The sequence below is a fragment of the Pseudoalteromonas maricaloris genome (genome assembly GCF_024746855.1).
Classification (GTDB): Bacteria; Pseudomonadota; Gammaproteobacteria; order Enterobacterales; family Alteromonadaceae; genus Pseudoalteromonas; species Pseudoalteromonas maricaloris.
Genome location: NZ_CP024625.1, coordinates 705,857 through 936,542, shown reverse-complemented (window position 1 = coordinate 936,542; position 230,686 = coordinate 705,857). Strand labels below are relative to the sequence as shown.

The following is a 230,686-nucleotide window of genomic DNA, read 5'->3' as shown; positions in this document are numbered from 1 at the left end:
CTGACCAGTTCTTAAAATGATACGGATATGGTTGTTTTTCGCGGTTTCACGAATGTATTTTGCGACCTGCAAACCAGCATCGTCGGTTTCCATGACAACATCCAGCAATACCACCGCAGCATCGGGGTTGGCATCGACGATTTTCTTTGCTTCTTCACCCGAATAAGCGCTAATAAATTCCAGACGCTTTTTTTGAAACTCAAAGTCACTCAGTGCTAACTTTGTCACTGCATGCACTTCGGGCTCATCATCGACAATAATAACCTTCCAAGTGCCTACTTTTTCAGGTTCAATTACGTCAGCGGGTTCGTCTGAAAACAAAAAATCATCCATATTGCGGATCCTATTGAAGCGCCTAACTTTCGTGTGAGTTCATGACTTTACGGCAACATTGCCAACGTCACTCTATCACACCCTGCCATATCTTTTATTGTAAGTATATTAATATACGCCATTTCTGCAAAAAACTGTTGGATCTTATCTGCTTGCTCAAAGCCATGTTCAAGTAGCAAATATCCCCCCGAGTTCAGATGTAGCTTAGCCGTCCTGATGATATGAAAAATATCCGCATAGCCATGGTCATCCGCGACCAGCGCGCTGAGCGGTTCAAATCTCACATCTCCTTGTGATAAGTGATGATCGGCTTCATCAATATAAGGTGGATTACTCACAATCAAATCAAACTGTTGCTCCGCAACCGCGCTAAACCAATCACTTTGCAAAATCGACACGTTTCTAAAGCCCAACTGAGATTGATTAGACTTTGCAAGCGCCACGGCGTCTGCTGAAGCATCTACTGCGGTGATTTGCCAAGCTGGATATTCACTCGCCAACGCCAGTGCAATCGCGCCAGTACCTGTGCCTAAGTCTAGCACCTGAGCGTCATTTGGCATGCTGAGAGTTAAAACATGCTCAACCAGAGTTTCAGTATCAGGCCTTGGAATAAGCGTGCTGTTGTTAACTTTTAAAGGCAGGCTCCAAAATTCTCTTTGACCTGTGATGTGTGCGACAGGCTCTCCCGTAACACGGCGTGCGATACATTCTTCGAATTGCTGCTGCTCTAGTGTAGAAAGCTCAGCTTCGGGCCAAGTAAAGAGATAAGTGCGGTTTTTATCGATAACATGGAGTAATAGCACTTCGCTATCGAGCTTTGCTGACTCGGAGTGTGGTAACAGTTCAGAGGTTGCCCAAGCAACGGCTTGGGCAATGTTAAGTGTTGGCATTAATCGCTTTCGCTCATAGCTGCCAGTAGATCAGCCTGATATTCAATAACCAGCGGATCGATAACAGCACCCAGCTCACCGGAGATCACTTCATTTAGGCGATATAGCGTCAAGTTGATACGGTGATCGGTAATACGGCCCTGCGGGAAGTTGTAAGTACGAATACGCTCAGAGCGGTCACCGCTACCTACTAGATTGCGACGTTCAGAAGCTTCTGCCGCTGCACGTTTTTCATCTTCTGCTTGCTGTAAGCGCGCACTTAGTACAGACAGCGCTTTCGCTCTGTTTTTATGTTGTGAACGTTCGTCCTGACATTCAACCACAACGCCTGTCGGCAAGTGAGTGATACGAATAGCAGAATCGGTTTTGTTTACGTGCTGACCACCGGCACCTGAAGCTCGGAAAGTATCCACTTTTAGATCAGACGGATTAATTTCGATTGCTTCTGCCTCTGGGATCTCTGCCATCACAGCAACCGTACATGCAGAAGTGTGAACACGGCCTTGAGATTCAGTTTCAGGCACACGTTGTACACGGTGAGCACCAGATTCAAACTTAAGTTTGCCATAAACACCGTCGCCACTAATGTTAGCGATAACTTCTTTATAGCCACCGTGCTCGCCTTCGTTAGCGCTCACGATTTCAACGCGCCACTTTTGCGTTTCTGCATAGCGGCTATACATACGGAATAAATCGCCAGCGAAAATCGCGGCTTCATCACCACCGGTTCCCGCACGCACTTCCAAGAATACGTTGTTATTGTCTTTTGGATCTTTTGGTAACATCAATACTTGAAGGTCATCTTCAAGCGCAGCAATGGCAGCTTTTGCTTCTTTATACTCTTCCTGTGCCATTTCACGCATGTCTGGATCTGAGTCTTTTAGCATTTCTTCAGCAGTTGCGACGTCTTCCTGAGCCTGTTGGTAGGCTGTAAACGCTTTAACTACGTCTTCCAATTCTGAAAACTCTTTTGACAAGGCGCGAAAGCGGTTCTGATCGCTAATCACCTCAGGCGAGCTTAGCATCGCTTGAACTTCTTCATAGCGCTCTACTAAGGTTTCTAACTTACGATATACAGACTCTTTCATTTACACGTTATTCCTGCTCAATACCTAATGTTTGCTTGAGTTGCGCTAACTTATCTATATCGCCTTCTTTCGCAGCCTCTTGAATGGCGCGTGTTGGTGCGTGTGTTAGTCGATTACTCAGCTTATTTGCTAATTCAATAATAATTTTATCTGCTTCTTTGCCCGATTGTAGCTGATTTATTGCTTTGTCCACGAGCTCATTTTTAATTTCTTGCGCGCTTTGGCGATACTGCCTAATCACATCCACTGAATGCAGCGAACGTTGCCACTCGGAAAACTCTTGCGTGCGTACATCGATGATCTGCTGCGCTTCAATGGCCGCTTGTTCACGACTGGCCAAGTTTTCATTGACTATCGCCTGCAGGTCATCAACTGAATAAAGATAAGCAGCATCCAACTCTGACACTTGGCTTTCGATATCGCGAGGCACCGCGATATCGATAAATAACATTGGTTTATGGCGACGTTTTTTAAGCGCTTGCTCGACCACTCCCTTACCGATAATTGGTAAGGTGCTCGCAGTTGAACTAATAACAATGTCTGCACTTGGTAGCGCATCTGGCAACTGTGCCAGTGAAATAACACTACCGCCAACTTCTTTTGCTAGGTTTTGTGCGCGCTCAATTGTGCGGTTCGCGACAGTGATTGACTTTGGATTATGCTGCGATAAGTGTTTAGCAACTAACTCTATTGTTTCACCAGCACCAATTAACAAGACCTGAGTTTTATCCAATTGACCATAAATATGCTTTGCTAAATTAACAGCGGCATACGCCACTGAGACAGCACTTGCACCAATATCGGTTTCGGTGCGCACTTGCTTCGCCACCGAAAAAGTTTTTTGGAATAAACGCTCAAATGTTGGCTGAATGGCATGGTGTTGTTTGGCCGTACTAAAAGCTTGTTTAATTTGCCCAAGAATTTGTGGCTCACCTAAAACCAATGAATCAAGACCGCAGGCAACTCGCATTAAATGGTTCACCGCATCCTGATTCATATGCACATAGACATTTTCTGTTAAGTCTCGTTGCTCTATGTTATGAAAATCTGACAACCAACCGAGTAGTGCTTGGGGATCAGCAGACTCAAGGCTACAATAGATCTCGGTTCGATTGCAGGTCGACACAATCACAGATTCTTTAAACTGCGAAGAATGTTGGAGTTGGTGCAATGCTTCTGTAAGCTGTTCTGGAGAAAACGCCACTTTTTCACGTAATTCTACAGACGCGGTTTTGTGATTGATACCAAGTGCGATGATGGTCATAGATGCCAGTATTGCTCGAGCCCTGCTTTAAAGCCGGCAATTTTACCAAAAATCAATCGAATATGGAAAGTAAGGAAAGGCCTTTGAGACAACTTCATTTGATTTTACTCATATTTTTATTAATTTTAACGGGTTGTGCGCAACAATTACCTCAGCAAAACGTAGCACAAGACTGGCAATCTAGACTAAAACAACAAAAAAATTGGCAAGCGAGAGGTAAACTTGCATTTATTGCCCCAGACAATCGTCAATCAGCTAACTTTAATTGGTATTTAAAAGAAGATAAACAAAATCTGATTTTAACCAGCTTTGTTGGCACCCGCATATTCGAACTAGAAGAATTAGACACACATTCGGAGCTGACCTTTGAAGACAATGTCCATAAAGGCATGGACAGTAGCGATCTGATTAAGCGTTTAAGTGGTCTCTCTCTTCCGGTCAATCAAGCCCCTCAATGGCTAACGGGCTTAGTTGAAGCACCAGCCAGCGAACTTGATGACCTTGGCAGAATAAGCAATGCACAGTGGCAAAGCCCATCTGGCCGAGTGTGGCAAATCACCTATCAACAATATAAAATGCAAGACGGAATGTGGCTGCCTAGTCGCATGAAACTCTCATCGACCAATATTGAGGTCAAAGTATTAATCACTTCATGGCAGTTTAAATGAAGACATTGACGCTAAGCGCACCGGCAAAATTAAATCTTTTTTTGCATATCAATGGCCGTCGAGAAGACGGCTACCATGAACTAGAGACTTTATTTACTTTCTTAGATTTTGGTGATGAATTAGCATTTACGCTAACCAGTAACCAGCAAGAAATCGTCATTTGTGGTGACACCGCAGGTATTCCACTCGAAGATAACCTCATTTATAAAGCCGCCAAAATTCTTGAGCCCTATAAAAAAATTGCGGCTGGTGTCGACATTCACTTAAATAAACAGCTTCCCATGGGTGGAGGTGTTGGTGGTGGTTCATCCGATGCTGCCACGACTTTATTGGCACTCAATACGCTGTGGCAATGTCAGCTTACTATCCCAGAACTTGCAAAACTCGGTCTCCAGCTAGGCGCCGATGTGCCTGTTTTTGTTGAAGGTAAAACAGCTGTAGCCCACGGCGTTGGCGAGCAACTTGAGCCAATTGACATCGCGCAAAAATGGTATTTGGTGGTTGCCCCACCCGTTCATGTCAGCACCGCGTTAGTCTTTACTCACCCAGATTTACCACGCAATACGCCTAAGCTAAAAAGCGGTTGGAAACTCTCGGATACGGGCAACGACTGTCAAACTCTTGTCAAAAAGCTTTACCCCGAGGTTGAAAAGACCCTCGCGTGGTTGCTAAAATATGCACCAACCAAAATGACTGGTACTGGAGCTTGTTGTTTCGCGGAGTTTGAAAATCGTGAGGCAGCGCTGCGTGTGCTCGAAACTCTACCTTCATCTTGGCAGGGCTTTATTGCCCAAAATACAAGTGAGTCAATTTGTCATCGACAATTGCGCGCTTGGCAAAACTAGAAGTAAATTGTTTAAGTTAGCTTGTTTTGACTTTTTTATTTCATGGTCATTGCATGTTAGTCCAAAAAATTCAGTGCCTGAGGAACCCTACCGTGCCCGACATGAAGCTCTTCGCTGGTAACGCAACACCTGAGCTAGCTCAAAAAGTTGCAAAACGTTTGTTTATTGAGTTAGGTGATGCCGTTGTTGGCCGTTTTAGCGACGGTGAAATTAGCGTTCAAATCAACGAAAACGTTCGTGGTTCAGATGTATTCATCATCCAATCAACATGTGCTCCTACAAATGATAATTTAATGGAGTTAATCGTCATGGTTGATGCGCTACGTCGTGCATCTGCTGGTCGTATCACAGCCGTTATTCCTTATTTCGGTTACGCACGTCAAGACCGCCGTGTGCGTTCTGCTCGTGTTCCAATTACTGCTAAAGTTGTTGCAGACTTCCTTTCAAGCGTAGGTGTTGACCGTGTTCTTACTGTTGACCTACACGCAGAACAAATCCAAGGCTTCTTCGACGTACCTGTTGACAATGTATTCGGTAGCCCAGTGCTAATCGAAGACATGAAAGAGCGTAAGTTCGAAGATGTAGTAGTAGTTTCACCTGATATCGGTGGTGTGGTTCGTGCTCGTGCGATTGCAAAACTGTTAGATGATAAAGACCTAGCGATCATTGATAAGCGTCGTCCACAGGCTAACGTTTCTCAAGTTATGCACATCATTGGTGATGTTGCTGGTCGTGACTGTATCATTGTCGATGACATGATAGATACAGGCGGTACTTTATGTAAAGCAGCAGCAGCACTTAAAGAGCACGGTGCAAAACGCGTATTCGCTTACGCAACCCACCCAGTACTTTCGGGCAATGCTGCGGAAAACCTACGCAACTCAGTTATCGATGAAGTTATCGTGACTGACTCAATTCCACTTTCTGATGAATTGAAAGCGCTTGATAACATCAAAGTACTAACACTTGCAGATATGATGGCCGAAACTATCCGCCGTATCAGCAACGAAGAGTCAATCTCTGCGATGTTTCAACACTAATCGGCACCAAAACTGATTAGCCAAAAAGCACCTCTGGTGCTTTTTTTGTTTTATAGGTTTCATTGCAAGTGCGTTAGTGGTATATTGGCGCGCCTTTTTTAGGCAGGGAGCTTGGTCGCGAGCTCTCTGACACATTAACTTAAATTATTTTGGAGACATCCATGTCTGTATACAAATTAGACGCTGAAGTACGTTCTGACCTAGGTACTGGTGCGAGCCGCCGCCTACGTCGCGCTGACAAAGTTCCTGCAATCCTATACGGTGCTGGTAAAGATGCAGTTTCACTAACTCTTGATCACAACAAAGTATTGAAAGCGCAAGAAGACGAAGGTTTCTACACTCACATCCTAACGCTAAACATTGGCGGTGAGTCTGTTGAAGCAATTCTTAAAGATATGCAACGTCACCCGTACAAGCCTAAGATCACTCACTTAGACTTCCAACGCGTTGATGCTTCTCAAAAGCTTCACACTAAAGTTCCTGTTCACTTCATCAACGAAGAGAAAGCAACTAAAGGTGGCAACACTATCGTTCACCAACTAACTGAAATTGAAATCACTTGTCTTCCGGCAAGACTTCCTGAGTTCATCGAAGTTGACGTAGCGACTCTAGCTGTTGGCGCAACTCTACACCTATCTGATATCAAGCTTCCAGCTGGCGTTGTTTCAGTTGAACTTGCTAAAGGTGCAGATCACGACCAAGCGGTTGTTTCAGTAAACGCTCCTAAAGCAGCTCCTGCTGAAGAGTCTGCTGAAGACGCAGCTGAGTAATTGTTCAGGTGTTAACACCTTGAATAATATTCAAATGCTTGTGGGCCTGGCTAATCCAGGCCCCGAATACGCAAACACCCGTCATAACGCTGGCGCTTGGTTTATCGAAGAACTAGCCAGAAGATACAACTGCCTCCTAAAACCAGACGCTAAACATCACGGCCTCACTGGCAAAGTGCTCATCAATAATCAAGAGTTTAAATTGCTGATCCCTACGACTTATATGAACTTAAGTGGTAAAGCGGTCGCGAGTCTTGCCAATTTTTATAAAATCCCCGTCGAGAGTATTCTTGTTGCTCACGATGAAATGGATTTAGAACCCGGTATCGCCAAACTCAAAAAAGGTGGTGGTCACGGCGGTCACAATGGCTTAAAAGACATAATCGCTAAAATGGCAAATAACAAAGAATTTATGCGATTGCGCGTTGGTATTGGTCACCCAGGACACAGAGACAAAGTCACGGGGTGGGTTTTAGGCAAAGCACCACAAGCTGATCAAGAGAAAATTGATGCCGCTGTGGATGAAGCAGTCCGATGTATGGAAATACTCGCAAAAGACGGTGTGTTAAAAGCGCAAAATCGACTACATTCATTTAAACCGTAACAGTTCACTGCTGCGATTGATTGAGTAATACCTAAGCTTCTCGTTCGCCATGATGCGTGCTTGAGATAATACGGTAGAAATTTAGGAATAAACACTATGGGTTTTAAATGTGGCATTGTTGGTTTACCTAACGTAGGTAAATCTACTTTATTTAATGCGTTGACTAAAGCGGGCATTGAGGCCGCAAACTTTCCTTTCTGTACTATCGAACCGAATACCGGTGTAGTACCAGTACCAGATGCTCGTCTTGACCAGCTAGCTGAAATTGTAAACCCTCAGCGTACTATCCCAACTTCAATGGAGTTTGTGGATATTGCCGGTTTGGTAAAAGGTGCATCGAAAGGTGAAGGTTTAGGTAACCAATTTTTGGCAAACATCCGTGAAACGGATGCTATCGGTCACGTAGTTCGCTGTTTTGAAAATGAAAATATCGTTCACGTTGCTGGTCAAATCGATCCTGCTGAAGACATTGATGTTATCAACACTGAGCTGGTACTTGCAGACATGGATACTGCTGATCGCGCGGTTTTACGTAACGCGAAGAAAGCGAAAGGCGGCGATAAAGACGCGAAATTTGAACTCGTTGTACTTGAAAAAGTAAAAGCGCACTTGGACGAAGGCTTAACGCTTCGCTCACTTGAGCTAAATAAAGAAGAAGCGGCAGCAATAAGCTACCTAAACTTTTTAACGATCAAGCCAACTATGTACATCGCCAATGTTAACGAAGATGGCTTTGAAAACAACCCATTCCTAGACAAAGTACGTGAAATTGCAGCAGCAGAAGACGCGGTTGTGATCCCTGTATGTGCAGCAATTGAGGCTGAACTTTCTGAACTTGAAGAAGAAGATAAGAAAGAGTTTATGGATGACTTAGGCTTAGAAGAGCCAGGCCTAAACCGCGTGATCCGTGGTGGTTATGAGTTGTTGAAACTGCAAACTTACTTTACAGCTGGCGTAAAAGAAGTGCGTGCATGGACTATCCCTGTTGGCGCGACAGCACCTCAAGCTGCTGGTAAAATCCACACAGACTTTGAACGTGGTTTTATTCGTGCACAAACTATCGGCTTTGATGATTATATCGAGTTCCGTGGTGAATCTGGTGCGAAAGACGCAGGTAAAATGCGCCAAGAAGGTAAAGAATACATCGTAAAAGATGGCGATGTGATGAACTTCTTATTTAACGTGTAACCATAGTTACTACACGCTATTTCAATAAAAGGAGCTTCGGCTCCTTTTTAGTTTTATCAACTCTGCTTTTCAATCAAATAAGTACCTTGTTCTTCAGAGTAAGTTATAGACTCCAAAGGAATAAAAGTTCACAGGTTTTGTTAAAAATTTGCAATTGCCCCGCATGATTTGATATAAAAACAGGCCGTTTCGCTTAATTTATCTGCAAACAAACTGTGTTAGCAGATTTTTTGCAAAAAAGGTGTTGACGGCTTGGGGGCATATACGCATAATACGCCCCGCATCAGCAATGATGAGAAGTTAAAGAGATGGCTATGTAGCTCAGCTGGTTAGAGCACATCACTCATAATGATGGGGTCCCCTGTTCAAATCAGGGCATAGCCACCATGCTTTAACTACTACCAAAACTCATCGATTTGTTGTTGCAAAAGATGTGCGGAAGTGGCGGAATTGGCAGTTGTCTTAATATAGACGCTGGATTTAGGTTCCAATAACTAATGCCAAAAGATGTGCGGAAGTAGTGGAATTGGCAGTTGTCTTAATATAGACGCTGGATTTAGGTTCCAATAACTAATGCAAAAAGATGTGCGGAAGTGGCGGAATTGGTAGACGCGCTGGATTTAGGTTCCAGTATCTTCGGATGTGAGAGTTCAAGTCTCTCTTTCCGCACCATGTTCTCGATTGGAACTAAAACAATCAAATTTTCGTTGGAGTATCGCCAAGCGGTAAGGCAGCGGGTTTTGATCCCGCCATTCCCAGGTTCAAATCCTGGTACTCCAGCCATCTCTTTTTGAGATGTTAGCTACACTGTGCGGAAGTGGCGGAATTGGTAGACGCGCTGGATTTAGGTTCCAGTATCTTCGGATGTGAGAGTTCAAGTCTCTCTTTCCGCACCATGTTCTCGATTGGAACTAAAACAATCAAATTTTCGTTGGAGTATCGCCTCGACACGAAGTGGAAGCGGTAAGGCCGAGAAGAGAGAGGTTTTTATCCCTCACTCATCCACCCCTAGATTCAAATCCTGGGTTCAACAATTTAAGTTAGATTTGAGTTTTCGTTGGAGTATCGCCAAGCGGTAAGGCAGCGGGTTTTGATCCCGCCATTCCCAGGTTCAAATCCTGGTACTCCAGCCAATGGCTATGTAGCTCAGCTGGTTAGAGCACATCACTCATAATGATGGGGTCCCCTGTTCAAATCAGGGCATAGCCACCATTTACAAATGCGGAAGTGGCGGAATTGGTAGACGCGCTGGATTTAGGTTCCAGTATCTTCGGATGTGAGAGTTCAAGTCTCTCTTTCCGCACCATGTTCTTTTAAATCAGAACTCAAAAAGATTTTATTTCGTTGGAGTATCGCCAAGCGGTAAGGCAGCGGGTTTTGATCCCGCCATTCCCAGGTTCAAATCCTGGTACTCCAGCCAACTTTCTGAAGTTGAGGAATTAGCAGATGTCTTGAAAATAGACGCTGGATTTAGGTTCCAAATACTCCAGACAATATAATGCGGAAGTGGCGGAATTGGTAGACGCGCTGGATTTAGGTTCCAGTATCTTCGGATGTGAGAGTTCAAGTCTCTCTTTCCGCACCATGTTCTTTCAAGTAGAACTCAAACTCTTGAACTTACCTCTATTGCTGGGTATCGTCTCGACACGAAGTGGAAGCGGTAAGGTAGCCTAACTCAAATCTGGGCTTAAATAAGGTTTGAACTTACCTCTATTGCTGGAGTATCGCCAAGCGGTAAGGCAGCGGGTTTTGATCCCGCCATTCCCAGGTTCAAATCCTGGTACTCCAGCCATCTCTTTTTGAGATGTTAGCTACAAATAAAATATCTACTGTGCGGAAGTGGCGGAATTGGTAGACGCGCTGGATTTAGGTTCCAGTATCTTCGGATGTGAGAGTTCAAGTCTCTCTTTCCGCACCATTTAGTAACAATTTCTTTCCTCTTCATTCATTCCTAGCTCATTTTTCTAATGTTACTTTTAAACTTTCTTCATGTTAGGAAAGAAAGTGCTAAAGTCTTTATTTCTTTTATTCTCATTAATCATTTTCAGTATACCTAGCTTTGTAGAAGCAAGGGCTAGCTCAATTTGCTCTCCATTACACATAGAAATAGCACTTAAGCATTTTAGCTACTGTCAGCCCTCAGAACAGGCAAATAAAGTTTCATTTCAAACTTTTACTAACGATACCTACTCAGTTGTGCTTAGCGGCAACTCTTCTGAACTAACGTTAAGCTGGATAACTGGTGCTACTGCACTTGCTGATCTACCTAACAAGTACGATTTAACACCTCTTGAGTTTATGACACGAGCTTTCAATGGTACGTTTGATATACAGAGTGAAGACATGCAGAAAGTCAGTGCTGAGCTTGGCGTTATAGACGAAGCAAATGTATTTACCGCTACTCACGGAGCAAAACATATTTTTTCTTCTATCAGACCTTCAGGAGTTCAAACTGCTTACATTTTGCAGCCCAACAGTGATTGGTTATTAAGGCTAGATGGCAAATTTGATATTAATACCTTGATGTATGTCGTCGATAAGCTAACACTGATGAGATGATCTCGGCACTAAATAATGAAGCGTGCAGTAATACCAATTTATCTTAATACTTGCTCCTTCAAAAAGATCACTTAATTAAGTAAATTGGTGTAACACGCTCAGTTTAGAGAACAAAGATTAAAAACCAACTCCGCCCATGGCGTGCTTAAGCACTTCTTTTTTTAACGGTCCAGCTTTATTCGCCACATTCAGCGCCAGATTTCTCAAATGCTTTAACGGTGTTACTTGATTCGAAAAGCCAAAATAACACGCATCCATCATACTCATCATCAAAAGGTTGTCTTGTCTACGCTTTGACTCGTAATGATGTAGTGCGCTGCTATCACCAATATCTTCTTTTGACTCAATCGCTTCGGCAAGTGCCGCTACGTCTTTAAAGCCAAGATTTACTCCCTGCCCTGCTAATGGATTAATGGTATGAGCTGCATCTCCTACTAATACCACTCGTTCGCTCACGTATTGGTTAGCATGTTGCCTTGCTAAAGGAAAAACCGCTACTTCTTCAATCTCAAAATCACCGGGTAGCTCAAAAAATGCAGCTTTTACTTCTTGTTTTAGCGCCTGCTTATCTAGTTGCTTAAGTAAATTGAGTTTATTGCCGTTGTCATACCAAATCAGATTGGCATACGGATACTGCATAGGTAAAAAGGCAATTGGACCTGATGGCTTAAATTGCTGCCATGTTTTTTCTTGTTGCGGCGCGTCGAGTTTAATCAGCAGCCCCATACAATGTTGCTCATATTGCCACCCCGTCACGCCTATGCCACTCATTTGTCTGACGATAGAACGGCCACCATCAGCAGCAATTAACAAATCGGCGGTAAAGGATGCTGCTTGATACTCAATCGTCACGGAATCCTCATTATGAACAATGCGCTTTGGAGTCCCCTCTGGTGAAACCACTTTGATATCAAATTTCTCAAACTGTTGCCACAATGCAGCTTGAATGAGGTTATTCTCAATTAAGTGGCCTAAGTGCGAGGCGTTTAGCGCTTCACAATCAAATATCAATTGTCCTGGCTTATCCTCATAGGCTTCTAGCTGCTTGTAAACCGCGGCTCTGGTGTTTCTTAACACAGGCATAGCACCGAGCTCATCTAGTAACTGCTCGGAAAAGCGATTGATAGCAGAAACGCGAATATCTACCTTATCACTTGAGAGTATTGCACCTGGTGAGATGGGAGAATGTTCAATAACGGTTACATCAACACCTTGCTTCGCTAGCTTAACGGCACACGCCGCACCAACCATGCCACCACCGACTATCAGAGCCTTGTTTTTCATGCCATATTCCACTTAATTGAGTCTTTGCGCATTGTAACGCATATAAAAACAGATGTTTGCTTAAAACACCCTGTATTGATCCACATTTTGAAAGTTAAAATCTATACTTGGCTAGACAAGATAGGTCATATAAAATACGCGTCCTTTAGGCATAATGATATCAATTCAGCATCGCCTGCACGAGAAACGCGTAGTGCTAAACACCGAGTTGTAAACGAGGCAATATTTAAATGAGTAAAAAACTGCATATTAAAACCTGGGGTTGTCAGATGAACGAGTATGACTCCCAGAAAATGGCGGATCTTTTGGATTCAACAAATGGCTATCAGCTTACAGAAGAAGCTGAGCAAGCTGATGTGATCCTACTCAATACTTGCTCGATTCGTGAGAAGGCACAGGAAAAAGTATTCCACCAACTTGGTCGTTGGAAACTACTAAAGGACACAAACCCTGATCTTGTTATCGGTGTTGGTGGCTGCGTAGCGTCACAAGAAGGTGACACCATTCGTCAGCGCGCTCCATTTGTTGATATCGTGTTTGGCCCACAAACATTGCACCGCCTGCCAGAGATGATCAAACAGGTGCAAAGCAAAGAAGGTGCTGTCGTTGATATTTCATTCCCTGAAATTGAAAAATTTGACCGTTTGCCAGAGCCAAAGGCTGAAGGCCCGAGTGCATTTGTTTCAATTATGGAAGGTTGCTCTAAGTACTGTACGTTCTGTGTAGTACCGTACACACGTGGCGAAGAAGTAAGCCGTCCTTTAGATGATGTGATCCTTGAAGTTGCTCAGCTTGCGGAGCAAGGTGTACGTGAAGTGAACTTACTCGGTCAGAACGTAAATGCTTACCGTGGTGAAATGCACGATGGTGAAATTTGTTACTTCTCTGACTTAATTCGCTACGTTGCAGCAATTGACGGTATTGACCGTATTCGTTATACAACATCTCACCCAGTTGAATTTACACCAGATATCATTGAAGCCTATGCGGATGTGCCAGAGCTTGTTGACCATTTACACCTACCGGTACAAAGTGGTTCAGACCGTATTCTAAACCTGATGAAACGCGGTCATACTGCGCTTGAGTACAAGTCAACAATCCGCAAGCTACGGAAGATCCGTCCGAACCTAAGCATGTCTTCAGATTTCATCATTGGTTTTCCAGGCGAATCGAACGCAGACTTTGAAGCAACGATGAACCTGATTAATGATATCGGCTTTGATATGAGCTTTAGTTTCATCTACTCGGCGCGACCTGGCACACCAGCAGCCGACTTACCTGATGATGTTGCAGAATCAGAAAAGAAAGAACGCCTGTATCTGCTACAGAACCGTATCAACCAAATGGCGCAGGATATCAGCCGCAAGATGCACGATACCGAGCAGCGTATTTTGGTTGAGGGCCCATCGAAGAAAAACCCAATGGAACTGCGTGGTAGAACCGAAAATAACCGCGTTGTAAACTTTGAAGGTCCACACTCAGTGATCGGCCAATTCGTCGATGTACGTATTACTGAGGCATTACCAAACTCGTTACGTGGTGAACTTATCCGTACTGAAGCAGAAATGGATTTACGTCGTGACGTAAAACCGTCGGATATCTTAAATAAAGCACCACAAGAACCTGAAATTAATGAATTAGGTGTTGGTACTTTTACCCCCTAGCATTTTTAAATTGTGCGCTAGCTTCGGCTAGCGTCATTTTTATAGGAAGACATTTTGAGTAATCAGATAAAGAATATAGAAATTTACTTAGAACCCGCAGATAACCACCGCCTTTCTTCACTTTGTGGTCCGTTCGACGAAAATCTAAAACAAATAGAACGTCGCCTTGGAGTTGAAATCGCGCACCGTGACAATTGGTTTAAAGTGACCGGACAAGCGGTAACGGCAAAAGCAGCTGTGGATATTCTAAAGTCTCTATATGTTGATACTCAGCCTGTGAAAGGAAAAATGACAGAAATCGAACCGGATCAGGTTCATCTAGCCATCACAGAAGCGAACGTACTTGAACAAGACGCCCCAACCGTGTGGGACAAAGAAGTCTATATTAAGACTCGTCGCGGTGTGGTTAAGCCTCGTAATCCAAATCAGAGCCAATATGTCGCTAATATCTTAACTCACGATATTACCTTCGGTGTTGGTCCTGCGGGTACAGGTAAAACCTATCTTGCTGTTGCAGCAGCGGTTGATGCGCTAGAACGTCAAGAAATACGTCGCATCCTCCTCACTCGTCCAGCGGTTGAAGCTGGTGAAAAGCTGGGCTTCTTGCCGGGTGATTTAACACAGAAAATCGACCCTTACCTTCGCCCTCTTTATGACGCCCTATTCGAGATGCTTGGTTTTGAAAAAGTTGAGCGCTTAATCGAAAAAAATGTCATTGAAGTTGCACCTTTGGCGTATATGCGCGGTCGAACACTCAATGACGCGTTTATTATCTTGGACGAGAGCCAAAATACCACGACTGAACAAATGAAGATGTTTCTAACACGGATTGGCTTTAATTCAAAAGCGGTGATCACCGGTGATATCACGCAAATCGATTTACCTCGTGGTGCGCGCTCTGGACTTCGTCATGCGATAGAAGTGCTCAATGATGTAGAAGAGATTTCATTTAACTTCTTTAAATCTCACGATGTAGTTAGACACCCTGTGGTTGCTCGTATCGTCGAAGCATACGAGAAGAAAGAAGAACAAGAGCGTCTCGCTAAAGCTGAAAAGCATCAAGCGAAACAGCAACCTTCTGAGGAATAAACCATGGACTTAATGCTAGATTTGCAATTGGCTTGTGAGTTTGAAAACTTGCCATCCGAAGTACAATTTCAATTATGGGCAGAACATGCATTAACGCAATTTCGCGAAGAAGCAGAATTAACGATTCGCATCGCTGACGAGCACGAAAGCCAAGAGCTCAATAGCCAGTACAGGGGCAAAGACAAGCCAACCAACGTGTTGTCTTTCCCATTTGATGCGCCACCGGGGATTGAGTTGCCACTTATTGGTGATTTAATTATTTGTCCCCAAGTGGTATACCAAGAATCCATAGAGCAAGAAAAGACCTTTCATGACCACTTCGCCCATATGGTTATCCATGGTTGCTTGCATTTACTTGGATTTGACCATATAAATGAACAAGACGCGGTAGAAATGGAAACAATAGAGAAGCAAATTCTCGCTTCTTTGAATATCGCAGATCCTTACAGAGACGATTGTTAAATTAACGGAGCAGACACAACTAATGAGCGACGATAACTCGCAAAGTAGTCAGGGTTCTTCTAGCAAGACCTGGCTGGGACGCATCACACAGATGCTGCAAGGGGAACCCCAAAATAAAGAAGAACTGGCTGAAGTCATCGCTGATGCGCAAGAGCGCCAGCTGATTGACCCAGAAACCAAAGATATGATGGAAGGTGTGCTCAGCGTTTCAGAGCTGAAAGTACGTGACATCATGATCCCACGTTCGCAAATGATTACACTTGATGTAGATGAGCCGCTCAGTGCTCAACTCCCTATGATGGTAGAATCTTCACACTCGCGTTTTCCTGTGATTTGTGAAGACAAAGACCACGTAGAAGGCATCTTACTTGCCAAAGATCTCTTACCTTTGATTTTGCGCGAAGAGAGCGATTTGCCAAGTATCCGCGAATATCTTCGTCCCGCTGTGGTCGTGCCTGAAAGTAAGCGTGTCGATACCCTGCTCAACGAATTCCGTCAAAAACGTTACCATATGGCTATCGTGATTGATGAATACGGCGGTGTATCTGGACTGGTTACTATCGAAGATATTCTCGAAACCATTGTTGGTGAAATCGAAGATGAACATGATGACGACGAAGAACAACAAGATATTCGTCAGCTGTCTAAACATGTTTATACCGTGCAAGCACTCACGCCATTGGATGAATTCAACGAATTTTTCAAAACCAACTACGACACCCAAGAAGCAGATACCATTGGCGGTATTATTCTTCATGCATTTGGCCATATGCCTAGCCGTGGTGAAACTATAGACATAGATCCCCTTCAGTTTAAGGTAACTAACTCCGATAACCGGAGGATCTTACAAATTCAAGTAAGTGTACCTAAATCTGAACATGTTGAAGACTCTAGTATCTAACCTGAGTAACCTCGCAAAAGATAAGTTTGCATGGCTGGCACTCATTTCTGGCTGTGCGCTTACTTTTGCTTATTCCCCTTTTGGTTTTTGGCCTATCGCGTTTGTCAGCTTGATTATAGCGACTTGGCTTACCGATAAACCCAGTCCAAAGCTCGCGGCTAAATATGGCTTTTTATTTGGCTTTGGCTGGTTTGCCCTTGGCATAAGCTGGGTGCATGTCTCTATCGCTGAATTTGGTGGTTTACCCTTACCTGTCTCGGTGCTGTTGATGGCATTACTATGTGCTTATCTTGCCATCTACCCAACATTGGCATTTGCTTTTGCTAGCTACTTTACTCGCACACCGTGGCAACGGGTTTTGGCACTTGTTGCGGGGTTTGCCATTACCGAGTGGCTACGAGGCCATATGCTCACGGGCTTCCCTTGGCTTAGCTTTGGTTATACGTTAACTGACTCGCCTCTGAGTAGTTTAGCCCCTTGGATCGGTGAATTTGGCTTAACATTGCTAGTTATTCTAGCGACAACAAGCCTTTACTATCTACTTAAACAACGTGCGATTTATCTCACCATAGTCTGCTTTGCTGGCATTGCCGGTTTATACAGTGTGCCAATCATTCAAGGCCCACTAAAGTACTCGGGAGATGAAATCACCACCTTACTTGTACAAGGTAATATCAAGCAGAGTCTGCGCTGGGAGCCTGAGCAATTTTGGCCTACCATGTCTAAATATCGAGATATGACTAGACCTAACTGGCAAGGCGTTGATTTAGTAGTGTGGCCGGAAGCGGCTATTCCTGAATTTGAAGATATCGCCTACCCATTTTTAGAAGGGCTGGACAAAGCAGCCGCGTTTAATGGAACTGCACTAATAACGGGTATTCCCGATTATCAGTTTGATACCAGAACCGCGTACAACACGCTGATCACCCTTGGTAAAAAGGAAAAAGAAGACAGCGAAGGGCAATATCACTATTTGCACAAAAACCGCTACCAGAAGCACCAATTGTTGCCTATTGGTGAGTTTGTACCGTTCGAAGACCTATTGCGTCCTATAGCCCCTCTTTTTAACTTAGCAATGTCGTCATTTACTCGAGGTGATGCGGTACAACCAAACCTACTTGCGAACGGTTTGCATGTGTTACCCGCTATTTGCTACGAAATCGCGTTTAGCGAGCTTGTCAGAGGTAACTTTACCTCTGAGTCAGATATTCTTTTTACTGTGAGCAACGACGCTTGGTTTGGAGATTCCCACGGCCCGCATCAGCATATGCAGATCGCTCGCATGCGTGCCTTAGAATTACAGCGCCCATTAATTCGAGTAACGAATAATGGTATCACTGGTGTTTACGATCCACTTAGCAAAATTCAGCATGCCATTCCACAATTCGAAGCCAATATACTGAAAAGTGATGTAAAACTCATTAGTGGAGTAAGCTGGTATGCAGAGCATGGTAATCGCCCCATCTGGTTTATTGTCGCTTTTACTATGCTGATACTCACCGCTGCAAAGGTAAAGCCCACAGTGCTTAAGCGATTTGAACGCAACTTTTTGTAGTTGCGGTGTTGTACCTTTCGCGATGTAAAATCGCTCCTACATGCAATAAATAACCTCTGGTAGGAGCCGCTTTATGCGGCGAGCTTTTGTGCCATATCGCGATGTGAAATCGCTCCTACACGCGATATATAACCTTTGGTGGGAGCCGCTTTACGCGGCGAGCTTTTTTGTGTCATATCGCGATGTAAAATCGCTCCTACATGCAATATATAACTCTGGCCAGAGCCACTTTACGCGGCGATTTTTTACCATATCGCGATGTAAAATCGCTCCTACATGCAATATATAACTCTGGCCAGAGCCGCTTTACGCGGCGAGCTTTTGCTATATCACAATGTGAAATCGCACTGAATATATTACCTCAGCTAAAAGCAGGTTTGTGTTATTACTCACAAGGTATAATAACACTCACTTTCAACCCACCTAATTCGCTATGCGCAACGGCAATGCTGCCACCGTGCAATTCAACCAGTTTTTGACAAATAGATAAACCTAAGCCGGAGCCACCAAGATCTCGGCTACGTGATTTATCACAGCGGAACAAACGTTCAAACAATCTCCCTAAAGCTTCATCGCCCACGCCTGGGCTTGAATCTTCAATAACACATTGGATCTGCTGGCTTTGATAGCTAATATCCACACAGACTTCTCCCGGCTTGTCGGTATAATTCACACTATTACGAGCCAAGTTATTGAATACCTGAGCAAATCTAGTTACATCAATATCGATTTCCAGTTCATCTGGTAATTCTATATTGGCATTAAACTCAAGCCCTTCATCCGTCACAAAGTCATCAATATCTTCAACAAGACCAATAAACGCTTGTTTGGCATTGACACGCTCTAACGCCAAGTTAAGGCTGCCAGTATCTGCCTGCGCGAGTTCATAGATATCTTTAATTAATGTGTTAAGAGTATCGAGACGGCGGTTAAGCACTTTGTAGCTCTGCTTTGGATTTTCCACCAAATTATGTTCCAGAGATTCAATATGCAGCTTAAGTACGGTAAGCGGTGTTCTTAATTCATGAGAAATATCTGCAAGTAGTTGCTGCTTTAAATCCAAAGTTTTGTTGAGAAGCTGCTTCTCGAGTTCCAGCGCGCGACGTTTGTTTCTCGCAAGTAATAAGAACGCGCTCAGTAGAACGACCAAAACTCCCACCACTGCTGCCGTTACTATTTGTTCTACGCGCTGTTCGGCCAGTTCTACATCACGCTGTGTTTTTAGACTTTGTAGCTCATATTGATTTTTCTGGTACTCGGTATCCATCTGATAAGCCAAGGCTTTTTGACTGGCTTCTTTTTCAAGCTGAGAAACCTTAGATTCCGCATATTGCAAGTGATAATTAAGCGCAGACTCAAAGTCACCTTTCGCGCTATAGGCGTCCTTTAACACTCGTAATGCGGTTTCCTTGAGGCCAAGATAAACCTCATCTTGAGCAATAATTTGCTCCATACTTTGAATAAAAAAATCAGCTCGTTCAGGTAAAACAATTTGCGCATAGGTAGTCATCGTCTCTTGATAAAGCACTTTACTTTGTACCGGATCAATTAACTCTAACGCCTGTTCAACATACTCTTTAGCCTGAGCTTTTTCATTTGCTTTTAATTTAACTTCAGCCAAATTGCTCAGCGCCCAGCCCTGATTTCTGGTGTGCTCATTCTCCTCAAAAATCTTAAATGCTTTTTCAAATGACGCTTGTGCATTGTCATATTGGCTGAGTTTCATTTGTTCACGACCAATGCGGATCAACGTGTAAGCTGAATAAACGACATTGCCCGCTTTAATGTCATAGTCATATGCGGTTTGATAGGCTTCAAGCGACTTTTCATGGTCGCCAATCACTTGATGTGCACCACCTAGGTTATAGTAAACTTGTCCAAGTAAAACCGTATTTTCCTGATTTTGGCTTTTTAGTACAGCTATCGATTGCTGCAGTAATTCAAGTGCCTTGTCCGGTAATGAAAGATCCGAGTAAACATCTGCTAACTGAGTGATCGCAGACACTTGCAAATCTGGGAGTTCATACTTCTTTGCCACTTCAATTGAGAGTTCATAACTCTCTATCGAGTCTTTATAACTGCCATTGCTTTTGTAAGCAGCAGCCCGAAAGCGATAAGCGTGGCTTAACAATCGATGCATATCAAGCGCAGATAGCTGAGATACGGCTAGGTTTAAATAACTAATCGCGTCGCTAAACTTCCCCTCTTTTAGCATCAGATCACCATATGTTAAAGAGTATTTAGCTTCATATTCGGGTAAATGATGCGAGAGTAGTACCTGTTTGAAACGCTCCACCCATTTATGTGCTTCTTCGAGCTGGAAACCGTTTTTTAATGCAACCGTGGTCTTATGGTGAACGTCAGCAATTTCCTCCGGCGTTAAGCCTGACTCTAATACTTGGTCGACTTTTTGAAGCGCGCTATCACGTGTTTCTTGTTGCTGAATTTCTTTTATAAAAGCATCATATAAACGCTCATTAGCATGAACTAGCGGGCTTAATAGTAGGCAACAAGTAAGCAGTATTATCTTAAAGTGCAACACGTTATCGTCTCTTCGTTATTATCGTTATTATCGTTATAAATTGAGCAAAACAGCAGGGGAATAGGCTATCATATTGCGTGAGCATTAAATAATAAATTGTGGTTCTATGTATGTTGAATAATAGTCTAACTCAGTTTTTGCTAGCGTTAAAAAGCGCGGATATAGAAAAAATAAAAGCCGTGTACGCACACGCTCCTAAAGACGAGCAGATTGAAGTTCTCAAGTTTCTTTTTCAAAGTGCGCAGAGTAACACTGCACTCTATGGCCACTATCAAGATATAGCGAGTATTTGCTTACAAGCAGCATGCTTTCCAGAAGCGATGATAGCTGCGATTAACTCCTTGGAGAAGTTTGCCTTTTTCTCAACACCTTTGATCCAAGCTGAGCAAATCAATAACCTTAACCCGCAAGGAAATAACATACTACATATTCTTTTATCGCAAATGCCCGCGAAAGATAACGGTCTAAATTATCTTAGAACCTTATTGCACTTTGAAAGCAAAGAGCTACTTCAAAATGCACTGAGTCAAAGAAACGCAAAAAAGTTAACACCTCTAGAATGCTACTTAGCTTTTAATAGCCATACTGCGCCACTGAGTATTCAAGAATTAAGCGCTTTACTTGGCTTGATGGAAATCGAAAGGCGACATACAAGCGCAGTGGAAAACCACAACGCCAAAGTGATTGAATCACACCTCCTACAACAACACCGGCTCAGTGAATATAAACAATTTCTGCTAGCCACTTACTATCAAAGCAATGCAGGCTAACTTTCCTCAGGTTTTAAATTAAGAGGTTGGCAAACTGGCGATGTATTCACTTGCCGTCATGCGGTGATAGGTGACTTGCTCGTAAAGTAAGTGCGCAGGATTTGGGTCAACCACTTCTATCGGAATTGCTTTGTGCCTTGCTATTTCCAAGGCCATTTGAGTGATATTGACACTAAAGGAAGTGCCCATAAAAATCATTCGATCCGCGGCATACATTCGTGACTGTGCTTCGCTAATACGATACAGATCGGTGTAGTATTCGTCGAATAACAATACATATGGCTTAAGTGACACGCTTTTTTCAGGCCCTCGTCGAGCAATCTTGAAAAGTGCTAACAACGACTCAGCTAATCGACTTTCATCTACCTCATCCCAAGGGGCAGTAAAGCACTCCGTGGGCTCACCTTGGGTATGAAAGGGTGTTACCTGATCAACACGTCCATGGATCGCAATAAAGTGGTTATTACCCGCTTTACCATCTAAACCGTCAATATTTTGCGTGATCACATTTTTATCACTAAGCCATTGATGAACTTGATTGGGGCCGTGATTACGATAAGTCACAAAACGATGGTAATACCATTTTAAGAATTCTGCCGGTTGCGATTTATACATTGCGCGCGTTGCCATTTCTTGAGGAGTGTAATTAGCCGAACCTATCGTCCAAAAGCCATCCTCTCCCCGAAAAGTTGGAATACCACTTTCGGCACTCACCCCTGCACCTGTGATATACAACGTTTGCAACATGACACAACCTCAACTCAAGTAAATTTGACTCACGATAACGTAAAGTAGATACCCAAGGCTAGCAACACAAGTGCACCCGCAAGCCCAAACATAGGCAGTTTGCGACCAATAGATTCTGGTCTTTCGAGCACTTCAGAAGGCGATTCAGTCACTACAGCCTCGTCCTCCTCCGGTTGTACATCCACTTTGGTCGACTCATTGGTCGCTGTTTGAGGTGAAGCCTGCGATGAAGCCTGAGCTTCCGCGGTCCCTTCAAAAGCCGTACAAGGGATCTGCCATTGATATCCTTTTCGTGAAAAGGTTTTGATGGCATCATCGCCGAACAAGGCACGTAAATGGCCAATATTTTGAAATACGACCTGATCTGTGACTTTTCGATCTGGCCATACTTTCTCTAAGATGTCTTCTTTACTGTGGATAGTTTGAGGAGCGGATAAAAATAGCTCCAATATCTGAGCAGGTTTTTGTTTTAAATTTAGCTTTCTGTCGTCTTTATAAAGCTTTAGCTCTTTGCTATCAAACAAAAAATCCTTAAAAGCGAATTTCATTTCCCTAGTTCCCAACTTGGTCTTAATTACTATAATAATTATTGTTTTATTCGAATTTACTACGACATAACATTGCATTTATAGCGAAACATGCCGCGAAAATATAGGGCAATGTTACATCGGTTTACAAACTATTGATAAAATCGGCTTTTAGTATAGAGCGATCACTCAGAAAATCACTACCTAATCCTTAGAATAATTCGAATAGACTCAAAACCTAAGCGTATATAAACTGCGTTTTCCGTAATTGTTAGGCAGGCTCATGTTACTTGCTTTTATCTACTCCATGGTGTTGATAAAAACCTCATTACTCGGGTTAGGAGTAGTCAGTATTGTGCTCTCGGTAGCCTTTATCGTCGCGTTACGCCTCAACCTCCCAGCCCTGCCAGTCAATGCAAAAAGCAAATTTATTAAATCCTTTAAGTTTGTTCTCTTCGCGCACCTGCTCGGTTACTCGCTGCTAGTGAGTAAACTTTTGTTAATTGATGGTTGGCAAGACGTGCCTATGTTCATTGCAAGTCATTTGATCATGCATCACATATGGAGTGGGCTTATTGCTGCGATTTTGACATTGACGACCATACTAAAATACCAAACGTTCATTGCAAAACCTAAGACAGCTAAAAGCACTTAGCAAGTGCAACTATTTAACCTGAGGTTTGGATAAGAAATGTTCCAACTCATTGTTGCTAAAGCACAACTTAGTTTTCTCCTTGTCTAGCCAGAGAGTTTTAGGGAAAACACCGCTTCCGCGTCCTGCTCTCGCTAAGGTACCTACATCCTGTAGGCAAGGCGAATTTACGCACCAATAGCTGGCTATTGGAAGTGAATTCAACGCAGTTAGCGCTAAAACTGGCTGCTAGAAAGGCATTAATTATCCGCAGCTCAGGTTATTTATATTTGTAAAATAATAAGAACCAAATTCGACGCCTTCTTACACTTTATGACAGCCCCCCAACAGACCTTGACACCCCCTCTATTTATACTGTCCTCAAGTTAACCACAACGGACATTGATTATGAAAATTAAAGCGCTTTTATCTCTTGCATTACTCACAACAAGTTTATCGTCTTTTGCAGAACAAAATAACGAGACGCATCGCGTTGGTTTAGACATCTCTGGCGGTGGCGCTTCTTATAAAAGCTCAAGTAAAGATGGTGATGGTGTAGGCCAAGCTTACCTCTATTATAACTATCACTTTACGCCAATTTTGGCACTTGAATTAGGTTATAACAGCGGTGAAGACTTAGATGATTGGAAGTGTGAAGACGAAAATGATCGCAAGTTTACCTGCACACAAAATAACAAAACTTTGTTTGGTCTTGGTGCTAATAACTTAGAATTTGATAACTTTGTCGTTGCTGCAAAAGGCTACTATCAAATTTCCGACAACAGCTACTTTTATGGCAAATTAGGTGCAAACTATTACGATTACGAAATCACTCGTGGCCGCACTAAATTAATTACCGACGATGGTATCGGCTTTGTCGCTGAAGCCGGTTGGCAATATGACTGGGATAACGGTATGGCAGTTAACCTTGGCTACAAGTATCTTGATATGGGTGATTTGGATACATCGAGCCTATCTCTAGGTGTCAGCTACCGCTTCTAAAGCGACCTCCCCAACCAATAAAAAAGCATGTGCTCTACCACACATGCTTTTTACTCTTTAAAGCCGACGTTTTAGCCCTAGGCTTTAATCAAACGCTTTTGTAAGATCTGAACTTGATCGCGCGCTTGAGCTGCTTTTTCAAACTCAAGCTCTTTAGCAAACTTCATCATTTGTGCTTCAAGTCGGTCTATTTCTTTGGCGATCTCTTTCGCATCCATTGCAGGCATACCTGGTTTAAATTTGGCATCGATATCAACCACTTTGTCATCAGCCACTTCCTCACCGAGATCCATTACATCCGTGATCTTCTTATTGAGCGCCGTTGGTGTAATGCCATTAGCCTCATTATACGCCTCTTGCTTTTCTCTACGTCTTTGCGTTTCATCTATAGCTTGGCGCATCGAGTTGGTCACCCTATCACCATATAAAATAGCTTTACCATGTAAGTGACGTGCCGCGCGGCCAATTGTCTGAATAAGAGAGCGCGTCGAGCGTAAGAAGCCTTCTTTATCTGCATCAAGTATGGCAACCAATGAAACCTCAGGCATATCCAAGCCCTCTCGTAACAAGTTGATGCCGACTAGTACATCAAAAACGCCTTTGCGTAGGTCTCGAATGATCTCCATACGCTCAACGGTATCGATGTCAGAGTGTAAGTAACGCACCTTAACGTTATGATCGTTAAGATAATCGGTCAGATCTTCTGACATGCGTTTTGTTAGCGTAGTAACCAGCACACGCTCATTCACTTCCACCCGTTTGTAGATCTCAGAGAGCAAATCGTCAACTTGAGTTGCAACTGGACGCACTTCTACTTCTGGATCTAACAGCCCTGTTGGGCGGATCACTTGCTCAGCAACATCACCCGCTGATTTATTCAATTCATAATCACCGGGTGTCGCCGAAACATAAATGGTCTGTGGCGAAATCGCTTCGAACTCTTCAAACTTTAGTGGTCTATTATCTAGCGCAGACGGTAATCTGAAACCATATTCAACTAAGTTTTCTTTACGACTGCGATCGCCTTTGTACATTGCACCAACCTGCGAAACGGTAACGTGAGACTCGTCGATGATCATAAGCGCATCATCCGGCAAGTAATCTAACAAAGTTGGTGGTGGCTCGCCTGGTGCGCGTCCCGATAAATATCGACTGTAATTTTCAATACCAGAGCAATAGCCAAGCTCGGTCATCATTTCAATGTCGTACTGTGTACGTTGAGCGATGCGCTGCTCTTCGACTAAGCGATTTTTATCCAATAATTGATTACGACGCTCTTTGAGTTCCACCTTAATGCGCTCAATGGCATCAAGGATCTTTTCTCTTGGCGTTACATAGTGAGTTTTTGGATAAATAGTCGCGCGTACTAGGTGTTTTTCAACGGCACCAGTCAAGGGGTCAAATAAACTGATCCGCTCTATTTCATCGTCAAACATCTCAACCCGTACCGCGATGGTTTCCGATTCCGCAGGAAAAATATCAATAACTTCACCGCGAACTCGGTAGGTACCACGACTAAAATCCATATCATTACGCGTATATTGTAGTTCAGCCAAGCGCCTTAACATGTCGCGCTGATCAATGGTTTCACCGACTTTCAGTAATAGCATCATTTTCATGTAAGAGTCGGGATCGCCAAGACCGTAAATCGCTGAAACAGAGGCGACGATGATAGTGTCTCTGCGCTCAAGCAACGCTTTGGTCGCGGATAAACGCATTTGCTCTATATGGTCGTTGATAGACGCGTCTTTCTCAATAAAAGTGTCGCTGGCAACGACATAGGCTTCGGGTTGATAATAGTCGTAATAAGAGACGAAATACTCAACTGCATTATGAGGAAAGAACTCTTTCATTTCGCCATACAGTTGCGCTGCCAGCGTTTTGTTATGCGCCATAATAATTGTCGGGCGGTTAAGGTTATTAATGATATTAGCCATGGTAAAGGTTTTACCCGTTCCCGTAGCCCCCAGCAAGGTTTGATGTGCAAGGCCTGATTCTAAACCATCGCACAGCTGAGCAATCGCTGTTGGTTGATCTCCGTTTGGCTGAAACTCAGAAACTAGCTGAAACTTATCTTCCATTACGCCTCCTTTTGAACCTCGCTTGCTGCAATTTCATTAATCACTTTCTTAAACCAATTGTAAGCAATGGCTGCGGTAAATAAATTCCCCAAAGCAGCGCCTGCAAATAGCCCTGGCAACCCAGCCAACTGTGAGCCTATATAAGCAATAGGTACATAAAATATGAACAGTCGGATCACACTTAGAATGAGCGCATTCATCGGTTTATGCAACGCATTAAATGATGAATTAGTTAATATGATCACGCCTTGAAGACCGTATCCAAGCGGCATGATATAAATAAATAGCTGTATGGTTTCAACAACAGCAGGCTCATTACCAAAAGTATGACTGATATAGTAAGCGCTCAATACCAGTAATAAGTAGACCGCAAATTGAAAACCGAGCACAAATTTAAGTGTTTGAGTATAGGCATCAGACACACGCTGATAGTGCTTTGCACCAAAGTTTTGACTTACAAAGGGAGGCAAGGTCATAGAAAGCGCTAAAACCACCAGACTTGCGATTGACTCAATACGACTTCCAACACCAAATGCGGCCACAGCTTCAGGTCCATAACTGGCTATAAGTGCGGTCATTACCGCCATTGCTAACGGCGTTAGCATATTTGCGCCAGCTGCAGGCAGGCCAATGGTGAGAATTTTTTTCGCCGCGTTTGTGAAGCTGGTGTATTTTGCAGACAGTGAGATAAGACGCTTTTTAACTATCAGTAAATATAAAATGATAGTTACCCCTAGACTCCAAGACAACACACTGGCCACTGCTGCCCCTTTTACACCCATTGCATCAATAGGCCCAAATCCGAAGATTAATATCGGGTCCAGCACCGCATTTACTAATCCCCCGAGTCCCATAACTAAGCTTGGCGTTTTGGTATCACCACTGGCGCGCAGCACTGAATTACCAATCATCGGCGTTATCAATAAAATCGAACCAATGAACCACACCGACATATAGTCGTGGATAAATGGCATAACCGCTTCACCAGCACCGAGGAGAATAAAGATCTCATCGACAAAAATGAAACCGAGAATAGAAAGTAATGAAACGAATATCGCAGAGATAATAATAGCTACTGCGGCATCAAATTTAGCTTCATCGAGCAAATTGCTACCTAAAGCTTTCGCGATAACGGCGGATGTTCCAATACCTAACCCGATGGCTAAGCTAATTACAGTAAAGGTAACAGGAAAGGTGAAGCTGATTGCCGCGAGCGGCTCGGTGCCAAGCATACTAATAAAGAAAGTATCAACGAGATTAAACATCATCAGCGTGATCATCCCGAATATCATGGGGATCGTCATTCGCTTTAAAGTCGCCCCAATATCACCAAAAAGGATATCGTTGCCATTGGAATTTGACTTAGCTTGAGTCATAACAACCTATTTCTGATACTTTAAGCGGCTCATTGTATGCTATTCAAGATGTTGACGCTATGCGGTAAACGTTAAGAGTCGTTATAAAGTCTAAATTAGCAACAGTTACCTATAAAAAGCTTGTATTACGCTACAGGATTGAGGTTTAGTGTTAAAAATAACGATTCAGTATGTTTTGACAAAAAAGTTACAATCCAGCTTGCAAAGTAGCATGTTTTTTGCACAGCCAAAATGGTAAAAAGTTCATAAAAGCTTCACACTGAACAACAAATAAACAAAAATAACCAACCAAATATAAACCATTGATATTATTAAAATTAAATATTTATCGAATTTTACTTGAAACGGCTGCAGCGCCCTAATTTCATAGTCTTGCAATACTTCTCAAATAATAATAAACAATGTTATCCACAGATTCCGTGGATAAGTCGCTCCAAGCCAATAGAATAAAGGTTTTCAGCTTGGAGTAATTTTGATCAATGGCGTGTTTAGTGTGATCATTCTTAAAACAACAACTGGATCAATTTAGATCTCTAGGCTAACCTTGCTTCTGGAAGTAAAAAGCATCTAACGACTAAAAATAACAAGGAACACATATCCAACTGTTTTAATTAAACTTTTTATTAAATCATTGATTCTCATTTTAATGATAGTAACTACTTACTGTTTGTCACGCCGCGTTTAAATAGAGATTATCAATACCACACTATTTATGCTCATTGATCTCATTCACGTGATAATTGCAATGATTTAAAGATCTCAAGAAAACATCATAAAATGAGCAGTTAGGGATATAATTCAAACAAAACGTTCAAAAAATACATTAAACAAAATATATCACTGTATAGATAAACAGTAAATGCTGTATATGTTAATTTTATTCGACATCCCCTATACGATGATTTAGGAATTTTATACAACAGCCCTATCTTTCATGTTTTGCAGATTTTCATCATGTAGGCATATTGAAATCAAAACTCACTAAGAGTCATTATATGAACAATGGATAAATTACGTATTGCTCAACTTTCGCTTAAATTACTAGGCGGCAAGTCGAGCGCTGCGATCAAAACCCACTCAGGGTAGCCAAAATAGAACAGCAAAGGTCAACAGGCCCTATATCAAGAATCCAAAACTAGCTAAAAAGCCAACAAATAGCGCATTAATTCATCGCTTAGTAGAGTTTTTTACGTTTCTGTGATTTTAGTGGTTGACACCTTGCAATGTCGTCATTAATATTTCGCCCCGTTGAGAGATACGCTTCCCCCTTAGCTCAGTTGGTTAGAGCGACGGACTGTTAATCCGCAGGTCCCCCGTTCGAGTCGGGGAGGGGGAGCCAAATTCTCACACTTGACTATTCCCCCTTAGCTCAGTTGGTTAGAGCGACGGACTGTTAATCCGCAGGTCCCCCGTTCGAGTCGGGGAGGGGGAGCCACTCCTTTACCGGAAAGTCAAAATCTTATTGTAGTTCCCCCTTAGCTCAGTTGGTTAGAGCGACGGACTGTTAATCCGCAGGTCCCCCGTTCGAGTCGGGGAGGGGGAGCCAATCAATAAGATATTGCTCAAAAAGAGCATTCCCAAAGTTCCAAATTGTTCCCCCTTAGCTCAGTTGGTTAGAGCGACGGACTGTTAATCCGCAGGTCCCCCGTTCGAGTCGGGGAGGGGGAGCCAATTCCACGAAAGCATTAGACTTTTTCCTGCATTTACACTACTCTACAAGCAATATTCTCACTGCATTTGCTCAAATAACAACCTTCTCTGTAATTTATCGACCAGACAAAAATCAAACCGATGAATTTGATAAAGAAATTGGCAATGCACCCGATACTATGGAATAACCCTCTTTAAGAAGCGTACTATGGCTGGTTTTAAAAAACTTATCGTACTCCAAGTCACCTCTTGGCTATTATTCTCCTTGATTGGTAGCTTTTTTTTCGCAACAAGTTTTGACTCTGCAATCAACAAAGCACAACAAAGTGCCCATACCATGGTGACAGAGTATATAAAGGATAAGAAACTCACTGAAGTTACTCCTGAACATATCCGCCAAGCCTTAAATAGCGGAGATGTTTTCTCAACTTTTATTGTACGAGACTTTGACGGTCAAACCGTTTTGCAAGTCAATACACCGAGCAACCTCCCCTTTATCGCCGAACTCATAGAATCAAATATCAATGCGATTCGCCCCCAATTTGCTGTTAACGATAGCAAAGACATCAAAATCGAATTCTTGATCAATGCACAAAGTCAGGCACAATTACTACAACAAGCCCTACTGCTACTTATCATTATTTCAGCGTTAGTTGCCTTTATTCCTGTTTTCTTTATGCAAGGCGTGTATAAAAAGCTGAATCGCAACGTTAGTATGACAGTGGCCAATGCGGTAGATTCATATATCACGCAAAATCAAGTTACCGACAATATTGATTTTGACTTTAACGATGGCAAAGTTGCAGAACTCGGCCAAGATTTAATCCCCTCTTTTAAACGCTTAGCCAGCTTTTTAAAGTCAAAGCAAGAAGACATCAAAAATGCCGCCCACTCTATCAAGCAAGAAGCGTATAAAGATGTGGTTACTGATCTTGGCAATCGTAATATGTTTGTTGAGTACTACGAGCAATATATCGAGTCGTCTGCCAAAAAGGCATTTGGCTCACTGGCGATGATCCGTTGCTCTGAATTGCAGGTCATTAACCAAACCCGCGGCTATCAAAAAGGCGATGAATACATTAAGTCAGTATCGGATATCATCAAGCACGTCACCGGCACTTATGCTGGCAGCCAGGTGTTCCGTTTAAATAGCTCGGATTTTGCAGTGATATTACCCAATGTGCCAAGTAAGGAAGCGGAAGAGTTTGGTGAAACACTGCAAGCCCGCTTTACTCAGTTCCAGCAAAACCAAGAACTATCATCGGTTGCAAACACTGGGATCGTGCCTTATGAGAACGGTAAACCACTTGGAGAACTACTCTCGGTCGTCGATAATGCGATGAGCATGGCGCAAAGCAAACAAGCCAATGCTTGGCATATTCAACGTGAGTCTGACTTAGTGAATAATGTCAGTGCTGGATTTGGCAATCAAAACTGGCGTCGCGTGATCCGCGATGTGATCAACAGCAAGCGTGTTAGCTTGATGATGCAAAATATCATGCCAATTGGTAAAAACTCTAAGGCCTATGCAGAGATCCAATCCCGCTTCAAAACCGAAGAAGGACAAATGCTACCAACTGCGTCCTTCCTTGCCATGGCGGAAAAGCTAGAAATGGCCATTGAGATTGATCAGCTGATCATCGACACCTCGCTAGAACTTATCAAAACGCGTAACTTTAATGAAAAGTATTTTGGGATCAACGTTACCGCATCGAGTGCTCATAATGATCAATTTGTGATCTGGTTAGAACGCCGTTTGTTAAAAGAAACCAATTTAGCCTCTAAACTGGTATTTGAAGTGAGCGAGTTTGGCTTACAGCAGAATATTAAAGCCAGTAAGCGCTTTATTGATATGGTTCATCGTGCCGGCGCTCGTATCACCGTTGAGCGTTTTGGCGTGGGTTTGACGTCGTTTAAGTTCTTTAGAGACTTAAAGCCTGACTATATCAAAATGGATGCAAGCTATACTCGTGGTCTTGAAGAAGACAAGAATAATCAATATTTTATGCGTTTAATGGTTGACCTTGCGCACCGCATCGGTGTCAATGTATTTGCCGAAGGTATCGAGAGCCAAGAAGAGAAACATATAGTCGAGACGCTCTGTTTGGACGGTGTACAAGGCTATTACATCGAAAAACCAAAAGAAATTTAGGAAACCTGAGCTTGGATAATCCTTCCCTATATCCAAGTTCAACGAAAGTGCCAAGGGCAACTGGTTTGCCCTTCCCTTTCCCGCAGCCATTGCGCTGACTTTCGTACACTATCATTTGCCACACCAGTTACAATCTGTGTTACTATTGGCAGGAATTATCATTCAAATTTATCCGTGCGATCTAAGAAGTTCACAAAGATAAGCTTGAAGATTATTTCGGCGCTAGCGGTAATCCAAGATCTAGCAATAAACATCACTCTATCACCATGATTTTATTGCTAAAAGCTCATATATTTAGCCTGATAAGCAAACTCTGAATTAGGATTACTTGCTAATAACTGAATGAAAACTGTCAGCATTACATGACAAGCTACAGCCTCACACTATTTGAGAGGCTAGCTTAAATGATAGCAAGGCACATGTTTTCACTTAAAAAATTCAAAGCGGAACGGTGCTATCGGTTTAATTCTACTAAAAAGTATTTTTAGCAGAATTAAATCCAGTCAAAACTTGCACCTAGTAAGTTCTTTAATACAGTTAACTATCACCTCGATTTGACGGGAAAACCCGCATAAAGTGAATAAGTTATAGAGGCAGGAATGACCGAATACATTTTGTTGCTCATTGGCACAGTGCTGGTGAATAACTTCGTTTTAGTCCAATTTTTGGGCTTATGTCCATTTATGGGGGTATCTGGAAAATTGGATACCGCAGTGGGAATGTCGTTAGCGACCACCTTTGTTCTTACGCTAGCCTCAGTCACCAGCTACTTGGTCAATCAGTATATTTTATTGCCTCTCGACCTCACTTTTTTAAGAACGATGAGCTTTATTTTGGTAATCGCGGTAGTTGTACAATTTACGGAAATGGTGGTGCGTAAAACCAGTCCAACCTTATATCGGTTACTGGGAATTTTCTTACCTTTGATCACCACCAACTGCGCTGTACTAGGCGTCGCACTACTTAATATCAAAAAAGACCACACCTTTTTAGAGTCTGCAGTCTATGGTTTTGGCGCTGCGGTTGGCTTTTCTATGGTTTTGGTGCTATTTGCCGCTTTGCGTGAGCGTTTAGCCGTCGCTGACGTGCCGACACCGTTTAAAGGTGCATCGATAGCAATGATCACCGCAGGACTTATGTCGCTTGCGTTTATGGGCTTTTCTGGATTGGTTAAGTTTTAGATATGACATTACTTTACGCATTACTTGCGCTGGGTGCGCTGGCGCTTATTTTTGGTATTGTGCTTGGCTATGCCGCAGTGAAATACCGAGTTGAAAGCAACCCAATTGTTGAACAGATAGACGCCATTCTGCCACAAACTCAATGCGGCCAGTGTGGCTATCCCGGCTGTCGACCCTACGCTGAAGCGATTGCGAATGGCGATGACGTAAATAAATGCCCTCCCGGCGGTGAAGCAACAGTGAAAAAACTGGCGGACTTAATGGGCGTAGAAGCAAAGCCACTGGCTGGCGGAGAAGACGCAGAGCCGGTCAAGAAGGTGGCTTACATTCGTGAAGACGAATGTATTGGCTGTACCAAATGCATTCAAGCTTGCCCCGTGGATGCTATCGTTGGTGCAACCAGACAAATGCACACCGTGCTCATCGACGAGTGCACAGGCTGCGATCTGTGTGTCGAGCCCTGCCCGGTCGATTGTATTGATATGATCCCGGTTGCACAGACCAAGCAAACGTGGAAGTGGCAGCTAGACGCCATTCCTGTGACACAGATTGATTAAGAGGTTTAAGTGGAAACATTACTTGAACAAATAGAAAGCGGAAAACTGTGGCAGTTCCCAGGTGGCATCCATCCACCAGAGCAAAAGACATTATCTAACCAACAACCGATTGCTCGTTTACCTTTGCCTGATAAACTAATTCTGCCCCTAAAGCAGCACATTGGTGCCAATGGTAGCCTGTTAGTTAACTCTGGCGAGCACGTGCTTAAAGGGCAAGCATTGACGGCTCCCGGCACGAACTGGTCGCTGCCCATCCACGCTCCCACATCTGGCACTATTGAAGCGATAAAGCCGATGCCGTCGGCGCATCCATCCGCGCTACCTGAGCTCAGTATTATTTTGCGCCCAGACGGTGAAGATAAGTGGACACCACTGAACCCAATTAGCGACATTAGCACGCTTGATAACAAACAGCTTATCGATATTATCCACCAAGCTGGTATTGCCGGTATGGGCGGTGCGGGATTCCCAACTTATGTCAAAGCAGACAGCCCAAAGCCCATTGAGTTTTTAGTCGTCAATGGCATTGAGTGCGAACCATATATTACAGCCGATGATCGTTTGATGCGTGAGCACGCCAAAGAAATCATCGCAGGCGTCGAAGTGCTACAAGGTATATTGAAGCCACAAAAAGTGTTATTTGGCATTGAAGATAATAAACCTGAAGCCATTGCGGCGATCACCGCAGCGGCTCAGCATAATCAGGATATCTTAGTCCGTAGTGTGCCAACCAAATACCCCTCTGGTGGTGAAAAGCAACTGGTCAAGCTATTAACCTCTAAAGAAGTACCAAGTGCTGGAATACCAGCAGATATCGGCGTTCTGGTGCAGAACGTTGGAACACTGTTCGCAATTTGGCAAGCTATTTTTGAGGGTAAACCCCTTATTGAGCGCGTAGTTACCGTAACCGGTAATACCATTACTCAGCCAAGCAACGTGTGGGCTTTACTCGGCACTGAAATAAAGCACCTGCTAGACTCACAAGGCTTTACGCCAGTAGAGGCGCAGCGCGTCGTCATGGGTGGTCCAATGATGGGCTTTACTTTGCCATCGGTTAGGATCCCTGTGGTCAAAACCACCAACTGTATACTCGCGCCAGACAACCAAGAACTTGCGATCCCGGGTGATGAAAAGGCATGTATTCGCTGTAGTGCCTGTGCAGATGCCTGCCCTCAAAGCTTATTACCACAGCAGTTACAATGGTTTGCTAAAGGCAAAGAGTACCAAAAGTTAGAGGAATACAACCTCTTTGACTGTATCGAATGCGGTGCGTGCTCTTATGTTTGTCCAAGCGAAATCCCCTTAGTGCAATACTATCGTGTAGCCAAAGCCGACATTCGCGAACAAAAGCTTGAACAAGTCAAAGCTGAGCGTGCTAAAGAACGTTTTGAGGCAAGAAAAGAGCGCTTAGAGCGCGAACAAGAAGAACGCCAAAATAAACATAAACGCCGTTCGGCGGGCGCTGCACCAAAAACCGCAGATAAAGAAAAAGTACAAGAAGCACTCTCACGCGTTAAAGATAAGCAGTCAGATAAATCCGCGGTCCAAGCTGCGATTGCACGCGCCAAAGCCAAACGAGGTGAGAACGGCGAATTAGAGCCAGATAACAGCGCCATTGCTGAAGAGCGTGCAAAACGCAAAGCGCAGGCGCGTAAATATAAAGAAGAAAAAACTGATCAGCCTGAAAGCACAGATAAAAAAGATGCAGTAGCCGCCGCCATTGCCCGTGCAAAGGCGAAAAAGGCCGCAGCCCAAGCGTCACCTGAGTCTGAGCCAGCAGCAACAGACGATAAAAAGGCAGCCGTAGCGGCTGCAATCGCCCGGGCCAAAGCCAAAAAAGCAGCCGCAGAAGACACAGCTGAACCTGAAGCCAATGCAGCGCCAAGCGATAAAAAGGCCGCCGTTGCCGCCGCAATTGCCAGAGCTAAGGCCAAGAAAGCCGCTAAAGAAGCGGAAGAAGCAGGTGAAAGCATAAGCGAGCAAGCTGAAGCTTCACACAGTGCTCAAACCGATAACGCTGACGAAGATCCACGTAAAGCCGCCGTTGCTGCCGCAATTGCCAGAGCTAAGGCTAAGAAAGCTGCCAAAGAGGCGGAAGAAGCTGGTGCAAGCGTGAGCGAACAAGCAGAAGCCGCTCCAACGGAAAGCGCCGAGAAAGATCCACGCAAAGCTGCCGTTGCTGCCGCAATCGCTAGAGCTAAGGCCAAGAAAGCCGCTAAAGAGGCGGAAGAAGCTGGCGAGAGCACAAGCGAGCAAGCAGAAGCCGCTCCAACGGAAAGCGCCGAGGAAGATCCACGTAAAGCCGCCGTTGCTGCCGCAATTGCCAGAGCTAAGGCCAAGAAAGCAGCTAAAGAGGCTGAAGAAGCAGGCGCAAGCGTGAGCGAACAAGCAGAAGCCGCTCCAACGGCAAGCGCTGACGAAGATCCACGTAAAGCCGCCGTTGCTGCCGCAATTGCCAGAGCTAAGGCCAAGAAAGCAGCTAAAGAGGCTGAAGAAGCAGGCGCAAGCGTGAGCGAACAAGCAGAAGCCGCTCCAACGGCAAGCGCCGAGGAAGATCCACGTAAAGCTGCCGTTGCCGCCGCAATTGCCAGAGCTAAGGCCAAAAAAGCCGCTAAAGAGGCACAAGAAGCTGGCGAAAGCGTGAGTGAGCAAGGCGAAGAAACAAATGAGCCAACGGCGGGATCAGAAACAGACTCCAGCGGTACAGAGCAAGGTGCTGAGGGCACATCTGAGCAGCAACAAGCACTTAGCCCTGAAGCACGTAAAAAAGCCGCCGTTAAAGCCGCAATTGCGAGAGCAAAAGCGAAGAAGCAAGCGAAAGAACAAGAAGGAAATGAACCGTCATGAAACTAACCATGGCCTCATCCCCGCACAATCATAGCCATAAGTCGGTCAACAAAATCATGATGACCGTCATGGCAGCCTGTATTCCCGGGATCTTAGTCCAAACCTACTATTTTGGTTTTGGTGTATTGATCCAGTTGGCTTTGGCGCTTATTACCGCAAGCCTTGCTGAAGCGCTAGTGCTAAAGCTAAGAGGTCGAGCGATATGGCCTAGCCTCAGCGACGGCAGTGCTTGGCTCACCGCTGTGCTGCTGGCCATCAGTATTCCGCCGCTAGCCCCTTGGTGGATAACCGTCATTGGTGCATTTTTTGCCATCGCTATTGTAAAACAGCTATACGGTGGCCTAGGCTTTAATCTTTTCAACCCAGCCATGGCGGCCTATGTATTATTGCTGATCTCCTTCCCTGTACAAATGACTTCATGGTCACCTATTCAAGCACTCACGCTAGAGTCGCTAAGCTTTGTCGACCAACTCGCGATGATCTTTACCGAGTCCAGCAGCCAAGGTGTTACACTTGACGTATGGCGTGCAGGGGTGATTGACGGTGCGACTGGTGCAACGCCATTAGACTCGGTAAAAACCGCAGTTTCACAAGGCTTAACGGTTAATGAGGCGATGAGTAAGCAGGGTTTTGGAGCGCTTGCGGGACTTGGTTGGCAATATGTTAACCTCGCCTTTTTGCTAGGTGGTCTTTATCTGCTAAAAGCCAAAGTGATCAACTGGCATATTCCAGTGGCCTTTATTGCCAGTCTTGGCCTTGCTAGCGCAATTGGCTATATCATTGCCCCTGAGTCAGAGCCCGGCTCCCTATTCCACTTGTTAAGTGGCGGCGCTATGCTTGGTGCCTTTTTTATTGCCACCGATCCGGTGTCGGCCTCTACCACTAACTTAGGTCGCCTGATTTACGGCGCGGCAATCGGCTTTACTGTCTATGTGATTCGCCAATTTGGTGGCTATCCAGACGCCGTTGCATTTGCAGTTGTGATCATGAATATGGCAGTGCCACTTATCGATCATTACACTCAGCCTCGTACTTATGGTCATGGAGCAAAATCATGATAATTCAATCGATGCAGAAAAATGGCCTCATCCTCGCGGCATTTGCACTGGCAACAACAGGAGCGGTCGCACTGATTAATGACCTCACCAAAGATAAAATTGCCAGCCAAGAGCAGCAACACCTGATGCAACTACTTTCTCAGGTGATTGCAGCAGATAAGTACGACAATACTCTGTATTTGGATTGCACCACCAGCAACGCCTTAGAACTCGGCCCAGGCGGCCCGCACACAATTTACAGAGCCAGACTCAATGGCGAACCCTCAGCTCTTTTAGTGAGACACATCACTCCGAAAGGCTACAGTGGCAATATCGATGTCTTAACCGCTGTCGATAGGCAAGGTTTGATCTCAGGTGTACGTGTGACGCGCCATGAAGAAACCCCAGGCCTTGGTGATAAGGTAGAGCTGGCAAAATCGGCCTGGGTAACGACTTTCAACGGTGTTCAAGTTGAAGGTGAAGCAGACCCTAAAATGAATGTGAAAAAAGACGGCGGTCAATTTGATTCATTTACCGGTGCAACCATTACCCCACGCGCTGTGGTAACCTCGGTAAATCAGGCCGCATGGTTTGCCAAAACTCATTTTGATGCGCTATTTAACGCGCCTAATGCTTGCGAGGTGTCGCAATGAGTCAGTTAAAATCGCTCTTTCAAGAAGGTACATGGCAAAATAACCCTGCACTGGTACAGCTTTTGGGCCTATGTCCGCTCCTTGCGGTGACTTCAACGGTAACCAATGCGTTAGGGCTTGGTATTGCCACATTACTGGTACTGGTTGGTTCTAACTTTACCGTATCGGTGGTGAGAAACTGGGTGCCAAAAGACATTCGTATTCCTGTTTTTGTGATGATAATCGCCGCCTTTGTTACGGTTATTCAACTACTCATGAACGCTTATACCTTTGGTCTGTATCAATCCCTTGGTATATTTATTCCGTTGATCGTGACCAACTGCGCCATTATTGGTCGTGCCGAGGCATTCGCTTCGAAGAATAGCCCGTTGTTATCGGTTTGGGATGGTTTAATGATGGGGCTGGGTTTTGCACTGGTGCTATTTGTACTGGGTGCAATGCGCGAACTCATTGGTCAAGGAACACTATTTGATGGTGCCGAGCTACTCCTTGGCAATTGGGCAAGTGTATTGCGTATTGAGATCTTCTCATTCGATCATCAATTTTTAGTTGCAATCCTGCCACCGGGCGCCTTTTTAGGCCTTGGTTTTTTGATTGCCGCTAAAAACATTATCGACGCTCAGCTCAAAGCCAAAGCAGCGCCAACAGCCGAAGAAGTAAAAGGCCCAAGAGCACGGGTCACTAACTTAAACTAATGTGGTAATAATAAAGCCAGTTTGCAGCGATACCGTCACTATCGCTGTTTAATGAAAATAACCGCATGCTACCGTCATTGAATTTAGCAAGTAAATCTTATGAATAAACAAAAACGTATAGAAATACTCACGCGACTCAGGGACGAAAATCCGCACCCTGAAACCGAACTAGAATACTCGTCACCATTCGAGCTTTTAGTTGCCGTTACCCTCTCAGCACAAGCCACTGATGTTGGAGTGAACAAAGCAACGCGCAAACTCTTCCCTGTTGCCAACACGCCTGAGAAAATTCTGGAGCTTGGCCTTGAGGGCTTAAGAGACTATATCAAAACCATTGGTTTATTTAATTCAAAAGCCAATAACGTCTATAAAATGTGTCAGATCCTCGTCGACAAACACGGCTCCGAAGTCCCTGAAAACCGTGAAGCACTAGAGGCACTACCAGGCGTTGGTCGCAAAACCGCAAACGTGGTACTAAACTGCGCTTTTGGCTGGCCGACTATTGCTGTAGACACCCATATCTTCCGCGTCTCCAACCGCACCAAGTTTGCCATGGGTAAAGATGTAGTGGCAGTCGAGCAAAAGCTGGAAAAGGTGGTACCAAAAGAATTTAAGGTAGATGTCCACCACTGGCTCATTCTCCATGGCCGCTATGTGTGCACCGCGCGTAAACCTAAATGTGGCAGCTGTATTATTGAAGACTTATGTGAGTTTAAAGAGAAGACTGATAGTTAATTTTTGTTTTAGCATAAGCACAACTTTTATTTGTGAATTTGTTGTTTCGTAAAATTGTTCAAGCGATATGAAAACACAGTTCGCTGCGTAAAGCAGCTCCTACTTCACGCCACATTCGTATCGACGTGATGGTTAGCCTAAGGCAATACCACTGCTGAATACCCTATTCCATCTGGTCCGTTACCAGTAGGGAGTTCAAATAAGGTTTTGCCAGATACAATATCTATAACAAGGACCTTATTTTTTTGGTAAGCGGATAAAAATAAAGTGCGATCGTCTGGATGGAGGATCACGCCTTTTGGTCCTGTTCCCGGCTCAAACTTTATTTGACGCAGCTTTTCTTTGTGCATTGCATCGATCACATCAAGGGTGTGATTCCTATAGTCTGGGATCACAGCAAACTGCTCATCGCGGGTAAGTAACACACGGTATGGAAAGCTATAACCTTTCCATTGCTTAATTATACGCTCATTTGCTACATCAAACACGGTAACTAAGCCATCATCGTTGCTACCAACCCAGAGCTCTGAGCCACTTTTATTTATGGTGATAGCCTCTGGTACTTTTGGCATTGAAATTTTGCGAAGTAAGGCACCTGACTTTACATCTAATTCAGACACTGAATCTGCGCGCATATTTGTGGTGTAAACACGCTCGCTAGACGCCGGCAGCGCCACCATATGAGAGCCTCTTTGCTCTGTTGCTATTACTTTATCAATTTTCCCCGACTCTATATTAACGATTACCACACTGTCGGAGCCTTCAGACGATACTGCAACGCGTTTTTGGTCTTTTAAAAACAACACGCCATGTGGCCTTGGATAACGAGAAAAATCAATAGTTTTAATTTTTTTTGCTTGCCGAACGTCAAAAACACTTAGACTATTGCCACGTGCATAATTAGTGACAACAGCTGTATGCCCGTCGGCACTCATTGCTAATTCATGTGGTCCTCTGCCGGTTGCGAGCGTCAGCTTAATTTTTCGGCTGCTAAGATCGATGAAATCAACCGAGTCCCCCTTTTTATTTACAACAACCAATGTTCCTGACAAGTTATTTGTATCAGCCCATGAAGGGAAGCTGATTAAACACCCAAATAAGAACACATACACAACATAATTAACCAATCTCATTTTGACTCCTATTGATCTGTTAGCCTAAATGATTACTAGGGCCTGTTGTTTTTATAGCTACTGTATTTATCATTGAAAAGCAATCGTAATACAGCCTTCAAAAACACCCTATCCCAAATTTAACTCAGACACGCCTGATACTCGAAACCTTCCTGTTTCCTATGTTGAATAGCACACTTTCTATCACTCGCAACAACTTCCTCGCCTACATCCGTTTTACAATTTCTGGAACATTTTCAAAGTATTGATTTCACAAATCACTGCGCTTTCTTTATGCTAATGAAAGCCTTTAAATTTTAATGCGAATATCATTATGCTACCTGTCCTTCGTATCTTGTTAATAGAACAAGAGCCAGCTGTATTGCAAGCGCTCTCAAGCAATCTGTCAAAAACGATCCCTAATTTTGAGCGAGAGGATGTTCAAATCGATATTATTGAATGCCTCGAACTTTCAAAAGCCTTGGAGCATGTCACTGAAGATGGTGATATTCAAGCTGTCGTGCTGAGTTGGGATGTGCACAACAAAAGTGGCGAACAAACCTATAGTCGCTTTATCGAGCAATTAAAAAGTATTCGTCTAGAATTACCAGTTTACGTTATTGGCGATGACACTAAAGGGCTTGAGATAGTCAACGAATCCGAGGAAATCGAGTCTTTCTTCTTTAAAGATGAAGTTATCTCAGATCCTGAAGCCATTTTGGGATATATGATCAATGACTTTGATGACAGAGCCGAGACGCCATTTTGGACGGCGTATCGCAGTTATGTCGGCGAAGCGAACGACTCTTGGCATACTCCGGGTCACAGCGGCGGTTCGAGCTTTAGAAATTCTCCTTATATCAAAGATTTTTATCAATTCTATGGCCGTAATGTCTTTGTCGGAGACTTGTCTGTATCGGTTGACTCTTTAGGTTCACTGTCAGACAGCACCAATACCATTGGCCGCGCTCAGGAATCCGCAGCGGCAACGTTTGAGGTTAAACGCACCTACTTCGTGACCAACGGTTCGTCCACCTCGAATAAAATCATTTTGCAAACCCTCCTTCGCAAGGGCGATAAGGTGATCATCGACCGCAACTGTCATAAGTCTGTGCACTATGGCATTTTACAATCGGCCAGTTTCCCTATCTATTTATCGAGTATCTTAAATCCAAAATATGGCATATTCGCACCGCCTTCACTGGCTGACATCAAGCAAGCGATTGAACAAAATACCGATGCAAAACTACTGGTGCTCACCGGCTGTACCTATGATGGTTTGCTGAGCGACCTGAAACAAGTCGTAGAATTTGCCCATCAGCATGGCATCAAAGTCTTTATCGATGAAGCTTGGTTTGCTTACTCGCTATTTCACCCTAGCTTGCGCCATTACTCCGCCATTCATGCAGGTGCCGATTATGTCACCCATTCGGCGCATAAAGTCGTATCGGCATTTTCGCAGGCGTCTTATATCCATATTAATGACCCCGATTTTGATGCTGATTTCTTCCGTGAGATTTACAGTATCTACGCCAGCACCTCGCCCAAATACCAACTTATTGCGTCTTTGGATGTGTGCCAAAAGCAGTTAGAGATGGAAGGCTATAAGTTACTCAATGCGCTGCTGAACCATGTTACAGAGTTCAAACAGCAGATGGCCTCGCTCAAACATATCAAAGTGCTTGATAAGCAAGACTTCATGAACATATTCCCACATTTTAGTGGCGATAATATGGGGCATGATCCGCTTAAAATCCTCATAGATATTAGTGAACTACCGTACTCATTAAAGGATATTCATAAATTTCTGCTGGACGAAATTGGGCTGGAGATTGAGAAATACACCCACAGTACTATCTTAGTCTTACTAACCTTGGGTGGTACACGCTCAAAGATCATTCGTTTATACAATGCCTTAAAGAAACTTGATGGCGGCAAGGTAAAACTATCGAAGTCAACGCGACGCTCACGCTTACCTGAGAATTTACCCGCTATTGATCTTGCTTGTATTCCTAGTGATGCCTTCTACGGCGAGCGTGAATCTGTACCTATTAGCAAGAGCAACAACCGAATTTGTGCAGGTTTAGTCACCCCGTATCCTCCGGGTATTCCGCTTTTGGTGCCGGGCCAGCATATCACCCAAGAGCATATTGAATATCTCAAGGAGCTGGCAGGGCAAGGATTGACTATTCAAGGTAGTTTTGATGGTGAGATCTACGTGCTTAAAGAGCAAGAAGAAAAGTAAAGCGAGCGGCTATCGTTAGTCGGTTCGCATGGCGGCGATGTCACCAGACATTGCCGCCGCCTCAGCTACACATGACCAATTTATTTTTTCTTTCTAATCTTTTCAATCACTTGAGCATCAACCCAATGCTTACCGCCAACCCAATACGAGGAACCATCTGCTCTAAACTTCTCTTCTGAGCGACCAAAAAATAAGAACTTGCCATCGGGCGTCACGAAAGCGCCGTTTTCGGTAAGCGGAGTATTTATTTCAGCGCCAAGGTTTATCGCTGTGCCATACCTTCCATCTTCTTGTAAAAAGCTAATATAGATATCAGACGCACCATACCCACCTTCTCTTTCACTATCCCAAATAATATAGGATTCATCATGCGCTATAAATGGATGAGCTGTCCAAGTTCCTGAGTTAATCTCAGTGCCTAGCAGCTTTGGGGCTTCCCGCTTCCCTTTAACGACTTTAGATATTCTAATAACATCGTTATTTTTCCAATCATCGAACACAAATGTGCCGTTAGCAGAAGCTGAAAGACGCATTATCCCCCAATCTTCTCTATCAAATTGAGGACCAAGGCTTTTCATCAATGACCAACCGGAACTTGTTTTTTCTATGTAATTTTTTTTCGAATAAAGTACATCGAGATCACCACTCAATGCTCGGTGAAAGTCATGTCTTTGCCAATCTCGCCCGTCTTTACGATACACAATGACTGAGGGCTCATGGGGGACATAATCCTTTCTAACTAAGTAAAACTCGTTTAAATTTGCAGAAAACTGCCCACCTAATTCCCAATCACTTGAACTTCCATGCTCAGGCATAAATGGAATTGCCAAAGTACCTGGTGCTGTTTGCCCAAAATAACGCACGGAAGAGTCTAAGCCATTTGCATAACAACTCAATGAGAGCCCCAGTAAACATAATGAGCAAAACGACAAAGCTGCCTTTTTCATATCGATAATCCTGTATTTTTATTGAGTGTAAACGCTGTAATCAATAACGTCTGATTTAGTGCAACCAGTTTAAATCCTAATCAAAATGCTATGGGCTCTCCACTCATGATTTGCAGTAAAAACGGGGTAAATCCAACTATCCCTAATGACATCAGCACAGTAAGCACAACCAGTACGAATGACGTTATGACTTTGACATGGGGACGTTTACTTTGAGAACCGTAAAAATATAGCTGTGCAGCAGCTAGTGGTAGCAAGAAGCAACCAAAAGTCCACATTGGGAAAAATGGGTCTCCAAACGCTGGGGTAACTCCGGCTGCTGTGCTCGTAATAAAGTAGCTAAATACACCGACTCTAAGAAACCACTGCGCGTTAGAGACAAGGAATAGTCGAATCGCCCACTTTCTATGATTGGCAATATCCTTGCTTATCGCCGTTTTCACCGTCATATAGGCAAAGCCTAAGATAAGAAATCCATTAATACTCGTGCCTATCTCAGAGATTAGGTTTGGACTCGCACCTCTTACCCAAGATAAGTAAAATCCAGATATCGCTAAGAAAAATACTGTCACTAAAAAAGTATAGCCATTGATTTTATGGAAAGTTGGTAACACAGCCCTCACTTTTGGGAGCAACTGTAACGCACCGCCAAACGCAACGATCCCAGCCCCCATGACATGAACGAAAAAGAGCATATTTCCCGCTATATCTCCGGCCTTATGCGGCGTGTTTCCCATCGGTTCCCAGCGATTCCAAATCTCCATATTGTCGTTAATGACCGACATACCATAAAACTTAATAATGTAATAAAAGAAAAACCACTGGCCAGCCAATATCACCGAGAACCAAAATATAGCTGAGTATTTCAATAACTTATTGGCATTTTCTAGCTTTGTCTGTGTAGTTGCTGAAGCACTACTTTGTTGTTCATTTGATAACCCAAAACGCGCTGTTGTGACCTTCATAATGCGTCCTTCTTTGTTCAACGAAATATTTCATCAAATTTTCTAGGAACTTGTCATTGTTGTCGTCCGAATGGGCATATTCGTACTAATTAGCACATCAACAGCATCACTTTTTCTTCAATTGTTCTTTTTATAATCAGTTGGCGTTGCACCAACTCGTTTTTTAAACGCGCTATTAAATGTCGATTTTGATTTAAATCCAACCTCAAAAGCGATAGAGGAAACCAACATATCGCTATTTGTTAGCAGGTTTTTTGCTTCTTCAATTCTATAACCATTCACAAACTGAAAGAAGTTGGTGTTCATAAATTGTGAGAGCGTTTCTGATATGTGGTTTTCACTCACAGAAATCGCTGTCGATAAGCCATTTAAAGACAGATCTTCATCTTTAAATAGTGCTTTCTCAGACATCGCTATGGTTAATTTGTCTGCAATCAGCTGCATTTTATCATGGGAAATAACGGCTTCTCTTGGTTGTGGCTCAGGCCTTTTTGTCTCTTCAGGTTCGCTCAATTCGAGTTGCTTGAGGGCTAAGTTAAGAAATGAAACTAATACCGTGAACTCAAATACGGGTAACAATGACCGCATCGCAAACCAATTAAACCCAAAAAATGAGGCCGCGTAATTTGCTGCGTAAAAAAGCCATACTAGTCCCCATAGGAGCAAGATGATTTTCAGCCAGTCCATTGCACGCTGCTCAATCGCCGAGTATTTATCCATAAGCTGCTTACGATGTTGAGAATGAAGCCTTAATGCCGCGATTAAATAGGCAAAAGTAACCACAATAAAAGTTACTGCGGTAAACAAGCAGACAAAGATGGCTATTTTCCAAAGGGCAGGATCACGAGTGCTCGGATTAGCTAAGGCAAGTTTCTGCTCTGGAGTGATGCTAAAAATAAAAGGGATCATAGACAAAAACACTACTGCAGGCCCAAATAAAGCGAGCAAGTGTGCCTTTAAAGAAATTTTGCTATTGGGAAACATCGCCTTATACGCATAAAAATAAAGCGCAGGTCCCATCAACATTCTGACAGGTAATTGAAACCCAGCAATAGCGGGAGCATATTGAAATACACCAGTAAAAATATAGAGCTCACCCATAATATGAATGAACAATAATACCAACAATCCAGATAAATACATGGTCTGTTTAGGCTTAGTTATGGTGAAGATACGGAGCAGCGCAGACAAAACCACGCCCACCATAGCCGAGTATAGTACCGTGGGGATCAAGTTAACCGACATATTATTGTTATTATGCGTTTACAATTATGAGTGAGAGAATATCACCAGCATATGTTCAGATAAACCTGCAATAAGAATTTGCAGCCATGTTTTTGTAAACATCTATTACTTATCAAAGCTGCATTATCGTCGCTGATTGAACGATTTCGTCGTAAAGAAGCTACTAGCTTTCTGGCACACCTATTGCTTATAAAACCACAGATGTCATTTTTTTGATTTGGAGTTTTGTATGGAATTTGCGTTACTTGCTATTTTGGCTCTAGTGGTCGTTGCTTCCATTGTCGCTTCTAAGTACACCGATGTGGGTGGCAATCCTTATCCGTTTAATCGTAAAGAATCTGTTTTTACCACCGTTGAAGCATCGTTTCTACATTTATTAGAACGTGCCGTTGGCGATAGATATAAAATCGTTAGCCGTATTAAGCTCATTGATGTGATTGAGTGCAAGCCGGGGATCTCTCCAAAAGCGCGTCGTGCCGCGGTAACCAAAGCTAAGAATAAGCAGTTGGATTATGTTTTGGTAGACAAAGAGACACTGAAAATTGTTGCCGCTGTTGATTTGGTCAATAACGCCAATAAAAACGGCCACAAAGCACAAAAAGATTGGTTTGTCAGTGGCGCTCTGGAATCTGCGGGTATTCCACACATTCGCATGAAAATCAAAAGTGGCTACCAAAGTGCTGAGGTTCGTGCGGCAATCTTATTCAAGCTTGGCCAAAAAGTGGAGATGCCAAAGAAAACCAGAAACCGCACCTACAAACCTGCGGTGCTGTCTCCCTCACAGGCAAAAGCACAGTCAACTCAGTTGGCAGAAATCTAGCAAAACGGGCGTCAGCCCGTTTTTTGTTTTACCTATCAAAACCCCTTTCGTATAATAAAAGCAATTTTGACACTGGGGCTTTCCCCACCACAAATTAGGAATCTTTTGATGAAAGTAGGCATTATCGGCGCAATGGAGCAAGAAGTTACCATTTTGCGTAACACCATGGAAAACCCGCAAACATTGACCAAAGGTGGCTTTACTTTTTACACCGGCAAACTGGCTGGTCTTGACGTAACGCTTGTACAGTCTGGCATTGGTAAAGTGGCAGCGACGGTTGCGACAACTTTGCTTATCGACAATTTTGCGCCAGATTGCGTGATCAACACGGGTTCTGCAGGTGGTTTTGAACCATCACTAAACGTCGGCGATGTGGTGATTTCAAATGAAGTACGTCATCACGACGTAGATGTTACTGCGTTTGGCTATGAAATTGGTCAAGTTCCGCAAATGCCTGCTGCGTTCACTTCGCATGCAAAATTAGTTGAAGCTGCAGAGCAAAGCGTACATGAGCTTGAAGGCATTCAAACTATGGTTGGTTTGATCTGTACGGGTGACTCATTTATGTGCGACCCAGTACGCATCGATAAGGCACGTGCAGACTTCCCTACGATGTTAGCAGTAGAAATGGAAGGTGCGGCAATTGCGCAGGCTTGCCATTCTTTAAACACGCCATTTGTTGTGATCCGTTCGCTATCTGATATCGCCGGCAAAGAATCACCGCAATCATTCGAAGAGTATCTAGAAGTCGCTTCTGTTAACTCTTCTAAGATGGTGATGGCACTACTTAATAAGCTGGATAAGGTTACGCTTTAGTGCTCGACAGCTTGCTTCAGGCCCATGAGGGCCTGATCATTTTCTTACTGGCGATTTTTGCCAGCCTAGGGGTAAGGTTATCAACACTTTATCACCCTAATCTTATTCTTAGCCTTATTTTTAAAGCGATTGCCGAAAAAGTTTATCGCCCTAAAGCCGCTTCTAGCTATCAACTTTTATCCGGTACACTCGGCTTCCTCCTGCCAATATTAACTATCACTGTATTAACTTATGCGATTATAAGCTTTGCTTTTTATCCTAAGTGGCTCGGTGGGCTGGTGTTGTTTTTATGCTTAGATATTAGCCATGAAAGCCGTGCTAAGCGCATTTCCGCGCTGATAAAGTCAAAGCAAAAAGTGACTGCAAGAGCCGTGTTGCAAGGAATGGTAGCAAGAGATGTAGAGAAGCTAACAGAGCTTGGTATTTGTAAAGCCACCATAGATAGCACCGCATTAAATACCCTGCGCCATTTTTTTGTCATTGCTTTACTGTATCTAACAGCAGGCCCCTATCTCGCGCTATTTTATAAACTGTTACTACTGTGTGACCATGCTTGGCGGCAAGTAATGCTCCCCTCAAGCCGTTTTATGGCAAGCCTTTCCCGCATGATTTGGCTCGTTGAGTTTGTGCCTATTCGATTATTAATTACCTGCTTTTCGTTGCTACTTAGACCAAAGCAAACTTGGCACTACATTAAATACTACGGTCGTCACTTTAGCCAAACGAATACTGGATGGGCACTGAGCTTTTTTGCAGCAAATTTACATACACAACTCGCAGGGCCGCGCTTTTATTTTGGTGAACGTTATGACGTGATGCGGGTAGGTGCAAAAGCGCAACCCTCAGCTGAGCATATTCAGCATTTACTCGGACTACTTAATCAAATGCGCTGGCTATTTATTGCCACTTCCGCCTTACTACTTGTAATTATTAATTTTCTCAGGCTGATGGCTTAGCTTGGAATCCTTAACCTGAGCTTCGGATAATTAATGCCTTTCTAGCAGCCAGTTTTAGCGCTAACTGCGTTGAATTCACTTCCAATAGCAAGCTATTGGTGCGTAAATTCGCCTAATTCCCCCTAAAACTCTCTGGCTAGACAAGGAAATAATTTAATATTATTTTAAAAACAATGAGTTAGTTCATTTCTTATCCAAACCTCAGGTTACTTAGAAATAAGCTCCCCACTTAGCCAAAAACAAAAAACCCAGCACAAGGCTGGGTTTTTAAATGCTCAGAAAAACTTACTTTTTCTTCACTGCTTTTTTATTTGGAAGGTCAGTGATTGAACCTTCGAAGATTTCAGCAGCTAGACCGATTGACTCATTCAGCGTTGGGTGAGCGTGGATAGTAAGCGCTAGGTCTTCACCGTCAGCACCCATCTCTACTGCTAGACCGATTTCACCAAGCATTTCACCTGCATTGATACCAACCATAGCACCACCGATCACACGGCCTGACTCTTTATCAAAGATAAGCTTAGTAGAACCTTCAGTACGTGCAGAAGCGATTGCACGACCAGAAGCTGCCCACGGGAATACCGCAGTTTCAATGCTTAGACCTTGCTCTTTTGCTTCTTTCTCAGTCACACCAACCCAAGCGATTTCTGGATCTGTGTATGCAATTGAAGGAATACACTTAGGATCGAAGTAATGCTTCTTACCAGAGATAACTTCAGCTGCAACGTGACCTTCATGAACCGCTTTGTGCGCAAGCATAGGCTGACCTACGATGTCACCGATAGCGAAGATGTGATCAACATTGGTTTTCATTTGCTTGTCAGTGCTGATAAAGCCACGCTCATCAACATTTACGCCCGCTTTGTCAGCGTCAATTAGCTTACCATTTGGTGTACGACCAACAGCAACTAGTACTTTGTCATAACGAACTTGGCCTTCTGGTGCTTGCTTGCCTTCGAAAGATACGTAGATACCGTCTTCTTTCGCTTCAACAGCAACCACTTTAGTAGAAAGCATTACGTTAAACTTGTCTTTAACGTGCTTTTGGTAAATCTTGATAACGTCTTTGTCAGCCGCAGGTACTAGTTGATCAGCAAACTCAACTACGTCAATCGCTGAACCTAGTGAACGGTAAACAGTACCCATCTCAAGACCGATGATACCACCACCTAGCACAAGTAGCTTTTCAGGCACGTCTTTAAGCTCAAGTGCACCAGTAGAGTCGATGATACGCTCGTCTTCAGGAATGAAAGGTAGGCTTACAGGCTGAGAACCCGCTGCAATGATTGCATTATCAAAGGTCACTGTTTTTGCACCGTCAGCACCTTCAACAGCGATAGTGTTAGAACCTGTGAACTTACCGTAGCCGTTAACTACGGTTACTTTACGCATCTTAGCCATTCCGCCAAGACCACCTGTAAGTTGACCGATCACAGACTCTTTCCATGAACGGATTTTGTCTAGGTCAATTTGTGGAGCACCGAAAGAAACACCGTGAGAAGCCATTTCTGCTGCATCATCAATTACCTTTGCAACGTGAAGAAGGGCTTTTGAAGGGATACAACCAACGTTCAAGCACACACCACCTAGCGTGTCGCGAGATTCGATTAGTGTAACGTCTAAACCTAAGTCTGCTGCACGGAATGCTGCAGAGTAACCACCAGGACCACCGCCTAGTACAACAACTTGAGTTTTGATTTCGTTGCTCATGTTATTACCTTAACTGTTATTTGAACGGGTTTACTCGTCGAGAGTAGCCGACCCAAAGTGCCTGCCAAACACCCGATTCGGGGCACAGGGCAGAGAGAGTTATTATTGCTCGAAAGTGTATCATTCACACTCTCTATTGTCCCGCCTAATTATCAAGCGGAACAACAAAATACAAGAAAACCGCATCACCTAAGTCATGCGGTTTCTATTCTTACATTACTAGCTGGCGAATATCGCTTAGGTAGTTTGCAAGTGTCACAGTAAAGCGAGCTGCAAGCGCGCCGTCAATGACACGATGGTCGTATGAACAGCTTAGCGGCACCATTAGGCGCGGCTCGAACTCTTTACCATTCCATTTCGGTTTGAAGTCTGACTTAGAAACACCAAGAATCGCAACTTCAGGAGCATTAACGATTGGCGTAAACGCCGTACCGCCGATACCGCCTAGGCTTGAGATAGTGAAACAGCCGCCCTGCATATCAGCAGACGTCAGTTTACCATCACGTGCTTTCTTAGAAATTTCCATCAACTCGCGTGATATCTCAATGATGCCTTTCTTATTCACGTCGCGAACAACAGGAACCACTAGACCATTTGGTGTATCAACCGCGATACCGATGTGAACATATTTCTTCAAGATTAAGCTCTCACCATCTTCAGATAGTGAAGAGTTAAACGTTGGGAACTCTTCAAGTGCTTTTGCAGCCGCTTTCATCACGAATACTAATGGTGTGATCTTCACACCCATTTTCTTCTTCTCAGCTAGCACGTTCTGTTCTTTACGGAACGCTTCAAGCTCTGTGATATCTGCTTCGTCAAACTGCGTAACATGTGGGATTTGTACCCAGTTACGATGAAGGTTTGCACCCGATAGCTTATTGATGCGAGAAAGTTTCTTCTCTTCTATTTCACCAAACTTGCTGAAATCTACTTTTGGCCAAGGAATAAGACCAAGCTCACCGCCGCCAGTGTTGCCACCTTTTGCGATTTGACCAGACTCAACTTGCTTAACCAGCTCTTTCACGTAGTTTTGTACGTCTTCTTTTAGTACACGGTTCTTACGACCTGTACCTTTAACGCGAGCTAGGTTAACCCCAAACTCACGCGCTAAACGACGTACCACAGGTGAGGCGTGGGCATATTGATCATTGGCCACAAAGTCATCTTTTTGTGCAGAGGCTTTTGGTGCTTCAGATTTTGCTGCTGGAGCCGCAGATTGAGCTGGTTTTGCTTCAGTTTTAGCTGCTGCCTGAGGTGCAGGTGCCGCGCCTTTCACTTCGAATACGAAGATTAAAGAACCCGTTGATACTTTGTCGCCAGCATTGACTTTGATCTCTTTAATCGTACCCGCAAACGGAGCTGGTACTTCCATTGAGGCTTTGTCGCCTTCAACCGTGATAAGAGATTGCTCTTCTTCAACGCTGTCGCCAACAGCAACCATGATTTCAGTGACTTCAACTTCGTCGCCACCGATATCTGGTACATGCACTTCTTTTTCAGCCGATGCAGCAGGTGCTTGCTCTTCTGCTGGCGCTTCTGCAGCTTCAGTCGTCGCAGGCGCATCATCGCTACCTGCCACTTCGAAGATGAAGATCAATGAACCGGTTGACACTTTGTCACCCGCGTTGATTTTCACTTCTTTAATAGTACCTGCAAATGGTGCTGGTACTTCCATTGAGGCTTTGTCGCCTTCAACCGTGATAAGCGATTGCTCTTCTTCAACAACATCACCCGCAGCTACTAAGATTTCAGTTACTTCAACTTCATCGCCACCAATATCTGGTACGTGAACTTCTTTCACTTCTGTCTTGCCAGAGGCGCTTGCTTCTGGCTTAGCTTCTTCTGCTGGTTGCTCTGCCGGTGCTTCTTCACCTGCCGCTTCAAAGATCATAATCAAAGAGCCAGTCGATACTTTATCGCCTTCCGCTATTTTGATTTCTTTAACTGTACCCGCCACAGAGGCAGGTACTTCCATTGATGCTTTGTCGCCTTCAACAGTGATAAGCGATTGCTCTTCTGCAACCGTGTCACCTACGCTTACTAGGATCTCGGTTACTTCAACCTCATCGGCACCAATATCTGGAACATGAATTTCGATTGCCATCACTCGTCCTCTTATGCGTAAAGTGGGTTAGTTTTGGTGGTGTCGATATCAAATTTCTTGATAGCGTCAGTCACTACTGATTTTTCAACTTTGCCTTGCTTAACTAGCTCGCCGAGTGCAGCAACTACCACGTAACCGGCATTTACTTCAAAGTGACGACGTAGGTTTTCACGGCTGTCTGAACGACCGTAACCGTCTGTGCCAAGTACTTTGTAAGATGCGCTCGGCATAAATGCACGTACTTGATCAGCATAGTTTTTCATATAATCCGTAGCAGCGATTGCTGGCGCATCACCAAGTACGCTGGTGATATAAGCCACTTTTTGCTCTGCTTCTGGGTTAAGCATGTTGAAACGCTCTGCATCTTGACCGTCACGAGCAAGCTCGTTAAATGACGTTACAGAGAATACGTCTGAACCGATACCGTAGTCGTCGCTTAGGATCTGCGCCGCTTTACGTACTTCGTTCAGGATAGTACCCGAGCCCATTAGCTGAACCTGTGCTTTGTCGCCAGTGTAGCTTTCAAGCTTGTAAATACCCTTACGAATACCTTCCTCAGCGCCCTCAGGCATTGCTGGCATATGGTAGTTTTCGTTCATTAGCGTTAGGTAGTAGAACACGTTCTCTTGCTCTGGACCGTACATACGACGAATACCATCTTGCAGAATAACCGCTACTTCAAATGCAAACGTTGGGTCGTAAGAAATACAGTTAGGCACTGTACCTGCTTGAATGTGTGAGTGACCGTCTTCGTGCTGTAGACCTTCACCATTTAGCGTTGTACGACCAGCGGTTGCCCCTAATAGGAAGCCACGCGCTTGTTGGTCGCCCGCCATCCACGCCATATCACCTACACGTTGGAAACCAAACATTGAGTAGTAGATATAGAACGGGATCATTGGTAGGTCGTTCGTGCTGTATGACGTTGCCGCTGCAACCCATGAAGACATCGCGCCTAGCTCATTGATACCTTCTTGTAGTACCTGACCTGACGTTGCTTCTTTGTAGTAAGAAACGATATCGCGGTCTTCTGGGCTGTAGTTTTGGCCGTGCGGGTTGTAAATACCGATTTGACGGAATAAACCTTCCATACCAAAGGTACGCGCTTCATCAGCAATAATTGGAACAATGCTCTTGCCAACATTCTTGTCTTTTAACAAGATATTAAGCGCACGAACGTATGCCATTGTGGTTGAGATATCACGCTTTTGTTCTTCTAGAAGCGGTTTAAATGCATCTAGCTCAGGTAGCGTAAGCGTTTCTGTGAAGTTAGGTAGGCGCTTAGGTGTATAACCGTGAAGCGCGTTACGGCGAGCATGTAGATATTCGTGCTCTTTTGATCCTTCTTCTAGCGTCAAGTAAGGTAGATCTTGTAATTGCTCATCAGATACCAAGTCATCTAAACCTAGACGTGAACGTAGGTGCGCTACGTGTGTCATGTCCATTTTCTTAACTTGGTGAGCAATGTTTTTACCTTCAGCCGCAGCGCCCATGCCGTAACCTTTAACGGTTTTAGCTAAGATCACAGTCGGACGACCTTTGGTGTCTTGTGCCGCTTTAAATGCAGCAAATAGCTTCGATGGCTCATGACCACCGCGCTTCAACGCGAAGATTTCGTCGTCAGTCATATCAGCAACAAGTGCTGCTGTTTCTGGGTAACGACCGAAGAAGTGCTCACGTACGAAGGCACCATCTTTTGCTTTGTAAGTTTGATAATCACCGTCAACTGTTTCATTCATCAGTTGCAGCAATTTACCCGTAGTATCTTTGGCAAGTAGCTTATCCCAACCAGAACCCCAAACGACTTTGATCACGTTCCAACCAGCACCTTTAAATAGGCCTTCTAGTTCTTGGATGATCTTACCGTTACCCATTACTGGGCCGTCAAGACGCTGTAGGTTACAGTTGATTAGGTAGCATAGGTTGTCTAGTTTTTCACGGGCAGCGAAAGAAATCGCACCACGTGATTCTGGCTCGTCCATTTCACCATCACCAAGGAAGGCGTAAACGCGTTGCTCAGACGTATCTTTTAGACCACGGCCATCTAGGTATTTAAGGAAACGCGCTTGGTAGATAGACGCGATTGGACCTAGACCCATAGAAACCGTTGGGAACTGCCAGAATTCAGGCATTAACTTAGGGTGTGGGTATGAAGAAATACCGTTACCGTCTACTTCCTGACGGAAGTTATCTAGCTGCTCAGCGCTTAGGCGGCCTTCAACAAATGCACGAGCATAAATGCCCGGAGAGATGTGACCTTGGTAATACACTAAGTCACCACCGTCTTTCTCATTTGGTGCACGGAAGAAGTGGTTGAAACACATTTCATAGAATGCAGCTGACGACTGGTAAGAGGCCATATGCCCGCCCAGCTCGAGATCTTTCTTCGAAGCACGAAGTACGATCATAATAGCATTCCAACGGATGATAGAGCGAATACGACGCTCAAGGTTCACATCCCCTGGATACGCAGGTTCTTGATCTGCTGGGATAGTGTTGACATAGTTAGTCGTAGTGCCTGTTGGCATATCTACGCCATCAAGACGCGCTTGCTCTAATACTTGCTCTAACAAGAACTGAGCGCGCTCTACGCCTTCTTCTTTTACTACCGACTCAAGCGCCTGTAACCATTCTTGGGTTTCTAGCGCGTCTACGTCAATTTTATTGACTTCAGACATATGGAGTGTTCCTTATGTTTAAAATACGAATTTATTCTATTTGTGCCAATTCTTACTGAATCAAGTCCGATTACTGCTGTTTTGTTCTACGCAGTGAACGTTCTATTCGCGAACGCTCTTTACCGGCTTCTAATAACGCTTCTTCGATAAAGGCTAAGTGGGCGTTACTAGCAAGTCTTGCTTGTTCAGGGTTACCATTGATCACCGCATCTAATAACAACTTTCTGTGCTCACCGAGCTGCTCACTCACGTCTGATTTTTGCACCAAGACCGTTAAGTTTTGCAACACGTTTTGCTCAAGCAATGACTGCATCCCTTTTACAAGATGAAGCAGGACGACGTTATGTGACGCTTCTGCAACGGCAAAGTGAAAAGCATTAATTGCCCTTGCCTTTTGCATCAGGTCATCACCTATCTCTGCAATATTGTCAAAGCTTTGTTGTACCTTTGCAAAGTCATTCTCTGTGCCCCTGAGTGCCGCGTAGTAGGCGGCGATGCCTTCTAATGCATGACGAAACTCAAGTAAATCAAACTGAGATTCTGGATGCTTACTGATCAAGTCGAATAACGGATCAGTCAGCCCTTCTTCTAGCTGATTTTTAACATACGTGCCACCACCTTGACGACGGGTAACAAGCCCCTTGACTTCCAATTTCTGGATAGCCTCACGAAGTGATGGACGCGACACTTCAAATTGCTTAGCTAGTTCACGTTCAGGCGGCAACTTTGCGCCGGGTAATAACGAGCCCTCGAGGATCATATTCTCAAGCTGTTCTAGTATTACGTCGGATAATTTTGCTGCTTTAATCTTTAAAGACATTGAAATAACGCCAATTTTTATGATGTGACCTAGCCAGACTGCTGACTTATTTTAATCAATTTGGTAAGAATTAACTTCATAGGTAAATTGGTCATACCAAATTTGCACAATACGTTATCAAAATCCATGACAACTGTCAAAATTCAGCCCAATTCAATAATTAGCTGAGTGTAAAAACAACAGTTGGCGTGCATAAACTTTAACCAAGAATCGGGCAAATTTAAAAGGCGATTTAAATGGTCAGACCAGATGGGCATATACCATTTAACGCTAAATCAAGCTGCTGGAAAGGCGGTTTGGATAAGGCAAGTCTTAATCTAAAGCAGCCAATGACGATTCAAGATAGTCTTTACGATTGTTGGCTGCAAAGCATGCTCTAAAATCCCACTGAATACACTATTAGGCTTTACGTGTAATAACATTCTTTATGCTTTATAACCGTCAAAATAGCCAACAGGCTATGAAAAACATTAAAAACAAATTTGGATTCTAACTTATGAATGATTTCGCAACGGATCAGGACATTATTTGGTTTTAGCAAAACCAAAAAGCAATCAATCGGTAAACACACGAGAGCAGCGAGCACGATACTGAGCAACATAGTCTTCATCCGCCCATAGTTTTTTTAGCCCTTCGTTATACAACTCAGCATATTCACTATGATGCTTATTGATAAGCAAATAGCCTTTTTGGATAAAAGCAGGGATCGCTTGCGCAGCTAATAACTCCGCGTCCTCAGCTGGCAGTTCCTGCTGATAGGACTTCGCCGATTTTTCGTCCATAATCATAATATCTGCACGGTTTCGTAGGATCAGTGCCACATTTTTACTGGTATACGTGGCATATGAAGTTTTGATTTCAAGCGTCTCTATCGCCTCTAGCAGAGAAGGCGGATAAGTTAACCCTTGATTGAGCAACAATCTAAATGGCTTGAGATCTGTGTAACTCGTATAGGTAAACGCTAAATCTCGATGATGATAAAAGCGTGCTGTTTCTTCAGTGAGTGGGTATTGAGTGTAAATATAGTCTTTGCTCCTTTGCTCACTGTAATACCAATAAGCACTACCAATGTAAGCCGCCTTCATTCCCTCTTGATAGGCGCGTTCCCAAGGCATAAATAAAAATCGGACTTTGATATCAGAGAGCGCAAAGACATCTCGGATCACAGCAGCCACACAGCCTTGATCTTGTTTCGCTTGATCTAAGTACGGCGGCCATTGCCCCGTCGTAATATTCACCTGAGTATCAAGTGCGCTCGCACTCCCGCCCACACAACACAGTAAAATCAACGGCCAAACTACTTTCATCTGTATGCTCTGTTATTTTTTCAAAAAGTATAGGCAACGAATTAGATTATGGGTACATTGTTGTAGAAAAAAGAATGGCAAATAATGCAAACGATACGCTATGACACACTAAAGTAGATGTTATTTAATGCGATGGAAATAAGTCGATAATCAAATTACCCATTGTCAAGTTTACCGATAATCGAGTATAACCAGAGTCTCTGGGCATGTATTAAACAAGGATATCACTTTGGCTTGGCGAGTCTTTGTCCTACTACTTATCATCACACTGATATTGTTTGCGCTTTATTTTATCTATCCAAGTGCAGCAGCAAACTCGATGCGGTCTATCAAACCTTTATTGACGGAATTAGGCATACAGCTAGACACCCATACCGAAAAACGTTTAAGTCAGCCAGGCACTACTCCTCACCTAACGGTTGCACCACCAGAAGTAACGAAACAACAGCTACCTGAAGTACCAGAAAAAGCCTTTCATAATCTAAACGGGCACAGTGATATTGTTAATATGTTCAGCGGTATCTCAACACCTACCTGCGGGGCACTAAAGCGCGAAGTATTTTCCTTGCAAACGCAATTCAACAACATGGAAAATTTTAAGCTTAATCTAACGGGTGAACCCGTGAGCCCTTATGTTGAGTATCAGGCGCAGCAAGCCCTCAACGTGGTGTATATGATGTTTAAGCACTTTTTTAACCAGTTAGCACACAAAAAAGCCTTATCTCCCATCCAGTTGAACATGCATATTGCCGCCAATGACGCTGAGTACAATGAGCTAATCCTCTCTCGCGATGCAGAGCCTGCTGGCACCTTGGGCATGTACTTCTTGTTTCAAAACCAAGGCTTTATCAATGGCGGTCGCACTGAAGAAGAAACGCTAAGAACGCTCATTCATGAGTCCGTGCACGCCCTAGTTTTTTACTATTTCGGCGTAACCCCTCGATGGGTAACGGAAGGCTTAGCCGAGTATTTTGAGCACCTAAGAATTACCGAAACAGGTCAATTTTCAGTTTACCTCTCTGACGAAGATTGGTTAACGAAAGAAGGGATTTTGAAATCGCGCTTTGCCAAGCTTGATATTAACACCCTATTCAATAGCGAAAATCAGTGGCAAACCATGCAAAGTACCACCTTATATGCCAATAGTTACCTGTTTACCGGATTTATGGTCGAGCACAACAGCAACGCTTTTTTCGAATATTTACGACAAGAAAGCAGCAACCCGTGCAATATTGTACCTGCACAAAACATCGAGCTACTCTTTCGTAATTTTAATGAAAACGTCGAATCACAATTTGAGGGATGGCGTAACACACCTCGCCAAATTCAACGTGGCGCATGGCAATAACTCTTCCTATGAGGGTATAGCAATTAAGCTGTTTGTAACAATGACAAAAAAACTATCAGCATAGCCTCCTAATTAGCATTGCAGATAGTTTTGTAGGGAGGCGGTTCACCCGCCGAGAAGTGTGCTTTTCGGGTAGTCGTAGCCCACGGATAGGCGTCGAAACCTGTCAGGAGGACGGGCTGAATTCACGATAAATTTCGAGAAATCAGCCGTTAGCAAAATAAACCTCCATGTTTAATATCAAAGCGCATCCATGCGCTCCTCGTTCATTCTTTTTAAACGACGAAAAAGAACGAACCAAGAAAACGTCGCCCCAGCATCACACTCAATCCTCAAATCCTAAGCCGATATAGTGCAACCGTCTTGTAAGGCACGTCCCTGTACCAGACAAGACTTGGCCGACATCCTGTCGGCACATTGCATATCGACTTATGCTTTTCGGGTGTGATGAAGGGGGAATAAAGTTGCTTGTGGAATTTCCACTTTCTCAGTAGCAATAGAGTAGTTTATAAGATCAAAAGCGGCTCCAGCCTCACAGTGTAAATAGCGTTGTGGGAGGCGGTTTACCCGCCGAGAAGTTATGCTTTTCGGGTAGTCGTAGCCCATGAATGGGCTTCGAAACCTGTCAGAAGGACAGGCTGACTTCACGATAAATTTCGAGCAATCAGCCGTTAGCAAAATAAACCTCCATGTTTATTATCAAAACGCACCCATGCGCTCCTCGTTTATTTTTTTAAACGACGCGATCGAGCGAACCGAGAAAACGTCGCCCCGGCATCACACTCAATCCTCAAATCCTAAGCAGATATAGTGCAACCGTCTTGTAAGGGTGAGGTTGCCAGAGCCACTGCCTTTTACTGTGATATTACCTTGGCTTTGAATGAGTTGACTTCCCGCCGGCGCGGTGATGGTAAAGTTGTTGTCTGCTTTGAGCTTTATATCACTTTGGATAACACTGCGATGGCTGCGACCCGCCTTAAGGGTGATATTTTGTGTGGCACTTAAGCCAAGGCTCTTTAATTTTGTGGTAAATATATCGAACAAAATATTGCACGATGTATATGCTAACTGTCATGTGCTGTCCTTTGCGTAGAACTGGTTTATAACTTGATTTCAGACTTTAAAAAGTCGTAATAAAAAAGCCCATCCTCTCCATGGTCTTCAAAAATTTCTTTTCCAGCTAACATATAGGCCTTAAGTAAAGCATTTTTACTGCGCTCTTTATCACCTAACTGATAATGACACTGGCCAGCTCTAAAGTGAATAAATGGGTTGTCAAGTGCTTCAGGGTAGTTTAATGCATCCAGCATTGAATCTAGGGATTGTTGATATTCATCAAGCATATAATAACTATCCCCAATAGATACTTTAAGCCAAACGGCTTGCTCCCACTCTTCATCTGGATCAGCGAGCAAATCGAAGGCTTTTTTCCAAAGTGTCATTGCGCCTTGAAAATCTTCTTCATCAAAAAGGTCATTGCCTTGCTCGCAATACTCTTCTATCTGGTCATGTACATTCATTGGTTATACTCATTAAAGAAGGTTTTGTATTTCTTAGGTTGTTCTACAAAGCATCTACCCCGTGAAATAGAATTGGCTTTAGCAAACCATTCATATGCTTGTTTAAAGTTACCCATTTCAAATAATATCATTCCTTTTATGAAGCTTGGGCTATCATCATATGAAATGCAAAAGTCTGAATTTAAGTACTCATCAATTAGTGCTTCGGCCTCAGTAAGCTTCTCGATCGTAATAAAGTGTTCACAAGCAGAAGTAATAATAATTAATGATTCTGACCACTGACTCTTCGGTGAAGGGATTAATTCGATAGCTTCTTGCATTGCAACAAATGACTCATCTATTTTTCCTCTGTCTCTAAACTCCAGAGAACGATTAAATTTTTCATTAATCTCATCACTTAATCTTTCATCTAATTCTTTCATTTTTTCAACTTATTAATTGGGGATAAATAGGTTTCTTTTAACTTAGCTCCCGCTGAACGGTTTAGGCTGTAATGGTCCAATGTATAGTTATTTGGGTCAAGCATCCACTTCCTAACTTCTTTCGACTTTGCGCCATATTGCCTACCTTTCGTATTCCACCACCTTACTGCATCTGTCGGGTCATGTGCCATGTCTGCTTGCGACAGCGGGTGCCAATTTCCTTTGCTGTCTTTAAACTGGGTTTTACCGAATTTATCTCTTATCTTACCTTCTTTACGCATCCTAGCAATGACCTCTTTACCAGTGCGAGATGTTTTACTTGGTGTTTTTCCAAGGTATTTCAAGCGGTTCGATATCTTACGAGCTTTCTTAGTTTTTGTATTATTTGAACTATTGTTTTTAGCCCCCGGCAGCTCATTTCCTTTTGGCGGCTCCAACTCATCAGCTTTGGCTTTGGTGGGCTTATCGGTAACGCCTCGAATTGGTGATTGGCCTTGATATTCATCCAGTGCTTTATTAACTCGCTGTCCGATTTCTTGGGCGGCTTGTTGCATATGCTGGTCGATTTTGGGGGTGACGTCGTCTAGGCGCTTTACCGTGGCTTGCATGCCTTCGATGGCGGCGTCTGGAAGCAGTAGGTCGTAGTGCCAACTGCTAGACATTTCATCGAGTGAATCGCGCAGGCCTTTGACGATGTTTTTAACTTCCGTGGCGGATTGTTTTCCTAGGTCTTGCCAGTTGATGTCTCTTAGGTATTTAACTGGGTCGCCTTTACCGAGCTTGCGTAAAACGGCAAGCGCAGCAGAGAGAGACTCTCCGGTATTTTTTAAGATGACTTTGTCTATTGACCTCTATTTAGCCGATTCTGAATATTGACATTTTGGTGCTCAGACTGGTTGAGCAACTCAGTTTACCCACAGTTTGGCTAGAATTTTCAGGCAGTTTTGCCATGCGATGCACACATCGTATCGTTCGGCACTATGCCACCTAGCCTATGTCCACAAAACAGCTAAGGGTGTAAAACAAGTCAACACCCTTGGGTAAGCCTAGAAGCACGTATGGAGGATATATCCAGATTCAGATTAGGTTACTAAGCTCTCAAATTATTGAGAAGTTCATTTATATCTCTTGAAACATATATAAAAGCTTCTGGTGAATCAGGATCTTCTTCCACATTCACGAAGATTATAGGTGGATTTGAATGATCAATATTAAAATTATAGGCAAAAAAGTTGCCAGTACCTCCGGCATCAGCAATAGGAAAGATATTCGGATATAAATCTTTCCATTTATTAAATTTTTCCAGAGCACTATATAGCATGTGTTCAGAGGAACAATTTTCTAAAACGTGAAATAACGGTCCAAACGGTACGGGTGCTAAGTCACCTGATTCAATTACCTCTTTAGATGGTACTAACCCCTGCTTGTCAACTATAAAAGATTTGTAATCAGCAGGTAGTATAAAACCTATAATGGCCTCTATGGTTGAAATCTCATTGCTCGAGATATCTTGCAAAGGAGGATCTACATACTCTTCCCAAATTATATTCACTTTTTGCTCCTTGTTACTTTTTATAGCCTCCACCCCAAATAGACATTCCTCCAGTATGGGGCACGAAAGCGTCGTGTTCTATTTGATTGACTAACTGCATTCTACCTGTATCTTGATGGTGATGCCAAGTTAATCCTGCTGGTGGCTTTTTGGGGGCAGGGTCTTTTAAGAAATGTTTTAATTGAATATTTGTTAGCCCCATCTCTTCAGCTAAACTTGGGTTTTTCTGTAGTGAACTCCTCAGCCTTTCATTTGCATATTGAAAGTGTGAAGCAGCATCTTTATTACCTAAAAGGTTATTGGGTACATGTGTATCGAATTTGCTGTTAAAGATAGGAAATCCATATTTATCTCTCGCTAAAGTAATGCCATTCCTGGTTTCTATCTGGCCAGCTTTTTTAGAAAGAATAATTGTTTTTTCTTTCCCAGCGTTTATGCCAAACTGTATTATTGCTTTTCCACTATCTGATACTTTAACTTTACGTTCTAAGTCGTTCAGCTTTTCCATGGATTGCGGATCTATAGTGGTTGTGCCTTCAAAACTATTTTTTACCCCCGGTAACTCATTCCCTTTTGGCGGCTCCAATTCATCGGCTTTGGCTTTGGTGGGCTTGTCGGTAACGCCTCGAATTGGTGATTGGCCTTGATATTCATCCAGTGCTTTATTGACTCGCTGTCCGATTTCTTGGGCGGCTTGTTGCATATGCTGGTCGATTTTGGGGGTGACGTCGTCTAGGCGTTTTACCGTGGCTTGCATGCCTTCGATGGCAGCGTCTGGGAGTAGTAGGTCGTAGTGCCAACTGGTAGACATGTCATCGAGTGAATCGCGCAGGCCTTTGACGATGTTTTTAACTTCCGTAGCGGATTGTTTTCCTAGGTCTTGCCAGTTGATGTTTCTTAGGTATTTAACTGGGTCGCCTTTACCGAGCTTGCGTAAAACGGCAAGCGCAGCAGAGAGCGATTCTCCAGTATTTTTTAAGATAACCTTGCCCACGCCTTTGACTGCTGAGCCCACTACTGGCACTAAACCAATGCCGGTCAAGGTAAAGGCAAGCCAAGCGTCGGTGTCGTTGGCTTCATCATCGTCGGTCAGTAACATGACATTGGCAATGATATCTCGTAAATCCATGACTTGGTCGATAATCGGTATCATGGAAATCAAGGTACCTACCACGATTTGTGACGTGGAGGGGTTTTGATTAAAGTCGCCTTGCAGTGTGCCCCATAACCAATCACCTGCTTGGGTTGCAATGCCGTTGGCTTCTATCAGTGGTGCAGTATTGCCGCTGCGTACCATTTCAGCGGCTCGCGCTGGAGTGATTTGTCCATACAGTGGGTTTTTAGGGCGATTATCTTCTGGCAGGTAATCGCGTTTATCCTCACCATATTGCACGGTATATTGACCTGGCGGTGCATTCTCAATTTTTGCTTTACCGCTGTCATCTAAGTTACCAGTCAGCGCTGTGCCGTTTGCAAATCGAATGGTATAAGGTGCGCCCATAATTGGGCTGCCATCTTGATAGGTATAAGACAACTCAATGGTACTGCTCGCCATGGTAGCGATGCCATCGGCGGCAAGTGAGAGTCGAGCATTCTCAGACAGCGCTTGAATTTGCGGTACACTCGGCATCGTGGCGCTTTGTTTGCTGCCAATATCTTGCTCCATGCTGCCGTCAAACACAGTCATGGCTTTGCCTTTTAAGGTCAGTAACTTATCTGCAAAGAGGTTGACGTTACCACTTGAGTCAATACTGATTTCACTGCCGCCATTGGCAAGAGTGAGGTTGCCAGAGCCACTGCCTTTAATCGTGATATTGCCTTGGCTTTGAATGATTTGACTTCCCGCCGGGGCGGTGATGGTAAGGTTGTTGTCTGCCTTGAGGTTGATATCACTTTGGATAACACTGCGATGGCTGCGACCCGCCTTAAGGGTCAAATCTTGTTTGGCGCTGACGTCAATTTGGTTGGCGGTGACGTCTAGGTTGGTTGCTGCATCGGCAATGACTGACTTTTTACTCTCCAGTGCCAGTTGTTGTTTGGCGCTGGCAATAAAGGTTTTATTGGTGAGTAGTCGAATTGCGCTTTTAACACTGCCAAGTTGTATGTCTTTGGCTGCAAAAATATTCATCGCGCCAAGTTGCGCAAGCCAGTGGATATAAGGCTGCTTTTTATCACCATGTAACACCAAGTGCTGGTTGCCCGCTAGGGTTTGCAACACAATATGCGGGGTATTTGGGGTGTCATCAAACATCAATAGGTTTTGGCCGCGAGAGCACAACACGTTTTGGGCGTTATTGGCGCTAGTAACAACAGATGGTTGGGTGTCATTAAGGGCAAACCCTAACAAGTAACTTTGGTCTGGGTCGTTGTTCATACAACCGATGAGCACATTACTGTCTGGCAGCAGTGGAAAGTGTAACCCTGTCGGTTGCTTTTGACCACGACAGGCATATTGTGTGAGGCGCTTTACTGATTCAGTCACCTGACTATCAAAATGTACTTGCGTGGCATATTGCCCTTGGGTATCTAAGTGAGGATTGGTTTTTGACCCCGACAGCGAGCGCACTGTGGCGGTAAACACCATCGGTTTTGGGCTATGCTCTGGGGGCGCGATACGTATTGGCTCACCCCGTGGTACACACACCGACTCGCTATGGTGAGCAACTTGGTTTGGGTCATTAGCGCTGCCTTGTTTATACACCTGTTTACTGCGGATACAAGTATAATCGCCACCTTTCGCTGTGCCCAATTTACCATTTAACGAAAACGAATAACCGGCATTGGCTTCGGCTACGTTCCCTACCAGCGTGACTTCATTTTTACCTTGTTGATAGGCAAGCTCGAGATTGCCAGTGCGCTCAAATTGCTCAGCGGGATTTTGTGCAGCAGGCTCAAAATAGCTACGCTGGGCCGAGCTGACCGAAGTTGGCGGATGGGCATTCATATGCACTTGTGAGCCACCCATTTTAAAACGATGGCGGCTTTGGCACTGCGTAAACCCAACAAAGTCGGTTTCATGTTCGTGCACCAGGCCATCTTTATCCGTTACCGACAACAAGCCTCGTTCAATATAGGGGCTTGCAAGATTCCCCTCTGCAATCACTATCGACTCAATAAAATCATGGCATTCAAACCAATAGATTAAGCCGTACTTTGCCAAGAGTCGGGTGAAAAAGGTGTAGTCGTTTTCTAGCGCTTGTACGCACTGCGGTAGCGTGGGTAAATCTTTAGTGACTCGCCATTTTATCCGGTCTTGTGAATAGCCGGCTTTTTGTATCAGCTTATTGAGAACAGACTGGACATTGGCTTGTACAAAGATTTGGCTTTTTTCTGTTTGCTTAAGTAACTCAAGGCGAGGCTTTAAAATCACCTCTGCACCACAGGTGTGCTCAGACACAAAACCAGATTGGATATCAAACAAAGTCCCAGTGAAATACGTTGATATTGCATCTGGTGACTCAATTTCAAACGTGAGCATGTTGCCGACAAGTAACTCATCAGCAAGGTCAAATTGGGATTCTAGGTTCGCTTTGAGTAAAAAGCCGCTATTGATACAGGTCGTGAGTTCAAAATCGACGACATGTACAGGATGGTTAGTACCATACACCACAATCCTTGTTTGCATTTTTTATGTCCACTGTTGTTGGTTAAAGCCGTTCCACCAATACGCAGTACGACTTCCTAGTGTGCTGCGATTGGTTTTTATTTGCGCGCTATTGTTACATAAAAGGCAAGCATTTTTAACTCATTTTTTTTACTCAGCATTCGAATGCTTATCTTTTGATGTAACGGACTGTTTTTAAATCTCAAGCCAAATAAAACGGTGTCAGTTTGCCCTCCTTGGCGGATATCAAAGCGCATCCATGCGCTCCTCGTTCATTCTTTTTAAACGACGAAAAAGAACGAACCAAGAAAACGTCGCCCCAACATCACACTTAATCCTCAAATCCTAAGCCGATATAGTACAACCGTCTTGTAAGGCACATCCATGATGCCAGACAAGACTTGGCCGACATCCTGTCGGCACATTGCATATCGACTGATGCTTTTCGGGTGTGATGGAGGGGGAATAAGTTGTCTGTTAGCTGTCCACAAAGCCATCAGAAACATAGTTGCTTGCAAGCACCACAAGAATTTATCAGCGCCTTGTATCTCCCTCATCACACCCGAAAGTAAATTGCCAATGCGTCATTTCAACGCATGGATGCGTGAAAAGCGGTGACAGGGCCAAGGATGGCCCTTACACCGCGGTGACGTTCATATTGGCAATTTACTTGAGGAGTCAGTGTGATGTTGGGAGTGCCTTTTCTTTTGCTTACTTGTTCTTTGGGCATCAAAGAAAAGTATGTCGTAGCCCATGGATGGGCGTCGAAACCAGTCAGGAGGACGGGCTGACTTTACGGTAAATTTAGAGCTACCAGCCGTTAGCAACATAAACCTCCATGTTTAATATCAAAGCGCATCCATGCGCTCCTCGTTCATTCTTTTTAAACGACGAAAAAGAACGAACCAAGAAAACGTCGCCCCAGCATCACACTCAATCCTCAAACCCTAAGCCGATATAGTGCAACCGCCTTGTAAGGCACATCCCTGTGCCAGACAAGGCTTGGCCGACATCCTGTCGGCACATTGCATATCGACTTATGCTTTTCGGGTGTGATGGAGGGGGAAATAAGTTGTCTGTTAGCTGTCCACAAAGCCATCAGAAACATAGTTGCTTGCAAGCACCACAAAAACGATCGGTGTGAACTCCTAATTAACAGTCTAAATAGTTTTGTGGGAGGTGATTCACTCGCCGAACAGTTATATTTTCTGGTGTGGTATTGGCCGTGTGCACTAGTTTTTCTCTCAAAAGCAGCTAATTTTCCTGCAAGCACCAAACAAAACTATCAGCGCCTTGTGTCTCCCTCATCACACCCGAAAGTAAATTGCCAATGCGTCATTTCAACGCATGGATGCGTGAAAAGCGGTGACAGGGCCAAGGATGGCCCTTTCACAGCGGTGACGTTCATATTGGTAATTTACTTGAGGAGTCAGTGTGATGTTGGGAGTGCCCTTTCTTTTGCTACCTTTTCTTTGGGCAAGCAAAGAAAAGATAGTCGTAGCCCATAGATGGGCGTCGAAACCAGTCAGGAGGACGGGCTGACTTTACGGTAAATTTAGAGCTACCAGCCGTTAGCAACATAAACCTCCATGTTTAATATCAAAGCGCATCCATGCGCTCCTCGTTCATTCTTTTTAAACGACGCGATCGAGCGAACCAAGAAAACGTCGCCCCAGCATCACACTCAATCCTCAAACCCTAAGCCGATATAGTGCAACCGTCTTGTAAGGCACGTCCCTATGCCAGACAAGACTTGGCCGACATCCTGTCGGCACATTGCATATCGACTTATGCTTTTCGGGTGTGATGGAGGGGGAATAAGTTGCTTGTGAGATCGTCTACGACTTCATCAATAAAGCTGTTTGCAAGGGTTACAAAAATTATCAGCATAGTCTCCTAACTCACAGTCTAAATAGTTTTGTGGGAGGTGGTTCACCCGCCGAGAAGTTATGTTTTTCGGGTGAAGAAGAAGTGCCTTTTCTTTTGCGCAACGATTCTTTGGGCATCAAAGAAAAGTAAGTCGTAGCCCATGGATGGGCGTCGAAATACGTCAGGAAGACGAGCTGACTTAATTCATAGTCTCGAGTGATTGGAGAAATCACCCTCCATGGTACGTCTCATAGCACATATTATTTCGGCACACCTAGCAAATATAACAGTTGTAACAAAGATCCTTCACAAATAGCCGCGTCGGCACTTTCTACCACTTTTGGCTTACCATGGATTGCCACACCTAGCTGGGCGTTTGCCATCATCACTAAGTCATTTGCGCCATCACCAATGGCAACGGTTTGAGTCATTGGGATCGCATACTGGGTTGCAAGTTGACCTAGCACTTCCGCCTTTTTGTCGGCATCTACGATATCACCTAGCACTTTGCCGGTAAGCTGCGCGTTTTCCACCTCTAGGGTATTGGCAAATACAGCGTCTAGTTGGAGTGGCTCAATCAATGATTCTGCAAACCATGTAAAGCCACCCGAGGCGATGGCAAGATGCCAGTGATGCTGTTTGAGCGCCTGACACAACAATTCTATGCCGGGCATTAGCGGTAAGTTTTCCTTTAATGATTGAATTTGTGATAACGGTACGCCAGAGAGTGACGCGACGCGGCGGTGTAGACTTTCAGAAAAAGAGAGTGCCCCCGCCATCGCCTGTGCGGTGATAGAAGCCACTTCATCATATCGGCCGGCCAATCGAGCAATTTCGTCAATACATTCAATTTGAATTGCGGTGGAGTCCATATCCATCACAAGTAGCCCCGGTTCTTCTAAAGTAGGTGCTTGTGTTATCACCGCGCCTTGTGCATTAATGCTTTTTGCAAAACCTCTTACTTCAGCCTTGCTCGGCAAATGCGACGCATTAAAACGGATACCCAATGCAACTGGGAGCTGTTCATGAGGTTGATATGCCGTAAAATAAGTTTGCTCGATAGCAAATGTTCGAAGAAATTTCTCAACTTCCAGAAGGTGTTGCAATTGTATATTTTGGCCAAAAAAGCATATTGATTGAGTTGTCGTCTCAGGTAATTGATTTACTTGTGTGAGGCTTGTGTTACCTTGGCAACTATACCAATGAGCCAGCGCCATATGTTCCTGAATTGGTGTGTTTAGTTCACGATTAGCGAATTGAATGATTGACGACATAAGTTGCTCCTTGATAGCGTTAAGCCGATTTTTAACATGATTGCGCTAAGCTGTCAGCACTGGACCTTAGCAAAAGCGGGCAATATGCGATAAATATGAAAAATTTACATGTATTAGAAGTGTTAAACTCGACCAGAGGGCGTAGATTATTTCGCCTGTGCATCGCTGCGACGTGCTTAGTTATGGTGACTTGGCTTGCGTTTAATACCAGTTTTGAATCTCATCGCTTGCTCCATAATGGCGCAGACCTTACCGCAAGGAGCCTCACCAAACAGCTCGCAAAAAATGTAGCATTGCCCCTCTCTCGCAGTGATACGCCAAGGCTCAGTGCACTGGCAAATCACCTCGCTAGCGATGACTTTGTGCTTCAAGTCGCGATTTATGATTATCAAGGACGCTTTATTGTTGGTAACGACGGTAATTCCTCACCCACGGATTATCAGCAGCTACCTCAAACCTTACCGGGACTGAGTAAAACCAAAAGCATTATTTCTGAACCAGTATATACGCCGATGGGACAGCCTCTTGGGTTCGTCAATATGGTCTATTTGACAGAAGCTGCTATGTCACAAAGCCACTCTCATTTCCACGAACTTGGACGAGTCGTTTTACTGATGCTGGTGATTACGATGGTATTCACATGGCAAATAGGTCGAGCATTAAAACGCTGGGAAGTAAAACGCAAAATTCGCAAGAAAGTAAAGATGCTACCAGCCCCTGAAAATATCACTCATTAGATGAAACCAAGTTCCCACTGTCTCTATTGTAAATATTTTGATAATATAATTGTTAGTTTATATAAGAACGATAAATGATAAAGGATATGACTAATAAACTTTTTATAATCCCAAAACCGAACCCAAACGCTAAGGTGCGGCTATTTTGCTTCCCTTATGCTGGCGGTTCACCAGCTATTTTTACACCGTGGAGCGATAAAGCAAGTGAATATGTTGAACTTGTTTTTGTTCAGCTACCAGGAAGAGGTGCAAGACTTATTGAGCCTGCAATTGATAATATGCCAGATGTTATTGCAGAGCTTATGTGCCATAGTGACTACATTACGAGTAAACCTTTTGCTTTTTTTGGGCACAGTTTAGGTAGTCGCATTTCATATGAGCTTGCTTTTCAATTACTGGACGTAGGCTTACCAACTCCGCAAAAAATATTTGCTTCAGCAAGTCGAGCGCCACACTGCATATCAACTAAGTCTCATTTACATGGCTTACCACACGATGAATTTATTGCTGAGCTTCGTGACTTAAATGGTACGCCAAAAGAAGTTCTTGAAAATAAAGAGCTTATGGAGCTATTACTCCCGTTGCTCCGAGCTGACTTTAAAATAGCAGATACCTATGTAGCAGAACAGTGTGCATTACCCATCCCCATCCATGTTTTCCATGGCGTTGATGATGAGATCTTGAATGAACATGTTATTGCGTGGCAAGAGCTAACGACACAGCCATACCAGCTTACCGAATTTTCTGGTGGGCACTTTTTTATTCACCAATACGCTGATGAGATGATCTCCATTATTAATCAACAATTGGCTTAAGTAGTGTTGGTGTTATGCCGGAAAAGCATAAAGATCGCCGGGTGAACCGGCTCCTACACCTGCTTTTCTATTGTTGGTAAGTATGGTTTTATATCGTTGCAAAAGCGTAAAGCTCGCCGGGTGAACCAGCTCCTACACCTGCTTTTCTATTGTTGGTAAGTATGGTTTTATATCGTTGCAAAAGCGTAAAGCTCGCCGGGTGAACCAGCTCCTACACCTGCTTTTCTATTGTTGGTAAGTATGGTTTTATATCGTTGCAAAAGCGTAAAGCTCGCCGGGTGAACCGGCTCCTACACCTGCTTTTCTACTGCTGGTAAGTATGATTTTATATCGCAGTAACTGCGTAAAGATCGCCGGGTGAACTGGCTCCTACTTTATAAGATGAACAGCTATGCTACAAATCCAAAATAAGCGAGGAGAGAATACGATTTAACTGAGATTGGTTAAACTCACCACTTATCTGATAGATAACATCGCTTCCCTTTCTATTAATGTAAACCCTATCGTAGTCTTGATTTTCTCCCATAACGACAAAAGCAAAAATATCGCCGTTTTGGTACACACTCATCGGATTGTTTTCGTCTATGTCAAAAGCCGAGCGAAGCTTTGCTATGTTTTTTACTTTAGGATCTGAATGATACAGGGCATGAAAAAATTCGTTTACGCTCATATTCAACTTTTTATGCATATCACCAAGTGAGATTTCCGGTGGGTTTAACGCAATTGCCAACTCATTTTGATCTTGGCTAGTTACGACCACAGTTTGGTTACTTAGTCCTAAAAAGTTAATTTTTGATAGTGTCGTGCTATCTACACAATAAACGAGATCAACAACTCTGATATGTAACTTATTACTACAAGATAAGCTTGGAAAAGGGTTCACTGTTTGTGACGCAATTACCAAGTTCGAGGTGAACATTAACGCGGCAAGTAAAATTATTCTAAACATAACGAAATCCCTAATGCAGCTAATTCCATTTTCGTTCTGTAATTTCTGACAACGTCTTTTGCACAGGTAAGAGATTGTTCTGAACTAAGTTGCTTTACAATGCTTTATGCAAAGTTCTTTACTATCCATTTGATAGTTACCTTGCCTCCCGTCGGCTCAGGAACCCAATTTAGAGCTGTCGTACAACTTTTAGTTGCTTGGATCATCTCTCCAAAAACCTGTGCCACATTTTCGTTTACGCTGCCTTTGAAAGATAAATTTAAACCTGCACCTTTATAAAATGCATTAATGGCATTTTTTACTTTCGTTTCATCATTCATTTTTCTATTCCTTGAGAAATGTTGAAGGTTTTAAATTAAGCTCTTAAACATTAATAAAAGGTGAATAACCAACTAACGCATAAATCATTCCTCCAAGCTATGAGATGTATAGAAGCTTTAATAAATACCAAAAGATCGCCGGGTGAACCGGTTCCTACACGGGTTATTTATTGTTGGTAAGTATGGTTTTATATCCCATTTGTGATATTGACTCGTAGGTCGAGATTTATCTCGACATCATCAATTTACCCCAAGCCAAACAACTGCGTGGTATTTCGATAGAGCGCTGCGGCAAGCTCGCTTGGTGTTTCGCTTCGATATTCACAAAGCCTGTCAAATACTTGGACGACTCGCTTAGGAGAGTTCGGCTTCCCCTGATAACCATGTAACGGCATCGACGGCGCATCGGTTTCCAATACTAGGCTTTCAAGCGGCAACTGTGATATTACCTGCGCTGTTTTTTCGCCTCTTGGATAGGTAATTGTGCCACCAACTCCGAGCTTAAAACCCTGACCGATATAATATTCAGCCTGCTGTTTTGAACCTGAAAAGGCGTGGATCACCCCACCATATTGTGGTTTAACACGTTTAAACACGGCGGCAATTAGGTGATGACTTTTACGGTGATGGACGATTAGCGGAAGCTTTACCTCATTACTCAGCGAAATATGCGCTTCAAACAGTGCAATTTGCCGCTCAAGCGCATCGCAAGTTGTATCAATGCCGCACTCTCCTATCGCACACAGTTGGGTACGATTGTGCATTACATGCTCGACCAAAGCAGCCATATCGTCGTAGCAATGTTCGCCAATAAAATAAGGGTGTAACCCCGCGGCGATTTCACATTGTGGATGATGTGCTTGAAAATCAACAAGCTCATGAGACTGCTTAAGGGTAACGCCAGGCACCACGAAGCGTTCAACACCCAAACAATGGGCTGCTTTGATATGCGTAGCTAGGTCATCTGCCAACTCGTCAAAATCGAGGTGACAGTGACTATCTATAAAGGCGAATTTATGGGTTAAGCCGCTCAATTTCCCAACTACCATCGGCTTGCTTCACATACATAAAGCGATCGTGAAGACGGTGCTCTCCACCTTGCCAAAACTCAACTTTAGTGGGCTCTACGCAATAACCGCCCCAAAAATCAGGTAGTGGGATTTCGCCTTTAGCGAATTTGTCTTTCATGCTACTAAAGGTTTGCATCAAGGCTTGGCGAGATGACACGGGGCGCGATTGCTGAGACGCCCACGCTGCAAGCTGACTTTCTTTTGGTCTTGATAAGAAATACTTGGCAACGCGACTGGTTGGTAACGGGACTGCTTCCCCGTACACGATAACCTGACGCTCAATTTCATGCCACGGGAAGTGTAAGCATACCTTGTTGTTTTGCTTTAATTCTTGCGCTTTGCGTGAACCGGTATTGGTAAAGAAGACAAAACCGTGCTCGTCTACATGCTTGAGTAAAACAATGCGTTGAGACGGCTGACCGTGCTCGTCAACCGTAGCGACGACCATCGCTGTTGGGTCGGTAAACTTGGCATCAATCGCCTGCTGGAGCCAGGTTTCAAACTGCTCAACGGGTGTGTCTTTTAGCATTTCACGACGTAAACCGTCTTTGGTATATTCTCTGCGAATGTCTTCAAGTTTCATCACAATATCCTTAACAAAAAAAGCCGCTATAAAGCGGCTTCTAGTATACCTTAATGCAAGTTAAAACTAACTCACATTTGCTCCATCACTTCGATACCAAGCAAATCTAGGCCTGTTTTCAGTGAGTTAGCAACCAGATTACATAGCACTAGACGACTTGCACGGACGTCTGCAGCTACATCATCTTTCAAAATTGGGCACGCTTCATAGAATGTCATATACAAGCTCGCAAGCTCATATAAATAACTACATAATACGTGTGGCGTTGCTTCGCTGATCATCAGATCAAGCACTTCTTCCAGTTGCAGCAGTTTAAGCGCAAGTGCCTTTTCCTGTGGTGCTTGAATTTGAATGCGACCAGTTAGGCTGGCGCTATCCATGTTTGCCTTGCGGAAAATACTACGAACACGGGTATAGGCGTACTGCAAATATGGCGCCGTCGCCCCTTCAAAGCTCAGCATCGTATCCCAGTTAAAGATATAATCGCTGGTTCTGTGCTTTGACAGATCGGCGTACTTCACTGCACCAATACCCACTTTACGTGCGATTTCTTGGCGTGCTTCATCAGATAGATCAGAGGCTCTGTCAGCAAGCTTTTCTGTCGCACGACTCACCGCTTCGTCAAGTAAATCTGATAGCTTCACCGTGCCGCCAGTACGAGTTTTAAACGGTTTGCCGTCGTTACCCATCATAGTACCGAATAGGCTCGGCTCGTAGCTGGTTTTGTCTTTTAAAAGACCCGCTTTACGTGCTGTGATCTCAACTTGGTTGAAGTGTAAGCCCTGACGCGCATCTACAAAAATTAGGATACGATCAACATCTAGCTCGTTTGAGCGGTAATCACAGGCTGCTAAATCAGTCGTTGAATATAAGAAACCACCACCTGATTTTTGCACGATAAATACGGAAGGTTCACCGTCTTTATTTGCCAATTCGTCGAGGAATACGACTTGAGCCCCCTGATCTTCAACCGCAATGCCTTTCTCTTTTAGCAGCTCAATTACACCGGCAAGACGGTCGTTGTAAGCACTTTCTGCCATGATATCATCACGCGTAAGCGTCACGTTTAGCTTGCCGTATACTTCTTCAGAGTGTTTAACTGAGGTGTCGATAAACATTTGCCATAGCTTCTGACAATGCGCATCACCACCTTGTAGTTTTACGACGTAATCACGGGCTTTATCGGCAAAACCGGCTTCGTCATCAAAACGCTTTTTCGCATCACGATAAAAGCTTTCAAGATCCGCAAGCGCAACGTTTTCAAGGTCAACGCCTTGGTTCAGCAAATCTTCTAGGTGTGCTATCAACATACCAAACTGGGTACCCCAATCGCCCATGTGGTTTTGGCGAATAACAGTGTCACCACGGAACTCAAGGGCACGCACAACGGCATCACCAATAATAGTTGAGCGCAGGTGACCTACGTGCATCTCTTTAGCAAGGTTTGGCGAAGAAAAATCGACCACAACTTTGTCAGGCGTAGCGTGTTCAGCAACACCTAGCTTGGCATCCGTATTTGCCGCCTCTAGGCTTGTTGCCAAAAACTCAGGCTTGAGGTGAATATTAATAAAACCAGGGCCTGCAATTTCCGTTTTTTCTGCAAGATCAGCAACGTCTAGGTTGTCGATGATCTTCTGCGCCAGCTCTCTTGGGTTAGTTTTTAGTGCTTTAGCAGCCCCCATCGCACCGTTAATTTGGTAATCACCAAACTGAGGACGCGTGCTTTGTGTTACCGCTGGGTTTGTACCTTCAGGGATACCAGCCGCTTGCATCGCTGCATTGGCTTTTTCAATTAAAATACTTTTGATGTTCATCTGTTTTCCTTTAATGCGCAGCGATTAGTGTTCACGAGTTTCATGGAACTTCACGTCAGGATAACGCTCCATTGATAGATTTAGGTTTACGCGACTTGGTGCGATGTAAGTTAGGTTATCCCCCCCATCTAGTGCCAAGTTTTGCTCGCACTTGCGGCGGAATTCAGCCATTTTCTTCTCGTCATCACAGCTTACCCAGCGCGCGGTTTGAACCGTTACGCTCTCGTAAATCGCATCTACGTTGTATTCAGACTTTAAGCGCGCCACAACCACATCAAACTGCAGCACCCCAACCGCACCTACAATCAGGTCGTTATTGATAAGTGGTCTAAATACCTGTACCGCACCTTCTTCAGAAAGCTGTACCAATCCTTTAAGGAGCTGCTTTTGCTTAAGTGGATCTCTTAGACGAATGCGACGGAATAGCTCAGGCGCAAAGTTAGGAATACCACTAAATTTAAGCATTTCACCTTGTGTGAAGGTATCACCTATTTGAATAGTACCGTGGTTATGTAGACCGATAATATCACCCGCGAAGGCCTCTTGAGCACGCTCACGGTCACCCGCCATAAAGGTTACCGCATCCGCAATACTGACTTGTTTACCAAGACGCACGTGGTTCATCTTCATGCCTTGGCTATATTTACCAGATACAATACGCATAAAGGCGATACGGTCGCGGTGTTTTGGATCCATGTTTGCTTGGATTTTAAACACGAAACCAGAGAACTTTTCTTCGTCGGCTGCTACTTCACGTTCATCGGTTTGACGCGGCAGTGGCGTTGGTGCCCACTCAGTTAACCCGTCAAGCATGTGGTCAACACCGAAGTTACCAAGTGCCGTACCAAAGAATACAGGGGTTAATTCGCCAGTTAAAAACAACTCACGGTCAAACTCGTGCGAGGCACCCATTACTAACTCAAGCTCTTCACGAAGTTGTTCAGCCAAGCTTTCACCCACAGCAGCGTCAAGCTCGCTGTTATCTAGCCCTTTGATCACGCGTTTGTCTTGGATCGTATGACCTTGACCTGTTTGGTACAAAATCGTTTCATCACGATGAATGTGATAAACACCTTTAAATTCTTTACCACAGCCAATTGGCCAAGTAACCGGCGCACACATGATGTTCAGTTCGGTTTCGACTTCATCAAGTAGCTCCATTGGGTCACGAATATCACGGTCCAATTTGTTCATAAAGGTAACGATTGGCGTGTCACGTAAGCGCGTTACTTCCATCAGTTTGCGGGTACGGTCTTCTACACCTTTTGCCGCATCGATTACCATCAAGCACGAGTCAACAGCGGTGAGCGTACGATAAGTATCTTCAGAGAAGTCTTCGTGTCCCGGAGTATCTAGTAGGTTTACCAAGGCATCATTGTATGGAAACTGCATCACAGAAGTGGTTACCGAGATACCACGTTCTTTTTCCATTTCCATCCAGTCAGATTTGGCGTGTTGGTTTGAGCCACGGCCTTTAACCGTACCGGCTTTTTGTAACGCCTTTCCGAATAAAAGTACTTTTTCGGTGATGGTGGTTTTACCCGCATCCGGGTGTGAAATGATCGCGAAAGTACGTCTGCGCGACACTTCCTGCGGAATACTCATATTTGACATTGAAATTCTACTTATGGCATTGGCAACCGAACCAAAACTCGGCCACGCTAAATTCGAACAAAGATTGCTATATTCTCTCCGATCTTGGCCATTTTAACAACTTGATGACGGTAATTTTCGCAGCTAAATAGCAGATGTTATTTAGCCATTGTGGTAGTTGATGAAAGGTGGGCTGTGATGGCTAGTTTATTAGTCCAGCTTTTTACGTAAAACCACCATTGTTCACAAAAGGCATGCCTTGTCAGGAACTGTGTCGCCTATATGCTTTAGATCACATCGAGCATTCAGCTCAGTTTTTGCTGATACATGTGTTTATCTGCCCGAGAAAATAAACTAGCCATGCTTTCAAACTTATTTTCACACTTGGCAAATCCCGCTGAAAATCCACACTTGGGGAGCTTTTTCTCTTTTAACGCTTGATAGAAATTAGCCTCACTTTGAAAAATAAAGTCGTTGACGGCTTTCTCATCATGTCGCTGCACAATAGCCAGAAACTCATCACCACCATAGCGCCCGATAATATCATCTTCGCTGCTTGCGGCCTTCAACGCTTCGGCCAAACTTTGTAACACCTGATCACCAACTTCATGACCATAGCTGTCATTTATTGGTTTAAAACCATCTAAATCAAGAAAGACACAGTAAAGCGCACCACCCAGTTTTAAGGCAATATCACGCTTATGTTCACCGAGTATTTCGGTCGCACGACGATTTAGTACTTCAGTCAACGGATCTTGCATCGCTATCGCTTTGATTTTGCTATAGCGCTCAATCATCACCAAATCGTCTTCTAGCATATCGCGTAAATGCTCTATAAATTCAACCAACGGAGCGCCGTAATTCGTGGGTTTAAAGTCCATCACACACAAAGTGCCAAACGACTTTCCATTGGGCCAATGGATAGGTACCCCCAAATAAGACTCAAAGCCATCATTGGCAACCTCAGGGTTATCGTCCCACTGATAATTTACACTGGCGTGCTGCTCATATAGATTGCGATTATTAGCGACAACATGCTTACAAAAGATATTGGTTTCTTGCGGTATAAAACCACCAGCAGGATACGGGTTTTCTTCTTGGTCGCTTGCAATCATCACTGCAAAGCCATCTTCTTTCTTTTGCACCACAAACGCAGCAGGCGCCGAAAAAATCTTCGCCATCAAATCGACTGTTTTTTGCCACTTTAATAATGTTTGTTGTGAGGCTTCTGGTTTGAGCAAGTCTGCATACGGCACAGTAATACCATTTAATTCAATTACATTTTATCTAAACAGTATAGCGGACAGCTGAAGAGTGGATGAATTATTGTTTAAAAGGAACAGTGTGGGCAACACGCTGACTGGTGTGTCAGCGTGTATTGGGAGGTTACGGCTTTAATGCTACTTTTCTATCGTTGTAATAGGCAATCAAATCATCAACGGTTTGCTGACAATACTCGCGGATCCCAGAAACTAACATGTGCTTTTCACCATAACCGACTTTAGTGCCATTCGACAGCAAGTTAAAACGCAGGTTGATCTTGCCACGTTTGCCTTCATAGCTAAACTCTGGCTTAGCCGCTTCCAATGTTACTTCCGTTACCGATATATCATCCATATGGATAGACATAGATTCGTATATCACCATTGGCCTTGCTGGGTTTATCATTACCTCTTGCTCACCCATCAATGGGATGATCACATGAGGAAAGGTAGTGCCTGAAAATTCTACGTAATTTCTTGTCAAACTATTGATGAGCGTTGGGCACGTGCTGGTTTCGCCAGCGCGCGACACGGACAGCATCACTTTATCATTAGCGGTAATATCAAATTGTGCAGCACCTTCTGGCAAGGTGAGCGTTGTTGTTTCATCAACCATGCCCACAAAGCTAAACTCCATATTCTCGCTTAAGCCGTAGTGCTTTAACACTAAGGAGAAAAGTAGATCACCCGGTACACAAAACTTCTTTGCATCGATGTCGTGCAATGGGTTGTAGTCGTCCGCGACTCCTTTTGCAAATAAACTCCCCTGCTCTCTGGTAATGGTGATCTCATTTGCTTGTTGTTGATAATACGGCTCTAACATCGCTACTTTTCTCTAACCTCTAAGATAAAACTGCGCCATGTTACCAGAATTTTCTGAAATAGAGGTCATATCTGTTACGATAATCTGTTAACAAATATTACATTGGCCGGACTTGATGCTAAAGGTTAGCGAGGTTATTGAAAACAATAACCTCGCTAACCTCCGTTCAGAGTTGAGTTACATTAACCCTTGTAATGGCTCAGCGCCCCAAGTAAAGAGTAACACAACAGCAATTGCAATAAAGATAAGGTATGCAACAACACTCGATTTCATGACAGGCGTGCTGACTGCATTTTCTTGCTTGCCAGTTACTAACGTCTTTACTAGGTTTTGACCTTTAAGGCGATACACCACAATAGCAAATATATGCAGTGCAATGGCGGCAATTAACAGCTCAATATTGGTGTGATGTATATCACCTGCTAATTCAACTAAGTCGTAAGATACATATTGTGCGAGTGGGCCTTCCACCAAAATATCATCTGTTGTCATCAAGCCAGAAACGAGCTGAACAAGGATCAGTACAAAAAATAGCAGCACCATCAAACTTCCCGCAGGATTATGTCCTACATGGCTTTGTTTTGATTTAATGGCCGATAAAATTGCTTTAGGTGAATGAAATAACGCACTTAATTTAGCGGTTTGGCTACCAATGACACCCCAAATTAATCGTGCAGCCATCAGTGCTAATAATAAATAGCCAGTAACAAAGTGAAGATCCATCATGCCCTCTTCACCGGTAATATATAAGGTTACTAGTCCTGCTACGAGCAGCCAGTGAAACCCGCGGATAAATCCATCCCACACTTTGGTCATCGTTTATTTGCCCCATAGGTAAAAATCATTGCAATGATGACAGGTTATAAAACTCAGCACAAAGAGTTAAGGTTAAATAACCGCTTATCTTGATTTGGCAGCGCATTTTGAATGCTAATTAAGCACAATGTTCTATAGTAAACTGGTATTTGCTTTGCGGGGTTGGAGCGATAATGAAATACTTACTGTTAATGCTGCTGTTGTTTGGTGCGTGCTGCAACGCAAAAATATTGCTGATCTCGAATGAACCTGCCGATGAGCAAAGACTTTTTAGCAAACAAGCCCATAGTTTAGAGTCAGATACCAACAACTTGCTGTTAAACCAGTTTGGCCGAGATTACTTTGATTTTAACATTGTCACCCCAACCAAACTTAATCAATTACTAGCAAGTGAAGAGCCCGTGTGCGCGGTGTCTCGCCTAAAAACCCCGAGTCGCCAGCAGGCATTCTTGTTCACCATCCCTATTCACCTTTATCCAAGCCATAGATTGTATTACTTCAAACAACACACTCCGATGGATGCCAGCCTTGTGAATGCCACCGGTAAACTGAAGTCTCTTACTAGTTTAATGGCTTACTATCCACAAGCCACCATCATCAAAGAGGTTGGCAAATCTTATGGCAATACCATTGACTCCGCATTAGCGCTACTTGAACCCAAAAATGTTGCCATTAGACCGTATAAAACCTCAGCACAAACCATTATGGAGCAGTTTAGTGCAGGTAAAGTCGACTTTATATTAGCCTACCCCGCTATTTTTCAGCAGAGCTTTCCAAAGGACAAGGCACACCTAGTGGGTTCCTTACCAATAGCGAATAACCTCCCTCATCTCGAAGGCCATATTGCTTGTAGCCATACCCAAGAAACGCAAGCATTTATCGAAAAGGCCAACCAGATGATCCGTGCACTGTATTCCACTAGTACCTATTTAACCACACACTTAAAATATCTCCCCAAGCAAGATCACGCATTGATCACCAGGCGGCTTGCGATGCTAAGCGTCAAATATCAACATACACCTGCAAAATAATTTCAACTGCGGTTGCACAAGGGTCATACTTAGTCTAAATTAAATCGCACACGATTAAATCATGAAAGACTAAAAATGACGACACTCTATCAGTTTGAAGCAAACACATTACAAGGTCAGGCATATCACTTTACCGACTTACAAGGCAAAGCTGTGCTTATTGTTAACACGGCCAGTGAGTGTGGATTAACACCACAATATGAAGGACTCCAAGAGCTACACCAAAAATACGCGGATCAGGGACTTGTGATCATCGGCTTTCCCTGTAACCAGTTTGGTAAGCAAGAACCCGGCGATGCAAAACAAATTCAAGAAGGCTGCTTAATCAATTATGGTGTTGATTTTCAGATGATGGAAAAGATTGAGGTTAATGGTGACAAAGCACACCCACTGTATCAATATCTAAAGTCCGCGCTTCCGGGGCTATTTGGTAATAAAATCAAATGGAACTTTACTAAGTTTTTATTTAACCAACAGGGTGAACCCGTTAAGCGCTATGCCCCAATCACCAAGCCTGAACAAATAGCCAAAGATATTGAAAAGTTACTAAATGAGTCAATCTAACCCGCAGCTCAATCTCGATAACCAGCTCTGTTTTCGACTATATAGTGCATCAAGACAGGTTACACGAATTTATCAGCCATTACTCAAAGAGGTTGGGCTCACGTATCCGCAATACATAGTGTTATTGATTTTATGGGAGCAAGACGGACAGCTGGTGAAAGAAATAGGCGAACGAGCTGAACTCAATAGCAACACCCTAACACCGCTCCTTAAGCGCTTAGCGGAGCGTGGCCTCGTTACTCGTAGTAAAAATCCTGATGATGAACGACAAACCTTCATTCACTTAACTCAAGCAGGTAAAATCCTCGAGCAATCATGCGCTTGTATCCCAGCACAAATGATGGCAAAAGCGGGCTTAAGTATGGAGCAAATTCAATTATTAAAGCAGTCTCTTGAAGTGTTGATGGCACAAGGAAAGCGGTAAACACGATACATTTCAGACAATAAAAAAGCCGCTACATCAGCGGCTTTTGCAATACGGTCTCGCTATTATGCAATAGACGGGTACTCACGGTATGCTTTTTCAAGCTTTTTAGCTTGCTTTTTAGATACACCAATATGCTCTAATGCCACTCTTAAACGCGCACGAGAAAGGTCTGAACCTAACACTTCCATCGCATCTACTACTGAAGTCGATGAGGTTTTGCCTGTAATAGCAACGAAGATAGGCTCTAAGAACTCTTTGATCTTTAACTCATGGTGTGTCGCCACAGCCTTTGCAATAGAGAAGATCTCAGATTTGTTCCACGTACGCAGCTTTTCTAATTCCCAAATAAAGAATTGCAGTGCCTGACGAACCACTTCGTCGTCCGCTTTACCAGCCGTTAATAACGCTGGATCGTATTCAGGTAAGCCCGCCACAAAGTGACCGGCTAGCCCCACCAAATCAGATAGCGTGTTGATACGCGCCTTGGCTTCAGGAAGTACGCGAGCCAACATATCACCGTTAAACTTCCAGTCGACAAAGCGCTGGATAAGTTCTGCATCGGTTAGGTTTTCGCGGATCCACAGACCATTTAACCAGTTAAGCTTGTCAATATCAAAGATAGGTCCACCAAGCGATACGCGCTTCATATCAAAGTGTTCAATCATCTCAGCCAAAGTGAACTTTTCACGCTCATCCGGCATTGACCAACCCATACGACCTAAATAGTTAAGTAGTGCTTCTGGTAAGAAACCCATTTCTTTGTAGTAGTTAATTGAAGTTGGGTTTTTACGTTTTGACAGCTTAGACTTATCAGGGTTACGAAGTAGCGGTAAGTGACCAAGCACAGGTGCTTCCCAGCCGAAGTCTTCGTACAGTTTTAGTAGTTTAGGCGCAGAGTTGATCCACTCTTCACCACGGAAGATATGGCTAATTTCCATGTGATGATCATCTACTACGTTTGCAAGAAAGTAAGTTGGGAAGCCGTCAGCTTTCAACAACACTTGCATGTCTACGTTTTCCCATGGGATCTCAATTTCACCGCGTAGGTAATCGTTAAACTTAAACGTGCCTTCTTCTGGGATTTTCATACGAATAACGTAAGGCTTGCCAGCTTCAAGGTTTGCCTTCACTTGTTCTTCAGATAGACGTAAACCACGGCCGTCGTATTTAGGACGTAAGCCTTCTGCCATCTGCTCTTCACGCATTTGGTCTAGCTCTTCAGCCGTCGCAAAGCAGTAAAACGCTTTACCATCATCTACAAGCTGCTGTGCAAATTTTTTATATAAGTCAGAACGCTCTGATTGACGGTATGGACCAAACTCGCCACCCACATCCGGACCATGATCCCAGTCAAGCCCTAACCAGCGCAGGCTGTCCATGATAGCTTGCTCAGATTCAACAGTACTACGTACCTGATCGGTATCTTCAATTCGTAATACAAACTCACCACCTTGCTGCTTGGCAAAGCAATAGTTGAATAAGGCAATATAAGCCGTTCCTAAATGCGGATCACCGGTTGGAGAGGGTGCGACACGAGTACGGATAGTCATCAAAATTCTCTTAAAAATGGATTAGTCGATTAATGGCGCTATGCTAGCATAGCGCCTGATTAGCGCATAGTAAGGCGCGTGAATTAAGCTGCTTTTTCCAGCTTTTCTAGATAAGCAACAATGTCATTGGATTCGTATAACCAAGTGACTTCGCCTTGCTCTTCGATTCGCAAGCATGGCACCTTCACCTTACCGCCCTGCTCTAGCAGCTCTTGGCGATATTGCTCATCATTTTTGGCATCACGGGTTTCAAGCTTAAGCCCTTCACGCTTGGCAGCGCGGCGCACTTTAACGCAAAATGGACATGCCTTAAATTGGTATAACTTTAAGTTTGCCGTCATAGCATCTAGCTTTTGCTGTTGTTCTGCGGCACGTTTTTTACTGCGCGGGGTAAAAATAAAATCAAAAAGTAAAATCAGACGTCCTAAAAACCATCTTACAAATTGCATAACGTTTCCCAAACCTTTTGCTAAATTCGCTAAAAAATAGGTTGGGGAGTTTAGCATAATCTTTAAGCGCTATATATAAGCGGAGCTTAAAACAACTCTATTTCTGCACATGCGTATTGTGATTCAGCTAACCCTAACGTGAGGTAGTTTGTGACTTGGTTTCTGCCATTTTCTTTTGAGTGATACAGCGCAAGATCGGCTTTATGAACTTGCTCAGAAACTTGTAGTGTATCGACCACTTCGGTAAAACCTAGGCTGACAGAAACATGCTCTACTTGCGGAAATCGGCTAGAGGCTATTGTACTTCTCAAGCGCTCAAGTGCCACTTCAGCAGAATCGTCATTGTGACTTTGAAATAGCACCGCAAACTCTTCACCGCCGTAACGAAATACATAGTCTTCCGCTCTAAAGTTGGCTTTAATCTTTTGTGCCACCAGCAGGATCACTTCATCGCCAATCACATGGCCAAAATTGTCATTTACCTGTTTAAAGTGATCAATATCTACCATCGCTAAATACCACTTGCGGTCTTCACTGTCATCACGACATACCGTAAACCCGTCCCCATTGGTTATTTCCATGACTTTTTCATCAAACGTTTGGCGATTGAGTAGCTCGGAAAGCGGATCGATACGAGCAAAGTGCAATGTTGCCATTTGATGCGCAAAAACAGTGAGTAAGTGCTTCATTAAAGTCGCAGTGGTGAGATTTACTTGGCCTTCTATATATAAAAAACCAACGAGCTGAGCTTGATGATAAAACGGGATAACACTATCGCCGTGGTATTGAATGAGGTGTTTGTCATCTTGGCGCTGCTGTAATTTATCTACCACGGTATTTACCGGTCCCACCACAACACAAAAGTCGCGATGGCTCACAAATATGGACTTTGGGACTTCTTTTTCCGATAAGCTTTTACTGAAATAAAATGCATAGCTTTCCCCACAAACATCAGAGATAACCCGCTCAAGGGCCTGCATTAGCACCAGTTCACTCTTTTGCGCCAAGAGCTCTAAAGTAAGTTCGTGACCACAGGGTGAATAGCTAATCGACATTCAAGGCCTCTCAATAAAATTGACTCTTGATAAGTGTAGAACAGCCTTCTGAATTTACAGTAATTTATAGGCTAATTTAATACTTCTTGTTGGCTATGTTGATTTAAGAGCACCAAATTATCGCGATGGATGATCTCCTCTGCACTTTCAAAGCCAAGACACTGCGCAAATTCACTACTATGACGGCCAATTACCAAACCAAGTTCTTGATTACTTAAGCTAGTTAAACCTTGTGCCTGTAGCGTGCCTTGTTGGCAAAACACTTGAACCAGCTCACCACGTTTAAATTGCCCTTCAATCGACACGATACCTTTTGCTAGTAAACTTGCTCCTTGATTACATACCGCATTGATTGCGCCATTATCACAAATTATTTTACCAGTTGATTTAGGGCCAGACAGCAACCAGCGCTTGCGCCCTCCAACCGGAGCGTCAAACTTCAAAAACGTCGTGCTTGGTGCGGTTTGCGTAAGTACTTGCGGTAAAATGTCGTATTCACTACCTTTTGCAATCACGACATCAACGCCTGCTCGTTGTGCGATGTCGGCGGCTTGCAACTTAGTCGCCATACCACCCGTGCCAAGTTGTGTGCCACTACCACCAGCAAGAGCTCTAAGTTCGTCGTTTATATGTGTTACTTGCTCTATCAACTGCGCATCTGGATTGGCTCTGGGATCTGCGGTAAAAAGACCATGCTGATCGGTGAGTAATACCAATTTATCGGCATTTGCTAAAATTGCGACGTAAGCCGAGAGGTTATCGTTATCGCCAACTTTTATTTCAGACGTTGCCACTGCATCGTTTTCGTTGATGATAGGCACGACATGATGCTCTAGAAGCTTAGTGAGCATATCCCGTGCCGTTAGATAACGTTCGCGGTGCTCAAGATCGGCTCGTGTCAGTAGCATTTGCGCCACAGTGACGTCGTAAATACTAAACAATGACTGCCATAAATGGATTAATTGACCTTGCCCAATCGCAGCTAACATCTGTTTTTCAGCGAGCGAATGACCAATTTGTTGCTGTAACACGCCGCGCCCTGCAGCCACTGCACCGCTGGAGACCACAATGACCTGATGGCCAGCTTGACGCAACGTTACACACTGCCTTACCAGCTCAACAAGCCTGGGCTTGTTTAAGGTCTGGCTGCCTGCAGTTAAGACACTTGTGCCGAGCTTGATAACAATGGTTTGTTTATTGTTTTTGGTCATAGTATTTGTTGGTTTTTACAGCGATAGAGCTTCGTTATACCACGGACCTTCCCCCCTCCCAAGTAATAATACCAATTGCATTAACTCTCCAACCAATTTGAAGGGTGAAATACCATATTAGCGTCGTTAAAAATTTCTCATTTAGAACAACTAAATAGAAAAATTTTTGCCTTGCCTATACGGATATAGGTACCTTGGCGGTAGCAGGACGCGAGAGCGGAGCTACTAAAGCTATTTCTCCGCTTCAAATAGCTCATTTAATCAATACAATTGGTATAAACTCATGAATTTTATTTCTAACTCAGAGTGAACTGGTATAATCCGCCGCACTGATTTCGATCAAGGCTTTTTTGCACCGCGTGTGAGAGAGTGTTCACCATTCAATGAAAGAATAATTAGCTGAGTTCAGAATGAAAAAACACAAAAAGAACAAAGAGATTATGATGCTACCTTTACTGTTTGTAGTGATCTTAATGTGTGTGGGTGGCCATTTTATTTTGCAACCTAGCTACAAAGACAGCCACATTGTCGAATACTCTCTAGCTGCACTGCCGTTTTTAATGTTTGCCGTCGTGATTGTCGCTATTAAAATAGCCATAAAAGCAGATAACGATGAAAACAATGAGGGTGAGGGCTAAAGTATCCCTCACATTGGTTATAGAGGATGATAACCAAACCACAAAGGGGTAAGCGGTGTTGATTGGCCACTGTGGGTGAGCTTGATATTTAAGTTTTGATCAAATAAATCGATGGCAAAACAGTCATCTACATCATGTAAATCGTCTTTATGAATATGGCTAAAACCGTTAAGCAAAAACGCTTTTGCCTTCTCTTTTGCTTCATCGGCATTCGTTGCAACGAACAGCCCAAAGTCATGCGCCTCAGCTAAACTATCTGGCTTATATCCTCCCAAGTTCACAAAATACAAATGCTCAGCTTGCTCAACACGCTCTTCGGTAAGTTCAATGGCATAACCATCGGCATGTTCAATGATTGTGTAGCTATCCATATGCACCGAGTTTTTATCACCAACCCATTGCTGCTTTAATTTGGGATAAGCTTCTTCAATTGTATTTGCCGCGACAAAGCGCACATCATGCATTTCAATATGGCAACCTTGAATACGGCCACCTAGGTATACAACAAACAACTTCACTTTGACACTCCACTCCTTTAAAACCCAAGTATACTCTCAACTCAAAGACTTGGCTTTATTGAGTTAGATGATTATTCTGAATAAACACTCTCAGTGAAGGACAATATAATGAAAAAAACATTCCTCGCGCTTTTGGCTAGCTTTAGCCTGTCATCAACAGCTCAAGTAACCTTAATTCACAATGTAAATGGCTATACGCCCACTAAATCACAGCAAATTGAGCGCTTTTCTTCTTTGGTCATTAAAGACGGTAAAGTCGTAAAAACAAGTGCAAAGGATCTCAGTACTCAATACCCGAGTGCAACCAAGTTTGACGGTGAGGGAAAAACCCTATTGCCCGGTTTAATTGATGCACACGGTCACATCATTGGCCTTGGCAATAATTTACTCACACTCGACGTGCGCGGTAGCAAAACCATTGCAGAAGTAGGAAAACGGCTTAGCCACTACGCCAAAGCCCATGAAAGTGAATGGATAATAGGTCGAGGCTGGGATCAAACCTTATGGCCCGGCGGACAATTCCCAACCGCAGCCGATCTCGACAAGTACGTAAAAGATAAGCCTGTCATGCTCACTCGAGTAGATGGTCACGCTATTTGGGTAAACTCAAAAGCGATGGCGCTTGCCAACATTTCGAAATCAACAAAGACACCTGAAGGCGGTGAAATCATTACATTGAATAGCGGTATGCCGAGCGGGATTTTTATCGACAAGGCAGAAGACCTTATTCGCACTCATGTCCCAGCTCAGTCAAATGCACAGGTAAACAAGGCACTGAATAAAGCCGGAGAACACTTGCTGAGTTTAGGCATTACCTCAGCCCATGATGCCGGGATTGACTACACCACATGGCAGGTTTACCAAGCACGCGCCAAGGAACACACGATGCCGCTACGCGTCTACGCTATGTTAAGTGCAAGCTCCCCCAAACTCGCAGAGATGTTAGACGCTGGAGTGGTCAAAGATACACGAGATCAACTCTCTATTCGTAGTGTAAAAATCTATGCTGATGGCGCACTTGGCAGTCGAGGTGCGGCACTTATTCGCGACTATCATGACCGCAAAGGTCACAAAGGGTTAATGCTCGAAAACCAAGCGACGCTTGAAGCATTAATCACCCAAGCCATACGCAGCGGCTACAGTGCGCACACGCACGCCATTGGCGATAGAGCGAATCGCATCGTGCTAGACTCATATCAACACGTTTTTAAAAAAGCAGGTGGAAGACTGCTCAGAAATCGCATTGAGCACGCACAAATTGTCCATCCGGATGATATCCCCCGCTTTAAGACGTTAGATATTATTCCATCAATGCAGCCTGTTCATGCCACATCTGATATGCATATGGCCGAAAAGCGCCTAGACGACAAACAGCTTAGCGGCGCTTACGCATGGCAAACATTCTTAAAGCAAGGAAGTAGAGTCGCAGCGGGTTCTGACTTTCCAGTGGAGCTTGCAAACCCTTTCCATGGTCTGCATGCCGCTATCACCAGACAAGACCATCAAGATTTACCCAAAGATGGCTGGCGCCCAACAGAAAAGCTAACCAGAGAACAAGCACTACAAGCATTCACAGTTGATGCTGCTTATGCTGCATTTCAAGAATATAAACTGGGAAGTTTAGAACAAGGAAAATGGGCCGACTTTATCTTAATCGACCAAGATTACTTTACCGTAAGCGAAGATAAAATTGATGATATTAAAGTCGAGCAGACGTGGATTGCAGGTGAGCTTAAATATCAGCGTTGATCTTTTTGCAATTTAACTAAGTGGTAGGTGTTAACTAGTGCCAGTAGACCATTAGTTAATGCCACCGGCCAAGCTTGGATAAGTGCGCCATAGGCAGTAAAACAAATACAACCCATTAAATTGAACCAACGCAACTTAGCAACATCGCTCATCATCAAAGAAACGACCAAAAAAGCAGAGGCTAAATAGCCTAAATATTCCCAACTCATTTGTCCTCTCCCCTAAGTTGCGTTAGCATATAGTTTATGCTCGAATTTACGTATCGAGCAGAATAAAAAGGCTAACCCACAAGCCCCTAGAAATTAGCACCAATAAATTAGCTCTAACACGGGAAGTGGGGGTTTAATGGTAATATCGTTTATTAAATTCTTCGCCACAGCGCTGAGATAAAACCGATACTACTTAAACGGTGTGAGTTAGCGTAAAACTGAAAAATTCATGCTAACGTCATTATAGTTTAATAAATAGGACATATGTCCGAAGAGCCATCTAGATGTTTCAATATCATTTTTCAACCAATTTGGTCGAACAGTTACTCGCATTTGCTGGTAATAGTTTTCAGCACAGCAAAAAAGAAGTCTTGATCCACCAAGATGAACCATTGAGTAAACTCATATTGGTGACCAGTGGTACTGTGTCTTTTAGTTATGATGTCGGTAACGGTCGTCGCTTATTACTCGGACAACTTGACTGTAACAACACGCTAATTGGCGAAATCGAAGCGCTGAATCATCAGCCCTGTATTTATACCGTGACTTGCTTGAGCGATGTAACCTATCACCTCATTGAACTAAAATATTGGCGAAAATTACTGCTAGAGCAACCTGAGTTGAGCCTGTATACCGCGCAAACCATCGCCGCTAAGTTTACAGAAAACCAAAAGATAAACTTAGACAAGTTGCTGTTGCCGCTTAGCTACAACATCGCTAAAGATTGCTTATTGCGTGCAGAGAATTCGAACCCAACTTTACTTCGTGCTTACTCAACGGTAAGTGCTGAAGCCGAAAGATTTGCGACCACTGAGCGTGCATATCGTCGGGTGGTCAGTGAATTGGTAGAAAAGGGCTTGATAGTACGCAGTAGTGAAGGCTTAAAGCCAGTTGATGTTGACGCGCTTGAGGATTTTGTTGATAGCTTCGCGCAAGCTTAATTTTTCGCGGTTAGAATAACTAGGGCGAGTACTTTCTCGCCCTTGAGTACTGATCAGCTTATTTTGCAAATAGGTGTTTAATATTTGCTAAGTCAGACTTTCCTTCCACTAATTCTTCCGGTGTTAAACCGGACAGCTCGTGAGGGAATACCAACCACTCGTCAGACTCATGAATAAAATAATCTGGTGTCATTGGTACTTTTTTGTTTGCTGGCTTGTAGTATGGGCAAGCAACACGAATATCGCGAGGCAGGTTCAAGCGCATTAGCTCTGCAAGCTTTTCTTTCAACGCAAAAATACTGCGGCCAGAATCAAACACGTCATCAACGATTAGTAATGAATCGTCAGCGTTTGCATTTTCAACAATGTAATGCAAACCGTGAACTTTGATTTCTTTAGATTGCTTACCAATGCCATAGTAAGAAGAAGTACGTACTGCGATATGATCAGTCTCTATACCTTTGTAATCGTAGTATTCTTGAACTGCGATACCAATAGGCGCACCACCACGCCAAATACCGATAATAAAGTCAGGTCTAAACCCGTCTTCATAAACTTTAGCGGCTAAGCGAAATGAATCTTCTAGCAATTGTTGCGCTGTGATATAGCACTTATCTGACATAAATACCCCGTTAGGAAGCCCGTGTGATGGTGACAAGCAGCAAGTGCTGCCAATTGATACCAATTACAATTGTTTGCAAGCCATAGGCACTTGTGTGATTGGTATAACCGAATATTTTAACGTAAAGCGTAATAAAATGCTGCAATAATAGTGTCTTTTTATTTTCATTTTTTGATCTGGGACGCGATGTTCTAAACGGCTCAAAGATCGCCGAGTGAACGGCTCCTAAACAAAGTTCAATGGGTGAACAGACACCTACACTGGTTAATTTGGTGGCAGCGAGTTCACTTCGCGATGTTATAAACTGCTAAACGACCGCCGGGTGAACCGGCTCCTACTCAAAGTTCAATGGGTGAACAGACACCTGCATAGCGTTATTTAATTTGGTGGGAGCGAGTTCACCTCGCGATGTTCTAAACAGCTCAAAGGTCGCCGGATAAACCGGTTCCTATGCAAAGTTCAATGGGCGAACAGACACCGCATAGCGTTATTTAACTGGTGGGAGCGAGTTCACCTCGCGATGTTCTAAAGGGCTCAAAGATCGCCGGGTGAACCGGCTCAGACACAAAGTTCAATGGGTGAACAGACACCCACACAGAGTGGTTAATTTGGTGGCAACGAGTTCATCTCGCGATGTTCTAAACAGCTCAAAGGTCGCCGGATAAACCGGCTCAGACACAAAGTTCAATGGGTGAACAGATACCGCATAGCGTTATTTATTTGGTGGCAGCGAGTTTACCTCGCGATGGTTTTCAACAGATAAAAATAAGGCCGCGGTGGGCGGCCTGTATCGGTTATTCTTCGGTATCTACGCTAGCGTCATTGTCTTCTGGTGTCTCGACACCATTGTACTCTAGATCATAGCTATCAACGCGCTGTAATCCGCGCGGTAACTTATTACCTCTGCGCCCTCGCTCGCCGTAATAGTGCTCTAAATCACTTGGCTTTAAGGTTAGCTTGCGCTTACCTGCATGTAAGGTAACAGAAACGCCTTCAGGTACTACCGCTAACACTTTGACAAACTCTTCGCGGCTTTGCACCTTCGCGCTAGGGATAGAGATAATCTTATTCCCCTTACCTTTACCAAGTTTAGGTAAATCACGTAATGGGAATAGCAGCATTCTGCCTTCGCTCGAAATCGCCATACACATATCGGTGGCAACATCGAATACCTGGATAGGAGCCATCAAATGCGCACCTTTTGGCACGCTAACGAACGCTTTACCATTTTTGTTTTTGCTCACCATATCCGCAAAGTCACTGATAAAACCGTAACCGCCATCGGTCGCCATCAGATAAGTCGACTTTTCTTCGCCCATGACCACATGTTCAAAGTTACATCCTGACGCCAAGTTAAAGCGTCCCGTCATCGGTTCGCCCTGACTCCGAGCTGAAGGTAAACTATGCGCATCGGTTGCAAAGGCTCGCCCTGAGGTATCTAAGAACACCGCAGGCTGATTACTCTTGCCTTTCGCAGAGGCTTTATAACTGTCTCCTGAGCGGTAGCTTAGCCCTTCTGCATCGATATCATGACCCTTTGCAAAACGCGCCCAGCCTTTTTCAGATAGCACTACAGTTACAGACTCTGATGGGATCAAATCTTTTTCGCTAAGCGCTTTGGCTTCGCCACGCTCAACTACTGGTGAGCGTCTATCATCGCCATACAATTCAGCAGCTTCTTGGATTTCTTTTTTCATCAACGTCGACATACGACGCTCAGAGCCTAAGGTTTTTTCCAATCCATCACGCTCTTTTTCAAGCTCATCCTGCTCACCACGGATCTTCATTTCTTCAAGCTTTGCAAGGTGGCGTAATTTCAGGTCTAGAATTGCTTCAGCCTGCTTATCTGAAAGACCAAAACGCGCTATTAACTCTTCTTTTGGTTTGTCTTCGTTGCGAATGATTTCGATGACTTCATCGATATTCAAAAATGCAATCATCAAACCTTCAAGAATATGCAAACGGGCAAGCACTTTGTCTAAACGATACTGCAAACGTCTACGCACCGTCTCACGACGGAATACTAACCACTCAGATAAAATCTGGCGCAAGTCTTTAACCTGTGGACGGCCGTCTAAACCAATCATATTGATGTTAACACGGTAATTCTTTTCAAGATCCGTCGTGGCAAATAGGTGCGCCATTAATGGCTCGACCTTAACTCGATTTGAGCGCGGTACGATGACGATACGCGTCGGATTTTCATGGTCCGATTCGTCACGTAAATCCGCTACCATAGGGAGTTTCTTCGCGGTCATTTGCGCTGCTATCTGCTCTAACACCTTGGCACCCGAACATTGGTGCGGCAACGCGGTGATCACCACTTCGCCTTGCTCTTCGGTGTATACAGCACGCATCTTGATTGAGCCACGACCTGTGGTGTAAAGCTTTTTGATCTCTTCTTGCGGCGTAATGATTTCCGCATCGGTTGGATAGTCTGGCGCTTTGACCAATTCTAGAATTTCTTCTAGTTCGGTTTTAGGCTTATCCAATAACAAACAACAAGCTTCAGCAACTTCGCGTACGTTATGCGGCGGAATATCGGTTGCCATCCCCACCGCAATACCTGTCACCCCATTCAACAAGATATGTGGTAAACGCGCGGGTAACACTTGTGGCTCATCTAAGGTGCCATCAAAGTTAGCGGTCCAATCAACCGTACCTTGACCAAGCTCTTTCAGCAGTACTTCTGAAAACTTAGATAAACGCGCCTCGGTATAACGCATCGCAGCAAATGATTTAGGATCATCCGCAGCACCCCAGTTACCTTGGCCATCCACCAGCGGGTAGCGATAAGAGAACGGCTGCGCCATGAGTACCATAGCCTCATAACAAGCACTATCGCCATGAGGGTGATATTTACCCAATACGTCACCAACGGTACGGGCAGATTTTTTGTATTTTGCTTGAGCAGATAAGCCCAGCTCACTCATCGCATATACAATACGACGTTGTACAGGCTTCAGGCCGTCACCAATATGTGGCAACGCCCTATCCATGATCACATACATGGAATAGTTCAGGTAGGCGTCTTCAGTAAAACGCCCCATCGGAAGTTGTTCAATGCCTTGCAAGGACAAGGCTTGAGGATCTGTCATGTTACACCTTACTTGTTGTTGTAGCTGATGCGATATATCGCATTGGCGTAATCATCGGAAACGAGCAGGCTACCGTCATCGAGCTCTGCAATTGCGGCTGGTCGACCATAGGTTGTTTCGTTTTCCATAAAGCCGGTAAGGAAAGGCTCATAGCCTCGAATTTGGCCATCTTGCACGTTTGCTCGCATTACTCGATAGCCCACTTTTTTGCTGCGGTTCCAAGAACCATGTTCAGCAACAAAAAGCTGATGCTTCATTGCCTTTGGAAATTGCTCGCCACGATAAAAGTGAATGCCCAGCGGTGCAACGTGCGCTTGTAGTGCAAGTGCTGGCATGGCGTAGTCAGTCACCGATTTACCCTCACCAAATTCAGGGTCTAGCACACTGCCGCCATGAACATACGGGAAGCCAAAATGCTGACCTATTTCGTCAACGCGGTTGATTTCACATGGTGGAATATCATCTCCCATCATGTCGCGACCGTTATCGCTAAACCATAACTTTCCGGTTACTGGGTGATAATCGAAACCCACTGAGTTACGCACACCTTTGGCAATCGTCGAAAGCTTTTTTGTCTCAAGATTTAGTGAAAATATACGGCCAAACTTAGGGTCTTCGGCACAAATATTACAAGGCACGCCAACAGGAATGATCAGTTCGCCTTCAGGCGATACTGTTAGGTACTTCCAGCCGTGGTGACGTTTGTCAGGCAAATCATCGAACACCACTTCTTTTACCGGTGCCTTAAGGTTTTTTGCAATTTGCTTAAAACGCACAATACGCTCTACTTCAGCAACGTATAAGTCACCATCTTTTAGGGCAATACCAGAGGGCATATTCAGCCCTTCTGCAACCAAGATTTTCTTGTCGGCTACGCCATCACGGTTATTGTCAATAAGTGCGTGAACTTTACCCGCTTTGCGAGAGCCAACATACACAGTGCCATCTTTGCCCACCGCCATTTGTCTTGCATTTTCAACATCTTTCGCAAAATAGCTCAGCTCATACCCTTTAGGTACTGAAAGGCGCGAAAGCATATCATTTGCCAGCGCTGGTGAACTTAATAACACTGCTGCCAGTGTTGTCGCTACCGTGGTCAATTTGCAATGTATTTTCATGTTAAACCTCTGCCTTATCTCCGTGCTGCTCAAGCCAAATTTTACGGTCGCCAGAGCGTTTTTTAGCTAACAGCATATCCATCATTTCGAGGGTTTGTTCAGGTTCATCTAATGTCAGCTGAACTAAACGTCTAGTATTTGGATCCATGGTGGTTTCACGCAATTGCAACGGGTTCATTTCACCCAATCCTTTAAAGCGTTGTACGTTGACTTTACCGCGTTTCTTTTCGGCCTCAATACGATCTAATATGCCCTTTTTCTCATCTTCATCAAGGGCGTAGTAAACTTCTTTACCAACATCAATACGAAATAGCGGCGGCATGGCAACAAAAACATGGCCCTTACGAACAAGCTCAGGGAAATGCTTCACAAAGAGTGCGCATAATAAAGTTGCAATGTGAAGCCCGTCAGAATCCGCATCCGCGAGGATACATACTTTGCCATAGCGCAAACCTGATAAATCTTCAGAGTCTGGGTCAATACCTAAGGCAACAGAAATATCATGTACTTCTTGCGAGGCTAAGATCTGTCCAGATTCCACTTCCCAAGTATTTAGGATTTTACCGCGCAGTGGCATGATTGCTTGAAACTCACGGTCTCGTGCTTGTTTTGCCGAGCCACCTGCTGAGTCCCCTTCCACCAAAAATATTTCTGAGCGTTCGGTTTCACTTCCAGAACAATCGGTTAATTTACCCGGTAAAGCAGGACCCGAAGTGACTTTTTTACGAACCACTTTTTTCGCAGCACGCAAACGTTTTTGCGCATTGCTGATACACAGCTCAGCAAGTAACTCTGCCGTTTCAGTGTGTTCGTTTAACCATAAACTAAAGGCGTCTTTGACAATGCCTGATACAAAGGTAGCGCACGAACGTGATGACAGCTTTTCTTTGGTTTGACCGGCAAATTGTGGATCTTGCATTTTAACCGACAAGACATAACTACAACGGTCCCAAACATCATCAGGCGTCAGTTTAACGCCACGCGGGATCAGGTTTCTGAATTCACAAAACTCTCGCATCGCTTCAAGTAAGCCTTGGCGTAACCCATTTACATGAGTCCCACCTTGCGCCGTTGGAATAAGGTTTACGTAGCTTTCAGCGATAGATTCGCCGCCCTCAGGCAACCAATGAAGCGCCCAATCAACCCCTTCGGTTGAGCCACTGAAACTGCCTGTAAATGGAGATTTCGGCAGCACTTCATAGCCTTCAGCGCTGTCTTTTAGGTAATCCTCAAGACCTGCCTCATAGTGCCATTCTTGCGTTTCTTTCGTCTGTTTATTTACAAAGCGAATTCTAAGCCCAGGACACAATACAGCCTTGGCTTTGAGCAAGTGGTTTAACTTAGTAATTGAGAAGTTAGCTGAGTCAAAATAACTCGCGTCGGGCCAAAAGTGTACTGAGGTGCCGGTATTACGCTTACCAACGCTGCCGGTCACTCTTAAGTCTTCGACTTTATCGCCGTTTTCAAATGCCATTTCATAGATTTGCGCATCGCGTTTAACGGTAATTTCGACCCGAGTAGACAACGCATTAACAACCGATATACCCACCCCATGAAGACCACCGGAGAACTGGTAGTTTTTATTGGAAAACTTGCCCCCGGCATGAAGCTTGGTCAAGATCAATTCAACCCCAGGCACGCCCTCTTCTGGGTGAATATCCACGGGCATTCCTCGACCGTCGTCGATGACTTCAAAGGAGTTGTCTTCGTGCAAGATCACGTCAATCTTGGTGGCATGTCCGGCTAAGGCTTCATCGACACTGTTATCGATAACCTCTTGACCTAAATGATTAGGTCTGGTGGTATCGGTATACATGCCAGGACGGCGCTTAACTGGCTCTAAGCCATTGAGTACCTCAATAGCTTCGGCATTATAGTTTTGCTGACTCATAGGCTAGTTCTAGTTATCTTTTTATCCGCTAGTATATGCACAACGTACAGTTTTGAGCAGAGCTTTGTGCATAAATTCTAATTTTTGATAGTTAAAAATTTGGTGATGATGTCAAAATAGCGTGGAAATTCAACAAAGCTATGATCCCCACCAAACTCAATAATTTGACGACAATGGCTATAATAACGCACCGCCTCTTCAAAAGGCAGCACCTCGTCGCCCGTTTGTTGCAATAATAGCAAGTTTTCTGGATTACTAAGCTGCTCGACATACATGGATTTTAACGCATCAATATGCTCATGCTGCAGCTCATAATGACAATCCTGATAAGGATTGTATTGTGGTCCAAGGTAGTCATTTAATAATGAAAAAGGCCTAACTGCAGGGTTTATCACCACTGCTTTACAGCCAAGGTGTTGCGAAAAGTAGGTGGCGTAATAGCCGCCTAACGAGCTACCTAATAACACAGTATCAGAATCAATGACGCTATCCAACTGTGCCAATGCGACTCTCGGGTCATAATGTAGTCTTGGGACAAGGTATGGCGTTTGTTTATCCATCATATATTCACCAAATGCCGTTGCTTTATAGGATAGCTCAGAGCTATTAAAGCCGTGAATATAAACTACTTTCCGAGCCATTTTACCTCTGTTGTTATAACGCTTTTACTAAATACGATGACACGATAAGCGGGACCCAAATCAGACTGACACCAGTCCTTTGTGTGCTTTTCAAATTGGATTGATGTTGCAGGCGTCGCATAGATAGGTAAAGTGCGAAATTGTTGTTGATATTCATTGTGCACATGACCATGAAATAGCCCTAAGACTTGCTCTGAGTCCACCAGCAAGTTTAACAGTGCAGGACCATTTTCGAGCATGTGTTTATCTAAATAGCCATCTATCGGCCGAGGATGGTGGTGAGCAAAAACAATCGTATTGTCGTTGATATTATCGTTAAGCTTGTTTTTGAGCGCCTCTAAATGTGACTTAGCGCACCATCCGGCGGGTGTTTCACCTTTTGAGTTTAACAGTAGCACCTGACCAAATGGACCTGAGATGCGCTTATGACAGACGATTTGCCCAGCACTTATTTCTTCAAGTAAAGCTAGCTCATCGTGGTTACCCGGCACCCAAAGCACAGTACATTGCAACTCACTCTCTCTCACTAAACGGGCAAACTCATGATAAGAAGCCGCACTGTGATCTTGTGTTAAATCACCGCCAAACACCACACAATCAAAATGCTCTTTTGCCATCGCTGCTAGAGTGCGTTTAAGGTTAGCGGCGGTATTTACCGCAAAGTATTCCCCACAAGGCGTGGCAAACAAATGACAATCCGTAAAATGGCCAATACGAATTTGCGCTTTATCGAATTGCAGCTCAAGATCAAACCAAGCCATTGTTTACATCCCAGTTTAAATGTACGCGGCCTTTTTCTAAACACACCATAAGCCAATCAGATAAAAACGCATTTATTTGATACTTTTCATCTTTTTGGTGCATATCAGGATTTGGGTAACCATAAGATGGCTTTATTCGACGATGATAATCACGGTGAATTACTTCAGCCACTTTAGCATCATGGTAGAGGCGCACAGACAACGAAAAGTGTGGCAGATGGGCGCTTACTGTCGCCATCTGCTCGATGTGAATGTCCGTTGTGTATTTACTGACTCCAGCTACGCTCAAACAGTAGCGCGCAGAGGCTAAGTCAATCACTCGACTCTCACCGACCACTTCTTCAGGTAGCAATTTTAGCGCCCGTAAATAATTACGTTCGCACAGCGTGATGTAACGGGGCAAAGATTGAATATACTGCTTTGAGCTCAGCACTTGTGACAAAAATACGACTCCTAAACTGCTTCTATATCCGCGCTTTATTTAATGCCAACCATTGTAGACTAATAACAGTGGCAGCGTTATCGATTTCCTCATTATCAAGGCGTGCAAGGGCTTCATCAAGTGGCATCACATGCACTTTGATATCTTCACCTTCTTCAGCCAGTCCATAAACCCCACCCGCTTCAGATAAATCAGCAAGCGCTAAATACAAATATAGTCGCTCTGTTGTACCACCTGGGCTTGATAAATAAGAGCGCATATAAATGAGCTTATCCAGCTCAAGCCCAGCTTCTTCTTTTGCTTCTTTTCTTGCAACAAACTCGTAATCTTCGCTCCCTTCTGCCATTCCTGCAATGCACTCCAAAAGCCAAGGGGAATTTTTTGAAGCCAGCGCCCCTATGCGAACTTGCTCAATCAGCAGCACGCTGTCTGTAATAGGATCATACGGCAATATTGCAACCGCATGACCACGCTCTAATATCTCGCGAGTTATCAGCTCTGATACGCCGCCATTAAATAAGGCGTGAGTAAATTGGTACTTGTGAATGGTGAAAAAACCATTGAAGATTGTTTCTATTGAAGAAACATTGACGTCGACTTTGTTGAACTGACTCAAAGGTTTCATAAAATAATCCTGTATTTTTTAATAGCAACGGTTTAAAAGCTAACCAATCGCCCTTATAGTAGGGTCATACCTGAATAAGTAAACGAAGTCGTTTACCTTTAACTTTTTCCACTTTACAATACCCAAGTGGTATTAATATATTCTGTTACACTTGTTGGCGATGTTTTACGCATTTGGTCTTTAATTGGGCCGCAAAAACAGGGTAACATGCTGACAGTATAAAAATTGTCTAAGGACTGAGCGAAAAATGAAAAAAACTCTACTATCATTAGTTGTTGGGTTGTCGTGCGCACTTTCAAGCAGCCTGTCCCACGCGGAAGACCTACTGCAAGTATACGACATTGCAACGGCTAACGATCCTACCGTATTAAAGGCTAAAGCGCAGGCTGATGCGCAAAAATATGCACAAGACCAAGCGTTAGGCGTATTGCTACCTCAGCTTGGCTTTCAAATGAGTTACACAGACGTAAACTCTGAAGGTCCATCGAGCCAGCAAAATGACTCAACAGGCTATACCATGTTTGAGTCTGACACTGACACCTTTCAGCGTTCAATCTCCCTAAACCAAACCATTTTTAATATGGCATCTTGGCAGGGGCTATCGATCGCTGAAAAACGTGCAATGCAAGCATCGACTCAATATGAGCAGCAAAAGCAAACTTTGATTGTCCGTATTGCTGAAGGTTACTTTAATGTGCTAAGCGCGTTAGATAGCCTAGAGTTTGTACAAGCCGAGAAGCGTGCTATTGAACGCCAACTAGAGCAGACAAAACAGCGCTACGAAGTAGGTTTAACTGCAATTACAGACGTGCATGAAGCAAGAGCGCAATTTGACCGTGCAGTTGCAGACGAAATCATAGCAGGTAATGCGGTTGAAACAGCACGTGAAACATTACGTACAATTACGGGTAAGTATCACGCTAAACTAGACAAGCTAAATACTGAAACCTTCTCAACGGTTAAGCCTACGCAAAATACCAATGATTTTATCGAGATTGCAAAAGCGAAGAACTTAGACCTTCAAGTCGCTAAATCCGCGGTAGACATCGCAAAAGATCAAATTGATTTAGCTAAAGCTGGACACTACCCAACACTAAACTTAAACGCTACTTATTCTGATTCTTTAGCTGACAGTGCAGGTAGACAACATGCTCCACGTAGCGACAGAACTTCGGTAGGCTTAACGTTAGACGTACCAATTTATACTGGTGGTCAAACCGTTGCGGCGACCGATCAAGCTCGCGCAAACTTTGTTGCTAGCAGCGAAGATATGGAAGCGGCAATGCGCAACATGACGCGCTCGGTGATCACGTCTTATAACCAAGTGGTTTCAGACGTTGCAACTTACCGTGCGCTAGAGCAAGCGGTTGTTTCAGCAGAAAGTGCATTACAAGCAACTGAAGCGGGCTTTGATGTAGGTACTCGTACCATCGTGGACGTACTCGTGAGCACGCAAAACCTGTATAATGCGAAACGTAACTTAGCTGATATTCGTTATCGCTATGTACTTTCGTCGCTGCGCTTAAAACAAGCAGCAGGTACACTGTCTCGTACCGATCTTGAAGCAATCAACCAAGGTTTAATTGAAGGCTAAGTACTTCGATTATCACCTCTGAAAAGGCCAGCTATGCTGGCTTTTTGTATTTTTACAGCAATATAGATAAACTAGCCGCTTCAATTAAGTCTTAGGTATATTACTTTGGTTACTCACTCACCTTTCAAATGGTCATTCTTAGCACCTAAATTTTGGCTGACTTGGCTTGGTGTTTTCGCCCTGTATTTAATCTCATGGCTCCCGCAAGGTGTTCAATTTGCACTGGGTAGAGGCCTTGGACGTCTAGTCCATAAATATATGAAACGTCGCCGTCATATTGCTGATGTCAATTTGAAACTTTGCTTTCCACACCTAAGTGAAGCAGAACATAAGGCTATGCTACTAAAAAATATGGAAAATACCGGCATAGCAACACTTGAAACGGGGATGGCATGGTGGTGGCCAGAGTGGCGCATCAATCAGGTGGTGGGCTCGATTAAAGGGCTAGAGCATATTGAAGCCGTGCAAAAGCAAGAAAAAGGGGTACTTATGCTGGTTCCCCATATGTTGCATCTTGAGATGGCAAGCCGAGTACTAGGCACTAAAGTGCAAGGTGTTGGCTTTTATCGCCCACACAATAATCCACTTATGGAGTTTTTTATGACCCGTGGGAGACTGCGCTCAAATGAGTATTTAGTCACCAAGCGAGACGTTAAAGGGTTATTGAAAACGCTCTCGAGCAAACGCGTTTGTTATTACCTGCCTGATCAAGATTATGGCCGCAAGCGCTGTGAGTTCGCACCTTTCTTTGCGGTTCCTGATGCTGCAACAACAACTGGTACTTTATTATTTTCTGCTAGCAAAAAGGCTGAGACTTTAAGCTTACACTGTACGAGAGATGCAAAAGGGATGTATCATTTAGACATACAACCTATTTTAGAATCATTCCCAAGTGGCAATGATCTTGCAGATGTTACTCGCGTCAACGAGAGAATGGAGCAAGCAATCAATTGTGCGCCGGATCAATATATGTGGGTGCATCGTCGCTTTAAAACGCGACCTGATGAAAAGGCACCTTCGTTTTATTAGGGCCTAGAGTCTTGGAGTAGTTTGAAATGGCTAAGAAGAAAAAAAATAAATTATCGTCAATCTGGTTTTGGACTAAACACCTATCACTAGGTGTGTTACTCATTTGGGCTGCCTACTATTTTCTTTTTGGTGCCTCTAAAGACATGAACTTTAGGGAAACCACCAATGTTGCAGCGCAAGGCCTGTCGCAATTTTACGAAAGCTTTAGAAATAGCATGAGCAATCGTGATACTGATCGTGAAAAGTACGTTATCACGCTTGGCAAGCCCACCTATCCGCTTGATGACGCACTCGCGCAAAGAGCGCTTGCTGTTAAGCCATCTAACCCTAAATGGACAGGTGAAAAACAACCAAGACGCTTTGATACTGGCGATACCTTAAAAGATGTGCTTACCAAGCAAGCCAAAGAAGAAGGTGTGGAACTGTTTTGGTATCTAGAGCGTGATTATGTGGTTAAATACAACTTCCGTCTTGATACCGACTTTGTTTCTGCACTCTATCAGGTTGGAACGGCGATAAATGACGACTTTGAGTTTCAAGTCTATACATTTTTCTGTCCGCGAGAGCGTGCTGCGGTTATCACCGAAAACCCTCCCGTTTACGTACGTGAAAACTGCCGTAAGCTAGCGGGTTAAGCAAGTACCCGCTGCCAAACTTGAGTGACTTGTTGTGCGTGTTGATCAAATGCTTCACGCCCAACAACCCTACCTAATTGGTTTAAGCTATTAAAATGGTATTGATCTCTAAACAAACAATATGCAGAGATTAAGTGCTTCATTTCATCCCCATCAATCACTCCAACTTCACCCGCTTGCTCTAAAATACGTATATTATCTGGATAAGTACAAAGTGCTGGATACTGACTGCTATATCGCAACACAATGTACTGACTGATAAATTCAATATCCGTCATGCCGCCAATTCCCTGCTTTAAGTCAAAGTGACTGTCACTATCTTGGTTAAGGTGGGCTCGCATTTTTTCACGCATATTGCGAACATCTTCCGCTAATTTAGGCACGTCTCGCTGCTGCATTAGTATTGCATGGCGTATTTCATCAAATCGTGCGGCCATTTTCGGCTCACCCAACACCATACGAGCTCTCACTAGCGCCTGATGCTCCCACGTCCAAGCTTGCTCTAACTGGTATTGGTAAAAACTTTCTAGATTGATAGCGAGTAAGCCCGAGTTTCCTTCAGGGCGAAGTCGAGTATCTAATTCGTAAAGCATGCCAGAGAGCGTTTTGGTATTGAACAAATGCATTAAACGCTGTGCCAGCTTCATATAAAACTGTCTTGAAGAGATAGGCTTATCACCTTGAGTTTGACTTTCGCCGTCACGATTATGCACAAACACTAAGTCAAGATCTGAGTTGTAACCGAGCTCATATCCCCCCGCCTTGCCATACGCTATTACAGCAAAGCCTTTTTCTTCTATTGTTGCACCTTCAGGCGCGCCAAAACGCGCGACCATGTGCCCCCAAGCAATATCGACGGCTTTTGCGATAATCGCCTCAGCAAGCGCAGTTAGATGATCGCTCACCTTCATAATATCCAACACGCCAGTGGCGTCTGCAGCCGCGACTTTTAGCTGATGCGTTTGTTTAAATTGTCGCAGTGCTTCCATCTGTAGCTCAACATCTTGCTCATCTATACGCAAAAATGCTTGTTGGATCTCATTTTTATAGGCCGTTAATGGCAAAGGTTTATAGAGAGTTTGTGGGTCGATAAGCTCATCAAGGAGGATCGGATACTTCGCAATATGCTCAGCAATCCACGCGCTATGACAACAAAGCTTGATAAGTTGAGTCAACGCACCGTGATTTTCATACAGTAATTCCAAATATGCTGTACGAGAAGCCACTTTATTGATCACACTGAGCACGCGAGCAAGTGCCGGCTCCATGTTTTGTTTACTGAGCTCTCGCAGCAAAGCAGGCATTAACTTATCAAGAATATCGCGACCACGAGTGCCCGCCTGCTTTTTACTTAGTCCTTGTTTAAACTCCATCAAGTCAGTTTGCCAAGTCTCAAAGCATGGCGCAGCTCGGCACTGACCTAGCTGAGCGATTTCTCCCGTTTGCCATGCATAAACCGCGCTGTCGTCTTCATCTAACTCTTCTTCAGGCGGTTCACCAATGACTTGACTAAACTCAGCCCGGATATGCTGCGTCACAACCTTTAGCATTTGCTCGACTTCAGCGTAATCGTTACATTGCAATAAGTGGCTCAGGCGAAGACAGTCTAAGTTGTTGTCGGGTAAAGTTTGCGTTTGTTTGTCGTCAAATGCTTGTAGATATTGCTCAACTTTACGCAGCACTAAATAGTTCTCATGCAGACGGTTTTTGACCTCAATAGGGACAATCTCAAGCGTTTCAAGCTCTTCTAACGCCTGTAACAATGAAGGGGTTTGTAATGGCGTTTCGCGACCGCCGCGTATCAGTTGCAAAGCCTGCACAATAAACTCTACTTCTCGAATGCCACCAGCGCCCAGCTTTATGTTATTCGTTAAGCCTTTGCGTCTCACCTCTTGGGCAATCATGTTTTTCATCTTTCGCAGTGAATCTATCACAGAAAAGTCGATATAACGGCGATAGACGAACGGCCGGATTAAGTCGTAAAACTCTTGCCAATACAGCGACGGTTCACCAATTGGCCGCGCCTTTAACATCGCATAGCGCTCCCATTCTCGACCTTGATCTTGATAATAATCTTCCATCGCGGCATAGCTCATTACCAAAGGACCACTATCCCCAAATGGTCTTAAACGCATATCAACTCTGAATACTTGGCCATCAATGGTAACTTGATTAAGCGTTGAAATAAGTTTTTGTGCCACTCGAGTGTAAAATACTTGCGCCTCAATGCTACGCCGGCCACCGGATGTGTCGACACTTCTTGGATAGGCAAAGATCAAATCGATATCAGAGGAAAAATTCAGCTCCTTACCGCCAAGCTTCCCCATGCCTAATACCGTCATGGGTATCGAGTTACCAGCCACATCTTTTGGTGAGCCTGATTGCGCTTCTACGCTTAAGTACGCCCATTGATAAGCATTTGAAATCAAAGTATCGGACAACTGCGAAACATAGCTGATGCTGTCATCAATCTCATTGCCTGCAACCAAATCCAGCCACATCACTTTAAGCCAATACTTTAAGCGATAGTGACGCAGCTGCTGCCAAGCTTGTTTCTCTTCAACCAATGGCGCGGAGAAGTCAAACACATCAGGACAGTCGCGCATTTGCATCTGCGCATCATCGAGCAACCAAGCTCCCCACTCAGGAAATCGTGCAAGCGTACGCTCGGCAAAATCACTCAACGCCAGTAACCGTGCCAGTTTGGGCTCCATCGGCGCATCACCATAAATCATTTGGTAACGCTCTTGAGCAAGCGTATTCAGCGCTGCTTGAACAAACAATTCCGACATAAAAAACTCCACGGTAGGCTGGCTCTCTTTGTGAGCAGTGTTATAGTAACTCTATCTAAAACACAACCTTACACCGAGTATGAGTTATTTGTCTTTAAACAATATCAACTTTTTAGCGATTTTGATTTGCTTTGTCATTGTCTGCGGTTTAACTATTTTGCTGCGCTTAATGATCCAGCGTAGCGCCAACAATCTCCTAGATGACGAGCTCGCACAACGTGACAACTTTGCACTTGGGATCAGCTATGCCAGTCAAGTGACGATGCTGTGTGTTTGTGTTGCATACTTATTCAATGATTTAGGTGTGGTGAGAGCGCAGGCACACCCTCTGCAAGTGGCCTTACATATTGGGTTGATCATTGCCTTTGTATACTTTGGCCAATGGATCCATCGCAAATGGATTTTGTATCAGTTTGACGAAGAAGAAGCGATTTTAAAGCAAAATATCTGCGCCGCGATGGTGGACTCCGGCATGTTACTTGGTAACACCATTTTGGTGCTTGGTTTATATCATTGGGTGCACCCGAAAGGCTGGAGCGATCTATTAGTCGTAGCCCTTGGCTTTATGCTATTACAGCTGCTTTATACACTAGATAGTAAAATCAGAGAAAGTCGCTTTGCCAGGTTTAACCAAGGTGCTTCTTTACAACAAAATTTTAATCTCAGAAACACTTCGATTGGTATTCGTTATGCGGGCAAATCCATCGGCCTCTCTTTAGCCATGTATGCGGGACTACACAGCGCTCCCTACCATGGAGCAAAAGTGGTAGAAAACTTGTTTTCGGTTGTCATGCATTGCGGTGTAATGTGGCTTTTTCTTTACATTGGTAGCTACGTATTACTGCATTTATCCTTACCTAAGGTCAATATTGGGTTAGAAGTAGACCACCAAGATAACGTTGGCATCGCATGTCTGGAGTTTGCGGTTTTCTGTTCCATAGGCTATTTACTTATTAACTTGTTTTCGGTGTAACGCAATACTGCATGAATGCTTTAAGTGATGGATTTTTACTGGTAGATAGCAATTGGGATTTTAGCCAAGAACTCGTCGAGCATTTGCAAAACGTGCGCTCTAGCCAAGCCAGTAATATTATTATCGCAGGTGACAACACCAAACAAATGCTCAAGATGATGTTTAAAGAGCAAATAAAAGACTACTGTTATTGTGACTTTGACAATGAAATTAGCGTTTCTGAACTTGCCAGCTATTTGCATCGTCACCATAACATTCATGCCGTGTTGCTCTATTCTCTGGACTATCATTTAGCCACCGAAGAGCAGCGCTTTATTTTTGATTCTCTTCACCCTCACCGGTTTTTAATCGAACAATCCCCACAAGGTTTTCAGATCACTAAACTGCACTCACAAGCATTAATCAATCACTTATCTTGTCATCCGGATACCGCTGGCCTCCCCGACCCTGACTCGATGCTTGCCAAGCTCACAGGGTTACTTTGCGGTAAAGCTAAAGTGGCAGGATGATGTAGACTAACCGTGCGCGAGCGCTTACCATTGCCACAAAACAGCAACTGAATAATCGAATTATGCGTATTCCACATATTTATCAAGACTCGCCTTTGGCCATTGGTGTGCCAGTTACTTTGGATGATGACGCCGCAGGACATATAGGCCGAGTGCTTAGAATGACAACCAAAGATAAAGTCAGCCTGTTCAACGGACAAGGCGGCGAGTACCTATGTCAATTAAGTGAAGTTGGGAAAAAGAAAGTTGTTGCTGTACCTGAATCATTTGAAGACAAAAATGTAGAATCTCCACTAGCCATACATCTTGGGCAAGGGATTTCTCGCGGTGATAAAATGGACTTCACAATTCAAAAGTCGGTAGAGCTGGGCGTGAGCGAAATCACCCCTTTGTTTACCACACGCTGCGGCGTTAAATTAAGTGGTGAGCGTCTAGCAAAAAAACACCAGCAATGGCAAAAGATAGCAATTGCCGCGGCCGAGCAATCTGGACGTAATACCATCACTGTTATTCACCCGCCGATGGAGTTGTCTGAGTGGCTTGCACAGCAAAGCGACGAGTTAAAAATCACACTACATCCTCGCGCCGAACATTCAATAAAAACACTGCCATATACCCAGTCTGGGATCCGCTTTTTAGTGGGGCCTGAAGGCGGCTTTACCGATGAAGAGCTAGACGCCACCGCTCAACAGCGGTTTGTGGATGTCCGTTTAGGCCCACGTGTACTACGTACAGAAACCGCAGCGCTAACGGTACTGAGCGCACTACAGCTGCAATTTGGCGATTTAGCACTTTAAATACACAGAGCAACCCCCATATCATGGGTAAACTCAGCAAGCGCAATGGGAGCGTCTATGACAATTAAATTAGGGATCATTTCCGATCCTATCAGTGGCTTTAACATTAAAAAAGACACCGGGTTTGCCATGATGCTGGCGGCACAGCAGCGCGGCTATGAATTGTATTACATGGAAATGAATGATCTTTTCTTGTACCAAGGCGTTGCCAAAGCGACCGCAGCAAAAGCGCAGGTATTTGACGATACTTCCCATTGGTATGAACTAGCTGAGAAACAAGAAATCGACTTAGGCGACCTTGACGTTATTTTAATGCGTAAAGATCCGCCTTTTGACACTGAATATATTTACGCCACTTATATTCTTGAGCGCGCTGAACTTGCGGGATCGCTTGTAGTAAATAAACCACAAAGCCTCCGCGACGCCAATGAAAAGCTCTTTACTGCGTGGTTTAGTGAACATACTCCAGATACTTTAGTTACGCGTAATCAATCACAAATTCGCGAGTTTTTAGCTAAACATGGCGATATCATTCTCAAGCCTTTAGATGGGATGGGCGGCGCGTCTATTTTTAGAGTGAAACAAGATGATGCAAATATTGGCGTGATCTGCGAAACGCTTACCGAACATGGTTCTCGCTATGCGATGGCGCAAAACTATATCCCAGCCATTAAAGACGGTGATAAGCGCGTGTTAGTGGTAGATGGTGAAGTGATGCCATACTGCTTGGCTCGCATTCCACAGGGCGGTGAAACTCGTGGTAATCTCGCGGCAGGTGGCCGTGGTGAAGCAAGACCTATTAGCGAATCGGACCGGAAAATTGCCGAAGCCATTGCCCCAACGTTAAAGGCAAAGGGCCTGATATTCGTTGGCTTAGACATCATTGGCGATAAGCTTACCGAAATCAATGTCACCGCACCAACTTGCGTGAAAGAAATTGAAGCGGCATATGACATTTCAATTATGGATAAGTTTTATGATGCGATCGAGCGAAAACTCGACCATACTAAAAACTAACCATTAAGGGGGTCTGGTTATGAAATCACTCGCTAATCACTTTTTAGTGGCAATGCCCAGCATGGACGACCCTTTTTTCAATCATACGGTAACCTATCTTTGTGAACACAGCGAAGATGGTGCGATGGGGTTGGTGGTAAACCACCCTATCGATATCACCGTGGGCGAATTGCTTGATCAAATTGATATCGATAACGACAAATCTAGCCAAGCGGCTAAGGTAAATATCTACGCCGGTGGGCCTGTTCACACCGACAGAGGTTTTGTACTACATACGCCAAAGTTTGGTTACGCCTCAAGCCAAGAGCTTAGCTCCGAAATTATGATCACCACATCAAAAGATGTTTTAGCCTCTTTAACGTCATCACACTCTCCCGAAGGTTTTATCATCACCTTGGGCTATGCTGGATGGGTAAGTGGTCAACTAGAGAAAGAACTGAAAGAAAACACTTGGTTAGTCGTCGAGGCAGACCCCGAAATCATATTTAATACGCCACCCGAAAAGCGTTGGGAAAAAGCAGTACAAATGCTTGGTATCGACGTTGCACAATTAAGCTCGCAAGCGGGTCATGCGTAACTAGCCTGTCATTTTGAGCTTAGGTTAATAAACGAAGTATTCATGGAAAACAAAAAAGAGAAAGTGCCTAAAGGTAAACGTAGCGTCATCGGGTTTGACTTTGGCACTAAAAGTATCGGCTTGGCTATCGGCCAAGAAATCACTGCAACCGCATCAAGTTTAGGTGCTGTAAAGGCAAATGATGGTATTCCAAATTGGGATGACATCGCCGTATTTATTAACGAATGGCAACCTGATTTATTAGTGGTCGGTCTACCGCTGAATATGGATGGTACCAATCAAGATTTAACATTCAGGGCAAAAAAGTTTGCCAACCGCCTGCATAACCACTTCCGGTTGCCGGTAGAAACACAAGATGAGCGCTTGACGACAGCTGACGCCAGAGCACGCTTATTTGAACAAGGTGGCTATAAGAACCTCGCAAAAGGTAAGGTAGACGGCATGTCCGCTTGTATTATTCTCGAAAGCTACTTTGAAGCAATGTGGGAATAGCCTGACTAACTCTTGGGCCTGTTGAGCTTTATTTTCCACCAAGTGAATTGATATTTATACACGGCGTAGTCGGTGTAGCGATAACACACTAAAAATATCAATCTAGCGCCGACCTTTAATATCAAAAATTCAGTACTGATATTAAAGGTACGGCTAACTGTAAAAGTCCATCATATTTAACGGACTCTCAACGCTTTCAATCACCAGCAGTAAGGCAACTCTTATTCCTCTAAACACTATGGTGAAATCGCCGTTTTTGTACAGCTAGCAAAGCAACTCTAGCCGCGAGTAGGCGTATAAATGACTAGCGAAGCTCCTGTGCAGGGTTTACGACTTGGTACTTATTCAAATCAGGTATTAACCCTGCTTGCTGATACGCGCTAGTGATCCGGCCTTGCTCACGTAGTATTGCAAGGCCTTTTTGTAATGCAGCAAACGCTCGTTCACCTTCAGGGTGAAGCCGAGACACCGCAAAATGTCTGCTGTCGTTTAACAGCACGACTAGATGCTCATTAGCAATGAGCTCAACATCTTCCAAAACAAAGCGATTATCTAGCTTCGGCATAAGCGGCATCAACATGAAGTCGACCCAACCTTTGCTCACCATACGCGCTTGTGACATCCAATCTGGTTCAGCATGAAGCTGTTTAAGCGGAAGTGACTCCAAGGTCTGCCAATCGGTCTGCCACTTAGGGTTCGATACCGAAGTTAGCTGGGTGAGCCCTTGCTCCGCTTGTAGCTGCTTTACTTTTTGATTATCTATCCCGTGATAAATACCAGCAAAATACTGACCTTTTTGAATAACCGGCTCACTGATAAAAAGCAGCCGACCTTTATTTTCAAGGTCTGCTTTCCAATAACTATCAAAGTGAAGTAGTTGTTCCCCTTTTTCAAGCAAATTGGATTCACGAAAACTGACAAAGCCTGGCGTAAAAATAAATGCTTTGTCGAAGCCACCTTTTTGCAAGGCTTGCTGTGCTATCACCATATCGACAACATCACGGCGTAAATACTGGCCACTAAAATCGGTAATTTTTGTGACGTCACGTTCACCAACAAAACGTTGATAATCAGCGAGGACATCATCTCTAATAAAAACATTAAGTGCTTCGCTGGCATTAAGTACTCCAGCAAAGCTCAGCACAAAAGCGAATAGGTAGCTGCGTTTAGTTCTTCGAATCCAACCCATCTACCGTAACCCCTTGTAGGAAGCCCGCACCTTTTTGTTCATTATTTTGCAGCTTGATCATCAAGCGCAGATCGTTTGGCGAGTCAGCATGATGTAGTGCGTCGGCATAGTTGATCCGCTGCTGCTTATAAAGCTCAAACAACGCTTGATCAAAGGTTTGCATGCCCATGTCTTTCGATTTTGCCATTGCCTCTTTAATCGAGCCAATATCGCCTTTTTTAATAAGCTCGGCAACGAGTGGGGAGTTCAGTAACACTTCAATGGCCGCCTCTCGACCTTCGCCTTTTGAAGAAGGCACTAGTTGTTGCGCCACAATAGCGCGCAAGTTCAGCGCCAAATCGTACTTCAGTTTATCGTGCTTTTCTTTGGGGACTAAGTGCATGATACGGTCGATGGCTTGGTTAGCATTATTGGCGTGTAAGGTTGCAACGCATAAATGCCCCGTTTCAGCAAAGCTCAGTGCATACTCCATGGTTTCTTGCGAGCGAATTTCACCAATTAAAATAACATCTGGCGCTTGGCGTAATGAACTTTTTAAGGCAGATTCAAAACTGTCAGTATCAATGCCCACTTCACGCTGAGTAATGATGCTTTTTTGGTGTTGATGCACAAACTCAATAGGATCTTCAATGGTCAAAATGTGGCCACGTTGGTTACGATTACGATAACCGAGCAGTGCCGCAAGCGAGGTTGACTTCCCCGTGCCCGTACCACCTACAAATAACACCAAGCCACGTTTGGACATGATCACATCGGTCAGTACCGACGGCAAACCTAGCTCGTTGACATCGGGAATCGCGGTAACGATACGGCGAATAACCATGCCCGCACAATCCCGTTGCCAAAATGCTGAAACACGAAAACGCCCGATATCATTGGCAATCGCAAAGTTACACTCTTTAGTGTTAAAGAATTCTTGCTTTTGCTTGTCGCTCATAATCGAGGTAACAAGATTCAGTGACTGCTCGGCATTTAAGCTTTCTTCACTTAACGCTCTAAGTTCGCCATCAATTTTGGCGCTCACCGCAAGCCCCGCCGAAACGAATAAGTCGGATGCTTGCTGATTGGTCATCGTTTGCAAAAACGGTTCTATATTCATCGCTACACCACTACCTAATAGCCGCTATTAAACTGATTTTTATCGTGCGCTTTTGCACGCGCATCTTGCTGTGTGATCAAACCACGGTTTAATAAATTTGTAAGGCATTGATCCATGGTTTGCATACCGTGCATTGCACCGGTTTGAATTGCCGAATACATCTGTGCAATCTTGTCTTCACGAATAAGGTTACGAATAGCTGGGATCCCAAGCATGATTTCATGCGCTGCTATGCGCCCGCCGCCAACTTTTTTCACCAACGTTTGTGAAATCACCGCTTGTAACGACTCTGACAGCATAGAACGCACCATGTCTTTTTCTTCACCTGGGAACACGTCCACAATACGGTCGATGGTTTTAGGTGCTGAGGTAGTATGCAAAGTACCAAATACTAAGTGACCTGTTTCCGCGGCAGTTAGCGCTAAACGAATGGTCTCAAGATCGCGTAATTCACCGACCAAAATAACGTCTGGGTCTTCACGGAGTGCACTTCTCAGCGCCGCGTTAAAGCTGTGCGTGTCTCTGTGTACTTCACGTTGGTTAATAAGGCTTTGCTTGTTGTCGTGAACAAATTCAATCGGGTCTTCGATGGTTAAAATATGGTGATGTTTGTTGTTATTAATATAATCTACCATGGCAGCCAGCGTGGTTGATTTACCAGAGCCTGTCGGGCCAGTTACCAATACTAAGCCACGTGGGTTGTCGGAAATCTTGGTAAAAATGTCTGGTGCCCCCAAATCATCTAAGCTCAGCACTTGATTTGGAATGGTACGGAACACCGCTGCTGGACCACGATTTGAATTAAAGGCGTTAACACGAAAACGCGCCAGATTTGGCACTTCGAACGAGAAATCTACCTCAAGGTTTTGCTCATAGTCACGACGTTGATTATCATTCATAATATCGTAGATGAGGCTGCTGACGTCTTTTGCTTCTAACGGCGGGATATTCACCCGACGTACGTCCCCGTCAACACGGATCATAGGGGAAACACCTGAAGAAAGGTGTAAGTCAGATGCTTTGTGTTGAACACTAAAAGCCAATAATTCTGTAATATCCATTTATAACTCCACAATGAGCACTAGTACTATATGGTTACAATAGCAGAACGCTTAGATAACGCCTACGGCAGGATAGAAAAAGCCAAGCAAAACTGTCAATTCAGCGAAACAGTACAATTACTCGCGGTTTCTAAAACCAAACCTATCGCCGATATTGAGGCTGCGATTGCGGCAGGTCAAACCCAATTCGGTGAATCTTACGTACAAGAAGCGATTGATAAAGTTACCTATTTTAAACAAAACAAAGCGCTTGAATGGCACTTTATTGGTCCAATCCAGTCCAATAAATCAAGATTAGTCGCCGAAAACTTCCATTGGGTACAAAGCGTGGATAGAGAGAAAATCGCACGCAGGCTAAATGAACAAAGACCAACAAACTTAAAGCCACTCAAGGTGCTGTTGCAGGTCAATATTAGCGGTGATGACAACAAATCAGGTTGTCATCCCGATGAGATTGATACGCTGGCGCAGTTTATTAATGACTGTCGTCAATTGGAGCTTCGTGGCTTGATGACTATTACAGAGCAAACCGATGATAAACAAAAGCAATTACAATATTTCCAGCAAATGCGCGCTTGCTTTGATAGACTAAAGGACCAATATCAACAGCTAGATACCTTATCGATGGGAATGAGTGGCGATTTAGACACTGCGATTGCAGCAGGCTCCACTATGGTTCGCATTGGTACTGATATTTTTGGCAAACGACAGTGAGGTGAATAACACAATGTCAAACAAGACAATTGCATTTATTGGAACGGGAAATATGAGCTATGCCATTATCGGTGGTATGATCAAAAGTGGCTTTGACGCGCAGTCTATTATTGCCACCAACCGCAATGCAGAGAAACTTGCCAAAGTCGCAGAGCAATTATCGGTAAGAACAACACAAGATAATCTAGAAGCAGTCGCCGCGGCTGACGTCATTGTCTTGTCTGTAAAACCACAGATGATGGCCGAGCTGTGTCAGACCTTTCAAGATGCAGATATTGATATTAGCAATAAACTGTTTATCTCTGTCGCCGCTGGAATTACCGTTGCACGACTGAGAGAAATGCTCGGCCAACCTGTAAAAATGGTGCGCTGTATGCCTAACACGCCATCACTGCTCGGACGCGGTGTGTCAGGCCTGTATGGCGTCGACATCAGCGATGAAGAAAAAGACTATGTTGAGCAAGTATTTTCATCCACAGGTATTGCCCTGTGGCTTGATGAAGAGTCGAAAATCAACGACGTTATTGCGGTAACGGGTTCGTCTCCAGCGTATTTCTTCTTATTTATGGAAGCCATTGAAGAAAAAGCTAAAGCCCTAGGTTTTAGTCCTGAGGAAGCCAGAAAGCTTGTGCAGCAAACTGCACTAGGCGCGGCTGAAATGGCATTATCGCAACCAGATATTAGCATTGCTCAGCTACGCGCTAACGTCACCTCTAAAGGTGGCACAACCCACGCAGCCGTTGAGCATTTAAAAGCACAGCAATTACCAAAAACCGTAGCGGACGCGATGGATGCATGTATCGCGCGCGCTGAAGCAATGGAAAAAGAAATCTAAAGGTGACCAATGAATGCCATGCAATTTTTAGTCGGGATCGTATTTGATCTATTTTTAATGGTCGTATTACTACGATTCTGGTTGCAGCTTGTCAAAGCGGACTTTTATAACCCGCTAAGCCAAGCGGTTGTTAAAGCAACCTCTTTTGCCGTGAACCCACTGAGAAAAATCATTCCGGGTGTGGGCGGTTTAGATCTTGCCTCTTTGGTGCTGGCATTCATTATTGGTTTTGCCAAAATGGCGACGCTGATGGCGTTATTCGGTGGTTACTTTGACGCTTTAGGCGCGCTGATTGGTGGCGCTATTACGGTAGTAAAAGAAGCATTTAGTTTGGTGTTCTGGATCCTTATTATTCGCGCCATCTTAAGTTGGGTAGCGCAAGGCTACAATCCAGTTGCCGCCGTGTTCGAGCAATTAACAGAGCCGATGCTAAGACCTATTCGTAAGGTTATCCCACCGCTAGGTGGACTGGACTTATCTATTTTAGTCCTAATTATCGGCATGCAATTTTTGCAGATCCTAATGATGGATTTACTGAGATAGGAGCATCCAAATGAAATCATTTATTATTGCGTTAATGATGCTGCTTGCACCAATCGCATTCGCTCAAGATGAACAAGGCGGCCAATTTAAAGACTTAGGTCCTTGGGAAGTGCATTATATCGCCTTCCCGTCTACCTTTGTTCAGCCCACAATTGCAAAAGCGTATGGCTTAATTCGTAGCGGTAACAAAGCGATTGTGAATATCTCGGTCTTGGCCGACAAGCCAGGAAAACCCGCAGTTAAGGCACGCGTTGCAGGTAGCGCCAAAAACTTACTTGGTAAAACCGTGCAGCTAGAGTTTAAAGAAGTCGTGGAAGGTGAGGCAATATACTATCTTGCCCAATTAGATTACGACGATGAAGATATTTTTCGTTTCGACATTGAGATCAGTGAAGGTAAGCAAAGCCGCAAACTCACGTTCTCACAAAAGTTTTATGTAGAGTAGAGAAACATATGTCAAATAAAGTGGTACTTGCCACGGGCAACCAAGGTAAAGTCAAAGAGCTTAGCGCGATGCTAAATCAGTATGACATTGAGGTATTACCGCAAAGTGATTTCAAGGTGCCAGAGGTTGCAGAAACCGGCACGACCTTTGTGGAAAACGCCATTATCAAGGCTCGTCATGCTGCTAAGATTTCTGGCTTGCCTGCCATTGCCGATGACTCAGGCCTTGAGGTAGACGCATTAAACGGCGCACCTGGAGTATATTCAGCGCGTTATGCTGGCGCAAACGCCGACGACCAAAAAAATATTGATCACTTACTCGCAGCGCTTGGTGAACAAACTGAGCGCAGCGCCCGTTTTTGGTGTGTTTTAGTTTATATGCGCCACGCTGACGACCCAACGCCGATTATTTGTCAGGCGAGTTGGGAAGGTGAAATCACCACAACACAACAAGGCCGAGAAGGGTTTGGTTACGACCCAATCTTTAAGGTACAAGGTTTAGACTGCACATCAGCAGAGCTAACCAAGGAAGAAAAAAACGCAATCAGCCATAGAGGACAGGCACTTAAACAACTCGTCAGTCACTTTCAAGGCCTCGCGTGAAACTACCTCCATTAAGTCTTTATGTGCACGTACCTTGGTGCGTGCAAAAGTGCCCTTACTGTGATTTCAACAGCCATGGTAAAAAGGGCGATATTCCTGAAACGGAATATATTCAACATTTGCTCCACGATATCAAAGCCGATCTTCACTATGTTCAAGGCCGTAAACTCAGTAGTATTTTTATTGGCGGTGGCACCCCTAGCCTGTTTTCCGGTGAAGCGTACCGCTATTTACTCAGTGAAATTGAGGCGCTAATTGGTTTTGAGGATGACATTGAAGTCACTTTAGAAGCAAATCCAGGCACAGTTGAGACAGATCGTTTTAAGCATTATGTCGCGGCTGGCATCAATCGTATTTCGATAGGAGTGCAAAGCTTACAACAGGAAAAGCTTACTCAACTTGGTCGTATTCATGGCGAGCAAGAAGCGCTCAATGCCGCACAAGAAGCCCATCAAGCAGGGTTAAATAGCTTTAATCTTGATTTGATGCATGGCCTTCCCAATCAATCTGTTAGCGACGCCTTAAGTGATTTAGAAAAAGCCATTGCGATGGCACCGCCACACCTTTCTTGGTATCAATTAACCATTGAGCCAAATACGCAGTTTGCCTCTAAGCCCCCGGTTTTACCTGAGGATGAAACACTGTGGGACATCCAAGAACAAGGTCAGGCATTACTTGCAGAGCACGGCTACCAGCAATATGAGATCTCAGGCTATGCCAAAGCGGGGTTTCAATGTCGACATAACTTGAATTATTGGCAATTTGGCGATTATCTCGGGATCGGCTGTGGTGCGCATGGCAAAATCACTTTGCCTGAGCAGCAACAGATCTTAAGAACCGTAAAGGTAAAGCACCCTCGCGGCTATATGGATCTGAGTAAACCCTATTTGTATGAGCAGTGGCATGTTGCAAGCGATGACAGACCATTTGAGTTTTTTATGAATGTGTTCCGTTTAAAAACTGCCGCATCAAAACAACAGTTTATTGACTACACTGGTCTTGAACTTAGCGCTATTGCAACGCAAATTGCTGAGGCCGTAGATAAGGGTTTGATTGAGGAAACCAACGATTCATGGCTAGTTACAAATAAAGGCCACCGATACCTCAACGATCTGCTAGAGTTATTTGTTTAATAAGATATAGAAATTATGCGGGTGATATTCACTGCAACCCGCATGAAAACCGCCATTCGGCAACATATAATAAAAGGGTATAAAATGCGTAAATTAACCATTTTAGCAGCAGCGGTAAGCGTCGCGCTTTTTGCTGGCTGTCAACAAACCACACACTCTCCAGCACCTACTCCAAAAGCTGAACAACAAGTCGTAAAAAGTGAAGTAGAAAAGGCGAACGCACTTTTTGAAGCGTCGTTTACCCGTGGCGTAATGCGTAGCCCAGTTTACCAAACTTATATGGGTATCAAACAAGACTACGACAAGTGGGATGACGGCAGCGAAGCGCGCCAACTTGAAGATCTTGAACTGACGAAACAAGACTTAGCTGCGCTTAATGCAATTGATCGCAGTAAGCTAGATGCCAATACGCAAGTGAGCTACGACTTATTCAAGCAAGGTCTTGAAAACACCATTGCTGATTTTAAATGGCGTTATCACTCATATCCGGTAAATCAGATGTATGGTACACACTCAATGGTGCCTGCATTTTTAATCAACCAGCATCAAATTACCGATGTGAAAGATGCCAAAGCCTATATCTCACGTTTAAACGGTGTACCGGCTGTATTTGATCAGCTCATCGTTGACTTAAAAGCGCGTGCGGACAAAGGTATTATTGCACCGAAATTCGTTTTCCCTCACGTCATTGAATCAAGTGAAAATATCATTAAAGGTGCGCCATTTGCTGCGGGTGACGACTCAACGTTACTGGCTGACTTCAAACGCAAAGTAGCAACACTTGAAATCAGTGAAGACGAGAAGTCAGTGCTGGTAAAAGAAGCAACTGACGCGCTAACAACAGCAGTAAAACCTGCTTATAACAAGTTGATTGGCTACCTACATAAACTTGAGAAAAAAGCAGACAAACGTGATGGAGCATGGAAATTTCCTAACGGCGAAAAATTTTATAATAACGCCCTAGCACGTACGACAACCACAGCATTAAGCGCTGAAGAAATTCACGAAATCGGTTTATCTGAAGTGGCGCGTATTCATGACGAAATGCGAGCAATCAAGGAGAAAGTGGGCTTCAAAGGCGATTTAAAAGCCTTTATGGAGTTCATGAAAACTGACAAGCAGTTTTACCTTCCAAATACAGAAGCTGGTAAGGCACAATATTTAGCTGAAGCCAAAGCGATGATCGATAATATGAAGTCACGCTTGGATGAGCTGTTTATCGTTAAGCCAAAAGCGGACATGATAGTAAAACGCGTAGAGGCATTCCGCGAAAAATCTGCTGGTAAAGCTTTCTACCAGCAACCTGCGCCTGACGGATCACGTCCTGGTGTTTACTATGCAAACCTTTACGACATGGAAGCGATGCCGACTTACCAAATGGAAGCCTTGGCTTATCACGAAGGTATTCCGGGTCACCACATGCAGATCGCGATTGCTCAAGAGCTAGAAGATATGCCTAAATTCCGTAAGTTTGGTGGCTACACTGCATACATCGAAGGTTGGGGCTTATATTCTGAGCTCGTACCAAAAGAAATGGGTTTATACGAAGACCCTTATTCAGATTTTGGTCGCTTATCGATGGAATTATGGCGTGCGTGCCGTTTAGTAGTAGACACGGGGATCCATGCAATGAAGTGGACACGTCAAGAAGGTATTGATTACTACGTAAATAATACACCTAATGCTAAGTCAGACGCAGTGAAGATGGTAGAGCGCCATATTGTTATGCCTTCACAAGCTACAGCGTATAAAGTGGGGATGTTGAAGATCTTAGAACTTCGTGAAGCCGCTAAGAAAGAACTAGGCGATAAGTTTGATATTCGTGAGTTCCACGACGTCGTACTGAAAAATGGCCCAGTTCCACTAAACGTGCTTGAATCATTTGTTGATGAGTGGGTAGCGAGCAAAAAAGGCTAATACCTACTGCCAATGAACCGAATAAAAGCCAGCATGATCAGTCATGCTGGCTTTTTTACTTTATTTACCTTACATAAGCTGTATTCAGATAAGCAAATCCGCATAAGAAATAACGGCCGCTAGAAAGCGAGTTGTTATCCCACGCTCCGGTTACTTAACCTGAGGTTTGGATAAGGAATGAGCTAACTAATTGCTTTTAAACTCACATTAAACTATTTCCTTATCTAGCCAGAGAGTTTTGGGGATAACCCCGCTCTCGCGTCCTGCTACCGCCCTGGTACCTACATCCTGTAGGCAAGACGAATTCACTTCCAATAGCTAGCTATTGGAAGTGAATTCAACGCAGTTAGCACAAAAACTGGCTGCTAGAAAGGCGTTAATTATCCGAAGCTCAGGTTACTCACTCTTCTGTAAAATTAAACTCTGTTCCGGTTAAAATAATATGTAAGCAGGCACCGCCATGCGCAGGACTTTGCATTTTGATTTCACCCTTCAACTTCTGTGTTACTAAGTTATATACGATACTCAAGCCAAGCCCTGTCCCTCCCGAAAAACGCTTCGAAGTAACGAAAGGCTCAAAGATAGCGGGCAATAGCTCTTTATCTATTCCCGCGCCGTCATCTTTAAAATAAAAATGGATATAATCATTAATTAATACGGTAGATACCACAATATTGAGCTTTTGCCCGTCAATCTTGGCGTGCTTGATGCAATTGTTAATACTGTACCCAACAACTTGGCTAAACACCGACGGGTAGCTGATCAAAGTTAGGTTTTCGGGGATTTCGAGTTCAATGGCATAGTCTTCTTGGTTTAATTCTGATTGGTAGCAATCAAAGACATTTTTAACTAAATGCTTAAGGTTGAACGTGCTCTTTTCTTCAAACTCTCGATTCACTGCCACAAGCTTAAAATCATCTACCAGCGAGGCTGTGCGGTGGAGGTTATTTTCTAATAAATATAGCGCGGCTTCTGCCTCAGTAATTAGTGTCGTCAAGGTTTGCCGCTGTAACTTACCAAGTTCAAGTTGCGATTTTAGTGTCGCGACTTGCTCTTTTAAATGCGATTGGCTGGTAATAGCAACACCAAGAGGCGTATTAAGCTCATGAGCAAAGCCACTCACCATATTTCCTAAACTCGCCATTTTGGCTTCTTCGATTAAGCGTTGCTGCGCTGCGCTTAGGCGCGCAAGCAAGGTTTCAATAAATGCTAATAGGTCATCAAGTTGATGAGCTATTTGTGCAATCTCATCGTTACCGTCAATATTCACCCTTAAGCTAAAGTCCTCAAGCTTAGCTACTTTTACGAGTACTTTATTGATAGCCAGTATATGCCGTGTGACTTTGCTATTTTGATAATTCAGTAAGATAAGCACGGCAATATTCATCAGCACAATTAAAATAAGACCATATAATATGATACTTTCTTTACGTTCTTGTGTAACGGCTTGGGTACGGATTGATACTAGCTCAAACTGGCTTCTTAATTTTTGCTTCTCGGTGAATAGCTCCGCACGAACGCCTTCACCATCGTGCAAACCTAGCTTTCGCAAAATAGCAACATAGCTTGCAAAACCCGCTTCATAACGTTTAAGCAAATTGCTTATCTCTTCACTTAGCGCGCTGTCTTTGATTAGTTGCTCAGCATGCATGACGAGTTGTTCATGCTGCTGCAAATAACTTAAGTCAGCTCTTAACAAAAAGTCTTTTTCTCTACGCCTTAATTCCAATATGGCAATTTCCAACTGAGGTATAGCTTTACCAGAAATTCGATCCTGCAAAGCATGAGCGCTACCTCTGAACTCACCATAAATACCTGCATTTTCGTCATAGCCGAGCTGTTCATGCAAGCGGATAAGTTCATCTAGTTTACCAAAGTAAGCTTTTGACAGTTCATCGAGCTGTAATAGCAACGGCAGCAAGGCCTCTTCATTGGCCATAGAATTAAGCAAGTTACTAAAGCTATCCTGATAGCTGTACTTTAATTGTGGGATGGCAGAAACATCATCTTTTTGTGCTCGAATAAGAATGTGCTCTTCTTGATCTATGGTTCGTTGTAGAGCGGTTTGCAGCTGAGTAAGTTGTGCAGTAAGGCGGGCACTACGACTCACTTCGTAATACAAGAACCAACTGACGAAAATGATCACAATCGCAGAAGTCAACGCGGCAATTTTGAAAAATAGAACTGACTGCTTTAGCTGCACGGCACATTCTCACTTAATTGATACTCTGTAAGCTTAGTATAGTTCTAGTGGGTTTCCTGATTTGTTTCCAAAACCTCACTTTCTTTTTGCTGTCGTTGCGACAGATTTTTATCGTAATACATGCTGTGGTCGGCGCGAGCCATGAGTTCAGAAACACTATCTTGATTTGCTGTAGGGAAAGCATAACCAACGCTCACCGTCGTTTGAATAGTGTGTCTATCAACTTGTAGCGGTTGCTTTTCAACCTGCTCCTTAATATTTTTTATAATTGAGTTAACCAAAGCGTCTTCTGATACTCTGTGCAAAATAATAACAAACTCGTCCCCCCCCAATCGCGCAATAAAGTCGTACACACGCACTGAGTTCATCAAAATTGACGAGACATGGAGTAACAGCTTATCTCCCACTTCATGACCAAACTTATCATTTACTTGTTTAAAATTATTTAGATCGAGGTTAAGCAGCACAAATGACGGTTGCTCTGAACGACCAAGTAACGTATTGAGTTGCCTAATCGCATAGCGACGGTTGGGCAACTTAGTTAAATCATCTTGCAACGAGGCGGTATGTGCTAAGTGATACGAACGATAGAGTACTAATAACGAGAGAAACAATATTGAGGCAACAGCAGTAACCAAAATCTGAGCTTGTTGCCTTTCCTCCGCATAGGTGTTCTCGTCTATTTGATAATCAGCCACAAGCTGCCATTCACCAGATGGTAAATTGATTGGGATGACTAAATCTGGTGTTTCAAACAAGGTAGCAGAGCCATAAAATACATCCCCCTGTTCACCTAGTCCATCTCGACCTCGAATCGCTAAAGTGGCACTGTCCAACTCGTTAATGCCACTGTATTCAAGCAGCTTTTGATAATCTAGAACTACACTAATCGCGCCCCAGTAGTTTTCATTCCTCGGATAATCTGAAAACACAGGAAACCTCGCTATCAATGCTTCACCGCCTTGTACTAGCTGCAATGGACCGGCGATAAATACCTTTTGAGAGGCTCTTGCAATTTCAACGGTGCGAAACTGTTCAGGGTTAGTACGAAAATCGAAACCGATAGCCGCTCGGTTCCCTTCAACTGGATAGACATGACTGATGATATTATTTGGCGCGAGACCGACATGGCGAATCAGCGTCGACTTTTCAACGGCTTTAGCAACCACATGAGACCAATGCTCAATTGCAAAGTCAGGATCGATTGTAACAAAAGTCGCTAAACTCTCAGCTAGATAGGTGTCCATAAATATGGCGTTTTCAATTTTAGCGCGGACAAGTGAAATGTTAGACCTTACCGTTTCGGTTCTTTCGCTTACTTCCTGAACCACAATAGAGTGAGAAATAAGATTTACCGCGTAGAAAGTCAAACTCCAGAACACGATGGTAAACAACGATAACAGCACTATGGTTTGCTTTTCTACGGTTACCTTCATCGCCTCTCTTGCCTAATAAAATCTAGCTGCTTAAATCTACAATAAACCAATTTAATTACAAAAGCATAGGCAATTTACCGAAAACTGCCAGTTTTGTGAGGAAGTAACTGCCGGTTTAGAATAATGGGTTGAACCGTGGAGGTGGCTTGATTTGTAGCGACGAATAGCACCTGTGGTGTGACGCTTGCTTAAATCAATTCATCGAGATAAGAGCAATTCGTTCGTCAAGATAAGCCCAATTAGTCGAGATAAATCTCGACCTACAATTCAGGCATAAAAAACCTTGCTAAAAAGCAAGGGTTATAAAAAGTGGTACCAGTGGGTGGACTCTTAACCTGTATTAGCGCCACCCGCGTGGCGACCAAGTCCAGTTCCACAAGGCTGGTCTGTAGAGAGAAACCAATCCATTGAGATAAGACTAATTCGTTCGTCGAGATAAATCTCGACCTACAATTCAGGCATAAAAAACCTTGCTAAAAAGCAAGGGTTATAAAAAGTGGTACCAGTGGGCGGACTCTTAACCTGTATTAGCGCCACCCGCGTGGCGTCCAAGTCCAGTTGCACAAGGCTGGTCTGTAGAGAGAAACCAATCCACTGAGCCAATTAATCTAATTCGTCGAGATAAATCTCGACCTACAATTCGAGGCATAAAAAAACCCTTGCTAGAAAGCAAGGGTTATAAAAAGTGGTACCAGTGGGTGGACTCTTAACCTGTATTAGCGCCACCCGCGTGGCGACCAAGTCCAGTTCCACAAGGCTGGTCTGTAGAGAGAAACCAATCCATTGAGATAAGACTAATTCGTTCGTCGAGATAAATCTCGACCTACAATTCAGGCATAAAAAACCTTGCTAAAAAGCAAGGGTTATAAAAAGTGGTACCAGTGGGCGGACTCTTAACCTGTATTAGCGCCACCCGCGTGGCGTCCAAGTCCAGTTGCACAAGGCTGGTCTGTAGAGAGAAACCAATCCATTGAGATAAGACTAATTCGTTCGTCGAGATAAATCTCGACCTACAATTCAGGCATAAAAAACCTTGCTAAAAAGCAAGGGTTATAAAAAGTGGTACCAGTGGGCGGACTCTTAACCTGTATTAGCGCCACCCGCGTGGCGTCCAAGTCCGATACCATAATTTCAAAGCATAAATTCAAGGCATAAAAAAACCCTTGCTAAAAAGCAAGGGTTATAAAAAGTGGTACCAGTGGGCGGACTTGAACCGCCACGCCCGAAGGCAACGGATTTTGAATCCGTCATGTCTACCAATTCCATCACACTGGCATAATTTTTCTTTCATCTTCTAAAACAAGAGAAAATAAAGAAAAACCACTTTGAGCTCAGGCTTTTTTTATTTGCCTTCGTCTCTATGCTTTGCATTATACAAAGGCGATTAAGAACGGCAAGTAATTTTTTTGCAATAAGGCGTTAACTGCTTGTTATTTGCGCACAAGCTGTTAAATATTGCCCTAAAGTCAACTTTATTCCTGCTAAAACGGCAAGGGCAAGGCGTTGCTAATCCATTAGTTAACGTAATTCAGTAAACGTTTTATCGGTTTATGTGTAAAATACTCCGCAACCTTGTAATTATGAGAGTTGTTATGTCACATTTTGCTCCAGCGAATTTCAGCCGTCGCTTGGCTTCACTTATATACGACAGCTTAGTGGTCGTCGCGTTCGCAATGCTGACTACCGTGTTATTTTTACTAACCATCAATGCCTTAATTTCATTTAACCTGCTCGCGCTTGGCAATCATGAAGACGTATCGGCGCTGATCCAAGCGGATCCTATCTTATATACACTTAGAGCTATGTTATTGGTGCTGGTTTCGGTGCTGTTTTTTGCCTATTTTTGGACTAAGAGCGGCCAAACTATCGGCATGCGCGCGTGGCGCTTAAAAGTGCAAACCCCTGACGGAGCACTGTTAACTTGGCCAAAAGCAATCGCTCGTAGCCTATGCGCGCTACTTGGACTGGGTAATCTGATAGTATTGTTAGACTTTAAAAAGAAAAGATCGCTCCAGGATATGCTGTGTGGCACTGAGGTAGTGGTACTGAGCAAAGAGGAAAATAAAAAGGTGTATAACAGCTTAGACTAATCTAAGCTTCAAATAGCAGCCTATTCCATTAGCCATGTCCATAAAAAATATAGGCCTCAATATGAGGCCTATATTTTTACTTAATTCAAAACGTTAATTTTGTTTCTTCAGCAGATGGATAGCCAATCCAATAAATAACAAGCTTGGCATTAACGCACCAACTACCGGTGGAACTTGATATACCATCACGATAGGGCCAAAAATTTCATTACTCAGATGGAAAGCTAAGCCTGTTACCACGCCCATAATAATCCGCGCGCCCATGCTCACCGTCCTCAATGGCCCGAAGATAAATGACAAAGCCACCAGCAGCATTACCCCAATCGTCAGCGGCTGCATCACCTTACGCCACAGCGCGAGTTCATAGCTACTTGAATCTTGCTCATTTTGCTTTAGATAAGCGAGAAATGACCATAACCCTGTAAAAGACAAAGCATCGGGCTCTATCGATACAACACCTAGCCTGTCTTCACTTAATTCAGACTCGTAGAGCATTGATTTTGAATAATGCGTTGTAATTTGCTGTTGATCGATATGCACTTCTTCCACATCTTGCAATTGCCAGCCGTTAGATATGCTTTGCGCCGACTGAGCGCGTACGATTTTTGCTAGTGTTAGTGAGTCATCGAAATAATAAATTGCGATATCTTTAAGCTTACCGTTTTTTTCAACATTACCAATGTTAATAAAATTGCCGCCGTCTTTCGCCCAAACACCACGCTGAGCGCTGTAGACTTCACCGCCATAAATTGCTTCGTTTTTTAACCGTTTTGCGGTTTGCTCCGCTTTTGGTGCGCCCCACTCTCCAAGCGCCATCATCAGTAATGCCAGCACCACTGCCGTTTTCATCACCGACATGATAATTTGAAAACGCGACCACCCAGCCGCTTGCATAACAATTAGTTCACTGCTTGAGGCAAGTGCACCAAGACCAATCAGGCCACCAATCAGCGCAGCCATCGGGAAAAAGACGACGATATCGCTTGGCATGCTGTAAATGGTGTAGAGCATGGCACCGAGTAAATCATAGCTGCCACGACCAACCGAGCGCAGTTGCTCAATAAACTTTATAAGCGTATTGATCCCAACAAAAACTAATAGCGCGAAACCCGTGGTTTGTAAGATGCTACGCCCTAAGTACCAATCTAGCGTCTTCATCATACCGTCGTCTCCCGTTTGATAAATACCGAGCGCACCCACACACCAAAAGGTCTTCCTTTCGCAATTAAATAAACGCCGATAAAGAGTACACTTAGGTGGATCCACCAGAGACCAACTGAAGCTGGCACTTTTTCTTCAGCTAACAAAAACTTGCCTGCATTGAGTAAAATGAAATAACCCAAATATAGCGTAATTGCTGGCACGAGCTTAGCGAACTTGCCTTGTCTTGGGTTTACCACACTCAAAGGAACCGCCAGTAAAGTGAGTAGCAAAATGGAAATGGGCACCGATAATCGCAACTGAAATTGTGCTTTTGCTTCTGGCGTATCCATTTCAAGTAACTGTAAGCTTGGAATAGCCTCTAATTTACGGCGCTGGTGTTCAATTTCTTGTTCTTTAATTTGCACTTGATAAGTACCGAATTCAGTGCGATTAAGTGCTTGGCTGAAACCATCGGTCTCGTACCGCTTACCTTCATGAAGGAGTAATTGCTGCTCACCACTATCAAGCTCAATCACTTCACCTTTTTGCGCATACACTAAACGAGCGGCTTGATTTGAGTCTTTCTCGGGCAATTGCGCGACAAACACTTTGTCTAATTCGCGGCCTTGTTCGCTAATACCGTGAACAAATACCACCGCTTTTTCATTGCCCGTTTGCTGAAATCTACCGGCTCTGAGAGTAGAAAGCCCCGATTCCGCATCAGCTTGCTCTCTTAATTGGTACTCTTTTTCGCTCGCCCAAGGCGCAATATACATGCTCACACAAGCGGCCAGTAATGCAAAAAAGACACTGGAGACTAAAGTTACCCTAACGACATACCACTCGCTGACCCCGCAAGCGCGTAGCACCGTCATTTCACTGTCGGCGTAGATGCGACTATAGGCTAAGATGATCCCAAGAAAGAGACTAAGCGGTAAAATATATCCGGCCAACTGTGGCAGTTTCAACGCAAGCATAGCAAGTACTAACTTACCCGGTATACTCCCTTCAGACGCTGAGCTCAGAATGAGTACAAACTTTTGTGACAAAAATATTGTCATTAAGGTGAGAAAAACCGCAACCTGAGATTTTAGTACTTCACCCGTTAAATAGCGGAAAATAAGCAATGTTCGTCCCTATAAAACGTCTTGTTTCACTGGAATAGTGGGAAAAATTGAGTAAACTGATTATTTTAGTCACTTTATTATATGTCAATGCGCCGGAATATCCTACCTAAGGTTAAAGCATATTCATGACTTTAATGTAGGAAAGTGTGTTGGCGTAAAAAGTTCAAAATGACATGACAAAGACTCAGGAGTCGCAATGGAATTCAGCGTTAAAAGTGGTAGTCCAGAGAAACAGCGTAGCGCATGTATTGTTGTAGGTGTATACGAGCCACGCCGTCTCTCACCAATTGGTGAACAGCTGGATAAAATAAGCGAAGGCTATATCTCAAATTTACTCAGACGTGGTGATCTTGAAGGCAAACCAGGACAAGTTCTACTTCTTCATCATGTACCAAATGTACTCAGCGAACGCGTTTTGTTGGTGGGTTGTGGTAAGGAAAGAGAGCTCGATGATAAACAATACAAACAAATCATCTCTAAGACCATCAATACGTTAAATGAAACTGGCTCAATGGAAGCGGTATGTTTTCTGACCGAGCAACATGTTAAGGGCCGTGATACTTACTGGAAAGTTCGCCAAGCGGTCGAAACCACGCAAGATTGCCTGTATACCTTTAATCAACTAAAAAGCAAAAAGAGTGAGGCTAGACGCCCGCTACGTAAAATCGTCTTTAACGTACCAACGCGCCGTGAATTAACAATCGGTGAAAGCGCTATTGAGCACGGTCTTGCTATCGCAGCTGGTAGTAAGTTGTGTAAAGACGTTGCGAATATGCCACCAAATATCTGCAACCCTCGTTATTTGGGCGAGCAAGCACAACAGTTGGCTGAAGACTTTGATAACGTTACCGTAAACCTTGTTGGTGAACAAGAAATGGAAGAGCTGGGTATGCACTCATACCTAGCAGTTGGCCGTGGTAGTCGCAACGAGTCAGTGATGTCGGTTATCCACTATAACGGTGGTGACGAAGGCCAAGCACCAATCGTATTCGTGGGTAAAGGCTTAACATTTGACTCGGGTGGTATTTCTATCAAGCCTGGCGAAGCGATGGATGAAATGAAATACGACATGGGCGGAGCCGCAGGCGTACTTGGCTTAATGCGAGCTGTCGTACAAATGCAACTGCCACTTAATGTAATTGGTGTTTTAGCTGGCTGCGAAAATATGCCAGGGGGCGATGCTTACCGTCCGGGCGATATTTTAACCACTATGTCCGGTCAAACCGTTGAAGTACTCAATACGGATGCCGAAGGCCGCTTAGTACTGTGCGATGCGCTAACTTACGTTGAAGCATTCGAGCCAGAAACCGTTGTCGATGTAGCGACATTAACGGGGGCATGTATCGTTGCGCTTGGTAGCCATGCGACAGGTTTATTATCTAACCATAACCCGCTTGCCCATGATTTGCTAAAAGCGTCAGAACAAAGTGGCGACAGAGCGTGGCAACTGCCGCTTTGGGATGATTATCAAGAACAACTTGAAAGCCCATTTGCTGACTTTACGAACTTAGGTGGTCGCGCAGCTGGCACAATTACAGCCGCGTGTTTCTTGTCTAAATTTACGAAAAAGTACAACTGGGCGCATTTAGACATCGCAGGTACTGCATGGCGCAGCGGCAAGAACAAAGGCGCTACAGGTCGTCCTGTGCCTATGCTGATGCAATATTTACTTAACCGCGCCAATATCACGGACGCACAGCAAGACTAATAGTCTAGTCGCGACATAAAGTCGCTGCTACACAAGGTTAATCCAAACCGTAGCAGCGGGTTTACCCCGCGACTATATCCCGCACCAAATTAACACTACAAAGCTACTAAACCACTAAACCACTAAACCACTAAACCACTAAACCACTAAACCACTAAACCACTAAACCACTAAACCACTAAACCACCTCAACATGCACTTCCCCCACTTGCCATATTTTATTCTTCTTCTCTTGCTTCTTGATTGATGGTATTGCCTTTATATGGCAGAATACAGGCTTATTTATGTGCATTTAAGTGGCGCTATAATTAGTTTTAAACTAAGCCGCGCATACTGATTTTCTTCGTCTACGCTATCACGGTAAACAAGATTACAGATATTGAGCAGCTGTGGAGCCTGTGGCAAACCTCAGTACTCCTCGCAATTGGTATTATTATCATGACTATCAAAGCGCGCTTTTACGTGTTAAAACAAAACGATGAGCCGGGGATTAGCGTTCCGGCTCATTTTGATCTGGCAGCACAAACTGCGGCGAGCTTATATCAAGCTGGACACCGTATCTTTGTTAACGTCGATAATACTGACGATGCTCATTTATTCGATGAGCACCTTTGGTGTTTTGACGCAGACAGGTTTGTGCCCCACAACTTACAAGGCGAAGGCCCCAAAGGCGGCGCACCGGTGGAAATTGGCACTATGCCTCCTGCTGCTCGTCGCCCCGTGCTTATTAATCTAGCTCGGGTCGTCCCTGACTTTATTCGTCGCTTTGAACAGGTGATAGATTTTGTGCCTGTTGAAGCCAGCGCTAAGCAAGCCGCACGAGAACGCTTTAAGCAACTTCGTGCACTTGGCGCAACAATTTCCACTGAAGACATTGAGAAATAGCATTTTTAGGGTTCTGTGTAATGGATAAAACCTACAATCCACAAGATATTGAACAGTCTTTGTATCAAGACTGGGAGTCAAATGGCTACTTTAAGCCATCAGGCAATGGTGACGCATACTCGATTATGATCCCACCGCCGAATGTCACAGGTAGTCTACACATGGGCCACGCGTTCCAAGACACTATCATGGACACTTTGATCCGCTATCAGCGTATGAAAGGCAAAAACACGCTATGGCAAGTGGGTACTGACCACGCTGGTATTGCAACTCAGATGGTTGTTGAGCGTAAGCTTGCAGCCGAAGAAGGTAAATCACGCCATGATTTAGGCCGTGACGAATTCATCAATAAAATCTGGGAGTGGAAAGACCAATCAGGTGGCACAATTACCAAACAGTTACGCCGCTTAGGTGCGTCTGTAGATTGGGATAGAGAACGCTTTACGATGGATGACGGCCTGTCTGAAGCGGTAAAAGAAGTATTCGTTCGCCTATATCAAGATGACTTAATCTACCGTGGTAAGCGTCTAGTTAACTGGGATCCTAAATTACACACTGCGATTTCTGATTTAGAAGTTGAAAATAAAGACAAGCAGGGTCATATGTGGAATTTGCGCTATCCACTTGCGGATGGCGTAACCACTAAAGATGGTAAAAACTACATTATCGTAGCAACCACTCGTCCAGAAACCATGCTTGGCGACACTGGCGTTGCAGTAAACCCGGATGATGAACGTTACCAAGACTTAATTGGTAAAGAAATTCAACTTCCTATTGTCAACCGTCGTATTCCTATCGTTGCTGATGAACATGCAGATATGGAAAAAGGCACGGGCTGCGTAAAAATCACGCCAGCACACGACTTTAACGATAACGAAGTTGGTAAGCGCCATGAGCTGCCAATGATCAACGTGTTCAACAAAGACGCAGCAGTTCTGAATACGGGTGAGTGCTTTACTTTTGATGGTAAGCCACTTGAAGCGATGGATGCACCAATTCCAGAGCGTTTCCACGGCCTTGACCGTTTCGATGCGCGTAAGCAAATCATTGACGAGTTTGAGCAGCTTGGTCTACTTGAGAAAATCGACGATCACAGTCTAACCGTTCCTTACGGCGACCGCTCTGGCGTAGTAATCGAGCCACTACTTACCGATCAGTGGTATGTTCGCGTTGCACCTCTTGCAGAGCCTGCTGTAAAGGCGGTAGAAGATGGCGATATTCAATTTGTACCTAAGCAATACGAGAACATGTACTTCTCTTGGATGCGTGATGTTCAAGACTGGTGTATTTCCCGTCAGCTTTGGTGGGGCCACAGGATCCCAGCATGGTATGACAGCGAAGGTAATGTATATGTTGGTCGTGACGAAGCTGAAGTTCGTCAAAACCATAACCTGGATGCGAGCGTAACGCTGACCCAAGATGAAGACGTACTAGACACTTGGTTCTCTTCTGCACTGTGGACTTTCTCAACGTTAGGTTGGCCTGAAAACACAGAAGATCTAAAGGTATTCCACCCTTCAGATACCTTGGTTACTGGTTTCGACATTATCTTCTTCTGGGTAGCTCGCATGATCATGATGACCATGCATTTCATCAAAGATGAAGATGGTAAACCTCAAGTTCCATTTAAGACCGTTTATGTGACTGGCCTTATTCGCGATGAAAATGGCGATAAGATGTCTAAGTCAAAAGGTAACGTGTTAGATCCACTAGACATGATTGACGGTATCGATCTTGAGAGCCTAGTGACTAAACGTACTGGCAACATGATGCAACCACAGCTTGCGGCAAAAATCGAAAAGAATACGCGCAAAACATTTGTCGATGGTATTGAAGCACACGGTACTGATGCATTGCGTTTCACTCTTGCAGCAATGGCGTCAACGGGACGTGATATCAACTGGGATATGAACCGTCTTGAAGGTTACCGTAACTTCTGTAACAAGCTTTGGAATGCTAGCCGTTATGTATTGATGAACACAGAAGAACAAGACTGTGGCTTCAACGATAACGAAAAAGTGTATTCTCTAGCGGATCGTTGGATTTTAGGCCAATTCCAAAATACGGTTAAGGTGTTCTCTGAGCACTTGGATAACTATCGCTTTGACCTTGCGGCAAACACCATTTATGAGTTCACATGGAACCAATTCTGTGACTGGTATCTAGAGCTAACTAAGCCAATTCTATTTAAAGGCAATGAAGCGCAGCAGCGTGGTACACGCCATACGCTTATCACCGTATTAGAAGGCTTACTTCGTTCGATGCACCCACTAATGCCTTATATCACAGAGACAATTTGGCAACGTGTAGCACCAATCGCTGGTGTCGAAGCGAAGACAATTATGCTTGAAGCGTTCCCAGTATTCGACGAAAGCAAAGTTGATGCGCAAGCGATGGCTGATCTTGAGTGGGTGAAGCAGTTTATTATTGCTATCCGTAACATTCGTGGTGAAATGGACATCAGCCCAAGCAAGCCGCTAAACGTGTTACTTACTGGTGCAAGCGAAGATGACAAACGTCGTCTAGAAGAAAACCAAGCTTTCTTAAGCGCTCTGGCAAAACTGGAAACGGTAGATTTGCTTGCAAGCAAAGACGAAGCACCAGCTTGTGCGACTGCGTTTATCGGCGACCTTGAAATCATGATCCCAATGGCAGGTCTGATTGATGTAGAAGCAGAACTTGCGCGTATTGCTAAGCAGCTTGAAAAAGCAGAAAAAGGTCTTGAGCAGGTTGAAAAGAAACTCGCAAACGAAAAGTTTGTAAGTAACGCACCAGAAGCAGTACTTGCTAAAGAGAAAGCAAAATTAGCTGAGTTTAGCGATGCAAAAACTAAGCTACTTGAACAAAAAGCCAAGATAGAAAGCTTGTAATCGCTTTCTATCTTTGCTGGTTTTATACCATTTCAAGAATTAAAAAAGCCGCATATTGCGGCTTTTTTAATGAGTAAATCATACCAATTTACTGTTGCTCAAATAGGCTATCGGTACTTAACCCTTCGTGTTGTAAAATGTCTTTTAAGCGTCTCAACGCCTCAACTTGAATTTGTCTTACCCGCTCTCTCGTTAGCCCGATTTCGCGGCCAACATCCTCAAGTGTAGATGGCTCATAACCAAGCAAACCAAAGCGTCTCGCGAGCACTTCTCGCTGTTTTGGGTTTAACTCTCCAAGCCAATCAACAATGTGTTTGTTAATATCGTTGCTCTGTACTTCGGTTTCTGGACCACCGCCCTTTTCATCCGCGATAATATCGAGCAGTGCTTTGTCATTTTCACCACCGATAGGCGTATCAACCGAAGTGATCCTTTCGTTTAGACGCAGCATCTTACTGACTTCTTCGACGGGTTTGTCGAGACATTCAGCGATTTCTTCTGCGGTAGGTTCATGATCCAGCTTTTGTGTCAATTCACGTGCTGTACGTAGGTAAACATTGAGCTCTTTGACAACATGAATAGGCAAACGAATGGTACGAGTTTGGTTCATGATTGCACGTTCGATAGTTTGACGGATCCACCAAGTTGCATATGTAGAAAATCTAAATCCACGTTCTGGATCAAACTTTTCCACCGCCCGGATCAGGCCTAAGTTACCTTCTTCAATGAGGTCAAGTAATGCTAAACCACGGTTGTTATAGCGACGAGCGATTTTAACCACTAATCTCAAGTTACTCTCTATCATCCGTTTACGTGAGGCTTCGCACCCCTTTAACGCTTTACGCGCAAAGTAAACTTCTTCTTCTGCACTGAGCAGTGGGGAAAATCCAATTTCACCTAAATAGAGTTGAGTAGCATCTAAGTTTTTAACCACTTCTTCTTTGGCAAAAACTTCTTCGTCGTCTTCGAGGTCTTCAAGTAATTCGTCTTTCGGTTCGTCAATATTATCATCTTCGAACTTGTCTAACTCTGGAGTAGATTTTGTAGGTAATTTTGCAGTGTGAGCCATAAGTATTCTCCCCAAGCGAATAAAAGTAAGGGTACTCGAACCAATCGATGTACTCGCATTACTTTATGGCAAGTATTTTGCCGGGTTTACAGCTTGACCTTTAAAACGGATCTCAAACCTAAGCGCCGTCTTAAAAGCATCTGTACTACCCATTTCGGCAATTTTTTCCCCAACTTTAACTTTTTGCTGTTCTCTGACGAGTAACTTAGCGTTGTGGGCATACGCACTTAGATAATCATCTGTATGTTTCAGAATGATTAAATTACCATACCCACGCAACGCACTCCCTGCATATACAACTACACCGCCAGCAGCAGCCTTAACTGAAGTACCTGGTTTATTAGAGATCTCCAATCCCTTATAACCATTCTCTTTAACAGAGAAGTGACGAGTCACTTTGCCTTCAGCAGGCCATTTCCATAGTACCTTATTATTATACAAAGCCTTGGTACTACTAGATTTTTGTGTGGCTTGTCTTTGAACATACTCTCGTTGATTTGGCTTATCAAGCTCTTTTTTGGGGCTTTTGTTACTTTTTTGTTTTAAAGACTGAGACTTGTGGTTTACTTTCGTGTATTTTGTGTTCTTTTTGTTTTTATTTTTGGGATATTCTAGACGAATGATCTGATTGGGGTAGATCGTGTACGGAGGCTTAATTTTATTGATTTGCGCGAGCGTTCTTACATCTTTGTTCGCGCTAAATGCAATTGCAAATAAAGTATCGCCTTTTTTTACTTTGTAACTGCTTCCGTTAATATTAATTTTATGTGACGAAGTGGTCTTACCAGAGTATAAAGTTGTTACAGGCGCAGGCGTATGATTCGATGAGCAGGCAACAAGCAGGCCGCTTAAACAAATCGATATGATGACCTGAGACTTGTACATTACTTATATTTTCCAGTGCTACTATCAACGACTATCATATCAATCTAACTTAATTTTGCTTGGTTTTCACATTCTACTGGAAAAAATAGTTATATTTTATGGAGTTGTTTTTTAAAGCTACAAAATTAACCGACTTCGCCAGCGACTAAAGGCACAAAGCGTACAGGTGCGAGGGCGTGACGAATAAACTGCTCCCCTTGTTTAACAAACAAGGTGAGTGTTTGCGCTTCAACCCCGATGGGAATGACCATAGCACCGCCATCTTCTAGTTGCGCCAATAACTCATCTGGTACTGATTGTGCTGCGGCAGTAACAATGATCCCTGCAAAAGGCGCTTTTGAAGCCCAGCCTTTCCAACCGTCTCCATGTTTCATCGTCACATTATATAAATCCAGCAAATGCAGCCTTCTGCGCGCTTGCCATTGCAGTGACTTGATCCGTTCAATGCTAAAGACCTGTTCAAACACTTGCGCGAGTACTGCGGTCTGATAACCTGAGCCCGTCCCCACTTCCAAAATACGCCCTTTAACACCCACTTGTTTTAACACTTCGGTCATTTTTGCAACGATAAAAGGTTGCGATATTGTTTGTCCTTGTCCGATAGGAAGAGCTGTATTTTCATATGACTTATGTTTAAGCACTTCATCGACAAACAAGTGTCTAGGCGTGTTAGCGATGGCACTGAGTACCACTTCATCCTCTACGCCTTGCTGTTTTAGCAGTTCCACTAGCGCATTAGCGCTGCCCTGATAATTACTCAGCACATACGCCTCTTAAGATAACCAGCTCGCCACAGCATCTAAGCTCTCGTAAGCCGTCATATCCACCTTGAGCGGTGTGATAGCGGCATAACCGTTGTTTACAGCGTGAAAATCCGTGCCCTCACCAGCGTCACTTTCATGACCTAAGGTGCCATACCAGTACACACTTCGGCCCCATGGGTCGATTTGTTCGGTCATGGTATCCGCTTTATGACGTGAGCCTAGTCGAGTGACTTTAATCCCTTTTAAGTCACTTAATGGAATATCAGGGACGTTGATATTAATGATTTGGTCTTTTGGTAGCGGATGGTTTGCAAGCTTTTTAATGATCTCCACCGTGACATGTGCTGCAGTTTCATAATGGGCTTCATTTTTAGAGCAAAGAGAAACGGCAATCGCAGGTAAGCCCACATGTCGACCTTCAGTGGCCGCCGCAACAGTGCCGGAGTACAGCGTATCATCGCCAAGGTTAGCGCCATTGTTGATCCCTGCAACGACTAAATCCGGCAATTCATCCATCAGTTTGTTCACTCCAAGGTGAACACAGTCGGTTGGCGTGCCATTCACGGAGATAAAACCATTATCTAGCGTAGTTGCTCTGAGCGGGTTTAATAAGGTTAACGAGTTACTCGCACCGCTACAGTTTCTATCTGGACCAATAACGGTTACGTCTGCGATTTGTGATAACGCTTGATACAAGATAGCAATGCCCTTGGCGTGAACACCATCGTCATTACTCAATAGGATCTTCATATTTCACCTCTTTTTCTTGTTAGACAATGAGTATCTCACTGCTGTATCGACTCTTCATGTTTATTAAACTTTTTACTGGCATCTTTATGATTAACAAGCTCTCTGAGCAGCGCCGTGGCAAAAGTTCCTTTTGGTAAACTGAATTCAAGGGTTAGCGTACTGTCGTCAGCCATACTCACCTTAAGCGCTTCGGGTATTAATCTGAGCGCTCTACGCTCATTTTTCATCCCAAATTCTGCCAATCCTTCGTGCCATTTAGCAAAAGGTGCCAACCATTCACGCTCTTGCGGCAATAAGCCCTTTTCACCTTTACCAACCAATGGCGCCGAAAGCAAAATATCGCCATTCAGTAACCGCTCGATGAGTTCGCAATCAATCTCTGAGTCAAAAAAGGCGTTACTACCGCTCAGTAAAAAGATTTCACGGTGCCAAGTCGTTGCCAAACCATGCTCTGCCACGCGGCGACTAACGACTTCGTTGAACAGATGAGAGCGAGCGGCTGAAAGTACCAACCCTCTGAGTTTTTTATCGCGGATCTTTTCGCCGTCAAATAACCTATCTGCCATGGCTAAGTTGTGGCCATCATGACCAAAACGTTGCTCTCCAAAATAATTAGGAACCCCTTGGCGTACGGCATTAATACGCGACAGAATATCAAGTGGAGCAGTCACGTTTCTGAGGGTAATGGCAAAGCGATTACCCTTATGACAACCTGTTTTTAACTTTCGATTGTGCCGTATTTGCTGCACCACAAAAATAGAGTCACTATTTAGTGCACTAAAATCTATCGACTTTTTAATTGGCACCGGCACGCTAAACCACTGCGTACAAACACCGTGTCTGTCTTTAATTCCAGCATAACTGACATCTCGCGGTGAAATTTGGGCAAATTCTGCAAGCTTTTTAGCGACAAAGGCAGTGTTTTCTCCCTTTTTTATGATCTGCAAGCAAACGTGCTCACCTTCGCCAGTAAAAGGAATATCTAAAATTTCTTCGACTCTAAAGTCTTCTGGTTGTGACTTATAATCGCCGTCAGATAACGGTTTACCATAAAGATAATTGAGTGTCTTCATGCTTTTACCAATAGCACCACAGCATGGCTTGAGATCCCTTCTTTACGTCCCTCAAAACCCAGCTTTTCAGTGGTAGTTGCTTTAACATTAACTTGGTCTAGCTGCGCTTCACAATCCGCAGCAAGGTTAGTGCGCATCGCATCAATATGTGGTCGCATCTTTGGTGCTTGTGCGACAATCGTGACGTCGACATTGCCCATTTTATAGCCAACCGCTTTTACTTGTTCCATCACGCGGCGTAATAAAATACGACTATCGATATTTTCAAATTCACTCGCGGTATCAGGAAAGTGCTTACCAATATCTCCCAGCGCAAGTGCCCCCAACAAGGCATCACACAATGCATGAATTGCCACATCACCATCGGAGTGCGCAATAAAGCCCTGTTCGTAAGGAATTTTTTCCCCACAAATCGTCAATGGGCCAGCTCCACCAAATTTATGAACATCAAATCCGTGGCCAATTCTAATCATGCTGTTTACCTTGTTGTTGAATTATAAACTCCGCCAGAGGTAAATCCTCCGGCGTCGTGATCTTAATGTTATCCGTACGCGCGGCAATGAGTTGGACTGGCTGATTTTGTAATTCCATCGCTGATGCTTCATCTGTGATATTTGCACCTTGAGAAAGTCCAAGCTCCAATGCCGCCAATAACTCTTCATACCTAAACATTTGAGGCGTAAAAGCCTGCCATAACGACGCTCTAGGCACGGTCTCCTGTACCAACTCCGCACCGCGTTTGATGGTATCTTTAACCTTGGCAGCCAGTATGCCACCTTGCTGTTGATTTATACATTGTGAAATCAGCTGATGAATATCGTCCAGCGCAACTAAAGGTCGAGCTGCATCATGAACTAACACCCAGTCAGGGCGACTTGGTGCCAATGCTTTTAGCGCCAATAAAACAGAGTCGGCACGTTCTTGTCCACCTTCGCAGTGGCTAAAACGGCTATCAGGCAGTAACGCCGATGAAAAATATCCATCTTCTTTGGAAACGGCGACCATAAATTGACTGACGCACTCAAGCCCGGCTAGTTTTTCCAGTGTGTGTACTAAAATTGGTTTACCTAATAGTGGAATATATTGTTTAGGCATCTGCGCCTGCATACGACTGCCAACCCCAGCTGCGGGGATGACGACTGCAAGTTTATCGTTTCTTTTCATGAGGTACTTTCGGTAATACACGGATAAAAGTTTCGCCAGGCTTAATCATGCCGAGCTCATGACGAGCACGCTCCTCAACCCCTTCAAGGCCGAGTTTTAAATCGTCGATATCCGCTTTTAATAATTTATTTCGTTTACTGAGATTGGCATTGGTTTCTTGGTGCGATTTAACCACGGATTTTATCCGAGTGTAGTCCTCCACGCCGTTGTGGCCGAACCAAAGTCTGTACTGAATAAATAGCGCTAAAACCAACAGCGCTAACTGAAAAAATCGCATTGCTTAATCCAAACTTCTGTTTTTTGAGTCGATTAGGATAGTTGACTCATTTTTGTTTTTTGTACTTGTGGCCAATTAATTGAACTGGCAAGTAACATTTCTCTTAGCGTCAGTCTTCGTGGTACTACCGCCTTGCCAAAATACCAAGTATGGCCACAACAAGCCGCTGTCATTAACGCTTTCGTTGGTTTTAGCAATTGTACACGCGCTTCGTCGCTTGCTTGTAAGCTATTACCATTAACACTAAACCAGCCAAATTGGTTGCAGTGCAATTTGTCAGCCTCATTCACTTGGTCGACACTGTCGAGCCTTACGATTGTCCCCGTCGAGTCTGCATATAGCACGGGAACCACCAGCCCCACTTTCACCTTAGTGGTAAAAAATGCTGCGTTGGCAGCGTCATCACATTTAGGCTGTGATTTTTGCTTTGCTAACCAACATCCATTGAAACTATCTAGCTCAAGCGGGACATCACCATGAATAATATGTGTGGCCGCGCGCTCAACATAATACGGCAGGCTGTTTAACAAACGCTGAAGGCGAGTATGATCTGAGAGTTCAGCAAGTTTCGGCAACTCTCTGGCATAAAATACATTTACAAGCTCGGCAAATACAAGGCGAGATGCTTCGTCATACCAGATTGTATTTTGCTGTTGCTCCAAAACGCCTCCCGTCAATGCAATCTACTTTAGTAGACTGGTGTACATCCTTTATACACTAGCCATGTTTCAAATCAAAGCAAACTGCTCAGTTGTACTTGCTTACGGCTTGGTTCCTAATTTTGCTTGCCCCTCAGCCATAAATTGTACTACCGAACTGCGTTTTTTTCCTATTAAGAAACTACCGTCAGTCAAAAACATAAAGTTCTGCCAACATCGCTTGAACACGTCAAAACGGGTCTCGATCACATCATCTCGAGAGAGACAAAAATACACGGTGGTATTAGCTTGCCAATCAAGAAATTGCTCGATAGTTTCAGGAAATGCTTCTCCGGCTTCCCACGGCTGCTCCCAATTGAGGGTTTCTTGCCATGAGTCCGCTTTACCAACCCAATCTGTTTTATCAAAGAAATCAGGGTGATCTTTTTCGTTGCTTACCATAGTGCTCCAAAGCACCGCAGCGCGCGCCGCTGACATTGGCTTTATCAATGCCAGGTCGGATTCTTCGATTGGAAGATCTTTATGTTTGAAAACCCAAGCTTTCTTATAATCGTCCAGCGCAATATAATTCATCTTTAAACACCTTCAGTCTTAATGGCACGGATTATAACATTTCAGTCCGTCACGTACGGCTTTTATTTTTTGGAGCTTGAATTAGTGGATATCACACCTGGAATTTACCGCCACTACAAAGGAAAATTATATCGAGTGCACGCCTTGGCAACGCACAGTGAAACGCAAGAGAAGCAAGTGGTTTATCAAACCTTATATGGAGATATGAGCTTTTGGGTTCGACCACTTGAAATGTTTTTAGAAGACGTTATGGTCGAAGGCGAAGCGGTGCCTCGCTTCACCTTAATCGAAACCGAAGCAGGGTTGGCAGCGAAAAGCTGATTGTGGCAAGATGAGCCTATCTCATCTGACCACAAGAAGTTGAATTATGTTTAAAGGTACTGATCAATATATTGCTACCTCTGCACTACAACAGGCCGTGAATGCGGCCATCGTTTTAGAAAAACCACTCCTGATTAAAGGTGAGCCTGGTACAGGCAAGACCTTACTCGCCGAAGAACTGGCAAAAAGTTTAGATACCGAACTAATCCAATGGCATATAAAGTCAACAACCAAAGCCCAGCAAGGCCTGTACGAATACGATGCGGTCTCGCGTTTACGCGACAGTCAACTTGGCGATCCTCGCGTTAATGACGTTGGTAATTACATCATCAAAGGTAAGCTGTGGCAGGCCTTTACCGCGACAAAGCGCCCCGTTCTGCTGATTGATGAAATCGACAAAGCCGATATTGAGTTTCCCAATGATCTACTGTTAGAACTCGATAAAATGGAGTTTCATGTCTACGAAACTAACGAGCAAGTAAAGGCAAAGGTGCGCCCCATCGTGATTATTACTTCAAACAATGAAAAAGAGCTGCCAGATGCCTTTTTACGCCGCTGCTTTTTCCACTACATCGACTTTCCGAGCAAAGAAGAGATGCAGCAGATTGTAGACGTGCATTTTCCACATATTAAAGCAAATTTAGTACAACGAGCACTCGAAAGCTTTTTCCAATTACGCGACACACCAAACCTAAAGAAAAAGCCAAGCACGAGTGAATTACTCGACTGGCTAAAACTATTATTAGCGGAAGATATTTCCCCTGACGCGTTGCATGACAAATCTAACCAAGGTGGCCTAATGCCGTTATTTGGTGCGCTACTTAAAAACGAGCAAGATGTTTCTTTGGTTGAGAAACTCGCCTTTATGAGCCGCCGCTGATCATGCTCATCGATTTTGTACTCACGCTTAGACGTTACGGTATCAAAGCGAGCCTGCGCGAATTACTAGACTGTTTAGAGGCGCTGGATAAAGAAATTTGCTTTGCCGATCTGGACGGCTTTTACTTTTTGGCAAAAACCATCTTCGTGAAAGATGAAACCTTGTTTGATAAATTCGACCGTGCGTTTGCTGATTACTTTGAGGGAATAGAGTCAATTGATCTCTTCTCACAACTTCAACAGCAGCAATTGCCTGAGGATTGGTTGCGTAAAGAGTTTGAGAAGTCGCTGTCTGAAGAAGAAAAAGCCAAACTTAACGCCATGGGTGGACTCGATAAGCTCCTTGAAACGTTAAAAGCACGCTTGGCTGAGCAACAAAAACGTCACGCAGGGGGTAATAAATGGGTTGGTACAGGTGGCACTTCGCCTTTTGGCGCTTACGGCTATAATCCTGAAGGGATCCGCATTGGCCAAGATGGAAACCGTCATCGCCGAGCAGTAAAGGTCTGGGATAAAAGGCAGTATCGCAACCTTGACAGTAATACCGACATCAGCAGCCGCAATATTAAGCTTGCACTCAAGCAATTGCGTAAATTTGCGCGCAGCGGAGCAAGCGATCAGCTCGACCTTAATGAAACTATTCGCGCTACCGCAAGACAAGGCGGCATGCTGGATGTGAAAATGGCTCCTGAGCGGCATAACTCAGTGAAGGTATTGATGCTGTTTGATATTGGCGGCTCTATGGATGACCATATCCAGCTTTGTGAACAACTCTTCAGCGCCGCACACAGTGAATTTAAGCACCTTGAGTTTTTTTACTTTCATAATTGCGTGTACGAACATGTTTGGCACGATAATGACCGTCGTGACAGCGAATTGCTTGATACTTATCAGCTAATTAACCGATACGGCTCAGACTATCGACTAATATTTGTTGGTGACGCGACAATGGGCCCCTATGAAATCACCTATCCCGGCGGTAGTGTAGAGCATTGGAATCAAGAAGCAGGAGCTACTTGGCTGAATCGTTTAACCAATCACTTTAGTAAGGTGGCTTGGCTTAACCCTCAGCCGCAAAGCTATTGGTCTTATTACCATTCGATAGAGCTAATAAATCAATTAATGCAAAACCGAATGTATCCGCTAACAATAGAGGGACTAAGTCAGGCGTTTAGAGAGTTAAGCTAAAGCAGTGCTGCTTGCAAGGTAAGCACCTTGCAAGCAATGATGCGAAGTTAGTCATTCGCTTCGATAGGTTCTAGTTGTAGTTTTGAAGCGATCAATACGGCTTGAGTACGGTTATAGACACCCAACTTTCTGAAGATAGCGGTGATATGTGCTTTCACCGTTGCCTCTGAAATATTTAGCTCGTAGGCAATTTGCTTATTCAGTAAACCTTCGTGTAAATATTGCAGCACTTTATATTGCTGCGGCGTGAGCGAGGCCACTTGTTGGGCAAGCTCTTTGTCTTCCCCTTCCAGTTCAGCCACTTTGTCTTTCATGCCTTCAGGCAACCACGTGTCACCTTCAAGCACTTGCTCTATGGCTTCGGTAATTTGTTCTACTGACGCCGCTTTTGGGATAAAACCCATCGCGCCGTATCCCATCACTTTAGAAATGATAGAAAGGTCTTCGCTTCCCGAAACCACAACAACTGGAAGACTTGGGTGATCCTCACGGATCCGAATTAGTCCATATAAATCACCATTGCCCGGCATATGTAAATCGAGCAGGAGTAGGTCTAGTTCTTCTTGTTGTTGTAAGACCGAGAGCGTAGTGTCAAAGTTTTCAGATTCGAATACCTCTAATCCTTCAAACTGCGCTTTTAGAGCCCCCTTAAGCGCCTCTCGAAATAGAGGATGATCATCCGCGATTAAAAACTGATACATGCTATGCTCCTAAAAAATCGGCTGTTATCGTAAAGATAACAGCCGTTATAGTATGTTTATATTAGGTCGCAATTCAAGTTATTCAGTTAACGATTCAATCTATTCTCGATTAATTCATCAACCACACTTGGATCGGCAAGTGTAGAAGTATCCCCTAACTGTTGATACTCGTTAGCTGCAATCTTACGCAAAATACGGCGCATGATTTTACCAGAACGGGTTTTAGGTAAACCTGGAGACCATTGGATCATGTCAGGGGTTGCAATTGGGCTTAGCTCTTTACGCACCCAATTTCTCACCTCTTTAGTTAACTCGTCAGATACCGTTACCCCTTCATTTGGCGTGATATAGACATAGATCCCTTGGCCTTTAATATCGTGTGGATAGCCTACCACGGCCGCCTCAGCAACCGCTTCGTGAGCGACTAACGCACTTTCGATTTCAGCAGTACCGAGGCGGTGACCTGAAACGTTAAGTACATCATCCACGCGACCGGTGATCCAGTAGTAACCGTCTTCATCACGGCGACAACCATCGCCCGTGAAATAAACGCCCGGATAAGCCGAGAAGTACGTTTGTTCAAAGCGCTCATGGTCGCCATAAACCGTACGGGCTTGTGAAGGCCAGCTATCCAAAATCACCAGATTACCTTCGGTCGCGCCTGTCAGCGTATTACCTTCCGCGTCAAATAGTGCAGGAGCAATACCAAAGAATGGACGGGTCGCAGAACCCGGCTTAAGTGCAGTAGCGCCAGGTAGTGGCGTGATCATGATGCCGCCCGTTTCGGTTTGCCACCAAGTATCTACGATAGGACAATCACTATTACCAATTTGCTCATAATACCAAGACCAAGCCTCTGGATTAATTGGCTCACCGACCGAACCCAAAATACGTAAACTGTCACGCTTGGAACTTGCTGTCGGCTCGTCACCTTTTGCCATTAAAGCACGGATCGCGGTAGGCGCAGTATAGAGGATAGTAACGCCATGTTTATCAACGATTTCACCCATGCGACCAGACGTTGGATAAGTTGGCACGCCTTCGAATACAACTTGAGTACAACCATTTACTAGTGGACCATAAGCAATATAACTGTGACCCGTGATCCAGCCCACATCCGCGCTACACCAGTAAATATCATCTTCTTGAAGGTCGAATACATACTCATGGGTCATTGATGCATACACTAGGTATCCACCCGTAGTATGCACTACCCCTTTCGGCTGACCGGTAGAGCCCGAGGTATAAAGAATAAAGAGCGGATCTTCCGCATTCATCATTTCAGGTTCACATTCGGCAGGTTTATCAGCAACTAATTCATGCCACCATACATCGTGAGCATTCCATTCAACATCGCCATCTGTTAATTGATGTACAATCACATGCTCGATAGTGGTGACGCCAGCTTGCGCTACCGCTTCATCAACATTTGCCTTAAGCGGCACACAATTACCACCGCGACGACCTTCATCTGAGGTGATGACAACTTTGGCGCCAGAATCTTTGATACGGTCTGCAATCGCTGAAGGTGAAAAGCCCCCAAACACAACGGAATGGATAGCACCAATTCTTGCACAGGCCTGCATGGCATAAATTGCTTGTGGAGTCATCGGCATGTAAATAGCAACGCGGTCACCCTTTGTAACGCCTAAACTCTTAAGACCATTGGCAAGCTTTGCGACTTCATCGTGTAGCTGTTGGTAGGTAATATTTTCTGTTTGTTCTGGATTATCACCTTCCCAAATCAATGCAACCTTATCGGCGCGCTTTTCCAGGTGTCTATCAATACAGTTATAAGAGGCATTTAGTACGCCGTCTTCGTACCATTTAATATTGATATGGCCTTTGTCGAATGAGGTATTTTTAACTTTGCTATAGGGTTTGAACCAATCTAAACGTTGACCGTGCTCTTTCCAAAACTCTGCGGGGTCATCAACCGACTTTTGATATAGTTCTTGATATTGCTCGTCGTTGATTAATGCTGCGTTCTTGATTTTTTCAGGAACTGGATAAATGCTCTGTGACATAGTCATCTCCATTATATTTAGAGGTCTAGGTCTGCTAGACACGCTTTTCCTAAGGATCACCCAGCCTTGGGTGTTTAAGTATTAGACCTTAGTTGTAGAACAGCTGCAAACGTAAAAGTTTCATACAGCTTACCGATTGTACCCAATTTAATACAAATATTATGATCGCCTTATCCTCCACTCATTTACCGTATGCCACCTTAGTCTAATAGACCAATAGGTAATTGAGTAAAAACCAACCTTAAACAACAGTTAGTGATGATTAAAATGAATGTCAGCTGCTGCCAACTGCAAAGCACAGCTATTGAGGAACTGGATTATGACAACGAATAACATTAATAAAAAACTGCTCGCAGTTGCTATCAGTAGTCTCTGCGCTCTCCCTGCCACTGCGGCTGAGATTGGCGATACTAAAGTTAACTATGGTGGTTATATCAAGCTTGATGCCATTTGGAGTGACTTTTCTGACGGCGCGCTGGGTGCGCAAAATATCGGCCGAGACTTTTACGTTCCTGGTACGACTCCGGTCGGGGTAAACTCAGATAGCGACGCTGTATTTGATATGCACGCTCGTCAATCTCGGTTTAGCTTCGGGACCGATACTAAGCTTGATGATGGCAGCAGTATCAAGACTAAAATCGAGCTAGACTTTATTTCTACATCGGGAGGCAATGAGCGTGTTAGTAACTCCTACTCACCTCGTATTCGCCAAGCCTTTGTGAGCTACAAGGGTTTCTTGTTCGGTCAGGCTTGGTCAAACTTCCAAAATGTTAGTGCGCTACCAGAGACTTTAGATTTCGTCGGCCCAGCTGAAGGTACCGTTTTCGTACGCCAAGCCATGGCTAAATACACCACAGGAAACTGGTCTTTCTCTATTGAAAACCCAGAAAGTACAGTTACCACTGCAGATAGTGGCCGTGTCGTCACTGATGACGCTAGCATGCCTGATTTCACTGCACGTTACACACACAATGCTGATTGGGGTCATATTGCGGTAGCGGCACTTGCGCGCCAAATTACCTATAAAGTCGGTGGAGCTGATGAGTCTGAAAGCTCATTTGGGGTCAGTGCGTCTGGTCGTGTTAATTTTGGTGACAATAACTTGAAATTTATGCTGACCCAAGGTCAAGGGCTTGGTCGTTACGTAGGCCTAAACGTTGCTAATGGCGCGGTATACGACGGTAACTCGTTACATGCAATTGACTCGACGTCGGGCTTTATCGCTTATCAACATAGCTGGAATGAACAATTCCGTTCAACATTCTTATACTCTTTCTTTAATGCTGATAACGAAAGCGATTTGCTGGCGGTGACTGGCGATCCGACAAAATCAAGTATGAGTTACAGCGCAAACCTACTTTATTCACCCGTGAAAAAGCTTACCTTTGGTGCTGAATATAAAATGGGTACTCGGGAAACAGAAAGTGGCCTCGAAGGTGATTTAGACAGACTGCAACTTTCAGTGAAATACGTGTTTTAAGAGTTTGTTATTTTAATATACTACTACCAATTCACTTCCTAACTGCGGCCTATTGGCCGCTTTTTTATTGTTGGTCGCGACATAAAGTCCACAGCAACGGTAGGCTTCTTCGCGACATAAAGTCGCTGCTACGATGTGTTTTTTCGCGGTATAAAGGCTCTGTTATAGAGTGTTTCTTCGCGACAAAAAGTCGCAGCTATGGTGTGTTTTTCGCGACATAAAGTCGCTGCTACGACATGTTTTATCGCGACATAAAGTCCGCTGCTACGATTTGTTTATTCGCGACATAAAGTCGCTGCTACGTGTGCTTTTTCGCGACATCAAGTCCGCTGCTACGGTGTGCTTTTTCGCGACATAAAGTCGCTGCTACGGTGTGTTTTTTGCGGCATGAAAGAGCGCGGCTACTCGTGGGATTTCATCGTCTAACGTTGTGGCCATATCGCGCCAATAAAAAACCCCGCTGGCTGGCGGGGTTTTACAATCATCTCAAAAGCATCATCTTATTGAGCTTTTGCATCCTTCATATAATCAAAGAACTTGCTATCCGGTGATAACACCATAACGTCATTCTTATCTTTAAAGGTATTTTTATATGCTTCAAGCGAACGAACAAACCCGAAAAACTCAGGGTCTTTATTATATGCTTTAGCGTAAATGTTTGCCGCCGTTGCATCACCTTGACCGCGAACCGCGCGAGCATTACGCTCGGCATCTGCAAGCATGACTGTCACTCGACGATCAACATCAGCGCGGATGGTCTCCGCCTTTTCCTGACCTTCTGAACGGTGCTCTTTTGCCACAGCTTGGCGCTCAGCACGCATACGTTGGTAGATTGAGCTGCTTACTTCGTTAGGTAAGTTAATCTGCTTAACACGGACATCCAGCACTTCAATCCCAAGCTCACTCGCGCTTTCCGACGCTTGAACTAACGCTTCTTCCATTAGCTCGCTACGTTCACCAGATACTATTTCTTTAATAGTACGCGAACCGAAGTTTGTTCTTAGACCGTTGTTCACCTTTTGCTTAAGTAGCGTTTCCGCATACTGCTTATCACCACGCGCACGTAGGTAATAAGCACTAAAATCATTCACGCGCCACTTCACGTAAGAATCCACGATTAGATCTTTCTTCTCACTGGTTACAAAGCGATCAGGTTGACCATCTAGGGTTTGGATCCGCGCATCTAATTTACGTACTTGGCTAAAGAAAGGCACTTTCAGGTGAAGACCAGGTTCATACACCAAAGCATCGCCATTCGCGTCTTTTTGTACCTTACTAAATAGCAGTACAATTGCTCTTTGACCTTCGTTTACTACAAAGATACCAGAAAACGACATGATCACGGCAGTGACTAATAGAAGTAGACTAAAATTCTTCATATTGATTATCTCCCGTTACCAAATCTGTCGCGATTAAATCTATCGCCGCCTGAATTGACAGAACTATTTTGCTGTTGAGTACCTTCAATCGTTCTACGAAGCTGCTCAATATCACTCTGATTTGGTAAACGTACTGGTGACGAAGCGTTGTTATGGGATTGCATAATCTTATCAAGTGGTAGATACAGCATGTTATTACCACCTTCAACATCAACCAATACTTTTGAGCTACGGCCCAAAATCTGCTCCATTGCATCAATATATAAACGTTTACGCGTTACTTCTTTTGCTGCTTGGTACTCAGGAAGTAACTTTTCAAAGCGCTCTACTTCACCTCGAGATTCAAGGATAATACGTTCGCGATAAGCTTCTGCTTCTTGCGTCATACGAGTCACTTGACCACGCGCACGCGGTTCAATTTCCCTCGCATAAGCTTCTGCTTCACGAATGAAACGCTCTTCATCTTCTTGTGCAGCAATCGCATCATCAAATGCGTCTTTTACTTCTGCTGGTGGACGAGAATCTTTAAAGTTAACGTCCGTAACAATCAAACCAAGGTTGTATGGTTCGATAATACTGTTTAGCTCTTCCCAAGTGCGTTGGCGAACCACTTCACGACCCGTAGTTAACACTTGGTCCATGCGAGCATGACCCACAACATAACGCAGAGCACTGTCTAGCGCTTGTTGTAAGCTGTGGTCAGCATCGGTCACACTGAAACGATAAAGTGTTGGATCAACAACACGATATTGCACTTCAAACTCAACGCTTACTACGTTTTCGTCTTCCGTAAGCATAAAGCCTGAAGCCGACAATGAACGTACCGCTTCAATATCTACAGGAATAACACGCTCGATGAACGTGGCTTTCCAGCGCAGACCCGGCTCAGCAATACGGTCAAATTTACCAAATTGCAACACGATACCGCGCTCAGCTTCTTTTACCGTGTAAATACCACTTAGTGCCCATACGATGGCTGCGATAATAAGTATAAAGACGAAACCAGCACCGCCTAATCCGCCATTACCACCTTTCCCCGGCTTACCGCCGAAAATACCGCCGAATTTATTACCAAATTTACGGAATACTTCATCTAGATCAGGTGGGCCTTGATCCCGCCCCCCGCGGTTTTTCCACGGATCGTTATCATTGCCATTATTACCCGGTTCGTTCCAGGCCATAGCTATACTCCATTGTTATTTAAATGAATTAGGTTAAATCTAACAAAATTCGAGCGACTCTCATATAAAAATACGCTCGAAATTGACGATTTTTAACTACCAACGACCAAATCATTGAGATTTCGCCCGAATTCCTTATTGAGCTTTTCCCATTCGATTTTTGGCATTCTTACCGAAACAAGCCAGTTGCCTTGCTCGTCGTAGCCTTTTTCATCCACGGCATTGAGCTCAAATAGCGCACCTCGTAAACGCCCAAGCGCAGGAGGGACAGCAAGCTCAGCTGTGAAAACGGTTTTTGCCAACAACTCTTTAACGGCGTCGAATAACAACGAAATCCCTTCTCCAGAGTGGGCACTTAACCACACTCTGATCGGTTTTCCTTCATCGTCCCTATCTATTCTAGGCGCAACTTCGTCCATTAGATCAATTTTGTTGTAGACTAAAAGTTGAGGAATGTCATTGGCTTCAATTTCCTCTAGAACCAATTGTACCTGTTCTATGTTTTCTTTTCTTCTCGGATCTGCAACATCGATGACATGAAGCTGTAAATCTGCCTCACGAGTCTCTGTTAAAGTCGCCTTAAATGCTGCTACCAAGTCATGAGGTAAATGACGAATAAAACCTACTGTATCTGCTAAGATAACGGGGCCAACATCATCGATTTCTATTTTTCTTAGCGTAGGATCAAGCGTTGCGAACAATTGGTCCGCAGCATATACATCCGCATCCGTAATTTTGTTAAACAGCGTCGATTTACCCGCATTGGTGTAGCCTACCAGAGAAACGGTTGGGATCTCGTTACGACTGCGCGCTCGACGCCCTTGCTCACGCACAACGGCTACCTTGTCTAATCGTTTACGAATACTCTTAATTCGCTCTCTTAGTAACCGTCTATCGGTTTCTAATTGGGTTTCACCAGGACCACGTAAGCCGATCCCCCCTTTTTGCCTTTCTAAGTGCGTCCATCCTCGAATTAAGCGCGTAGAGATATGCCTTAGCTGAGCAAGCTCAACCTGCAATTTACCTTCGTGGGTACGGGCTCTTTGCGCGAAAATATCTAAGATCAGCGTTGTCCTATCTAACACTCGGCACTTACAAACGCGTTCTAAATTGCGCTCTTGTGAGGGACTGAGTTGGTGGTTAAATATGATGACATCTGCGTTGTGGATGTTGACAATCTCGGCAATTTCTTCAGCTTTACCCGTTCCGACAAACAACTTTGCATGTGGTGCTTGACGGCTGCCTTGCACAACCGCCACACTACTAACACCAGCAGAAGAAACTAGCATTTCCAATTCACGTAGATCTTCGCGATCTCCTTCGTGAGGAAATTCTATATGAACCAAGACTGCCTGTTCGCCGGCTTCATAACGGTCAAACAAGCATTAAGCTCCTACTAATAAGAATTAATAATTACCTTCTTCACCTTGGTCGCCCGCTTCACTTCCGGTTGCATTTTGGAAGTTAACCGCACGAGCTGGAACCACAGTGGAGATGGCGTGTTTGTAAACCATTTGGTTTACTGTGTTTTCAAGCAAAATCACAAATTGGTCAAATGACTGGATCTTGCCCTGTAATTTAATGCCATTCACTAAAAAAATTGAGACAGGAATGCGCTCACGACGCAAGACATTCAAAAATGGGTCTTGTAAAGATTGGCCTTTTGCCATTTTCTTATCCTTCGTTTTAGGTGTTATTATGTCAGGTCGTTGATTTAATCAGAACACGCTGATTTAACAACTACTATTAGCTTAGCGAAGTTAGAACACGTTGCAAGTTTTCTTGACTATCGGTGTCAAGCCAAGTCACATCTTGCCACCCCCTCAGCCAAGTTAATTGCCGCTTCGCCAGTTGTCTGGTCGCTGCGACGCCTTTGAAAACCATTTCGTTATAATCGCACTCGCCAGCTAAATACTCCCACATTTGCCGATATCCGACACAGCGAATAGAAGGCAAATCAGGGTGTAAATCTTTACGTTGATATAAGGCCAAAACTTCATTTTTAAAGCCTTCATCCAACATTATTTTAAATCTTTTCTCTATACGTTCATGCAAAACTTTTCGGTCATTTGGCGCAATCGCAAATTGATGAAACTGATATGGCAATGCATCCTGTTTGCTTTGCTGCAATTGAGTCATCGTTTTACCACTAATGCGATAAACTTCCAAAGCGCGGTTGATGCGTTGCGAATCGTTTTCACTGATTTTAGCCGCGGCTTCTGGGTCAATCTCTTTTAACTGTTGATGCAGCGCAGGCCAACCCTTTTGTTCGGCTTCGCGCTCCAATACCGCTCTGATTTCAGCATCAGCCTCTGGTAATGGCGACAGGCCTTCAATCAAGCCTTTAAAGTACATCATTGTGCCGCCGACTAAAATTGGCACCTTGCCACGCTGATGAAAATCATCAATTAGTTTAATAGCATCGGCACGAAACTCAGCAACCGAATAGCTTTGTGCAGGATCAATAATATCAATTAGGTGATGTGGTGCCTGTGCTTGCTCTTGTGCGCTCGGCTTTGCCGTACCGATATCCATCCCTTTGTACACTAACGCCGAGTCTACACTGATGATTTCGGTATTTAACGCTTGGCATAACTCTATGGCCAATGCGGTTTTGCCCGCTGCTGTCGGTCCCATTAGGGTAATGACAGGTAACTTGTTCACATCTAACCTACTAATAAACTGCACTAATCTCGTATTATAGCTGATAGTACATGGTAATTAATACCTACTTAGGCACGAATTACTGCGAACTTAAAAAACTGACCAACTTCTGGGCATCAATTGTAACCGCACTTTTATGAATACGAGCCAAACATGAGGCTTTTGAAAGTAATTTTTCTTTAACTAAATCAAAATGCTGGCTATCGAAATAGCTACTGGGTGTTGAGACTTCTAGCCACTGTAACCAATCTTGGAGTTCAGCATCTGAGCTTGGTTCCATCATTTGCTTAGAAATTTCACCAACATCTATGCTATAGAGCGACACAGGCAATTTTTTAACTAAAATATGGCCATCAAAGATTTCAATCGCAAACCCTAAAATTGCCAACCAAGTTTCACGCTGCTGCAATGCTTCCAGTGCGGCTTTATCTAACTTGATGCGCACGGGTAACAGCAGCGCTTTGCCTTGCAATGTGCCATCTTGCTCAATTTGCATTTGCCAATATGGCAACAGCCCTTGCCTACAATCACCAAACAACAACTGATTGTCTTGCTCAAGCATGACTTTGCCTTGCGGCAACAGCATCCAGCTAGATTTACTGGCGGATATCGGGACGCTACTTACTTCAATTGACGGTAATTCAGCTTCTTCAATTTGATCGAAGTGCTGCATCTGTTGATGTGATAGTCCTTGATAGAGCTGGTTTACATTCACCTGCTTTTTGCCACCACCTGTTGCACCGCCATAGTTACTTCGACCGCCACCTGAGGCTGCTCTTGAAGCCTCAGTGCGTTCGCCGAAGGTACTTGGAGCCGAATAGGCCTGTGCTTGCGTTTCGGGCTGTAAGGTTGAACGGTAACTTTGATGATAGGTTTCATCTACCTGTTCTTGGGGCGTAAATAATGGCGATGCGATATCAGGTGCTTGAGTCTCGGTCTCGCTTGCACAAGGTAAATCAATTTGCTCCGTCGCGACCTGCTTTATTGCTTGTACGATAAAGTCGTGAACCAAGCGCGCTTGATGGAAGCGAACTTCGTGTTTCGCGGGATGGACATTAACGTCAACTTGTCTCGGATCTAATTCAAGATATATGACAAAACCGGGAAGCTCTTCATGCCCGATTGATTCATCAAATGCTTGGCGAATCGCATGCAAGATGAGCTTATCTCGCATCATACGACCATTTACGTAGGTATATTGTGTGCCGTTGTTCACCCCCGCAGGTAACACCCAACCGAATAATCTTAGTCCCTCATGACCTGAGTCGATAAAGCTTGCTTGCTGTAAGAATGCTTTACCACCAACTTGCGCAACTCGCTCAACACCTTTTTCAATAGTGCGAGGGCGATATTGGCGAACCACCTTTTGGTTATGAGTGAGCGTGATGGCAACATCAAAACGACTCAATGCAATGCGCTTAACCAGCTCATCGATATGGCTAAACTCGGTTTTTTCGGTGCGTAAAAATTTCCTGCGCGCTGGCGTGTTGAAAAACAGATCTTTGACTTCAATGGTGGTACCGTCTGGGTGCGCGGTTGGCTGAACCTGCACAGCCATATCTCGCCCTTCGGCGAAAGCTTGCCAAGCAGTTTCTTGCGCTTGGGGCTTAGAGCTCAAAGTCAGTCGCGATACTGAACTAATGGATGCCAGTGCCTCGCCCCGAAAACCAAGCGAAGCAATACACTCCAGGTCATCTAAACTTTTCAGTTTACTCGTCGCGTGGCGAGACAGTGCCAACATCAGCTCGTCTTTAACAATACCGATACCGTTATCACGGATCCGAATAAGCTTGTGTCCTCCACGCTCAATATCTATTTGAATGCGCGTCGCACCAGCATCAATACTGTTTTCCACCAGCTCTTTCACAACGGACGCTGGCCGCTCCACCACCTCACCGGCAGCGATTTGGTTGGCCAACCGAGCTGGAAGTATTTCTATCGTCATCATTTACGCTTTTGGAATAGTTAAGACTTGCCCAATAAACAAGGTATTGTTTTTCAGGTTATTTGCTTTTTTCAATTCACTGACCGTAATGCCATAACGGCTAGCCAGCACACTCAATGACTCGCCACTTTTTACTTTATGCGTCACCGGCTTATTGGATTGCATACGCGCAAAGAGCGAATTATCCGGTGGATTTTTTTCATAATAGCCCTTTATCGAACTAAAAATAGCCCGAGCTAAACGCTCTTGGTAATGCGGAGACATTAATAGTTTTTCTTCTTTAGGGTTTGAAATAAACCCGGTTTCTACCAGGATCGAAGGTATATCTGGTGATTTTAGTACCCCAAAGTTTGCAGCTTGCGGTCTGCTTTTGTGCATTTTTGCCACTTTTTTCAGCTCTTTGACGACTTCTTCTGCGACCTGAAACCCGGTTTTCATCGAATGTTCCATCGACATATCAAGTAACGCTTTGGCTAAATATTTTTCGTTGGCCGTATCTTTAATTAAATCGGCAGCCCCTCCCAATAACTGTGAGTGTTTTTCTTTGTCTTCTAGCCACTTACCTATTTCAGAATTTGCTCTGCGCAGTGATAACACCCAGACCGACGCACCGCGTGGTTGAGGACTGGTGAAGGCATCTGCGTGAATAGACACAAAAAAATCCGCTTTTCTTTCGCGCGCTCTTGCGGTTCTCGTATTCAACTTGAGGTAATAATCGCCAGTACGAATAAGCTTTGCGCTCATCCCTGGCTGGCTATCGACTAAGCGTGCTAAACGCTTCGCAATTTGAATGGTTACGAGCTTTTCATAAGTACCTGAAGGTCCAATAGAACCCGGATCTTCACCGCCATGACCAGCATCGATGGCGATGACAATATCTCTGTCTTGCGCCAGTGTTTTTCGTGGTGTGGCAGTTTTTGTATCGTCATAAGCGCTCATCTGCTTACCATACAAATCAACGACTAAGCGGTTTTTATACGGACCGGTTGGTGCCAACGCAAAGATTTTTGGCGTAGCGCTGCGACTTAGCTCCACAACAATCCGTGCAGAATTGCTATTTTTTGGTTTGCTGTGGCGCACTTTGTTTACAACGCGATGTTCGTCAGGAACACTCGGAAAGTCTTTTTGTTGCTTGGTGTTTTCAAGGTCGATCACCAAGCGCAGTGGATTTTTCAGCACAAAATAGCTGTAATCCGGCTTATCGCTCATATCAAAAACAATACGAGTGCTTTCTGGGGAGGGCCAAACACGCACACTTTCAATGGCGTTTTGGGCAAAGCTATGCATGCTCGCTAAGAGCATGCAGATAAAAATGAAAATATAACTAATAGTCGGCTGATTACGCATAATCTTGTAATTGTTTTAATAGTGCCTCGCCGCGGCTAGACTTGGCCTCAAGTGTAATTTGACGGCCATCACCAGCATACTGCATTGTGACGTCTATATCTGGGTTTGGAATAAAGCCTTCACCTTTTTCAGGCCACTCAACAACACAGATAGCATTACTTGCAAAGTAATCCCGGATCCCCATGTATTCGAGTTCTTCAGGCGAACCTAATCGATATAAATCAAAATGATATATTGAGACATCATCCAGTTCATAAGGTTCAACTAAGGTATAAGTTGGACTTTTTACCTTACCTGAATGACCAAGGCTTTGCACGATCCCGCGAGTGAGCGTGGTTTTACCTGCGCCTAAATCACCGTGTAAAAAGAGTACCGCACCTTGACGAATAACATTGGCAATTTTATTACCCATGGCAACTGTTGCTGGCTCATCAGCCAAATCGAATTTCATATGACCTGTCGTCACCCTAAAATACCTCGAATATGTTCGAATAAATCCCCGGCCAACATACCTTTTTCGCCATCATGGGCGGCCTGCTCGGCAGCTAAACCATGAATATACACGGCTAGGTTTGTTGCAGCAAATGCTTCCATCCCTTGGGCAATTAAACCGCCTATGATACCAGATAAAACATCGCCCATCCCAGCACTCGCCATTCCTGCGCAGCCTGAACGATTAATATTTATCCGCTCACCTTCAGATATCAAACTTCCCGGCCCTTTCAATACCGTAACGGCGCCATATTCATGGCTAATTTTTTTAGCCACCGCGAAGCGGTCATGTTCATTTAGCGGTGTCCCTAAGTGGTTCAATAACCGTCTAGCTTCACCTAGGTGAGGCGTTAACACCCAGTTTGATTTTTGCCTTGGTGCATGCGCTAAACAATTGAGCCCATCAGCATCCATAACCATTGGCAATTCAGTTGCCATCGCACAGTTAAAAAGTGATTTTGCCCAAACGTCTTGACCAAGCCCGGGACCAAGCACTATCACACTGGCTTTTTTTATCAGTGGCGATAACTCATTCGCACTCTCAACACCGTGCACCATTAATTCAAAACGTCCCTGTATGACGCTCGTGATGTTATCAGGATGAGTCGCGACCGATACAAGGCCTGCTCCTGCTCGCAGAGCGGCTTCGGCTGCCAATCGAATTGCCCCAGCCATGCCACGATTACCGCCAATAAGTAGCACATGACCATGGGCATTTTTATAGCTATCTAGTGCTCGCTGCGGCCTTGCTGCCATTAACGTTTCATGATTTAAGTAATTAGATGTTGGCGTTACTAGGGTTTTGAATGCTTCACCTACATCCAAGTCGGCTAACAATAACGTTCCCACAAAACGCTTTGCTGAGCCGCTAAGTAAGCCCTGTTTTAACGCGATAAAGGTGATGGTCTCGGTAGCTAAAAATGCACTGCCCGCAACTTCTCCTGTTGTGGCATTTATACCGCTCGGTACATCAAGTGCCAACCTAGTAATCGGCAGTTTATTTATTTTGTCAAAACAAAGGCAAATATGGTCAGGCAGCTCACCTCTAAAACCGGTGCCGAACACACCATCAACCACAACCGTAAACTGACTTAACTCTACCTCGTTCAACGAAAAAACCAATGCGCCTTGATATTGAGAAAATGCCTGCTGCGCATCGCTCGTTAAGCTTTCAGGTGCAAATAACGCGAATACAGTGACGGAAAACCCGGCCTGCTGACATAATTGAGCAACGACAAAACCGTCTCCCGCGTTATTGCCTTTACCTGTGATAATTAAGATATGGCTGGATTTAGGCTGGCTGTTTTCAATAAAGCGAAATGCAGCAGTCCCAGCTCGTTGCATTAAGGTACTTAGATCTGTGCCTGATAACTTTGCGGCTTTTTCTTCATATTGCTGCACTTGTTGGGCTGAATAAGCAAATTGTGGTAAATTGTCCGTGTATTCATTAGCCATTATTTCTTCCCGTGACGACCGATAATATCAATTATAGTGAACTTGCAGCACAAATTAAGCAATGGGGCCAAGAACTTGGCTTTGCAGAAGTCGGTATAACCGACATTGATTTACGCGAGCATGAAGCGCAACTTCAGCGCTGGTTAGACGCAGGCTATCATGGTGAAATGGCTTACATGGCTGCGCATGGAATGAAGCGTGCCCGCCCCGCTGAACTGGCTCCTGGCACGCAACGCATTATTTCGGTGAAAATGAACTACCTGCCACCCGATGCCAGCTTTGCCAGAGCGCTTGGTAATAAAACCACAGCCTACATCTCTCGTTATGCATTAGGTCGAGACTATCATAAGGTAATGCGCAACAAGCTAAAGCAGCTCGGACAAAAGATTGAGCAAGAAGTCGGCACGCTAGGGTTTCGTCCTTTTGTCGACTCAGCCCCTGTACTAGAGCGACAAATTGCAGAAAAGGCGGGACTTGGCTGGCGTGGAAAGAACAGTTTAGTGATTAATAAGCAGGCGGGCTCTTGGTTTTTCTTGGGTGAGCTGTTTGTTGATATTCCTCTTCCCATTGATAAACCAAACCAAGAAGAAGGTTGCGGCCGTTGTACCGCCTGCCTAACTTTATGCCCCACCGGCGCCATCATAGAACCTTATGTCGTCGATGCGAGACGCTGCATTTCTTATCTCACTATAGAGCTTCAAGGCGCTATTCCAGAGGAATTTAGGGCAAAAATGGGCAATCGGATATATGGTTGTGATGATTGCCAGTTAGTCTGCCCATGGAATCGTTATGGTCAAATAACGGAAGAAGCCGACTTTTTGCCGCGAACTCAACTTAAAGATCAGCAATTATTAACCTTATTTGCTTGGGATGAAGCAACATTTTTGAAAAACACCGAAGGTAGCCCCATTCGCCGGATTGGACATGAACGTTGGCTACGAAACTTAGCCGTTGGCCTTGGCAATGCACAATACGATGAAGCTATCATTATAGCTCTTGAGGAAAAGCGTCAAAGTGCCACTCCCCTTGTTATTGAGCATATCGACTGGGCGTTGGAGCAACAAAGACAAAAGTCAGACCAACATGAACGCAAAAAAGCAAGGTTGATCCGCATTATTGAAAAGGGCTTGCCACGAGACGCTTAGCGGATTTGTCGCGCTGAAGCACGACCTACAGTCAAATGAGTTGAGAGAATCACGATGAAAATTTGTGCTAAAAAAGCCGTACTAAAGTACTACCTGCACAAAATGGTTCGAAGGAATCACGATAAAAAAGCTGTGCTATAAAAGCTAAAGAAGTCGCGCTAAAGCGCGACCTACGGCGGTATTGGAAGTAGGATTGCTATTCTGAGCGTCGCGAGAGTAGTTTTAAGTCTTCTTCAATATCATGGAAAGCAGTTTTCACCTCTCGCACACTTTCTTCCCTTGCGACTGAGCTTTGGATCGCTTTATCGACGTTTTGATAGATAAACATCTCCTGATCTTCGTCTAGACCCATTGTCGGAATGCGCTCTTCAAATAACTCTTGTAATGAGCGGAACACTTTTTCATTTTCTTGACGATTTTTATCAAGCAGCGACACCATACTGTTAAACTTACCTTGCACCATTTTTATCGCTTCTTCTAGGTCCTCGTGTTGCTGTACCAGCTTGCGTTTAGTGGAAATAGCAATTAACTGTTGCTCCGTTACACTGGCAATAAAGCAAATATGATCCCGCAATCTACCGTGTTTATCTGGATCGTCTCCCGGCATATTGAGGATCAAAATACTCAAAAATGGATAGTTAACCAATATGCGGTTAGTAAATTCATGTAATCGCCCTTTGGTGTGTAAGATTTCAAATAATTCAATGACGATAGGTGAGCAAATCCCCGTAGTGGCAAAGTGATGTTTTTGTCCCTCAAGCCGAACCTCAACATTACAATTAAGTCCCAATCCCTTTAAGCACTGACATAAAGCTTCCGCCAGTCGCGGGATTGTTTCTATCTCTCCGATTTGCTCGATGTAGGTAACGATTTGCCCCATTTCACTGCTATTAGCCATGGCGCTAAATGCTGTGGAGGTTGCATCTTCAATTTGCTGAGCCAGAATATCTTTTTCTAGTAGCATTTGATTCAAGTGCGTGAGCTTGGCTTTTAACTCACCTTGGCCAAACGGCTTAACAATATAATCTTCAGCACCCACTGAGTAGCCTTCCATGCGCTCTTCAACAGAGCCCCTTGCCGACACAAACATAACGATAATATGCTGTGTGTTTGGATTGGCTTTAATCGCCTTACATACCTCATAACCGCTCATTTTTGGCATGCTCACATCAAGTAAAATTACTTGAGGGTCAAAGTCTTCGACTACAGCTAGACATTCATGACCGCTTTCAACGGTTTTTAACTCAAAGTCTAAGTCTTCTAAAATCTCTTCAATGATTTCTAGATTAAATGGTTCGTCGTCAACTGCTAAGATTCTGCGTAAAGCCATAAATGAATATCCTTCGTCGGTTCACAATGGGAAAGGCACTGTGGGGAAAATACGGTAACTTAAGACCAGTGCTTCAACAGCTCCCAATCAGATTGTAGTAGTACAAGCTCTATTATTATTTATAGACGCTTACTCAACGCCTTTCCAATTACAACCATTACACCGCATTACTCTCAAGATGCTCTGTTAACGGCAGACTCACATTGATACATGCACCACCCTCGGGATTATTCTCGGCGTAAATCTGCCCTTTATGTAGTAAAATAAATTCCTTACAAATAGCAAGACCTAAACCCGTACCGCCGGCACCACTGTCTGTTTTACTGCTTTGCACAAACTTGGCAAAAATCTGTTCCAATTCGTCATCCGGAATACCAACCCCTTGATCGGCAATCTTGATATGAATATCTTGATCTTTACAGCTTAACAGTACACTCACCTCACTACCTTCAGGGCTAAACTTGAGCGCATTGCCCAATAGGTTTCTGATCACTTGATTCATTTGCTCCGGATCGCAAAAGGTCATCACGCCTTGAGCTGGCTTTTCAAAACGGATTTTTATCTTTTTCTCAAGCGCAGTGCCCGATACATCTTCAATACCGCTTTGGATCACATTAACTAGGTTGTGAAAGCTTGGATTAAATGGAAAGCGACCTGCGTCTAACTTTGATAAATCAAGCAGATTGTTAAGTAGTACCAGTAGACGCTCACCACTGGTTTCGATACGAGATAAATACTTTTTGAGCTTGTCTGCCGGTACTTCAGGAGCCGTTAGCTTATCTAAACCGAAACGTGCAAAACTTAATATAGAGTGCATTGGTGTGCGCAACTCATGGGACATATTGGCCAGAAATTCAGATTTAGATAGGTTGGCCGCTTCCGCCGTTTCTTTGGCTTTTTGTAACTGTGCCGTTCGAGCTTGCACTTCAAACTCTAGTAACTCTTTGGTTTCTTCTAGCACTTCTTGTTGCTCTTTAAGCTTTGAGACATTTTTAAAAATGACCGCAAATGCCATATCGCCGTGATGATCGATTTCGTTAAACGTTCCCATTAAAGGAATACTGCGTTCACCCGCTTTTGGCAGACTCAGCTCACAGTTAAAGTGCTTTAACATACCAACATGTTTCATCAAATCACGTAATTGCGACACCGATATTTCATCAAATAGCTCAAAAATAGAGAGTGGCTGTAGCTCTTCTTCCGTTAGTTCAAACAATTCGCAACACGCGTCATTTGCTTCAATAATATGGCCTTGACGGTTGAACAGCATAATCGGATCCGGGGTATGTTTATAAATCACGCGCAGCAGACTGTCGCGTTCAATCAAGGCATCGACCGTATCCTGTAGGCGCTCAACTAACTCTTGGTTATGGCGTCTTAAGAGCTCTGTTTGCCATAATTTATGCAGGCTTTGTAATAAATCACTCTCATCAAACGGTTTAATCAAAATGTCCTCAACCCCTTGACGCACAGCTTCTAACATATCCACTTGATTAACCCGAGAAGTCATCAATAAGCAGCGGCAATTGTGGTGCACTTGACGAACTTTATTAAACACATCTAAGCCAGTGTCTTTTTCTAGATTAAAGTCACAAATAAGGAGATCAACAGGATGTCGCTCGGCAACTTGCATCGCTTCATCAAGCGTCGTCGCGGTCGTCACCGCAAGCTGTGCTCCGCGTAGGCCGTTAGCTAAGGTCTCTAGGCGAGGCGTATGATGGTCAACCAGCAACACTTTGGGCAGCACTAAGGTATTAGTAGAACCAATTTCCAGTAGGCGCTCAAGTAAGCCAGTAATATCTTTATTGGCAAAGAAGGGGTAGATCACAATGCCATTTGGCAAGGCACGATTGATTTCACTGAAAGATTTTAAGTGCTCGGCATTATCGGGTTTAGGTGCCAGCAACACTAACTTATCATGATTCCTCAGTTGATATAACGCTTGGAGCTTACTGGCGGGTACCCCATGAGCAATAACAACAACATCAAACTTATCAAAATCGAGATTTGCTTCTAGACTCCGGTAATGCACATGCTCTACCTCACCACCGAGTAACTCAAATAATACCTTTACTCGCATCGCTTGCACACTGCTGCTGTCAATAATCAGCACTCGATTCGCCATAACCAGATCCTTTACCGATAATTCTGAGATCCAGTTTAGTAGAAGAATCACAAGACGCTAAAAAATAGCACTATTTTGATATGTTTGACGCCACGGTAAAATTCACGCTGCGAAACAAAATTCAAACAGCAAAGATCAACAGCTTATAAAGCTATGCGAGAGACTTGCCCAAAATCGTCAAGCTATAGTGATTACCATCCATGACCGCGACGTTGGGTAATTCTCCCCACTTTTTATAACCGTGTTTTTCAAACAAGCGGATACTGGGGTGATTATGAGAAAAAATAAAGCCAAGTAACGTTGTAATAAACAGGGTCGGCGCTTGCTGCTCTGCAAAATCCATGAGTTTACTACCTAACCCTTGGCCTTGTGCCGCTTTTGCAAGATAGATACTCACCTCAGCCGTACCATCGTAGGCAGGACGTCCATAAAAGCTGCTAAAGCTTATCCATGCAATCACCTCATCCGCCTGCTCTACCACATAAATTGGACGATTTTGCGTATGTGCGGCGAACCAACTTTGCTTTTGTGCTACGCTTACGGGCTCCGTATCCGCTGTGACTTGGCGGCTCGGTATCGTTTCGTTGTAAATGGCAACAATGGCACAAAGGTCATGCGGTTTAGCGAGTCTAATATTCATGAAAGCTGATCAAGGTAACGAATTTTTTCGTATCATAAGAGATAACATAAATAAAAGGAAAGCACTGATGATAAAAAGTCTTTCGATTCTGAGCTTAGCGCTCGGTTTCCTAATCTCGAGTAACGCGTATGCAAAGACATCCAGCTGTGATGATTTTACCAATGTTGAGCTGCGAAAACTGCGTTCTGATGACTCACTTAATCTATGTGAATTTAAAGACAAACCGCTTCTCATCGTAAATACAGCCAGTAACTGTGGGTTTACAGGTCAGTTTGAAGGGCTTGAGCAACTACATCAAAAATATCAAGATAAAGGCCTTGTTGTACTTGGTTTTCCCTCAGATGACTTTTTCCAAGAAGAAGACGACGAAAAGGAAACTGCAAAAGTATGCTTTATCAACTACGGTGTAACCTTCAATATGTTTGCGACATCGGAGGTTCGAGGCTCGGATGCCAACCCCATTTTCCAACATTTAAACGAAGTAACAAGTTCTCCAAATTGGAATTTTTACAAATACTTAGTGTCAGCCGACCGGAAGACAATCAAGCGCTTTAACAGCCGTACTAAGCCTATGTCTGACGAACTCACTAGCGAGATTGAAAAACTCTTGCCTAGATAAGCTGATTTTTTAACGTACCTAGATTAGAATAAAGTATGAATAATAAATAATCATCGGAGAAATTATGGCAATCGCTAGTGCAAGACACATCCTAGTAGATAGTGAAGCGCAATGCATGGAGCTCAAAGAACGCATTGCAGCAGGGGAAGATTTCGCAGAAATCGCAAAGCAGTACTCCAATTGCCCGTCGGGCCAAGATGGTGGTGCGCTAGGTGAGTTCGGACCAGGCATGATGGTGCCTGAATTCGATAAAGTGGTTTTTTCGGCCCCAATCAATCAAGTACAAGGGCCAGTGCAAACGCAGTTTGGTTTTCACTTGCTTGAGGTAACCAGTCGTAGCGATTAATTCGCTTGCGAAAAGTTAATCACTTCGCCATCATTCCTTAATACCAACTCGCTACATTTACTGAATGAGCGAAAAGATACTTAGTTGAAGGAATGATGGCATGAAACTTATCGGTTCGAACACCAGTCCATACGCCCGTCGAATTAGAATGTGGGCCGCGGCTAAACAGCTCCCAATGAGCTACCAGCATATAGATATATTTTCTGAAGCAGGCCATGACGAACTTATTCGCCATAATCCTGCCCGTAAGATCCCATTTTTAATAGACGATGCACAACTTATTTGTGATTCCAACCTGATTGTTCGCTACCTCCGTGAAAAACACCAACTTCCATTTCCCAGTTGGGATCAAGAAAATTGGCTGATCCTTATCAATGCCTGTAATGATTCTTTGGTGGAACTGTTACTTAGTAAGCGTTCTGGTTTTGATATTGAACAAGATAAACTATTTTTTAATCTACAGCGGGAACGAATTGGCCATACCCTGCATTACCTCAATGAAGAGTGTGTGACAGAAGAGTTTTTACACTGTGATTATCTCCAAATCAGTTTATACTGCCTTATTGATTGGGTTCTATTTAGAGAGCTCGTCGACCTGAGCGATTACACCAACCTAATGGCATTTCATGGCCGTTGGCAAAGCCAAGCAATCGCCCAGCAAACTGATCCACGAAATTGAGAACACCTATGATGAATGAAGAAGAAATTGGCTCAGAAGTCAGTGAGTTTATTGAGCAAGTAAAAAATACTGAAAGCGTTTGGGCACTTAGCTCTGATGACGGCGGTATGGTTGTGGTTGACTCAAACCAGTTTGACGAGACAGATGTGTTATTGCTTTGGGATAGTGAAGAAAAAGCGCAAGCTCAATGTCGCGACGAGTGGAGTGAATTCTCGCCGATGAGTATTGATGTTGAAAGTTTTCTTGACGAATGGGTACTCGACCTAAAAGAAGATGATGCACTCGTTGGTCTAAACTGGAATGACGACAACGTTTGTGTTGAAATCGAGCCCGTTGGTCTTGCGAGACTACTTGTCGATATCGAATAAAAGCTCACCTCATCCAAGTGGCGCTCATCCTTTGTGAGTGCCGCTATTCACCCGGCTTTGACACCAAAGCAACTAAAGTCCCTTCAATGGCTCTTACATAAGCTTGTGTTACTCTGCCCTTTTGGTTTGGTGGGCTTAATGGCTCAGCCCCAGCGGCGACCGCTTTATCATAGCATTCAGGGACATTTTCACAGCTGATGGTAATTTCAAACCCAAGTGCAGGCTGTTTAGGATGGCAACGAATATAGTCTTGCCTAAACTGTGATTGAGCTAACGGGTGGCTGGCAAAGGCGAGTTTCACTTCACCTGTGTCTAACTCACCATAATCCCCTTCATCGGTCATATCAAAAGTGCTCAAGCCAAATGCTTGATAGTAAAAATCCAGCACTTCCTCAACACTTTCTACATAAATCACCGTTTTGGCAAACACCTAAACCCCACTATCAATAAAACCTAATGTAACTTAACCTGAGTTTTGGGTAAGAAATGAGCTAACTCTTTATTTTTCAAGCTTGTCTAAACCATATACTTGTCTAGCCAGAGAGTTTTAGGGATAACTAGGCGGATTTACGCACCAATAGCTGGCTATTGGAAGTAAATCCAACAAAGTTAGCGCTGAAACTAACTGCTAGAAAGGCATTAATTATCCGAAGCTCAGGTTATATAACTTAAGCACAAATGTTGGGCAAGGTAAAACAAAGCGAGAGAGTTCAGGGTTAAAGTTAAATATAGTCGGATGTGGAAAAGGAGTTGGTTGGATAGGGAACTTATGTTTAGCTCGACACACTCACCAGATAGTATCGAGCTACAATTCCCGCAAAAAGCCTTACGACTTATTGCGGTTTTCTTTTGCGAATGCGCGAAGCTTACGCTTTTGCGATAGCGTCATTTTGTTTGAACGACCAGCGTAAGGGTTGTCCCCTTCGCGGAATTCAATCTTAATCGGTGTACCCATTACGTTAAGCGCTTTACGATAGTAGTTCATCAAATAGCGCTTATAGCTATCAGGCAGTTCATGTACCATATTGCCGTGGATAACAATACGCGGCGGGTTGTAACCACCTGCGTGTGCGTACTTAAGCTTCACACGGCGTCCACGAACTAGTGGTGGCTGGTGATCCGCCTGAGCCATATCCATAATACGACGTAACATTGCAGTGCTTACTCGCTTAGTCGCTGATTCATAAGCTTCGTCAATCGACTCAAACAAGTGACCAACACCTGTACCATGTAATGCGCTAATAAAGTGCAGACGAGCAAAATCAACAAAGCCCAGTCGTCTGTCTAGCTCAGTTTTAATGCGCTCTTTGACGTAGTCATCAAGACCATCCCATTTGTTTACCGCAATAACCAACGAGCGACCCGCATTTAGTGCAAAACCAAGTAGACTCAAGTCTTGATCTGAGATCCCCTCGCGCGCGTCTACAACGAGCAATACCACGTTGGCATCTTCAATCGCTTGCAGTGTTTTGATAACCGAGAATTTCTCTACGACATCGCTGACTTTCTTACGTTTACGCACGCCGGCGGTGTCGATTAACACGTACTCTTTATCATTGCGCGTCATCGGAATGTATATTGAATCGCGTGTTGTGCCCGGCATATCGTAAACGATAACGCGGTCTTCACCTAAAATACGGTTAGTTAGTGTTGACTTACCCACATTTGGACGACCGATAATCGCGAGTTTAACAGGCTTGTCTTCAAAACCTGTTTTGCCGTCTTCGGCTTCTTCACCTTCAAGGTAAAGCTCGGCAATATCTTCATCGTCATGCTCAAGCTCTTCATCTTGAGCCGTAAGCTCAGCGATAACCGGTTGTAGCGTCAACTCTAATAATTGAGTAACACCACGACCATGCGCGGCGGCGATCTGTTGAACATCACCAAGCGCTAGCTGGTAAAATTCAGCACAGTTGGAGTCAGCATCAATGCCATCCGTTTTATTAGCGACAACAAAGCAATTCTTCTGTTGTTTACGAAGGTGCTGCGCGATAGCTTGATCAGCAACCGTCATTCCTGCGCGCGCATCCACCAAAAATAGCACAATATCCGCTTCTTCAATTGCAAGCAGCGACTGCTCGGCCATTTCAGTTTCAATGCCTTCTTCAGAGCCATCGATACCACCCGTGTCTACCACAATAAACTCGTAGCCTTCATAGTTTGCTTGGCCGTATTTACGGTCGCGAGTCAGACCCGGAAAGTCAGCAACTAACGCGTCACGAGTACGTGTTAAACGATTAAACAGTGTGGATTTACCCACATTAGGTCGCCCAACCAGAGCGATCACAGGAAGCATAGACTACCTCTTTTAAAAACAACAAAAGGCTTCGCAAAAGCGAAGCCCCATAAAATATCTAAAAATTCAGAAAGTTACTGCGGAATTTGAACTGCGCTAAGTTCACCATCACGCGTGTAAACAAATACTTTGCCATCGACCACAATCGGTTCGACAAAAAAACCTGAACTATCAAACTCGGTGCGCGATACCAACTCACCAGAACTCTTATCCAGCCAGTGTAAGTTACCTTCCTGATCGCCAACCACTACGTAGTTGCCAGCAACCGTAGGAGCGGTTAGATACCAACCGCGCAGAGCTGGTTGTGTCCACCGTTCAATACCTGAGTTTTTGTCTAGTGCGTACAGTACGCCATCGCTATCAACCAAATAAATTACGTCAAGATCGAGTGTGAGATCTCGGTAACTACTGTACTCACGATCCCACACTACATTGCCGCTGCGCACATCAATGGCGACTAGTTTACCATTATAGGCGATAGAATACACATATGCGCCGCTTACAACGGGTTTTGTATCAACATCCACCAAACGTTCAAACTCAGAAGCCCCTTTTGCAATTGCAACATCCGAGCTCCAAGCGGTAAAACCGTTTTCAGCGATAAGTGCTGTTAACTTACCACTTTCTTCGCCAACCAATACGCCACCATTCGCGCTGGTTGGTGAGCTTAAACCACGTAATGTCAGCGCAGGGACTTCTTGCTCATAGTGCCAACGCTCTTCACCTGTATCTGGGTGCAGCGCAACCAGCTTGCCTGAACCTAAGTTAACGTAAAGAAGACCGTCACCTGCAGCTGGCGCTGACAGCGCTTCACCTGGTACCGACTTACGCCAAACTATTTCGCCGGTTTCACGGTCCAGCGCAAAAACCTGTCCGTGCTCAGAGCCAACATATAGTTTGCCATAAGCTTGTGTGATCCCACCTGACAGCTTCGCACTGTCATTGTCTTCCCATGGCCAAAAGTTCTTATTCTCACGAACATCAACTCGCCACTTTTCTTTACCTGTTTCAGTATCAAACGCTGTCACTATACCTTCACGGGCAGCTGCAAAAACAGTGCTCTGGTAGCTTACAGGAGATAAACGCGAAAAGTAGTGCTCAACCCCGTCACCAATCCCTTCTTGCCACACAACAGTGGCGTCGAATTGATTGTTGATCTCAGGGAGTTTTAACTCTTCTTCATCATCACTTGAAGAACAACCAGCGGTGAGTGCTGCAACACATAAAGCCAATGAGGCCATCGTTAACTTCTTCATGGCAACTCCTTAAACCGTTGTCTTTTGTGCAAGATCATCCAGTTTAATTTGCAGCATAGGGTTGCTATTGCCTTCCGCCGCTTCTAATGCCGATTGATAAGCACTACGTGCTTTATCTTTATCGCCTTGAGCAAGGTAAATATCACCTTGGATCTCAGCAAGCTGCGCCTTAAACGCTTCAGGCATAGGCTTAGCTAGTGTTGCAAGTGCTTGTTCGTATTGAGACTGAGACGCTTGTACACGTGCAAGTCTTAACAAAGCCGTTGCTTTTAGCTCAGCGTTGGCAACATTATCAGCCGCCCAAGTTAGCTTCTGTGCAGCTAGCTTAAGATCGTCTTTGTCGATTGCCTCTTTAGCAGCAACGAAAGCCGCTAACACGGCGTAGTTAGAATCTGCATTTGCAGCAACAAAGGCGTCGCTTTTTGCTAGTACATCGTCACTTTCAACAACCTGAGTGAATGCTTCTGATGCTGCTTCTGCGCTATCGATCTGGCTTTGGTTATACGCTTTCCAGCCATACAGACCACCTAAACCAAGCACGGCACCGACTACTATCGTTGTACCATTTTCACGGAAAAATCGTTTTATTGCTTCTGCTTGTTGTTCTTCTGTTGAATAAATTTCCATTCTAACCTCTTAGCTTACCAGCTCTGCTAACAGCGTTTTTACTTCTGCAAGTGGTAAGGTGATTTGTTCTTTCTGTTCACGCAGATACTTCACTGTCACTTTGCCTTCAGCGAGTTCATCTTCGCCTAGCACGAGCGCAATAACAGCATCGCTTTTATCTGCACGTTTAAATTGTTTCTTAAAGTTGCCACCGCCACAATGAACCATCACGCGAAGGCCAGCAATATCATCTCGTAATTGCTGTGCAACTACTGGAGCTTGAATCGCCGCTTTGTCACCCATCGCAACGACATATACATCAGCATTACGACGAATATCACCCACACATTCCAGCGTTTGTAGCATCAACACTAAACGTTCGATCCCCATAGCAAAACCAACGGCTGGCGTTGCTTTGCCGCCAAGCTGCTCTACCAAGCCGTCGTAGCGGCCGCCAGCACATACTGTGCCTTGAGAACCTAAGCTTGTTGTCACCCACTCAAATACGGTGCGGTTGTAGTAATCTAGGCCACGTACCAGTTTTTCATTAACTTGGTATTCGACGCCAGCTGCGTCTAAACGTTCACACAAATTAGCAAAATGTTCGCGTGATTCTTCATCTAAGTGTTCAGAAAGCTTAGGTGCATCAACCAGTACAGCTTGCACTTCTGGGTTTTTGCTATCTAACACGCGCAGTGGATTGCTGTACATACGGCGCAGACTGTCTTCGTCAAGCGCTTCTTTGTGTTGCTCCAGATATGCAATCAGAGCATCGCGATATTCAGCACGCGCTTCATTTGACCCCAAAGAATTGAGTTCAAGCTTTACATGATCTTGAATGCCAAATTGCTGCCATAGACGCGCCGTCATTAGGATCACTTCGGCATCAATATCTGGTGTTGCCATACCAAAGGTTTCAACACCAAATTGATGGAATTGACGGTAACGGCCTTTTTGCGGTCTTTCGTGGCGGAACATCGGCCCCATGTACCAAAGGCGCTGTTCTTGGTTATATAGCAAACCATTTTGATTTCCCGCTCGTACGCACACAGCAGTACCTTCCGGGCGTAGCGTTAAGCTATCGCCATTACGGTCATCAAAGGTATACATCTCTTTTTCAACGATATCGGTCACTTCACCGATAGAGCGTTTAAATAGATCGGTCGACTCAACGATTGGAAAACGGATCTCTTGATAGCCAAAAGCCGCTACTGTCTCTCTTAATACCGATTCTACTTTCTGCCAGACTTGCGTGTCACCTGGCAGACAATCATTCATTCCACGGATTGCCTGAAGTTGTTTAGTCACTGAAAACCCTAACTTAAATTTGTCACCAATCGATTTACTGCTGCTTGAACCTTTGACTAAATACGCTCAAACAGCCTCATCGCATTGGTTTTATTTCTTTAATGCCATTTATCGTCGTGCAGTTTAGCACGCCGTGAGAAAGCGCGAAATTCGCTTATCTTAACGATTACACAGGTGTCAGTCGATGATTTTTACATCGATTTTTTCTTCGCTTTCTTTTTTCTCTACATATTCTCGGATCTGAGACTCTAATTGAGCGACGATATCGTCATTATCAATCCGTGTTTTTTGGCGTTCGCCATTGATATAAAGGCCTGAACGGCGATTTGCGCCAGCAAGACCTAAGTCACTGACAAGTGCTTCACCAGGACCATTGACCACGCAGCCAATCACAGACACCGAAATTGGCGTGACGATATCTTCTAACCGCTCTTCCAGCTGATTCATTGTATTCACTACATCAAACTCTTGGCGAGAGCAACTTGGGCAAGCAATAAAATTAATGCCGCGCGAACGAATTCGCAGTGACTTTAGAATATCAAAACCCACTTTGATTTCTTGCACCGGATCAGCCGCAAGTGAAACACGTAATGTATCACCAATCCCTTCAGCAAGTAACATCCCTAGACCAACTGCCGATTTAACTGAACCGGCTCTAAAACCACCAGCTTCGGTGATCCCAAGATGCAGAGGTTGGTCGATTTCTTTTGCCAATAAACGATAAGCGCCAACGGCTAAGAACACATCGGAAGCTTTTACCGAGACTTTAAACTGATCAAAGTTATGGCGCTGGAGAATTTCGACATGTCGCATCGCAGACTCAAGTAAGGCTTCAGGTGTTGGTTCACCATACTTTTCTTGCAAATCGCGCTCTAGTGAGCCGCCATTCACACCAATACGAATTGGGATATTGTGCTCACCCGCCGCGTCAATCACTGCACGAATACGGTCTTCACTGCCAATATTACCTGGGTTTATCCGCAAACAATCGGCACCGTACTTAGCCACTTGTAATGCAATACGATAATCGAAGTGAATATCCGTAACGAGTGGAATATCTACTTGCTCTTTAATGCTTTTGAATGCTTCAGCTGCATCCATTGTCGGCACAGAAACACGGACAATATCCGCTCCGGCGTCTTGGATAGCTTTAATTTGCGCCACCGTCGCATCAACATCTAGAGTATTGGTGTTTGTCATAGACTGTACTGCTATCGGTGCGCCATCACCAATAGGCACATTACCGACATAGATCCGTGTTGATTTTCTACGCTTTATAGGTGGTTCTGAAAACATGCTGACTACTCTGTTAACGGTAAATTGAATTTAGCTAGACGGTTTTTAGTAAACGCAGGCAATGACACTGGTTTACCGTCAAGCGTGACCTCTACGGCCTGATGCTTGCCGAGTATAACAGAAAAAGGGGCCTTACCTTCAACTGTCATAGTATATCCCGCTTTTTTAACACCAAACGCGACACGCTCTTGTGTTGCGTCAAACATTTCAACCCAACTTTCTTCGTTGAAATGTATGACCACCGTGCTCAATGCAGAGTCTCGTTTTGCCGCTTGCGGTTTCGTTTCAACTGGCACTGAAACCTCCGCTTCACTCTCCTGTGGCTCGCTTTGCGGGGTTGTGTCATTGTTTTGCTCAGTAGGTAATGCTAACTCATCAACCTTTGGCGTTGTGGCATTTTCAACTGGCGTCTCAAGCTGAGTGACCGGCGTTTCAGGCACCACTTCTTGTTCTGAGCTACTGGTCTGCCAAAACCAAAATGCCGACGACCCCAGTACGATAGCCAGCACAATGTAGCTCACCATCATTAGGCGGTTATCGTGGGCTTCTTTATGAGTGCGGCGAGAAAAGCTTTGCATTCGCTTTTTCTGTGGCGGCAACTCCGGAGATTGATATCGAGCCAGTACTTCCGTCGGATTCAACCCCAGTAACGCGGCGTAATTTTTAATATAGCCACGCACAAAGGTTTCAGGCCCTAGATCTTGATAATCATCCTGCTCGAGCTTGGTAAGTTGGGCATGAGTCATCTTTAAGCGCGATTCAATTTCAGCAAAGCTGATCCCGGCATTTTGTCTTGCCGTTGCTAAAGTTTGCCCGAGTGAAGGCTGCTCTTGTTCAGGTGCTTCCTGCTCTTTCATTGTTTGGTTCATAAAGCGTAATTTGTTGGGTCTACAATTAATAATCCGTGGCCTGCTTGCAGCGCCACATCAGGAGTGAGTTTATTCCATCGCATAATTTCATCGATCAACACACCATATCGATCGGCAATACTGAGCAAAGTATCTCCCGCCGCAATTTCATGCACGACATTGGGATTGTTAAGATACACCTTTTGACCTGCGTACAATCTTGCAGATTCCCGCACTTGATTATATTCCATCAATTCAACCATTTTAATGTCGTATTTGACTGAAATACTAAATAGGTTTTCACCTGCAATAACAGTATGAAAAGGTACCTGAGGAGGCGCAACGTCACGATTTAATAACGGTACACTTGAACTACTTGATGACGTACTCGCTAACACTTGAGGCTCACGTGAGCGAGGACTAAATGTGACTTCCGATGGATCCGGTTGATAAAACTCAACCCGAGCTTCAGAGTCCGAGCTAACGTTCACCAAAGACGTGCTTTTTGCCACTTCAGATTTTGCCGAAGGCGCAAAATTATTGGTCTCAGCGGGTGAATCAACGGTGAATGATTGGGTTGAATTCGATTGCGTTTTCTTACGTTTAATTTTAATTTTTGGATTTGCAACAATATGACTAGGCGACGCCTCGGCAAGCTTATTTAACTGCGCTTCTCGATAGCGATTGCGCAACCGTTCAAATTCACTTGCAGCGATATTATTCGTTAAGATAAGGCCTGCTTGAGCTGATTTTGGATAACTTTGCACCAAAGTCGTGGCGATGTCTTGCGCCTTCTGTAAGTGGCCCATTTGCATATGTACTAGGTGCCCAAGCATTAAGCTTCTTGGCGAAATAAATCCACGCTTGGCAACATTATCAAGCACATCTTCTGCTCTTAAGAAATCACTGCGAGCATAGTATAGGCCCGCGAGCGCAAGTTGCGACGACATCTGCTGAGCGTTATGCTTAATCGCGCTTTGCAGATACTCCTCGGCTAGGGAATACTCATTTTGTTTCAGCGCACACAGCGCCAAGTTTTCATAGCTTGCCGATACCCGCAAATAACTTGGTACCTCTATCGCTTTGAAAAAATATTGGCTCGCTTTGTCATACTGACCAACGCGGCAAAGAAAAGTGCCATAGTTATTTAGCGTGTCGGGGTTATCTGGCTCAATATCCAAAGCCGCCTGATAGGCATTATCAGCGCGTTGTTGCTCACCCACCTGCTCGTAATAATACGCCAATGTATAATGGGCTTCGGCCAGTTTTGGCGCTAGCTGTAATGCCCGCTCTAAATTAAATTTGGCTGAGGTGGTGTTACCTGAGTTGAGATATTGAAGTGCCAGTGCAATACGAGTTCTTGCGGCATTGGTGTTATTGACTTGTTGTTCGGCCACAGGACGCCCGTCGGAGCGATAACTACTCTCCGTCACACAACCTGACAGAACTAAACTCGCGCCTGCGAGAATGGATGCAGCCAATCCTGTTTTGCGATAATTTCGCGATTGCATCACTCACCTTTGAATGCCACTGGGTTCTATGTGTGCCCTATATTACCCAAAAGGCTAAGAGATTCATCTATTTTTTACCAGATAGTCAGAACTTATCTGTGGTCAAGATGAAATGAGCTGGGTAAACCCAGCTCATGAATATTATTGTGCGCTCACATTGACAGCAATGGCGTTATCGTCACGCTGTTTTTTCTTAGCTAAACGCTTGGTTCTGTCTACGACATCGCCCACTAGCTGTCCGCATGCAGCGTCAATGTCATCGCCACGGGTACGACGAACGATACAAGTCAGTCCAGCAGCTTGTAACACCTTAGAAAATCTATCGATGCGACTGTTGCTAGAGCGGCCATATTCATTACCCGGAAACGGGTTAAATGGGATTAAGTTAATTTTTGACGGCGTGCCTTTGAGCACTTGTACTAATTCATGGGCATGATCTGTACTGTCATTCACGTCTTGTAGCATCACGTACTCAATGGTGACGTCTTTATTTGCTTTAGAACCGTCGATATAGCGACGACATGCTGCTAGAAACTCTTCAATCGGATACTTTTTATTGATCGGTACAAGCACATCACGAAGTGGATTGTTTGGTGCATGTAGCGAAATCGCCAGTGCCACATCAATCTTTTCTTTCAAGATATCGAGCGCAGGTACCACACCCGATGTACTTAGCGTAACGCGGCGCTTAGATAAACCAAATGCCCAATCGTCCATCATCAGTTCCATCGCTGGTACAACGTTATTTAGATTTAGCAGAGGCTCACCCATCCCCATCATGACGATGTTAGTAATTGGGCGTTTAGTGCTATCGCCTTTATGCAGACCAATGTCGGTTGCCACGCGCCAAACCTGACCAATGATCTCAGACACTTTTAAGTTACGGTTAAAGCCCTGCTGCGCCGTTGAGCAGAAAGTACATTCCAAAGCACAACCAACCTGAGAAGACACACACAGTGTTGCTCGGTCTTTTTCTGGGATCCACACAGTTTCAACTTCTTGGCCGCCTTCAAGTAATAGTGCGTATTTTATAGTACCGTCAGAAGCCACTTGCTTTACTGAAATTTCAGGCGCCTTAATCTCACACTCAGCCTGCAACCGCGCACGCAATTTTTTGTTCAAATTGCTCATGTCATCAAAGTTGTCGATACCAAAATGATAAATCCATTTCATCACCTGATCCGCGCGAAACGGCTTTTCGCCATATGATGCAAACAACTCGCGCATCCCCTCGCGATTTAAATCAAGTAAGTTAATTTTTTTCTCAATAGTGGTCATGAACAACCTCGGTTAAAGACGGTAAGAACAGCTAAATTGCCAACAACACATTGTACAAAAAAGCAGCAAACATCACAAATAATGTAACGTGTTTTGTGAAGTAGTGTGATTACTTTACAAAGCACGCTTATCCCGCAACTTAGCTACGGGACAAAAAAAGGGCTCGAAAGCCCTTCTTTGGCACCAAGTCTCGAATTAACGAGTACGTGGGCAAATCTCTTCTTCAGCGAAGAAGTAAGCGATTTCGCGAGCAGCAGACTCAGGCGCGTCAGAACCGTGTACTGCGTTCTCGTCGATGCTGTCTGCGTAGTCAGCACGTAGCGTACCAGCTAGCGCTTCAGCAGGGTTAGTAGCACCCATGATTTCGCGGTTTTTACGAACTGCGTCTTCACCTTCAAGCACCTGAACCATTACTGGACCAGAAGTCATGAAAGAAACTAGTGCACCAAAGAAAGGACGCTCTTTGTGCTCTGCGTAGAAACCTTCAGCTTTCTCTTGAGAAAGGTGAACCATTTTTGATGCAACGATTTTAAGACCAGCAGACTCAAAACGGTTGTAGATAGCACCGATGTGGTTTTTAGCTACAGCATCAGGCTTGATGATTGAAAAAGTGCGCTCTAAAGCCATCTTTTTTGCTCCAAAATATTATTGTGAATATTAACGGGCGCGAATTATACGTGTTTTGGTAGAAAAAACCTACTATCTCACGCCGCTTTCTTTGCGAAGAAACGAAAGTTTGGTGAATTATTTGTCGATTAAATACGCAGAATTGCCAGCAGAAGCCTTAACAGTAAGGCCACTTGCCCTTCCTTGCACAATGTCAAAAAACCTGATCTACATCAAAATTACTTACTTAGCTTTCTTCTATACTGCGCCGCTTTTTAGAATCAGCACGCGAAATCACTCAACAGCTGACCCGTAATCAGAGGTAAACCATGTTTGTACCAGAACTTCTCTCTCCTGCCGGCAGTTTAAAGAATATGCGTTACGCTTTTGCGTACGGTGCCGACGCTGTTTACGCCGGACAACCAAGATACAGTCTGCGCGTACGTAATAACGAATTTGATCTAAACAACCTCGAAATCGGTATTAACGAAGCCCACCAGCAGAACAAAAAGCTCTATGTCGTATCAAATATTGCGCCACACAACGGCAAAGTGAAAACTTACTTACGTGATATTGAACCCGTTATCGCGATGAAGCCAGACGCGCTTATCATGTCCGATCCCGGGCTAATTATGCTGGTACGCGATAAATGGCCAGACATGCCAATTCACCTATCCGTACAAGCAAATGCTGTTAACTATGCGGCGGTGCAATTTTGGGCCAAACAAGGGGTTGAGCGCGTAATTCTTTCTCGCGAGTTGTCGCTACAAGAAATAGAAGAAATTCGTACATTGTGTCCAGACACTGAGCTTGAAGTATTCGTTCACGGCGCCTTATGTATGGCTTATTCTGGTCGCTGTTTATTGTCGGGTTATATCAACAAGCGCGATCCAAACCAAGGTACTTGTACCAATGCCTGCCGCTGGAGCTACGATGTCAAACCTGGTCAAGAAAACGAAACCGGCGATGTTGTCCATAAGGTCGATCCAAAAGCGAATATTCCAACCTTAGGGGAAGGCCAACCAAGCGACGAAGTGTTTATGCTCGAAGAGCAAGGTCGCCCAGGTGAATACATGCCAGCATTTGAGGATGAGCATGGTACTTACATCATGAATTCCAAAGATTTACGCGCTGTCCAGTATGTTGATCAACTGACTCGTATGGGCGTGCACAGCCTTAAGATCGAAGGCCGTACCAAGTCATTCTATTATGTTGCTCGCACCGCACAAGTCTATCGTAAAGCCATTGATGATGCTGTTGCGGGTAAACCATTTGACCCAAGCTTAATGAAAACCCTAGAAAACCTAGCCCACCGAGGATATACCGAGGGCTTCTTGAAACGTCATGTACATCAAGACTATCAAAATTACGACTACGGTCATTCGGTGTCTGACCAACAGCAGTTTGTTGGTGAAGTGCTAGGTCGCACTAATAATGGTCTCGTTGAAATTGAGGTTAAAAACAAGTTCTGTACTGGTCACAGCTTGGAATTAATGACGCCTAAGGGCAATATTCACTTTAATCTTGAACACATGGAAAATAAAAAAGGCGAAGCGATAGATGACGCCAAGGGCTCGGGTCATATCGTCAAAATTCCATTACCGCAGGACATAGACTTAAGTCACGCCATTTTAATGCGCAATTTAGGCCAAAGTGAGGACACTCGTAATCCTTTTAAAAAGGCATAACGATGGCACTGCTTATTAATGATAAATGTATCAACTGTGATATGTGCGACCCTGAGTGTCCTAATCAAGCCATTTACATGGGCGATAAAATTTATCAAATTGACCCTGACAAATGCACTGAATGCGTCGGCCATTACGACACACCAACCTGTGTAAGTGTCTGCCCCATTGATTGCATTAAACCAGATCCAAACCACAAAGAAAGTCTTGATCAGTTAGCCGAAAAGTACCTTCGACTCACCGAATAACAAGGTGAAGCCACGCGCTTCACCTTGTGAATCTCTCAACTCCCCTCTTCCCTACCTCACGATAAAGATTTCCAAACCAGAGATTAGGATAAGGAATGATCTAACCCTTTGTTTTTAAAATCACATTAAATTATTTTCTTATCTAGCCAGAGAGTTTTGGGGATAACTCCGCTCTCGCGTCCTGCTACCGCCCTGGTACCTACGTCCTGTAGGCAAGGCGAATTTACGCACCAATAGCTGGCTATTGGAAGTGAATTCAACACAGTTAGCGCTAAAACTGGCTGCTAGAAAGGCATTAATTATCCGAAGTTCAGGTTTCTTACACCTCTTGTCGAAATTTCAAATAGATATACTACAGTTAAAGCAGAGCAATAGGACTTTTAAAGCGTATTTTACTATCGTAGCTTGAGTGTGCTTTTAGCGTCTTAACGGCGGATGTTTTTATATGAATTGGCTACACGTTGAGGTAAGGAAATAACATGGATTTGAACTCATTTGAGTCATTTTTTAATAGCGCGTACATGCCACATGGTCATTGCTATTTGTGGCAACCTCACCTGCTATGGACCAATGTTATCTCCGATATCTTGATAGCCGCAGCCTACTTTTCGATTCCCATGGCGATTATGATTTATGCAAAACAGCGCCCTGATGTTGGCAGAAATTGGGTCTTTGTGTTGTTTTGTAGCTTCATCACTTTATGTGGACTCACGCACTTAATTGGCGTTTATACCGTTTGGCATGGCGCTTATGGTATTCATGGCATTTCAAAAGCAGTCACAGCGTTTATCTCAATGGTAACGGCGGTTTATCTTTTTAGACTTATCCCAAGCGCCGTCGCAATCCCAACCCCCAATCAATTCCATGGCGTAACCGCAAGGCTCAAACGTATTACCGATGAAAAGCAGGCGCTTCATTCGCAACTAGACCAACACAGAGTTACCGAGTTTATGCTCGATGCCTTACCCACCAGTACCTTGCTACTTGACCAGCTACTCACCGTGAGTAAGTGCAATCCTTATTTTTATCGCGAGCTTGGGTACGACACGCCAGATGCATTAATTGGGCTGAGATTACACGATATCGTCAGTTTGGATGATCCGTTCGACAGCTTAGAGTCCATTAGCCAATCTCTACTTAACCAAAACGATTACAGTAAAGAAGCACTGTGCCATGTGAAAGACAAATTTGGCAATCAAATCCCGATGGAGATGCGCTTAGTACAAGAACCCCATGACGGTGCTAATCTCATTTTAGCGGTGTTTAATAACCTTTCGTCACTAAAACGCACAGAGCAAGCACTCGCGGAATCCACCGAGCAAATGAAGCGTGCAATCGGGGCAACCGAAGATGGCATTTGGGAGTGGAACGTTGTCGACAACAGCGTCAGCTATTCATCTCGTTTAAAAACCATGATTGGTAAACGCGATGACGAAAAAGTCACCTATGACGACTGGTTTGCACATATCCACCCAGAACATCAGGGCAAAGTGCAAGATGCCATAGACCATCACTTTGCCACTAAAGATCAATATTTTGTCGAGTACTTAGGGCGAGACAACAAAGGAGAATACGCGTGGTTTTCCGCCGTAGGCAACAGCCAATTTGACGACCACGGTAAAGCATTGGTGATGTCTGGAGCACTTAGAAATATCCATCAGAAAAAATCCCTTGAGCTGCAAGTGGCGGAAAAAAACAAAATTCTCAATGCCATCTACGAAGGTGCAAGTCAGGCTATTTGGCTATTAAAGGTAGAAGAAAAGCAAACATTTCGAGTGCTCGAGTACAATAAGTTTGCTTGTCAACGCACTGGCGTCAAACTTGATGAAATATTGGGTAAAACCCTCAGCGAACTCAGAGGGACACTGTTGGAAGCGGAGCTAGTAGATAGAATCGAAAAAAACTACCAACTTTGCGTTGAGGTCGCAAAACCCGTAGATTACACAGAAATGATACCATTCAAAAATAAAGAACATTGGTATCAGACAACTCTTTATCCACTTAAAGACAGTAAAAACCAAGTTGAGCGGATCGTTGGTATCGCCGTCGATATTACGGCGCGAAAATTCGCAGAAAAAGAGCTTGAAGACAACCAACGCTTTTTACAGCGAATGATAGATTCAGCGGTATGTGGCCTTTATCTCTACGACTTAAAACTCCACAAAAACACGCGCATAAACAAGCGTTATACTCAACTCCTTGGTTATACAATTCAAGAGTTAGAAAGTTCAAATTTAGAACTATGTTTTCATGAAAGTGAACGCGCACTCGTTCACGAGCATATTGATGAAGTGAGAGCCAGCCAAGACGGTGAACTTATCCCGATAAAATATCGTTTTAGACACAAAGAAGGGCATTGGGTTTGGTGTTATTCCGTCGATACCGTGATCACTCGAGCTTACAATGGCGAGCCAGAGTTGATGCTGGGTACTTTTGTCGATATGACCGAGCACACTGAATTGCTATTACAGCTGCAAGAATCCAACGCCCACCTTGAGCACTTTGCCTATATTGCTTCTCATGATTTACAAGAGCCTCTCAGAAAGATCACCGCTTTTTCGGACAGTTTGGCGCAAAGAATTACGCCAGAACTCAAAGACTACGACGATGCAAAGTTTGAAATAGAGCGCTTGGTTGATGCCAGTCAACGAATGCGGATCATGATCCAAGACCTACTCAAGTTATCACGCTTGCATTCCCATGAGTTGAAGCTACAAACAACCAATCTAACTTTGTTGTTAGAAGATATTTGTGAAGTGATGAGCTTTAGTATCGAGGAAAGCGGCGCAGAAATTAAACTAGAGAATGGTGATTTACCTATCGAACTTGATCCCTCGCTTTTTCTTCAAGTGCTGCAAAACTTAATCAGTAACAGCATTAAGTTTAAGTCACCAGAGCTTGCGCCCGTGATCCAAATTTACGCCAGCCAAACCGGCCATGAAACGGTGATCCATTACAAAGACAATGGGCTTGGGATCCCAAAATCTCGACGTCAGCAAGTCTTTGAACCGTTCAGGCGTTTTGGCACCACACAAGAGTATGGCAGTGGTATTGGACTAGCGCTGTGCCGACAAATCGTAAAACTGCATGGCGGCACAATAAAATGCCTGCAAAGTGATGATGGCGCTTTGTTTGAAATCATACTGCCAAAAGAAGTTAAGGAGTAATAATGGAACTGTTATTAGTTGAAGATGATCCAGATGATGTCTACTTTTTTAAAAGAGCATACAGCAGTATTGCCAATGCGCCAGAGCTTAAAATTTTTTCTGACGGTCATGAGCTGCTGCATTACCTCGATTCTATCGCAACCTACGACCAAGTCATTTTGCTGGATTTAAACATGCCAAAAATGAGTGGCTTTGAAGTTATGGAAGCTTTAAAAAATGAACAAGTTGCCGATAAATTAATAACGGTATGCTATACCACCTCTACTCACCACAGTGACATTCGTAAAGCATATCAATTGGGTGCTAAGTCATATATTACCAAGCCCGGACGCTTAAGTGATTTAGAGTCGTTGATCAAATTAATCAAGCAGTATTGGTTTGACAATAACTGTGTCGTGCAAGGGTAACTATGAATACATGGCTGATTTATCTTCTTGAAGACAACGATGAAGATGCTTACTTAGTAAAGCGCACACTAGCAAGTACTGATGGTAGACAAAAGTTTAACGTTAAACACTTCAAAAATTTAGAGCAACTTGAAACCGCTTTAAACACAGTCAAGCCAGAAGCCATCCTTATCGATTTAAATATCGATGAGAGCCAAGGCCTTACCACGCTGATTAAAGTAAAACAGTTGCCAATCAGCGCCCCTATAATCGTGCTAACTGGGGTATCTGAAACACTGTTTGGCGAAAAGGCAATTCAACTTGGTGCGCAAGATTATATCCCAAAACACGAAGTGAGCGGCCCACTACTGGCACGTACAATCACCTTCTCAAAAGAACGCTACGAAATGCAGCGAAATCTAGAGAACCTAGTGGTGATGGATAGACTTACTATGCTACATAACCGCGGCGCATTTGATAACGAATTAGAAAGAGCGATTTCTGAGTCAGAGCGGTATGGTCATGGATTTGGTGTGTTGTTTATTGATCTCGACAATTTTAAACCAGTCAATGATCAGCTTGGTCATCAAGCGGGCGATCAATTGCTAAAAATACTGTCGGCAAAACTTAAAATGTATAAACGTGCGTCAGATTTTGTTGCACGCTACGGTGGTGATGAATTCGTGGTTATCGCCCCTCATCTAACCGAAAAAAATCAGTTACGAAAACTTGCTCAGCATAAGTATGACTTGCTCAGTGATAATTACTGTCTCCAAGATGAAAGCGCCAATATTCGCGAAGTAAAACTGGACTTAAGCATTGGCGCAGTGATTTATCCAACTGACGCCACATCAGCAGAAGAGTTAGTTGCTAAAGCAGATAAAGCTATGTATCACGCGAAGACGAATCAATTGCCTTACGCGTTTTACTCGGATGCAGGACTCACAGCAAAATAGTAGGGTGAGGAGTGTACTAATCCATTCTATTTTGAAGGTATTGCTTGTCGGCTTTTCTCCTTACATGGTTGCGCCTTTCGACGAAAGGCAAAACATTACTTCGTTGTTTTCGACGCTCTCCCCCCTGCCTTTCCTCTAGCAACTCTTCTAGTTGAGACAGAGTAATTAGCCTTTTCATAGCAACCTCCACATCACACCACTTTCTTTTTTATAGTCGCTTTTACAAAAAACCCCAATCTAGCAGGCAAAAATCTAAGTCCATCACTCAAAAAAATCACATTTTAAACTTTTATTTTACAAAATACTCACATTTAGGTATAACTTAATTGAACAAAAAACAAACAGAAAGGATACAACATGAAACGCCACTATCTATCAGCGTGTTTAGTCGCGCTCCTCTCACATCAGGCAACAGCTGCAGGCCAGCATGACTCTGTAGCTATGCCTGAATTTACTGCAGAACACATCAGTGCCTTACCTATTTCTAGTGTAATAGCAGTAAACCCTGAACTGTTTCTTTTCAGCAATGCTTTACAGCAAGTAGATTGGCAGCAGGTGCTTGACAGCACGGCACCGCATTTAAGCGACAAGCTCGAAGTGATCTTGCACTATGCAGGATATGCCAGTATTAACCCTAAATTGTTGCTGGCACTAATGGAACTTGAGTCAGGTGTGATAAGTAATCCAGATAAACAATCCCTCTTTGCACCGTTTGGTACACTCTCTCATGAACAGGGATTTGATGCGCAAGTAAAAGATGTAGCGCTTAATCTAAGTGCAAGATACTACGCATTCCAAAAACTTCGTGATGAAGGCAAAGCTAAAAAATTACCAGCAGTCAACGAAGCAACTGTTGCACTTGCAGATCTGACACACACATCGGCAGATGCCCTATTCAATACTTACCAAACGTTATTTAACGGTGAGTCATTAGCATTAAAAGCGGACAACAGCATTGCTTTTAATGAACAAGCTTCAACACAAGCGGTATCAGCTGCTAGCTTTAGCATGAGCTTCCCGTGGCCATCCGGTTACGCTTGGTATAGCGGTGGTGCACACTCAAATACAGGCTCTGGTTACCCTTACTCGTCGCTTGATTTTAATAACGGCTCAGGTGGCTGGGGAAGTAATACACCTTGGGTTCAAGCAGCGCATGGCGGCACAGTGACTCGTTACTCAGCTTGTAATATTCGCGTGACTCACTCAAGCGGTTATTCAACTCAGTATTACCATATGGAAAGTTTGCAATATAACACTGGTGATGTCATTTCTGCAGGCGCTTGGCTTGGCCGTTATGCGGACGATAAAGCAACGGCATTGTGCCAAGGTGGCCAATCAACCGGCCCTCACGTTCACTTTTCGCTACTGTACAACGGTGGGCATATTTCGCTGCATAACTGGTACATCAGTGGCTATCGTATAGATGTGGGTAACTCCAACTATGACGATAACTGTAATCGCTTCTTCTTTGAGAAGAACGGCTATCGTACTTGTGCATGGCGTGCATTGTACAAATAAACAGCCTTAGCTTACACAAGCATGGTATTAGGCTCAGCTTTTTAGTTTGAGCCTAATAAATAACTTAAATTTTTTGTAAAACAAATGTATATTAATTTTAATCTGGAATAAAAAAGGATTTAATACTTCTATGTTTGCAAAGGAATATTCCAACAACTCGCTAGCATGGCAAGATCGAGCATTTTTTATTCTGACTCATGCTCGAGCCAATACCAGTTCCACCAATTATACTGTGCTAATCAAAGTGCTGGAGACGCTAGGACATACAGTCAAAGTTGATACTCGACTACCAGAGCCAGCGCTACGTGAACAAATCGCATTATTTTTGGTGGATACAGAACACCGAGATTGCAATGAACTTATCAGTGCTGAAGTAAAGCTATTGGCGGCTAAACACAAGGTACTGCTCTTTAATGCAAATGAAGACAGCGTGAATGAAAAAACGGCGCTACTTGGCAATGTGAAAGGTATACTCTATCACAATGCTCCGCCAGAGACGTTATTTCAAGGATTAAGCAGTGTGCTCAAAGGCGAGCTTTGGTTTTGTCGCAGCGCTATCTCAGAGGCATTTAGCGAACTGATCGCCGCGATGCCACAAGCATTGCCTAACAGCGACATTATCTTAAGTAATGAAGAGTTAAATATGCTTACTGGCAGAGAAAAGTCTGTGATCAAGCTTATTGCTGCTGGTGCTAAAAACGAAGATATCGCTGATAGACTAAACATAAGTAGTCACACAGTAAAAACGCATATCTACAGCGCATTTAAAAAAACCAATTCGCGCAACCGAGTTGAACTTGCTAATTGGGCGCTACGCCATATACCAATAGTGAGTTTGAATTAAGAGCTGTGTAAAAACACACAATAAAACTGAGATAAAAGAGAAGTAAATTGATGGCTAGCATGGTACTAGCCATCTGCAGAAAATCGTAGGGCTTACGCTACACCGTAGCTATCACGGTATGCTTTAACTGCATCCAAGTGTGCATCCATACCACCTTGTTGCTCAAGGTAAGTGATCAGATCAGCCAATTTCACGATAGACACTACTTGAGTATTAAAGTCGCGCTCAACTTCCTGAATAGCAGAAAGCTCAGCTTTGCCTTTTTCTTGGCGATCTAATGCGATTAATACGCCAGCAAGATCGGCACCATTAGCAGCAATAATTTCCATCGACTCACGAATAGCAGTACCCGCGGTGATCACATCATCAACAAGCATAATACGACCTTCAAGCGCCGAACCTACTAAGTTACCGCCTTCACCGTGCTCTTTCTTTTCTTTACGATTAAAGCAGTAAGGCACATCTTTATTATGATGATCGGCAAGTGCAACGGCCGTCGTTGTCGCAATAGGAATACCTTTGTACGCTGGGCCAAACAATACATCAAACTCAATGCCAGCATCTTCCAATGCCGAAGCATAGAAACGACCTAAACGCGCCAGATCACGACCCGTGTTAAACAAGCCTGCATTGAAAAAATAAGGGCTAGTACGGCCAGACTTTAACGTAAACTCGCCAAACTTAAGCACCTGCTTTTCTAAGGCAAATTCAATAAACTCTTTTTGATACGGTTTCATGTCTTTCCTACTGAATGTTGATTACGCTAACGCTTGCTTTTGTAGATCAATGATTTCACGAATTGAGTGTTTCGCAAGACCAAGTAACTCATCTAGCTCGTCGAACGAGAACGGTTCGCCTTCAGCTGTCCCTTGTACTTCAATCAGTTTGCCAGTTTCAGTCATGATCACGTTCATATCTGTCTCAGCCTCTGAATCCTCAAGATACTCAAGATCGGTAATTGGCTGACCTTTATAAACCCCAACCGAGATTGCCGCTATCATAAATTTTAACGGGTTTACATTGATCATGCCTTTGGCACGCATGTGCGTTAGTGCATCTACCAATGCCACACAAGCACCACTAATTGACGCCGTGCGTGTACCACCGTCCGCTTGAATAACATCACAGTCGATAGTAATGGTGTTCTCACCTAACGCTTTTAAATCAACTGCGGCACGGAGCGCGCGTGCGATTAAGCGTTGAATTTCCATGGTACGGCCGCCTTGTTTACCACGCGCCGCTTCACGGTTGTTACGCGTATGTGTAGAGCGCGGAAGCATACCGTATTCTGCGGTGATCCAGCCCTTGCCTTGACCTTTCATAAAGCGTGGCACACCCGCTTCTACAGAAGCCGTACATAACACTTTGGTGTTACCAAACTCTACCATTACTGAGCCTTCAGCGTGCATTGTATAGTTACGAGTAAATGTAACCGGCCTGATCTGATTTGCAGTTCTTTCGCTTGGACGCATCCACGTTCCCCCATCATCAAAATTTGCCGTACATTATAAAGGGATCATAGAGACTATGCCACGCGATCCGACTAAAAATAAAATTCACTTTAGGGCTGTGTGGAAATTCGGCTATAATGCTCCGGTTAAACCAAGCTAATTTAGGGACTTTATATGATCCATAGTATGACCGCCTACGCCCGCAAAGAAGTGAAAGGTGACTGGGGCACTGGGGTTTGGGAAATTCGTTCAGTTAATCAACGCTACCTCGAAACCTTTATCCGCGCACCAGAACAATTTAGAGGCTTAGAGCCAGTAATACGTGAACGCCTGCGTAAACACCTACAACGCGGCAAAGTTGAAGTATTCCTAAAGTTCACCGCAAATCCTGCGCACGTTGGCCAACTAACCGTCAACGAATCGCTTGCAAAGCAACTTGTTGAAAGCGCAAAGTGGCTACAATCACAAAGCGGCGGTGATATCAATCCAGTAGATATTCTACGCTGGCCAGGTGTAATGGAAGCCGAAGAAGTCGACTTAGACACCGTAAACAGCGAGCTGTTAGGCGGCTTTGATGAGCTAGTAGAAGACTTTAAAGCTGCACGAGCAAGTGAAGGCGAAAACCTAGAAACCATGCTCACCACTCGTCTTGACGGTATTCTAGAGCAAGTTGCCATCGTTGAAGGCTACATGCCTGAAGTCACGAAGTGGCAACGTGAAAAACTTTCACAAAAGTTAGAAGAACTAAAAACCGACATCGACGAAGGTCGCCTAGAGCAAGAACTGATTTACCTTGCGCAAAAGCAAGATGTTGCAGAAGAACTCGACCGCCTCAAGTCACACGTCAAAGAAACCCACAAAATCCTCAAAAAAGGAGGCGCTTGTGGCCGTCGTTTAGACTTTATGATGCAAGAATTCAACCGCGAGTCTAACACCCTAGCCTCAAAGTCAATCAACAGCGACATCACCAACGCCGCCGTTGAACTTAAAGTTCTAATTGAGCAAATGCGCGAGCAGATCCAAAATATAGAATAAAGCTCACTAGCTTTCAAGAATACTCATAACCACCTAAAAAACCTCGCTTTATAACGAGGTTTTGTTTTTTATCATTCCGTATTTTTTCATTCTGTTTCATCCAATTGGTGAGTATTGTGGTGAGTATTTTTCACTGCTAGTCTCAAACTACTGGTGAGTACAAGAGGTGAAAAAATGTCAAATTTAACAGTAAAATAAGTCAACAGACTTGCTAAAGGTCAGCATAGTAAAACATCAGATGGAAACGGTTTGTTATTCGTCGTTCCAAAGCGTGGCGAACCGTATTGGTCTCTAAGGTATACCTTTAACGAAAAGAGAAGGGAAAAGTCTCTAGGTAAATTCGGGCAACTGACACTGGCTGAAGCGCGTTGAGGCTGAAACGATCAGAGCCATGCTAAGAGAAGGCATTGATCCACTACAAAAAAGAAACACTGATAAAGTAACAAAACCTAAATATCTTTTGTTATGGAAACTCTACTGTTTAGCTTTTTATAAATGTTTCGTCCTGGTATCATCACTTTCGGAATTTCAAAGTGGTAAATAAGATTGAAAAAGAAAGATAAAGTTCTGGTAATAGACCTATTTGCAGGCCCTGGTGGCTTGGGTGAAGGTATTTCTGCTACGACAGATAAAAATGGCAATAAACCGTTCGATATTCGTATATCTGTAGAAAAAGAACCATCGGCTCATAAAACTTTAACAACCAGATCATTCTTTCGAAAAATCAGAACGATGCCCAAGGGCATAGAAAACTATAATCTATATTTACAAGGAAAATTATCCCGCGAAGAGCTATTTGCAAAATTTCCGGAGCAATCTGCACTTGCTCTAAATGAGACATTAGAAGGCCCTAAAGCTCTTGGTGAAGATAATAAACTAATTCATAGCCGTATCGAAAAGCTGATTAGTAATCATAATGGACCTAAAGTAGTCATTGGTGGGCCTCCATGCCAAGCTTACTCACTTGCAGGAAGATCTCGCAACGCTGGAATAGAAGATTATAAAGCTGAAAAAGACCATCGTAATTTCTTATATTTAGAATATTTAAAAGTACTATCAATTGCTCAACCAGATGTTTTCGTGATGGAAAATGTTAGAGGCATCCTTTCCGCAAAGATTAATGGTAAAGTAATGTTTCCTCAAATACTCAAAGACTTGAGAAAACCAGGGAGAGTTACAAAGATTAAAGGTGTACCAGGATATAAAATCTATTCTTTGGTTGCTCCAGCAGAAAGCCCTAATAATCCTCAATATAAAAACTCTTCTGACTTTTTGATCAGAGCCGAGAATTACGGTATTCCCCAAGCTAGACATAGAGTAATTTTATTGGGAGTGAGAGAGGATTTAGGTCGTGTACCGCAAACAATTGAGCAATTACAGCAACAAGTAACAGTTGAAGAAGTCCTTATGGATCTGCCACCTCTTAGAAGTGGATTTTCCAAACAAAAAGATATTCAATCTGATTGGGAAAAACAAATTTTAAATAACTCAAAAGTAATCACGAAGTTACTTACGAAAAGGTTTGGAGAGAAACCTGTTTCTACTCTACCTCTTACCCCAATTAAAGGCCTAACTCGCTTTTCCTCAAAGAAAACAAATGTTAAGCCTAAAATACCAAGCCATATTAAAGAGTGGTACTTAGATTGTGCACCCAACAACGTGCTTAATCATGAAACAAGAGGCCACATGACCTCTGATTTACTGCGTTATGGATATAGTGCTGCTTTTACCAAACTAAATGACGGTGTTTCGCCCAAGTCTAGAGACTTCCCTGTTGAACTCGCGCCTGAGCACGATAATTGGAATTCAGGCTCTCATGCTGATAGGTTTAGAACGCAGGCCGCAAATAAACCAGCTACTACAGTAACAAGTCATATTTCTAAAGACGGCCACTATTTCATCCATTACGACCCTCAACAATGCAGAAGTCTTACTGTACGAGAAGCAGCTCGGCTACAAACTTTTCCCGACAATTATTTGTTTGAAGGAAATAGGACACAGCAATACGTTCAGGTTGGCAATGCTGTGCCTCCGTATCTAGCTCATAAAATCGGTAAGATAGTTCTCGAACTACTTTACAATTGAATATGTTGACTTTTGTCATAGAGTTAACTTGCTGCTTGAGGGGGGGTGGGGCAAGCTTGCTGACTAAATTTCCTGCTATTTCACTTTTCTTCAAATCTGGCTGCCCTTGTCTTCCTATATAAGCTGAGAACCTTGACTGAATGTCACGCATAAACTCCCCAGAAACGGTAGCGATCCGATTGTAGGTAACAAACTCTTCTATTGTACAAGTTTCAACATTTTGAAAGTCAGATATTGAAGCATGTAACTCTCCATGATTAGGTAAAAAATGAAATTTAGGATCTTGGCCCTTAATCACTTTCTCTAACGCAGCCCTTAACTTACTTGTTCCAGTGCTTTCTTGGATTAACTTTTTGTCAAGCCATTGCTCCCTTGAAACAGGTAATAGTGGACACATTACGATTCTATTTGCGTTTATAACTGGAAGCCCTTCAACTACATCTCTGGGGGCAACATCGCAAGCTGGTGATATGACTAAATACTTACCATTCTCGTTTTCAACAACATCTCCCGTAGCGATGTACTTCTTGATAGGTGGCTTAATATAGAACTCCCTTTCGTCATAAGTAGTTAATGTGCGATCTATATACTCGTTCAAATGATTTAAAGTATAACGCAATAACACTTTTTCAGAGCCACTTGCCCAATTTTCAATATCATGCGACAAATGCTCCCAAAACACCTCACTTAAACGCGACTCTAACTCTCCCTTTCTACCCAGTATTTTAGTTATGCCCGTTTCATATAGAGAAATAAACTGCCTAAATACTTCTTCATTTTCAATATCCTCCCTACTGTGGAACTTCAAGAAGGAACTCTCTTTTGCTACAAATTCCTGTCCTAAGTGAGACAAGTTTCCGGATATTACTTTAACCGGGAATCGGTTTTTATTATAAATGGCATCTATGACTTGGTTACCGCCTGCTTCTTGCGGCGTGCTAGTGTCCAAGTTCAAGTCAACAATCGCACCATCAAAGTCACCATCTTGCAAAAGCGCTATCGCACCATCAGCATTAGTTTCATGCACCAGCTCTATATGGTAATTTGAGAATTGCTCTGAGATATCATCTGCCGCATCTTGATACGCTTCAACTTGACTATCTTGATCCTCGACCAAAAGAATTTTAATACTACATGTCATTTAACTAGTTCCTTTAATTACAATGTCAAACACAGCCCCTTGCGTACTGTGTTTAGCTTCAATCTTTCCACCAATTCGACTCATCGCCTCCCCAGCTAATGACAACCCGAGACCTGTGCCGTCAGGTTTCATGCTATAACCAGGTTCAAACATTAAATCTAGATTGCCACCTTGAAATCCTGGACCAGAATCTTTGTACTCTAGTTCAACAGAACTACCTTCCGCATAGATGTCAATGGTGATAGTTTTTTCTGCATCAGCTTTTTGAGAGATCCAAAAGATACTGTTTTCGATTAGGTTCGAGAACACGGTTATCAAGTCTACTTCGTTGCACTCAATAAATACTCCCCCACCATGATTTCTTAATTCAAACTGAATTTTAGCGCTAGTGAAGTCTGACTCAAATATGGCTCCAATATTTTGGAGTTCATTGACTAGATTTAATTTCTTATTCGGGCTACGCCTTGTTCTAGCCAATGGCTCAATTTTTTTAAAAAGATACGACAGCCCTTTAGAGTGAGTTACTACTTTTCTACTCCTGTCATTTATTTTTTCAATTAATTCAGAGTCTTGACTTTTGATAACCTTTGATACCCACTTGGCAACTCTAGGCGCAGTCTCGTTGATGTATTTAATGTGCTTTCTTCCTTCGTGTAAAAGGACATGAGTAATCTTACCCAGAGTGGCTTGGCCTTGATAAACTGCTATTGTGTCTCTGATTTTTCTTTCTAAGTTAGCTTTTTTGTTCTCTTCATTTGTGAGAATCTTTGATATCGAAGACTTCACTTCTGGCAGTAACTCTGGTGATGTTTTTAAACGGTCCAACTCAGAAGATATGTGGTCTTTCGTTTTATCAAAATTAAAAAGAGAAGTTAAATCATCTTCAATGGAGCTACCTCTCCCACCTTTTTGCGCTTTATCTCTATATCTAAACCTACGCACTTCTAACTGTTTAATTATTGTGGACAATATTGTGGTTAAACCAAAATATGCTCCGTTTTCAATCAACCCGTCTCTAGCACTTTTTTCTTCTAACCCTGAGTGTTCCTCGTGTCGAACATATACAAAGCCAATAACTTGGTTATGACCTATCTTTCTGGAAGGGTCTTGAACCCTCTTTTTGTCTAGGTCAAGCCAGTCAAATTCCTGATCTCCATAAGGTCGAATTTTAAATTGTTCTCTATAAATCCCCACCCCATAATATTCGTCTAAAATCCGTCTAGCTTCATTTTTACCAACATAGCTACCTGTATCTGGATCTTTTAAGCCTCGCTCAATCATATTGGTTATAGAGTCTGGATCTCTGTCATATGCCCTAATGTCTACATAGAGCTCTCCTGGGTAAACTTGCCCTTCTACCCTATTCAGAGGTATTTGGACACTTATTTGCTCTGGCTTTAATGAAGGAACGTTTTGATTCTGATATGACAGAGAAACATGGCCATCCGACGATACCTTTCCAGAAATTCGATAATCAAATAAATCTAGTACAGGAAAAGGTTCTATCTTTATTAACTTGTTTGAGTATTCGCTGAGAGGGAAATCATAAAATTGAAGTTTAATATCAAATTGATCGTACTCAATTTTAAATCCTTGCTTTAGGGCAGATTCAAATACCTCTTGGGGAGCAGTTAGGCTTCTTAATTCAAGCAATAGCTTTTTAAGTTGCTTTGGTGTCCAAGTTTCTAACAGCTTTTCCTCTGTTAAATTAAACGTTTCTATTTTGATTGACGTTCCTGCACTACGAGGAGTTTTCTCATGTGTCACGTCCAACTCAAGCTCATCAAGGAATGTGAATGACTCTACTTTTTCCATGTCTAGATTGAGTTTTGTTAAATAACCACCTTGAACCGTTTCTAAGGTTATTCTTGAACCTAGAATTGACGCAGCAAACCTACCAATACCTTTTCTACCTTGCAGAACACGATTTCTAGCACTTCGTTTGCGGATCAGTTTGTCGCTAGTGGCTGGAACAAGCCACTTGTTGACAACTGTATCTAAAGACATTCCATCACCTTTATCGACAACGTCAACTACTAAAGTTTGAGCACCTTTATCGTAAGAAAAACTTACAACCACATCCTTTGAATCAGCATCGTATGAGTTCTTAACCAACTCGACAATTGCGGCATATACATCCTTAACAAGATCTTGACCTACTGTTCTTAGCAATCGAGCTGCTGGTCTAATTTTATGCGCAGTCACATCCATATTTAGCCCTAACTATCTTAACATATTATCTAATATATAGTTTTAGCTGTTCATTTGGAATAGTTATACCTAAGCTTAAGACTATGGTGCCTGTAAAAACTTAAATGAATTTTAAATATGCCCTCATTGAAATATATTCATGGGTTTACAACAAATAACGATAAGTGGTAGTTCGGTGTTTGTATAGCCAAGACGACATTGCTAAAAAGCTTAATTTTATTGGGTTGCAGATAACGGATTCCATAATTCTTCGTTGAGTTCCAGAATATAGAGTAAAGCTCACTAACCTCAACAAAATTGCCACTCGAGGGTGGCATTTGTCTTTTACTCTTCTTTATTTTCGAGTGCTTCTTCTCGGCGTAGATAAGCACCAGCTTCATCACTACTTGCGCGCAGTTGGTGGTTTTGATCCACTGCTCTCGTTTGCTGATTGAGTTGGTACACTTGTGAGGCGTTACCTAAATCACGCTCGCTGGTAATCGCGGCGATGGATTCTCGGTCTTTTAAGAAGCTAATCACATCTTTACGGATATCGCTTAGCTGTGCATCGTCTTTATGCATTTCTAAAATATGTCTTGGGTGCTCTAGGTTTTTCATGCCCGTGGCAGCGAAGGTCGTTGATACAATTCTCGACACCACTACCCAAGGGGTAATACTGCTGCGTACTAGCGTATTTTCAGAGCGTGTGGAATCGTGAATACCAGTACCTGTTGATATTTTTGACTCAGTAAATGTCCCTTCACACTTAAAATAAACCAGCAGAGATTCAAACTGCATCTCGGCATAGAATACGTGTGCAGCATTGTTTAGCATTGACGCAAACGATTTAATCAATAAGCCACTTAGCAGTAAATGTACGGCTACCATCACAACAGCGCTGAATGACGCAATGTTCTCTTCGCTGAAAGCACTAGAAAAATTACTGATATTGGCGCTCGTTATATAGTGGTAAATATCTACTACGGCATAAGCAAAAAAGACGCTTAATCCAAGGGTCACTAGCAGCAGTAAGTTACCACCTAGCAAAGATAAAAACCTAAAGCGTTCGAATGATTTACCTAAATCTAGGGGTAGAACTTTAGGTTGTACTTCTTGGATCATTTCGCCTTTAAAACCACCTTTACCATCAACTTGTTCTTGTAAGCTGGGATCTAGCTCCCGATAAACCCGGTTTGGTACTTCTTTATAACGGCGATTAGCCATCACCAAGTTGTCGAGGTTAATAAATATCTCGTTTGGATGTACTGATTCTTGCCAGTTTTCTCTTAACTCAGACACTTCAACCACCGGGTTTACTTTGTCTAAACGCGCTTTAAGCATAACAGTAATAATGGCGCTACAGCCAAGTGCAAGCACGATAACGCCCGTGAGATAAGCCCAAGTATGAAGACTAGGCAAAGGCGCAAAAAAGAGCTCAATATCGGCTTTACTTAACTTTCCTTCATCCATGATGTAAGACAAAGTTAAGCCTATCAAGATTGGTAGCACAAAAGAGAGCGAAATCACTTTAGTGAGGGTCGCACTCCCCAAAGATTCAATGGCATGTTCCGCTTTGCGTGAAATCGGTTTAGCCGCGCTATACCAACATGACAAAATATATATCATCAGTAAGGTGCTATAGATTGGGAAAGTCAGCTCCCCAGCATCACCAGCAAAGCCAGAAAGCGATACAAACGCCACCACACCATAAAGCACAAGTGCGGTTAATGTACTCACCCATGCACCAAATAAACGTTGGCTCATATTTCTGATAGGATAAGGGAGAAAGAGTAATTTAGGTGCAATGCTGTGAAGTAAACGCGATAAGAACCCTTTCGGTTCTACAAACGTGCTGTTCTTTCGGCCAATCAACATTTCTTCTAGCGTTTTCGCCGCATAAGCCACATCAGCCTTTTCTTGCTGGGCAGTTGAAGTTTCTGATTTACTGAAGTTATAAGCTAAAGAGGTAGGATGGTTACGACCCACAAAAAAACGCAGCGTTGCATATATTCCTTTTGCAAGTGAAGTGATCCCAAGACCTAAAATCAACATGCCAAATAGCATGATGATCCAACCCATACCCGCATCGCTCTTAACGGAGCTGGCGGCAATTACCAGTAATGCAATTCCAGCAATAGTTTGTATTGCACCACGAATAGCTGTGATTTTACCTTCCGTTTTAAATGGGTTTTTAAGCCCTAAATCAATAGAGCCATAATCAAAAGCCACTAGCAGCCTCCTTGTATAAACAGTCCAATGTCGGTGGCTAGGAGGTCGTCTAGTTTACGCAGCGTCCAGCCACACCTTTCAATTTCTGCAATACTCTGCACAATAACTTGTTAAGTTGCAACGAGTTTCGTTTGAAATCAAAGAAGTTCCCACTTACTGTTATCAAATCGTCTAACTTCATTACAATTAGGCGAAATAGACAGAAGATAAAGCCACTCGTTTTCTACCAATTGTTTTACAACTGGGTGTGCTGCCATGATTTGCTCTAGTGCTTCGGTTGGTGCTTGTACGATCACACTTAGACGTTGTGGGGTATGCATCCATTTGTCACCATTGTGAACGGACTGCATTGGCAGACCAATTCGCAAATCTCCACCATTGCCTTCAAACACTCCAATTCTGCCCCCCACTACATTGTGCAATACCTTGTTACCACTACCGTATTTGTGAGTATCGGTTACCGAAGCGTTATATTGCATATTGATCCAATTAGTGACGAGCATAGGGGCGGTTAAAATAGCGGCTAATTGACTAAAGTCTTGGTCTTGCTCGGCGCTGTATTCGTGCAAAAAGACTCGACCTTGCAGGTCAATCCCCTGCGTAACTTGTCTCGGCGCGACCACAAATGCTGCATTGTTGGCAAGGCCCCATTCCGGCCTAACTTGAGACCAATCTTTAGTACGGGCTATAAATCGCTGCTCTAATTGCTGCTCAGATAATTCTTTACCAGTTATCGCAAGTGTATGAGCGCGCTCTACTCGAGCCAGATGCGCAGCCTGCTTTAACCAGCGGGTTATCTCTGTATCTATTTCGCCATAGGGGGTAATTGTTTCAGTGGTGGTATTATGTAGCGCAGCAACAAAACGTGTTTGCGGCGGAATAGCGATGCCAAGCGCGATTAATTCTGCGCGTACCGCTTGGTCGTTAAGTAGTTGCGCGAGTACTTTAACATTCACTTCTCCCGACTGGCCACCACATGCACCACATTGCAGTCCGGCTTCATGTAAATTATTGGTGGTATGTGCTCCGTGGCCAACCAGTAGGACCGTATCAGCAAATTCAGTCAGTCCCATCCCTTTTACTATGCCAGCTGCGAGTTTAGCTTGCTCCAAAACAGTAACTTCGTGTTCGCCCTGTTTTAATTGCCACTTTCTTGAATCAATATGACTATCGACGGGATGATGAGTTTGTTGCAGTGAAAACACTTTGCTAAATAGCTGATAAAAGTAACTCATTCCCATCGACTCCACCATCGAAAATGAAGCCGCCGCAGAGTGAGACCAGCTATGCCAACGGCCAGCTTGCTGGCGTTTTGTGGCAAGGTGCTGGGGTGCCGGCGTTTGTATTGCGGTGATTGGCGCTTTTAGTAATCCGGGTAACTGTGGCCGACTAAAACGGCAGTTAGTCGCATGATAATCAATCGGTAGGCCAAAAAATCCAGCATAGCCTATGGTTTGAATGCCTGCGTTTTGAGTTTCTAACGCACGGCGGATCACTTCTGAGCGCACATCAATACAAAAAGCCGCTTGTAAGGTCGGTGTAGCTTGCTCACGAGCACCCTCAGATTTTACCTGCTGAGTTTTTAGCTGCCCTACTAAAGTGGCTTGATAACTAAGCTCAAGTGCCCGCTGAAATACCAGGCGCGGCAACAATGCTTTTTTATGCTCAAGCACGATCTCAGCAAGTTGCAGCTTTTGCTTGTTCCAATGGTATTGAATACGGGTAAAGGTCGTTGGATGACGTTCACTCACATAACGCCAAATCACCAGCTCCCACGCCATTCGAATTGCCAATAGCGCACGCATATCGGAAGCTGGATGCTGGGCAAGATCTGCTTGCCAGCGTTCGTAAGCCGCCCAAGATGCCCAGCCATTAATGTCTAGCAGTAGCATGTGCGCATAATCACTCAGCTCATTGAACCCAATCCCTAAGGTGTCGACAGCGAGTGCAATTAAAGACTCAGGAGACGTTGGCAAAGCCTTAAAGTAATCCACTAAACCCGACTCCCCCATGACGATGCTTATTCCCAAATCTCGTGATACAGTTTCATGCCAGTGACGATACAAGCAGAGCCTATCTTCACCTTGGGTTTGTTTGAGAATAGGCTGCACCTGCTGATAATGCGCGGCGCAAAATTGGCTAATTTGGTGGCTGATCTCCTCTTGCCATGGCATCTTATGCTCAGAGCGATAACGGTCAAGCAAGTCCGCTAATGTATGCCAGTGTGGCAACTCGCCGCAGTGACTTTTTTTGAGCCAATTAAGTAACGCATTGGTGCTGCGATCCACCGCGTAATGTGCCGCAGATTGCTGCAATGCTTGCTCTGAAATCGCCTCTTGCTGCCATTGTTCAAGATAAAATACCACGGGCATCAGCATTCTAACCTGTGCCAATGCACTCATTTTATTGACCACCGCATCAAAGGGCAGATCGCGCATTCCCCAAAATGGATTCACTGCGATCAATTGATCGAGCGGCCAAGTTGGCGCAATACGTGTTTCAGCGCTCAGGAGTTGTTGCTGTTGCGGCTGAGATAGCTGAGTCTGTTTGTTGTCTTGTGTCTCTATCATTACTTCTGCTCCTCGTGCCCTGCAGCATAGCGATGAATGGCTAGGTGTTTCTGCTTTTTAATACTTGGCAAATGGACGGGCCAAAGTAATATGGTTAATCGTGTCATCCACTCGTCTAAGTACAGGCCGGCATACAACACCCGAGAGAGTTTTTGCACCGTTACCAAATGTGCGCGGTAATAGAGCAGATAATTTACTACGATGAGTAACACTACTAAGCTGAGCAACCAAATATCAGCACCATCGAGTGCTTGCGCTCTAAGATCATTTGGTAGCGCGACCACCAAATGCAATAGCCACTTTTGCGCACTATAGGCTGCCAACAACACAACGGCTGCGGTGATGATTCTAAAATAGCTGCTAGGGGCTTGCGCCTCAAAACGCAGCGCTAACCACACCGTTAATGCCCCAACCATTAATCCCCAAATACTGATAGGACCTTGATATTCAATAACGACTGCAGCAGCTGTCGTGAGGCCAGTTGCCACGGCAAGTGCAATGAGCCATTGCCACAAGGGCGGTTCAAGCTGGTCGCTCAAGCGACGAGTCAAATCTTCATGGATCCACTGGCTTGAGTTTAAAAATGCGTGGGCCTTGTAGGCTGAATGCGCTAATAAGTGCAGCAGCGCTAATTCATATAGTCCCAAAGCACACTCCACTAGCATCAGTCCCATTTGTGCACAGGTTGACCAAGCCAAGCGCACTTTTAAACTGATCCGCGTTGTCATGATAAGCGCGGCCAATAATGTCGTTATTCCTGCCACGATCAAGATCAGCCATTTCGCAGCTTCTATGCGTAAAATCAAAGGCCCAAACACCATCACCAAAAAACCACCCAGATTAATGATCCCTGCATGCAGCAGCGCACTTACCGGTGTGGGTGATTCAACCACTTGCATCAACCAGCCATGCACTGGCAGTTGCGCACACTTAATCAGCGCCACAATTGCAAGTAAGCCAGCTGCTGATTGCTCTAGCACAGTCAGTGTCGTTGAATGAGTTAAGTAATAATTTGTGATGTCATTAAGCTGGAGCATGCCAGTGCTGAGGTAGATACAAATAAAAGCTCCAAGCAATGCACTTTCTGCCAAGCGCGCCAAAATAAACTTTTTGTGTGCGGCCAATGCAGCTCTCGGGCGGTTAGGATAAAACAGCAGTAGACGATGCAAGCTCAAACTAATGCCGACCCAAGCCAGCCAAAATAGGACTAAGTGATTACTGAGCACCACGATAGTTACGCTCAGTAATGTCGTGAGTAGATAGCGAAAATAGCGGCCCCGGTGTTTTTCACCATGTAAATAGTGAATGGAGTAACGCAGTAAAATAAAGCTCATAAAACCAATCAATGACACCACGCTAAGCCGTAAAAAGTTTATTTCAAACAGGCTACTGGCAATATCACCTTGCGTTGCCCAACTCCCCCAACCAAGAGCGATACAAATTGCCACACCGATAGCAAAACCGTTCGCGATACGAAATAACCCAGCGTTACTACGAGACGCTTTGCTCATGAAAGACGCAGCAATCAAAAAGTGTAATAGCAACAACACCACTAAGATATTAATCATCACTTTCTATGCTTCTCACATAAGTCTTGAATTAGGTCATTATTCCAACCTTTTTAATTTAATAAAAATAGATATAATTTAACTATTCGTTCTGTTTTACTTATATATAGATGAGCCGACTTAATTATCACCACCTTTACTACTTTTGGCAGGTTGCTAAGCTCGGAAACCTGACTCAAGCAGCTAAAGAATTACATGTTTCGCAATCTGCGCTCTCTGCGCAAATCAAACAGTTGGAACATAATGTCGGAGTATCACTATTTGAGCGCGTAGGCCGCAGCCTAATGCTCACCGATCAGGGTAAAAAGGTGCTGAGCTATGCCGATGATATTTTTACCACGGGGCAAGAACTCGAAGCCTTGCTAAGCAAAGGCGTACAGTCAACCACCCATGTAACTATTGGGGTGTTGACCACTCTGTCACGTAACTTTGTAGAAGCTTTTATTAGCCCTTTGATGCGGCGCAGCAATGTGCAATTTAAATTAAAGTCAGGCAGTATTTCTGAGCTGCTCAACGGCTTAACCAATTATGAGCTGGACTTAGTACTTACCAACCGCACAATAAACCTAGATACTTCAGATCCCTATTGGCAGTGCCAACTAGTTGCCAAGCAACCGCTGGCGATCATTGGTCCGCCTGCCCTCAAGCCAAGCACGCCATTTCCGCAAGGCTTTGAAAAAACACGCTGGATCTTGCCACCTGCCAACTCAGATTTACGCACCGCATTTAATGCGCTGTGCGCTCAGTATCAGTATTTCCCCAACATTTTGGCAGAGGTCGACGATATGGCGATGATGCGACTACTGGCACGAGATAGTGGCGCGGTAGCCGTTTTACCTGCCGTAGTAGTAAAAGACGAAATAGCCCAAGGGGTGCTACAGCAATATCAGGAACTACCTAATATTTATGAGTATTTTTATGCGATTTCAACACAGAAAAAGGTTGTTCCTGAAGCAATTAAAATCCTGCTGCAAGAAGCGCGTGATAAGCCCGCACATTTTTAAGCACGCTGATTTTATTCACCTGAAAGTATTAGAAAATCACGATTTATTTCTGTTTTTTAACTTAACCCATATTAACGTAAGAAAATTGGCCTAAGCACTTGACCAATTGATGTTTATTTAGCAAGCTGAAACTATAGGATAAAAATTCAACGAGGCAGTTATCGTGTTCAAGCTTGCGCACAATGGCAATATCTTAATGGATGTGAAGTCTGCTTCACCGCCAAGTGCTGCGTTTGTGATTGAAGCCCTTGAAAAATCGCAATTTGCCGACTGCGAAATTGATCACGACTCGATTAATGCCTTTTTCCAAAGCGACTTTCCAGAGAGCCAAATCGTCGTTGCGAAACAACATGATGCCGAATTTGAAGTCACCTTAAGTGACGATAAAATGCAGGCCTTTGGGCAACTTAAAACGGCTCGTGGTGGTAAAGCGGTATCATTAGAAGAAGCGAAAAAAGCCATTGTTAAAGCGGGCGTCAGTCGTGGCTATAAGCAAGCTTACCTAGAAAATATCCTGCGCAAACAGTTTGAACTTCCACCTGGCGAAGAAGCATCAGGGTTAATCGCCCAAGGCCGGCCACCACAAGACGGCCAGTCAGCAAAATTACTGCCGCACGTACAAACTTTAAAAGAAAGACTCAAGCAGCCTAGAATGCGTGAAGATGGCACCGTTGACATGCGTGATTTTGGCAAGCTTGCAAGCGTTGCACCGGGCGATTTACTGGTCACTCAAAAGCCCGCAACACCAGGTAAAGAAGGCTTTACGGTTAGTGGTGAAAGTATTGAAGCAAAGCCCGGCGAATCATTCCAGCTTATGGCGGGTGAAGGCACCGAGATCAACCCCAACAACCCACTAGAGCTTATCGCAACCATTGCAGGTTGCCCCTCAGATATCGCCAACGGTATGCGCGTGGATGATGTATTTACGATTGCCGATGTCACAGTAAAAAGTGGTCATGTCGACTTTAATGGCAGCGTTGTAGTTACCCATAATGTGGAGCCGGGTATGCACGTGACTGCACAAGGCGATATCACAGTGCTCGGCACGGTGGAATCTGGAGAACTTATTGCAGGTGGTCATATTGAGGTACGAGGTGGCGTGATCGGCCACGTCGACCATCAAAATAATGAGCAAGGCTTAACCTGCAAGCTTATCGCCAAAGGCAATATTGAGATTGCCCATGGACAATATACTTACCTTGAAGGCGATAACATTATTATCAATAAGCAGAGTAACCACTGCGATATTAAAGCGCAAAAGCTGATACAAGTTGGCACTGGCGATCATCCAAGTGGCAAGTTAATAGGTGGTTCGATCATAGATGCGCAAATGGTGGTAGCGGGAGAGATTGGCAGTGAATCTGGCGCTAAGATGATGATTTATCTTGCACGCAAAGGCCTTAAAATCACCCAAGAAACCGACACCCTGTTCAAAGAAGTCGCCGCCACCAATGATTCTTTAGATCAACTACAGCAAGCGATTGAAAAAGCAGAGTTAGTAAAAGACGCAGCTAAAAAGCAACAACTCAAAACTAAAATTGGCGCAACACAGATGCACTACTGCCAGCAAGCCGAGCACCTTGAGCAAAAGCTCAGCCAGCTTGATCACGACTTACACGATTTGCTCGACAACACGAAACTTGCGGCAAACAAAGCGCTTCATTCAGGGGTTGAAATTCATATCTTTGATCGCGTGTATAAAACAACCCGCAGTTACCCCCCTTGCTCAGCAACGCTACAAGAAAACCAAGTCAAGATAGACTTTAAAACCGCGGGCTCCTAGCCTGCACTTTACTTTATCGCTGACACTTAGCGCAATACACTGTGCTGCGTTGCCCTAGACGTATTTCTTTTAATGGCGTTTCGCAGCTTACGCAAGGCTCACCTTTGCGACCGTACACTAGTAACTCTTGAGCAAAGTAACCCGGCTTACCATCACTTTGAGCAAAGTCTTTAAGTGTCGTTCCCCCTTGTTTGATAGCTGCACTTAAGGTTTCCTTGATGATCGGTGTCAGTAATTGGTAGCGTTTAAGTGAAATTTTGCCTGCTTCTTTTTTGGGATGGATCCCTGCTTTAAACAAAGATTCATTGGCATAAATATTACCCACACCAACCACCACATGATTATCCATAATAAATTGTTTAATCGGCTGCTTTTTGCCTCTGCTTTTTTCAAATAAGTACTCTGCAGTAAAAAGCTCGGTCAACGGCTCAGGACCCAGCTTTTCAAAAACGCTATGATCTTCGCCAGCACCTTGCCATAAGAAGGCACCAAAGCGACGCGGGTCGTTCAATCTGAGCGACTTACCTGAGGCCAGAATGATCTCCACATGATCATGCTTTTTTAGTGGCTCTTTGCTATCAACAACACGTAAGTTTCCTGACATCCCCAAATGCAAAATCGCAGTGCCATGCTTGGATTCGATAAGCAAATATTTTGCCCGTCGCTTAACCGCAAGCACCCTCTCACCTTCGAGCAATTGTACTTCCTCTGGTACAGGCCATCTCAGCTTACCATTGTGCACTTTTACGCTTTGGATAATATGTTGCTCTAAATATGGTTGAATACCTAAACGGCTCACTTCGACTTCTGGTAACTCAGGCATAATTCACTCTATTACTGTGTGGTATTACAATTCTATCGGTAGAAATAATGCTTTGGCTTGCACGCTATCAAGCTCAAACCAACGCTGTTGTTGTTTATCAAATAATACAAAGCCATTATCGCTAGGATACAGCTGGTAGCTAAGGGGAAGCTCTTGAGTTGCCAGCCAAAACTGCGCAGCGCTCAACGCGGGCTCCAACTGCTTTGGCGCCTCAACAACCAATAGCTGTAAACTTTGCCACTTGGCAACAAGCGCACGTAAGGCATCTTCACTAAAGCTCTGGTTTGAGCCTTGCGGTAACTCTATACGCCAGCTCGTGCCAATGCGTTCAATTTTATAGCCAGGAAATGCCACGGTTAAGACAAAGCTTTGCTCTGGCAGCACAGCTTGTATCTTTGCTTTATCGTCGCTGGGATTCAATTTATAGTGGAGGCCGTTGAGAAAAAAGATCATCAGTAACATGGAAAAGATCACCACGTTATTCCAGCCCTTACGGCTCATTTGAATCATACCTATCTCCTAAGCGTTTGAACGGTTAGTGTATAATACTAATTTGTATTTATACATGCTCAATTAGCCCTAGCTCGCCTAGGCTATTTCGCCTAGTTCAACAATCTGTCGTTACCGTCCCCTATCTACGCCAAATTGCGCATTTACACTATTTAAATGACAAGTTATTTTGCTAGAATGTGGGCAAAATTTTAAGGAGTTCCGTCAATGGCAATGTATGTAGTGGGTCATAAGATCCCTGATTCAGATTCAATCTGCGGTGCAATCGCACTTGCTTATTTAAAAAACCAAATTGGTGAAGAAGCAATCCCAACGCGTTTGGGTGAAGTCTCACCGGAGACTCAGTTTATTCTTGACCGTTTTGGTTTTGAAGCACCAGAGCTTAAGATGAGCTATGCTGGCGAAGATGTGTATATCGTTGACCACACTGAAAAAACGCAAGCACCAGACGACATCGATAAAGCAACTGTGGTTGGCGTAGTTGATCACCACAAACTAGGCGACCTTACGACTTCAACACCACTTGAGTGTTGGATCCGCCCAGTTGGCTGTAGTAACACGATCATTAAAATGATGTACGACTTCTACGATGTAGAAATCCCAGCAAACATTGCTGGTATCATGATGTGTGCAATCCTAAGCGACACAGTCATCTTCAAATCACCAACTTGTACCACTGCGGATATCAAATGTGTTGAAGCACTTGCAAAAATCGCGGGTGTTGATGATGCTAAAGAGCTTGGCATGGAAATGTTCAAGGTGAAATCAGCAGTTGAAGGCACACCAATTCGTGACCTAGTCATGCGTGATTTCAAAGACTTTAACATGAATGGCAACCTTGTTGGTATTGGCCAGCTTGAAGTGGTTGATCTTGCTGTATTTGATAAGATCAAAGATGAGCTACATGCCGATATCGCAAAATTAAAAGAAGAAGGTAATCGCCACAGTGTGATGCTACTACTTACTGATATCATGAAAGAAGGCTCACAAATGCTGATCGCTTCTGATGATGAAGCGATCATCGCAAAAGCATACGACGTTGAGCCTGAAGCAAGCAAAGTATGGTTGGACGGCGTACTGAGCCGTAAAAAGCAAGTTGTACCACCATTGCAAGACGCATTCGCTGGTTAATACTGCTCGCCGAGACGAAAGTCTCGGCTGTTTTTATGCTGCACCTCACTCCGGGTATATTCGCCTCATTTGTCAAAGACTTGAATGCCGCGTGCCATTCACATCACCTTATTCAAATTAATCTGCCCTTGAGCGACTGTATCGCGAAAATCGGTGACAAGACGCTATCTGGCCCAAGCGTAATTGCTAGTGGCGTAGAACATAGCTTAAAAATGACCTCAGGCTGGGTGATATTAGTCGAGCCAAAAAGCGTGTATGGCGGGCAACTCCAGAGCAACAGCTGCGCAGCAATCGAGATAAATACCGCACCAAAGAGCAATGCCAAGCTTGCCGAGTTAATACGTACAGTAGGACTTACCGAGCTACCAACGACGGGTTTAGATCCACGAATTGACCGTGTATTGGCGCAATTAGATGCTTGTTTTAACGCACAAACTTGCCTTAAACCCAATCACTTTAGCGCAAATACGATTGCCGAGTCACTTTATCTCTCACCAAGTCGCTTTTTACATCTTTTTACCGAGCAAGTGGGGATAGCGTGGCGACCTTATGTGCTGTGGCGCAGGCTGATCTGCTCAGTTGTCGCCATACAGCAAGGCAACAACCTTACACAAGCTGCCATGCTCGCGGGGTTTGCAGATAGCGCTCATTTGAGCCGTACGTTTAAACGGCAGTTTGGCATTACACCGACTGAAGCATTAAAAACACAAAGCGCTATAAACTAAGCCGCCTGTTTATTACCTCGTTTATAAGCTTCATCAATCAACTTAACCATAGGTAGCGACGATATGGTTAATACGACGAGAAAAATAATCGAATGAACAATCATCTCATCGACCGTATAGCCAATACGAAACTGAATAAATGCTTGGATCTGAATGTAAACATTGGCAACAACAAACAGTGCTAATGATGCGCCCCAAAACCACACATCTGTGATAGGACGCTTGCCATAAGCAACGCAAAAGGCACCAAATACATTTAAGAGATCTGCGACCAATAACACAATCCCAGTAAACATGCTTGATTCTATTGCTAAATGATCCGGCAGCGTAAATGCATCATAGATTGAGGCAATAAACGTCAGTAGTAAGAAATAAAATAAGACTTTCCATTTCATGCGAGCGACCCTCCATAACCGTAAGATATGTTATCGCGGTCACTTGGTCGCTGCTTCCGTGCTTTCTCAATACATATCTTATCAACAATCTTTGTTGTTTTTCTCATAGGCTCCTTCCCTAAATACAAAATAAAAAAATCTAAATGTATACCCATTAACTAACCATGAACACAGCCAGTTTATTCAAGCTTAGTTGCCTAAGTTGTATCACACTGCTACCAAAATAGGAGCATAACCATGAAGCAATTTTTAGTAACTACCCCTTTAGTTGATTATCAACATTCAGAGATCCAAAGCTTAATAGCAGCAAAAGGTTGGCGGCAACTTGATGAAATCACGGCAGCGGAGCAAATCTATAACTTCGTTAAAGACGACATAGAGTTTGGTTATAGTGAGACAGATACACTAACTGCAAGCCAAGTGCTTAAGCAAGGCTATGGCCAGTGTAATACCAAAGGAACATTATTGGTTGCACTACTGAGGGCTTGTGATATTCCCACCCGAGTTCATGGATTCGAGATAGCCAACGATCTTAAACAAGGGTTAATTCCTACCCTACTGACATGGTTTTCCCCAAAAAGTATTATCCATAGTTGGGTTGAAGTTTATCTAGAGGAGCGCTGGATAGAGCTTGAAGGTTACATAATAGATGACGGCTACCTTAAGCAGGTTCAGCAACAGTTCTCGATGGCAAAAAACTTTACTGGGTTTGGCATTTCCACTTCCTGTTTACAGCAACCCGATAATCGCTTTTCGTTAAATGGTGCATATATTCAAAAGCAAAGTATTACAAGCGATTTAGGGCTTTATACGAGTCCTGATGCGCTTTATCAGCAACACAAAAATCTAACTGGCATTAAGCAATGGCTCTATGCACACTGCTTTAGACATTGGATAAACCAAAGGGTAAAGCGCGTCAGAGCCGGACACTTCAACTAACTTGAGCGTGCAATAGCAAATTGGCTGCGCTTGTGGTTGGTGTATTCAACGCCACCTCTATTGCGCGGGGATCACGCAGTTGCGGCCTGCAGCTTTGGCTTGATATACCGCGTGATCAACGGCTTTTAACGAATGACCAAAAGGTAAATTGGTATTGACTTCAGCAACCCCAAAGCTTGATGTAATGGTGATCTCCCCTGATGGCGTAGAGATAACCGATTGCTCTATTTCTTGTCGTAGGCGCTCGGCAATCACCATCGCTGAATTTACCGGTGTGTTAGGTAACAGCACAATAAACTCTTCTCCCCCTAAGCGACACATACAGTCTTCTAACCTTAAGGTATTTACACAGATCTCGGCAAAGCTTTTTAACACTAAATCACCGGTTTCATGGCCATGGTTATCGTTGATTTTTTTAAAGTGATCTATGTCTAGCATCATCATACTAAATGGATGATCAAAGCGGGCATGACGACTGATCTCACGTTTTGCGTTATCCATTAAAAAGCGTCGATTACTCAACCCAGTGAGTGGATCTTTAAACGCCATGTCAGTGAGTTGCAGCTGTAACTGCCATAACTCTTTAACCAGTAATCGGCGACTGCAGCAGTCCGCAATCATCTCTGCAAACGCGATTTCATCTTTGTGCCACGTACGTACGCCATTATTCCCCTCACAGCACACCACTCCGTGAGGAATACCATTTTTAAAGATCACCGTATCTAACATGGTCATTATGTGGTTTGGGGTTAAATAACACTCTTGAAATTCAGACGTTCTGGGATCGGCAGCAGCGTCGTTCGCATCTATCGATTGACCACTGTTGATTGCTGAAAAATAAGCGGGAAAGTTTTCATACGTTAAGGCAGGCAATTGCACAGGTAACTCGTCACCCTGCCAGTCTGTATTAGCAACATTGATAAGCTCAGAAGGTTTGTCAAGATCGTCAAACAACCAAACAGACACCCGAGTGACGTCTAAGGTAAGCTTACCTTCATCTAGTAAATCAATCAGGAAGCTTTGAAATGTTCCCGATACATCAAGCTCTTGCGAACTGAGCCGCCTAAGCCTCTGAGTGACATTGCTAAAGTTCTTCAACATAATACGAAGATTTTATTCTTTTCTGCTAGCATAACGCGCCATAATTTTTAAGCATAGTCTTAAATACTAGAATTAACCTATGTTTTGGAATATTTTCACACGATTATGTAAGAAATAAGAATATAAGTAGAGCAATCCGTAAAGGAAGTAATGCTAAAAGGTAATAAACCTGAGTTTATTAAAGTGGCACGAGGCCACTTTATTCATTGGATTATTTAATATATTTTGCGAGGTATTTTTTAAATACCGGATCTGACATTGCCAATTGTCGTTGCTCATCCATGATTTCTTTAAGCAAAGACTCCGATGTCAGAGGGTTGGCCAAAACCACTCGGAATACCACCGTAGGTTGGCGGTCATATTGCTCTGGCGTTAAGCGTGTTCGAGAAACAAAAGAGCGACCTGCTTCACGCTGACGCTTTTGCATGCTCGCAGTAAAACGGTTAAGTGCGGCATAAATCTCTATCTTTTCTTGTTCATCCGCTTGTGCAATTGCCGCTTTTATTTGCTCAGGCACATAGCGATAAGTCAGCAAACATAGCTCAGGTTCAGAGATCAGCTCAAAATCAGGGGTTTGTTTAATGAGTTCAGCAAAATACCGCGCCTTTTCAATCCCTTTATCAATGAGCATCTCATAGCCTTGACGACCAATCACACGCAGGCATGCGTGCACTAACATCGCCATACCAGGACGACTCCCCTCTAAAGTATGACTACCCAGATCTTTTGAGCCTTTCCGTAAGATGTATTCGGCGTGATGTTCAATTGCATCAGATGCTGCAGGGTCTTTAAATAGCACCATACCCGCCCCCATAGGCACATACATTTGTTTGTGCGCATCTATGGTTATTGAATCTGCTCGCTCCACCCCTTTAAGAAGGTGACGATTGTTATTCGATAGTAGTGTTGCTCCCCCCCAAGCGGCGTCGACATGAAAGTGACAATTCAGCTCTTCGGCTAAGTCAGCCATCTCTTCTAACGGGTCAATATTACCTGTTTCGGTTGTCCCTGCAACACCAACTAAAGCCAGTACTTTAATCCCTTGCGCTTCAAGCTCATGAGCTTTAGTTCGCATGGCTTCAACATCAACCTTATTGTTGCCAGCTGTTTTGATTGAAATGAAGTTATCGCGGCCAATACCTAACACATCAGCGGCCTTACCTAGCGAATAATGGCCTCTTTCAGAAACCAATACCGCTAAGCCTCGGTAGCCATAATGTAGCATCGCGGCCACAATACCCGATGCGCCAATGCCTTTAAATTCACCATCCGCTTTTAATAAGCGGTTTCTTGCTATCCAAAGCGCGGTTATATTGGCAATTGTGCCACCAGAACAAAACGCACCAAGAGACGTTTTTGCGCTGTGCATCCACTTATCGTAGAAAGCATCATCGCTACCGTAAACCAAATGATGCATCATTCCCAACACTTGACGTTCAAGTGGAGTAAAGGCTTTTGACGTTTCAATTTTGACTAGGTTTTGATTGAGTCCCACCATCAGCTTCGACAGAGGCAACACGAAATGCGGTAAAGCTGAAGTCATATGGCCAATAAAGCTTGGGGCTGCGGTATGTACCGAGTGAGCAACTAATTGCTCCATGATATCTTGCGCATAGTCGGAGACAAACATCGGCACTTCGGGGATCACTGCCGACTGAAAGTCTTTTTCAACTTCGTGCAGTGGCTTTTCTATTGCCGCAATATTCTCATTTAAAAAGCCAGCCAAATTGCTCGAGATTTCTTGCTCGATTCTGCTTAAAGTTGAATCAGGCGCCTCAGGCACGGTAAATATACGCATTAAGCTTTCTTCAGACGCAACGGCGCAACGCTTTGGACCCATCAATACTACCTAAACATCAAACGGTGCAGTAGCCTATCTACCCATTTTAGAAATTGAGTAAATACAAATTGCACAAGAGATTGTGATACATGAAATGGCTAACTTTACTGTAAAGAAAGGGAATTGTCTTCTATTGTCTAGTTAAAATTCATGAAACATTGACAATTTTATGAAAACCCAACGAAAGTTCAGTGAAAAATCCACCAGTATCTTGACGTTTCTATTTTACATTCTCGTCAAAAATAAGGTATAAAATGGGGACATAAACCCAGCAAAACGGTATATTGCCGATTTGCTCGCAACAATGCATTTTATTGATCATTGGAGAAAAAGTTTTTTGCTTTATTTCTTCTCAAGACGTCAATTTATGTTGTATTGTTTATATTATGTAACAAAGCAGCCACCACGCTTACGCCAGTTAGGCATTTTATCGTTGTTAGATAACGATATTGTGGATAAAGGATTATCATGAATACTCGGAGTATCGCTCAACCGCTCAAAGCTAAATCTAGGCAGCCTACAGCAAAAGCAACTCAGTTTTTAGGGCTCACAGGTTACACTTCCCGACTCCCAGTTGCTTGGCTCGTTTTAGCCTCTTTTATCTTTTTAGCTGCCCTATCGATTTATGTTATCGCCAACTATTATGATACGCGCCGCGATATCATGGCAAGGATCGACGCCCAGCTAATCAATGCTGCCACCAGCGCCAACGTCATTGTAGGTAAAAAGTATCACGAGTCACCAGAGCAAATAACCCCAGCCGAGTTTAAGCAAAAAAGTCATGCCCTCACCGAGCTTGCCCGAGCTCTAAATGTTGAATACGTCTATACCATGGTGCTTAAACCACCTTACGTGCACTTTACCGCGTCCAGTTACACCCGAGAAGACCTTAAACTCAACAGACTTACACGTTACCAAGACGTTTATTCCGAGGCCTCGATTACCCTAAAAAGCGCCTTTCATTCTACCGAACCTGTATTTGAAATAGCCAAAGACAAATGGGGTCACTTTAAAAGTGTGTTTATTCCATTTGTGCTACCCGATGGCACTACTTATATAGCAGGTGCCGACTTAACCATTCACGATTTAGAAAGTCGGTTACAAGAAAGCGTGATGGATGCCGCCATTGACGCTAGCTTCTTTTTTGTGATGTTTTTGGTCGTCGTGAGCTTGTACTTTATGTACTACAAGAAGACTTTAACAACAGATAGTCGCACCGGATTTGGCAACCGAATCGCCCTTGAGCAAGCACTTAAATATTCTAAATCGCAACACCTATGCTTAAGCGTGGTGTGGGTTAAAGAGCTTGAGGATATAATTAGCTTCTATGGCACGGAAGTCGGCGATAACGTTATGGCAAAAGTCATGAGTTACTTTGGCGAGTTTACCCATCCATTTGAGGTTTATCGCCTTACTACGTCTAAAATTGCACTAGTTACCAGTATCGAAAACGGTGAGCATTATTTGGCGAACTTAACAGAGTCATTCCCTTGTGCAAAACCCATATACGACGCGCCGCATTTATACGTTAATTTGTGTGCGGGTGTTGCTAAAGGCAATTGCGCGCTGTTACTTGAAAATGCCTTTCTCGCGCTACGTCAGGCTCAACAGCAAAATACCCAAGTGTGTTATTTTGATTCTCAGCTGCAACTGAATCCTCAACAACAATCAAAAAATCTCCACCTCACCCGTTTACTGCAAAGCGCGTGTGAATCAGACCGCATCATTCCTTTCTTTACGCCGCGTAAAGCTTGTCATGATCATGCTGACATTCAGTACCATTGCACAGCACGCGTCCTTAACGAGCGCGGCGCTATCATCGACGCCGAACATTTTTACCCAGTGATGAAGCAACCAAAACTCCGCGCTCAAATTAGCATGAAGCTACTTGAGTTATGCGTCACCCGTTTTCGTAAATCAAACCATGCTTGGAGTATGCAACTAAGCCATAGTGAAATCGCGGATGCGGAATATTTTGAATATATCAGCCAGATCCTGCGCCGTTACCCGCAGCCACAGCTCATCACATTTGAGTTTAATGAAATAGATGTGCTCAAAAACTTTAGCGATATGAGCTTAATGATGCAGTCGTTAAAAGCAAAAGGTGCAAATGTTGCGGTAACGGGTGTGAATAGCGGCTTTCTTACCATCAACCGGATCTTAAAACTCCCACTGGATGCCATTTGTTTAGAAGCCAGTATTTGTGAAAACCTGGATGAAGATGAGATGCTGCTGAGCTCCATTGAATATCTTGCAAGTCATTGCAATGCCAAGCGGATCGACTTGATTGTACCCTGTGTTGCGACCAGCAAACAGGCAAAACAATTGGAAGCTGCAGGCGTTGCAAGATTAGAAGGGAGTTGGATAGGAAAAGCAAGCGGCCATCTTTAAGCCGCTTTTATCAATTTGAAGTGTAGATCTGTAATGGGTTAGATCAAAGCGTTACGACTAAGCGGGTACTAGATTGACCACTTGCCCAATACTTACGCTCAAAGGGCGTAATGGCCTCATCACTTTCGTAGGCTTCCACTTCAACATCAACACCGCTAAGCGTCAAAGCTCTGGCAAACTCTTTTACATAGATATCCCAATTACTGCGCAGCTCCAACTTACCGCCTAGCTTGACGATAAAGGGAAACACCGCGCTACCATGCCAGCGTCTTTGAATATGTTTAGCTTTCGGCCACGGATTAGGATACAGCAAATAATGGTGAGTTGGCTGCCAATTGGCTTCCAGCGCTAATCGCCAAAAGTCATTGAGATCGGCTTGCACCAAAATATATTGGCCTTGCTCTGTTTGTTTATATTCAACATCGTGTTTATCTAGTCGATGTGCAGACTTGTCGATGCCAATTACCAACGCATCAGGGTGTCGCTTCGCCAAATTTGCAGTACTTTCACCAACACCACAACATGAGTCCAAAATAATCGGTCCATTAAAGGCCTGTACTCGTGCATTAACCTCATCGAAAGCACTTTGTGTATGTGCCGCAATGGGTTTTTTAAACTCAGCGGTTAGATGCTTAGTAACGATTTCATCGAGCTTTTCGTGTAGCCCTTGTTGATTAGTGGTAATACTACGAGAGTTTGCTTCTGTCATAACCAGTCATTATTAAGGAGGAATGGTAAGGATTTTACCTGAAATAACGCAAGAGCGCTGCAATTGATGGCAGCGCTCATTCTTTATCCTGCGATTAGTGTCTTAGTCCAACACCGCGTTTAATTAAGTGCAGTGACAACCAAAATAGACCACATATAAATACACCTAATACCGTAAAGGCGACGCCAATATCAACGTCCGAAACACCTAAAAAGCCAAAACGGAAGGCATTTACCATATAAATGATTGGATTTACCTGCGACACACCCTGCCAAAACTCTGGTAGTAATGTGATTGAGTAAAATACGCCACCTAGATAAGTCAGAGGTGTCAGCACAAAAGTCGGAATAATACTAATATCGTCGAAACTGTTGGCAAACACCGCATTGATCAAACCACCTAATGCAAACACGGCTGACGTTAAAATAACCGTAATAACGATAACCGCTAGGTTGTGAATTTGAATATCCACAAAAAACAGACTGACGATAGTAACAATAAGCCCAACCAGCATACCTCGCGCCATACCACCGCCCATATAGCCAAGTACAATAATATAGTTAGGCACAGGTGCAACGAGCAGCTCTTCAATGCTCTTTTGAAACTTGGTGGAATAAAAACTCGAAGCAACGTTAGAGTAGGAGTTGGTGATCACCGACATCATGATTAAGCCAGGTACAATAAACTCCATGTAGCTAAAACCACCCATATCACCAATGCGCGAGCCGATTAAACTGCCAAATATCACAAAATAAAGTGTCATGGTGATCGCTGGGGGTACTAAGGTTTGCACCCAAATACGTAAAAACCGAATACACTCTTTTATCCAAATACTTTTTAACGCGACGCCATATTTCAACACGATTATGCCCCTCTCCCCTGCTCCAGTAAGCCAACAAACAACTCTTCCAAACGGTTAGCTTTGTTACGCATACTTAATACTTGATTACCTTGCTCTGTGAGTTGTGTGAATACCCCATTGAGCCCTTGCGACTTAGCTACTTCTACCTCAATAGTATGGTCATCGACGGTGGTAAATTGGTAACCATCGAGTGCCACAGGCTGCATGGGCGGCTTAAGATCAAGTACAAACGTTTCTTTGTCTAACTTTGCGAGTAATGCCTTGATGGTCGTATGCTCAACAATCGTGCCTTTATCGATAATCGCAATATTACGGCACAACAGCTCTGCCTCTTCTAAGTAATGCGTTGTGAGTATAATCGTTACGCCTTGCTTATTAATTTCACGCAAAAAGTCCCACATAGAACGGCGTAGTTCTATGTCCACACCAGCCGTAGGTTCATCCAAAATAAGAAGCTTAGGCTCATGCATCAATGCTCTTGCAATCATCAAGCGCCGTTTCATACCACCGGATAACGTGCGAGCTTGCTTGTCTTTTTTATCAAATAGTCCTAGTTGTTTGAGATACTTCTCGGCTCGCTGATGGGCAACGTCTCTTGGCACACCATAATAGCCCGCCTGAGTCACTAGAATTTGGTTTAACGTCTCAAATTGGCTAAAGTTGAACTCCTGTGGTACTAAACCTAAGTTCGACTTCGCATCTTCCAAGTGGGTATCAATACTATGACCAAAAACCTCTACGCGGCCTTGGGTTTTATTTACTAGTGAGGCAATAACCCCTATTGTGGTAGATTTACCCGCCCCGTTTGGACCAAGCAATGCGAAGAAGTCCCCTTCTTGAACTTCGAGATCAATGCCTTTAACGGCTTCGACGCCGTTACTATAAACTTTATTTAACCCTTTGATGTTCAGTGCTATTGTCATATTTTATTATTCTCCATAACCCCAGCGCTTCGCTAAGGTATGCTCGATGTGTAGATGATCTAAAATACGGGCCACCATAAAGTCGACCAAATCGTCGATACTTTGTGGCTGATGATAAAAACCAGGCGCTGCCGGCATGATAGTCACCCCCAAGCGGCTCAGCTTGAGCATGTTTTCAAGATGAATTGGACTAAAGGGTGTCTCGCGCGGCACTAATATTAATTGACCACGCTCTTTGATCACCACATCTGCCGCACGCTCAAGCAAATTATCAGATGCCCCAAGTGCAATAGCTGACACGCTTCCCGCGCTACACGGACACACCACCATCTGCTTGGGTGCCGCCGAGCCAGATGCTACAGGGCTAAACCAGTTATCTTTACCAAATACCTGAATTTGCTTATCTTTAGCACAGAAAAGTGCCTCTAGTTGCTCCGTTGCTTTTTGTTCATTACCAGAGAGTTTTAGATTGGACTCAGTATCCAGCACCACTCTGGCTGCGCTCGAGATTAGCACGTAAACTTGATAGTTTAACGACACCAATACCTCGAGTAATCTCAGTCCGTAGGGGGCGCCCGACGCACCACTAAAGGCCAGCGTAATTGGCCCATTAAATGTTTGTTCTGACATAGTGATTACTTTTTCAATGCAGTTAAAAGTTTGTCGTGGATGCCACCAAAACCACCATTACTCATGATCAGTACATGTTGGTTTGGTGCTTGATTTGTCACAACCTGTGTGACAATCTCATCTACGCTTGCAAAACACTGACGACCCGCGGCTTCGGCTTGTGCTTTAAGAGACCAAGATAGGCCATCTGGTTCGAATAGATACACTTCATCTGCCACATCAAGGGATTTCAATAAGGTTTCCTGATGAATGCCAAGTTTCATCGTATTTGAGCGAGGCTCTAAAATAGCAATGATAGGTGCATCTCCAACTTTGGCTCTAAGCCCTGCTAGGGTCGTTGCTATTGCGGTGGGGTGATGCGCGAAGTCATCATAGACAGTGACGCCATTGACCTCCCCTTTAATTTCCATACGGCGTTTGGGAGAAATAAATTGCCCTAGCGCTTCGATACTTACCTCGATTGGAATGCCCACATGCCTTGCCGCTGCAATCGCCATCATGGCATTTTTGACATTATGCACACCAATCGCCTGCCAATTTACTTCGCCTTTTTCTTCGCCCTCAAATAATACCGTAAAGCGAGAGCCGTCAGCCTTGAGCAGGTTATACGACCATTCTTTACCAAGGGATTCCTGCTCGCTCCAAAAACCACGTTCAATGACGTTTTGTAGCGCAGTATCATCCGCTGGATATACGGCTTTACCTTGGCTGGGTAGCGTGCGAATTAAATGATGAAACTGGGTTTGAATGGCATTTAAATCTGGAAAAATATCAGCGTGATCATATTCAAGATTGTTGAGTATTAACGTGCGAGGTAAGTAATGGACAAACTTACTGCGTTTATCGAAAAACGCCGTATCGTATTCGTCGGCTTCGATAACAAAGAATGGCGTATCTGACGTGCGCGCCGACACACCAAAGTTTTGCACAATGCCACCGATCAAAAAACCTGGGCGTAATCCTGCGTATTCGAGTAACCACGCTAACATACTTGCAGTGGTCGTTTTGCCATGCGTACCGGCCACAGCTAACACCCATGACTGGCGTAAAACATGGTCTTTTAACCATTCAGGGCCCGAGGTATAACGCATACCTTTTTCTAAAACATATTCAACGCACGGATTACCACGGCTCATGGCATTGCCGATGATCACCACATCAGGCTCAACATCGATGAGTTGCTTAGGATCGTACCCTTGAGTTAATTCAATACCGAGTGATTCAAGTTGTGTACTCATCGGCGGGTAAACATTGAGATCTGAACCTGTGACTTTGTGCCCCAATGATTGAGCGATGGCTGCGATCCCGCCCATAAAGGTACCGCAAATCCCTAAAATATGTACGTGCATGATGTTAGCGTTCTTTATTATTTCATTGCCAATTAGATTAACATACTCAGCTTATTGGTGGATGACTTTATTGTTGAATCTCATGCACCAGTATTATTCTTTATTTTAAAGTGGCTAGTATGAGCACGTGCTCAAGGTTGTGTCGTGCTTAAAGATGTGTCGCGCTAAAGCACGACCTACGGTTGGTGGTGCGTGCCGTATAAAAGGAAGCGTTGTGGTAAAGGTTTGTCGCGCTAAAGCGCGACCTACGATACGGTAGCGGCCGACCACACGCCTTTTTCAATGCCTTGTTGTACCATCAAAGTCAGCGCTTTTTCTATCGCTTGGGTTACACAAATGTGCATTGGCTCATTATCGCTAAAACCCGCTTCGGCTTCAGCCAAACGTTTATAACTTACATAGCGGAAAAACCCTGCCCGAACCTCCATGGATAGCACCTTTTTGCTACTCGCGACGGAGAGCAACACTTGCCCGGTACGAACATCAACTGCGCGCATATAAATAGAGATAACATCCTCACGATAAAGCTCAGATGCACCTATGCCGAAATACTCCATACCCAAACCGCCTGTGCGGATATTAGAGTCATAGCTGATGATCCCGCCTTCTAAAATGATCTTTGCAGTCATTAAAGGTGGCAAAGCGTTTGTGTCATTATCATCGCTTGCTGCACGAATAATCTTGCGCTCAGTCAGCAAGTTTTGCAGTCCTTCACGTTCTACCGGAATAAACCAATCCGTTTCGTGTAGTGCCTGCATTAAAATAGAGTTAGCGCCTTGAGTCACCGCTGTTGAAAATGAACTTACATTATCTTGTGGTTTATACTGCCCTGTTTGATCCCGAAATGAATAAACAGAAACGGGAATTCGCCCTTTCGGTGTAGGTAAGTTTTTTAGTTCTGCAAAGGTTTCGGTGTCAGTCAGCTCAATTGCTACACTTTGCGAAGGTGGCAATACGCGAGACATGCTAGAACAACCGCTAAGCAGTAATAAAAATACCAATAACGTTACGCGGAGCATTTAATATCCTCCACCAGCAGATGAGGCAAATCTGGGTACCTCTAGAATGGTTTCTTCACCCGATGCTGTATTTGTTATTCTAACCGTGATGGTGTCGGGTGTACTGGTGATCACTTGAATTTGATAGTCGCCACTCATAAATGTCGCGTCTTGGTTAAAGATACTGTCTTGAATATCTTCACCAAACGCAACATCCGTGATTTCTCTAACCAAACGGTTGAGATACGTACGCTCGAGTGATTCTTGAAACTTTTCGTCATAGGTTTTTTCTATGATTGGTGCTCTGTGCTTATTTTGAGATTGTGCTTTACTCAGTAACATATTGGCATTTAACGGATTACCGCCAAATGCAGGGTTAATTGGTTTATATACAAGCTCAGTCGCTGTCACATGAGCACTACCAAGTAGTATTAAACCAGCGCACACGATTGTTGTTTTTATTGTTGTCATTTTACCACCCGCTCGCAGCTAGATCTTCAGAGCCATTCTGTTGATATTGTTCTCTCGCCATCGCATCCATAATGGTGAAAATGGCAGTCTCGACTCGTTCATCAACGGAGCCGCCTCTTCTTCCCATTGCTGTTGCGTACACTGCGCGACTGTTCATTAATACTTCTAACCGAGTGCCTGCTCTTGGCAAAACCGTTTCTTTAACCGTGATATTAATTCCCGAGGTGTTAGGAACATCTCTCCACAGCTGTGAAAATTGAAAGTAAAACTGGTGACCAAATCGGCTAATACTCTGATCTATGACTAAACCATCAATTTCTACATCTTCTTGTGCGCTCAGTGAAAATGTAGAAACGAGCATAGCGCTCAAGAGTGTTATTATTCTTATCATTATCTGTTTACTCACGGCGTAGAATATCTTTACTGACGAGATTCACATTGATGTTTTGGTTAGCTGAATAGTACAAAATATGGGGGCTGGCTTTGCCCCCTATCTAAATTACTTAGTTATTGCTGAGTGATAGTCGCAACGTTGTTGTCACCAACCTGAGTTACGGTAATGTTTTGACCACTACCTGTAATTCCACCTTGGACTAAGTTGCCGTCGCCAATTTGGCTTACTGTAAATGCATTATCATCGCCATTGATGATGAATGCCTCAGAACCCATACCCATCACAAAGTTGTTGCTACCATTTTGTGTGATGTCTAGCATATTGCGGCTGCCTTCAAGCATTAAGTCAATCGCGTTGAACTCGCCAGACTGCGCAATATCTATTTGGTTTGAGCTACTATCAAATACGCTGCTCATTGTCACAACAACACCATTGCCTGTGCCACTTTGAGAAATATCAACTGCGTTATCATTACTTGCCAGGCTAACATCAGGATAAGATGACTGCACCACAGCCTCGTTTTCATCACCCGTTTGGGTAACATCAACATCATTATCACTACCGTTGAAGTTCGCAATGTGTGCGATGTTCGCATCACCTACTTGAGTTGCTGAGAATTCATTGTTCTCGCCAGCAACCCCAAGATACATCTCGTTACCATTACCGATTTGCATCGAGGTAAATTCGTTATTATCACCAATCACGTCTGCTTGGACTTTGTTCTCGTCGCCACGTTGTTCAGTCATCACTTCATTGTCGTTACCAACTAATAAATCTGACGCGAAGGTGTTAGTTGAACCTTCCTGATCGATACTAAGCTCGTTATTGTCTCCAGTAATTTCAAATACGTTAACCGTATTGCTATCACCTTCCGATTGATCGATCTCAACTTGGTTGTCATCACCAATCACAGTCTCTACAGAGATAACATTGAAGTTGCCGCTTTGGCTCGATTCAATTTCGTTTTCATTACCTTGTAGACTAACTACTTTATATTGGTTGTACACACCATCTTGATCTAAGGTGATTTGGTTCATGTCACCTTGTACTGACTCAAGTGTCGCTTCATTCCACGTACCTGTTTGTGTCGCTGTTACTTCGTTTTGGCTACCTTGCATATTTAGGTTGTAGAACCATTGGCCGCCTGAACCTTGAGATACTGTAATCGTATTTTGATCGCCATTAATCACATTGATGGCTTCGTTGTTAATCCCAAGGATCCCGCTACCTGATTGCTGAATGTCAATCGCGTTATCATCACCAGTAACCTCGGTTAATGCGCCATTAGATTCACCATCTTGGCTATATACTTGGTTATTGTTATTTCCGGTGGTCGTAATAATAGCGACGTTACCAGTACCACTCTGATCGGCCTCAGTAATATTGTTGTCGCCAATCGTAGTCACATCTGTCAGATTAGAAGTACCCAGTTGCACCGAAGCTAGCTCGTTGCCACCTTGGCTACCTGACGTTTGTGAAAGTTTGAGTTCGTTACTTGTTCCACTTGCACGCTCCACTTGTGAAAGTGCAGAAGTTGAAAGTGGTTTATTATCTGATTTTGCCTCAGCATGTGCTGTAACTGAATGTGTTAGCGCAAGCGCGATAGCGCAACTTACGATTGATTTTGAAAACTTCACACTGTTCTCCTTAGAGATTTATTATATTATTTTTCAATTAAGTGATCGGTGCAGGCATTGAGTTGTTGCCGAACTCAGCCAACTGCAACTTTTCACTTAACTAACGTCCTGTTATGACTCATTACTCCTGAGTCGCTCCCACCTGTGCCAGTTACCAGAGTGTTACATTTTTAGTGAAAAACATAATCTATATCAAAGTCAGCAAATTCATATGTTGAAATAATATATTTTATTACGTCTTGTCACCTTTAACTCTAAGATGGGAACAACTGAAGATAAATAAGAAGATTTTATGAAAAAAATATTCCATTACTTTCAATAAAGTACAAAGATAAAGTCACATAAAATTACGAATAAAATATGGAGGTACAAAAAAAGTATGACTAAAGTTCAATCGTACCCATATCCACTCACCCCATAAAAAAGAACCAAATAATCTATTCCAAAAATTAAAAATCAGTAAAAAAAACTGATTTTATCGGTTAACCCTTTTTTTACATTGCACTGCTCAATATCTGGGTCTAGGTTTTAAGACGTTGCCAAAAAGACCACAGCCACTACCAGAAAAACTACCAACTCAAAAATTGTGTATTGATGGATACGCTTGAAATTAAAAAGGTTATTAATATGAGATCTAAACTTTCTGCATTGTCTTTGGCTTTGCTTCCTGTACTTGCTTTCACTTCTCAAGCAGCTGTTCAAATCGAAACTACAACAGCAACCGCTGATGACAGCATCTTAGTTGTGTTTAAAGAAAACACTTCTGCTGCACTTCGTGCCAATGCAAGAAACCTTGTAAAAGCAAAGATGGCGGATTTGAACGCTGATGGCGTAGACGACAAATATCGCAATGTTTTAAAAGGTCGCCTAGCAAACTTTAAACTAGATAGCATCACAGCAAAGCAAGCAATTGAAAAACTAGCTAACCACCCGGCCATTGAATATGTCGAACCTGACTATCAAGTAAAAGCACTTGGAATTCCAGACGATAGTCGCTTTGATGAGCTTTGGGGCATGCATAACACAGGTCAAACTGGTGGTACGGCTGATGCCGATATTGATGCCCCTGAAGCATGGGATATTACGGTTGGCTCACGTGATGTGATCGTCGGTGTGATCGATACGGGTATTGACTATACTCACCCAGATCTCGCGGCAAATGCATGGCGCAATCCAGGAGAGATCGCTGGAGATGGCATTGATAATGATGATAATGGCTATATTGATGACGTTCACGGTATTAACGCAATCACAGGTAGCGGCGATCCAATGGACGACCAAGGTCACGGTACACACGTTTCAGGTACTATCGGTGCCTCAGGCAACGACGCAACGGGCGTTGCTGGTGTGAACCATGAGGTCTCAATCGTGGGCTGTAAATTCCTAGATGCATCAGGCTCAGGCTCAACTTCAGATGCGATTGAATGTATTGACTATATCGTAGCGCTTAAAAATGCCGGTCACAACGTTCGCGTTACTAATAACAGTTGGGGCGGCGGCGGCTTTAGCCAAGCACTCTCTGATGCAATCACTGCAAGTGAAAATGCGGACATCTTATTTGTGGCAGCGGCCGGTAACAGTGCGGTAGACAACGATGTAAACCCTCATTATCCTTCAAGCTACGAGCACGACAGCGTATTCTCTATCGCAAGTACAACCCATACTGACGCGATGTCTTCATTTTCACAATGGGGTCTAACGTCTGTAGATATGGGTGCACCAGGTAGCGCTATTTTATCTACCGTTCCGGGTGGTGGTTACTCAAGCTACTCAGGTACTTCAATGGCGACACCTCACGTTGCTGGTGCAGCGGCTCTGGTACTTTCTATCAACCCAACCCTCTCTGCAATTGAGCTTAAAAACCTACTAATGCAAAGCGGTGATGTTAATGCAGATCTTACAGATAAAACTGTGTCTGGTAAGCGCTTAAATGTGAATCAAGCTGTAATTGATGCAGATCCAGAGCCAGGCTTTAGAGTATCAGCTCGTCCAGCTAATCAAGAAATCACAGCGGGCGATACTGCAACATACGAATTTACTTTTGCTTCAGTCGCTGACTGGCAGGGTACTATTGATTTGTCTGTTACTTCACCAATTGCAGGTGCAACGCTGTCTGCGACTACCGCAATGCCAGGCGATACAGTAACACTTTCTGTACCAACTGTAGCCTCAACTCAGTGGGGTGAGTATAGCTTCACGCTAAACGCAACATCTGGCGAGCTTGCGGATCATGAGCAAGTAGGACTGTATGTATTACCTCAAGGGTTAAGCGATTTCAGTTATGAAAATACTACCGCAGTAGACATTCCAGATAACGATGCTTCAGGTATTACTTCTGTGATCACTGTGGCTGACACCGTTACCGTATTTGATAGCAATACCTTAGTGGATATTACACACACCTACATCGGCGACTTAATTGTTACGCTTACTTCTCCTGCTGGAACCGTGGCAACATTGCATAACCGTCAAGGTGGCAGTGCAGATGACATTAACCAAACCTTTAACTCTGCGGCATTTAATGGCGAAGTTGCAACAGGTGATTGGACATTGTCTGTCTCAGATAATGCAGGTATCGATACTGGTACATTGAACAGTTGGACTCTAAACCTAACAGGTCTAGGCGAAGCATCACCTCAACCTCCTGTTGCGGGCTTTAGCTTTGTTGCTTCAGGTCTTGCCGTGACATTCACTGATGAAAGCCGCGATCCGAATGATGATATCGTTAGCTGGGCATGGGACTTTGGTGATGGCAGCATCAGTACTGACGCAAGCCCAATTCATGAATTTGCAGCATCTGGTGAGTACAGCGTTTCTCTATCGGTGACTGATAGTGAAGGCAACAGCCACACAACCACTCAGTCTGTTGCGGTTAGCACTGATGAGGTTGAGCTATCACTGGTTCGCGCTAATAAGTCTCGCTTAGGCTTTATCCGCGTAGAGCTTTCATGGCAAGGCAGCAGTGCTGATGAAGTAACGATTTACCGTGATGGTCAAGTACTTGAAACGGTTGCAAACACTGGTAAATTCAGAGACTTCTCACGTGATTTAGAAGCCACCAGCTACACATATAAAGTGTGTCAATCTGGTGAAATCTGCTCAAACGAAATCACAGTTAACTTTTAATTATTCCATATCTAAACGTTAATTTAAGCCCCGAAAGGGGCTTTTTTATTACGACTATCCAATTTAAATTTAACGTACGGCCTAAAATAACCGAATAAAATAGATATGATATTTAACCCTATAAGTACAGATCGCGATAAAAAACAGTTGTAATACAAGCTAACATCGCTTTAATGAGATCACTACGCTACGCCTTCACATTCAACCCACATTCCTGCCGTAAAGTCGAACTTAATAAAAAATTAAGCCTAATTTAATGTTTCACTAGATAGAGCCTAATATGCAAGATAAAATCAGTTTACTTTCTTATGCACAGTAACTCTCAATTGAGATATAAAAAAGCATAGAAAGATCAAAGCTGTAATCTCCAAAATCAGTGCTCATTCAGCTCTCGTCGTTCATCATGTTTTCATTCGCCTAATAGCTTGAACAAATAGCTCTAAAATAGCGAAAAAGCGAAGCAACGGCATAAAATGAAGTATTAGAGTATACTCCTAAATACTATTGAAGAAATTGCAACTTAATCTGGTTTGCAACTTTTGTATGAAGCGCTACAATGCAGGGTGAAAATTGGAAACCAGTCAAAATATGGACTTTTTATGAAAGCAGTTATTCCTGTCGCGGGTCTTGGTACTCGCATGCTCCCAATGACCAAAGCCATTCCTAAAGAAATGTTGCCTTTGGTAGATAAGCCACTCATTCAATATATTGTCAAAGAATGTGTTGCTGCGGGTATTAAAGAAATTGTGTTAGTGACTCACTCGTCAAAAAATGCAATTGAAAACCATTTTGATACCAGCTTTGAATTGGAAGCAACGCTCGAAAAACGTGTTAAGCGTAAACTTTTACAAGAAGTACGCTCGATTTGCCCTGAAGACGTTACGATTATGCATGTCCGTCAGGGTGAAGCCAAAGGTCTTGGCCATGCAGTTTTGTGCGCACAACCTATTGTTGGGGATAATGATTTTGTTGTTGTACTGCCCGATGTCATTTTGGATGAATACACAGCCGATCAGGGAAATGAAAATTTAGCTGCAATGCTATCTCGTTTCAACCAAACGAAAGCTAGCCAAATTATGTTAGAGCCTGTACCACAGCAGGATGTCTGCAAGTATGGTATTGCTGATATCAACGGTGTGTCGCTACGTCCAGGTGAAAGTAGTGCAATAAAGCATATGGTAGAAAAGCCAGCCATAGAAGAAGCTCCTTCTAATCTAGCAGTTGTTGGTCGCTATGTGCTTTCTAAAAATATTTGGCCACTACTAAGAAAAACGCCAATCGGTGCTGGTGGAGAAATCCAGTTAACCGATGCTATCGATATGCTGATGGAACAGGAGACCGTTGAGGCTTTTCATATGAGCGGTCGTTCGCACGATTGTGGCGACAAGCTTGGTTACCTTAAAGCCATCGTTGAATATGCTATTCGTGATGAGCAATTAGGTGAAGAGTTTTCGCAATTTTTGAAACGCTTTCATCAATTAAGCCTAGCTTCTTAATTTGTCGCGGGATAAACCCGCTGCTACAGGTTTTTGTACATACGTAGCAGCGACTTTAAGTCGCGACTGGTTTCATGCCTTTACGTTGCGGCACCTTTAACGATTTTATGTCGCACATCAATCCTAGTCGCGGGGTAAACCCGCTGCTACAGATTTGTGTACATTCGTAGCAGCGACTTTAGGTCGCTACTGTTTCAAGCCTTCACATCGCGGCATCTTTAACGATTTTATGTCGCACATCAATCCTAGTCGCGGGGTAAACCCGCTGCTACAGATTTGTGTACATTCGTAGCAGCGACTTTAGGTCGCGACTGTTTCACGCCTTGACGTCGTGACACCTTTAACGATTTTATGTCGTAACATCTATCCTAGTCGCGGGGTAAACCTGCTGCTACAGGTTTGTGTACATACGTAGCAGCGACTTTAGGTCGCGACTGTTTCACGCCTTGACGTCGCAAATCCTTTAACGATTTTATGTCGAAATTGCCAACCTTGGTCGCGGGATAAACCCGCTGCTACAGGTTTGCGTACATTCGTAGCAGCGACTTTAGGTCGCGACTGTTTCACGCCTTGACGTCGCAAATCCTTTAACGATTTTATGTCGAAATTGCCAACCTTGGTCGCGGGATAAACCCGCTGCTACAGGTTTGCGTACATTCGTAGCAGCGACTTTAGGTCGCGACTGTTTCACGCCTTCACATCGCGGCATCTTTAACGATTTTATGTCGCACATCAATCCTAGTCGCGGGGTAAACCCGATGCTACAGGTTTGTGTACATTCGTAGCAGCGACTTTAGGTCGCGACCTTTTTACTTTGGGTCGTGATTGTTTAACTGTAATCACCTTAATAAATCACACCCAAATACAAAACCAATATGGATATTCACCAACCCGCGTAACAAGCTTAGCCCTAATTGGATTCTGAATTATATACCTTACTTGTTCTTTTAAGTCGTCTTCACTTCGAATTAAATGTTCATAATAACCTTTTTGCCATAAGCCAAATACTCCGAAAGAACGTAAACTGGTTGCTATGCGACCTTTTATCGCTCGAATAGAATCTGGTAACTTTAAAGAACCATTTAATTGAATGATTAAGTGAAGATGATCCGGCATTAATACGAAAGCTATGACTTTAAAAAGCTGCCCCAGCTCACAAGCCATGATCGTCTTAGCGGCCTCGGCACAAATCGGAAAGGAGTTAAAGTACAATTTTCTATCTTTGCACGTTAAGGTAATTGCATAGAAATGATTTACGAGTGAGACCCGCTTATTCCTCAAGTTTTGACTTTTGTACATGTTATATCCTTATAACCCTGCATACTTAAAGAATAGAGCAGATTTGAAAGAGAGCAAACTTGAAAAGTATATTGGAATCAACTTTGGCCGCGGGATCCCCCCAGATACAAGTTTGCGTACATTCGTAGCAGCGACTTTACGTCGCGACTGTTTCACACTTTCACATCGCGGCACCTTTAATGATTTTATGTCGTAACATCTATCCTAGTCGCGGGGTAAACCCGTTACTACAGATTTATTCACATTCGTAGCAGCGACTTTACGTCGCGATTGTTTCACGCCTTCACGTCGCGGCATCTTTAACGATTTTATATCGATTACCAACCTTGGTCGCGGGATAAACCCATTACTACCGATACACATCACTTTTTTCAATTACTTCAATATCATAACCATCAGGATCTTTAATAAAAAAGAATCTTGCTATTAATACATTTTGATTATAAAAATTTTTGATTTCTTTAGGGCAATAACTATTCTTTTGAGCCTTGTTGTAGACAGCCTGCAAGCTATCCGTGGCGAAAGCCAAATGCCCATAGCCATTACCGATTGTATAATCTACAGTGGTGTCATGATTCCAAGTTAGTTCCAGTTCAAACGAAGTTTCATCGTTGCCAAGATAGATAAGAGAAAAATCATTAAAGTCGATGCGTCGTTTCACTGCCAACGCAAATACATCATGATAAAATTTGATTGAGCGATCAGCGTCTTTCACTCTGATCATTGAGTGGATCATTTTTGCCATTACTTTACCTACGGAATTTATATGTGTGAACTTTACGCATCAACTGAGCCTCATCGTTACGAAGTAGCCAAACGTTCTATTCGTATTCAAGGAGCTGTTACTAGCCTCGCGTTAGAAAATGAAATATGGCAAGTATTAGAAACCATAGCTCAACGGGAAGATCTGGGCCTTGCCGAGTTTATTTCTTTACTTTACCAAGAAGTGATTGAACGTCATGGTGAGATCAAAAACTTGGCGTCTATGCTGCGTGTTACTTGCTTAACTTATCTTGCAAATAATAATGCACCTGACGTAAGAAGTGGTAGTAACTGAGTACTACGTTTTAATGCCGCTCCACAAAGCGTTGCCATGTGATATTGGGATTAATAACCCGGATCGGAGAAATAACCTGCTTGAGCAAATGAAAAGGTGGGCGCGTAACTTCATGTCCATCTTGCTTTAAACCCAATAAATATTGAAAGCTGTCTTTAGTCCCGAGCTGAATAGCTGATATTCTGATTTGTTGCTCGAAGTTTAGTCGTAAACTGCTGATCGCCGTTTTCATTCCTTGCTGATCAACATTAGGTAAACCACATTTTTGTAGATATCCTTGTCTTTCCCCCTCTCCAGAAAACCATATTCTAACTTTTTCGCTATAACGACCAGTTTTTGCGGGTAAATCAAACATAAGACGTCGATGTCCTTGCTGTTTTACCAATGTTAGATATTGCTCCAGTCCTGCTTGCCATAATGCAGGATGAATAGGCACCACTCGCGGTTGAATTTTACCATGGGTGTTAAAGTGAAATACATGAACGTGGTCTTTGTAGTAAACATCATCAAGTGTGAGTGAGCCAATTTCATCACTATACGCACCGGTGTAATAACTCAGTAAAGGTAGCCAAAAATGCCAATGTTTAGGCTGTTCACGCTTTAGCTTTTCATCTGAGTAGATATAACCGTTAAACAAGGTATGAAGCTCCATAGTGGAAAATGCTCTGCGGCCTAAATGAGATTTCATACTGTAGTCAACGTATTGAGTATACTAAAGATCTTAAGTTTAACGGTTTTTAGTCTTTTTCGGAAGTTTGTAGTCACCTTCCCGTCTAGACCCAGGCTTGTCCGTCGGTAGGAACGTCATGGCGTCATCTTCGCATAAAATTATAGAAAGAATCGCGACCTAAAGGCAGGAAAGCAGTCGCGACATAAAGACATGAAAAGAGTCGCGACCTAAAGTCGCTGCTACGCCTAATTCGTAGCAACGGGTTTATCCCGCGATAGAAAACCAATAACGGCGACAGGATCTTCACAATAAAAAAAGCCCGTGACATAAGCCTGCAGAAAGAATCCTGACCTAAACTAATAAAAACAGTCGAGGCATAAAGTCATAAAAAGAGTCGCGACATAAAGTCGCTGCTACGCCAAACTCGTAGCAGCGGGTTTATCCCGCGACACAAAGCCAATAACAACAGGGTCTTCACAGTTAAAAAACCGTGACATAGACTCATAGAAAGAACCTCAGCATAAAGTCATAAAAACAGTCGCGACCTAAAGTCGCTGCTACGCCAAACTCGTAGCAGCGGGTTTATCCAGCGACAGAAAACCAATAACGGCAACAGGTTATTCACAATACAAAAGACCGTGACATAAGCCTATAAAAAGAATCCTGAAATAAAGGCTTAAAAAGAGTCGCGACATAAAGGCGCTGCTACGCCAAATTCGTAGCAGCGGGTTTATCCCGCGACAGAAAACCAATAACGGCGACAGGATCTTCACAATAAAAAAGCCCGTGACATAAGCCTATAAAAAGAATCCTGAAATAAAGGCTTAAAAAGAGTCGCGACATAAAGTCGCTGCTACGCCTAATTCGTAGCAACGGGTTTATCCCGCGACAGAAAACCAATAACGGCGACAGGATCTTCACAATAAAAAAGCCCGTGACATAAGCCAGCAGAAAGAACCTCAACATAAAGGCATAAAAACAGTCGCGACCTAAAGTCGCTGCTACGCCAAACTCGTAGCAGCGGGTTTATCCCGCGATAGAAAACCAATAATGGCGACAGGACCGTGACATAAGCTCATAGAAAGAATCTCGACATAAAGACATGAAAAGAGTCGCGACCTAAAGTCGCTGCTACGCCTAATTCGTAGCAGCGGGTTTATCCCGCGACAGAAAACCAATAACGGCGACAGGATCTTCACAATAAAAAAGCCTGTGACATAAAGGTATGAGAACAGTCGCGACATAAAGTCATAAAATGAGTCGCGACCTAAAGTCGCTGCTACGCAAAACTCGTAGCAGCGGGTTTATCCCGCGACAATAACAAACTCTTCACAACAAAAAAGACTGTGACATAGACTCATAGAAAGAGTCGCGACCTAAAGTCGCTGCTACGAAAAAAAGGTTAATTTTGGAAGTATGATTTTATGAATAAAAATATTTAAGATTTAGGCAAGAAAAAAGCCGCGTCTCCGCGGCTTAACTGATTGGACTAATCATTCTGTACTTAACTACCCGTTACAGTGTCACAAGCTACTGAAACATCGATAGTTTCATCTGTTCCATCTGGCGTAATAGACGTTGTAAACGGTGCAGAAATTCTAGGGTCTACACTAACGGCATATGACGCGACATCACCGTTTAATGCTGATAGTGCAAAAGTACCGTCGCCATTGTTCGCTGCTGTGCGGAATGGCTTAGTCGTACTTGATCTATACTTAACAATCGCACCTGGGATAACTTCTGTTACCGTTGTATCGTTAGAACACACAGCTCTAACAGTTACGTTTTCGTTAACAGTGGTTTGAATTGGATTTGCTAGCGTGATCGAAACTGGGCCATTACATACCTGAACTTCAGCATTCGTTGATGAAGCATTCCCCCACACGTTACCTGCAGCATCACGGATAACTACACGTGCTGTTGCTGTTGAGCTAATGCCATAACGCGCTGACGTACTGGCTGAAACAACTGTTTTTGATGTACTGCCACCACGTAAATAACTTGATACGCTCGCATCAGCAGAGGTCATACTCACATATAGACCTGAACTCGGCACAGTATCGCCAGTCACATTAACAGTAATGCCTTGCGTACAAATTGGAACTGAGCGAGACAGTGTAAAAAACGTAAGGTGATCGGTTTTAAAAGATGCTTTGTAAGCCGTGCCTTCAGCGTTCAACGCACCAACAGTTGCTTTATTCGTTTCTGACTGCCATTTACCAGTATCTTCGTTATTTGAAGAAACATCAAACTGGTCTCCCGTTTGAATTGTTCTATCACCAGATGGTGCTAAGGTTGCGACAGGAAGTGAAACAGAAACATCGATCTCTTGGCTAAATTGTTTGATCTTAGTTCCATTGTTATCTTGCATAACGATGTTACTTACACCAACTGGCTTTTTAATGCTAGTTGTACTACCAGCACTCAACCCAGCTGGCAAAACAGCTGAAATCTTGCTAGACGTAGGATCCGCAGAGCCAACTGTTAATGATACAGAAGTACCTGTAACGGCATTACCACTTGCATCTCTTAGTTGCACGCCTGCAGGAACCGTTACATCAGAACCCGCTTTACCTTTTGCAGCCGCAGCTGTAACAGGAGAGGCTGTTGTTGCATTAGCCACACTTTCAGAAACGCTTGCTTCAACAACTTCGTCACCGCCTTTTGACACAAGTGCCAATTCTGCTTCTAGCGTTGCTTCAGAGTTTTCGTTGCTTAAGTCGATGTCAAAGCTTTTTGAAAAATAGCCATCAGCAGCTACTACGGCAGTTACAACCCCAACATTCGCACCTTCTTTTACAGTAAAAGTGTAGCTACCATCTTCTGTTGTGATCTGAGTGATTGCGTCGCCATTGACGTTAACCAAATTTGAGGTTGGCTCTCCATCTTCAAAAAAGGTAATTGTCGCAGGCGCAACGATATCAACAGTATCAACATCAACTACGTTACCACTTACAGCAAATGCTAAAGCTGTAGGCGTTTCTGGTGCAACAACTACCGGATCTGTTGGCTCAGGTGGCGGAGTGATCACCACATTGTTATCGTCATCGCTAAAACAGCCCGAAAGTGCTAAAGCTGAAGCTACAGATAAAGCGAGTAAAGATTTTTTGTTCGAAATCATGATTGGTCCTTGTTCCCTTTTTTGAAAGTGCCAAGCGGCACTAACGCGCGTTTTATTACATCGAAACTTAAATATAGAGAAAGTTCAAAGATTGTCCAGCTAGTAATTAAAATATTTTTACACTGAGGTGTGCGAGTTAGTTCGTGATTGGCGAGAGTTGCCAAGATAACAAGTGCTTTTACTTCATAGCCTTAAGTTATCGTAACGACTACTAACATATTTTAAATACAAGGTCGCACAACAACGCCTTTTAAAAGAAACCACTGAATAAGAAACAAACACAAAAAAGCCGCATTTAAGCGGCTTTTTAATCTTACTAAGACGTAAATTACCTTAATGAAGGCAAACCTTAGTCGATAGTTATTAAGAACCAGTTACTTCGTCACATGCTACAGTGATTTCAGCTGTCTCATCAGTACCATCAGCAGTGATAGTAAAGTTTTGAGCACCTAGACCCGCAAACTTAGCACCACGTGGTACAACGCGTACTTCATATGAAGAAGCTTCTACTAGGTCTGTTAGCTCGTATGTACCACCAGTACCAGCAGCTGATTCAAAGCCTTTGTTTTCTAGACGGTATTTAACTACAGCACCCGTTAGAGGTGTAGTTACTGTGTTGTCGTTTTCACAAACAGCGGTTACTGCTAATGACTCAGCAACAAGTGTAACAGGGTTAGCTAGCGCAACGTTTACGTTACCACAAACTGACACTTCAGTTTCGCTATCGAACCATGTGTTACCGTTTTTGTCTTTAACAGTTACACGTGCAGTTGCATCAGCAGCAATGCCTTTTTGTGATGCCTTGTTTGCAGAAATAACAGTTTGTGATGTAGAACCTGCTTTTGCTTGTACAGAAGCTTTATAGTCGCTAGATTCCATCTTAACAGTTAAACCGTTAGCAGGGATTGCATCGCCAGAGAAAGTTACATTGATGTCTGATTGACATGCATCGAATGTATCTACCGCAGAGAAGAACGTAAGGTGGTCAGTCATGAATGAACCAGCGTATGTGCCGTTTGCTTCATTTAATGCACCAACAGTTACTTTGTTTGTCTCAGTAGACCAAACACCTGTATCTTCGTTGTGAGAAGTAAGCGTTAGTTCATCACCTGTTTTAACAGCTTCACCGCTACTTAGTGTAGTTGTAGCTGGAATTGCCATTGTTACTTCGATAGGCTTGCTGAACTTCTTGATTTTATTACCAGCATCGTCAGTCATTACGATGTTAGTTACAGCAACTGGTGTTTTAACTTCTGCA

Annotated in this window: 204 protein-coding genes, 16 tRNA genes and 1 pseudogene (2 of these 221 cut by a window edge); 100 read left to right on the top strand and 121 right to left on the bottom strand. The window is 43.9% G+C overall.

Features of this window, described 5'->3' with window-relative positions; translation table 11 throughout:
* The 4 genes in view from CTT31_RS03930 to hemA are tightly spaced (at most 47 nt apart) and all read right to left on the bottom strand, a layout consistent with a single transcriptional unit that may run on beyond the window.
* A protein-coding gene (locus tag CTT31_RS03930) for a response regulator (protein WP_235368606.1) crosses the window boundary here: on the bottom strand, positions 1-333 show its 5' end (the start). 1,209 nt of this gene lie to the left of the window's left edge; the window shows 333 of its 1,542 coding nt (coding positions 1-333); it begins with the start codon at positions 331-333; its stop codon lies beyond the left edge, outside the window.
* 47 nt (positions 334-380) lie between these two features.
* On the bottom strand, positions 381-1,223 hold the full coding sequence (gene prmC / locus CTT31_RS03925) for a peptide chain release factor N(5)-glutamine methyltransferase (RefSeq protein WP_211859329.1): 843 nt from the start codon (positions 1,221-1,223) through the stop codon (positions 381-383).
* Positions 1,223-2,311 carry a peptide chain release factor 1 gene (prfA, locus tag CTT31_RS03920; RefSeq protein WP_010607352.1) on the bottom strand — a complete coding sequence of 363 codons (1,089 nt, stop codon included), beginning with the start codon at positions 2,309-2,311 and terminating at the stop codon, positions 1,223-1,225. The genes prmC and prfA overlap by 1 nt, the downstream gene beginning before the upstream one ends.
* Before the next feature lie 7 nt (positions 2,312-2,318).
* The gene (gene hemA / locus CTT31_RS03915) at positions 2,319-3,575 is read right to left on the bottom strand and encodes a glutamyl-tRNA reductase (RefSeq protein WP_069022217.1); all 1,257 of its coding nucleotides are present in this window, start codon (positions 3,573-3,575) and stop codon (positions 2,319-2,321) included.
* A gap of 83 nt (positions 3,576-3,658) precedes the next feature.
* Between hemA and lolB the strand changes: the two genes are divergently transcribed.
* The 18 genes from lolB to CTT31_RS03825 all read left to right on the top strand — a co-directional run bounded on the left by lolB (position 3,659) and on the right by CTT31_RS03825 (position 11,249).
* On the top strand, positions 3,659-4,243 hold the full coding sequence (gene lolB, locus CTT31_RS03910) for a lipoprotein insertase outer membrane protein LolB (RefSeq protein ID WP_260492008.1): 585 nt from the start codon (positions 3,659-3,661) through the stop codon (positions 4,241-4,243).
* Positions 4,240-5,088: a 4-(cytidine 5'-diphospho)-2-C-methyl-D-erythritol kinase gene (gene ispE / locus CTT31_RS03905; RefSeq protein WP_069022219.1), complete on the top strand. Its 849-nt coding sequence runs from the start codon at positions 4,240-4,242 to the stop codon at positions 5,086-5,088. The genes lolB and ispE overlap by 4 nt, the downstream gene beginning before the upstream one ends.
* A gap of 92 nt (positions 5,089-5,180) precedes the next feature.
* The gene (locus tag CTT31_RS03900; RefSeq protein ID WP_010370444.1) at positions 5,181-6,128 is read left to right on the top strand and encodes a ribose-phosphate pyrophosphokinase; all 948 of its coding nucleotides are present in this window, start codon (positions 5,181-5,183) and stop codon (positions 6,126-6,128) included.
* Positions 6,129-6,289: 161 nt separating this feature from the next.
* The gene (locus tag CTT31_RS03895; RefSeq protein WP_017217941.1) at positions 6,290-6,898 is read left to right on the top strand and encodes a 50S ribosomal protein L25/general stress protein Ctc; all 609 of its coding nucleotides are present in this window, start codon (positions 6,290-6,292) and stop codon (positions 6,896-6,898) included.
* A 19-nt stretch (positions 6,899-6,917) separates the two neighbouring features.
* On the top strand, positions 6,918-7,502 hold the full coding sequence (gene pth, locus CTT31_RS03890; RefSeq protein WP_010607356.1) for an aminoacyl-tRNA hydrolase: 585 nt from the start codon (positions 6,918-6,920) through the stop codon (positions 7,500-7,502).
* A 96-nt stretch (positions 7,503-7,598) separates the two neighbouring features.
* Positions 7,599-8,690: a redox-regulated ATPase YchF gene (ychF, locus tag CTT31_RS03885; protein ID WP_010370435.1), complete on the top strand. Its 1,092-nt coding sequence runs from the start codon at positions 7,599-7,601 to the stop codon at positions 8,688-8,690.
* Positions 8,691-9,000: 310 nt separating this feature from the next.
* Positions 9,001-9,077: transfer RNA gene (locus tag CTT31_RS03880), tRNA-Met, on the top strand.
* Between the two features lie 200 nt (positions 9,078-9,277).
* Positions 9,278-9,362: transfer RNA gene (locus CTT31_RS03875), tRNA-Leu, on the top strand.
* 36 nt (positions 9,363-9,398) lie between these two features.
* Positions 9,399-9,473: transfer RNA gene (locus tag CTT31_RS03870), tRNA-Gln, on the top strand.
* Positions 9,474-9,501: 28 nt separating this feature from the next.
* Positions 9,502-9,586: transfer RNA gene (locus CTT31_RS03865), tRNA-Leu, on the top strand.
* A gap of 162 nt (positions 9,587-9,748) precedes the next feature.
* A tRNA-Gln gene (locus CTT31_RS03860) sits at positions 9,749-9,823 on the top strand.
* Between the two features lie 2 nt (positions 9,824-9,825).
* Positions 9,826-9,902 (top strand) — tRNA-Met (locus tag CTT31_RS03855).
* 9 nt (positions 9,903-9,911) lie between these two features.
* A tRNA-Leu gene (locus CTT31_RS03850) sits at positions 9,912-9,996 on the top strand.
* A gap of 39 nt (positions 9,997-10,035) precedes the next feature.
* A tRNA-Gln gene (locus CTT31_RS03845) sits at positions 10,036-10,110 on the top strand.
* 80 nt (positions 10,111-10,190) lie between these two features.
* Positions 10,191-10,275 (top strand) — tRNA-Leu (locus CTT31_RS03840).
* Between the two features lie 132 nt (positions 10,276-10,407).
* Positions 10,408-10,482 (top strand) — tRNA-Gln (locus CTT31_RS03835).
* Between the two features lie 41 nt (positions 10,483-10,523).
* Positions 10,524-10,608 (top strand) — tRNA-Leu (locus tag CTT31_RS03830).
* Positions 10,609-10,694: 86 nt separating this feature from the next.
* The gene (locus tag CTT31_RS03825) at positions 10,695-11,249 is read left to right on the top strand and encodes a hypothetical protein (protein ID WP_211859328.1); all 555 of its coding nucleotides are present in this window, start codon (positions 10,695-10,697) and stop codon (positions 11,247-11,249) included.
* 117 nt (positions 11,250-11,366) lie between these two features.
* Here the strand turns inward: CTT31_RS03825 and CTT31_RS03820 are convergent, their stop codons facing one another.
* Entirely contained in the window at positions 11,367-12,533 is a 1,167-nt protein-coding gene (locus tag CTT31_RS03820) for an FAD-dependent oxidoreductase (protein ID WP_211859327.1), read from the bottom strand.
* Positions 12,534-12,763: 230 nt separating this feature from the next.
* On the opposite strand from CTT31_RS03820, the gene miaB reads away from it, so the two are divergent.
* From miaB to lnt, 5 genes are read left to right on the top strand one after another with little or no spacing between them, the layout of a single operon-like run.
* Complete coding sequence (gene miaB / locus CTT31_RS03815; RefSeq protein WP_010607359.1) at positions 12,764-14,197, top strand: tRNA (N6-isopentenyl adenosine(37)-C2)-methylthiotransferase MiaB; 1,434 nt, start codon at positions 12,764-12,766, stop codon at positions 14,195-14,197.
* Between the two features lie 54 nt (positions 14,198-14,251).
* Entirely contained in the window at positions 14,252-15,286 is a 1,035-nt protein-coding gene (locus CTT31_RS03810; RefSeq protein WP_010370423.1) for a PhoH family protein, read from the top strand.
* A 3-nt stretch (positions 15,287-15,289) separates the two neighbouring features.
* Positions 15,290-15,748, top strand: coding sequence for an rRNA maturation RNase YbeY (gene ybeY, locus CTT31_RS03805; RefSeq protein ID WP_211859326.1), 459 nt, complete (start codon positions 15,290-15,292; stop codon positions 15,746-15,748).
* A 22-nt stretch (positions 15,749-15,770) separates the two neighbouring features.
* Positions 15,771-16,649 carry a CNNM family magnesium/cobalt transport protein CorC gene (gene corC, locus CTT31_RS03800; RefSeq protein WP_010370418.1) on the top strand — a complete coding sequence of 293 codons (879 nt, stop codon included), beginning with the start codon at positions 15,771-15,773 and terminating at the stop codon, positions 16,647-16,649.
* Positions 16,627-18,204, top strand: a complete 1,578-nt coding sequence (gene lnt, locus CTT31_RS03795; RefSeq protein ID WP_211859325.1) for an apolipoprotein N-acyltransferase — start codon at positions 16,627-16,629, stop codon at positions 18,202-18,204. Before corC ends, lnt begins: the two co-directional genes overlap by 23 nt.
* Before the next feature lie 385 nt (positions 18,205-18,589).
* Here the strand turns inward: lnt and CTT31_RS03790 are convergent, their stop codons facing one another.
* Positions 18,590-20,746, bottom strand: a complete 2,157-nt coding sequence (locus CTT31_RS03790) for a tetratricopeptide repeat protein (protein ID WP_211859324.1) — start codon at positions 20,744-20,746, stop codon at positions 18,590-18,592.
* A 110-nt stretch (positions 20,747-20,856) separates the two neighbouring features.
* On the opposite strand from CTT31_RS03790, the gene CTT31_RS03785 reads away from it, so the two are divergent.
* Positions 20,857-21,516 (top strand): hypothetical protein, encoded by a 660-nt coding sequence (locus CTT31_RS03785; protein ID WP_211859323.1) that lies wholly within the window; start codon positions 20,857-20,859, stop codon positions 21,514-21,516.
* Between the two features lie 18 nt (positions 21,517-21,534).
* On the opposite strand, the gene CTT31_RS03780 is transcribed toward CTT31_RS03785, so the two are convergent.
* Together CTT31_RS03780 and CTT31_RS03775 are read right to left on the bottom strand one after the other, a co-directional pair.
* A complete protein-coding gene (locus tag CTT31_RS03780) occupies positions 21,535-22,263 on the bottom strand; it encodes an SIR2 family NAD-dependent protein deacylase (protein ID WP_211859322.1) in 729 nt (242 codons plus the stop codon).
* Positions 22,264-22,292: 29 nt separating this feature from the next.
* Positions 22,293-22,811, bottom strand: a complete 519-nt coding sequence (locus CTT31_RS03775) for a winged helix-turn-helix domain-containing protein (RefSeq protein ID WP_130126788.1) — start codon at positions 22,809-22,811, stop codon at positions 22,293-22,295.
* Between the two features lie 262 nt (positions 22,812-23,073).
* On the opposite strand from CTT31_RS03775, the gene CTT31_RS03770 reads away from it, so the two are divergent.
* On the top strand, positions 23,074-23,445 hold the full coding sequence (locus CTT31_RS03770) for a hypothetical protein (RefSeq protein WP_039491923.1): 372 nt from the start codon (positions 23,074-23,076) through the stop codon (positions 23,443-23,445).
* Positions 23,446-23,829: 384 nt separating this feature from the next.
* Complete coding sequence (locus CTT31_RS03765; protein WP_010370395.1) at positions 23,830-24,423, top strand: porin family protein; 594 nt, start codon at positions 23,830-23,832, stop codon at positions 24,421-24,423.
* A gap of 77 nt (positions 24,424-24,500) precedes the next feature.
* On the opposite strand, the gene uvrB is transcribed toward CTT31_RS03765, so the two are convergent.
* Together uvrB and CTT31_RS03755 are read right to left on the bottom strand one after the other, a co-directional pair.
* Positions 24,501-26,504 (bottom strand): excinuclease ABC subunit UvrB, encoded by a 2,004-nt coding sequence (gene uvrB, locus CTT31_RS03760; RefSeq protein WP_039491921.1) that lies wholly within the window; start codon positions 26,502-26,504, stop codon positions 24,501-24,503.
* Complete coding sequence (locus CTT31_RS03755; protein ID WP_039491918.1) at positions 26,504-27,880, bottom strand: MATE family efflux transporter; 1,377 nt, start codon at positions 27,878-27,880, stop codon at positions 26,504-26,506. Before CTT31_RS03755 ends, uvrB begins: the two co-directional genes overlap by 1 nt.
* Before the next feature lie 1,262 nt (positions 27,881-29,142).
* Here CTT31_RS03755 and CTT31_RS03750 point away from each other — a divergent pair.
* From CTT31_RS03750 to nth, 12 genes are all read left to right on the top strand, one after another.
* Positions 29,143-29,219, top strand: a tRNA-Asn gene (locus tag CTT31_RS03750).
* Positions 29,220-29,238: 19 nt separating this feature from the next.
* Positions 29,239-29,315 (top strand) — tRNA-Asn (locus CTT31_RS03745).
* Positions 29,316-29,349: 34 nt separating this feature from the next.
* Positions 29,350-29,426, top strand: a tRNA-Asn gene (locus tag CTT31_RS03740).
* Between the two features lie 48 nt (positions 29,427-29,474).
* Positions 29,475-29,551: transfer RNA gene (locus CTT31_RS03735), tRNA-Asn, on the top strand.
* A gap of 187 nt (positions 29,552-29,738) precedes the next feature.
* Entirely contained in the window at positions 29,739-31,682 is a 1,944-nt protein-coding gene (locus CTT31_RS03730; RefSeq protein WP_211859321.1) for an EAL domain-containing protein, read from the top strand.
* 599 nt (positions 31,683-32,281) lie between these two features.
* Positions 32,282-32,863: an electron transport complex subunit RsxA gene (rsxA, locus tag CTT31_RS03725; RefSeq protein WP_010370383.1), complete on the top strand. Its 582-nt coding sequence runs from the start codon at positions 32,282-32,284 to the stop codon at positions 32,861-32,863.
* A gap of 2 nt (positions 32,864-32,865) precedes the next feature.
* Positions 32,866-33,420, top strand: a complete 555-nt coding sequence (rsxB, locus tag CTT31_RS03720) for an electron transport complex subunit RsxB (RefSeq protein WP_010370380.1) — start codon at positions 32,866-32,868, stop codon at positions 33,418-33,420.
* A gap of 9 nt (positions 33,421-33,429) precedes the next feature.
* Entirely contained in the window at positions 33,430-36,267 is a 2,838-nt protein-coding gene (rsxC, locus tag CTT31_RS03715; protein ID WP_211859320.1) for an electron transport complex subunit RsxC, read from the top strand.
* A complete protein-coding gene (gene rsxD, locus CTT31_RS03710) occupies positions 36,264-37,325 on the top strand; it encodes an electron transport complex subunit RsxD (RefSeq protein WP_211859319.1) in 1,062 nt (353 codons plus the stop codon). The genes rsxC and rsxD overlap by 4 nt, the downstream gene beginning before the upstream one ends.
* Positions 37,322-37,957 carry an electron transport complex subunit RsxG gene (rsxG, locus tag CTT31_RS03705; RefSeq protein WP_211859318.1) on the top strand — a complete coding sequence of 212 codons (636 nt, stop codon included), beginning with the start codon at positions 37,322-37,324 and terminating at the stop codon, positions 37,955-37,957. Before rsxD ends, rsxG begins: the two co-directional genes overlap by 4 nt.
* Positions 37,954-38,652 (top strand): electron transport complex subunit E, encoded by a 699-nt coding sequence (locus tag CTT31_RS03700; protein WP_010370368.1) that lies wholly within the window; start codon positions 37,954-37,956, stop codon positions 38,650-38,652. Before rsxG ends, CTT31_RS03700 begins: the two co-directional genes overlap by 4 nt.
* 99 nt (positions 38,653-38,751) lie before the next feature.
* A complete protein-coding gene (gene nth / locus CTT31_RS03695) occupies positions 38,752-39,387 on the top strand; it encodes an endonuclease III (protein WP_069022907.1) in 636 nt (211 codons plus the stop codon).
* A gap of 137 nt (positions 39,388-39,524) precedes the next feature.
* On the opposite strand, the gene CTT31_RS03690 is transcribed toward nth, so the two are convergent.
* Positions 39,525-40,520: a YncE family protein gene (locus CTT31_RS03690; RefSeq protein WP_211859317.1), complete on the bottom strand. Its 996-nt coding sequence runs from the start codon at positions 40,518-40,520 to the stop codon at positions 39,525-39,527.
* 313 nt (positions 40,521-40,833) lie between these two features.
* Here CTT31_RS03690 and CTT31_RS03685 point away from each other — a divergent pair, with 313 nt between their 5' ends.
* On the top strand, positions 40,834-42,744 hold the full coding sequence (locus CTT31_RS03685; protein WP_211859316.1) for an aminotransferase class V-fold PLP-dependent enzyme: 1,911 nt from the start codon (positions 40,834-40,836) through the stop codon (positions 42,742-42,744).
* A gap of 80 nt (positions 42,745-42,824) precedes the next feature.
* Here the strand turns inward: CTT31_RS03685 and CTT31_RS03680 are convergent, their stop codons facing one another.
* The 3 genes from CTT31_RS03680 to CTT31_RS03670 all read right to left on the bottom strand — a co-directional run bounded on the left by CTT31_RS03680 (position 42,825) and on the right by CTT31_RS03670 (position 45,901).
* Positions 42,825-43,691 carry a hypothetical protein gene (locus CTT31_RS03680; protein WP_260492007.1) on the bottom strand — a complete coding sequence of 289 codons (867 nt, stop codon included), beginning with the start codon at positions 43,689-43,691 and terminating at the stop codon, positions 42,825-42,827.
* Between the two features lie 80 nt (positions 43,692-43,771).
* Positions 43,772-44,656: a DUF2306 domain-containing protein gene (locus CTT31_RS03675; protein WP_260492006.1), complete on the bottom strand. Its 885-nt coding sequence runs from the start codon at positions 44,654-44,656 to the stop codon at positions 43,772-43,774.
* A gap of 117 nt (positions 44,657-44,773) precedes the next feature.
* Complete coding sequence (locus CTT31_RS03670) at positions 44,774-45,901, bottom strand: helix-turn-helix domain-containing protein (RefSeq protein WP_260492005.1); 1,128 nt, start codon at positions 45,899-45,901, stop codon at positions 44,774-44,776.
* A gap of 229 nt (positions 45,902-46,130) precedes the next feature.
* Here CTT31_RS03670 and CTT31_RS03665 point away from each other — a divergent pair, with 229 nt between their 5' ends.
* From CTT31_RS03665 to CTT31_RS03655, 3 genes are all read left to right on the top strand, one after another.
* On the top strand, positions 46,131-46,721 hold the full coding sequence (locus CTT31_RS03665; RefSeq protein ID WP_010605979.1) for a DUF2726 domain-containing protein: 591 nt from the start codon (positions 46,131-46,133) through the stop codon (positions 46,719-46,721).
* A 108-nt stretch (positions 46,722-46,829) separates the two neighbouring features.
* Positions 46,830-47,537 (top strand): 5'-methylthioadenosine/S-adenosylhomocysteine nucleosidase, encoded by a 708-nt coding sequence (gene mtnN / locus CTT31_RS03660; RefSeq protein WP_017217969.1) that lies wholly within the window; start codon positions 46,830-46,832, stop codon positions 47,535-47,537.
* Positions 47,537-48,493, top strand: a complete 957-nt coding sequence (locus CTT31_RS03655) for a cobalamin biosynthesis protein (protein ID WP_260492004.1) — start codon at positions 47,537-47,539, stop codon at positions 48,491-48,493. Before mtnN ends, CTT31_RS03655 begins: the two co-directional genes overlap by 1 nt.
* Positions 48,494-48,778: 285 nt before the next feature.
* Here CTT31_RS03655 and lpdA read toward each other — a convergent pair whose 3' ends face one another.
* The 4 genes from lpdA to pdhR form a co-directional block, all read right to left on the bottom strand.
* Positions 48,779-50,203: a dihydrolipoyl dehydrogenase gene (gene lpdA / locus CTT31_RS03650; protein ID WP_260492003.1), complete on the bottom strand. Its 1,425-nt coding sequence runs from the start codon at positions 50,201-50,203 to the stop codon at positions 48,779-48,781.
* 211 nt (positions 50,204-50,414) lie between these two features.
* Positions 50,415-52,307: a pyruvate dehydrogenase complex dihydrolipoyllysine-residue acetyltransferase gene (gene aceF / locus CTT31_RS03645; protein ID WP_260492002.1), complete on the bottom strand. Its 1,893-nt coding sequence runs from the start codon at positions 52,305-52,307 to the stop codon at positions 50,415-50,417.
* Positions 52,308-52,318: 11 nt separating this feature from the next.
* The gene (gene aceE / locus CTT31_RS03640; protein WP_211859309.1) at positions 52,319-54,985 is read right to left on the bottom strand and encodes a pyruvate dehydrogenase (acetyl-transferring), homodimeric type; all 2,667 of its coding nucleotides are present in this window, start codon (positions 54,983-54,985) and stop codon (positions 52,319-52,321) included.
* Positions 54,986-55,055: 70 nt separating this feature from the next.
* A complete protein-coding gene (gene pdhR / locus CTT31_RS03635) occupies positions 55,056-55,805 on the bottom strand; it encodes a pyruvate dehydrogenase complex transcriptional repressor PdhR (protein WP_260492001.1) in 750 nt (249 codons plus the stop codon).
* 236 nt (positions 55,806-56,041) lie between these two features.
* On the opposite strand from pdhR, the gene CTT31_RS03630 reads away from it, so the two are divergent.
* Complete coding sequence (locus CTT31_RS03630; RefSeq protein ID WP_260492000.1) at positions 56,042-56,185, top strand: hypothetical protein; 144 nt, start codon at positions 56,042-56,044, stop codon at positions 56,183-56,185.
* 174 nt (positions 56,186-56,359) lie between these two features.
* On the opposite strand, the gene CTT31_RS03625 is transcribed toward CTT31_RS03630, so the two are convergent.
* On the bottom strand, positions 56,360-57,112 hold the full coding sequence (locus CTT31_RS03625; RefSeq protein WP_260491999.1) for a substrate-binding periplasmic protein: 753 nt from the start codon (positions 57,110-57,112) through the stop codon (positions 56,360-56,362).
* Between the two features lie 229 nt (positions 57,113-57,341).
* Here CTT31_RS03625 and CTT31_RS03620 point away from each other — a divergent pair, with 229 nt between their 5' ends.
* A complete protein-coding gene (locus tag CTT31_RS03620; protein WP_260491998.1) occupies positions 57,342-58,460 on the top strand; it encodes a DUF1570 domain-containing protein in 1,119 nt (372 codons plus the stop codon).
* Positions 58,461-59,243: 783 nt separating this feature from the next.
* Here the strand turns inward: CTT31_RS03620 and CTT31_RS03615 are convergent.
* From CTT31_RS03615 to serB, 9 genes and pseudogenes are all read right to left on the bottom strand, one after another.
* Positions 59,244-59,504 carry a hypothetical protein gene (locus CTT31_RS03615; protein WP_260491997.1) on the bottom strand — a complete coding sequence of 87 codons (261 nt, stop codon included), beginning with the start codon at positions 59,502-59,504 and terminating at the stop codon, positions 59,244-59,246.
* A 56-nt stretch (positions 59,505-59,560) separates the two neighbouring features.
* Positions 59,561-59,980: a tetratricopeptide repeat protein gene (locus CTT31_RS03610; protein ID WP_010370315.1), complete on the bottom strand. Its 420-nt coding sequence runs from the start codon at positions 59,978-59,980 to the stop codon at positions 59,561-59,563.
* Positions 59,977-60,402, bottom strand: coding sequence for a hypothetical protein (locus CTT31_RS03605; RefSeq protein ID WP_260491996.1), 426 nt, complete (start codon positions 60,400-60,402; stop codon positions 59,977-59,979). The genes CTT31_RS03610 and CTT31_RS03605 overlap by 4 nt, the downstream gene beginning before the upstream one ends.
* Positions 60,399-61,064, bottom strand: coding sequence for a GH-E family nuclease (locus CTT31_RS03600; protein ID WP_211859303.1), 666 nt, complete (start codon positions 61,062-61,064; stop codon positions 60,399-60,401). Before CTT31_RS03600 ends, CTT31_RS03605 begins: the two co-directional genes overlap by 4 nt.
* Before the next feature lie 428 nt (positions 61,065-61,492).
* Positions 61,493-61,954 carry an SMI1/KNR4 family protein gene (locus CTT31_RS03595; protein WP_236596569.1) on the bottom strand — a complete coding sequence of 154 codons (462 nt, stop codon included), beginning with the start codon at positions 61,952-61,954 and terminating at the stop codon, positions 61,493-61,495.
* Positions 61,955-61,967: 13 nt separating this feature from the next.
* Positions 61,968-62,765 carry an HNH endonuclease gene (locus CTT31_RS23605; RefSeq protein ID WP_370649641.1) on the bottom strand — a complete coding sequence of 266 codons (798 nt, stop codon included), beginning with the start codon at positions 62,763-62,765 and terminating at the stop codon, positions 61,968-61,970.
* 1,911 nt (positions 62,766-64,676) lie between these two features.
* Positions 64,677-65,579, bottom strand: a pseudogene (locus CTT31_RS23530) (contractile injection system protein, VgrG/Pvc8 family); the annotation flags it as partial.
* 77 nt (positions 65,580-65,656) lie between these two features.
* Positions 65,657-65,815: a hypothetical protein gene (locus CTT31_RS03585; protein WP_211859302.1), complete on the bottom strand. Its 159-nt coding sequence runs from the start codon at positions 65,813-65,815 to the stop codon at positions 65,657-65,659.
* Positions 65,816-67,687: 1,872 nt separating this feature from the next.
* Positions 67,688-68,701 carry a phosphoserine phosphatase SerB gene (gene serB / locus CTT31_RS03580; RefSeq protein ID WP_260491994.1) on the bottom strand — a complete coding sequence of 338 codons (1,014 nt, stop codon included), beginning with the start codon at positions 68,699-68,701 and terminating at the stop codon, positions 67,688-67,690.
* Between the two features lie 95 nt (positions 68,702-68,796).
* Between serB and CTT31_RS03575 the strand changes: the two genes are divergently transcribed.
* Together CTT31_RS03575 and CTT31_RS03570 are read left to right on the top strand one after the other, a co-directional pair.
* Positions 68,797-69,438, top strand: coding sequence for an AhpA/YtjB family protein (locus CTT31_RS03575; RefSeq protein WP_039494499.1), 642 nt, complete (start codon positions 68,797-68,799; stop codon positions 69,436-69,438).
* Between the two features lie 86 nt (positions 69,439-69,524).
* A complete protein-coding gene (locus CTT31_RS03570) occupies positions 69,525-70,253 on the top strand; it encodes a thioesterase II family protein (protein ID WP_052258267.1) in 729 nt (242 codons plus the stop codon).
* 394 nt (positions 70,254-70,647) lie between these two features.
* On the opposite strand, the gene CTT31_RS03565 is transcribed toward CTT31_RS03570, so the two are convergent.
* The 9 genes from CTT31_RS03565 to CTT31_RS03525 all read right to left on the bottom strand — a co-directional run bounded on the left by CTT31_RS03565 (position 70,648) and on the right by CTT31_RS03525 (position 79,483).
* Positions 70,648-71,202 (bottom strand): hypothetical protein, encoded by a 555-nt coding sequence (locus tag CTT31_RS03565; RefSeq protein ID WP_211859299.1) that lies wholly within the window; start codon positions 71,200-71,202, stop codon positions 70,648-70,650.
* A 104-nt stretch (positions 71,203-71,306) separates the two neighbouring features.
* Positions 71,307-71,522: a hypothetical protein gene (locus CTT31_RS03560; protein WP_249122456.1), complete on the bottom strand. Its 216-nt coding sequence runs from the start codon at positions 71,520-71,522 to the stop codon at positions 71,307-71,309.
* A gap of 245 nt (positions 71,523-71,767) precedes the next feature.
* The gene (locus CTT31_RS03555; RefSeq protein WP_260491993.1) at positions 71,768-72,571 is read right to left on the bottom strand and encodes a TatD family hydrolase; all 804 of its coding nucleotides are present in this window, start codon (positions 72,569-72,571) and stop codon (positions 71,768-71,770) included.
* Positions 72,537-73,178, bottom strand: a complete 642-nt coding sequence (gene pdxH / locus CTT31_RS03550) for a pyridoxamine 5'-phosphate oxidase (RefSeq protein WP_205991261.1) — start codon at positions 73,176-73,178, stop codon at positions 72,537-72,539. The genes CTT31_RS03555 and pdxH overlap by 35 nt, the downstream gene beginning before the upstream one ends.
* A 68-nt stretch (positions 73,179-73,246) precedes the next feature.
* Complete coding sequence (argS, locus tag CTT31_RS03545; RefSeq protein WP_260491992.1) at positions 73,247-74,989, bottom strand: arginine--tRNA ligase; 1,743 nt, start codon at positions 74,987-74,989, stop codon at positions 73,247-73,249.
* A 24-nt stretch (positions 74,990-75,013) separates the two neighbouring features.
* On the bottom strand, positions 75,014-76,603 hold the full coding sequence (gene prfC / locus CTT31_RS03540) for a peptide chain release factor 3 (RefSeq protein WP_260491991.1): 1,590 nt from the start codon (positions 76,601-76,603) through the stop codon (positions 75,014-75,016).
* 284 nt (positions 76,604-76,887) lie between these two features.
* Positions 76,888-77,838 (bottom strand): sensor domain-containing diguanylate cyclase, encoded by a 951-nt coding sequence (locus tag CTT31_RS03535; RefSeq protein ID WP_260491990.1) that lies wholly within the window; start codon positions 77,836-77,838, stop codon positions 76,888-76,890.
* Between the two features lie 130 nt (positions 77,839-77,968).
* Complete coding sequence (locus CTT31_RS03530; protein ID WP_010607683.1) at positions 77,969-78,667, bottom strand: DUF3581 family protein; 699 nt, start codon at positions 78,665-78,667, stop codon at positions 77,969-77,971.
* A 177-nt stretch (positions 78,668-78,844) separates the two neighbouring features.
* A complete protein-coding gene (locus tag CTT31_RS03525; protein ID WP_260491989.1) occupies positions 78,845-79,483 on the bottom strand; it encodes a cytochrome b/b6 domain-containing protein in 639 nt (212 codons plus the stop codon).
* A 173-nt stretch (positions 79,484-79,656) separates the two neighbouring features.
* On the opposite strand from CTT31_RS03525, the gene CTT31_RS03520 reads away from it, so the two are divergent.
* The 3 genes from CTT31_RS03520 to CTT31_RS03510 all read left to right on the top strand — a co-directional run bounded on the left by CTT31_RS03520 (position 79,657) and on the right by CTT31_RS03510 (position 81,502).
* Entirely contained in the window at positions 79,657-80,514 is an 858-nt protein-coding gene (locus CTT31_RS03520) for a transporter substrate-binding domain-containing protein (RefSeq protein ID WP_211859293.1), read from the top strand.
* Positions 80,515-80,589: 75 nt separating this feature from the next.
* A complete protein-coding gene (locus tag CTT31_RS03515) occupies positions 80,590-81,078 on the top strand; it encodes a glutathione peroxidase (RefSeq protein ID WP_010379179.1) in 489 nt (162 codons plus the stop codon).
* The gene (locus CTT31_RS03510; RefSeq protein WP_260491988.1) at positions 81,065-81,502 is read left to right on the top strand and encodes a MarR family winged helix-turn-helix transcriptional regulator; all 438 of its coding nucleotides are present in this window, start codon (positions 81,065-81,067) and stop codon (positions 81,500-81,502) included. Before CTT31_RS03515 ends, CTT31_RS03510 begins: the two co-directional genes overlap by 14 nt.
* A gap of 65 nt (positions 81,503-81,567) precedes the next feature.
* Here the strand turns inward: CTT31_RS03510 and gltX are convergent, their stop codons facing one another.
* The 4 genes from gltX to proB form a co-directional block, all read right to left on the bottom strand.
* Complete coding sequence (gltX, locus tag CTT31_RS03505) at positions 81,568-83,055, bottom strand: glutamate--tRNA ligase (RefSeq protein ID WP_211859292.1); 1,488 nt, start codon at positions 83,053-83,055, stop codon at positions 81,568-81,570.
* 83 nt (positions 83,056-83,138) lie between these two features.
* A complete protein-coding gene (locus CTT31_RS03500) occupies positions 83,139-83,504 on the bottom strand; it encodes a glutaredoxin family protein (protein ID WP_026000901.1) in 366 nt (121 codons plus the stop codon).
* Between the two features lie 86 nt (positions 83,505-83,590).
* Positions 83,591-84,559, bottom strand: coding sequence for a GGDEF domain-containing protein (locus CTT31_RS03495; protein WP_260491987.1), 969 nt, complete (start codon positions 84,557-84,559; stop codon positions 83,591-83,593).
* Positions 84,560-84,630: 71 nt separating this feature from the next.
* Positions 84,631-85,770 (bottom strand): glutamate 5-kinase, encoded by a 1,140-nt coding sequence (gene proB, locus CTT31_RS03490; RefSeq protein WP_239360973.1) that lies wholly within the window; start codon positions 85,768-85,770, stop codon positions 84,631-84,633.
* A 410-nt stretch (positions 85,771-86,180) separates the two neighbouring features.
* Here proB and CTT31_RS03485 point away from each other — a divergent pair, with 410 nt between their 5' ends.
* Positions 86,181-86,408, top strand: a complete 228-nt coding sequence (locus CTT31_RS03485; RefSeq protein WP_010379194.1) for a hypothetical protein — start codon at positions 86,181-86,183, stop codon at positions 86,406-86,408.
* A 17-nt stretch (positions 86,409-86,425) separates the two neighbouring features.
* On the opposite strand, the gene CTT31_RS03480 is transcribed toward CTT31_RS03485, so the two are convergent.
* Positions 86,426-86,926, bottom strand: coding sequence for a DUF1543 domain-containing protein (locus CTT31_RS03480; RefSeq protein WP_010607693.1), 501 nt, complete (start codon positions 86,924-86,926; stop codon positions 86,426-86,428).
* 108 nt (positions 86,927-87,034) lie between these two features.
* Between CTT31_RS03480 and CTT31_RS03475 the strand changes: the two genes are divergently transcribed.
* The gene (locus CTT31_RS03475) at positions 87,035-88,675 is read left to right on the top strand and encodes an amidohydrolase (RefSeq protein WP_211859288.1); all 1,641 of its coding nucleotides are present in this window, start codon (positions 87,035-87,037) and stop codon (positions 88,673-88,675) included.
* Here the strand turns inward: CTT31_RS03475 and CTT31_RS03470 are convergent.
* On the bottom strand, positions 88,666-88,884 hold the full coding sequence (locus tag CTT31_RS03470) for a YgjV family protein (protein ID WP_010379202.1): 219 nt from the start codon (positions 88,882-88,884) through the stop codon (positions 88,666-88,668). The genes CTT31_RS03475 and CTT31_RS03470 overlap by 10 nt on opposite strands.
* A 284-nt stretch (positions 88,885-89,168) precedes the next feature.
* Between CTT31_RS03470 and CTT31_RS03465 the strand changes: the two genes are divergently transcribed.
* Complete coding sequence (locus CTT31_RS03465; protein WP_010607695.1) at positions 89,169-89,825, top strand: Crp/Fnr family transcriptional regulator; 657 nt, start codon at positions 89,169-89,171, stop codon at positions 89,823-89,825.
* Positions 89,826-89,883: 58 nt separating this feature from the next.
* Here CTT31_RS03465 and CTT31_RS03460 read toward each other — a convergent pair whose 3' ends face one another.
* From CTT31_RS03460 to CTT31_RS03425, 8 genes are all read right to left on the bottom strand, one after another.
* On the bottom strand, positions 89,884-90,447 hold the full coding sequence (locus tag CTT31_RS03460; RefSeq protein WP_010607696.1) for a phosphoribosyltransferase: 564 nt from the start codon (positions 90,445-90,447) through the stop codon (positions 89,884-89,886).
* Positions 90,448-91,241: 794 nt separating this feature from the next.
* Positions 91,242-93,545, bottom strand: coding sequence for a DNA topoisomerase IV subunit A (gene parC / locus CTT31_RS03455; protein WP_260491986.1), 2,304 nt, complete (start codon positions 93,543-93,545; stop codon positions 91,242-91,244).
* A gap of 8 nt (positions 93,546-93,553) precedes the next feature.
* Positions 93,554-94,663, bottom strand: coding sequence for a PQQ-dependent sugar dehydrogenase (locus CTT31_RS03450; protein ID WP_211859286.1), 1,110 nt, complete (start codon positions 94,661-94,663; stop codon positions 93,554-93,556).
* Position 94,664: 1 nt separating this feature from the next.
* Positions 94,665-96,554: a DNA topoisomerase IV subunit B gene (gene parE / locus CTT31_RS03445; protein WP_017216993.1), complete on the bottom strand. Its 1,890-nt coding sequence runs from the start codon at positions 96,552-96,554 to the stop codon at positions 94,665-94,667.
* Between the two features lie 77 nt (positions 96,555-96,631).
* Positions 96,632-97,195, bottom strand: a complete 564-nt coding sequence (locus CTT31_RS03440; protein WP_211859285.1) for a YqiA/YcfP family alpha/beta fold hydrolase — start codon at positions 97,193-97,195, stop codon at positions 96,632-96,634.
* Positions 97,180-97,956, bottom strand: coding sequence for a metallophosphoesterase (locus tag CTT31_RS03435; protein ID WP_211859284.1), 777 nt, complete (start codon positions 97,954-97,956; stop codon positions 97,180-97,182). Before CTT31_RS03435 ends, CTT31_RS03440 begins: the two co-directional genes overlap by 16 nt.
* Positions 97,943-98,398, bottom strand: coding sequence for a DUF1249 domain-containing protein (locus CTT31_RS03430; RefSeq protein WP_211859283.1), 456 nt, complete (start codon positions 98,396-98,398; stop codon positions 97,943-97,945). Before CTT31_RS03430 ends, CTT31_RS03435 begins: the two co-directional genes overlap by 14 nt.
* 22 nt (positions 98,399-98,420) lie before the next feature.
* Positions 98,421-99,023, bottom strand: coding sequence for an NUDIX domain-containing protein (locus CTT31_RS03425; RefSeq protein WP_211859282.1), 603 nt, complete (start codon positions 99,021-99,023; stop codon positions 98,421-98,423).
* 247 nt (positions 99,024-99,270) lie between these two features.
* On the opposite strand from CTT31_RS03425, the gene tolC reads away from it, so the two are divergent.
* From tolC to CTT31_RS03410, 3 genes are all read left to right on the top strand, one after another.
* Positions 99,271-100,617: an outer membrane channel protein TolC gene (gene tolC, locus CTT31_RS03420; protein ID WP_017216998.1), complete on the top strand. Its 1,347-nt coding sequence runs from the start codon at positions 99,271-99,273 to the stop codon at positions 100,615-100,617.
* A 105-nt stretch (positions 100,618-100,722) separates the two neighbouring features.
* Positions 100,723-101,646, top strand: coding sequence for an LpxL/LpxP family Kdo(2)-lipid IV(A) lauroyl/palmitoleoyl acyltransferase (gene lpxL, locus CTT31_RS03415; protein WP_211859281.1), 924 nt, complete (start codon positions 100,723-100,725; stop codon positions 101,644-101,646).
* A 26-nt stretch (positions 101,647-101,672) separates the two neighbouring features.
* Complete coding sequence (locus tag CTT31_RS03410; RefSeq protein ID WP_069020920.1) at positions 101,673-102,281, top strand: TcpQ domain-containing protein; 609 nt, start codon at positions 101,673-101,675, stop codon at positions 102,279-102,281.
* Here the strand turns inward: CTT31_RS03410 and glnE are convergent.
* Positions 102,278-105,073: a bifunctional [glutamate--ammonia ligase]-adenylyl-L-tyrosine phosphorylase/[glutamate--ammonia-ligase] adenylyltransferase gene (gene glnE / locus CTT31_RS03405; RefSeq protein ID WP_260491985.1), complete on the bottom strand. Its 2,796-nt coding sequence runs from the start codon at positions 105,071-105,073 to the stop codon at positions 102,278-102,280. The genes CTT31_RS03410 and glnE overlap by 4 nt on opposite strands.
* Positions 105,074-105,152: 79 nt before the next feature.
* Between glnE and CTT31_RS03400 the strand changes: the two genes are divergently transcribed.
* The 6 genes from CTT31_RS03400 to ruvX all read left to right on the top strand — a co-directional run bounded on the left by CTT31_RS03400 (position 105,153) and on the right by ruvX (position 109,438).
* Positions 105,153-106,046, top strand: coding sequence for a DUF350 domain-containing protein (locus tag CTT31_RS03400; protein ID WP_039494457.1), 894 nt, complete (start codon positions 105,153-105,155; stop codon positions 106,044-106,046).
* Between the two features lie 11 nt (positions 106,047-106,057).
* Positions 106,058-106,555 (top strand): DUF2863 family protein, encoded by a 498-nt coding sequence (locus tag CTT31_RS03395; RefSeq protein WP_260491984.1) that lies wholly within the window; start codon positions 106,058-106,060, stop codon positions 106,553-106,555.
* 62 nt (positions 106,556-106,617) lie between these two features.
* A complete protein-coding gene (gene rsmE, locus CTT31_RS03390; RefSeq protein ID WP_010379040.1) occupies positions 106,618-107,352 on the top strand; it encodes a 16S rRNA (uracil(1498)-N(3))-methyltransferase in 735 nt (244 codons plus the stop codon).
* Between the two features lie 57 nt (positions 107,353-107,409).
* Positions 107,410-108,369, top strand: coding sequence for a glutathione synthase (gene gshB / locus CTT31_RS03385; protein WP_010379037.1), 960 nt, complete (start codon positions 107,410-107,412; stop codon positions 108,367-108,369).
* Positions 108,370-108,388: 19 nt separating this feature from the next.
* Positions 108,389-108,946 (top strand): YqgE/AlgH family protein, encoded by a 558-nt coding sequence (locus tag CTT31_RS03380; protein ID WP_010379034.1) that lies wholly within the window; start codon positions 108,389-108,391, stop codon positions 108,944-108,946.
* 42 nt (positions 108,947-108,988) lie between these two features.
* Positions 108,989-109,438, top strand: coding sequence for a Holliday junction resolvase RuvX (gene ruvX, locus CTT31_RS03375; protein WP_017217006.1), 450 nt, complete (start codon positions 108,989-108,991; stop codon positions 109,436-109,438).
* A 304-nt stretch (positions 109,439-109,742) separates the two neighbouring features.
* Here the strand turns inward: ruvX and CTT31_RS03370 are convergent, their stop codons facing one another.
* From CTT31_RS03370 to CTT31_RS03360, 3 genes are read right to left on the bottom strand one after another with little or no spacing between them, the layout of a single operon-like run.
* The gene (locus CTT31_RS03370; protein ID WP_069020917.1) at positions 109,743-110,627 is read right to left on the bottom strand and encodes a hypothetical protein; all 885 of its coding nucleotides are present in this window, start codon (positions 110,625-110,627) and stop codon (positions 109,743-109,745) included.
* Positions 110,605-111,726, bottom strand: coding sequence for a PilT/PilU family type 4a pilus ATPase (locus CTT31_RS03365; protein WP_260491983.1), 1,122 nt, complete (start codon positions 111,724-111,726; stop codon positions 110,605-110,607). The genes CTT31_RS03370 and CTT31_RS03365 overlap by 23 nt, the downstream gene beginning before the upstream one ends.
* A gap of 14 nt (positions 111,727-111,740) precedes the next feature.
* Positions 111,741-112,787, bottom strand: coding sequence for a type IV pilus twitching motility protein PilT (locus CTT31_RS03360; protein WP_010379026.1), 1,047 nt, complete (start codon positions 112,785-112,787; stop codon positions 111,741-111,743).
* A gap of 30 nt (positions 112,788-112,817) precedes the next feature.
* Between CTT31_RS03360 and CTT31_RS03355 the strand changes: the two genes are divergently transcribed.
* From CTT31_RS03355 to CTT31_RS03325, 7 genes are all read left to right on the top strand, one after another.
* Entirely contained in the window at positions 112,818-113,501 is a 684-nt protein-coding gene (locus tag CTT31_RS03355; RefSeq protein ID WP_211859280.1) for a YggS family pyridoxal phosphate-dependent enzyme, read from the top strand.
* Positions 113,502-113,514: 13 nt separating this feature from the next.
* Entirely contained in the window at positions 113,515-114,336 is an 822-nt protein-coding gene (gene proC, locus CTT31_RS03350; protein ID WP_211859279.1) for a pyrroline-5-carboxylate reductase, read from the top strand.
* Positions 114,337-114,345: 9 nt separating this feature from the next.
* Positions 114,346-114,879 carry a YggT family protein gene (locus CTT31_RS03345; protein ID WP_010379021.1) on the top strand — a complete coding sequence of 178 codons (534 nt, stop codon included), beginning with the start codon at positions 114,346-114,348 and terminating at the stop codon, positions 114,877-114,879.
* A gap of 10 nt (positions 114,880-114,889) precedes the next feature.
* Positions 114,890-115,324 (top strand): DUF4426 domain-containing protein, encoded by a 435-nt coding sequence (locus CTT31_RS03340; protein WP_069020914.1) that lies wholly within the window; start codon positions 114,890-114,892, stop codon positions 115,322-115,324.
* Between the two features lie 8 nt (positions 115,325-115,332).
* Positions 115,333-115,926, top strand: coding sequence for an XTP/dITP diphosphatase (locus CTT31_RS03335; RefSeq protein WP_193522438.1), 594 nt, complete (start codon positions 115,333-115,335; stop codon positions 115,924-115,926).
* On the top strand, positions 115,923-117,059 hold the full coding sequence (gene hemW, locus CTT31_RS03330) for a radical SAM family heme chaperone HemW (protein WP_260491982.1): 1,137 nt from the start codon (positions 115,923-115,925) through the stop codon (positions 117,057-117,059). Before CTT31_RS03335 ends, hemW begins: the two co-directional genes overlap by 4 nt.
* Positions 117,060-117,143: 84 nt before the next feature.
* Positions 117,144-118,976: a DUF885 domain-containing protein gene (locus CTT31_RS03325; protein WP_211859278.1), complete on the top strand. Its 1,833-nt coding sequence runs from the start codon at positions 117,144-117,146 to the stop codon at positions 118,974-118,976.
* A 400-nt stretch (positions 118,977-119,376) separates the two neighbouring features.
* On the opposite strand, the gene CTT31_RS03320 is transcribed toward CTT31_RS03325, so the two are convergent.
* The 4 genes from CTT31_RS03320 to CTT31_RS03305 form a co-directional block, all read right to left on the bottom strand.
* Entirely contained in the window at positions 119,377-121,179 is a 1,803-nt protein-coding gene (locus CTT31_RS03320) for a sensor histidine kinase (protein WP_260491981.1), read from the bottom strand.
* A 44-nt stretch (positions 121,180-121,223) separates the two neighbouring features.
* A complete protein-coding gene (locus tag CTT31_RS03315; protein WP_260491980.1) occupies positions 121,224-122,615 on the bottom strand; it encodes a sensor domain-containing diguanylate cyclase in 1,392 nt (463 codons plus the stop codon).
* A gap of 517 nt (positions 122,616-123,132) precedes the next feature.
* The gene (locus CTT31_RS03310; RefSeq protein WP_260491979.1) at positions 123,133-123,264 is read right to left on the bottom strand and encodes a hypothetical protein; all 132 of its coding nucleotides are present in this window, start codon (positions 123,262-123,264) and stop codon (positions 123,133-123,135) included.
* Positions 123,265-123,805: 541 nt separating this feature from the next.
* Positions 123,806-123,890 (bottom strand) — tRNA-Leu (locus CTT31_RS03305).
* A gap of 317 nt (positions 123,891-124,207) precedes the next feature.
* Here CTT31_RS03305 and CTT31_RS03300 point away from each other — a divergent pair.
* Entirely contained in the window at positions 124,208-124,705 is a 498-nt protein-coding gene (locus tag CTT31_RS03300) for an RDD family protein (protein WP_069020908.1), read from the top strand.
* 93 nt (positions 124,706-124,798) lie between these two features.
* On the opposite strand, the gene lptG is transcribed toward CTT31_RS03300, so the two are convergent.
* Complete coding sequence (gene lptG / locus CTT31_RS03295; protein WP_017217017.1) at positions 124,799-125,866, bottom strand: LPS export ABC transporter permease LptG; 1,068 nt, start codon at positions 125,864-125,866, stop codon at positions 124,799-124,801.
* Positions 125,863-126,975, bottom strand: coding sequence for an LPS export ABC transporter permease LptF (gene lptF, locus CTT31_RS03290; RefSeq protein WP_039494438.1), 1,113 nt, complete (start codon positions 126,973-126,975; stop codon positions 125,863-125,865). The genes lptG and lptF overlap by 4 nt, the downstream gene beginning before the upstream one ends.
* 196 nt (positions 126,976-127,171) lie before the next feature.
* Here lptF and pepA point away from each other — a divergent pair, with 196 nt between their 5' ends.
* From pepA to CTT31_RS03275, 3 genes are all read left to right on the top strand, one after another.
* Entirely contained in the window at positions 127,172-128,683 is a 1,512-nt protein-coding gene (gene pepA / locus CTT31_RS03285; protein ID WP_010377415.1) for a leucyl aminopeptidase, read from the top strand.
* A gap of 438 nt (positions 128,684-129,121) precedes the next feature.
* A complete protein-coding gene (locus CTT31_RS03280) occupies positions 129,122-129,568 on the top strand; it encodes a DNA polymerase III subunit chi (protein ID WP_010377414.1) in 447 nt (148 codons plus the stop codon).
* Between the two features lie 20 nt (positions 129,569-129,588).
* A complete protein-coding gene (locus tag CTT31_RS03275; RefSeq protein ID WP_260491978.1) occupies positions 129,589-132,438 on the top strand; it encodes a valine--tRNA ligase in 2,850 nt (949 codons plus the stop codon).
* An 88-nt stretch (positions 132,439-132,526) separates the two neighbouring features.
* On the opposite strand, the gene rpoS is transcribed toward CTT31_RS03275, so the two are convergent.
* The 10 genes from rpoS to CTT31_RS03225 all read right to left on the bottom strand — a co-directional run bounded on the left by rpoS (position 132,527) and on the right by CTT31_RS03225 (position 139,652).
* Complete coding sequence (gene rpoS / locus CTT31_RS03270) at positions 132,527-133,507, bottom strand: RNA polymerase sigma factor RpoS (RefSeq protein WP_017217021.1); 981 nt, start codon at positions 133,505-133,507, stop codon at positions 132,527-132,529.
* 63 nt (positions 133,508-133,570) lie between these two features.
* Positions 133,571-134,392: a peptidoglycan DD-metalloendopeptidase family protein gene (locus CTT31_RS03265; RefSeq protein WP_260491977.1), complete on the bottom strand. Its 822-nt coding sequence runs from the start codon at positions 134,390-134,392 to the stop codon at positions 133,571-133,573.
* A 125-nt stretch (positions 134,393-134,517) separates the two neighbouring features.
* A complete protein-coding gene (locus tag CTT31_RS03260; protein ID WP_130126819.1) occupies positions 134,518-135,156 on the bottom strand; it encodes a protein-L-isoaspartate(D-aspartate) O-methyltransferase in 639 nt (212 codons plus the stop codon).
* A 9-nt stretch (positions 135,157-135,165) separates the two neighbouring features.
* Entirely contained in the window at positions 135,166-135,906 is a 741-nt protein-coding gene (surE, locus tag CTT31_RS03255; protein WP_010377409.1) for a 5'/3'-nucleotidase SurE, read from the bottom strand.
* A 35-nt stretch (positions 135,907-135,941) separates the two neighbouring features.
* A complete protein-coding gene (truD, locus tag CTT31_RS03250; protein ID WP_260491976.1) occupies positions 135,942-136,979 on the bottom strand; it encodes a tRNA pseudouridine(13) synthase TruD in 1,038 nt (345 codons plus the stop codon).
* Complete coding sequence (ispF, locus tag CTT31_RS03245) at positions 136,976-137,452, bottom strand: 2-C-methyl-D-erythritol 2,4-cyclodiphosphate synthase (RefSeq protein ID WP_260491975.1); 477 nt, start codon at positions 137,450-137,452, stop codon at positions 136,976-136,978. The genes truD and ispF overlap by 4 nt, the downstream gene beginning before the upstream one ends.
* Positions 137,445-138,143 (bottom strand): 2-C-methyl-D-erythritol 4-phosphate cytidylyltransferase, encoded by a 699-nt coding sequence (gene ispD, locus CTT31_RS03240; RefSeq protein ID WP_211859271.1) that lies wholly within the window; start codon positions 138,141-138,143, stop codon positions 137,445-137,447. Before ispD ends, ispF begins: the two co-directional genes overlap by 8 nt.
* Positions 138,127-138,420, bottom strand: a complete 294-nt coding sequence (gene ftsB / locus CTT31_RS03235) for a cell division protein FtsB (RefSeq protein WP_010377404.1) — start codon at positions 138,418-138,420, stop codon at positions 138,127-138,129. Before ftsB ends, ispD begins: the two co-directional genes overlap by 17 nt.
* 32 nt (positions 138,421-138,452) lie before the next feature.
* Positions 138,453-139,097: a hypothetical protein gene (locus CTT31_RS03230; protein ID WP_260491974.1), complete on the bottom strand. Its 645-nt coding sequence runs from the start codon at positions 139,095-139,097 to the stop codon at positions 138,453-138,455.
* 84 nt (positions 139,098-139,181) lie between these two features.
* Positions 139,182-139,652, bottom strand: a complete 471-nt coding sequence (locus tag CTT31_RS03225; protein WP_045962078.1) for a DUF2947 domain-containing protein — start codon at positions 139,650-139,652, stop codon at positions 139,182-139,184.
* 84 nt (positions 139,653-139,736) lie between these two features.
* Between CTT31_RS03225 and CTT31_RS03220 the strand changes: the two genes are divergently transcribed.
* Genes CTT31_RS03220 through CTT31_RS03210 form a run of 3 tightly spaced genes read left to right on the top strand, consistent with a single transcriptional unit; the run spans position 139,737 to position 142,040 of the window.
* Positions 139,737-139,973, top strand: coding sequence for a DUF1653 domain-containing protein (locus tag CTT31_RS03220; RefSeq protein ID WP_010377401.1), 237 nt, complete (start codon positions 139,737-139,739; stop codon positions 139,971-139,973).
* A gap of 43 nt (positions 139,974-140,016) precedes the next feature.
* The gene (locus tag CTT31_RS03215; RefSeq protein ID WP_026000904.1) at positions 140,017-140,853 is read left to right on the top strand and encodes an AAA family ATPase; all 837 of its coding nucleotides are present in this window, start codon (positions 140,017-140,019) and stop codon (positions 140,851-140,853) included.
* Positions 140,854-140,855: 2 nt separating this feature from the next.
* Positions 140,856-142,040 (top strand): vWA domain-containing protein, encoded by a 1,185-nt coding sequence (locus tag CTT31_RS03210; RefSeq protein WP_260491973.1) that lies wholly within the window; start codon positions 140,856-140,858, stop codon positions 142,038-142,040.
* A 47-nt stretch (positions 142,041-142,087) separates the two neighbouring features.
* Here the strand turns inward: CTT31_RS03210 and CTT31_RS03205 are convergent, their stop codons facing one another.
* Positions 142,088-142,741 carry a response regulator transcription factor gene (locus tag CTT31_RS03205; RefSeq protein ID WP_010377395.1) on the bottom strand — a complete coding sequence of 218 codons (654 nt, stop codon included), beginning with the start codon at positions 142,739-142,741 and terminating at the stop codon, positions 142,088-142,090.
* An 86-nt stretch (positions 142,742-142,827) separates the two neighbouring features.
* Positions 142,828-144,768 carry an acetate--CoA ligase gene (acs, locus tag CTT31_RS03200; RefSeq protein ID WP_260491972.1) on the bottom strand — a complete coding sequence of 647 codons (1,941 nt, stop codon included), beginning with the start codon at positions 144,766-144,768 and terminating at the stop codon, positions 142,828-142,830.
* 319 nt (positions 144,769-145,087) lie between these two features.
* Between acs and CTT31_RS03195 the strand changes: the two genes are divergently transcribed.
* Complete coding sequence (locus CTT31_RS03195; protein WP_039494423.1) at positions 145,088-146,248, top strand: DcaP family trimeric outer membrane transporter; 1,161 nt, start codon at positions 145,088-145,090, stop codon at positions 146,246-146,248.
* Between the two features lie 500 nt (positions 146,249-146,748).
* Here the strand turns inward: CTT31_RS03195 and hflC are convergent, their stop codons facing one another.
* The 9 genes from hflC to CTT31_RS03150 all read right to left on the bottom strand — a co-directional run bounded on the left by hflC (position 146,749) and on the right by CTT31_RS03150 (position 156,711).
* Positions 146,749-147,627, bottom strand: a complete 879-nt coding sequence (gene hflC / locus CTT31_RS03190; protein WP_039494419.1) for a protease modulator HflC — start codon at positions 147,625-147,627, stop codon at positions 146,749-146,751.
* Between the two features lie 5 nt (positions 147,628-147,632).
* Positions 147,633-148,808 carry an FtsH protease activity modulator HflK gene (hflK, locus tag CTT31_RS03185; protein WP_039494418.1) on the bottom strand — a complete coding sequence of 392 codons (1,176 nt, stop codon included), beginning with the start codon at positions 148,806-148,808 and terminating at the stop codon, positions 147,633-147,635.
* Between the two features lie 92 nt (positions 148,809-148,900).
* A complete protein-coding gene (gene hflX / locus CTT31_RS03180) occupies positions 148,901-150,190 on the bottom strand; it encodes a ribosome rescue GTPase HflX (RefSeq protein WP_010605651.1) in 1,290 nt (429 codons plus the stop codon).
* A gap of 24 nt (positions 150,191-150,214) precedes the next feature.
* Positions 150,215-150,478: an RNA chaperone Hfq gene (gene hfq / locus CTT31_RS03175; RefSeq protein ID WP_010377383.1), complete on the bottom strand. Its 264-nt coding sequence runs from the start codon at positions 150,476-150,478 to the stop codon at positions 150,215-150,217.
* A 76-nt stretch (positions 150,479-150,554) separates the two neighbouring features.
* Entirely contained in the window at positions 150,555-151,445 is an 891-nt protein-coding gene (gene miaA / locus CTT31_RS03170) for a tRNA (adenosine(37)-N6)-dimethylallyltransferase MiaA (RefSeq protein ID WP_226899384.1), read from the bottom strand.
* A gap of 106 nt (positions 151,446-151,551) precedes the next feature.
* Positions 151,552-153,417, bottom strand: coding sequence for a DNA mismatch repair endonuclease MutL (mutL, locus tag CTT31_RS03165; protein ID WP_249122499.1), 1,866 nt, complete (start codon positions 153,415-153,417; stop codon positions 151,552-151,554).
* A 3-nt stretch (positions 153,418-153,420) separates the two neighbouring features.
* Positions 153,421-154,764 (bottom strand): N-acetylmuramoyl-L-alanine amidase, encoded by a 1,344-nt coding sequence (locus CTT31_RS03160; protein ID WP_260491971.1) that lies wholly within the window; start codon positions 154,762-154,764, stop codon positions 153,421-153,423.
* Entirely contained in the window at positions 154,757-155,230 is a 474-nt protein-coding gene (gene tsaE / locus CTT31_RS03155) for a tRNA (adenosine(37)-N6)-threonylcarbamoyltransferase complex ATPase subunit type 1 TsaE (protein WP_010605655.1), read from the bottom strand. The genes CTT31_RS03160 and tsaE overlap by 8 nt, the downstream gene beginning before the upstream one ends.
* A complete protein-coding gene (locus CTT31_RS03150; RefSeq protein WP_260491970.1) occupies positions 155,227-156,711 on the bottom strand; it encodes an NAD(P)H-hydrate dehydratase in 1,485 nt (494 codons plus the stop codon). Before CTT31_RS03150 ends, tsaE begins: the two co-directional genes overlap by 4 nt.
* A gap of 11 nt (positions 156,712-156,722) precedes the next feature.
* On the opposite strand from CTT31_RS03150, the gene queG reads away from it, so the two are divergent.
* Positions 156,723-157,856, top strand: coding sequence for a tRNA epoxyqueuosine(34) reductase QueG (queG, locus tag CTT31_RS03145; protein ID WP_260491969.1), 1,134 nt, complete (start codon positions 156,723-156,725; stop codon positions 157,854-157,856).
* A gap of 196 nt (positions 157,857-158,052) precedes the next feature.
* On the opposite strand, the gene CTT31_RS03140 is transcribed toward queG, so the two are convergent.
* The 3 genes from CTT31_RS03140 to CTT31_RS03130 all read right to left on the bottom strand — a co-directional run bounded on the left by CTT31_RS03140 (position 158,053) and on the right by CTT31_RS03130 (position 161,951).
* Positions 158,053-159,186 (bottom strand): response regulator, encoded by a 1,134-nt coding sequence (locus tag CTT31_RS03140; RefSeq protein ID WP_045988582.1) that lies wholly within the window; start codon positions 159,184-159,186, stop codon positions 158,053-158,055.
* Between the two features lie 157 nt (positions 159,187-159,343).
* Positions 159,344-161,311, bottom strand: coding sequence for a hybrid sensor histidine kinase/response regulator (locus CTT31_RS03135; protein WP_260491968.1), 1,968 nt, complete (start codon positions 161,309-161,311; stop codon positions 159,344-159,346).
* A 151-nt stretch (positions 161,312-161,462) separates the two neighbouring features.
* A complete protein-coding gene (locus CTT31_RS03130) occupies positions 161,463-161,951 on the bottom strand; it encodes a GNAT family N-acetyltransferase (RefSeq protein WP_260491967.1) in 489 nt (162 codons plus the stop codon).
* Positions 161,952-162,018: 67 nt separating this feature from the next.
* Between CTT31_RS03130 and CTT31_RS03125 the strand changes: the two genes are divergently transcribed.
* The 4 genes from CTT31_RS03125 (at position 162,019) to CTT31_RS03110 (ending at position 163,963) form a co-directional block, all read left to right on the top strand.
* On the top strand, positions 162,019-162,570 hold the full coding sequence (locus tag CTT31_RS03125; protein WP_026000907.1) for a glutathione peroxidase: 552 nt from the start codon (positions 162,019-162,021) through the stop codon (positions 162,568-162,570).
* A gap of 64 nt (positions 162,571-162,634) precedes the next feature.
* Positions 162,635-162,916, top strand: coding sequence for a peptidylprolyl isomerase (locus tag CTT31_RS03120; protein WP_010377362.1), 282 nt, complete (start codon positions 162,635-162,637; stop codon positions 162,914-162,916).
* Between the two features lie 100 nt (positions 162,917-163,016).
* Positions 163,017-163,595: a glutathione S-transferase family protein gene (locus tag CTT31_RS03115; RefSeq protein ID WP_019647242.1), complete on the top strand. Its 579-nt coding sequence runs from the start codon at positions 163,017-163,019 to the stop codon at positions 163,593-163,595.
* 11 nt (positions 163,596-163,606) lie between these two features.
* Positions 163,607-163,963 (top strand): DUF2750 domain-containing protein, encoded by a 357-nt coding sequence (locus CTT31_RS03110; RefSeq protein ID WP_010605663.1) that lies wholly within the window; start codon positions 163,607-163,609, stop codon positions 163,961-163,963.
* A gap of 43 nt (positions 163,964-164,006) precedes the next feature.
* Here CTT31_RS03110 and CTT31_RS03105 read toward each other — a convergent pair whose 3' ends face one another.
* The 10 genes from CTT31_RS03105 to ndk all read right to left on the bottom strand — a co-directional run bounded on the left by CTT31_RS03105 (position 164,007) and on the right by ndk (position 174,989).
* On the bottom strand, positions 164,007-164,393 hold the full coding sequence (locus CTT31_RS03105; protein WP_017217046.1) for a VOC family protein: 387 nt from the start codon (positions 164,391-164,393) through the stop codon (positions 164,007-164,009).
* A gap of 396 nt (positions 164,394-164,789) precedes the next feature.
* Complete coding sequence (gene der / locus CTT31_RS03100; RefSeq protein ID WP_039494393.1) at positions 164,790-166,259, bottom strand: ribosome biogenesis GTPase Der; 1,470 nt, start codon at positions 166,257-166,259, stop codon at positions 164,790-164,792.
* A 74-nt stretch (positions 166,260-166,333) separates the two neighbouring features.
* Positions 166,334-167,515: an outer membrane protein assembly factor BamB gene (gene bamB / locus CTT31_RS03095; RefSeq protein WP_069020892.1), complete on the bottom strand. Its 1,182-nt coding sequence runs from the start codon at positions 167,513-167,515 to the stop codon at positions 166,334-166,336.
* Between the two features lie 9 nt (positions 167,516-167,524).
* A complete protein-coding gene (locus tag CTT31_RS03090; protein WP_130126834.1) occupies positions 167,525-168,142 on the bottom strand; it encodes a YfgM family protein in 618 nt (205 codons plus the stop codon).
* Positions 168,143-168,151: 9 nt separating this feature from the next.
* Positions 168,152-169,429, bottom strand: coding sequence for a histidine--tRNA ligase (gene hisS / locus CTT31_RS03085; RefSeq protein ID WP_260491965.1), 1,278 nt, complete (start codon positions 169,427-169,429; stop codon positions 168,152-168,154).
* A gap of 177 nt (positions 169,430-169,606) precedes the next feature.
* Positions 169,607-170,725: a flavodoxin-dependent (E)-4-hydroxy-3-methylbut-2-enyl-diphosphate synthase gene (gene ispG / locus CTT31_RS03080; protein WP_017217050.1), complete on the bottom strand. Its 1,119-nt coding sequence runs from the start codon at positions 170,723-170,725 to the stop codon at positions 169,607-169,609.
* 5 nt (positions 170,726-170,730) lie between these two features.
* Complete coding sequence (locus CTT31_RS03075; protein WP_260491964.1) at positions 170,731-171,582, bottom strand: RodZ domain-containing protein; 852 nt, start codon at positions 171,580-171,582, stop codon at positions 170,731-170,733.
* Positions 171,583-171,590: 8 nt separating this feature from the next.
* A complete protein-coding gene (gene pilW, locus CTT31_RS03070) occupies positions 171,591-173,084 on the bottom strand; it encodes a type IV pilus biogenesis/stability protein PilW (protein ID WP_260491963.1) in 1,494 nt (497 codons plus the stop codon).
* A 141-nt stretch (positions 173,085-173,225) separates the two neighbouring features.
* Positions 173,226-174,362: a dual-specificity RNA methyltransferase RlmN gene (gene rlmN / locus CTT31_RS03065; protein ID WP_039494386.1), complete on the bottom strand. Its 1,137-nt coding sequence runs from the start codon at positions 174,360-174,362 to the stop codon at positions 173,226-173,228.
* A 195-nt stretch (positions 174,363-174,557) separates the two neighbouring features.
* The gene (gene ndk, locus CTT31_RS03060; RefSeq protein WP_010377338.1) at positions 174,558-174,989 is read right to left on the bottom strand and encodes a nucleoside-diphosphate kinase; all 432 of its coding nucleotides are present in this window, start codon (positions 174,987-174,989) and stop codon (positions 174,558-174,560) included.
* Positions 174,990-175,297: 308 nt separating this feature from the next.
* On the opposite strand from ndk, the gene trhP reads away from it, so the two are divergent.
* The 5 genes from trhP (at position 175,298) to CTT31_RS03035 (ending at position 181,413) form a co-directional block, all read left to right on the top strand.
* Positions 175,298-176,656: a prephenate-dependent tRNA uridine(34) hydroxylase TrhP gene (trhP, locus tag CTT31_RS03055; protein ID WP_260491962.1), complete on the top strand. Its 1,359-nt coding sequence runs from the start codon at positions 175,298-175,300 to the stop codon at positions 176,654-176,656.
* 2 nt (positions 176,657-176,658) lie between these two features.
* Entirely contained in the window at positions 176,659-176,904 is a 246-nt protein-coding gene (locus CTT31_RS03050) for a YfhL family 4Fe-4S dicluster ferredoxin (protein ID WP_010377334.1), read from the top strand.
* A gap of 479 nt (positions 176,905-177,383) precedes the next feature.
* Positions 177,384-180,071, top strand: coding sequence for a PAS domain-containing sensor histidine kinase (locus tag CTT31_RS03045; protein WP_260491961.1), 2,688 nt, complete (start codon positions 177,384-177,386; stop codon positions 180,069-180,071).
* A gap of 2 nt (positions 180,072-180,073) precedes the next feature.
* A complete protein-coding gene (locus CTT31_RS03040; protein ID WP_010377331.1) occupies positions 180,074-180,478 on the top strand; it encodes a response regulator in 405 nt (134 codons plus the stop codon).
* 2 nt (positions 180,479-180,480) lie between these two features.
* On the top strand, positions 180,481-181,413 hold the full coding sequence (locus CTT31_RS03035) for a GGDEF domain-containing protein (protein ID WP_211859254.1): 933 nt from the start codon (positions 180,481-180,483) through the stop codon (positions 181,411-181,413).
* 16 nt (positions 181,414-181,429) lie between these two features.
* Here the strand turns inward: CTT31_RS03035 and CTT31_RS03030 are convergent, their stop codons facing one another.
* Positions 181,430-181,591 (bottom strand): hypothetical protein, encoded by a 162-nt coding sequence (locus CTT31_RS03030; RefSeq protein ID WP_019647244.1) that lies wholly within the window; start codon positions 181,589-181,591, stop codon positions 181,430-181,432.
* Between the two features lie 179 nt (positions 181,592-181,770).
* On the opposite strand from CTT31_RS03030, the gene CTT31_RS03025 reads away from it, so the two are divergent.
* Positions 181,771-182,931, top strand: a complete 1,161-nt coding sequence (locus tag CTT31_RS03025; RefSeq protein ID WP_211859253.1) for a M23 family metallopeptidase — start codon at positions 181,771-181,773, stop codon at positions 182,929-182,931.
* A gap of 130 nt (positions 182,932-183,061) precedes the next feature.
* A complete protein-coding gene (locus tag CTT31_RS03020) occupies positions 183,062-183,775 on the top strand; it encodes a response regulator transcription factor (protein ID WP_045962055.1) in 714 nt (237 codons plus the stop codon).
* Between the two features lie 92 nt (positions 183,776-183,867).
* Here the strand turns inward: CTT31_RS03020 and pyrE are convergent, their stop codons facing one another.
* A complete protein-coding gene (pyrE, locus tag CTT31_RS03015) occupies positions 183,868-184,512 on the bottom strand; it encodes an orotate phosphoribosyltransferase (RefSeq protein ID WP_017217061.1) in 645 nt (214 codons plus the stop codon).
* A gap of 21 nt (positions 184,513-184,533) precedes the next feature.
* A complete protein-coding gene (gene rph, locus CTT31_RS03010; RefSeq protein ID WP_010377321.1) occupies positions 184,534-185,247 on the bottom strand; it encodes a ribonuclease PH in 714 nt (237 codons plus the stop codon).
* Positions 185,248-185,400: 153 nt separating this feature from the next.
* Here rph and CTT31_RS03005 point away from each other — a divergent pair, with 153 nt between their 5' ends.
* The 3 genes from CTT31_RS03005 to CTT31_RS03000 all read left to right on the top strand — a co-directional run bounded on the left by CTT31_RS03005 (position 185,401) and on the right by CTT31_RS03000 (position 188,346).
* Positions 185,401-186,261 (top strand): YicC/YloC family endoribonuclease, encoded by an 861-nt coding sequence (locus CTT31_RS03005; protein WP_045990262.1) that lies wholly within the window; start codon positions 185,401-185,403, stop codon positions 186,259-186,261.
* A 249-nt stretch (positions 186,262-186,510) separates the two neighbouring features.
* A complete protein-coding gene (locus tag CTT31_RS23600) occupies positions 186,511-186,633 on the top strand; it encodes an Arm DNA-binding domain-containing protein (protein WP_370649631.1) in 123 nt (40 codons plus the stop codon).
* Between the two features lie 174 nt (positions 186,634-186,807).
* Positions 186,808-188,346: a DNA cytosine methyltransferase gene (locus tag CTT31_RS03000; RefSeq protein WP_260491960.1), complete on the top strand. Its 1,539-nt coding sequence runs from the start codon at positions 186,808-186,810 to the stop codon at positions 188,344-188,346.
* Positions 188,347-189,487: 1,141 nt separating this feature from the next.
* Here CTT31_RS03000 and CTT31_RS02995 read toward each other — a convergent pair.
* From CTT31_RS02995 to CTT31_RS02980, 4 genes are all read right to left on the bottom strand, one after another.
* A complete protein-coding gene (locus tag CTT31_RS02995; RefSeq protein ID WP_260491959.1) occupies positions 189,488-191,698 on the bottom strand; it encodes a sensor histidine kinase in 2,211 nt (736 codons plus the stop codon).
* A gap of 324 nt (positions 191,699-192,022) precedes the next feature.
* The gene (locus CTT31_RS02990) at positions 192,023-193,906 is read right to left on the bottom strand and encodes a hypothetical protein (protein ID WP_260491958.1); all 1,884 of its coding nucleotides are present in this window, start codon (positions 193,904-193,906) and stop codon (positions 192,023-192,025) included.
* A gap of 137 nt (positions 193,907-194,043) precedes the next feature.
* Positions 194,044-196,476 carry a YbcC family protein gene (locus CTT31_RS02985; protein WP_260491957.1) on the bottom strand — a complete coding sequence of 811 codons (2,433 nt, stop codon included), beginning with the start codon at positions 196,474-196,476 and terminating at the stop codon, positions 194,044-194,046.
* Positions 196,476-198,044 carry an NADH-quinone oxidoreductase subunit L gene (locus tag CTT31_RS02980; protein ID WP_260492396.1) on the bottom strand — a complete coding sequence of 523 codons (1,569 nt, stop codon included), beginning with the start codon at positions 198,042-198,044 and terminating at the stop codon, positions 196,476-196,478. The genes CTT31_RS02985 and CTT31_RS02980 overlap by 1 nt, the downstream gene beginning before the upstream one ends.
* Positions 198,045-198,154: 110 nt before the next feature.
* Between CTT31_RS02980 and CTT31_RS02975 the strand changes: the two genes are divergently transcribed.
* On the top strand, positions 198,155-199,048 hold the full coding sequence (locus CTT31_RS02975) for a LysR family transcriptional regulator (protein ID WP_039494314.1): 894 nt from the start codon (positions 198,155-198,157) through the stop codon (positions 199,046-199,048).
* A 163-nt stretch (positions 199,049-199,211) separates the two neighbouring features.
* Positions 199,212-200,831, top strand: coding sequence for a DUF342 domain-containing protein (locus CTT31_RS02970; protein WP_010605721.1), 1,620 nt, complete (start codon positions 199,212-199,214; stop codon positions 200,829-200,831).
* Between the two features lie 13 nt (positions 200,832-200,844).
* Here the strand turns inward: CTT31_RS02970 and mutM are convergent, their stop codons facing one another.
* Positions 200,845-201,654 carry a bifunctional DNA-formamidopyrimidine glycosylase/DNA-(apurinic or apyrimidinic site) lyase gene (mutM, locus tag CTT31_RS02965; protein ID WP_260491956.1) on the bottom strand — a complete coding sequence of 270 codons (810 nt, stop codon included), beginning with the start codon at positions 201,652-201,654 and terminating at the stop codon, positions 200,845-200,847.
* A 24-nt stretch (positions 201,655-201,678) separates the two neighbouring features.
* The gene (locus CTT31_RS02960) at positions 201,679-202,164 is read right to left on the bottom strand and encodes a hypothetical protein (protein WP_010605723.1); all 486 of its coding nucleotides are present in this window, start codon (positions 202,162-202,164) and stop codon (positions 201,679-201,681) included.
* A 207-nt stretch (positions 202,165-202,371) separates the two neighbouring features.
* On the opposite strand from CTT31_RS02960, the gene CTT31_RS02955 reads away from it, so the two are divergent.
* Together CTT31_RS02955 and CTT31_RS02950 are read left to right on the top strand one after the other, a co-directional pair.
* On the top strand, positions 202,372-203,295 hold the full coding sequence (locus CTT31_RS02955) for a manganese-dependent inorganic pyrophosphatase (RefSeq protein WP_010605724.1): 924 nt from the start codon (positions 202,372-202,374) through the stop codon (positions 203,293-203,295).
* A gap of 35 nt (positions 203,296-203,330) precedes the next feature.
* Positions 203,331-204,020 carry a helix-turn-helix transcriptional regulator gene (locus CTT31_RS02950; RefSeq protein WP_260491955.1) on the top strand — a complete coding sequence of 230 codons (690 nt, stop codon included), beginning with the start codon at positions 203,331-203,333 and terminating at the stop codon, positions 204,018-204,020.
* Here CTT31_RS02950 and CTT31_RS02945 read toward each other — a convergent pair.
* A complete protein-coding gene (locus CTT31_RS02945) occupies positions 204,017-204,415 on the bottom strand; it encodes a hypothetical protein (RefSeq protein WP_095728717.1) in 399 nt (132 codons plus the stop codon). The genes CTT31_RS02950 and CTT31_RS02945 overlap by 4 nt on opposite strands.
* Before the next feature lie 237 nt (positions 204,416-204,652).
* Here CTT31_RS02945 and CTT31_RS02940 point away from each other — a divergent pair, with 237 nt between their 5' ends.
* Complete coding sequence (locus CTT31_RS02940) at positions 204,653-205,354, top strand: transglutaminase-like domain-containing protein (protein WP_130126866.1); 702 nt, start codon at positions 204,653-204,655, stop codon at positions 205,352-205,354.
* A gap of 57 nt (positions 205,355-205,411) precedes the next feature.
* Here CTT31_RS02940 and CTT31_RS02935 read toward each other — a convergent pair whose 3' ends face one another.
* A complete protein-coding gene (locus CTT31_RS02935) occupies positions 205,412-206,455 on the bottom strand; it encodes a sensor domain-containing diguanylate cyclase (RefSeq protein WP_130126867.1) in 1,044 nt (347 codons plus the stop codon).
* Between the two features lie 211 nt (positions 206,456-206,666).
* On the bottom strand, positions 206,667-208,295 hold the full coding sequence (gene panP / locus CTT31_RS02930; protein ID WP_039494295.1) for a pyridoxal-dependent aspartate 1-decarboxylase PanP: 1,629 nt from the start codon (positions 208,293-208,295) through the stop codon (positions 206,667-206,669).
* A gap of 468 nt (positions 208,296-208,763) precedes the next feature.
* On the opposite strand from panP, the gene CTT31_RS02925 reads away from it, so the two are divergent.
* Complete coding sequence (locus CTT31_RS02925) at positions 208,764-210,686, top strand: EAL domain-containing protein (protein WP_260491954.1); 1,923 nt, start codon at positions 208,764-208,766, stop codon at positions 210,684-210,686.
* A 43-nt stretch (positions 210,687-210,729) separates the two neighbouring features.
* Here CTT31_RS02925 and trmB read toward each other — a convergent pair whose 3' ends face one another.
* The 9 genes from trmB to CTT31_RS02880 all read right to left on the bottom strand — a co-directional run bounded on the left by trmB (position 210,730) and on the right by CTT31_RS02880 (position 218,659).
* Positions 210,730-211,395 (bottom strand): tRNA (guanine(46)-N(7))-methyltransferase TrmB, encoded by a 666-nt coding sequence (gene trmB, locus CTT31_RS02920; protein ID WP_211859217.1) that lies wholly within the window; start codon positions 211,393-211,395, stop codon positions 210,730-210,732.
* Between the two features lie 94 nt (positions 211,396-211,489).
* Positions 211,490-212,257, bottom strand: coding sequence for an ABC transporter permease (locus CTT31_RS02915; RefSeq protein ID WP_010605731.1), 768 nt, complete (start codon positions 212,255-212,257; stop codon positions 211,490-211,492).
* Between the two features lie 2 nt (positions 212,258-212,259).
* Complete coding sequence (locus tag CTT31_RS02910; protein ID WP_260491953.1) at positions 212,260-213,180, bottom strand: ABC transporter ATP-binding protein; 921 nt, start codon at positions 213,178-213,180, stop codon at positions 212,260-212,262.
* 6 nt (positions 213,181-213,186) lie between these two features.
* Complete coding sequence (locus CTT31_RS02905; RefSeq protein WP_039494285.1) at positions 213,187-213,810, bottom strand: flavin prenyltransferase UbiX; 624 nt, start codon at positions 213,808-213,810, stop codon at positions 213,187-213,189.
* Positions 213,811-213,815: 5 nt separating this feature from the next.
* Positions 213,816-215,159 (bottom strand): UDP-N-acetylmuramate:L-alanyl-gamma-D-glutamyl-meso-diaminopimelate ligase, encoded by a 1,344-nt coding sequence (gene mpl / locus CTT31_RS02900; RefSeq protein WP_211859216.1) that lies wholly within the window; start codon positions 215,157-215,159, stop codon positions 213,816-213,818.
* 245 nt (positions 215,160-215,404) lie between these two features.
* On the bottom strand, positions 215,405-216,178 hold the full coding sequence (locus tag CTT31_RS02895; RefSeq protein WP_260491952.1) for a CsgG/HfaB family protein: 774 nt from the start codon (positions 216,176-216,178) through the stop codon (positions 215,405-215,407).
* Positions 216,179-216,628, bottom strand: a complete 450-nt coding sequence (locus tag CTT31_RS02890; RefSeq protein WP_253104319.1) for a curli assembly protein CsgF — start codon at positions 216,626-216,628, stop codon at positions 216,179-216,181.
* A 1-nt stretch (position 216,629) separates the two neighbouring features.
* Complete coding sequence (locus CTT31_RS02885; RefSeq protein WP_260491950.1) at positions 216,630-217,019, bottom strand: curli production assembly/transport protein CsgE; 390 nt, start codon at positions 217,017-217,019, stop codon at positions 216,630-216,632.
* A 116-nt stretch (positions 217,020-217,135) separates the two neighbouring features.
* On the bottom strand, positions 217,136-218,659 hold the full coding sequence (locus CTT31_RS02880; RefSeq protein ID WP_260491949.1) for an autotransporter outer membrane beta-barrel domain-containing protein: 1,524 nt from the start codon (positions 218,657-218,659) through the stop codon (positions 217,136-217,138).
* A gap of 627 nt (positions 218,660-219,286) precedes the next feature.
* On the opposite strand from CTT31_RS02880, the gene CTT31_RS02875 reads away from it, so the two are divergent.
* Both CTT31_RS02875 and galU read left to right on the top strand, forming a co-directional pair.
* Complete coding sequence (locus tag CTT31_RS02875; RefSeq protein WP_312026961.1) at positions 219,287-221,785, top strand: S8 family serine peptidase; 2,499 nt, start codon at positions 219,287-219,289, stop codon at positions 221,783-221,785.
* Between the two features lie 599 nt (positions 221,786-222,384).
* Positions 222,385-223,281: a UTP--glucose-1-phosphate uridylyltransferase GalU gene (gene galU, locus CTT31_RS02870; protein WP_260491947.1), complete on the top strand. Its 897-nt coding sequence runs from the start codon at positions 222,385-222,387 to the stop codon at positions 223,279-223,281.
* Positions 223,282-224,133: 852 nt separating this feature from the next.
* Here the strand turns inward: galU and CTT31_RS02865 are convergent.
* A complete protein-coding gene (locus tag CTT31_RS02865; protein ID WP_260491946.1) occupies positions 224,134-224,580 on the bottom strand; it encodes an REP-associated tyrosine transposase in 447 nt (148 codons plus the stop codon).
* A 349-nt stretch (positions 224,581-224,929) separates the two neighbouring features.
* Positions 224,930-225,325, bottom strand: a complete 396-nt coding sequence (locus tag CTT31_RS02860; protein ID WP_211859210.1) for a VOC family protein — start codon at positions 225,323-225,325, stop codon at positions 224,930-224,932.
* A 21-nt stretch (positions 225,326-225,346) separates the two neighbouring features.
* Here CTT31_RS02860 and CTT31_RS02855 point away from each other — a divergent pair, with 21 nt between their 5' ends.
* Complete coding sequence (locus CTT31_RS02855; protein WP_260491945.1) at positions 225,347-225,637, top strand: ribbon-helix-helix domain-containing protein; 291 nt, start codon at positions 225,347-225,349, stop codon at positions 225,635-225,637.
* 10 nt (positions 225,638-225,647) lie between these two features.
* On the opposite strand, the gene CTT31_RS02850 is transcribed toward CTT31_RS02855, so the two are convergent.
* The 3 genes from CTT31_RS02850 to CTT31_RS02840 form a co-directional block, all read right to left on the bottom strand.
* Positions 225,648-226,325 carry a site-specific integrase gene (locus CTT31_RS02850; protein ID WP_260491944.1) on the bottom strand — a complete coding sequence of 226 codons (678 nt, stop codon included), beginning with the start codon at positions 226,323-226,325 and terminating at the stop codon, positions 225,648-225,650.
* 1,486 nt (positions 226,326-227,811) lie between these two features.
* On the bottom strand, positions 227,812-229,428 hold the full coding sequence (locus CTT31_RS02845) for a hypothetical protein (protein ID WP_260491943.1): 1,617 nt from the start codon (positions 229,426-229,428) through the stop codon (positions 227,812-227,814).
* A gap of 363 nt (positions 229,429-229,791) precedes the next feature.
* Positions 229,792-230,686 carry the 3' portion of a hypothetical protein gene (locus CTT31_RS02840; RefSeq protein ID WP_260491942.1) on the bottom strand. The gene runs 704 nt beyond the window's last position, so 895 of the gene's 1,599 nt are visible here — the last part of the coding sequence; its start codon lies beyond the right edge, outside the window; the stop codon is at positions 229,792-229,794.

Coding starts and splice junctions, on each gene's coding strand:
- prmC (WP_211859329.1), bottom strand. CDS start 1,223: ATGCCAACACTTAACATTGCCCAAGCCGTTGCTTGGGCAACCTCTGAA.
- prfA (WP_010607352.1), bottom strand. CDS start 2,311: ATGAAAGAGTCTGTATATCGTAAGTTAGAAACCTTAGTAGAGCGCTAT.
- hemA (WP_069022217.1), bottom strand. CDS start 3,575: ATGACCATCATCGCACTTGGTATCAATCACAAAACCGCGTCTGTAGAA.
- ispE (WP_069022219.1), top strand. CDS start 4,240: ATGAAGACATTGACGCTAAGCGCACCGGCAAAATTAAATCTTTTTTTG.
- CTT31_RS03895 (WP_017217941.1), top strand. CDS start 6,290: ATGTCTGTATACAAATTAGACGCTGAAGTACGTTCTGACCTAGGTACT.
- ychF (WP_010370435.1), top strand. CDS start 7,599: ATGGGTTTTAAATGTGGCATTGTTGGTTTACCTAACGTAGGTAAATCT.
- CTT31_RS03820 (WP_211859327.1), bottom strand. CDS start 12,533: ATGAAAAACAAGGCTCTGATAGTCGGTGGTGGCATGGTTGGTGCGGCG.
- miaB (WP_010607359.1), top strand. CDS start 12,764: ATGAGTAAAAAACTGCATATTAAAACCTGGGGTTGTCAGATGAACGAG.
- ybeY (WP_211859326.1), top strand. CDS start 15,290: ATGGACTTAATGCTAGATTTGCAATTGGCTTGTGAGTTTGAAAACTTG.
- corC (WP_010370418.1), top strand. CDS start 15,771: ATGAGCGACGATAACTCGCAAAGTAGTCAGGGTTCTTCTAGCAAGACC.
- lnt (WP_211859325.1), top strand. CDS start 16,627: ATGTTGAAGACTCTAGTATCTAACCTGAGTAACCTCGCAAAAGATAAG.
- CTT31_RS03785 (WP_211859323.1), top strand. CDS start 20,857: ATGTTGAATAATAGTCTAACTCAGTTTTTGCTAGCGTTAAAAAGCGCG.
- CTT31_RS03780 (WP_211859322.1), bottom strand. CDS start 22,263: ATGTTGCAAACGTTGTATATCACAGGTGCAGGGGTGAGTGCCGAAAGT.
- CTT31_RS03775 (WP_130126788.1), bottom strand. CDS start 22,811: ATGAAATTCGCTTTTAAGGATTTTTTGTTTGATAGCAAAGAGCTAAAG.
- CTT31_RS03770 (WP_039491923.1), top strand. CDS start 23,074: ATGTTACTTGCTTTTATCTACTCCATGGTGTTGATAAAAACCTCATTA.
- CTT31_RS03765 (WP_010370395.1), top strand. CDS start 23,830: ATGAAAATTAAAGCGCTTTTATCTCTTGCATTACTCACAACAAGTTTA.
- uvrB (WP_039491921.1), bottom strand. CDS start 26,504: ATGGAAGATAAGTTTCAGCTAGTTTCTGAGTTTCAGCCAAACGGAGAT.
- CTT31_RS03755 (WP_039491918.1), bottom strand. CDS start 27,880: ATGACTCAAGCTAAGTCAAATTCCAATGGCAACGATATCCTTTTTGGT.
- CTT31_RS03730 (WP_211859321.1), top strand. CDS start 29,739: ATGGCTGGTTTTAAAAAACTTATCGTACTCCAAGTCACCTCTTGGCTA.
- rsxA (WP_010370383.1), top strand. CDS start 32,282: ATGACCGAATACATTTTGTTGCTCATTGGCACAGTGCTGGTGAATAAC.
- rsxB (WP_010370380.1), top strand. CDS start 32,866: ATGACATTACTTTACGCATTACTTGCGCTGGGTGCGCTGGCGCTTATT.
- rsxD (WP_211859319.1), top strand. CDS start 36,264: ATGAAACTAACCATGGCCTCATCCCCGCACAATCATAGCCATAAGTCG.
- rsxG (WP_211859318.1), top strand. CDS start 37,322: ATGATAATTCAATCGATGCAGAAAAATGGCCTCATCCTCGCGGCATTT.
- CTT31_RS03700 (WP_010370368.1), top strand. CDS start 37,954: ATGAGTCAGTTAAAATCGCTCTTTCAAGAAGGTACATGGCAAAATAAC.
- nth (WP_069022907.1), top strand. CDS start 38,752: ATGAATAAACAAAAACGTATAGAAATACTCACGCGACTCAGGGACGAA.
- CTT31_RS03690 (WP_211859317.1), bottom strand. CDS start 40,520: ATGAGATTGGTTAATTATGTTGTGTATGTGTTCTTATTTGGGTGTTTA.
- CTT31_RS03685 (WP_211859316.1), top strand. CDS start 40,834: ATGCTACCTGTCCTTCGTATCTTGTTAATAGAACAAGAGCCAGCTGTA.
- CTT31_RS03680 (WP_260492007.1), bottom strand. CDS start 43,691: ATGAAAAAGGCAGCTTTGTCGTTTTGCTCATTATGTTTACTGGGGCTC.
- CTT31_RS03675 (WP_260492006.1), bottom strand. CDS start 44,656: ATGAAGGTCACAACAGCGCGTTTTGGGTTATCAAATGAACAACAAAGT.
- CTT31_RS03670 (WP_260492005.1), bottom strand. CDS start 45,901: ATGTCGGTTAACTTGATCCCCACGGTACTATACTCGGCTATGGTGGGC.
- CTT31_RS03665 (WP_010605979.1), top strand. CDS start 46,131: ATGGAATTTGCGTTACTTGCTATTTTGGCTCTAGTGGTCGTTGCTTCC.
- mtnN (WP_017217969.1), top strand. CDS start 46,830: ATGAAAGTAGGCATTATCGGCGCAATGGAGCAAGAAGTTACCATTTTG.
- lpdA (WP_260492003.1), bottom strand. CDS start 50,203: ATGAGCAACGAAATCAAAACTCAAGTTGTTGTACTAGGCGGTGGTCCT.
- aceF (WP_260492002.1), bottom strand. CDS start 52,307: ATGGCAATCGAAATTCATGTTCCAGATATTGGTGCCGATGAGGTTGAA.
- aceE (WP_211859309.1), bottom strand. CDS start 54,985: ATGTCTGAAGTCAATAAAATTGACGTAGACGCGCTAGAAACCCAAGAA.
- pdhR (WP_260492001.1), bottom strand. CDS start 55,805: ATGTCTTTAAAGATTAAAGCAGCAAAATTATCCGACGTAATACTAGAA.
- CTT31_RS03630 (WP_260492000.1), top strand. CDS start 56,042: ATGGTCAGACCAGATGGGCATATACCATTTAACGCTAAATCAAGCTGC.
- CTT31_RS03625 (WP_260491999.1), bottom strand. CDS start 57,112: ATGAAAGTAGTTTGGCCGTTGATTTTACTGTGTTGTGTGGGCGGGAGT.
- CTT31_RS03610 (WP_010370315.1), bottom strand. CDS start 59,980: ATGAATGTACATGACCAGATAGAAGAGTATTGCGAGCAAGGCAATGAC.
- CTT31_RS03605 (WP_260491996.1), bottom strand. CDS start 60,402: ATGAAAGAATTAGATGAAAGATTAAGTGATGAGATTAATGAAAAATTT.
- CTT31_RS03600 (WP_211859303.1), bottom strand. CDS start 61,064: ATGTCTAGCAGTTGGCACTACGACCTACTGCTTCCAGACGCCGCCATC.
- CTT31_RS23605 (WP_370649641.1), bottom strand. CDS start 62,765: ATGTCTACCAGTTGGCACTACGACCTACTACTCCCAGACGCTGCCATC.
- CTT31_RS03585 (WP_211859302.1), bottom strand. CDS start 65,815: ATGCGCTTTGATATCCGCCAAGGAGGGCAAACTGACACCGTTTTATTT.
- serB (WP_260491994.1), bottom strand. CDS start 68,701: ATGTCGTCAATCATTCAATTCGCTAATCGTGAACTAAACACACCAATT.
- CTT31_RS03575 (WP_039494499.1), top strand. CDS start 68,797: ATGAAAAATTTACATGTATTAGAAGTGTTAAACTCGACCAGAGGGCGT.
- CTT31_RS03570 (WP_052258267.1), top strand. CDS start 69,525: ATGACTAATAAACTTTTTATAATCCCAAAACCGAACCCAAACGCTAAG.
- CTT31_RS03565 (WP_211859299.1), bottom strand. CDS start 71,202: ATGTTTAGAATAATTTTACTTGCCGCGTTAATGTTCACCTCGAACTTG.
- CTT31_RS03560 (WP_249122456.1), bottom strand. CDS start 71,522: ATGAATGATGAAACGAAAGTAAAAAATGCCATTAATGCATTTTATAAA.
- CTT31_RS03555 (WP_260491993.1), bottom strand. CDS start 72,571: ATGGTAGTTGGGAAATTGAGCGGCTTAACCCATAAATTCGCCTTTATA.
- argS (WP_260491992.1), bottom strand. CDS start 74,989: ATGAACATCAAAAGTATTTTAATTGAAAAAGCCAATGCAGCGATGCAA.
- prfC (WP_260491991.1), bottom strand. CDS start 76,603: ATGTCAAATATGAGTATTCCGCAGGAAGTGTCGCGCAGACGTACTTTC.
- CTT31_RS03530 (WP_010607683.1), bottom strand. CDS start 78,667: ATGTTAGAGCCGTATTATCAACAACAAGCAAATGAGATCACCATTACC.
- CTT31_RS03525 (WP_260491989.1), bottom strand. CDS start 79,483: ATGACCAAAGTGTGGGATGGATTTATCCGCGGGTTTCACTGGCTGCTC.
- CTT31_RS03520 (WP_211859293.1), top strand. CDS start 79,657: ATGAAATACTTACTGTTAATGCTGCTGTTGTTTGGTGCGTGCTGCAAC.
- CTT31_RS03515 (WP_010379179.1), top strand. CDS start 80,590: ATGACGACACTCTATCAGTTTGAAGCAAACACATTACAAGGTCAGGCA.
- CTT31_RS03510 (WP_260491988.1), top strand. CDS start 81,065: ATGAGTCAATCTAACCCGCAGCTCAATCTCGATAACCAGCTCTGTTTT.
- gltX (WP_211859292.1), bottom strand. CDS start 83,055: ATGACTATCCGTACTCGTGTCGCACCCTCTCCAACCGGTGATCCGCAT.
- CTT31_RS03500 (WP_026000901.1), bottom strand. CDS start 83,504: ATGCAATTTGTAAGATGGTTTTTAGGACGTCTGATTTTACTTTTTGAT.
- CTT31_RS03495 (WP_260491987.1), bottom strand. CDS start 84,559: ATGTCGATTAGCTATTCACCCTGTGGTCACGAACTTACTTTAGAGCTC.
- proB (WP_239360973.1), bottom strand. CDS start 85,770: ATGACCAAAAACAATAAACAAACCATTGTTATCAAGCTCGGCACAAGT.
- CTT31_RS03485 (WP_010379194.1), top strand. CDS start 86,181: ATGAAAAAACACAAAAAGAACAAAGAGATTATGATGCTACCTTTACTG.
- CTT31_RS03475 (WP_211859288.1), top strand. CDS start 87,035: ATGAAAAAAACATTCCTCGCGCTTTTGGCTAGCTTTAGCCTGTCATCA.
- CTT31_RS03470 (WP_010379202.1), bottom strand. CDS start 88,884: ATGAGTTGGGAATATTTAGGCTATTTAGCCTCTGCTTTTTTGGTCGTT.
- CTT31_RS03465 (WP_010607695.1), top strand. CDS start 89,169: ATGTTTCAATATCATTTTTCAACCAATTTGGTCGAACAGTTACTCGCA.
- CTT31_RS03460 (WP_010607696.1), bottom strand. CDS start 90,447: ATGTCAGATAAGTGCTATATCACAGCGCAACAATTGCTAGAAGATTCA.
- parC (WP_260491986.1), bottom strand. CDS start 93,545: ATGACAGATCCTCAAGCCTTGTCCTTGCAAGGCATTGAACAACTTCCG.
- CTT31_RS03450 (WP_211859286.1), bottom strand. CDS start 94,663: ATGAAAATACATTGCAAATTGACCACGGTAGCGACAACACTGGCAGCA.
- parE (WP_017216993.1), bottom strand. CDS start 96,554: ATGAGTCAGCAAAACTATAATGCCGAAGCTATTGAGGTACTCAATGGC.
- CTT31_RS03440 (WP_211859285.1), bottom strand. CDS start 97,195: ATGGCTCGGAAAGTAGTTTATATTCACGGCTTTAATAGCTCTGAGCTA.
- CTT31_RS03435 (WP_211859284.1), bottom strand. CDS start 97,956: ATGGCTTGGTTTGATCTTGAGCTGCAATTCGATAAAGCGCAAATTCGT.
- CTT31_RS03425 (WP_211859282.1), bottom strand. CDS start 99,023: ATGAAACCTTTGAGTCAGTTCAACAAAGTCGACGTCAATGTTTCTTCA.
- tolC (WP_017216998.1), top strand. CDS start 99,271: ATGAAAAAAACTCTACTATCATTAGTTGTTGGGTTGTCGTGCGCACTT.
- CTT31_RS03410 (WP_069020920.1), top strand. CDS start 101,673: ATGGCTAAGAAGAAAAAAAATAAATTATCGTCAATCTGGTTTTGGACT.
- glnE (WP_260491985.1), bottom strand. CDS start 105,073: ATGTCGGAATTGTTTGTTCAAGCAGCGCTGAATACGCTTGCTCAAGAG.
- CTT31_RS03400 (WP_039494457.1), top strand. CDS start 105,153: ATGAGTTATTTGTCTTTAAACAATATCAACTTTTTAGCGATTTTGATT.
- CTT31_RS03395 (WP_260491984.1), top strand. CDS start 106,058: ATGAATGCTTTAAGTGATGGATTTTTACTGGTAGATAGCAATTGGGAT.
- rsmE (WP_010379040.1), top strand. CDS start 106,618: ATGCGTATTCCACATATTTATCAAGACTCGCCTTTGGCCATTGGTGTG.
- gshB (WP_010379037.1), top strand. CDS start 107,410: ATGACAATTAAATTAGGGATCATTTCCGATCCTATCAGTGGCTTTAAC.
- CTT31_RS03380 (WP_010379034.1), top strand. CDS start 108,389: ATGAAATCACTCGCTAATCACTTTTTAGTGGCAATGCCCAGCATGGAC.
- ruvX (WP_017217006.1), top strand. CDS start 108,989: ATGGAAAACAAAAAAGAGAAAGTGCCTAAAGGTAAACGTAGCGTCATC.
- CTT31_RS03370 (WP_069020917.1), bottom strand. CDS start 110,627: ATGGGTTGGATTCGAAGAACTAAACGCAGCTACCTATTCGCTTTTGTG.
- CTT31_RS03365 (WP_260491983.1), bottom strand. CDS start 111,726: ATGAATATAGAACCGTTTTTGCAAACGATGACCAATCAGCAAGCATCC.
- CTT31_RS03360 (WP_010379026.1), bottom strand. CDS start 112,787: ATGGATATTACAGAATTATTGGCTTTTAGTGTTCAACACAAAGCATCT.
- CTT31_RS03355 (WP_211859280.1), top strand. CDS start 112,818: ATGGTTACAATAGCAGAACGCTTAGATAACGCCTACGGCAGGATAGAA.
- proC (WP_211859279.1), top strand. CDS start 113,515: ATGTCAAACAAGACAATTGCATTTATTGGAACGGGAAATATGAGCTAT.
- CTT31_RS03345 (WP_010379021.1), top strand. CDS start 114,346: ATGAATGCCATGCAATTTTTAGTCGGGATCGTATTTGATCTATTTTTA.
- CTT31_RS03340 (WP_069020914.1), top strand. CDS start 114,890: ATGAAATCATTTATTATTGCGTTAATGATGCTGCTTGCACCAATCGCA.
- CTT31_RS03335 (WP_193522438.1), top strand. CDS start 115,333: ATGTCAAATAAAGTGGTACTTGCCACGGGCAACCAAGGTAAAGTCAAA.
- CTT31_RS03325 (WP_211859278.1), top strand. CDS start 117,144: ATGCGTAAATTAACCATTTTAGCAGCAGCGGTAAGCGTCGCGCTTTTT.
- CTT31_RS03315 (WP_260491980.1), bottom strand. CDS start 122,615: ATGAAGGTAACCGTAGAAAAGCAAACCATAGTGCTGTTATCGTTGTTT.
- CTT31_RS03310 (WP_260491979.1), bottom strand. CDS start 123,264: ATGCCTCGAATTGTAGGTCGAGATTTATCTCGACGAATTAGATTAATT.
- CTT31_RS03300 (WP_069020908.1), top strand. CDS start 124,208: ATGTCACATTTTGCTCCAGCGAATTTCAGCCGTCGCTTGGCTTCACTT.
- lptG (WP_017217017.1), bottom strand. CDS start 125,866: ATGATGAAGACGCTAGATTGGTACTTAGGGCGTAGCATCTTACAAACC.
- pepA (WP_010377415.1), top strand. CDS start 127,172: ATGGAATTCAGCGTTAAAAGTGGTAGTCCAGAGAAACAGCGTAGCGCA.
- CTT31_RS03280 (WP_010377414.1), top strand. CDS start 129,122: ATGACTATCAAAGCGCGCTTTTACGTGTTAAAACAAAACGATGAGCCG.
- CTT31_RS03275 (WP_260491978.1), top strand. CDS start 129,589: ATGGATAAAACCTACAATCCACAAGATATTGAACAGTCTTTGTATCAA.
- rpoS (WP_017217021.1), bottom strand. CDS start 133,507: ATGGCTCACACTGCAAAATTACCTACAAAATCTACTCCAGAGTTAGAC.
- CTT31_RS03265 (WP_260491977.1), bottom strand. CDS start 134,392: ATGTACAAGTCTCAGGTCATCATATCGATTTGTTTAAGCGGCCTGCTT.
- surE (WP_010377409.1), bottom strand. CDS start 135,906: ATGAAGATCCTATTGAGTAATGACGATGGTGTTCACGCCAAGGGCATT.
- truD (WP_260491976.1), bottom strand. CDS start 136,979: ATGAAGACACTCAATTATCTTTATGGTAAACCGTTATCTGACGGCGAT.
- ispF (WP_260491975.1), bottom strand. CDS start 137,452: ATGATTAGAATTGGCCACGGATTTGATGTTCATAAATTTGGTGGAGCT.
- ispD (WP_211859271.1), bottom strand. CDS start 138,143: ATGAAAAGAAACGATAAACTTGCAGTCGTCATCCCCGCAGCTGGGGTT.
- ftsB (WP_010377404.1), bottom strand. CDS start 138,420: ATGCGATTTTTTCAGTTAGCGCTGTTGGTTTTAGCGCTATTTATTCAG.
- CTT31_RS03225 (WP_045962078.1), bottom strand. CDS start 139,652: ATGAATTATATTGCGCTGGACGATTATAAGAAAGCTTGGGTTTTCAAA.
- CTT31_RS03210 (WP_260491973.1), top strand. CDS start 140,856: ATGCTCATCGATTTTGTACTCACGCTTAGACGTTACGGTATCAAAGCG.
- CTT31_RS03205 (WP_010377395.1), bottom strand. CDS start 142,741: ATGTATCAGTTTTTAATCGCGGATGATCATCCTCTATTTCGAGAGGCG.
- acs (WP_260491972.1), bottom strand. CDS start 144,768: ATGTCACAGAGCATTTATCCAGTTCCTGAAAAAATCAAGAACGCAGCA.
- CTT31_RS03195 (WP_039494423.1), top strand. CDS start 145,088: ATGACAACGAATAACATTAATAAAAAACTGCTCGCAGTTGCTATCAGT.
- hflC (WP_039494419.1), bottom strand. CDS start 147,627: ATGAAGAATTTTAGTCTACTTCTATTAGTCACTGCCGTGATCATGTCG.
- hflK (WP_039494418.1), bottom strand. CDS start 148,808: ATGGCCTGGAACGAACCGGGTAATAATGGCAATGATAACGATCCGTGG.
- hfq (WP_010377383.1), bottom strand. CDS start 150,478: ATGGCAAAAGGCCAATCTTTACAAGACCCATTTTTGAATGTCTTGCGT.
- miaA (WP_226899384.1), bottom strand. CDS start 151,445: ATGGGACCGACAGCAGCGGGCAAAACCGCATTGGCCATAGAGTTATGC.
- mutL (WP_249122499.1), bottom strand. CDS start 153,417: ATGACGATAGAAATACTTCCAGCTCGGTTGGCCAACCAAATCGCTGCC.
- CTT31_RS03160 (WP_260491971.1), bottom strand. CDS start 154,764: ATGCGTAATCAGCCGACTATTAGTTATATTTTCATTTTTATCTGCATG.
- CTT31_RS03150 (WP_260491970.1), bottom strand. CDS start 156,711: ATGGCTAATGAATACACGGACAATTTACCACAATTTGCTTATTCAGCC.
- CTT31_RS03140 (WP_045988582.1), bottom strand. CDS start 159,186: ATGGCTTTACGCAGAATCTTAGCAGTTGACGACGAACCATTTAATCTA.
- CTT31_RS03135 (WP_260491968.1), bottom strand. CDS start 161,311: ATGGCGAATCGAGTGCTGATTATTGACAGCAGCAGTGTGCAAGCGATG.
- CTT31_RS03130 (WP_260491967.1), bottom strand. CDS start 161,951: ATGAATATTAGACTCGCTAAACCGCATGACCTTTGTGCCATTGTTGCC.
- CTT31_RS03125 (WP_026000907.1), top strand. CDS start 162,019: ATGATAAAAAGTCTTTCGATTCTGAGCTTAGCGCTCGGTTTCCTAATC.
- CTT31_RS03120 (WP_010377362.1), top strand. CDS start 162,635: ATGGCAATCGCTAGTGCAAGACACATCCTAGTAGATAGTGAAGCGCAA.
- CTT31_RS03115 (WP_019647242.1), top strand. CDS start 163,017: ATGAAACTTATCGGTTCGAACACCAGTCCATACGCCCGTCGAATTAGA.
- CTT31_RS03110 (WP_010605663.1), top strand. CDS start 163,607: ATGAATGAAGAAGAAATTGGCTCAGAAGTCAGTGAGTTTATTGAGCAA.
- der (WP_039494393.1), bottom strand. CDS start 166,259: ATGCTTCCTGTGATCGCTCTGGTTGGGCGACCTAATGTGGGTAAATCC.
- bamB (WP_069020892.1), bottom strand. CDS start 167,515: ATGAAGAAGTTAACGATGGCCTCATTGGCTTTATGTGTTGCAGCACTC.
- CTT31_RS03090 (WP_130126834.1), bottom strand. CDS start 168,142: ATGGAAATTTATTCAACAGAAGAACAACAAGCAGAAGCAATAAAACGA.
- ispG (WP_017217050.1), bottom strand. CDS start 170,725: ATGTTTTCAGAACCACCTATAAAGCGTAGAAAATCAACACGGATCTAT.
- CTT31_RS03075 (WP_260491964.1), bottom strand. CDS start 171,582: ATGAAAGAGCAGGAAGCACCTGAACAAGAGCAGCCTTCACTCGGGCAA.
- pilW (WP_260491963.1), bottom strand. CDS start 173,084: ATGCAATCGCGAAATTATCGCAAAACAGGATTGGCTGCATCCATTCTC.
- rlmN (WP_039494386.1), bottom strand. CDS start 174,362: ATGACCACTATTGAGAAAAAAATTAACTTACTTGATTTAAATCGCGAG.
- ndk (WP_010377338.1), bottom strand. CDS start 174,989: ATGGCTTTAGAGCGCACTTTTTCAATCATCAAGCCTGATGCTGTAGCT.
- trhP (WP_260491962.1), top strand. CDS start 175,298: ATGTTTGTACCAGAACTTCTCTCTCCTGCCGGCAGTTTAAAGAATATG.
- CTT31_RS03050 (WP_010377334.1), top strand. CDS start 176,659: ATGGCACTGCTTATTAATGATAAATGTATCAACTGTGATATGTGCGAC.
- CTT31_RS03045 (WP_260491961.1), top strand. CDS start 177,384: ATGGATTTGAACTCATTTGAGTCATTTTTTAATAGCGCGTACATGCCA.
- CTT31_RS03040 (WP_010377331.1), top strand. CDS start 180,074: ATGGAACTGTTATTAGTTGAAGATGATCCAGATGATGTCTACTTTTTT.
- CTT31_RS03035 (WP_211859254.1), top strand. CDS start 180,481: ATGAATACATGGCTGATTTATCTTCTTGAAGACAACGATGAAGATGCT.
- CTT31_RS03030 (WP_019647244.1), bottom strand. CDS start 181,591: ATGAAAAGGCTAATTACTCTGTCTCAACTAGAAGAGTTGCTAGAGGAA.
- CTT31_RS03025 (WP_211859253.1), top strand. CDS start 181,771: ATGAAACGCCACTATCTATCAGCGTGTTTAGTCGCGCTCCTCTCACAT.
- CTT31_RS03020 (WP_045962055.1), top strand. CDS start 183,062: ATGTTTGCAAAGGAATATTCCAACAACTCGCTAGCATGGCAAGATCGA.
- pyrE (WP_017217061.1), bottom strand. CDS start 184,512: ATGAAACCGTATCAAAAAGAGTTTATTGAATTTGCCTTAGAAAAGCAG.
- rph (WP_010377321.1), bottom strand. CDS start 185,247: ATGCGTCCAAGCGAAAGAACTGCAAATCAGATCAGGCCGGTTACATTT.
- CTT31_RS03005 (WP_045990262.1), top strand. CDS start 185,401: ATGATCCATAGTATGACCGCCTACGCCCGCAAAGAAGTGAAAGGTGAC.
- CTT31_RS02995 (WP_260491959.1), bottom strand. CDS start 191,698: ATGGATGTGACTGCGCATAAAATTAGACCAGCAGCTCGATTGCTAAGA.
- CTT31_RS02985 (WP_260491957.1), bottom strand. CDS start 196,476: ATGATAGAGACACAAGACAACAAACAGACTCAGCTATCTCAGCCGCAA.
- CTT31_RS02980 (WP_260492396.1), bottom strand. CDS start 198,044: ATGATTAATATCTTAGTGGTGTTGTTGCTATTACACTTTTTGATTGCT.
- CTT31_RS02975 (WP_039494314.1), top strand. CDS start 198,155: ATGAGCCGACTTAATTATCACCACCTTTACTACTTTTGGCAGGTTGCT.
- mutM (WP_260491956.1), bottom strand. CDS start 201,654: ATGCCTGAGTTACCAGAAGTCGAAGTGAGCCGTTTAGGTATTCAACCA.
- CTT31_RS02960 (WP_010605723.1), bottom strand. CDS start 202,164: ATGATTCAAATGAGCCGTAAGGGCTGGAATAACGTGGTGATCTTTTCC.
- CTT31_RS02955 (WP_010605724.1), top strand. CDS start 202,372: ATGGCAATGTATGTAGTGGGTCATAAGATCCCTGATTCAGATTCAATC.
- CTT31_RS02950 (WP_260491955.1), top strand. CDS start 203,331: ATGCTGCACCTCACTCCGGGTATATTCGCCTCATTTGTCAAAGACTTG.
- CTT31_RS02945 (WP_095728717.1), bottom strand. CDS start 204,415: ATGAAATGGAAAGTCTTATTTTATTTCTTACTACTGACGTTTATTGCC.
- CTT31_RS02940 (WP_130126866.1), top strand. CDS start 204,653: ATGAAGCAATTTTTAGTAACTACCCCTTTAGTTGATTATCAACATTCA.
- CTT31_RS02935 (WP_130126867.1), bottom strand. CDS start 206,455: ATGTTGAAGAACTTTAGCAATGTCACTCAGAGGCTTAGGCGGCTCAGT.
- panP (WP_039494295.1), bottom strand. CDS start 208,295: ATGGGTCCAAAGCGTTGCGCCGTTGCGTCTGAAGAAAGCTTAATGCGT.
- CTT31_RS02925 (WP_260491954.1), top strand. CDS start 208,764: ATGAATACTCGGAGTATCGCTCAACCGCTCAAAGCTAAATCTAGGCAG.
- trmB (WP_211859217.1), bottom strand. CDS start 211,395: ATGACAGAAGCAAACTCTCGTAGTATTACCACTAATCAACAAGGGCTA.
- CTT31_RS02910 (WP_260491953.1), bottom strand. CDS start 213,180: ATGACAATAGCACTGAACATCAAAGGGTTAAATAAAGTTTATAGTAAC.
- CTT31_RS02905 (WP_039494285.1), bottom strand. CDS start 213,810: ATGTCAGAACAAACATTTAATGGGCCAATTACGCTGGCCTTTAGTGGT.
- mpl (WP_211859216.1), bottom strand. CDS start 215,159: ATGCACGTACATATTTTAGGGATTTGCGGTACCTTTATGGGCGGGATC.
- CTT31_RS02895 (WP_260491952.1), bottom strand. CDS start 216,178: ATGCTCCGCGTAACGTTATTGGTATTTTTATTACTGCTTAGCGGTTGT.
- CTT31_RS02890 (WP_253104319.1), bottom strand. CDS start 216,628: ATGACAACAATAAAAACAACAATCGTGTGCGCTGGTTTAATACTACTT.
- CTT31_RS02885 (WP_260491950.1), bottom strand. CDS start 217,019: ATGATAAGAATAATAACACTCTTGAGCGCTATGCTCGTTTCTACATTT.
- CTT31_RS02875 (WP_312026961.1), top strand. CDS start 219,287: ATGAGATCTAAACTTTCTGCATTGTCTTTGGCTTTGCTTCCTGTACTT.
- galU (WP_260491947.1), top strand. CDS start 222,385: ATGAAAGCAGTTATTCCTGTCGCGGGTCTTGGTACTCGCATGCTCCCA.
- CTT31_RS02865 (WP_260491946.1), bottom strand. CDS start 224,580: ATGTACAAAAGTCAAAACTTGAGGAATAAGCGGGTCTCACTCGTAAAT.
- CTT31_RS02860 (WP_211859210.1), bottom strand. CDS start 225,325: ATGGCAAAAATGATCCACTCAATGATCAGAGTGAAAGACGCTGATCGC.
- CTT31_RS02855 (WP_260491945.1), top strand. CDS start 225,347: ATGTGTGAACTTTACGCATCAACTGAGCCTCATCGTTACGAAGTAGCC.
- CTT31_RS02850 (WP_260491944.1), bottom strand. CDS start 226,325: ATGAAATCTCATTTAGGCCGCAGAGCATTTTCCACTATGGAGCTTCAT.
- CTT31_RS02845 (WP_260491943.1), bottom strand. CDS start 229,428: ATGATTTCGAACAAAAAATCTTTACTCGCTTTATCTGTAGCTTCAGCT.